General features: G+C 62.7%; 154 protein-coding genes and 2 tRNA genes (1 of these 156 running past the window's edge). 82 read left to right on the forward strand and 74 right to left on the reverse strand.

The window, feature by feature from the left end; all coding sequences use genetic code 11:
* Both HKD24_RS00875 and HKD24_RS00880 read left to right on the forward strand, forming a co-directional pair.
* Positions 1-1551, forward strand: the 3' portion of a protein-coding gene (locus HKD24_RS00875) for a M3 family oligoendopeptidase (RefSeq protein WP_194258590.1). The gene continues 270 nt to the left of window position 1, outside the view; 1551 of the gene's 1821 nt are visible here — the last part of the coding sequence; its start codon lies off the left edge, out of view; the stop codon is at positions 1549-1551.
* A gap of 8 nt (positions 1552-1559) precedes the next feature.
* The gene (locus HKD24_RS00880; RefSeq protein ID WP_194258591.1) at positions 1560-2921 is read left to right on the forward strand and encodes an ABC1 kinase family protein; all 1362 of its coding nucleotides are present in this window, start codon (positions 1560-1562) and stop codon (positions 2919-2921) included.
* Positions 2922-2988: 67 nt separating this feature from the next.
* On the opposite strand, the gene HKD24_RS00885 is transcribed toward HKD24_RS00880, so the two are convergent.
* The 3 genes from HKD24_RS00885 to HKD24_RS00895 all read right to left on the reverse strand — a co-directional run bounded on the left by HKD24_RS00885 (position 2989) and on the right by HKD24_RS00895 (position 8956).
* Positions 2989-5352 carry a glucose/quinate/shikimate family membrane-bound PQQ-dependent dehydrogenase gene (locus HKD24_RS00885; protein ID WP_194258592.1) on the reverse strand — a complete coding sequence of 788 codons (2364 nt, stop codon included), beginning with the start codon at positions 5350-5352 and terminating at the stop codon, positions 2989-2991.
* Positions 5353-5630: 278 nt separating this feature from the next.
* A complete protein-coding gene (locus HKD24_RS00890; RefSeq protein WP_228124094.1) occupies positions 5631-7850 on the reverse strand; it encodes a TonB-dependent receptor family protein in 2220 nt (739 codons plus the stop codon).
* Between the two features lie 692 nt (positions 7851-8542).
* Complete coding sequence (locus HKD24_RS00895; RefSeq protein ID WP_194258593.1) at positions 8543-8956, reverse strand: hypothetical protein; 414 nt, start codon at positions 8954-8956, stop codon at positions 8543-8545.
* A gap of 169 nt (positions 8957-9125) precedes the next feature.
* Here HKD24_RS00895 and uvrB point away from each other — a divergent pair, with 169 nt between their 5' ends.
* The 7 genes from uvrB (at position 9126) to HKD24_RS00930 (ending at position 17328) form a co-directional block, all read left to right on the forward strand.
* The gene (gene uvrB / locus HKD24_RS00900; protein ID WP_322783263.1) at positions 9126-11336 is read left to right on the forward strand and encodes an excinuclease ABC subunit UvrB; all 2211 of its coding nucleotides are present in this window, start codon (positions 9126-9128) and stop codon (positions 11334-11336) included.
* A 107-nt stretch (positions 11337-11443) separates the two neighbouring features.
* Positions 11444-12361: an aldose 1-epimerase gene (locus HKD24_RS00905; RefSeq protein WP_322783259.1), complete on the forward strand. Its 918-nt coding sequence runs from the start codon at positions 11444-11446 to the stop codon at positions 12359-12361.
* On the forward strand, positions 12354-12860 hold the full coding sequence (greB, locus tag HKD24_RS00910) for a transcription elongation factor GreB (RefSeq protein ID WP_194258594.1): 507 nt from the start codon (positions 12354-12356) through the stop codon (positions 12858-12860). The genes HKD24_RS00905 and greB overlap by 8 nt, the downstream gene beginning before the upstream one ends.
* 157 nt (positions 12861-13017) lie before the next feature.
* Complete coding sequence (gene gshB, locus HKD24_RS00915; protein WP_194258595.1) at positions 13018-13995, forward strand: glutathione synthase; 978 nt, start codon at positions 13018-13020, stop codon at positions 13993-13995.
* A gap of 452 nt (positions 13996-14447) precedes the next feature.
* A complete protein-coding gene (locus HKD24_RS00920; protein WP_062507553.1) occupies positions 14448-15128 on the forward strand; it encodes a class I SAM-dependent methyltransferase in 681 nt (226 codons plus the stop codon).
* An 86-nt stretch (positions 15129-15214) separates the two neighbouring features.
* On the forward strand, positions 15215-16381 hold the full coding sequence (locus HKD24_RS00925) for a cbb3-type cytochrome c oxidase subunit I (protein WP_194258596.1): 1167 nt from the start codon (positions 15215-15217) through the stop codon (positions 16379-16381).
* Positions 16378-17328 (forward strand): heme o synthase, encoded by a 951-nt coding sequence (locus HKD24_RS00930; protein WP_041112112.1) that lies wholly within the window; start codon positions 16378-16380, stop codon positions 17326-17328. The genes HKD24_RS00925 and HKD24_RS00930 overlap by 4 nt, the downstream gene beginning before the upstream one ends.
* 197 nt (positions 17329-17525) lie before the next feature.
* On the opposite strand, the gene HKD24_RS00935 is transcribed toward HKD24_RS00930, so the two are convergent.
* The 6 genes from HKD24_RS00935 to HKD24_RS00960 form a co-directional block, all read right to left on the reverse strand.
* Complete coding sequence (locus tag HKD24_RS00935; protein WP_194258597.1) at positions 17526-18473, reverse strand: Tim44 domain-containing protein; 948 nt, start codon at positions 18471-18473, stop codon at positions 17526-17528.
* Positions 18473-19807 carry a TldD/PmbA family protein gene (locus HKD24_RS00940; RefSeq protein WP_194258598.1) on the reverse strand — a complete coding sequence of 445 codons (1335 nt, stop codon included), beginning with the start codon at positions 19805-19807 and terminating at the stop codon, positions 18473-18475. The genes HKD24_RS00935 and HKD24_RS00940 overlap by 1 nt, the downstream gene beginning before the upstream one ends.
* Positions 19804-21069: a M16 family metallopeptidase gene (locus tag HKD24_RS00945; RefSeq protein WP_194258599.1), complete on the reverse strand. Its 1266-nt coding sequence runs from the start codon at positions 21067-21069 to the stop codon at positions 19804-19806. The genes HKD24_RS00940 and HKD24_RS00945 overlap by 4 nt, the downstream gene beginning before the upstream one ends.
* A 59-nt stretch (positions 21070-21128) precedes the next feature.
* Positions 21129-22529 carry a threonine synthase gene (gene thrC / locus HKD24_RS00950; protein ID WP_194258600.1) on the reverse strand — a complete coding sequence of 467 codons (1401 nt, stop codon included), beginning with the start codon at positions 22527-22529 and terminating at the stop codon, positions 21129-21131.
* A 23-nt stretch (positions 22530-22552) separates the two neighbouring features.
* Positions 22553-23536: a hypothetical protein gene (locus HKD24_RS00955; protein WP_194258601.1), complete on the reverse strand. Its 984-nt coding sequence runs from the start codon at positions 23534-23536 to the stop codon at positions 22553-22555.
* Between the two features lie 64 nt (positions 23537-23600).
* Entirely contained in the window at positions 23601-23855 is a 255-nt protein-coding gene (locus HKD24_RS00960) for a hypothetical protein (protein WP_228124076.1), read from the reverse strand.
* A 178-nt stretch (positions 23856-24033) separates the two neighbouring features.
* On the opposite strand from HKD24_RS00960, the gene HKD24_RS00965 reads away from it, so the two are divergent.
* Positions 24034-25713, forward strand: coding sequence for a tetratricopeptide repeat protein (locus HKD24_RS00965; protein WP_194258603.1), 1680 nt, complete (start codon positions 24034-24036; stop codon positions 25711-25713).
* On the opposite strand, the gene HKD24_RS00970 is transcribed toward HKD24_RS00965, so the two are convergent.
* From HKD24_RS00970 to HKD24_RS00985, 4 genes are all read right to left on the reverse strand, one after another.
* Positions 25697-28546: a [protein-PII] uridylyltransferase gene (locus tag HKD24_RS00970; RefSeq protein WP_194258604.1), complete on the reverse strand. Its 2850-nt coding sequence runs from the start codon at positions 28544-28546 to the stop codon at positions 25697-25699. The two genes, HKD24_RS00965 and HKD24_RS00970, sit on opposite strands and share 17 nt — an antisense overlap.
* Complete coding sequence (gene mutS, locus HKD24_RS00975; protein ID WP_194258605.1) at positions 28543-31194, reverse strand: DNA mismatch repair protein MutS; 2652 nt, start codon at positions 31192-31194, stop codon at positions 28543-28545. Before mutS ends, HKD24_RS00970 begins: the two co-directional genes overlap by 4 nt.
* A 95-nt stretch (positions 31195-31289) precedes the next feature.
* Entirely contained in the window at positions 31290-32846 is a 1557-nt protein-coding gene (murJ, locus tag HKD24_RS00980; protein ID WP_194258606.1) for a murein biosynthesis integral membrane protein MurJ, read from the reverse strand.
* 76 nt (positions 32847-32922) lie between these two features.
* Positions 32923-33168, reverse strand: a complete 246-nt coding sequence (locus tag HKD24_RS00985) for a hypothetical protein (protein WP_194258607.1) — start codon at positions 33166-33168, stop codon at positions 32923-32925.
* 106 nt (positions 33169-33274) lie between these two features.
* Here HKD24_RS00985 and HKD24_RS00990 point away from each other — a divergent pair, with 106 nt between their 5' ends.
* A complete protein-coding gene (locus tag HKD24_RS00990; protein ID WP_172493026.1) occupies positions 33275-33664 on the forward strand; it encodes a DUF4112 domain-containing protein in 390 nt (129 codons plus the stop codon).
* Here HKD24_RS00990 and HKD24_RS00995 read toward each other — a convergent pair.
* Entirely contained in the window at positions 33658-34152 is a 495-nt protein-coding gene (locus tag HKD24_RS00995; RefSeq protein WP_194258608.1) for a glutathione peroxidase, read from the reverse strand. The genes HKD24_RS00990 and HKD24_RS00995 overlap by 7 nt on opposite strands.
* A 157-nt stretch (positions 34153-34309) precedes the next feature.
* Between HKD24_RS00995 and HKD24_RS01000 the strand changes: the two genes are divergently transcribed.
* Both HKD24_RS01000 and sodC read left to right on the forward strand, forming a co-directional pair.
* Positions 34310-35515 carry a NupC/NupG family nucleoside CNT transporter gene (locus HKD24_RS01000; RefSeq protein ID WP_194258609.1) on the forward strand — a complete coding sequence of 402 codons (1206 nt, stop codon included), beginning with the start codon at positions 34310-34312 and terminating at the stop codon, positions 35513-35515.
* Between the two features lie 97 nt (positions 35516-35612).
* Positions 35613-36137 carry a superoxide dismutase[Cu-Zn] gene (sodC, locus tag HKD24_RS01005; RefSeq protein WP_194258610.1) on the forward strand — a complete coding sequence of 175 codons (525 nt, stop codon included), beginning with the start codon at positions 35613-35615 and terminating at the stop codon, positions 36135-36137.
* Positions 36138-36152: 15 nt separating this feature from the next.
* Here sodC and HKD24_RS01010 read toward each other — a convergent pair whose 3' ends face one another.
* Genes HKD24_RS01010 through tsaD form a run of 4 tightly spaced genes read right to left on the reverse strand, consistent with a single transcriptional unit; the run spans position 36153 to position 39778 of the window.
* Entirely contained in the window at positions 36153-36854 is a 702-nt protein-coding gene (locus HKD24_RS01010; protein ID WP_194258611.1) for a TylF/MycF/NovP-related O-methyltransferase, read from the reverse strand.
* A 16-nt stretch (positions 36855-36870) separates the two neighbouring features.
* Positions 36871-37842 (reverse strand): NAD(P)H-dependent glycerol-3-phosphate dehydrogenase, encoded by a 972-nt coding sequence (locus tag HKD24_RS01015; RefSeq protein WP_194258612.1) that lies wholly within the window; start codon positions 37840-37842, stop codon positions 36871-36873.
* Positions 37843-37844: 2 nt separating this feature from the next.
* Positions 37845-38684 (reverse strand): 23S rRNA (adenine(2030)-N(6))-methyltransferase RlmJ, encoded by an 840-nt coding sequence (locus tag HKD24_RS01020; RefSeq protein WP_194258613.1) that lies wholly within the window; start codon positions 38682-38684, stop codon positions 37845-37847.
* Positions 38681-39778 carry a tRNA (adenosine(37)-N6)-threonylcarbamoyltransferase complex transferase subunit TsaD gene (tsaD, locus tag HKD24_RS01025; RefSeq protein WP_194258614.1) on the reverse strand — a complete coding sequence of 366 codons (1098 nt, stop codon included), beginning with the start codon at positions 39776-39778 and terminating at the stop codon, positions 38681-38683. Before tsaD ends, HKD24_RS01020 begins: the two co-directional genes overlap by 4 nt.
* Before the next feature lie 67 nt (positions 39779-39845).
* Here tsaD and hemC point away from each other — a divergent pair, with 67 nt between their 5' ends.
* Both hemC and HKD24_RS01035 read left to right on the forward strand, forming a co-directional pair.
* Positions 39846-40895 (forward strand): hydroxymethylbilane synthase, encoded by a 1050-nt coding sequence (gene hemC / locus HKD24_RS01030; RefSeq protein WP_194258615.1) that lies wholly within the window; start codon positions 39846-39848, stop codon positions 40893-40895.
* A gap of 35 nt (positions 40896-40930) precedes the next feature.
* Positions 40931-41578 (forward strand): uroporphyrinogen-III synthase, encoded by a 648-nt coding sequence (locus tag HKD24_RS01035; protein ID WP_322783260.1) that lies wholly within the window; start codon positions 40931-40933, stop codon positions 41576-41578.
* 2 nt (positions 41579-41580) lie between these two features.
* Here the strand turns inward: HKD24_RS01035 and secB are convergent, their stop codons facing one another.
* The gene (secB, locus tag HKD24_RS01040) at positions 41581-42102 is read right to left on the reverse strand and encodes a protein-export chaperone SecB (protein WP_062507511.1); all 522 of its coding nucleotides are present in this window, start codon (positions 42100-42102) and stop codon (positions 41581-41583) included.
* 193 nt (positions 42103-42295) lie between these two features.
* Here secB and HKD24_RS01045 point away from each other — a divergent pair, with 193 nt between their 5' ends.
* From HKD24_RS01045 to HKD24_RS01060, 4 genes are all read left to right on the forward strand, one after another.
* The gene (locus HKD24_RS01045; protein ID WP_194258616.1) at positions 42296-43099 is read left to right on the forward strand and encodes a Tim44/TimA family putative adaptor protein; all 804 of its coding nucleotides are present in this window, start codon (positions 42296-42298) and stop codon (positions 43097-43099) included.
* A 38-nt stretch (positions 43100-43137) separates the two neighbouring features.
* Positions 43138-44280, forward strand: a complete 1143-nt coding sequence (gene mltA / locus HKD24_RS01050; RefSeq protein ID WP_194258617.1) for a murein transglycosylase A — start codon at positions 43138-43140, stop codon at positions 44278-44280.
* Positions 44277-45095, forward strand: coding sequence for a DNA-methyltransferase (locus HKD24_RS01055; RefSeq protein ID WP_194258618.1), 819 nt, complete (start codon positions 44277-44279; stop codon positions 45093-45095). Before mltA ends, HKD24_RS01055 begins: the two co-directional genes overlap by 4 nt.
* 81 nt (positions 45096-45176) lie before the next feature.
* Complete coding sequence (locus HKD24_RS01060; RefSeq protein ID WP_228124077.1) at positions 45177-46652, forward strand: cytochrome-c peroxidase; 1476 nt, start codon at positions 45177-45179, stop codon at positions 46650-46652.
* An 80-nt stretch (positions 46653-46732) separates the two neighbouring features.
* Here the strand turns inward: HKD24_RS01060 and HKD24_RS01065 are convergent, their stop codons facing one another.
* Complete coding sequence (locus HKD24_RS01065; RefSeq protein ID WP_194258620.1) at positions 46733-47923, reverse strand: alpha/beta hydrolase; 1191 nt, start codon at positions 47921-47923, stop codon at positions 46733-46735.
* 126 nt (positions 47924-48049) lie between these two features.
* Positions 48050-48259, reverse strand: coding sequence for a hypothetical protein (locus HKD24_RS01070; protein WP_194258621.1), 210 nt, complete (start codon positions 48257-48259; stop codon positions 48050-48052).
* A gap of 164 nt (positions 48260-48423) precedes the next feature.
* Between HKD24_RS01070 and HKD24_RS01075 the strand changes: the two genes are divergently transcribed.
* Positions 48424-48987, forward strand: a complete 564-nt coding sequence (locus HKD24_RS01075; protein ID WP_322783261.1) for a Smr/MutS family protein — start codon at positions 48424-48426, stop codon at positions 48985-48987.
* Between the two features lie 5 nt (positions 48988-48992).
* On the opposite strand, the gene HKD24_RS01080 is transcribed toward HKD24_RS01075, so the two are convergent.
* Both HKD24_RS01080 and hemF read right to left on the reverse strand, forming a co-directional pair.
* Positions 48993-50075 (reverse strand): type 2 periplasmic-binding domain-containing protein, encoded by a 1083-nt coding sequence (locus HKD24_RS01080; RefSeq protein WP_194258622.1) that lies wholly within the window; start codon positions 50073-50075, stop codon positions 48993-48995.
* On the reverse strand, positions 50072-50989 hold the full coding sequence (hemF, locus tag HKD24_RS01085; RefSeq protein ID WP_194258623.1) for an oxygen-dependent coproporphyrinogen oxidase: 918 nt from the start codon (positions 50987-50989) through the stop codon (positions 50072-50074). Before hemF ends, HKD24_RS01080 begins: the two co-directional genes overlap by 4 nt.
* 287 nt (positions 50990-51276) lie before the next feature.
* Here hemF and HKD24_RS01090 point away from each other — a divergent pair, with 287 nt between their 5' ends.
* Positions 51277-52167, forward strand: coding sequence for an S-methyl-5'-thioadenosine phosphorylase (locus HKD24_RS01090; protein WP_194258624.1), 891 nt, complete (start codon positions 51277-51279; stop codon positions 52165-52167).
* A gap of 63 nt (positions 52168-52230) precedes the next feature.
* Here the strand turns inward: HKD24_RS01090 and HKD24_RS01095 are convergent, their stop codons facing one another.
* From HKD24_RS01095 to HKD24_RS01105, 3 genes are read right to left on the reverse strand one after another with little or no spacing between them, the layout of a single operon-like run.
* The gene (locus HKD24_RS01095) at positions 52231-52494 is read right to left on the reverse strand and encodes a hypothetical protein (RefSeq protein WP_228124078.1); all 264 of its coding nucleotides are present in this window, start codon (positions 52492-52494) and stop codon (positions 52231-52233) included.
* 1 nt (position 52495) lies between these two features.
* Positions 52496-53242, reverse strand: coding sequence for an SDR family oxidoreductase (locus HKD24_RS01100; protein ID WP_194258625.1), 747 nt, complete (start codon positions 53240-53242; stop codon positions 52496-52498).
* 8 nt (positions 53243-53250) lie between these two features.
* Positions 53251-53976 carry a dienelactone hydrolase family protein gene (locus HKD24_RS01105; protein WP_228124079.1) on the reverse strand — a complete coding sequence of 242 codons (726 nt, stop codon included), beginning with the start codon at positions 53974-53976 and terminating at the stop codon, positions 53251-53253.
* 42 nt (positions 53977-54018) lie between these two features.
* Between HKD24_RS01105 and HKD24_RS01110 the strand changes: the two genes are divergently transcribed.
* The 4 genes from HKD24_RS01110 to HKD24_RS01125 all read left to right on the forward strand — a co-directional run bounded on the left by HKD24_RS01110 (position 54019) and on the right by HKD24_RS01125 (position 59596).
* Entirely contained in the window at positions 54019-54225 is a 207-nt protein-coding gene (locus HKD24_RS01110; protein WP_194258626.1) for a DUF4169 family protein, read from the forward strand.
* Between the two features lie 130 nt (positions 54226-54355).
* On the forward strand, positions 54356-54646 hold the full coding sequence (gene groES / locus HKD24_RS01115) for a co-chaperone GroES (protein WP_024717078.1): 291 nt from the start codon (positions 54356-54358) through the stop codon (positions 54644-54646).
* A 50-nt stretch (positions 54647-54696) separates the two neighbouring features.
* Positions 54697-56337 carry a chaperonin GroEL gene (gene groL / locus HKD24_RS01120; protein ID WP_062507491.1) on the forward strand — a complete coding sequence of 547 codons (1641 nt, stop codon included), beginning with the start codon at positions 54697-54699 and terminating at the stop codon, positions 56335-56337.
* Between the two features lie 277 nt (positions 56338-56614).
* The gene (locus tag HKD24_RS01125) at positions 56615-59596 is read left to right on the forward strand and encodes a TonB-dependent receptor domain-containing protein (protein ID WP_194258627.1); all 2982 of its coding nucleotides are present in this window, start codon (positions 56615-56617) and stop codon (positions 59594-59596) included.
* Between the two features lie 128 nt (positions 59597-59724).
* On the opposite strand, the gene HKD24_RS01130 is transcribed toward HKD24_RS01125, so the two are convergent.
* Complete coding sequence (locus tag HKD24_RS01130; RefSeq protein ID WP_194258628.1) at positions 59725-62652, reverse strand: ATP-dependent DNA helicase; 2928 nt, start codon at positions 62650-62652, stop codon at positions 59725-59727.
* 210 nt (positions 62653-62862) lie between these two features.
* Between HKD24_RS01130 and HKD24_RS01135 the strand changes: the two genes are divergently transcribed.
* The 3 genes from HKD24_RS01135 to HKD24_RS01145 all read left to right on the forward strand — a co-directional run bounded on the left by HKD24_RS01135 (position 62863) and on the right by HKD24_RS01145 (position 67340).
* Entirely contained in the window at positions 62863-64494 is a 1632-nt protein-coding gene (locus HKD24_RS01135) for a lysine--tRNA ligase (RefSeq protein ID WP_194258629.1), read from the forward strand.
* 156 nt (positions 64495-64650) lie between these two features.
* Entirely contained in the window at positions 64651-66642 is a 1992-nt protein-coding gene (locus HKD24_RS01140) for a lysylphosphatidylglycerol synthase domain-containing protein (RefSeq protein WP_407646337.1), read from the forward strand.
* Positions 66639-67340 (forward strand): MarC family protein, encoded by a 702-nt coding sequence (locus HKD24_RS01145; protein WP_194258630.1) that lies wholly within the window; start codon positions 66639-66641, stop codon positions 67338-67340. Before HKD24_RS01140 ends, HKD24_RS01145 begins: the two co-directional genes overlap by 4 nt.
* Here the strand turns inward: HKD24_RS01145 and HKD24_RS01150 are convergent, their stop codons facing one another.
* Positions 67341-67946: a uracil-DNA glycosylase family protein gene (locus HKD24_RS01150; RefSeq protein WP_194258631.1), complete on the reverse strand. Its 606-nt coding sequence runs from the start codon at positions 67944-67946 to the stop codon at positions 67341-67343.
* Positions 67943-68506 carry an RNA 2',3'-cyclic phosphodiesterase gene (gene thpR / locus HKD24_RS01155; protein ID WP_194258632.1) on the reverse strand — a complete coding sequence of 188 codons (564 nt, stop codon included), beginning with the start codon at positions 68504-68506 and terminating at the stop codon, positions 67943-67945. Before thpR ends, HKD24_RS01150 begins: the two co-directional genes overlap by 4 nt.
* A 151-nt stretch (positions 68507-68657) precedes the next feature.
* Between thpR and HKD24_RS01160 the strand changes: the two genes are divergently transcribed.
* The 5 genes from HKD24_RS01160 to cyoD all read left to right on the forward strand — a co-directional run bounded on the left by HKD24_RS01160 (position 68658) and on the right by cyoD (position 73781).
* Complete coding sequence (locus HKD24_RS01160; protein WP_062507477.1) at positions 68658-69428, forward strand: Bax inhibitor-1/YccA family protein; 771 nt, start codon at positions 68658-68660, stop codon at positions 69426-69428.
* Positions 69429-69875: 447 nt separating this feature from the next.
* The gene (gene cyoA / locus HKD24_RS01165) at positions 69876-70814 is read left to right on the forward strand and encodes a ubiquinol oxidase subunit II (RefSeq protein ID WP_062507476.1); all 939 of its coding nucleotides are present in this window, start codon (positions 69876-69878) and stop codon (positions 70812-70814) included.
* A gap of 7 nt (positions 70815-70821) precedes the next feature.
* Positions 70822-72810 (forward strand): cytochrome o ubiquinol oxidase subunit I, encoded by a 1989-nt coding sequence (cyoB, locus tag HKD24_RS01170; protein ID WP_194258633.1) that lies wholly within the window; start codon positions 70822-70824, stop codon positions 72808-72810.
* Positions 72811-72828: 18 nt separating this feature from the next.
* Positions 72829-73446 (forward strand): cytochrome o ubiquinol oxidase subunit III, encoded by a 618-nt coding sequence (cyoC, locus tag HKD24_RS01175; RefSeq protein ID WP_062507473.1) that lies wholly within the window; start codon positions 72829-72831, stop codon positions 73444-73446.
* Complete coding sequence (gene cyoD / locus HKD24_RS01180) at positions 73446-73781, forward strand: cytochrome o ubiquinol oxidase subunit IV (RefSeq protein ID WP_062507471.1); 336 nt, start codon at positions 73446-73448, stop codon at positions 73779-73781. Before cyoC ends, cyoD begins: the two co-directional genes overlap by 1 nt.
* A gap of 177 nt (positions 73782-73958) precedes the next feature.
* Here cyoD and fdxA read toward each other — a convergent pair whose 3' ends face one another.
* The 3 genes from fdxA to HKD24_RS01195 form a co-directional block, all read right to left on the reverse strand.
* Positions 73959-74291, reverse strand: coding sequence for a ferredoxin FdxA (fdxA, locus tag HKD24_RS01185; protein ID WP_062501944.1), 333 nt, complete (start codon positions 74289-74291; stop codon positions 73959-73961).
* 92 nt (positions 74292-74383) lie between these two features.
* Positions 74384-74662 carry an RNA-binding S4 domain-containing protein gene (locus HKD24_RS01190; RefSeq protein ID WP_062507469.1) on the reverse strand — a complete coding sequence of 93 codons (279 nt, stop codon included), beginning with the start codon at positions 74660-74662 and terminating at the stop codon, positions 74384-74386.
* Positions 74659-77256: a helicase-related protein gene (locus HKD24_RS01195; RefSeq protein WP_228124081.1), complete on the reverse strand. Its 2598-nt coding sequence runs from the start codon at positions 77254-77256 to the stop codon at positions 74659-74661. Before HKD24_RS01195 ends, HKD24_RS01190 begins: the two co-directional genes overlap by 4 nt.
* Before the next feature lie 59 nt (positions 77257-77315).
* On the opposite strand from HKD24_RS01195, the gene HKD24_RS01200 reads away from it, so the two are divergent.
* Both HKD24_RS01200 and HKD24_RS01205 read left to right on the forward strand, forming a co-directional pair.
* A complete protein-coding gene (locus HKD24_RS01200; RefSeq protein ID WP_194258634.1) occupies positions 77316-78707 on the forward strand; it encodes a M17 family metallopeptidase in 1392 nt (463 codons plus the stop codon).
* A gap of 302 nt (positions 78708-79009) precedes the next feature.
* Positions 79010-79411, forward strand: coding sequence for a MarR family transcriptional regulator (locus tag HKD24_RS01205; protein WP_194258635.1), 402 nt, complete (start codon positions 79010-79012; stop codon positions 79409-79411).
* 14 nt (positions 79412-79425) lie between these two features.
* On the opposite strand, the gene HKD24_RS01210 is transcribed toward HKD24_RS01205, so the two are convergent.
* On the reverse strand, positions 79426-80397 hold the full coding sequence (locus HKD24_RS01210) for a glycosyltransferase family 4 protein (RefSeq protein ID WP_194258636.1): 972 nt from the start codon (positions 80395-80397) through the stop codon (positions 79426-79428).
* Between the two features lie 87 nt (positions 80398-80484).
* Between HKD24_RS01210 and HKD24_RS01215 the strand changes: the two genes are divergently transcribed.
* The 3 genes from HKD24_RS01215 to HKD24_RS01225 are packed head-to-tail and all read left to right on the forward strand — an operon-like array spanning position 80485 to position 84007.
* Positions 80485-82443, forward strand: a complete 1959-nt coding sequence (locus tag HKD24_RS01215; RefSeq protein WP_194258726.1) for a polysaccharide biosynthesis protein — start codon at positions 80485-80487, stop codon at positions 82441-82443.
* Entirely contained in the window at positions 82440-83582 is a 1143-nt protein-coding gene (locus tag HKD24_RS01220) for a DegT/DnrJ/EryC1/StrS family aminotransferase (RefSeq protein WP_194258637.1), read from the forward strand. The genes HKD24_RS01215 and HKD24_RS01220 overlap by 4 nt, the downstream gene beginning before the upstream one ends.
* Positions 83579-84007, forward strand: a complete 429-nt coding sequence (locus tag HKD24_RS01225) for a hypothetical protein (protein WP_194258638.1) — start codon at positions 83579-83581, stop codon at positions 84005-84007. The genes HKD24_RS01220 and HKD24_RS01225 overlap by 4 nt, the downstream gene beginning before the upstream one ends.
* A 79-nt stretch (positions 84008-84086) precedes the next feature.
* Here HKD24_RS01225 and HKD24_RS01230 read toward each other — a convergent pair whose 3' ends face one another.
* The 3 genes from HKD24_RS01230 to HKD24_RS01240 all read right to left on the reverse strand — a co-directional run bounded on the left by HKD24_RS01230 (position 84087) and on the right by HKD24_RS01240 (position 89320).
* Positions 84087-85232, reverse strand: coding sequence for an AI-2E family transporter (locus tag HKD24_RS01230; RefSeq protein WP_194258639.1), 1146 nt, complete (start codon positions 85230-85232; stop codon positions 84087-84089).
* A gap of 161 nt (positions 85233-85393) precedes the next feature.
* Complete coding sequence (locus tag HKD24_RS01235; RefSeq protein ID WP_194258640.1) at positions 85394-87172, reverse strand: Hint domain-containing protein; 1779 nt, start codon at positions 87170-87172, stop codon at positions 85394-85396.
* A gap of 240 nt (positions 87173-87412) precedes the next feature.
* Entirely contained in the window at positions 87413-89320 is a 1908-nt protein-coding gene (locus HKD24_RS01240) for an ABC-F family ATP-binding cassette domain-containing protein (protein WP_194258641.1), read from the reverse strand.
* 146 nt (positions 89321-89466) lie between these two features.
* On the opposite strand from HKD24_RS01240, the gene ndk reads away from it, so the two are divergent.
* Positions 89467-89889: a nucleoside-diphosphate kinase gene (gene ndk / locus HKD24_RS01245; protein WP_011253445.1), complete on the forward strand. Its 423-nt coding sequence runs from the start codon at positions 89467-89469 to the stop codon at positions 89887-89889.
* Positions 89890-90029: 140 nt separating this feature from the next.
* A complete protein-coding gene (locus tag HKD24_RS01250; RefSeq protein ID WP_194258642.1) occupies positions 90030-90701 on the forward strand; it encodes a glutathione S-transferase in 672 nt (223 codons plus the stop codon).
* Positions 90702-90726: 25 nt separating this feature from the next.
* On the opposite strand, the gene purN is transcribed toward HKD24_RS01250, so the two are convergent.
* Both purN and purM read right to left on the reverse strand, forming a co-directional pair.
* Positions 90727-91359, reverse strand: a complete 633-nt coding sequence (purN, locus tag HKD24_RS01255; protein WP_194258643.1) for a phosphoribosylglycinamide formyltransferase — start codon at positions 91357-91359, stop codon at positions 90727-90729.
* Entirely contained in the window at positions 91356-92429 is a 1074-nt protein-coding gene (gene purM / locus HKD24_RS01260) for a phosphoribosylformylglycinamidine cyclo-ligase (protein WP_194258727.1), read from the reverse strand. Before purM ends, purN begins: the two co-directional genes overlap by 4 nt.
* A gap of 102 nt (positions 92430-92531) precedes the next feature.
* Here purM and HKD24_RS01265 point away from each other — a divergent pair, with 102 nt between their 5' ends.
* The 6 genes from HKD24_RS01265 (at position 92532) to HKD24_RS01290 (ending at position 99812) form a co-directional block, all read left to right on the forward strand.
* Entirely contained in the window at positions 92532-93245 is a 714-nt protein-coding gene (locus HKD24_RS01265; RefSeq protein ID WP_194258644.1) for a DnaA/Hda family protein, read from the forward strand.
* Between the two features lie 231 nt (positions 93246-93476).
* Positions 93477-95636, forward strand: coding sequence for an RNA degradosome polyphosphate kinase (locus HKD24_RS01270; RefSeq protein ID WP_407646338.1), 2160 nt, complete (start codon positions 93477-93479; stop codon positions 95634-95636).
* Positions 95637-95641: 5 nt separating this feature from the next.
* Positions 95642-97120, forward strand: a complete 1479-nt coding sequence (locus HKD24_RS01275; RefSeq protein WP_194258646.1) for a Ppx/GppA family phosphatase — start codon at positions 95642-95644, stop codon at positions 97118-97120.
* Positions 97117-97881, forward strand: a complete 765-nt coding sequence (locus HKD24_RS01280) for a CDP-diacylglycerol diphosphatase (protein ID WP_194258647.1) — start codon at positions 97117-97119, stop codon at positions 97879-97881. Before HKD24_RS01275 ends, HKD24_RS01280 begins: the two co-directional genes overlap by 4 nt.
* Before the next feature lie 81 nt (positions 97882-97962).
* On the forward strand, positions 97963-99129 hold the full coding sequence (locus HKD24_RS01285; RefSeq protein WP_194258648.1) for an MFS transporter: 1167 nt from the start codon (positions 97963-97965) through the stop codon (positions 99127-99129).
* Entirely contained in the window at positions 99126-99812 is a 687-nt protein-coding gene (locus HKD24_RS01290; RefSeq protein WP_194258649.1) for an HAD family acid phosphatase, read from the forward strand. The genes HKD24_RS01285 and HKD24_RS01290 overlap by 4 nt, the downstream gene beginning before the upstream one ends.
* A 104-nt stretch (positions 99813-99916) precedes the next feature.
* Here the strand turns inward: HKD24_RS01290 and HKD24_RS01295 are convergent, their stop codons facing one another.
* Both HKD24_RS01295 and lysA read right to left on the reverse strand, forming a co-directional pair.
* Positions 99917-102589, reverse strand: a complete 2673-nt coding sequence (locus HKD24_RS01295) for a DUF4175 domain-containing protein (RefSeq protein WP_194258650.1) — start codon at positions 102587-102589, stop codon at positions 99917-99919.
* Positions 102582-103934, reverse strand: a complete 1353-nt coding sequence (lysA, locus tag HKD24_RS01300; protein ID WP_194258651.1) for a diaminopimelate decarboxylase — start codon at positions 103932-103934, stop codon at positions 102582-102584. The genes HKD24_RS01295 and lysA overlap by 8 nt, the downstream gene beginning before the upstream one ends.
* Before the next feature lie 68 nt (positions 103935-104002).
* Between lysA and HKD24_RS01305 the strand changes: the two genes are divergently transcribed.
* The 3 genes from HKD24_RS01305 (at position 104003) to HKD24_RS01315 (ending at position 105664) form a co-directional block, all read left to right on the forward strand.
* Entirely contained in the window at positions 104003-104392 is a 390-nt protein-coding gene (locus HKD24_RS01305) for a cytidine deaminase (protein WP_194258728.1), read from the forward strand.
* Positions 104389-105084 (forward strand): trypsin-like serine peptidase, encoded by a 696-nt coding sequence (locus tag HKD24_RS01310; RefSeq protein WP_228124082.1) that lies wholly within the window; start codon positions 104389-104391, stop codon positions 105082-105084. Before HKD24_RS01305 ends, HKD24_RS01310 begins: the two co-directional genes overlap by 4 nt.
* Positions 105085-105229: 145 nt before the next feature.
* Complete coding sequence (locus HKD24_RS01315; RefSeq protein ID WP_194258652.1) at positions 105230-105664, forward strand: response regulator; 435 nt, start codon at positions 105230-105232, stop codon at positions 105662-105664.
* A 34-nt stretch (positions 105665-105698) separates the two neighbouring features.
* On the opposite strand, the gene HKD24_RS01320 is transcribed toward HKD24_RS01315, so the two are convergent.
* The 3 genes from HKD24_RS01320 to HKD24_RS01330 all read right to left on the reverse strand — a co-directional run bounded on the left by HKD24_RS01320 (position 105699) and on the right by HKD24_RS01330 (position 106326).
* Positions 105699-105775 (reverse strand) — tRNA-Arg (locus tag HKD24_RS01320).
* A 35-nt stretch (positions 105776-105810) separates the two neighbouring features.
* A tRNA-Arg gene (locus HKD24_RS01325) sits at positions 105811-105887 on the reverse strand.
* Positions 105888-105948: 61 nt separating this feature from the next.
* The gene (locus tag HKD24_RS01330; RefSeq protein WP_194258653.1) at positions 105949-106326 is read right to left on the reverse strand and encodes a hypothetical protein; all 378 of its coding nucleotides are present in this window, start codon (positions 106324-106326) and stop codon (positions 105949-105951) included.
* A gap of 96 nt (positions 106327-106422) precedes the next feature.
* On the opposite strand from HKD24_RS01330, the gene guaA reads away from it, so the two are divergent.
* Together guaA and HKD24_RS01340 are read left to right on the forward strand one after the other, a co-directional pair.
* Positions 106423-108024 (forward strand): glutamine-hydrolyzing GMP synthase, encoded by a 1602-nt coding sequence (guaA, locus tag HKD24_RS01335; RefSeq protein ID WP_194258654.1) that lies wholly within the window; start codon positions 106423-106425, stop codon positions 108022-108024.
* 149 nt (positions 108025-108173) lie between these two features.
* Positions 108174-108572: a hypothetical protein gene (locus HKD24_RS01340; protein ID WP_194258655.1), complete on the forward strand. Its 399-nt coding sequence runs from the start codon at positions 108174-108176 to the stop codon at positions 108570-108572.
* 88 nt (positions 108573-108660) lie between these two features.
* On the opposite strand, the gene HKD24_RS01345 is transcribed toward HKD24_RS01340, so the two are convergent.
* Positions 108661-109107 carry a CHRD domain-containing protein gene (locus tag HKD24_RS01345; RefSeq protein WP_194258656.1) on the reverse strand — a complete coding sequence of 149 codons (447 nt, stop codon included), beginning with the start codon at positions 109105-109107 and terminating at the stop codon, positions 108661-108663.
* A 42-nt stretch (positions 109108-109149) separates the two neighbouring features.
* A complete protein-coding gene (locus HKD24_RS01350) occupies positions 109150-109722 on the reverse strand; it encodes an HNH endonuclease (RefSeq protein ID WP_034953612.1) in 573 nt (190 codons plus the stop codon).
* Between the two features lie 144 nt (positions 109723-109866).
* Between HKD24_RS01350 and gluQRS the strand changes: the two genes are divergently transcribed.
* Positions 109867-110730: a tRNA glutamyl-Q(34) synthetase GluQRS gene (gene gluQRS, locus HKD24_RS01355; protein ID WP_194258657.1), complete on the forward strand. Its 864-nt coding sequence runs from the start codon at positions 109867-109869 to the stop codon at positions 110728-110730.
* Here gluQRS and HKD24_RS15435 read toward each other — a convergent pair.
* Both HKD24_RS15435 and argH read right to left on the reverse strand, forming a co-directional pair.
* Positions 110715-110846, reverse strand: coding sequence for a hypothetical protein (locus tag HKD24_RS15435; RefSeq protein ID WP_263635378.1), 132 nt, complete (start codon positions 110844-110846; stop codon positions 110715-110717). The two genes, gluQRS and HKD24_RS15435, sit on opposite strands and share 16 nt — an antisense overlap.
* Positions 110843-112288, reverse strand: a complete 1446-nt coding sequence (gene argH, locus HKD24_RS01360) for an argininosuccinate lyase (RefSeq protein ID WP_194258658.1) — start codon at positions 112286-112288, stop codon at positions 110843-110845. Before argH ends, HKD24_RS15435 begins: the two co-directional genes overlap by 4 nt.
* A 15-nt stretch (positions 112289-112303) precedes the next feature.
* Between argH and HKD24_RS01365 the strand changes: the two genes are divergently transcribed.
* The 12 genes from HKD24_RS01365 to HKD24_RS01420 are packed head-to-tail and all read left to right on the forward strand — an operon-like array spanning position 112304 to position 122636.
* Positions 112304-112909, forward strand: a complete 606-nt coding sequence (locus HKD24_RS01365) for a TlpA family protein disulfide reductase (protein ID WP_194258659.1) — start codon at positions 112304-112306, stop codon at positions 112907-112909.
* Positions 112906-113487: a TlpA disulfide reductase family protein gene (locus HKD24_RS01370; protein ID WP_194258660.1), complete on the forward strand. Its 582-nt coding sequence runs from the start codon at positions 112906-112908 to the stop codon at positions 113485-113487. The genes HKD24_RS01365 and HKD24_RS01370 overlap by 4 nt, the downstream gene beginning before the upstream one ends.
* A gap of 33 nt (positions 113488-113520) precedes the next feature.
* Positions 113521-114165, forward strand: coding sequence for a TlpA disulfide reductase family protein (locus tag HKD24_RS01375; RefSeq protein WP_194258661.1), 645 nt, complete (start codon positions 113521-113523; stop codon positions 114163-114165).
* A gap of 18 nt (positions 114166-114183) precedes the next feature.
* Positions 114184-114960 carry an N-formylglutamate amidohydrolase gene (locus HKD24_RS01380; protein WP_194258662.1) on the forward strand — a complete coding sequence of 259 codons (777 nt, stop codon included), beginning with the start codon at positions 114184-114186 and terminating at the stop codon, positions 114958-114960.
* Entirely contained in the window at positions 114957-115796 is an 840-nt protein-coding gene (locus tag HKD24_RS01385) for a shikimate dehydrogenase (RefSeq protein WP_194258663.1), read from the forward strand. Before HKD24_RS01380 ends, HKD24_RS01385 begins: the two co-directional genes overlap by 4 nt.
* Entirely contained in the window at positions 115793-116398 is a 606-nt protein-coding gene (gene coaE / locus HKD24_RS01390; RefSeq protein ID WP_194258664.1) for a dephospho-CoA kinase, read from the forward strand. Before HKD24_RS01385 ends, coaE begins: the two co-directional genes overlap by 4 nt.
* On the forward strand, positions 116395-117081 hold the full coding sequence (dnaQ, locus tag HKD24_RS01395) for a DNA polymerase III subunit epsilon (RefSeq protein ID WP_194258665.1): 687 nt from the start codon (positions 116395-116397) through the stop codon (positions 117079-117081). Before coaE ends, dnaQ begins: the two co-directional genes overlap by 4 nt.
* Complete coding sequence (locus HKD24_RS01400) at positions 117081-118001, forward strand: glycosyltransferase family 9 protein (protein WP_194258730.1); 921 nt, start codon at positions 117081-117083, stop codon at positions 117999-118001. Before dnaQ ends, HKD24_RS01400 begins: the two co-directional genes overlap by 1 nt.
* A gap of 36 nt (positions 118002-118037) precedes the next feature.
* Positions 118038-119087, forward strand: a complete 1050-nt coding sequence (locus HKD24_RS01405; protein ID WP_194258666.1) for a glycosyltransferase — start codon at positions 118038-118040, stop codon at positions 119085-119087.
* The gene (gene asnB, locus HKD24_RS01410; protein ID WP_194258731.1) at positions 119087-120847 is read left to right on the forward strand and encodes an asparagine synthase (glutamine-hydrolyzing); all 1761 of its coding nucleotides are present in this window, start codon (positions 119087-119089) and stop codon (positions 120845-120847) included. The genes HKD24_RS01405 and asnB overlap by 1 nt, the downstream gene beginning before the upstream one ends.
* Positions 120848-120875: 28 nt before the next feature.
* Entirely contained in the window at positions 120876-122195 is a 1320-nt protein-coding gene (locus HKD24_RS01415; RefSeq protein ID WP_194258667.1) for a dihydroorotase, read from the forward strand.
* 45 nt (positions 122196-122240) lie between these two features.
* On the forward strand, positions 122241-122636 hold the full coding sequence (locus HKD24_RS01420) for a hypothetical protein (protein ID WP_062509312.1): 396 nt from the start codon (positions 122241-122243) through the stop codon (positions 122634-122636).
* A gap of 47 nt (positions 122637-122683) precedes the next feature.
* Here the strand turns inward: HKD24_RS01420 and HKD24_RS01425 are convergent, their stop codons facing one another.
* A complete protein-coding gene (locus HKD24_RS01425; RefSeq protein ID WP_194258668.1) occupies positions 122684-122986 on the reverse strand; it encodes a hypothetical protein in 303 nt (100 codons plus the stop codon).
* Positions 122987-123174: 188 nt separating this feature from the next.
* Between HKD24_RS01425 and HKD24_RS01430 the strand changes: the two genes are divergently transcribed.
* The 5 genes from HKD24_RS01430 to HKD24_RS01450 all read left to right on the forward strand — a co-directional run bounded on the left by HKD24_RS01430 (position 123175) and on the right by HKD24_RS01450 (position 129600).
* Positions 123175-123855, forward strand: coding sequence for a tetratricopeptide repeat protein (locus HKD24_RS01430; RefSeq protein ID WP_322783262.1), 681 nt, complete (start codon positions 123175-123177; stop codon positions 123853-123855).
* Entirely contained in the window at positions 123855-125267 is a 1413-nt protein-coding gene (locus tag HKD24_RS01435; protein WP_194258670.1) for a PQQ-binding-like beta-propeller repeat protein, read from the forward strand. Before HKD24_RS01430 ends, HKD24_RS01435 begins: the two co-directional genes overlap by 1 nt.
* A 4-nt stretch (positions 125268-125271) precedes the next feature.
* The gene (der, locus tag HKD24_RS01440) at positions 125272-126657 is read left to right on the forward strand and encodes a ribosome biogenesis GTPase Der (RefSeq protein WP_194258671.1); all 1386 of its coding nucleotides are present in this window, start codon (positions 125272-125274) and stop codon (positions 126655-126657) included.
* Between the two features lie 137 nt (positions 126658-126794).
* Positions 126795-128207 (forward strand): sugar porter family MFS transporter, encoded by a 1413-nt coding sequence (locus tag HKD24_RS01445; RefSeq protein WP_194258672.1) that lies wholly within the window; start codon positions 126795-126797, stop codon positions 128205-128207.
* Positions 128208-128211: 4 nt separating this feature from the next.
* Entirely contained in the window at positions 128212-129600 is a 1389-nt protein-coding gene (locus HKD24_RS01450) for an MFS transporter (protein WP_194258673.1), read from the forward strand.
* Here the strand turns inward: HKD24_RS01450 and HKD24_RS01455 are convergent.
* Positions 129569-130237: a class I SAM-dependent methyltransferase gene (locus HKD24_RS01455; RefSeq protein ID WP_194258674.1), complete on the reverse strand. Its 669-nt coding sequence runs from the start codon at positions 130235-130237 to the stop codon at positions 129569-129571. The genes HKD24_RS01450 and HKD24_RS01455 overlap by 32 nt on opposite strands.
* Entirely contained in the window at positions 130234-131151 is a 918-nt protein-coding gene (gene ubiA / locus HKD24_RS01460) for a 4-hydroxybenzoate octaprenyltransferase (RefSeq protein ID WP_194258675.1), read from the reverse strand. Before ubiA ends, HKD24_RS01455 begins: the two co-directional genes overlap by 4 nt.
* 35 nt (positions 131152-131186) lie before the next feature.
* On the opposite strand from ubiA, the gene HKD24_RS01465 reads away from it, so the two are divergent.
* From HKD24_RS01465 to HKD24_RS01480, 4 genes are all read left to right on the forward strand, one after another.
* Positions 131187-131939: a 16S rRNA (uracil(1498)-N(3))-methyltransferase gene (locus tag HKD24_RS01465; protein WP_194258732.1), complete on the forward strand. Its 753-nt coding sequence runs from the start codon at positions 131187-131189 to the stop codon at positions 131937-131939.
* A 67-nt stretch (positions 131940-132006) separates the two neighbouring features.
* Complete coding sequence (locus HKD24_RS01470; RefSeq protein WP_194258676.1) at positions 132007-133383, forward strand: glutamate--cysteine ligase; 1377 nt, start codon at positions 132007-132009, stop codon at positions 133381-133383.
* 27 nt (positions 133384-133410) lie between these two features.
* Positions 133411-134367: an iron exporter MbfA gene (gene mbfA / locus HKD24_RS01475; protein ID WP_041112190.1), complete on the forward strand. Its 957-nt coding sequence runs from the start codon at positions 133411-133413 to the stop codon at positions 134365-134367.
* A 3-nt stretch (positions 134368-134370) separates the two neighbouring features.
* Entirely contained in the window at positions 134371-134997 is a 627-nt protein-coding gene (locus tag HKD24_RS01480; protein ID WP_172493106.1) for a LolA family protein, read from the forward strand.
* Positions 134998-135001: 4 nt separating this feature from the next.
* On the opposite strand, the gene rsmI is transcribed toward HKD24_RS01480, so the two are convergent.
* The gene (gene rsmI, locus HKD24_RS01485) at positions 135002-135835 is read right to left on the reverse strand and encodes a 16S rRNA (cytidine(1402)-2'-O)-methyltransferase (RefSeq protein WP_194258733.1); all 834 of its coding nucleotides are present in this window, start codon (positions 135833-135835) and stop codon (positions 135002-135004) included.
* 149 nt (positions 135836-135984) lie between these two features.
* On the opposite strand from rsmI, the gene HKD24_RS01490 reads away from it, so the two are divergent.
* Complete coding sequence (locus HKD24_RS01490; RefSeq protein ID WP_194258734.1) at positions 135985-137313, forward strand: penicillin-binding protein activator; 1329 nt, start codon at positions 135985-135987, stop codon at positions 137311-137313.
* A gap of 84 nt (positions 137314-137397) precedes the next feature.
* On the opposite strand, the gene HKD24_RS01495 is transcribed toward HKD24_RS01490, so the two are convergent.
* From HKD24_RS01495 to pdxH, 7 genes are all read right to left on the reverse strand, one after another.
* Positions 137398-137781: a hypothetical protein gene (locus HKD24_RS01495; protein WP_194258677.1), complete on the reverse strand. Its 384-nt coding sequence runs from the start codon at positions 137779-137781 to the stop codon at positions 137398-137400.
* A gap of 171 nt (positions 137782-137952) precedes the next feature.
* Positions 137953-138861 carry a lysophospholipid acyltransferase family protein gene (locus tag HKD24_RS01500; protein WP_194258678.1) on the reverse strand — a complete coding sequence of 303 codons (909 nt, stop codon included), beginning with the start codon at positions 138859-138861 and terminating at the stop codon, positions 137953-137955.
* The gene (lpxK, locus tag HKD24_RS01505; RefSeq protein WP_194258679.1) at positions 138858-139841 is read right to left on the reverse strand and encodes a tetraacyldisaccharide 4'-kinase; all 984 of its coding nucleotides are present in this window, start codon (positions 139839-139841) and stop codon (positions 138858-138860) included. Before lpxK ends, HKD24_RS01500 begins: the two co-directional genes overlap by 4 nt.
* The gene (locus HKD24_RS01510; protein ID WP_194258680.1) at positions 139838-141703 is read right to left on the reverse strand and encodes a glycosyltransferase N-terminal domain-containing protein; all 1866 of its coding nucleotides are present in this window, start codon (positions 141701-141703) and stop codon (positions 139838-139840) included. Before HKD24_RS01510 ends, lpxK begins: the two co-directional genes overlap by 4 nt.
* A gap of 70 nt (positions 141704-141773) precedes the next feature.
* Positions 141774-142502 (reverse strand): polysaccharide lyase family 7 protein, encoded by a 729-nt coding sequence (locus HKD24_RS01515; protein WP_194258681.1) that lies wholly within the window; start codon positions 142500-142502, stop codon positions 141774-141776.
* Positions 142503-142543: 41 nt separating this feature from the next.
* A complete protein-coding gene (locus HKD24_RS01520) occupies positions 142544-143428 on the reverse strand; it encodes a universal stress protein (RefSeq protein ID WP_194258682.1) in 885 nt (294 codons plus the stop codon).
* Between the two features lie 48 nt (positions 143429-143476).
* Entirely contained in the window at positions 143477-144079 is a 603-nt protein-coding gene (gene pdxH, locus HKD24_RS01525) for a pyridoxamine 5'-phosphate oxidase (protein ID WP_194258683.1), read from the reverse strand.
* 305 nt (positions 144080-144384) lie between these two features.
* Between pdxH and fabI the strand changes: the two genes are divergently transcribed.
* Positions 144385-145236: an enoyl-ACP reductase FabI gene (gene fabI, locus HKD24_RS01530; RefSeq protein ID WP_011253503.1), complete on the forward strand. Its 852-nt coding sequence runs from the start codon at positions 144385-144387 to the stop codon at positions 145234-145236.
* Between the two features lies 1 nt (position 145237).
* Positions 145238-146320, forward strand: a complete 1083-nt coding sequence (gene aroC, locus HKD24_RS01535; RefSeq protein ID WP_194258684.1) for a chorismate synthase — start codon at positions 145238-145240, stop codon at positions 146318-146320.
* Positions 146321-146346: 26 nt separating this feature from the next.
* Here aroC and HKD24_RS01540 read toward each other — a convergent pair whose 3' ends face one another.
* The gene (locus HKD24_RS01540) at positions 146347-146778 is read right to left on the reverse strand and encodes an OsmC family protein (protein WP_194258685.1); all 432 of its coding nucleotides are present in this window, start codon (positions 146776-146778) and stop codon (positions 146347-146349) included.
* A gap of 459 nt (positions 146779-147237) precedes the next feature.
* Here HKD24_RS01540 and HKD24_RS01545 point away from each other — a divergent pair, with 459 nt between their 5' ends.
* Both HKD24_RS01545 and HKD24_RS01550 read left to right on the forward strand, forming a co-directional pair.
* Positions 147238-149091 carry a ribonucleoside-diphosphate reductase subunit alpha gene (locus tag HKD24_RS01545; protein ID WP_407646339.1) on the forward strand — a complete coding sequence of 618 codons (1854 nt, stop codon included), beginning with the start codon at positions 147238-147240 and terminating at the stop codon, positions 149089-149091.
* A gap of 25 nt (positions 149092-149116) precedes the next feature.
* A complete protein-coding gene (locus tag HKD24_RS01550) occupies positions 149117-150151 on the forward strand; it encodes a ribonucleotide-diphosphate reductase subunit beta (RefSeq protein WP_194258687.1) in 1035 nt (344 codons plus the stop codon).
* A gap of 21 nt (positions 150152-150172) precedes the next feature.
* On the opposite strand, the gene HKD24_RS01555 is transcribed toward HKD24_RS01550, so the two are convergent.
* Positions 150173-151015 carry a tRNA1(Val) (adenine(37)-N6)-methyltransferase gene (locus HKD24_RS01555; RefSeq protein WP_194258688.1) on the reverse strand — a complete coding sequence of 281 codons (843 nt, stop codon included), beginning with the start codon at positions 151013-151015 and terminating at the stop codon, positions 150173-150175.
* Positions 151016-151165: 150 nt separating this feature from the next.
* Here HKD24_RS01555 and HKD24_RS01560 point away from each other — a divergent pair, with 150 nt between their 5' ends.
* Positions 151166-152221 carry a polyprenyl synthetase family protein gene (locus HKD24_RS01560; protein ID WP_194258689.1) on the forward strand — a complete coding sequence of 352 codons (1056 nt, stop codon included), beginning with the start codon at positions 151166-151168 and terminating at the stop codon, positions 152219-152221.
* Positions 152222-152263: 42 nt separating this feature from the next.
* On the opposite strand, the gene murI is transcribed toward HKD24_RS01560, so the two are convergent.
* Entirely contained in the window at positions 152264-153109 is an 846-nt protein-coding gene (murI, locus tag HKD24_RS01565; protein WP_194258690.1) for a glutamate racemase, read from the reverse strand.
* Positions 153109-153855, reverse strand: a complete 747-nt coding sequence (locus HKD24_RS01570) for an orotate phosphoribosyltransferase (protein ID WP_041112205.1) — start codon at positions 153853-153855, stop codon at positions 153109-153111. Before HKD24_RS01570 ends, murI begins: the two co-directional genes overlap by 1 nt.
* 206 nt (positions 153856-154061) lie before the next feature.
* On the opposite strand from HKD24_RS01570, the gene HKD24_RS01575 reads away from it, so the two are divergent.
* Positions 154062-154298, forward strand: a complete 237-nt coding sequence (locus HKD24_RS01575; RefSeq protein WP_062496812.1) for a hypothetical protein — start codon at positions 154062-154064, stop codon at positions 154296-154298.
* A gap of 16 nt (positions 154299-154314) precedes the next feature.
* Here HKD24_RS01575 and HKD24_RS01580 read toward each other — a convergent pair whose 3' ends face one another.
* The 12 genes from HKD24_RS01580 to HKD24_RS01635 form a co-directional block, all read right to left on the reverse strand.
* Positions 154315-155610: a citrate synthase gene (locus HKD24_RS01580; RefSeq protein WP_194258691.1), complete on the reverse strand. Its 1296-nt coding sequence runs from the start codon at positions 155608-155610 to the stop codon at positions 154315-154317.
* 92 nt (positions 155611-155702) lie between these two features.
* The gene (locus tag HKD24_RS01585) at positions 155703-156212 is read right to left on the reverse strand and encodes a SixA phosphatase family protein (protein WP_228124084.1); all 510 of its coding nucleotides are present in this window, start codon (positions 156210-156212) and stop codon (positions 155703-155705) included.
* Positions 156213-156217: 5 nt separating this feature from the next.
* On the reverse strand, positions 156218-156514 hold the full coding sequence (locus tag HKD24_RS01590) for a chorismate mutase (protein ID WP_194258735.1): 297 nt from the start codon (positions 156512-156514) through the stop codon (positions 156218-156220).
* Between the two features lie 52 nt (positions 156515-156566).
* Positions 156567-157253 (reverse strand): metallophosphoesterase, encoded by a 687-nt coding sequence (locus HKD24_RS01595; protein ID WP_194258693.1) that lies wholly within the window; start codon positions 157251-157253, stop codon positions 156567-156569.
* Between the two features lie 112 nt (positions 157254-157365).
* On the reverse strand, positions 157366-161901 hold the full coding sequence (locus HKD24_RS01600) for an AAA family ATPase (RefSeq protein WP_194258694.1): 4536 nt from the start codon (positions 161899-161901) through the stop codon (positions 157366-157368).
* 34 nt (positions 161902-161935) lie between these two features.
* On the reverse strand, positions 161936-162562 hold the full coding sequence (locus HKD24_RS01605) for a thioredoxin domain-containing protein (RefSeq protein ID WP_194258695.1): 627 nt from the start codon (positions 162560-162562) through the stop codon (positions 161936-161938).
* Entirely contained in the window at positions 162563-163198 is a 636-nt protein-coding gene (locus tag HKD24_RS01610; RefSeq protein WP_228124085.1) for a thioredoxin domain-containing protein, read from the reverse strand. It lies immediately after the preceding gene.
* Between the two features lie 55 nt (positions 163199-163253).
* Entirely contained in the window at positions 163254-164201 is a 948-nt protein-coding gene (locus HKD24_RS01615) for a hemolysin family protein (protein ID WP_194258696.1), read from the reverse strand.
* Positions 164198-164704 (reverse strand): rRNA maturation RNase YbeY, encoded by a 507-nt coding sequence (gene ybeY / locus HKD24_RS01620; RefSeq protein WP_194258697.1) that lies wholly within the window; start codon positions 164702-164704, stop codon positions 164198-164200. The genes HKD24_RS01615 and ybeY overlap by 4 nt, the downstream gene beginning before the upstream one ends.
* A complete protein-coding gene (locus tag HKD24_RS01625; RefSeq protein ID WP_194258698.1) occupies positions 164673-165854 on the reverse strand; it encodes a PhoH family protein in 1182 nt (393 codons plus the stop codon). Before HKD24_RS01625 ends, ybeY begins: the two co-directional genes overlap by 32 nt.
* Positions 165848-167248, reverse strand: coding sequence for a tRNA (N6-isopentenyl adenosine(37)-C2)-methylthiotransferase MiaB (gene miaB / locus HKD24_RS01630; RefSeq protein ID WP_407646341.1), 1401 nt, complete (start codon positions 167246-167248; stop codon positions 165848-165850). Before miaB ends, HKD24_RS01625 begins: the two co-directional genes overlap by 7 nt.
* 269 nt (positions 167249-167517) lie before the next feature.
* Positions 167518-168474 carry a lysophospholipid acyltransferase family protein gene (locus HKD24_RS01635; RefSeq protein ID WP_194258700.1) on the reverse strand — a complete coding sequence of 319 codons (957 nt, stop codon included), beginning with the start codon at positions 168472-168474 and terminating at the stop codon, positions 167518-167520.
* A gap of 236 nt (positions 168475-168710) precedes the next feature.
* On the opposite strand from HKD24_RS01635, the gene HKD24_RS01640 reads away from it, so the two are divergent.
* On the forward strand, positions 168711-170957 hold the full coding sequence (locus HKD24_RS01640; protein WP_228124086.1) for an autotransporter assembly complex protein TamA: 2247 nt from the start codon (positions 168711-168713) through the stop codon (positions 170955-170957).
* Positions 170957-175102: a translocation/assembly module TamB domain-containing protein gene (locus tag HKD24_RS01645; RefSeq protein WP_194258701.1), complete on the forward strand. Its 4146-nt coding sequence runs from the start codon at positions 170957-170959 to the stop codon at positions 175100-175102. The genes HKD24_RS01640 and HKD24_RS01645 overlap by 1 nt, the downstream gene beginning before the upstream one ends.
* Positions 175103-175253 lie beyond the last annotated feature (151 nt).

Raw genomic sequence — 175253 nt, forward strand, 5'->3', positions numbered from 1 at the left:
TCCAGTCTTGGCTTTGCGGCGCATACGACTGATCCGGTCTGGGGGCGGTTTGCGCAGGGTGTGCAGGAGCGGATGACGGAGGTGGCCTCCGATCTGATGTTCTTCACGCTGGAGCTGAACCGGATTCCGGATGAGGTGCTGGCGCGGATCTGCGAGGCGCAGGAAATGCGCAAATGGGATCCGTATCTGCGGGATCTGCGGATGTACCGGCCGTATCAGCTCTCCGACGAGGTCGAGCAGGTGCTTATGGACAAGTCGGTGACGGGGCGGAATGCCTGGAACCGGCTGTTCGACGAGACGATGGCGACGCTGAGTGTCACGATCGACGGTGAGGAAAAGCCGCTCGGTGATGCGTTCAATCTGCTGACGAACACGGACCGCGCAAAGCGTGAGGCTGCGGCGCAGCAGATCAGCGCGGTTCTGGGTGAGAACTCGCGGCTGCTGACGATGATTACCAACACGCTCGCCAAGGACAAGGCGATCGGGGACAAGCTGCGCGGGTATCCGCGCCCGACGAGTTCGCGCAATCTGGCGAACATGGTTGAGGACGAGGTCGTCGATGCGCTGGTGGGTGCGGTGGACGAGGCTTATCCGCGGCTGGCGCACCGGTATTATGCGCTCAAGGCGAAATGGCTCGGGCTGGAGAAGCTGGAGCACTGGGATCGCAATGCGCCGCTTCCGGGTGTTGAAGCGCGGAAGATCGACTGGGGGCAGGGCAAGGAGATCGTGCGGACCGCCTATGCCGGATTTGATCCGGGTCTGGGCGAGATCGTGAACCGGTTCCTGACGCATCCCTGGATTGATGCGGCTCCGGTGGCGGGCAAGTCTTCGGGGGCGTTTTCGCATTCCTGCGTGCCGTCTGTTCATCCATATATTCTGATGAACTATCGCGGGCAGCCGCGTGACGTGATGACGCTGGCGCATGAGTTGGGGCATGGCGTGCATCAGACGCTGGCGGGGCAGAAGCAGGGGTATCTGAATGCCGATACGCCGCTGACGCTGGCGGAAACGGCGTCGGTGTTTGGCGAGATGCTGACGTTCCAGTCCCTGCTGGATGCGGAGAGCGATCCGAAGCGCCGTCGTCACATGCTGGCGGCGAAAGTCGAGGACATGCTGAATACGGTGGTCCGGCAGATCGCGTTCTACCAGTTTGAAGTGAAGGTCCATGACGAGCGGACGAAGGGTGAGCTTTCGCCGGAGCGTCTGGGGGAAATCTGGCGTGAGGTTCAGGTCCGGAGTCTGGGGCCGGCCTTCCATTTCACACCGGATTATGACCTCTACTGGTCGTATATTCCGCATTTCGTGCATTCGCCGTTCTATGTTTATGCGTATGCTTTCGGGGACTGTCTGGTGAATGCGCTTTATGGTGTTTATCAGGAGAAGCCTGAGGGTTTTGCCGCGAAATACCGCGCCATGCTCGAAGCAGGCGGAACGCTGCGCCACAAGGAACTGCTCGCTCCCTTCGGACTTGATGCGACAGATCCGGGTTTCTGGCGTAAAGGACTGGATGTGATCTCGGGACTGATTGATCAGCTCGAGCAGGAGGACTGAGGAGCATCATGGCGAGGGATCTCGACAACACCGGTCTCATGGGGGAGCTGCGTCGCATGGCGCGGACCTCCGGCGCAGTCGGCGGCATTGCGGCGCGGATGGCGGGCAGTCGTCTGGGCTTCAAGACGGATAAGGGCGTTCATGCAGAGGGCCTGAAATCCGCGTTGGGAAACCTCAAGGGGCCGCTGATGAAGGCGGCCCAGCTTCTCTCGACCATTCCCGGCGCATTGCCCGAAGAATATGCCGACGAACTGGCGCATCTGCAGTCCAACGCGCCGCCGATGGGCTGGAGCTTTGTGCGCCGTCGCATGCAGGCCGAGCTCGGCGCGGGATGGGAAAAGCATTTCCGCTCCTTCAGTCATGAGGCCGTGGCGGCGGCGTCACTCGGGCAGGTGCATCGGGCGCGTCTGGTCGATGGGCGCGAAGTGGCGTGCAAGCTGCAATATCCGGACATGCAGGCGGCCGTGGATTCGGATCTGCGGCAGTTCCGGGCGGCGCTGGGTATTTACCGGCAGTTCGAGACTGCGATCCGTCAGGACGAGGTTTATACCGAGCTTGCGGACCGGCTGCGCGAGGAGCTGGATTACCGGCGTGAGGCAAGCCATCTGCGCCTGTATCGGGACATGCTTGCGGACACGCCGGAAGTGACGGTGCCGGCTCCGGTCGAGGCGCTGTCCACCGGGCGTTTGCTGACCATGGACTGGGTGAGCGGGCGTAGTATGCGGGCCGTTCTGGATGAAAAGATGCCGCAGGAAGATCGCAATGCGATGGCCACGGCGCTGTTCAAGGCCTGGTACACGCCGGTCTATCGCTATGGTGTCATTCACGGTGACCCGCATATGGGCAATTTCACCGTGCGGGATGATTATGGTCTGAACCTGCTGGATTTCGGGGCTGTTCGGGTCTTTTCGCCGCGCTTTGTGGAAGGGGTCATCGACCTGTTCACGGCGCTGCGGGAGAACAACGAGGAACTGGCGTTCCATGCGTACAGCAAATGGGGCTTTCAGGGCATTTCGCGCGAGACGGCGAATATCCTGAATGAATGGGCGCGGTTCTTCTATCGTCCGCTGATGACGGACCGGGTGTGCTCCATGCAGGAGAGCAATGATCCGGCAGAAGCGCGTCAGGTTCTGGAAAAAGTCTATGACGGGCTGAAGCGGACGGGTGGTGTGAAGCTGCCGCGTGAGTTTGTGCTGATGGACCGCTCGGCGATCGGGCTGGGGAGTGCGTTCCTGCGTCTGGAGGCACGGCTGAACTGGCACCGGATGTTCGAGGAGCTGATCGAGGGCTTCGATGTGAACGTTCTGGCGCAACGTCAGAAGGACGCTCTGGCGAAGGCGAAGGTGCCTCCGGCTCTGTCGTCGCTCTGAGGGTTTTCTGGTCATGAAAAAGGGACGCTTCCTTTGCGGGAAGCGCCCCTTTTTTGCGTCTGCGCTCTTATTCGGAGGGCAGGGCGTAGGCGATGACGTAGTCGCCGCGGTTCTTGTCGACGCCGGAGCGGGTCAGGCCGCCTGCGGTGACGACGATGTACTGTTTGCCGGTCTTGTCGGACAGGTAGCTCATGGGAGCGGCCTGTGAGGCGACGGGGAGACGGGCTTTCCAGACGACTTCGCCGGTGTCGGTGTTGAGCGCGCGGACGTAGTTGTCGAGCGTGCCGGAGAAGAACACCAGGCCGGTATGGGTGGCCAGCGGGCCGCTCATGGTTGGCATGCCCAGCGGGATGGCGAGGCCGGGGACCATGCCGTGGATGGGCATGTCCTGAATGGTGCCGAGCGGCATGCTCCATTTGACCTTGCCGCTGCGCAGGTCGATGGCGTTCATCGTACCATAGGGCGGTTTTACGCAGGGGAGACCAGCGGGGGAGAAGAACATCGAGCGGACGACGCCCCAGGGGGTGCCTTTCTGTTCGGAATATTCGCCTTCCGAGCTGGGTTTGAAGCCGCTGCGGCGGGCTTCTTCCTGCTTCATGAACTTGCCCCACTGGGCCATGCGGATGTCGTTGACGAGCAGCGTTCCGGTGCTTTCGTCCACGGCGCCGCCGCCCCAGTTGATGCCGCCGTAATAGCCCGGATAGATGATGGTGGCCTGCTTCTCGTTGACGGGGGTGAACTCGCCTTCATAGCGGTAGGAGGCGAACTGGATGCGGCACAGGAGCTGATCGAAGATCGTGCCGCCCCACATGTCGCTGGGTTTCAGGCGCTCTGTTCCGATGGAGAGGGCGGAATAGGGCTGTTCGGGGGCGAGGTACTGGTGTTCCGGTGCGCCATCTTGGGGGACTTTGCGCATTTCCACGGGGACGATCGGGGTGCCGTCGCGGCGGTCGAGCACGAAGATCTGGCCACGCTTGGTCATGGCGATGATCGCCGGGCGGGTGCCGCCATGGCCGTCCGGGATGTCGTAGAGGATGGGCTGGGCGGTCGCATCGTAGTCCACGAGATCGTGGTTGGCGGTGCGGAAGTGCCAGCGTTCGTCGCCGGTCTTGGCGTCCACGGCGACGAAGGCGTCGTTGTATTCATCCGAAGCCTTGCTGCGGTCGCCGCCCCAGAAATCGGGGGTCTGGTTGCCGAGCGGGAAGAAGACGAGGTTGAGTTTCGGGTCGTAGCTGGCCGTGCCCCACATGTTGGGGGTTTCGGCGGGGTAGATCTCGCCTTCGGCCAGCGGTGTGGTGCCGCGATGCGGGTTGGTGGCGTCCCAGGCCCAGATTTGTGCGCCGGTGCGGACGTCATAGCCGCGGACGACGCCGGAGGGCTCGCCGGTGCGCTCGTTATCGGCGATGCGGCCGCCGACGACCACGATGTCACCGGCCACGAGGGGAGCAGCGGTCGGGTAGTAGGAGCCGGGAGCTGTCGGGCCGAGGCCGGTCAGGAGATTGACGTTGCCGTTCGTTCCGAAGTCCGTGCAGGCCTGGCCGGTGCGGGCGTCGATGGTGATGAGGCGGGCGTCGATCGTGGTGAGGACGATGCGCGAGGCGCAGGGCGCGTTGGCGTCCGTGGCCGTGCTGTCATGCCAGTAGCCGACGCCGCGGCAGCGCTGCCAGACTTTCGTCTGGGCGTGGGGGTCGAACTTCCACTTTTCCGTGCCGGTGTCCGGGTCGAGGGCCGAGACGATGTTGTGTGGCGAGCAGATATAGACCGTGTCGCCGATCTTGATGGGGGTGCCCTGGAATTCGGCGCCGTTCAGCGCCATGTCGCCGGTGCGGTAGGTCCAGGCGACGCGGAGCTTGCTGACATTGTCGCGGTTGATCTGTGTGAAGCTGGCGTAGCGCGTGCCAGACGCCGTGCGGCCATAGGCGGGCCAGTCATGGCCGGTCTGGTCGGGTTCGCTGGCGGAGGCGGTTTCCTGCGGGTGGGTGGTGTCCTGCGGGGCAATGCTCGGGTGGACCCGGAACATGCCGGCGAGGAAGGCTACGATGATGGCGCCGAGGGCGCTGGATGTGATGCTCATGACGGGACGGGTGAAGTAGCGCCGGCCGGGGCCGCTGAGCCAGGGTGTCATGAGGGTCGCGATCAGGGCGACGCACAGGAACACGATCAGACGGGAAAAGCTGGGCCAGAAGCTGATGCCAACCTCCCCGAGCGACCACAGGATCGTCGCGATCAGAAGGCCGAGGGCGATCCATGTCGAGAGGATGCTGCGACGGATCATGTAGAAGCTGCTGGCGGCGAGTGCGATGCCGGCGAGGGCATAGAACCATGAGCCGCCGAGGACGATAAGGCGTACACCTTCGATGATCAGGAAGGCGGCCATGAGGGCGCCGAGAAGTCCGATGATCATCGGAAGGATGCGGGGTGCGCTGTTCATTGGAGGGTGTCTCCACTGGTGGGAGACGCCAGACAGCTGCTGAAAGAAAGGCGAGGTGATCGGGTGTCCATCGTACTGGGATCCTTGGATCAGGATTGATCAGTGCGATGAATGGCATGTCTGCGCTTATGTGAAATATAACATTGATATGAGCGGAGATAACAGAACGGTAAACATAATGTCACAAGATGTATGTGATATGTTTTGTCGTTATGTGAGGGGCTGACCGGATGGCCGGATCCGGCGCCTGTGAGAGGCACCGGATCGCGGGGAGCGGATCAGAACTGGGCTGCGATCGTTCCGAAGAACTCGCGCGGGGCGGCGACGAACAGGTTGGCGTTGTCGTCACCGGCGACCGAGGCTGCGCCGTAAACGCCGCCGATATAGTTCTGGTTGTAGAGGTTGGAGATTCCGAAAGAGGTCTTGAGGCTCTGGGCGAAGCCGACCTTGCCGAAATCGTAGGCAACGTTGAGGTTTGACGTCCAGTAGGCCGGAATCTGCTCATCGTTGGTGTAGGTCATCTGACGTGCGCTTGTGTACGTCGTGTTGAAGTTGAAGGTTGCGTGGTGCCAGGTGTAGCTCACGTCAGCCTTGTACATGAACTTCGGGTAGTAGACCTGACGCTTGCCCTTGATGCTCACGTAACCGCCGTTATAGGGCAGGTGCGAGTCTTCATAGGTGGCATCGTTCCAGCTGAAGCTGTTGGTGATGGCCAGACCGGGCAGGGGGCGGAGCGTGCCGGCGACGTCTGCACCGTTCATGGTCTCACGACCCACATTCATGAACGAGCTGTAGGTGTTGCCCGTTGAGCCGCTCGTGATGGCGGCGAGGCGGTTGTAATAGTCGGTGTGGTAGAAATCCGCGCTTCCGGAGAAGAAATGGGAGTTGAAGCGGTAGCCGACGACGTAGTTCCAGGTCCGCTCGGGGCGCAGGGACTTTTTGTTCTCGTCAAAGACGGTCTGTGCGGGGTTGGAGGCGCTTCCGAGACCTGACCACGGAGAGCCGCTGGAGCTCTGGGCCGAATAGTCATAGGCGCGCATGTTTTCAGCAATGTCGAAATAGACTTCGTGCTGGTTGAGGAAGTGGTAGTCGAAGTTGAAATGCGGGAGGAAGGCGTTGGCAGCCGTCAGGTTCCCGGAGGCGGGGTGGCTGTAATACACGCCCCATTCGGACAGCGAGCTCGTGTTGTCGACGCTGGTGCCGCCGTGGGTGGTCTGCAGCAGGGACCGGAAGCCGGCTTCAACCGTCATACCCGGAATGATCTGGTAGGTGTCCTGCAGGTAGAACTGGAACGTATTGGTGTTGAAGGAGTCAGACCACCAGGTGGTGCCGTTCTTGAAGTCGGCGATGGAGGAATGCGGCGTGTTGACGCCGTCCTCATACATCATCATCGGGTAGTTGAAGCGGTCGTTCTCGTACCAGATGCCGGTCTTGATGTCGTTGTTATGGCCGGCATGGATGTCGAAGTTCTGGACGAAGCCCAGACGGCGGACGTCGGGATGGCCGGTTTCCATGGCCATCGGGACCTGTGAGCTCGGCGAGATCAGGAACGGGTTGGTTGCGCTGTAATCGCCGTTCGAGACATGCGCGTAGGCGATCGTCTTGGACGTGACGTTCGGGAAGAGCTGGAATTCACCCGTGATGGCCGATAGATAGTTTCTCTGGGTCTGGGTGCCGTCATAGGCGTAATCGCCGATTTCGTCATTGGAGAGCACGCCTTCGAGCCCGGCGGGGACGCCACCGTTCTGGGCGTAATAGGCGTACTGCTTGGCGAGCTCGTAATTGGGTTTCAGATAGGTCGTGTTGCGCCCCATCTTCTGCCACATGTTCTTGGTCAGGCCGAGATAGTTGTACTGCGCGAAGTTCGAGTAATCGAAGACGGCCGTGATCTTGCCGCGGTCACCGACGGGCTGGACCAGTTTGAAATTGGCCTGCTGTTCCTGCTGGTCGCCATAGCCCTTCCACAGGTCCTGAGCGGTGCGGGCATAGGCGGCGTAGAACTTCGTGCCGCTGGAGTTCAGCTTGCCGCTGTCCACCCGGCCATAGGTGCGGAAGCCGTTATAGCTGCCGAAGAGCTGGCTGATCTGGCCGCCTGCCTTGTCGGACGGGTCCGAAGACGTGAAGGTGATGGCGCCCCCAAGCGTCTGGGCCGAGGGGGTTTCCAGTGCGCCTGCGCCCTGGGACATGGTCAGGCTGGTGATGTTTTCCTGGATTTCCATCTGGTCGACGCCGAGGCCGTTCCAGTTATGGAAGCCCTGGCCGCCCATCGGGATGCCGTCGAGCGAGACGCCGAGCTGGGTCTGGTTGAAGCCGCGGACATAGAGGGTGTTGGCGACCGTATCGAGACCGAAAGCGTCATCGGAGGCGAAGTTCGCGCCCGGTGTCGTCAGGGCGAGAATCTGCATCGGGCTGGTGCCGGCGACGAAGTGGTCCATCGTTTCGCGCGACACGACCTCGACCGCACTGTGGGAGCCTCTGCGGCGCACATGAACGGTCATGGATTCGGAGCCGGATTTGACTTCCGTGTGCTTGCGGGGGGCAGGCGCGCGATGCGTCGGCGCCGTGGTGCGGGCGTGATTCGCGTGAGTCGCACGATGCGGATGCGTTTTATGCTCGGCGTGGTCGGTGGTTTCGGCATGGGCAGAGCTGATCAGAAGGCCGATCAACGCAACGCCGGATAACAGATTTCGTCCCAGGTCTGACTGCACGGGGTGGTCCTAATTTTCGTCGATGTAAATCCTGTCGGTCACGCTAGGTCATGAAAATGAAACAAAACAACATTTTTATTAGCAAATTTATGTATTTTTGTCGTTCTGTTTCATTAATACATCACTTCTTCGCGGAGACATTCGAATAATAAAGAGAGTATTTTTCAAGATAATTAATAATAGACAATCCGTATTCACGCGGAATGATTTTTATTTACGGAATTGTCAGTTTCTTTTTCGTGAAATAATTTTAACATATCTCGTAAAACCGGAAGTAATCCGGCACTGAGATCGTTATATTTTCGTATATGATTTCTTGGGGTCTCTTCGGAAAGCCGGATCGGGGCGCAGCGATTTTTGCTGGATGAAATCCGGGACCGGAAGAAGACTTGGCCCGGCGGAAAGCCGGGTCAGAAAAGGGTCGCGGGTGCTTTACCGGGGTGGGGTACCGGCAGCTGTCAGGGGCGAAACATCCTGAAAAATCAGAAGATTTCCTTGATGAGGTCGTTGCCGATGCTGAAGCCGGCGCCGGCTTCGACGGAACGGGCAAAGCCGGAATTGAGAATGTTCGAGACGAAGTTGTTGTCCGGGACGGACTGGACCGGCTGGACAGGAACCTGCTGCGTGGGCTGCTGATAGGTCGGCTGTGTGCCGTAGTCCTGCTGGGCGTTGGCGAGGGCGGCGTGGAGTTGTTGCAGGAGGTTCGTGACCTGCTGCTGTTCGGCCTGGAAGGCGAGGGCGAGTTCGCGCAGGTCGAGGGACCATTCGCGGGCCTGCATGTCGCCGGTCTGGGCGGCGGTCTGCATTTTGGAGCCGAGAGCCTGAAGTGCCTGTGCAGTCTGCTGGGCCTGCTGCTGGAGCTGGTTATAGGTCTGCTCGATCGTCTGGACGTCCATGACCGTTCTTCCTTCAAAGATACGCCGGTCTTGATACCCCCGGTATGCGAGTCTCTCCATCCCTTTCAGCAATAAAATGTCATAAAGATACGCAGGTGGAATGCTGTCTTTATGGAAGAGGGCAGGGAAGGCTCTTGCTGTCCGTGATGCGCTTTCCCATCTTGGCATGATGGCCAGAAAAGAATCCTCGTCCGTCCGTAATGCGACTGCAATGCCGATGACCCAGTTCCTGCCGGAGCGGCAGCCTGCGAAGGCGAAGACGCGCAAATTCGTTGTCAAATCGGATTACGATCCGGCGGGGGATCAACCGACGGCGATTTCCGAGCTGGTTCAGGGCGTTGAGGGCGGTGAGCGGGATCAGATCCTGCTGGGCGTTACGGGCTCGGGCAAGACGTTCAGCATGGCGAAGGTGATCGAGGCGACGCAGAAGCCGACGCTTATTCTTGCGCCGAACAAGACGCTGGCAGCGCAGCTTTACGGGGAGATGAAGCAGTTCTTCCCGGATAATGCGGTCGAATATTTCGTGTCCTACTACGATTACTACCAGCCGGAGGCCTATGTGCCACGGTCGGACACGTATATCGAGAAGGACAGCCAGATCAACGAGCAGATCGACCGGATGCGTCATGCGGCCACGCAGGCGCTGCTGGAGCGTAATGACGTGATCATCGTGGCGTCCGTGTCGTGTATTTACGGTATCGGATCGGTCGAGACGTATTCGAAGATGGTGGTGCGGCTTGAGGTTGGCGGGTCCATTGACCGGGACCGGCTGATCAAGGCGCTGGTGGAGTTGCAATACCGGCGCAACGATGCGGGCTTCGAGCGTGGGACGTTCCGGGTTCGGGGCGAGCAGATCGATATTTTCCCGGTGCAGAACGAGGACCGGGCCTGGCGGGTGTCGCTGTTTGGCGATGAGATCGACCAGATCGTGGAGTTCGATCCGCTGACGGGGAACAAGACGGCGGATCTGGCGGAAATCAGTGTCTATGCGAACTCGCATTATGTGACGCCGCGGCCGACGCTCAATCAGGCGATGATCGGGATCAAGAACGAGCTTCGGCAGCGTCTGGCGCAGTTTACCGAAGAGGGGAAGCTGCTGGAGGCGGAGCGTCTGTCGCAGCGGACCACGTTCGATCTGGAAATGATCGAGACGACCGGGGCGTGCAAGGGGATTGAGAACTATTCGCGCTATCTGTCCGGGCGTGGGCCGGGTGATCCGCCGCCGACTCTGTTTGAATATCTGCCGGAAGATGCGCTGCTGATCGTGGATGAAAGTCATGTCACGGTGCCGCAGATCGGCGGGATGGAGCGTGGGGACAGGGCGCGGAAAAGCGTGCTGTCGGATTACGGGTTCCGTCTGCCGTCCTGCATCGATAACCGTCCGCTGGCGTTCGGGGAATGGAATGCGTTCCGGCCGCAGTCGATCTTCGTCTCGGCGACGCCGGGCCCCTGGGAAATGGAGCAGACGGGCGGTGTGTTTGCCGAGCAGATCATCCGTCCGACGGGGCTGATTGATCCGGTGACGGATGTGCGGCCGGTGGAAGGGCAGGTCGATGATCTGCTGCATGAATGTCGCGAGGCGATCAGCAAGGGCGGGCGTGTTCTGGTCACGACGCTGACCAAGCGGATGGCCGAGGATCTGACGGATTATCTCGGGGAGGCGGGCGTCAAGGTCCGGTATCTGCATTCGGATGTGGATACGCTGGAGCGGATTGAGATCATCCGCGATCTGCGCCTTGGGGCGTTTGACGTGCTGGTGGGGATCAACCTGCTGCGTGAGGGGCTGGATATTCCGGAATGTTCGGTTGTGGCCATTCTTGATGCGGACAAGGAAGGGTTCCTGCGCTCCAGGACGTCGCTGATCCAGACGATCGGACGTGCGGCGCGTAACGTCGAAGGGCGTGTGCTGCTCTATGCCGACAAGGAAACGGACAGCCTGAAATACGCGATCGAGGAGACGGCGCGGCGTCGGGCGAAGCAGATGGAGTGGAATGCGGCCAACGGCATTACGCCGATGACGGTTCGCTCCCGGATCGGCGATGCGCTGTCCTCGGTGTTCGAGCAGGATTACGTAACGGTTGCGCCCGATGGGGCCGGGGATACGGAACAGTTCGTTGGCAAGTCCCTGCCGGCCACGATCCAGGATCTGGAGAAGCGGATGCGCGAGGCGGCCGCCAATCTGGACTTCGAGCAGGCGGCGCGGCTGCGTGACGAGGTCAAGCGGCTGGAGGCGATCGATATGGGACTGGAGCCGCCGCCGATCGGGTCTTCGACAGCAGGGCGTCCGGGGGCTCGGAAGGCTCCGAAGACGCCTGTGCCGCTTGGGCCGGGCGGGGGCGGGTATGATCCGGCGAAGAAGAAGCGTGGCCGGGGACGCTGATCCGGGGCATAAGCCCGGTTTTTCTGCTGCGCCTATTTTTCAGGACGGGTTTTTCATGATGTTTTCTTCGGGTGGTGTGCCCGAGATGGTGTTCGGGAGCTGCGCCCGTGACTGATGTTTCGCCTGACGTATCCGGGAGCATCACGCTTGTCGCGGGGGAGCAGCGGGTTGTTGTTCTGCCGAAGATCGGCGGGGCGCTTGGGAGCTGGCAGTATCGTGGGGAGGACGTGTTCCTGCCTGTGGCCAATCCGGCGCTGATGGCGCAGCGCGGAGTGGCCGTGGCGGCCTATCCGCTGGTTCCGTATTCCAACCGGATTGCGCAGGGGCGTTTTGTCTTTGAGGGCAAGGAATACCGGCTGGCTCCCAATATGGCGGGTGAGAGCAGCGTCATTCATGGCAATGGCTGGGAGCGGGAATGGACGGTGACGCACCGGACGGACAGTGATGTCGTGCTGGTGCTGGACCATATGTCTCAGCCTGATGATGTGCAGTGGCCGTTCGCCTATCGTGCCGAGCTGTCTTACGGGCTGAGGCCGGACGGGCTTGAGGTGCGGCTTGTGGTGGAGAACCGTGACGTGGGCAGGCAGCCGGTGGGGCTGGGGTTCCATCCGTTTCTTGCTGCAAAGGGAGCCGCGACGCTGGCTTTTGATGCGGCGGATGTCTGGCTGACGACGCCGGACTCCCTGCCAGCCCGGCAGGTGCCCTGTGAGGGTGAATGGGCGTTTGGGCAGCCTGTGGATGCGCATGCACGGGCGATCGACAACTGTTTCTCCGGGTTTGGCGGCCGGGCCGTGCTGATGAACGGGGATACAGGGCTGTCGGTGACTGTTGAGGCGGATCGGCTGTTCGGGCATGTGGTTGTGTTCACAGCGCCTGACAGTCCGTTCGTGGCGGTTGAGCCTGTGACGAATATGACCGATGCGATCAATCATCCTGAAATCGCGGACCGGGGTCTGCATGTGCTGGAGGCGGGTGCGCAGGTTGGTGGGTCCATGATGTTTCGGGTGGGGAAAGCCGATGGCTGAGAAGACGCCACTTTCACATTATCTGTCGCCGAAGGGGGCTGCGGTCATGCGGGCCGAACTTCGGGAGCTGGCGCAGAAGGAGCGGCCCCGGATTGTGGAGATCGTGTCCTGGGCGGCGAGTAATGGCGACCGTTCGGAGAATGCGGATTATCAGTACGGCAAGCGCCGGTTGCGGGAAATTGACCGGCGGATGCGGTTTCTGGGCAAGCGGCTAGAGAATGCAGTGATCGTTGATCCTGCGGCCCAGACGACGCGGGACCGTGTATTTTTTGGTGCGACCGTGACGTATGTGGACGAGGATGACGTCGAGCATACGGTGACGATCCTTGGTGTGGACGAGTCCGATCTGGCGCGAGGGGAGGTCAGTCTGGTCTCGCCTGTGGCGCGGGCGTTGATGCGGACGCGTGTCGGGGATGTGACGATGTTGCAGACGCCGCGTGGGCCGGTGGAGATTGAGATCCTGAAGATTGTTTATCCCGTGGCGGTGGCAGCGGACTGAGCGTTTATGAGAGCAGTGTGCAGGCGTGCTGCTGGAGGCCCATGTCAGGTGCTGGCGGACATGACAGGGAATTCCGCTTGGCAGGGATTTTGAAAAACCGGGTCATGCGGTTACAGAGAACTGGACCACTCCTCTTTCTCCCAGCCGGAGTTTTCCGATGTCCCGTTCTCTTCGCGTTGCTGTCCAGATGGATCCTCTGGAGTACGTCAATATTGATGGTGACTCCACGTTTGCGATGATGCTCGAGGCGCAGGCGCGCGGCTATGAGCTGTGGGTCTATCCGGTGACGACGCTGAGCCTTGTCGAGGGGCAGGGTAAGGGCGGACGTGTGCAGGCCCGGGCGCGGCGTGTCGAGGTGCGGCGCGAGCGGGGTAATCATGCGACGTTCGGTGAGGAGCAGGTGCTGGATCTAGGGCAGACGGATGTGATCCTGATGCGTCAGGACCCGCCGTTCGACATGGGCTACATCACGGCCACGCATATGCTGGAGCATGTGCATGGCGTGGGCGAGGGGCGGTCGCTGGTGGTGAATGACCCGGTTGCGGTGCGCAATGCGCCGGAGAAGCTGCTGGTGACGCATTTTCCGCATTTGATGCCGCCGACGCTCGTGACCTGGGATACGCGCGAAATCCTGGCGTTCCGCGAGAAGTATCAGGACATCATCGTCAAGCCGCTATACGGCAACGGCGGATCGGGGATTTTCCGGATCAAGCCGGATGATGAAAATTTGGGCGCGTTACTTGAGATGCATTTCGCACGTTCGCGTGAGCCGCTTATGATCCAGCGTTATGAACCGGCCGTGCGTCAGGGCGACAAGCGCATCATTCTGGTGGATGGCGAGGCGATCGGCGCGATCAACCGCGTTCCGGCGACGGGTGAGGCGCGGTCGAACATGCATGTCGGCGGTCGGGCCATGAGTGTGGAGCTGACGCCGCGAGATAAGGAAATCTGTGAGTCGATCGGGCCCTATCTGCGCGATCATGGGCTGATTTTCACGGGGATCGATGTGATTGGAGACTGGCTGACGGAAATCAATGTGACGTCGCCGACTGGCTTGCAGGAACTGGATCGTTTCGACGGCATCAATAGCGCCGGACTGATCTGGGATGCGATCGAGCGGCGTGTTCTGATCTGAGTTTGGATCTGTGAAAGAACGACGTTTGATTAAACGCTTACCCTCTTGATCAACATTGCTGGACGGGCCGAGGAAAGCTGTACAGACCGGGTGCTTCAGAATTAGTCGTCTTTGGGACGAAGGGAATAATTTAAAGGCTCTACAGGTTCGGTTGAGGCGTTGTCAGAAACAGGTGGCTTGTCTTTTCCAAAACGGTTGTCAAACCATGCTGCGATTTGCCCTCGAAAGTAGAGACTGTAAAGCATCACCCAAATGACAAGGGTGATTGAAGCTAGCAAATAGATCAGCACGGCTGTCCTCCTTGGCTGTTTCCAGACATGGTCTTGAAACGTCATGCGCACAGCATCTCTTGCCAGATGCATATCCGGGAGGGCAAGAAGGTGCCAATTGAACATGTTCCGGACAGCTCTGACCCATGAGGGCCAGGCGGACAAAGAAGGTCGCATATCATCATGTCCTCAACCCTTTCCCCGCGTTCGGCACTGGACGCGGAAGCCGTCAAGACGGCTTATCGTCGCTGGGCCCGCGTTTATGATACTGTTTTTGGCGGTATTTCGGGGTACGGACGCAAGAGAGCAGTGGCTGCGGTCAACGCCCTGCCGGGAGAGAGGGTCCTGGAAGTTGGTGTCGGAACGGGCCTCGCCCTGCCATCCTACAACCATGACAAGCGCATTACGGGAATCGATCTGTCCGAGGACATGCTGGAGCGTGCCCGGATGCGGGTGCTTCAGGAGCATCTGACGAATGTAGACGATCTGCTGGAAATGGATGCGGAAGCCACGACGTTTGAAGATGACAGCTTCGATATTGCTGTTGCGATGTTCGTTGCGTCTGTCGTGCCGCATCCGGACCGGCTGCTGGCCGAGCTGAAGCGGGTTGTGAAGCCGGGTGGGCATATTCTGTTCGTCAACCACTTCCTGGCGACGGGCGGGCTGCGCCTTTCAGTCGAGCGGGGCATGGCCCGTGCATCGCGTTCGCTGGGCTGGCATCCGGATTTTGCCATTGAGTCGCTTCTGCCGCCGGAAGACCTGCGCCGCGCCACATTGACGCCGGTTCCGCCCGCGGGGCTGTTTACACTCGTGACATTGCCGCAATGCGAGAGTAAAAGCGACGCAGCAGCCCTGGTCGCCTGATCGGCGTTTGGTTCCGGACACGTGTCGGCGCCGAGTATTCCGACGCTCGCTGCGGTATTCCTAGTTCAGGGACCGACTACGCGATCATGACTTATCAGGCCGTCGATACTGCCCCAGCCCGTTCCAGCCGCCGAGTCGGAACGTCTTTTATTCTGCTGGCACTGTTTGCCGGCTTGCTGGGCGGATCGCTGGCTCTGCCATTCCTTCAGACACATCCCACGAGCGGGCAGGCCTTCTGCCACGGTATTCTCATGACGTTCTTCGTCATGTGCCCTGCTGCGCTTGGTGGCTTTGGCCAGTGGCTTCTGCCGTCTGCGCTGGGGACGGACCGGACGGTTCTGCGCGGGCTGACGATGGCCGGGTTCGGGTTTCTGTCGGCTGGTGTGGTTCTGCTTCCGGTTCTGCCGTTTGTGGCGCTGCTGCTGTGGTCGGTTGGAATTCTGGCTGTTGCGATCGATGTGATTACGACCTGCCTTGAGGGTCGCGTCTGCCGTTTCCGCGACATGTCGCCGCTGGCCTGGTCGCTTCTGGCGACGGCGAGCAGCGTTGTTCTGGTGGCGCCGGTTCTGGCGGCTGTTGTGACGCGCGGCATGTTGGACGGGATCACGACGGATGCGCTGATCGAGACGCTGCATCTTCCGGAAATGGCGCTGATGCTGACCCCGGCTCTGGGACTGGTGGCGTCTGCGCTGCTGTCGCGTTCCGCTGTTGCGGGTGCTTCCCGGACGGTGGCGCCTTATGTGTTCGGCGTGATGGGCATTGGCGGGCCGCTTTTGTGGATGGATGGGCTTTACGGGGCGCTGCCGTCGGGCATGACGTCGAGCCTTGTTCTCGTGACGCAGATTGTGCCGTCGGTTGTGCTGATTGGGGCGCTGTGTCGGGATGTCTGGCAGCAGAAGCGGGATCTGGATGGAGCTGCGCTCTGGGCGATCGGCAGCATTCTGCTCTTTACGGCCGGGTGGCTGTCGGACTGGCTTCCGGGGCATTCGGGCGATCATACGGCGGTGGCGTTTGGTGGCATCATGGCGCTGTGCGGCGGGTTCTATGCCTGGGTCGAGATGCTTCTCCCCGGACGGATCCCTGCGATGATGAGCCGAGGGCATGCCTGCCTGATGCTGGCAGGGGCGTTCTGCTCCGTCGTGCCGGGCGTCATGATCTATGGTGAAATTCTTATGGGGATCAGCCTGCTGGCCTTTGGTCTGCTGGGGCTGTTCCTGTTGAGGGAGACTGGGCGTGCCCGGGTCTCGGCATGAGTGATACGGCGACACCTTTAGCCCCTTCGGGGGTTTTTTCCGTTCCGGGGAAGGATGGTGATCCGTCCCTGCGTGAATGGCTGGCGCTGCTTAAGCCGCGCGTGATTTCGCTGGTGGTGTTTACGGGTGCTGCGGGCATGGCCGTCGCGCCGCGCTGGCCGTCCATTCCCATCGGGCTGATTACCATTCTGTGCATCTGCATCGGGGCGGGCGCCGCGGGTGCGATCAACATGTGGTATGACCGCGACATTGACGCGATCATGAAGCGGACGGTTGTGCGGCCCATTCCCGACGGTCGGATGCCGGAGCAGGCGGCGCTGGTTTATGGCGTTGTACTGTCGGTTCTGTCGGTGGTTGTGCTGTGGCTGGCGACGAATGCGCTGGCGGCTGGCATTCTGGCGTTCTCGATCTTTTTCTACAGCGTGATCTACACGATGTGGCTCAAGCGGAGCACGCCGCAGAACATCGTGATTGGTGGGGCTGCGGGCGCGTTTCCGCCGATGATCGGCTGGGCTGCGACCATGAATTCCATGGCTGTGCTGCCGGTGGCGATGTTTGCGATCGTCTTTCTGTGGACGCCGCCGCATTTCTGGTCGCTGTCGCTTTATGCGTGCAAGGATTACGGCAAAGCGGGCATTCCGATGCTCCCGGTCGTGAAGGGTGCGCGGCATACGCGGTGGCAGATCCTGATCTACACGTTTATTCTTACGGCCGTTTCGCTGGTGCCGAGCTTCGTGCATGAAGTCGGGCTGACCTATACGGTTGTGACCAGTCTGCTGGATCTGGGCTTTATTCTCTGTGCGTTCCGGGTGCTGATGGACAAACAGGATGCAGAAGGTGTGAGCCTGACGAAGGACAAGCCGGCGCGGTTCGCGTTCCGGTATTCGCTGGCCTATCTGTTCCTGCTGTTCTGTGGACTGCTGGTTGACCGGGTTCTGATCGGATGAACATGACCACTGATATTGATCTTGCCCGCAAGCGGCGGCTGAGCCGGATTACAGGGATTGTAGGCGGTGTGGTGCTGCTGGCTGTGATCTTCTACGTGATTACGCTGACGCGGCTGTAAGGGCCGGCGTTCAGCTTCTTATTCAGGCAATAAAAAAGGCCCGGGGTTGTCCCGGGCCTTTTCTGTTTCTAGGGCTTTTCAGCCGGCCTGCTGGATGGCGGAGAGGATCCAGTTGCCGCGGCCGTCAGCACGGACGAAGGTCCAGAGTTCGGTCACGGTGACGGGCTCGGTGGAGCTGCCATCAATGACGTTGCCCATGGAGTCCGTGGTGACGTCCGTCATGGAGTAGCGCATGGCGACCGTGGCGTAGGTCAGGTTGCCTTCACGCCAGGCTTCGGAGAGGTCTCCGCGCTGGAACTGGACGTTGGAGACGATGTTCCGGGCGCCGCGGCTCGCCAGATCGGAAAGCTGGGCGTTGAAATAGCCCGTCATTTCCGGCGTGGCCATGCTGGCGAGGGCGCGCATGTTCTGTGCGCTCCAGGCCGCCTGGATGTCGAGCAGGAGCCGCTGGAAGCTCATGTAGTCGTCATTGGTCAGCGTCACGGGTGCGCTGCCGCCTGCGTTGCCGAAAGGGGGTGCGCCTGCGGAGGAGGGCATTCCCATCGGGCTCCGCTGGCCACGGTTACCGAACATGCGCAGGACGAAGGCGATCAGGCCGCCGATAATCAGGACCTGCAGCAGGAAGCCGAAGAACGACGTGCCGCCGGTCATGCCGCCCATGAAGCCGTGACCGCTTAGCAGACCAAACAGACCTGCGCCTAGGAAGCCGCCTGCAAAGCCGCTCATGAACGGATGGCGGACCGGGTAGGACGGTCTGTAAGCCGGGGCGCCGAAGCCGGGCATCGGGCGCGGGCTGGCATAGCCCGGCGAGCCGTAACCGGGCGGCATGCGCGGTGTGGCGGACTGATCCATCGGGCGGGCCCAGCCGGGCGTGATGGAGGTGCGTGGCGGGGCACTCCAGGTGTGGGAGCCGCGGCTTCCGATGGAGCTGCCGCCGCCCGGGCGCGCATCCGCTGTTCCCAGCGCGCCTAGGCTGACAGCGCAGAGAAGGGCGAGGGCGGTCGTAGAAAGTCGGAATTTACGCATCAAAGTCCTGCAATGTTCATGCCGTCGATCCGGATACTCGGCGCATTAACGCTCTGCCGGAACATTAGATCACTGCCCGGAATCATGCGGGCAAACATGTCTTTCAGGTTGCCCGCGACCGTGAGTTCGGCAACGGGTTCGGCAATCTCGCCGTTGCGGATCATGAAGCCCGAAGCACCACGGCTGTAATCGCCGGTCAGCATGTTGACCGAAGAGCCCATGAGTTCGGTGATCAGGATGCCTTCACTGATATCGGAACGCAGGGCTTCGGCGGAAAGGGGGCCGGGGGCGAGGTGAAGGTTTGTCACACTTGGCGAGGGCGGAGAGGCGATGCCACGGCTGGCACGGCCGTTGGTCGGCATGTTGAGCTGGCGGCCGCTGCGGGAGTCGAGCAGCCAGGTCTGGAGCACGCCATCCACGATCAGGTCCAGCGGCAGGGCGGCACAGCCTTCGGCGTCGAAGGGGCGGGAGGCTGCTCCCCGGATGCGGCGCGGATCGTCATGGACGGTCAGGCCGGCGGAGAGGATCTGCTTGCCGAGGCTATCCTTGAGGAAGGATGTGCCGCGGGCGATGGCGGCACCGTTGATCGCGCCGACCAGATGGCCGAGCAGGGTGCTGGAGACGCGCGGGTCGTAGATGACGCTGTAGGTGCCGGTGCGGGGGCGGCCGGGATTGATGCGGGCCAGAACGCGCTCGGCGGCTTCGCGACCGATGACGGTCGGGTTTTCGAGGTCTTCGAGATGCACGGCGCTGCGATAGGCGTAGTCGCGCTGCATCGTGGCACCTTCGCCGGCGAGGACGCTGGCGCTGGTGGAATGTCCGGTGCGGCTGTAGGCGCCAAAGAAGCCTGCGGAGGTCCCAAGCATGACCGAGGTGCGGCCGTGACCGGCGGAGGCGCCGTTGGTGTTGGTGATGCCTTCAAAGGACAGGGCGGTGTCCTCGGCTTCGCGGGCGCGGGCGAGGAGGTCGTCCATGCTCGGGGCGGAGCTGCATTCGAGGTCCAGCCCGGCGGCGTCGAAACGGCCCTGAAGGGCGGCTTCGGCGAGGCCGGCATACTGGTCTTCGGGGACCACGAGGGCCATGGCGCAGGCCTGTTCGGCCAGACGGTCGAATTCGGCTTCGTTCAGAACGCTTGTCGAAACCGTGGCTGCCCGTTTGCCGCGGAAGACGCGCAGGCCGAGGGCGACGCTCTCGGAGCGCTCGATGCCTTCGGGGACGCCCTTGCGGACGAGCGCGGATTCGGACTCGTCGCGGACGAGGATGGCGTCCGCGTGATCTGCGCCGTGGCGGCGGGCTGCGGCGAGGAGGGCTTCGACGGGCGTGGTGGTGGTCATGCGGCGAGCCTTGCTGTGATGTCCTCGAGCGAGGGCATATTGCCCACGGGGCCGATGGCGGTGAAAGTCGGCGTGCCGGAGAAAATGGTGCGGGCGACGCGCAGGATGTCGGCTTCCGTCACGGCGTCGATCTTGCCGACCGTCTCGGCCGTGGGGACGGGGCGGTTATGGACCTGGATCTGGCGGGCGAGCTGTTCGCAGCGGCTGCCGGTGCTTTCCAGGGACATGAGGAGCGAGGATTTGAGCTGGGCGCGGGCGCGGGACAGCTCTTCCGCGCTCAGGCCGTCCTGCAGGCGCTTGAGTTCGTCGATCATGACGGGGACGAGCTCGGCAGTTTGTTCCTCGCCCGTGCCGGCATAGAGGCCGAACAGGCCGCTGTCGCTGAAGGGGGAGGCGAAGGAATAGACGCTGTAGACCAGACCCCGGCGCTCGCGGATTTCCTGGAACAGGCGCGAGGACATGCCGCCGCCGAGCAGCGTCGAGAGGATCATGACCGCGTAGTGGTCGGGGTGCATGTAGCTGACCGACGGGAAGCCCATGACAAGGTGGGCCTGATCCAGTTCTCGGGTCGTACGCAGTTCGCCACCTTCATACGCGGCTGCGCGGGGGCGGGGCGTCTGATGGGTGGGGAGGTCGCGGAAGTGGTCTTTCACCAGATCAACGACCTGCTGGTGATGCAGGTTTCCGGCGGCGGCGATCGTGATGTTGTGGGTCGTGTAGTGCTCGCGCATGTAGGACATGAGCGTGTCGCGCGTCATGTTCGAGACGAGTTCTTCCGAGCCCAGTGTGGGGCGGCCCATAGGCTGTTCGGGGAAGGCGCGTTCCTGGAACTGGTCGAAGATGATGTCGTCCGGGGTATCGTTGGCCTGACCGATTTCCTGAAGGATCACGCCGCGTTCGCGCTCGATTTCGGCGTCCAGAAACGTGCTGTGGGTCAGGATGTCGCCGATGATGTCCACGCCGAGTGCGAGGTCGTTCTTCAGCAGTTTGACGTAATAGGCTGTGGTTTCGCGGGCGGTGTAGGCGTTGATGTAGCCGCCGACATTCTCGATCTCCTCGGCGATGCGGGAGGCGGAGCGGCGCTCGGTGCCCTTGAAGGCCATGTGTTCGAGGAAGTGGGAGACGCCGTTATTGTCGGCGGTCTCGTCGCGCGTGCCGATGGAGACATAGGCTCCGAAGGAGACGGTTTCGACGCGGTCCATCCGTTCGGTGATGATGGTCAGGCCGTTATCGAGTCTGGTGACTTCAATCGTATCGGGCATGAGGTTCCGTATTGTCGAAGAAAGGCAGGCTCCCCGGCCGGGGAGCCTGTGTTGGACGATCAGCCGCGCTTGATATGGGCGCGGACGGCGTCCTGAAGGCCGGCAATCTGGCTGTCCATGCACTCGTAGCGCTCGGTGCGCTCGAACAGGTCGGACAGGTGCGGCGGGAGTTTGGGGTGGATGCCGGTGGCGGCGATGACAGCATCCGGGAATTTGGCCGGGTGGGCCGTGGCGGCCGCGACCATGGGGATGCCGGGTTCCTGGAAACGCTTGCCGACGGCGAGGCCGATCGCGCTGTGCGGGTCCGCGAGATAGAGGCTCTCATTGTAGAACAGGCGCATGGCTTCGCTGGTCTGTTCGTCGGTGAGGGTCATGCCCTCAAACACCTCTTTCATGCGGGTCCAGGCATCGTGCGGGACGGCCATGCGGCCGGTTTCACGGAACTCGCGCATGATGGCGGCGCAGCGGGTGGAGTTGCGGTCCAGCAGTTCGAACAGCAGGCGCTCGAAGTTGGATGAGACCTGGATGTCCATCGAGGGCGACAGGCTGGGTTCGACCGTCCGCACGCTCATGTCGTTGTCGATGACGAAACGGGTGAGGATGTCGTTGCGGTTGGAGCCGATGCAGAGCTTCTTGATGGGCAGGCCCATCTGCTTGGCGGCCCAGGCGGCGAGGACATTGCCGAAATTGCCGGTCGGGACCGAGAAGGAGACTTCGCGGTCCGGCGCGCCGAGGGCGAGGGCCGCGCGGACGTAATACGGGATCTGGGCGGCAATGCGGGCCCAGTTGATCGAATTGACGGCCGAGAGCGAGACTTCGTCACGGAAGGTGTGGTCGGCGAACATCGCCTTGACCAGATCCTGACAGGTGTCGAAATCGCCTTCGACGGCGATGTTGAGGATGTTGTCGTCCTGAACGGTCGTCATCTGGCGGCGCTGGACGTCAGACGTGCGGCCCCTGGGGTGCAGGATGACGACGGAGAGGCGTTCGCGGCCGCGGCAGGCCTCGATGGCGGCCGAGCCGGTGTCGCCGGAGGTGGCGCCGACGATCGTGACATGGCGGTTGCGTTGGGTCAGGACGTGGTCGAACAGGCGGCCGAGCATCTGCATCGCCATGTCCTTGAAGGCGAGCGTCGGGCCGTGGAACAGTTCGAGGGAGTACAGATCCTGCTCGACCTCGACCAGCGGAACGACGGCCGCGTGATCGAAATCCGCATAGGCGTCACGGGTCATGTCGCGCAGGGTGTCGACGTCGATCGAGCCTTCGGTGAAGAGGGCGATGACTTCGGCGGCGAGGTCCGGATAGGAGAGCGTGCGCCACTCGCGCAGGGTCTGCGGGCTGATCTTGGGCCAGCTCTCCGGCATGTAGAGACCGCCATCTCCCGCAAGACCTGCGAGAAGGATGTCAGAGAAGTTCGGGGCGTCGGCGGTCAGCTCGCCGCGGGTCGATCGGTAGCGCATGGGAAAATTTATATCATGTCCTGTCAGGGCAAGGCGATGCGAAGAATGTGCGTTGCGTTATCTTCCGTGACCAGAACGGCCATCTGATGGCCTTCGGGGATGGAAGGTGCGCCCGCGTGAAAGAGACGCGGGTCCTTGAGGATCCGCAGGGGGATGCGGTCGCTGCCGAATTTCAGGATGCTGCCGACGGTGATGTCGGACAGGTAGAATGTGTCATCCGGGGTCAGGGCCGCGCCGCCGAGGCTCGGGGTCGTGCGCCATTCCGTAATGCCGTCGAGCTGTTCGACCGGGGTGAAGTCCGTGTCGGTCAGCAGGGCCGTGTCGATGCGGGACATGGGGCCGCAGGCGGGCTGGTAGAAGAGCCACTGGCCTTTGGCATCCAGCATCAGGAAGCGGACATTGCCACCGGCCATCGGGCGCCCGTCCGGCCCCATCTGGGGTTGCCCGGCGCGCAGGAGCGGGTGGCGGCCGGTCAGGGACGGATCGAAGGGCAGGAAGCGGGTGGCCTTGCCGGTCTGAAGATTGGCAACGACGAGAGCGGGTTTGCCTTCGTCAGCCAGATAGGCATGGGTATCGTGGACCTGCAGAGCGACCAGATTGCTGCCGGTAATGGCGGCACCGGTGAGTGGTGTGCGGGATTGGACTGAACCGTCCATCGACATGCGGATCAGAGTAGGCTGATCGCCAGCCGTGAGGCCCCATAACGTGTCTCCCGAGAGCGTCAGGGTAACGAGACGCTCGGTCGGAAGGTTGGGACCGGGGAGGGGGGATGTTGTATTAGTGTCGGTGATCCGGACGGGGTGCCCGTCAGTGTCGAGGGCGAAAAAGGTTCCGTTCGGGCCGGCAAGCAGTGTCGAGGGCTGAAGAGCGGGGAGGGCTGCGTCAGCCGTGATGGAGGCGGGAACGGGCGCGTCCTGCCAGGGATGATCCGCTCTGGCGGGGGTGACTGTGAAAGCCAGTGCCGCCAGGCCTGCGGTGGCGGCGACATGCAGAAGACGGGTTCTCATGCCACTGACATTGCCCCGCCAGTCGTGTTTGGCAAGTCAGAAGTGGACCGGAAGCGCCAATCTCTCAGCTCGGAGATTTGGTTTTTGGCTCGCTCATGCCGGCCTCGGCGGTCAGGCGTTCGGCAGGACGGGGAGCAGGTTTGGGATTTGAGAGCCAGGGCGAGAGTTCATGCTCGACCGGAAAAAGGACGGCGGCGTGCATGAGAAGAGCAGCTTCGATGGTCAGGCACTCGATTGACCAGCGATTATCGGGCATGCGGGAGATATAATGACCGGAAGCAGTCCGCCGGACTTCGATGGGGAACGTACGGGTCGTCATTCCCTGTCGGACCGTCGCGTACACCAGACCCGGAACCGGGCCGGTTCTCTGTTCAAGATGCATCGTCTCAAAACCTCTGACACTGACTTGGATTTGTCATTTTGACCAAAGAACTGTGAAAACTTCGTTAACACATGTCTAGGTGGATTTTCCGGGAATTTCGGAGCACGAAGAGTTGATGAGACCTCTGTTTTCATATGACCCCACCGAACCCGCCTTTGCCGCCTTCAGTGCCGGGGATCTCGCGGGGGCGGAGGCCGGGTTCCGGGCTATTCTGGCCGGGCAGCCGGGACAGCCGGATGCCCTGCATGGGATGGCCTGTCTGGCGCGGGCCCGTGGACAGGATGCCACGGCGATCGCACTGGTCGGGCGGGCCTTGCAGAAAAGCGGCATTTCTCCTGATCGGAAGGCCCGGATGCACATCACGCTGGGGCTTGCGCTTCTGGCGCAGGGCTATGCTGAAGCGGCGCGCGCAGCCCTGAATGTTGCCGTGATTTTGCAGCCCTCGGACCCGCGTGCCCATGCCGCTCTGGGAGACGCTTTTGTAGCGCTGGGGCGGCGGGGTGAGGCGCGGGAGGCGCTGCGGAAAGCGGCGGATCTGCTGGCGGATGACAGTTTTGTGAGGACGCGGCTCGGATCGCTTTTTCTGGATGACAGGCTGTGGGAGCAGGCTGTCGGGCAGTTCCGGCAGGTCGTGAATCGTAGGCCACAGGACGGTGCGGCACTGGCCAATCTGGGGGCGGCGCTTTTTGCGGGCAATGCGTTCGGGGAGGCGCGGCATGTTCTGCTGCAGGCCTGTGAGTTTGGGGCTCGGACGGCGGAGACACTGAACAGTCTGGGGCTCGTGGAAATGGCGCTGGGCGAGCTTGATGCAGCCTGCGCGACGTTACGGGAGGCGCTGGAGCTTCGGCCTCTGGACGGGCGGATTGCCAACAGTCTGGGCACGGTTCTGATGGAAGTCGGGCGGCTGGAGGAGGCAGAGGCGCTTTTTCAGGCGATCATCACGCGTGAGACGGGCGAGGAAGCGGCGCGGGCGCGGTTCAACCGGGCGACCATTCTGCTGGGGCAGGGTCGGTTTGCGGAAGGGTGGCGGGATTTTGAGAGCCGCCGGGTGTTGCTGGAAATCACGTCTGCGGTTCCGCAATGGGATGGATCGGCGGGAGCGGAGCCGGTGGCTGTTCTCGGGGAGCAGGGGCTGGGGGATGAGGTCCAGTTTCTGCGCTTTCTGACAGAAGCGGCGAAGCGGCGGCCGTTGCGGCTCCGGTTCCGGACGGCGGCGCTGGCGGGATTGATGCCGGAACTGGATCAGGGGTGGATTCTGCCTGCTGATGGGCCGGTTGCGGCTGAGGTCAGTCTGTTGAGTTTGCCGCGGGTTCTGGGGATGGAGGATGAACCGTCTGTTCAGCCTTATCTGACGGTGCCGGAACGGGCGCAAGCCGGGCGGATCGGGATCTGCTGGTCCGGGAATCCGTCCTATCGGTTTGATCGCAGGCGGTCGGTTCCGGTGGAGTGTCTGGACGTGTTGCGGCAGGTTTCCGGTGTGCGGTTTGTCGCGCTTCAGCGGGGTGATGTGCCGGACTGGATGGAACGGGTTCCGCTTGAGACGCCGCTGGATCTGGCGCGGGAAGTGGGGCGGTGCGCGCTGGTGATCAGCGTGGATACGCTGGTGGCGCATATGGCGGGTGCGCTGGGGCGGCCTTTGTGGCTGCTCAACCGTGAAGGCGGTGACTGGCGATGGAAAGATGTGGACTGGTACAGGGATGTCCGGCAGTTCCGGCCGCCCTCCGGTGCGGCGGTTGCCGCGGGGTGGGAGGCCGTGCTGCGGGATGTTGCGGAGGCGCTCAGCTCGCGGGTGTAGTGACCGGAGAGCTTGTGAGGGAGGCGAGCAGGGTTTCGCGCAGGCGGGCGAGGCGGACCGGATCGGTGATTTTCATGCCCAGCAGGTCCCGCACATAGAACACGTCCACGGCGCGCATGCCGTAGGTCGTGATATGGGCCGACGAAATCTGGAGTGACGCGCTGCTGAGGGCGGATGTGACGTCGTGCAGCAGTCCGGGACGGTCGCGGCCATTGACTTCGATGACGGTGTGACGGTCCGAGGCGGTGTTGTCGATGACGACACGGGGTGGGACGTGGATCGCGCGCATCCGGCGCGAGGTGCTGTGATGGCTGGCGTCCTCGATGCCCTTGCGGATGTCGAGACGTCCCGAGAGGGCCTGTTCCACGAGATGGTTCAGGCGACCGAGCTGGTGCGGTTCCTCGAAGGAGCAGCCTTCTCCGTCCTGCACCCAGAACGTGTCGAGCGCCATGCCGTCGCTGAGTGTGTGGATGCGGGCGTCCACGATGGAGGCGCCTGCCACGGCGAGGGCGCCGGCGATCTGGGAGAACAGGCCCGGATGGTCGGCGCAGAGGACGGTGAGTTCGGTGACGCCCCGTTCGGGGATGGGATAGGCCTCGACCGTGACCGGGGAGCGGTAGCGGTCTGAGTCGTGGACCATGCGGGCGTGGCGCATCTGGGTGTCGGTGTCGAAGCCGAGCCAGTAGCTCGGATAGCCGAGGTCCAGAAAGCGGTCGATGCTGCTGTCGGGTAGGGTGCCCGTAAGCCCGTCACGGGCAAGTTCGCGGGCGTGGTTGACGCGGCTGTCGCGTTCGGTGGCGGCCAGCCCGCCTTCCAGGACCTCGGCGACGCGGGAGAAGAGTTCGCGCAGGAGGGTTGCTTTCCAGGCGTTCCAGACCTTCGGGCTGACGGCGCGCATATCGGCGATGGTCAGGAGAATGAGGAGACGCAGGCGTTCGGGGGACTGGATGGTGTCGGCGAGATCGAGGATCGTGCGGGGATCGTCGATGTCGCGGGTGAAAGCGGTCTGGGACAGCAGGAGATGGTGCAGGACCAGCCAGGAGACGGTGTCGGTTTCCTCGGGGTCGAGGCCGAGCTGCGGGCAGATCGTCAGTGCGAGGTCGGCGCCGATTTCGGAATGGTCGCCGCCGCGTCCCTTGCCGATATCGTGCAGCAGGACGGCGACGTAAAGCGCGCGGCGGGAGCGCAGGTCGCTGGCCAGCGTGTAGGCCAGGGGGATCTCGTCCGCCATGCGACCGGCTTCGATCTGGCCCATCATGCGGACGGCTTCGACGATGTGCTCATCGACCGTATAGATATGGTAGCTGTCGAACTGCATCTGTCCGACGACGCGGGACCAGTCCGGCAGGAGGCGCCCGAGGAGGCCGGTCTCGTTCAGGATCGGGAGCCAGAAGGGGACGGCTTTGGTCTCGTCCGCGCTGGGCTCGCAGAGCAGGTCGAGGAAGATTTTTGCGGTTTCGGGATCGTCGCGCAGGGTGACGGCGTGGCGTTCGTTTCGGATGATCTGCTGCATCGCGATGGGGTGCAGGGGCAAGTCGTGGCGGCGGCCGCAGTCGAGCAGGCGGAACATCTCGCGAGGCTGAGCTGCGAAGGTCACGGGCTCGATGGGGCAGATGCGGCCGGCGATGGTCTGGAACTCTTCGGGGCCGGGGACGATTTTGGGTGGCTCGCCGGTGGTCTGGTCCTGAAGATGCATCAGCACGACGGGTTGCAGCACGCTGGTGAGGCGCATGACGTCGCGGGCGGTGAGAAAATAATGCCGCATGAAGCGTTCGACGCCGCGCTGGCGGCCGTGGGTTGCATAGCCCATGCGGCCACCGATGACGGGCTGGACGTCGAAGGTCAGGCGTTCCTCGGCGCGGCCGGTGATGTAGTGCAGGTGCAGGCGCACCGTCCACAGGAAGTCCCACGAGCGGCGGGCGCGGTGGGATTCGCGGTCTGTGAGCAGGCCGAAGGACGCGAAGGATGGTGTTTCGGGTGCTTCGCCGGGGGCGCCGTTGCGGTCGGGGCTTGAGACCGCGCAGCCGAGGGCGGCGCGTCCCATCCAGTTCAGGGTTTGCAGGTCGCGCAGGCCGCCGCGGCCTTCCTTGATGTTGGGCTCGACCATGTAGGGGTTGTCGCCGAAGCGGCGGTGACGCTGTTCGCGCTCGCCGATCTTGCCCATGACGAACTCGCACAGCCGGTCATTCTGAAGGTCGGCGCCGAGCGCGCAGCGCAGGTCGCGGGCCAGGCTGCGCTCACCGTGCAGGAAGCGCAGGTCGAGCAGGGCGGTGCGGATGGTGAGGTCGCTGTCGGCGTCGCGGACGCATTCGGCGATGGAGCGCGTGGCGTGGCCGACGCGCAGGCCGAGATCCCACAGGGCGTAGAGGATGAACTCGATCCGGGTGGTCATGGCCGGGGTCGGGTCGCCAGGGATCAGGAACAGGATGTCGATGTCGCTGAAAGGCGCGAGGAGGCCTGCGCCGTAGCCGCCGGTGGCGCAGAGGCAGAGGGGTTCGCCCGGGGCTTCGTGTTTCTGTGCGGCAAGATCGGCCAGGGCGCAGACCATGTCGTCGGCCTGATGAGCCAGGGCACGGGCGGCATCGACTCCCGAAATCCTGCGCTTTTCGAACCGTTCGCGGACCGTAGCGTGCCCGCTGCCCAGATGGCGGCGCAGGATGGAGAGCACGTTCTCGCGGCTGGTCAGCCCCTGTGTCGCAGCGGTCTCGAGGGCAGCCTTGAGCGGTGAGGCCGGGTCGCGCGGGGGGGAGGCGGTTCGGTCAGACAGGGGCTTATCCGTATCGTCAGCGAAGGGAAGAGGAGGAGTTTCGCCCCAGAAAGAGTTTTCTTTCAAGTGCCGTTTCCGGAGGCGAGGCGTTTCAGATTGTATAACGCATCCAATGCGTCGCGGGGAGAGAGATCATCGGGGTTCAGAGCCCGGATTGCGTCTTCCAGCGGGGATGGGGCGGGCGGCGTTTCTGGCGTGTGAGACGGCGGTGGTTCCGGCTCTGCGACGGCTTCGAAAAGGGGCAGTGAGGAGCGGGCTTCGGCCTGTTCGCGCTCGAACTGGGACAGGAGACGGCTGGCGCGATTGACGACGGATTGGGGGATTCCCGCCAGTTTTGCGACATGCAGGCCCCAGCTCTTGCGGGCTGCACCCGGGCGGACCTCGTGCTGGAAGATGACCTCGCCGCGCCACTCTTTCACGGCCATCGTGTAGGGGGCGAGGCGGGGGAGGAATTCGGTCAGGGCGCCGAGTTCATGGAAATGTGTTGCAAAGATTGTCCGGGAGCCAAGCTGGGTGTGCAGGGCCTCGAGCGTTGCCCATGCAATGGACAATCCGTCGAGCGTTGCGGTGCCGCGGCCGATCTCGTCCACGACGACGAGGGACTTGGGGCCGGCCTGATTGAGAATCGCGGCGGTCTCGGTCATTTCGACCATGAAGGTGGAACGGCCGCGGGCGAGGTCGTCCGCGCCGCCGACGCGGGAGAACAGGCGATCCACGACGCCGATATGGGCGGATTGGGCCGGAACTGGGAGGCCTGCCTGCGCAAGGATGACGGCCAGTGCGGTCTGGCGCAGGAAGGTGGATTTGCCAGCCATGTTCGGGCCGGTGAGCAGCATGGCACGGTGTTCGGGCGGCAGAGCGCAGTCATTGGGGATGAAGCGGGCGTCGGCGCTTCCCGATTCGGCCAGTGCGGCTTCGACGACCGGGTGTCGGCAGGCGACGAGGCTGAACTCCGTACCGTCCGTAACGGTGGGGCGGCACCATGAGCCGCCTTCCGCGAGCAGGCCGCAGGAGCGCAGGACGTCGGCGAGGGCGAGAAACTCGGCGACTTCATCGAGGGCCGGGGTTTGCAGGATGCGGGCGCAGAGCTCGGCGAAGATGCGGCGTTCCAGTGCAGACGCCTTGTCGGCGGCTTCGAGAATGGCGCGGTCCAGGCCGGCGAGTTCTTCCGTGGAGAAGCGGGCGAGGCTGGCCGTGCCCTGACGGAAGGACAGTTCGGGGTTGTCGCGCAGTTTCGTGCCGGCAGCGGACGGGACTTCGATCACGTAGCCGAGCTGCGCGTGGTATTTGATCTTGAGGTTTGAGACGCCGAATTTTTCGGAAAGCTCGCCCTGCATGGCGGCGATGATGCGGCGGCTTTCGTCGCGCAGGCCGCGATAGCGTTCCAGCTCCGTGTTGTAGCCGGGGGCGATGAAACCGCCATCCTCGATCCGGGCGGGCAGGGTTTCGGCGACGGCGGCCTGAAGCTGGTCCAGCAGGGTGTCGGCGCGGCCGTACAGTCCTGCGGTGAGGGTGCGGATCAGGGTGGGCGTGTTCTGGTCGCAGGCGGGCTGGAACAGGGCGGTGATGTCGTTGGCGGCGATCAGCGTGTCGCGGATGGCGGCGAGATCGCGGGGCTGGCCACGTCCGGCAGAGATGCGGCCCAGCGCGCGGGCGGGGTCTGGCGTGCGGCGCAGGATATCGCCGAGAGCGCCGGACAGGCCGGGGATGGATTGCAGCCAGAGCCAGCCGTTCTGGCGGTCCGTGATTGCGGTGGCGTCGGTCAGGGGAGAGGCGAGCCACCGGGCGAGGAGGCGGGAGCCTGCGGCCGTGGCGGTACGGGTGACGGCGCCGAGGAGACTGTGTTTGGTTGCTCCATCGCGGGTGCGGAGGATGTCGAGGCTGGCCCGGGTGGCAGGGTCGATGCCGAGGACGCCGTCCGTGCCCTGCGGGATGGGGCGGGAGAGGCGCGGGAGCGCTCCGGCCTGACTGCGCTGGACGTAGTTCAGGGCCATGGCGCAGGCGATGGCCTGTTCGGGCGGGAAGTCTCCGAGGGCGTCGATCTGGGCGACGCCATAGGCGCGGGCAACGAGGGTTCGGGCGCTGTCGAGCGTGGGTGGAACGGCGACGGGGGCCAGTCGGGACGCGTAATCAGGGGAAATGAGATCGGGTTCGGACAGAATCTCGGCGGCGTCGAGCCGGGCCATCAGTTCGGGAAGGGCGCTTTCGGGGACCGAGGCGGTTTCGAAGGCTCCGGTGGAGATGTCGATCCAGGCTGCGCCGATCGTTTTGGCGCGCTTTTCAGGGCTGCGGGCGATGGCGAGGAGCAGGTTGGCGCGTCCGGCTTCGAGCAGTTCGTCTTCGGTCAGGGTGCCGGGGGTGACGACGCGGACGATAGCGCGGGACAGCGGGCCTTTCTGGGGCTTTTCGCCTTTTTTCGGTGGGGCCTGCGTCTGTTCGGCGACGGCGACGCGGAAGCCGCGGCGGATCAGGCGCGACAGATAGGCCGGGGCGGCCGCGACGGGGACGCCGCACATGGGGATCGGCTCGCCCTGATGGGTGCCGCGGGCCGTGAGCGCGATGTCGAGCGCCATGGCGGCGGCCTGTGCGTCGGAGAAGAACAGCTCGTAGAAATCGCCCATGCGGAAGAACAGGAGGGCGTCGGGTTCCTGGTGTTTGAGGTCGAACCACTGGGCCATCGCGGGGCTGGCGTTTTCGGCGGTAGGCAGGGGCATGAAGGTGCCGATGGGTCCGGTCTCCGGGCTGTCACTTCGGGAAGGGGATTGGAAAATAACGTCTCCGTGCCGGTGTGTGAACCGGCACGGAGGGGTCAGCGGGCGCGTCGGCGGTTCAGGCGTGTCTGGAAAGCCACGGTGGCGTCGCGCAGGCGCACCACTTTCAGGGCGTCGAGCATCACGGCGTAGACGAGCATGCCGAAGATGATCAGCGCCGTGAGCATGCCCAGACGCCACACGCCGTGCCAGGCGGGCAGGCCGGGGGCAACGAGCTTTTCGGCGGCCGCGACCCACAGGGCCATCATGATGCCGGCACCGGCAATGCGCAGGGCGCGGCCTTTCAGGAGCGGATCTGCGATGAAGAGGCCGCGTCGGTGCAGGATGACGGCGAGCAGCGTGCAGTTGACGAAGGCGGCGATCGTGCTGGCCAGCGGCGAGCCGATATGGCCGAGCGGACGGTAGAGCAGAAGGTTGAGGACGAGGTTCAGGGCCAGCGTGAAGAAGCCGATGCGGACGGGGGTGACGGTGTCGCCTTCGGCGAAGAAGGCCGGGGAGACGACCTTGATGAGGACGAAGGCGGGCAGGCCGAGCGCGTAGGCCTGAAGGCACTGGCCGGAGAGGATGGCGTCGCTGACGGTGAAATGGCCGTAGCCGAACAGGGCGGCCATGATCGGGGAGGCCAGGACGATCATGCCGATCATGGCCGGGAGCGTCAGGAGGAGTGTGTAGTCGATGGCGCGGTTGAGGCTGGCATGGACGGCGGTGCGGTCATTGTTGGCGATGTGGCGGGTCAGGAGCGGCAGGAGGGCCGTGCCGGCTGCCGAGCCCAGCACGCCGAGCGGGAGCTGGTTGATGCGGTCTGCGAAATACAGGATCGAGGGCGTGCCGACGGGGAGGTGCGTGGCGATGATGGTGTCGACGGTCAGGTTGATCTGGGTGACGCCGGAGCCAACCAGACCGGGCCCCATGCGGCGCAGGAGCGCGCGCATGTCGGGTGAGAAGCTGGGCCATGTCAGATGCGGAGCCATGCCGGCGCGTCGGGCGGCCCAGTACAGGGCGCCGAGCTGGACGACGCCGGAGAGCGTGACACCCCAAGCGCTGACGACGGCGGTGTTGTGCCAGACCAGTGCGCCGAGAAGGATGGCGGCGATACCGATGATGTTGAAGGTGACATAGGCGGCTGCGGCTGCGGTGAACTTGCCGAGGCCGTTCAGCACGCCCGAAACGAGGGCTGCGCCGCAGATCAGCAGCATGTAGGGGAACGTGATTCGTGACAGGTGCACCGCGGTTTCAAAGCGGCTCCCGGTGAGGCCCGAGCCGATGAAACTCACGACCAGCGGCATGAAGATTTCAGCCAGGATGGTCAGCAAAGCGAGCCAGAGCATCAGTCCGGACAGGGCCTGTCCCGCGAAGCGCAGGGCGGACTGGTGGCCCTTTGTTTCGTAACGCTCGGTGAACATCGGCACGAAGGCGGCGTTGAACGCGCCTTCGCCGAAGAGGCGCCGGAACATGTTGGGCAGGCGAAGCGCGATCAGGTAGGCGTCCTGAACGGGGCCGGCACCAAGGAACGCGGCGAGAAGCTGGTCACGAACGAGGCCGAGGACACGCGAAAGCATGGTCCAGCTGCCGACTGTCAGGAAATTGCGAAGCATTTCCTGATCCTAGCCGATCATTCAGCGCCGTGACATATCCCCCGTTACAGGAAAAGCGCAGTGTGACGGATGGGCTTCAGCGCAGGACCGTTTCGCGGTTGTGCAGGGTCGTTTCGGTTCTGGCGGGCTGCTGGATCGTGGGGCGGATCGCGGCAAGGCCAATGCAGAGCAGCGTGACTTCAAGCATCAGCATGGCGCTGGCCCAGAAGATGCCGGACAGGCCGAGGAAGGTCGTGACGTGATGGGCTACGGCCGGGGTCAGTGCGCCGAGGGCGGCGACAACCAGAAGGGGCAGGATCGGGCGGAGCGGTGAGTCCTTCATAAATGTCTCCTGTCACATTTCTGACTTGAACTGTGGCGGCTTTCGATACGGTTGTTCAAGGAAAAAAGACGAACTTCCCTGTCGCTGTTGCGTGATAGGGGGTGCCATGACCGATTTTTCAACGATTTCCCCGCCTGTGAGTGTCGCCGAGCTTCGTCTGAGGCTGGATCGGATCCGGCGTCTGGCCTGGCTTTTAAACTCTGCCGCGCGGATTCCGGGGCTGCGGCTGAGGGCGGGGCTGGATACGCTGCTGGGGCTTCTGCCCGGAGGCGGTGCGCTGATCGGGACGGCGCTGTCGCTTTATATCGTCTGGGAAGGGCGCCGGATGGGCGTGGACCGCCAGACCGTGCAGCGGATGCTGGGCAATGTGGCGATCGAGGCCGTGGTGGGCCTCGTACCGCTGGCGGGGGATCTGTTTGATACGGTCTTCAAGGCCGATCTGCGGAATATCGCGCTGATCGAAGCCGCGCTTGCGGGGCGGCTCGGGGGTCAGTGATCCAGCAGGACCCTCCGGACGGCTTCCTCGACGCGGTTTGAGGCGGGCTTGGCCAGTGGTGTGAACCAGTTGGCCAGATTGCCGTCGCGGTCAGTCAGGTATTTGTAGAAATTCCAGCGGGGGCGGGCGAGGAAGCCGCCTTGTTTGTCCAGCCAGCGGAACAGCGGGGTGGTTTCGGGGCCGCGCACGTGCTGGCGGGCGGTCATGGGGAAGCTCACGCCGTAATTGCGGTGGCAGAAATTCTTGATGTCTTCGGACGAGCCGGGTTCCTGCTGGCCGAAATCATTCGACGGCACGCCGATGATCATCAGGCCTTCGGGATAGTCGCGGCCATAGCGGGACCAGAGGTGCTGGAGGTCTTCGTACTGGGGGGTGAAGCCACATTTGGATGCCGTGTTGACGATCAGCAGCGGTCGTCCGCGATAGGCCGAAAGGTCGATCGTGTCGCCGGACAGGCCGGGAAGGCTGAAATCATAGGCACAGGTCATGGGGCTTCTCCCTATCAGTCGGCGGCATCCTAGCGGTTCGGGGGCGTGCAGGCGAGAGAGGAGGGGTGGACAGGACGTGACATGACGGACAGGTTCAGGTCGTTTCGGGTTCAGTTCCGGGTGCGTCGTTCTGTTTTTGGGTGAGGAGTTTGCCTGCGTGATCCTGCGCGTCCTTGTCGGCATGGCCGGTCTTCTGTTTCTGGGTGCGCTTTTGTCCACCAACCGCCGGGCCATCGACTGGTCGCTCGTCGGACGGGCGCTGCTGTTGCAGATGCTGATTGCGGCGGTCGTGCTGTGGGTGCCGCCGGGTGCGCATGGGCTGCATCTGATGTCCGATGCGGTGACGAAGGTCCTGTCTTACGGGGATGTGGGCAGTGCGTTCCTGTTCGGCGGGCTGGTTGGGCCGAAGATGAACGGGCTGTTTGGCAATGACAGTTTCGTCTTTGCGCTCAAGGTTCTGCCGGAGATCGTTTATGTCGCAGCCCTTCTGGGGCTGTTGCAGCACTGGGGCGTGTTGCAGTTCCTCTCGAAGCTGATTGGTGGTGCGCTGTCGCGGGTGCTGGGGACGACGGGGCTCGAATCGTTCTCGGCGGTGCTGACGATTTTTCTGGGACAAAGCGAGATGCCGATCGCGCTTCAGACCTGTCTGGCGGAAATGTCGGAAGGGGAGTTGGCGACGGTTCTGTGCAGCGGGACGTCCTCCATCGCGGGGTCCGTGCTGGCGGGATATGCGTCGCTGGGCGTGCCGATGGAGAACCTGCTGGCGGCGTCTTTCATGGCCATTCCGGGCGGACTGCTGTTTTCGCGCATTCTGTTTCCGGGGCCGCGCCGGTCCGATGCGCAGATTGCCGGGGCGGATCACGGGCATCACAGCATGTTCGAAGCCATTGCGGATGGCGCGATGAATGGCGCGAAAATCGCGGTGGCTGTGGGGTCTGTGCTGATTGCGTTTGTGGGACTGATTGCGCTCGCGAACGGACTTCTGGGGGCGGTAGGTCTGTCTCTGGCGCAGATTCTGGGAACAGTGTTTGCGCCGTTTGCCTGGCTGCTCGGGGTGCCGTGGAGCGAGTGTGTCGTGGCGGGCGGGCTGCTGGGGCAGAAGATCGCATTCAACGAGTTCGTGGCCTATGTGAACCTGTCGCCGCTGATCCATGCGCATGCTCTGTCGCAGCGGACGATTACAATCCTGTCTTTTGCGCTGTGCGGGTTTGCGAACATCTCGACGATCGGGATTCTGATCGGGGCATTCGGTAGTGCGGAGCCGCGTCGGCGGACGGATGTGGCGTCGCTGGCTGTTCGGGCCGTGGCGGCGGGGACGCTGTCTAATGCGATGAGTGCGGTGATCGCGGGACTTTTCGTATGATTGCGGGGCGGCTCACGAATCTCTGATCCGAAAATATGTCAGCCCGGCGTAAGGTGAGAATAGTTATCATCTTTCTTGCTGGACTGAGAGTTTCTCCATGCGTCGTTCCGGATTTCTGACCCTTCTTCTGGCCTCTGCGATGGCTGTTCCTTCGCTGGCCAATGCTGCCGACAGTGTGACGGGGGAGCTGAAGGGGATTGATGGTTCTTCGCATGGGATCGTGAATGTGACCGAGGCGCCCAAAGGCGTTCTGCTGCGCCTTCAGGTGCAGGGGCTGACGCCGGGCTGGCACGGGATTCACTTCCATGAAAAGGGGAGCTGTGCGGCTCCAAAATTCACCAGTGCGGGCGCGCATGTTCATGCGGCAACGCCGGTGGTGCATGGTCTGCTGAATGCGGATGCGAATGATGCGGGTGATCTGCCCAATCTGTATGTCGCGGCGGACGGGACGGCGACGGTGGAGCTTTATTCCACGCTGGTGTCGCTGAAGGGGCAGGGGGAGCGTCCGGCGCTGATGGATGCGGATGGGGCGTCCGTGGTCATTCATGCCAAACCTGATGATTATCAGAGCCAGCCGATTGGTGGTTCGGGGGATCGCGTGGCCTGCGCGGTTCTGCACTGAGGCAGGCCCGGCTGTTCAGGCCGGGTGACGGATGATCATGGCCTGTGTGGTCGGGAACTCGATGATGCGTTCGGGGCGGTCTGCGAAGAAGGTGCGGAACGCCTGGGCGACGCCGGGGATGATCGAGAAATCATGGGTGAGAATGATGCCGCCGGGGACCAGACGGGGATAGAAATAGTCCAGTCCGGCCAGGGTGGCGTCATGCAAATCCACGTCCAGATGGACGAACGAAAAACGCAGGTCTTCGAGATCGGATGTGCTGCCGGGGAACAGGCCGGGGTGGAACCGGACGTTCCGGCAACCGGTCAGTTTGCGTTTTACATGCGGCAGGGTGCCGATGAACTGGCCTTTGTGGAAGACGCCGCTTTCGCCACTGCGCACACTTTCGGGAAGGCCCTCGAAGGTGTCGAACAGGTGCAGGGTGCGGTCGTTTTTTACCGAGCAGAGCAGGGCCGCCGAGGCGCCTTCATAGACGCCGAATTCGGCAAAATCGCCGGGTAGGGTGGTCTGGGCTGCGGCGATTTCGTGGAGGATGAAGGCTTCATCCGCGCTGAGGAGCGATCTTGTGCCGCGGATGGCGTGCCGGAGGCTGGAGAGGGTCCGCGGGTCCTTGTGGCCGGAGAGCAGTCGCATCTGCAGGGCGTTCTGCAACCCGAAGGTCAGCGCCCGGGCGATGCGGCTGCATCCGATGATGCGGCGCAACCTCTCGTTTCTCATCCACATGTCATCATGGTTACTCCTGCGTGGGAGGGCGGTCCAGCAGAAGGTGTCGGGCTTCCTCAATCGTGAAGCCTTCGCCCAGGATGCGGGTGACGGTTTCGATGATGGGCGCGCGGACATGGTGTTTGCGGGCGAGGGCGCGCATGGCCGGGGCGGTCAGAACGCCTTCGGCGACCGTGGTGCGGGACGCCAGAATGTCTTCAAGGGAACGGCCTTCGCCGAGTTCGAGGCCGACGCTGTAATTGCGCGAGCCGCGTCCGGTGCAGGTCAGGATGAGGTCGCCCATGCCCGCGAGACCTGCGAGCGTGCTGGCGCGGCCGCCCGTGGTTTCGGCAAGGCGGCTGATCTCGGCGACGGCGCGGGTGATAAGAGCGGCGCGGGCGTTTTCGCCCAGGCCCGCGCCGATCGTAATGCCGGCGCCGATGGCAATGACGTTCTTGGCAGCGCCCGCGAGCTGGACGCCGGCTGCGTCATCGCTGGCGTAGACGCGGAAGGCGGAGGTGTTGAGAAGCGACGTGAGTTTCTGCGCGAGAGCGAGATCCGCGCAGGCCAGCGTTGCAGCGGCGGGGAGGCCTTTTGCGACTTCGATGGCGAAGTTAGGGCCGGAGAGGACGCCGGTCGGGCGGCCGGGCATGGTTTCCGCCAGAACATCGAGCGGCAGGAGGGATGTAGCCTGTTCCAGTCCCTTGCAGCAGGTCACGACGGGAACTGCGGGGTCGAGCACGGTCTGGAGGCGCGTGGAGACGTCACGGGCGGTCTGGACCGGGGTGACGAGCAGGACGACGTCTGCGCTGCGGGGGAAATCACCGGTGATGGTGACGTTGTCGGGCAGGGTGATGCCCGGCAGGCGCGGGAGGGTGCGGGTTCCGGGTGGGACCGGGTTGCGCATCCAGAGGGCCACGTCCGCGCCAGTCGCGGCCGTGGCGCAGGCCAGCGCCGTTCCCCAGGCTCCGGCGCCGATGATCGCGATATGGGGTCTGGTCATGGTTATTCCTCTGCCAGCCGTTCGATGTTGATCTGGATGTCTTCGGCGTCAGGGGAACGCAGGCCGGTGGCGAGGGCTTGCAGGATGTTGCGGGCGTCCTCCTCGAAGCCGAACGGGGCGTTGACGACCAGCAGCCCGCAGCCGTTCAGGCGGGACGGATCGACGGGCGGGCGGAGCAGGAACTCGCAGGCGAGCATGTCCCGGATGCCGGCATCCTGAAGGGCCGTGTAAAACGCGCGGACGGGTGTGCGGTGTTTGATCGGATACCAGACCGCGACGATCCCGGCGCGGAAGCGGGTGCGGATCAGCGCGATGGCATCGGCGCAGCGGGCGAAATCGTCGGGCTTCTCGAACGGCGGGTCAATGAGGACGAGGCCGCGCTTGAAGTCTTTTGGCGGCAGGAGGGCGCGAAGGGCTTCGTAGCCGTCACGGTGATGGACGGCAGCCTGCGGGTCGGCGTGGAAGAGGCGACGCAGGGGGCGGACGTCTTCGGGGTGCAGTTCGCAGGCAATGAGTTGATCCTGCGGGCGGAGTTCGGCGCGGGCGAAAGCGGGGGAGCCGGGGTAGCGGTGCCGGTCCTGTACGTTGGGGCGGACGGCGTCGAGATAGTCCTTAAGCGGTTCGGCGGCTGGCCGGTCCAGAAGCTGGCCGATGCCGGCGCGCCATTCGCCGGTTTTTTCAGCTTCTTCGGACGTCAGATCGTAGCGGCCGCATCCGGCATGGGTGTCGAGGACGACGAAGCCTGCGGGTTTGCGCTTGAGCGCCTTGATGAGTGCGAGAAGCAGCGCGTGCTTCATGCAGTCGGCGAAGTTTCCGGCGTGGTAGATGTGGCGGTAGTTCAAGAGACGTGTTCCGGGGTGGCGGGAGTGCGTTCCGACAGGGGCCAGCGAGGGCGGGCGGCGGTGTCGATTTCGTTGGGGGTTTCGCCCGCATGGAGCCGTTCAAGGGCGGCCCAGGCGACCATCACCGCGTTGTCGGTGCACAGGCGCAGGGGCGGGGCGAAGAAGGGGATGCCGTGGTTTGCGGCGACCTGTTCGAGGGCTTGGCGCAGGGTTTTGTTGGCGGCGACACCGCCTGCGACGACCAGGGCCGTGGCGTTCGGGCTGAGGGCCAGAGCGTGTTCGGCGCGGTCGGCCATCACATCGGCAACGGCGCGCTGGAAGGAGGCTGCGACATCGGCGGCGAACTGGCGGGGCAAGGCGTCGCGGCTGCCGGTCGGGTCCTGCGTGTCGATCAACCGGCTGACGGCGGTTTTCAGGCCCGAGAACGAGAAATCGCAGCCTTCGCGGCCCTTGAGGGGGCGCGGGAGCGGGTAGGCGTCGTCGCGGCCTTCGGTGGCGAGTTTTTCCAGAGCGGGGCCGCCGGGCCAGCCGAGGCCGAGCATTTTGGCGACCTTGTCGAAGGCTTCTCCGGCGGCGTCGTCGATTGTGCCGCCGAGGCGGACATAACGGCCGGTTTCCTCGACCGAGACGCACTGGCAATGGCCGCCCGAGACCAGCATTGTCAGGTAGGGGAAGTGCAGGTCAGCACCCAGGCTGGGGAGGCGCGGGGTGAGGATGTGGGCCTCGATGTGGTTTACGGCCACGAAGGGGCGGTGGAGTGCCATGGCCAGTCCCTTGGCGTAGGAACTGCCGACGATCAGGCCGCCGATCAGGCCGGGGCCGGTCGTGCCTGCGAAAGTGTCGATGTCGGCCAGCGTCAGGGAGGCTTTTTTCAGGACTTCCGCCACCAGTGTGGGCAGGGCGTCCAGATGGGCGCGGGCTGCGATTTCCGGGACGACGCCGCCAAGGATGGCGTGATCGGTCTGGGACAGGACGCCTTCGGCCAGGATCGTGCCGTCATGGGCGAGGATGGCGCAGGCCGTATCGTCGCAGGAGGTTTCGATGGCCAGAAGGGGGCGCAGGGGTGCGGACGGAGAAGTGGCGGGGGCTGACATGGGGCTTATTATGGCCGAGTCTGTCATATCATGACAGTCCCGTGTGAATGGGCTAAAGCTGCCGTTCATGAATGCTCCCGTCCTGCCTTCCGAGGCGCTCCAGAGAGTCGCCGCGGAAGCCGTCCGCCGCTCCCATGCCGCTGAGCCGCCTACCGGCCGCAAGCTCCCTCTTCGTGTCGGGTCGCGGGCGTCTCCGCTGGCGCTGGTCCAGACGCGGAACTTTCTGACGCGTCTGACGCGGTTCTGCCCCGTTCTGCGTGATATGGGCGCGTTTCAGGAATACCAGATCAGCACCGAGGGCGACCGTAACTTGGTGCAGCGCCTGGCGGAAATCGGCGGCAAGGGTCTCTTTGCCAAGGAAATCCATGAGGCGCTGGCAGCCGGGCGGATCGATTTCGCGGTGCACAGTCTCAAGGATCTGGAAACCAACCTGCCGCCGGGCCTGGTGCTGGCCTGCACGCTCAAGCGTGAGGATGCGCGCGATGCGCTGATCCTGCGGGACCGGGATGTAAAGGTTGATCCGCAGCGTCCGTATGACTGTCTGCCCGAAGGGGCTCTGGTCGGCTGTGCGTCCGTGCGTCGTCAGGCGCAGATGCTGCATGTGCGGCCTGATCTGCGGTTCTGTCTGCTGCGCGGGAATGTGCAGACGCGGCTGGACAAGCTGCGGGCCGGGGCGTGCGATGCGACGCTTCTGGCGCTGGCGGGTCTGCGGCGTCTGGGTATGGAAGACCGTGTGGATGTCGTGCTGGAGCCGGACCAGATGCTGCCGGCTTCGGGGCAGGGCATTGTGGGCGTGACGGTTCGTGAGAGCGATCTGGAACTCCGCGAACTGCTGTCCGCGATCGAGGATCCGGAAGCGCGGGCGGTTTCGACGGCCGAGCGTGCGCTTCTGGCGGAGCTGGACGGGTCGTGCCGGACGCCGATCGGCGGTTATGCCCGGATCGAGAACGGTGTGCTGAAGCTGAGCGGCATGATTGCGAGCGAGGACGGGACGTTCCTGCTCCGTCGTGAAATCGAGGGTGCGCCTCTTGAGGCGGCCCGGATGGGGACCGAGCTTGCGGACGAGCTTCGCCGCGACACGCCGGCCCATATTTTTGAAGAAATGAGGCGTCCCTGACGCTTACCCGTCCTGAACCGGGACGTACTGTTCTGGTGACCCGGCCGGAGCCTGGACTGTCCGCTACGATGGCGGATGTCCGGGCGCTTGGCTGGGACGCTGTGGCGTGTCCGATGCTGGACATCACGACATTTGAGCCTGTTGCGCCGGGGGCATTCCGGGCCGTGCTGGTGACGAGTGCGAATGCGCTGCCTGCGTTGCGGGACTGGCCACGGGATCGGCTTATCGTGGCCGTGGGTGCGCGGACGGCGGCGCGGGCGCGCAAGGCCGGGTTCGTGAATGTCGAGGCGGCGGACGGGGATGCGCGGGCTCTGGCGGCGTTCTGCCGGGCGCGCGGCATTATGGGCGCGGATGTGCTGCTGGCCAGTGGCGAGGGTTATGGCGTGGAGCTGGCGCGAGATCTGGGCGTGGAGCGCGTCGAGGTCTATGCGGCGGCCATGTGTGAGGCTCTGCCGGAGACGGCGCAGGATGCGCTTCGGGGCGGGCGCGTCGAGGCGGTGCTGCTGTATTCAGGGAAGACGGCCGAGGCGTTCAGGGGAGCGCTTAGGGCCGAAGAGGTGACGGCGCTGTCTGCCGTGCGGGCGCTCTGTCTGTCAGAGGCCATTGCCGCGCGCCTGAACCCGGAGGAATGGCGCGCGGTGATGTGGCCCGATCCGCTGGAGCAGCTCGGGCCAGTGTCCTGAAATCAGGCTTCGCCGGCGGGTTCCGGGAACTGCTGGGCGCGCTTGGCCTGCCACAGGGCAACAAAGTCGATCGGCTGCAGCACGACGGGCGGGAAGCCGCCGTCACGCGTGACATCGCTGACGATGGAGCGGACATACGGGAAGATCAGGCGCGGCACTTCGACCAGCAGGATCGGCTCGATCAGCTCTTCCGGCGGGTTGTTCAGCGTCACGACAGCGGCATAGGTCAGCTCGGCGATGAACACCGTGCGGCCAGCCTGTCCACCTTCCTGTGCCGGCGGCTCAGCGGCCTCGGCGCGGACGGCCAGGGCGACTTCATAGACGGCCTGGTCTTCTTCCAGACGGTTGGCCTGGACGTCGATGTTGACGGAAATCTGCGGGGCGGAGCGCAGCGTGGTGAAGATGGCAGCGCCAGCCGGAACCTCGAAGGACAGGTCCTTCGTGTACTGCAGGTTGATGGCCAGCGGCATGGCCGGCACGTTTTCCTGGCCCAGGGCGGCGTTGTCGGTGGTGTTCTCTGACATACAGTCTCCGGATCCGCAGGGGCGCACCCCAGGGCGGACATCGATTGGAACGATTGCGATCCCTTGGCGGTAGCATGATGTCCGTTGCGCGCCAAGACACGGTTCTGGCGGACAGATGGTTGAGATCGGAGGGATTGCACCCTATCTCTAGGGCAACAGATCTTTCACCGAACACTGCGAAACACAGGACGTCATGTCTTCCAGCGACATCCACCTCCCCGCCGGTCTCATGGATCACGCGGGTCATCATTTCCCCTGGGACCTTGTGGTCCTGTTCGTGCTCGCCGTGGCGCTGGGGGTGAGGCTTTACCGCGTTCTTGGCCGCCGTGTCGGGATGCAGGGGGTCCGGCAGGAACGTCCCGGAGCCGGGCGTTTCGGTCCGGGCGCGAAGAATGGTGCGGCGCCGGATGCGTCCCGTCCAAGTGCTCCGCCGCCGCTGCCGGGTAAGGCATCGGGCGGACAGGGTGATGCGAACGGGGCGCTCAATGCGGCTGCGGCACCGGAAGTGGATTATGAAATTCCTGCACCTGCAACGCGGGTCGGGACGGTGCTGGGTGAAATCGCGTCCGTTTTCCCGGGATTTTCGCCTTCGGGGTTCCTGAAGGATGCCGAGGACACGTTCCGCCAGGTGGTGCCGGCGTTTGCGGTTGGTGACCGTGCGGTGCTGCAGAAGCTGCTGACCCCGGTTTCCATGGAGTCCTTTTCCGCTGCGATCGATGCGCGGGAACAGGCAGGCGAGACGCAGCGCAGTGATCTGCGTGGTGTTGAGAGCCTGTCCATTCTCGATGCGATGATCGTGTCGGCAGAGGATGGCGCGCGGACGGGCCGAATCGAGGTGAAGATTGTTTCGCGTCAGGTGAACATCCTGACGGACCGCGCGGGTGAGCCCGTGGTCGGGACCGAGGCCGTGACCGAGTTCCATGATCTGTGGCTTTTCGAGCGTGTCGTCGGGCAGTCCGATGCGCGGTGGCGGCTGGCGGCGTCCCGTCCGGCCTGATCCTTTTCGTTTTCTGCTTCGAGTTTTTTACCGATCCGATGAAAAAACTGCTGACCCTGGTGACGCTCGGCGTGCTTTGCGGGTGTACCCCGCAGAATGCGCCGTCTTCGTTTTCGCTCTCTCCTGTTGGTTATGACTCCCTTGCCGGGTGGGGGCAGGAGGATTTTGCCTCCCTGATGCCGCTGCTGCGGAATGAGTGCCGTCGCCTGTCGCAGTTGCCGCCCGAGACGGTGCTCGGCGGGAGTGAGGACATCACGTATGGCCGTCATGCTGCCGACTGGGCCAATGCCTGTGTGGGGCTGGCAACAGCGACGGACGCGCGGACGTATCTTCAGACATGGTTCCAGCCATACGAGGCGGGGACACAGGCGTTCTTTACCGGCTATTTCGAGCCGCAGATCCCGGCTTCCCTGACGCAGGGCGGGGCCTATCAGACGCCGGTCTATGGCCGTCCGCGCGATCTGGTGCGGGCGAAGGCGACCAATGGCCAGATGGTCAGCGGGCGCTGGGTCAACGGGCAGTTTGCGCCGTATTATGACCGTGCCGCGATTGATGGCGGGGCGCTGGCGGGGCAGGGGCTTGAGATTGCCTGGCTGAAAAGCCCGGTGGATCTGTTTTTCCTTCAGATCCAGGGTTCCGGGCGGCTGATTCTGCCGGATGGCGGGCAGGTGCGTGTCAGCTATGACGGGCGCAACGGGCAGGCCTATGTGCCGCTCGGACGTGTCCTTGTGCAGGATGGTGAACTGCCTGCGGATGGAGTCAGTATGGACAGCATTCGGAACTGGCTTGAAGCGCATCCGGACCGGATGATGTCCGTCATGGAGCGCAATCCGAATTATGTGTTCTTCCGCCGTGATGACGGCAATCTGGCGCAGGGGCCGAAGGGGGCGTTCGGGATGCCGCTGACGGCCGGGCGTTCCGTGGCGGTGGACCGGTCCATGGTGCCGTTTGCCATGCCGCTCTGGGTTGAGACGACGCTGCCTTATGGTGTCGGGCAGCAGGTGAACTGGGATCATCTGGTGTTCGCGCAGGATATCGGCACGGATATCAAAGGTGCCGGGCGCGCCGATCTGTTCACGGGTTGGGGGGCTGCGGCGCAGGCCGTGGCCGGGAACCTGCATGCACATGGGCGGATGGTGCTGTTCCTGCCGCGTCCTCCTGCGGAACCTGCCGCACAATGATCCGCAGTCGCCGGGAGAAGCTCGGTGTCCATACGCTGATCCGGGGGGACTGCACGACGGTCCTCAAGCGGATGCCGTCGCAGAGCGTGGACGTTGTGGTGACGTCGCCACCCTATAATCTGGGGGTGCCGTACCGGACCTATCAGGACCGGCTGCCCGAGGATGCGTATCTGGACTGGATGGAGGATGTCTGCACCAGTCTGTCCCGCGTCATGAAGGATGATGGATCATTCTTCCTGAATATCGCGGGGTCGTCCTCACAGCCCTGGCTGCCGTTCGAGCTGATGACGCGGCTGCGCAGGCTGTTCGTGCTTCAGAACCATATCACCTGGATCAAATCGATCTCGGTGGGTGAGATCACTTACGGGCATTTCAAGCCGTTGAATTCGGCGCGTTTCGTCAATCGTAACCATGAGCATGTGTTCCATCTGACCAAGACAGGAAATGTGCTGGTGTCGCGGCTGGATGCGGGTGTGCCGTTTACGGACAAGAGCAATATCGTGCGGCGGCAGCACATCACGGACCGGCGATGCCGGGGCGATACGTGGTTCATTCCCTACGAGACCGTGCGCAGCCGCAAAGAGAAGTTCAGCCATCCGGGGACGTTCCCGGTGGCGCTTCCCGAGGCGTGTATCCGGCTGCATGGGTTGCGGCCGGGTGGCGTGCTGCTGGATCCGTTTATGGGATCGGGCACGACGCTGGTGGCGGCGGAGCGGATGGGCTGTGTGGGGATCGGAATTGATACCGATACGTCCTATGTAAACGTGGCGCGCAAGCGGGTGCGGGCGGCGATCGATCATGAGGACGAGGATTAATCGACAACACCTGTTTTCCTGACAGGTTCAATCACTTTGACTTTGTGTATCACTTTTCCGCATTATCACGACACCGTGAGTATGAGGAGAAAAGTGGTGCGTTCCAGCACGATTACAAAAGGAATTGCCGGTCTGGTGGCGCTGGGCGTTGTCGCCTGGGGCGGGACCGTCACTTATCTTGAGCATTTTGATCATGCTGGAGCACCGCAGCTGCCCGCCAGCAGCCCGACGCGTCAGGACCCGACGGCCATGGCGGCGTTCGCGGCCCTTCGGGAAGTGCGCTGCGATTACTGCCATACGCAGAACGTTGAGCTGCCGTTCTATTTCAAGCTGCCGCTCGCCAACCAGATCATGAAGCGTGATCTGGTGCAGGGGCAGCGTCATTTTGAATATGCGCCGGTTCTGACGGCCCTGCAGGACGGCAAGCCGCCTTCCGTCGAGCAGCTTTCCCGCATTGAGGAAGTCATCACGCAGAACCGGATGCCGCCGGCAGCCTATCTGCTGATGCACCCGCATGCGCATCTGGACGAGAAGCAGCGTGCGGACATCCTGAAATGGGTGCGTGAGCAGCGTGAGCGTTACTATGCGACGCCGGGCGTGGCGGCGCAGTTCCGTGGCGAGCCGATCCAGCCGATCCCCGAAAGTGTCGATGTGAACTGGAAGAAGGCCGAGCTGGGCCGGGCACTGTTCTTTGACAAGGGTCTGTCGGGTGATGGCACGCTCAACTGCGCAAGCTGCCATGGTCTGAACAAGGGTGGCGTGGACAATCTGACGACCGCGACGGGTATTGGTGGCCAGAAGGGGCCGATCAATGTGCCGACCGTCTATAATTCCGTGTTCAGCATGGCGCAGTTCTGGAACGGCCGTGCGAAGGATCTGGCGGAACAGGCGGCAGGGCCGGTCATGAACCCGCTGGAAATGGGGTCGCATGACTGGAACACGGTGGCCGATCATGTCCGCAGCACGCCGGGTTATGCCGAGCAGTTCAACGCGGCTTTTGGCTCCGACCAGATCGACAAGGACACGATCACGGGGGCGATTGCGGAATATGAAAAGACGCTGATTACGCCGGACAGCCGCTTTGACCTGTATCTGAAGGGCGATGCGAAGGCGATCACGGCGCAGGAAAAGCGCGGGTATGAGCGCTTCAAGGAAATCGGCTGCTCGGGGTGCCATAGCGGCATTGCCGTGGGTGGTGACGCCTATGAGATCCTGGGGCTGGAAGGGCCGTATTTCGAGAACCGTCACACGAAGCTGACGGCTGCGGATGAAGGCCGTATGGCTGTGACGCATCAGGAAGGCGATCGTGAGCGGTTCAAGGTTCCGAACCTGCGCAATGTCGAACTGACGGGTCCTTGGCTGCATGACGGTTCGGCGACCACGCTGGAGCAGGTCGTGCGGGAGATGGCACGCTACGAGACGCCGGATCATGACATTGCCGATCAGGATGTCACGGATATCGTGGCGTTCCTCAAGACGCTGACGGGCAAGTATGAGGGCATTCCGCTGAAGGATGTCTCGGCTGACCAGCCGCTGCGGGCTCCGGCTTCGAACTGAAGTCTACGCAAGCTGCGTGAATGAAAAACGGCCCCGGGGTGATCCGGGGCCGTTTTTTTATGGGCTGCGTCTGCGGGTGTTTATTGGGGAACGGGATTGCATTGCGGGGTGACGGGCTGGCCGGTCATGACGGCTGTCGTAAAAGTGGCGGAGTCCGGCAGGGAGCCGTTTACGACCTGGCTGTGGTCCAGTCCCTTGTAGAGATGGGCCTGAACGGTTGAGCCTGCTGCGCAGGCGGCTTTGACCAGACCGAGCTGAAGGGCGGGGGGCACGTCGCGGTCTTCTGTTCCGGTGCCGGTGAAGAGGGGCTGGGCCAGCTTGAGCGTTGGGAACGCCATGGCTTTCAGGGCCGGGCTCATGGCCTTGAGGAAAGTCGGCTGGAGGCTGTTCTGCAGGGTCAGGCCGGCTTCCTGCGTCTGATGGGACAGGGAGGTCAGGCATTCATGGGCGGCGTTGCGGTAAACGGGCAGCGCTTTAGGCGTGAAGGCCTGTTCGGGACGGAAATGCGGATCACGTCCTTCCAGTCCGGCGGCAAGGTAGAAGACGTAATTGATCAGCGGGCTGTAGCCGACGCCGGGCTGTGACGCGGCTTTGAGCAGGCCACCGAGCAGTTCGGGCGTCACGTAAGGCGCGCCGGTGGCCACGGTGCCGCGGATGTCCAGTTCAAGCGCGTAGGTTGGTGCGTAGGATGCTGTGGCGACGGCCGCACCGCCTCCCTGCGACTGGCCGACGATCATGATCCGGTTTTGCAGGTTTGGGACGTTGGCGAGGGCAGCACGAACGCTGTCGAGGACGCTGTAGGCTTCGACGCGGGTGTCCAGATAGGGATGGGTGCCGGGTGTTCCGAGGCCCTGATAGTCGGTGGCGACGATGGCGAAGCCGCGCTTCATCCAGGCGGACAGATAAGTACGGTTGCGGTCGCTGTACGGGTTGAGAGAGGGCGCGCAGCTGTCATCCACGCCGACAGTGCCATGGGCCCAGGCGACGATCGGCCAGCCACCCTGCGGAGCCGGACCCGCGGGCAGGATGATTTCGGCCGTGACGGGAACGAGGCCCTTGCCGGTGATGCCGTTGGTCGAAAGATAGGTGATGCGCAGGGCGCGTCCGGCGTCCGGAAGGCCGAGGGCCTCGGCAAGTGGGGTCGAGGCGGTGATGGTTCCGGGCTTCTGGACACCGGACGGGGCCGCGTGTGCCATAGTGGTGAGGGTGGCGGCGCAGAGGGCCGTGCCTGCAAGCAGGGGAATGAGTTTGCGCAGGGAAGGCAGGGGCATGGGAAATCCTTGGTCAGTCTTGCTTTGCAGGCCGGACATTCTCATGCCCGGTGCTGGCGAGACTGACGCCATGACCCTTAAGGTCAAGTGAATTTCCGATGGTGCCTGTGGTCTGATCGTTCCGGTTCAGTCGTTCTGGGCGAGGCGGCGGTCGGCGGCCTTGTCGATCCGGTCACGCTCTTCGGCGGTGAGGAGGCCGCGCTCGTATTCCTGTGTGGCGCGGGCCTTGGCGTTGCTGGCGCGGGCGCGGGTATCGATCGGGTAGGCGCGCTTTTCAGGGAGGCCGAAAGCGCTGTCAGGCAGTTTGTCGCGTTCTTCCTGGGAGAGATGGCTCATGGTTCTGTTCTTTCTGAAATGGAACCCGGACTGTGAACGTATCAGGGCAGCGAAAGTCCCGAAATCCCGAAAGAACATTGTTCAACGCTGCCGGAAGCCGTTACATGCTCGGGGCCTGAATCCCGTTTTTTGGGAGGGGTGGTCAGACAGGAAGTGAGGACGGCGTGGCGAAGCGGGATCTGAGGGAGGACGAGGCGACCCTGTGGCGGATGGTGGTCCGCGACATCAAGCCGCTGCGTTCTCCGCGGGCTCCGAAACGCATGATGCCTGTGGTCAAGGCCGAGCCGCCTGCGTCCATGCCGGACATTGCGCGGTCTGCGCCTTTGCCGGCGCGACGGTCCTTTGTTCCGGCCCAGCCGAAGAAGCCTGTTTCCCGGCCGGCAGAGCTGGCCGTTGGTGTGCGGGCGCCGGGGTTGGACGATACAAGCTGGAAGCGTCTGTCACGCGGGCAGATGAAGGTCGATGCGCGGCTCGATCTGCATGGTTATGTCGTGCAGGAGGCGTTCGAGCGGCTGTATGATTTCATGCAGCGCGCACGGGTGCGGAACTGGCGCTGTGTCGAGGTCGTGACAGGACTGGGGAGCGGGCAGACCAGCGGGCTGATCCGTCGCGAACTGCCGATGTGGCTTCAGCGGGGGGATCTGCGGTCCATGGTGCTGGCCGTGGTGCATCCCCATGCGGCCAATCACGGGTCTGTTCGCATTCTGCTGAAGACCCGCCGCCGCTGAGCCTGTCAGATGTGGCGGGTTTCCTGCCCTTCGCGCCAGCGGGGCGTGTTGACGGCGAGCCAGCGGCGTAGGGCGAGCGTGGCGCCGAGATCGGGGACCGTCCGTGACAGGAACGGGGCGGCATTTTCACCCGTCGCCAGCTTGAAATGATGCATATCGGCCCAGCTTCGCACGCCGGAATCCGCGGCGGCGGCCGAGCAGGCATGGCTCCATCGTGTGACGACGTCGGATGATGTCAGCATCGGCAGGGCAATGGCCATGGCCGTGTCGGCTGCAGCGGAGACGGCCTGACAGGCGTGATAGAACGGGCCTTCGGGCGGGCGGTGCCGGGCCTGCTGATAGGCTTCCATGAAAATGGGAATGGTCGTCGAATGCGTGTCGGTCAGGTCGCCGGTGGAATAGATGGCGCTCGTGCCTTCGGGGAGGTTGGCGAGGACGTCATCCAGCGGGCGGTCCAGCGTGTAGGGCGAGACCTGAACGGCATCGACTGTTCCGGCATGAAGCGCGGCCAGGGCCGTTGAGGAATCGACATAGCCGGGCATGGGAACGGGACGCAGGCCGAGCAGGGACAGGCCCATCAAGGCGTTCAGTTCCGGTCCGCCGACCCGCGAGACTGCGAGGCGGACAGGATGGTCATGGAAGAAGCCTGTCAGGCGGCTGCGCAGGGTTTTGTGCAGTTCCGTGCGCGCGATGACGACGGTGGTCGTGGAGGCCACGAGAACGGGGGTCCAGCGGCCGAAATCATAATGGACGCGGGAGTCGCCGGTCAGCGATGCCAGAAGTGTGGCAGCGGGCAGGACCAGGGCCGTGCTGCCGTCGGGCGCGCTGTTGGCGTCGAACAGATTGGCAGCGCGGACGCCGTCTTGTCCGATGTCGGGGGTCAGTTCGAGAGGCGTATCCAGATCCAGCGCATGGGACAGGGCGCCATTTGCGAGTTCCGCGAACTGGCCGGGAATGGAGGCGAGCGTGCCGCCCAGAAGGAGCTGGACATCCGTCAGGGCGCCAGCGCGGGCCAGGTTTTTCAGGAGGGGAGCGGCTCCGGTCAGAGCCGCCAGCCCCTTCAGGGCTGCACGTCGGGTCAGTCTCACGGCCAGCGGACTTCCGGCGGCATGCTCATCAGGATAGCTTCGGTGTTGCCGCCCGTTTTGAGGCCGAACAGCGTGCCGCGGTCATGGAGCAGGTTGAATTCGACGTAGCGGCCGCGGCGGATGAGCTGGGCGTCGCGGTCGGCTTCGGTCCAGGGGGTGAACATGCGGTGGCGGACGACGGCCGGGTAGGCGTCGTGGAAGGCCATGCCGACGTCTTTGGTGAAGGCGAAGTCCAGATCGACGTCACCGGTATAGAACTGGTCGTAGAAGATGCCACCCAGACCGCGCGGTTCGTTGCGGTGATGCAGGTGGAAGTAGCGGTCACACCATTCCTTGAAGCGGGGATAATGCTCCGGGTCGTGGCGGTTGCAGGCGTCTTCGAAGGATTTGTGGAAATAGGCGGCGTCCGACTGGGCTTCCGCGCTTTCGGGGAACATCGGGGTGATGTCGCCGCCGCCGCCGAACCAACCCTTCGTCGTGACGATCATGCGCGTGTTGAAATGCGCGGCACTGACATGCGGGTTGCAGGGATGTGCGACAAGGGACACGCCGGTGGCGAAAAAGCGCGGGTCTTCGTCGGCACCGGGGATGTTCTTGCGAAATTCGGGGGAGAACTCGCCCCAGACGGTCGAGACGTTGACGCCGACCTTCTCGAACACGCGACCGCGCATGACGGACATCACGCCGGCGCCGCCTTCGGGTCGCTCCCAGGCGGTGCGTTCGAAACGGCCGGGGGCCGTGCGGTCACGCAGGACCTGCGAACCACCTTCGGCTGCTTCGTCTTCGAGTTTTTCGTAGGACGCGCAGATGCGGTCGCGGAGGGTTTCGAACCAGGCTTTGGCGTCCTGCTTGAGGGCGTCGTGAGGCACGTCTGGACGAACGGTTTCGGCGAAACCTGGGCTGATCTGGTCCATGTTTTCTTCCCCCGTCTATACAGGACAAAACTTCGTTACGCGCAGTGTCCTAGCAAATCGTGCCGTCGCCGAACAGTTGGCGGATGCATGTCTGACGTTCATTCGTTGCGGGCATCCGTGGCGGGACGATGGCGCAAAGACGTTTTCATTTCGTAAAAACGGCCACGTTTTGTGAAAAAGTTTCTCTGAATGCTGCAACACGCGGCTTGCGGGCGGCAAGGCTTGCGTGTCGGGCCGTCTCGTGGTCCAGAACGGGCGAGCGGATCAACCAGAAATCAGGAACAGACATGTCTTCGGAACAGGAAATCCAGCCCGTCATCGGTGTGATCGGTGGCTCGGGGCTGTATGACATTGACGGACTCGAGAACAAGGAATGGCGCCGGGTGGAAACGCCCTGGGGCGAGCCTTCGGATGAACTGCTGTTCGGCACGTTCGAGGGCGTGCAGTGCGTGTTCCTGCCGCGTCACGGGCGGGGGCATCCCATTCCGCCGTCGCGTCTGAACTTCCGCGCCAATATCGATGCGCTCAAGCGGGCCGGTGTGACGGATATCCTGTCGCTTTCGGCTGTGGGGTCGCTCAAGGAAGAGCTGCCGCCGGGTCATTTCGTGCTGGTGGACCAGTTCATTGACCGCAGCTTTGCGCGTGAGAAGAGCTTCTTCGACACGGGCTGTGTGGCGCATGTCGGCATGGCGGATCCGGTTTCGGCGCGTGTGCTGGATGTGGTGCAGGGCGAGGCGGCTTCGCTTGGGATTCCGTTCACGCGGGGCGGGACGTATCTGGTGATGGAAGGTCCGCAGTTCTCAACCCGCGCCGAGAGCGAATTGTACCGGTCCTGGGGCTGTTCGGTGGTGGGCATGACGAACATGCCGGAAGCCAAGCTCGCCCGTGAAGCGGAGATGAACTACGCAACTGTTGCGATGGTCACGGATTTCGACTGCTGGCACTCCGACCATGACAGTGTGACGGTCGAGGCTGTCGTGAAGGTCATGAAGGGGAATGCGGATAATGCGCGTCGCCTGGTGAAGGCGGTCATTCCGGTGCTGGGCAGGAAGCGTCCGGTGGATGCGAGCGCCGAGCGGGCTCTGGATCATGCGATCATTACGGCGCCTGCTGCCCGTGATCCGAAGCTGATGGCCAAGCTCGATGCTGTCGCTGGGCGTGTTCTGAAGCAGGGCTGAGGCTCTGCGGATGCCGCGCCTGCGTGATGCGGGCGCGGCTGGAACCGTGATCGGCTGAGGGGATCAGTCGAAATTGTGGTTCGGATCTGCGTCGACATCAATGCCTGCACGGGCATCGTCGATTTCAACGCCGTCGAGTTCCGGCGGCGGCAGGTCCTTGACCGGGGTGCCCTGCGGGACGCCCTTGATGGCGATCAGGTCGGTCGCCTTCTCGATATAGCCTTCGGGGCCGCAGGCCGGCTTGCCGTCGGCTTCCCACAGGAGGCGCGCTTCGTGGCGGATTGCGGCGTCGCGCTTGGGGTCGGCTTCGAGCGGATTGCTGCTCATCTTAAAACTCCTGTCTGGTCGGGCGCAGGACGATCTCGTTGATGTCCACGTCGTCAGGCTGTGAAATGGCGAAGGCGATGGCACGGGCCACTGAGTCCGCCGGGATCGCCATCTTATAGAACTCTTCCACGGTTTTGCGACTGTCTGTGTCGCCGCTTCCGGACTTGAGTTCGCTCTGGACCGCGCCGGGCTCGATGGAGGTGACGCGGAAGGTGTTGCCGGCTTCCTGTCGCAGGCCTTCGCTGATGGCGCGGACCGCGAATTTTGTGCCGGAATAGACGGTCCCGCCCGGAGCAAAGACCTTCAGACCAGCGACGGAGGACAGGTTGATGACATGTCCGGATTTCTGTTTTTCGAACACCGGCAGGGCGGCGGCGACGCCGTAGAGCACGCCCTTGATGTTGATGTCGATCATCCGGTCCCACTCATCGACCATCAGCTTCTGGATGGGGGCGATGGCCATGAGACCGGCGTTGTTCACCAGAACGTCCAGACGGCCGAAATCGCGGGTGACGGCGGCGACGGTGTCTTCCACCTCGGAGCGTTTTGTGACGTCGAGTGTATAGGCGCGGGCGGTCTGGCCCTGTGCCGTGAGTTCGGAGACGATCTCGTCCAGCCGGTCACGGCGGCGGGCGGCGATGGCCACTTTTGCGCCCTGAGCGGCAAGGTAACGGGCCGTGGCTTCGCCGAGTCCGGAACTGCCGCCCGTGATGAGGACGACCTTTCCGGCGATGTTGTCCGTGGTCATGGTGGGGCTCACTTCTGTTCGAGATGAGACTTCAGGAAATCGACGCTGCGGGACCAGGCGAGGTCACGGGCATCGCGGTTGAAGCTCGGGCGCTCGGGGCAGCCGAAGCCGTGACCGGCGTCGTCATAGACGTATTCCTCGACCTCGGGGCGGGCGTCGCGGATTTTCTGGATTTCGGTGTGGGGGATGGAGGAATCCTCGCCGCCGAAATGCAGTTCGACCGGGCAGTGCGGTGCGGTTTCGACATGGTTGCCGATGCTGCCGCCATACCAGCTCACGGCTGCGTCCACGTCATGGGTACGGGTGGCGGTGAGCCAGGCGAGGAGACCGCCCCAGCAGAAGCCGATGATGCCGACTTTCTTGTGGCCAGCCTCGCGCAGAGCCTTTGCGCAGGCCGCGATGTCGGCGAGGATCTTGTCGGACGGGATCCTGCTGCGCAGTTCGAGACCCTCAGTCACGCCGGCCTGCGTGTATTCCAGAATGACGTCGGGTTTGACGCGGTCGAAGACGGCCGGGGCCAGGACGTGGAAGCCTTCGGCTGCGAAGTCGTTGCAGACGTTGCGGATATGGGTGGTGAGGCCGAAAATTTCCTGCACGACGATGACGGCGAAGGGCGACTCCGCGGAGCCGGCTTCCCAGGCCTTGAAGCTGTGGCCATCGGATGCCGTCAGGCTGGTCATGTGACCGTCAGCGCTGGAAGCAGGGGTTTTGTTGTCCGAGGGGCTGTGTTTCATGTCTGTGTATCCAGTCTTGTAATGCCCGGAAGGCCATGAGCCATGAGCGACGTCATCAATCTCCGTCGGGAACGCAAACGCCGCAAGAGCGTAGAGGATGCGAAGGTCGCTGATGCGAACCGCCGTCTGCACGGCCGGACCAGGGGGCAGAAACTGGCTGAAACGCTTGAGAAACAGCGGATGCAGGCGCTTCTGGACGGGCGGAAACTTTCTTCCGGAGCACCTTCGGACGAAAGCGAGAATCCTTGACGCAGAGGGTGGGGGCGACTATGTCTTTGGCACTCTCCATAAGAGAGTGCCAAAATGCACTGCAGTCATTGAGTGCAGCAACCCGGTCACGCTGCTTTGTACAAGGGTGTGGCCATAAATGGAGCGATCCATGACGAAGTTTCGTCCCCTTCATGACCGCGTGGTGGTCCGTCGCCTGACGGGCGAAGAGAAGACCGCTGGCGGCATCATCATTCCTGACACCGCCAAGGACAAGCCGACCGAAGGCGAAGTCGTTTCTGTCGGCCCGGGTGCCCGCAACGAGCAGGGTCAGGTCGTGGCTCTGGACGTCAAGGCTGGTGACAAGGTGCTGTTCGGCAAGTGGTCCGGCACCGAGGTCAAGATCGACGGCGAGGAGCTGCTGATCATGAAAGAGAGCGACATCATGGGTGTGATCGGCTGATCAGCCGTCCCCGTTTCCTCTCGTAAGACCCTCATTCAGGAGTAAGAATTATGGCTGCCAAGGACGTAAAGTTCGGCGCTGATGCCCGCGAGCGTATGCTGCGTGGCGTTGATATCCTCGCAAATGCCGTCAAGGTGACGCTGGGCCCGAAGGGTCGTAACGTTGTTCTCGACAAGAGCTTTGGCGCACCGCGCATCACCAAGGACGGTGTGTCGGTTGCCAAGGAAATCGAACTGGCTGACAAGTTCGAGAACATGGGCGCCCAGATGGTCCGCGAAGTCGCGTCCAAGACGAACGACATCGCAGGCGACGGCACCACGACCGCAACCGTGCTGGCCCAGGCCATCATCCGTGAGGGCGCCAAGGCTGTTGCTGCTGGCATGAACCCGATGGATCTCAAGCGCGGCATCGACAAGGCTGTTGGCGTTGTTGTTGACGAACTGAAGAACAACACGAAGAAGATCACGTCTCCGGAAGAAATCGCCCAGGTCGGCACGATTTCCGCCAATGGCGAGACCGAGATCGGCCAGATGATCGCTTCTGCCATGCAGAAGGTTGGTTCCGAAGGCGTCATTACGGTGGAAGAAGCCAAGGGCCTGCACACGGAACTCGACGTTGTCGAGGGCATGCAGTTCGACCGTGGCTACATCTCCCCGTACTTCGTGACGAACCCGGAGAAGATGACGGCTGATCTCGACAGCCCGTACATCCTGATCCACGAAAAGAAGCTCTCCTCGCTTCAGCCGATGCTGCCGCTTCTCGAAAGCGTTGTTCAGTCCGGCCGTCCGCTGGTGATCATCGCCGAAGACGTCGATGGTGAAGCACTGGCCACGCTGGTCGTGAACAAGCTGCGTGGTGGTCTGAAGATCGCTGCCGTCAAGGCTCCGGGCTTCGGTGACCGTCGCAAGGCCATGCTGGAAGACATCGCCATCCTGACGGGCGGCCAGGTGATCTCCGAAGACATCGGGATCAAGCTGGAATCCGTCACGCTCGAAATGCTGGGTCGCGCCAAGAAGATCCACATCGAGAAGGAAAACACCACGATCGTCGAAGGCGCTGGCAACAGCGACGACATCAAGGGCCGTTGCAACCAGATCCGTGCGCAGATCGAGGAAACGACGTCCGACTACGACCGTGAGAAGCTCCAGGAGCGTCTGGCCAAGCTGGCTGGTGGCGTTGCCGTCATCCGCGTCGGTGGCAGCACCGAGGTCGAGGTGAAGGAGCGCAAGGATCGCGTTGACGATGCCCTGCACGCAACCCGCGCTGCCGTTGAAGAAGGCATCGTTCCGGGTGGTGGTACGGCTCTGGCCCGCGCATCCTCCGCTCTGAAGGGTCTGACCTTCGACAACGACGACCAGCGCGTCGGTGGCGAGATCGTCCGCAAGGCCCTGCAGGCTCCGCTGCGCCAGATCGCGTTCAACGCTGGTGAAGACGGTGCGGTCATCGCAGGCAAGGTGCTTGAGAACGACGGCTATGTCTTCGGCTTCGACGCCCAGAAGGGTGAGTACAAGGATCTTGTGTCGGCCGGTATCATCGATCCGACCAAGGTTGTGCGTACGGCCCTGCAGGACGCCGCTTCGGTTGGTGGTCTGCTGATCACGACGGAAGCCATGGTTGCCGAGCGCCCCGAGAAGAAGGCTCCGGCCGCTGCTCCGGGTGGCATGGGCGGCATGGGTGACATGGACTTCTGATCGAAGTCCGGTCCCTTTCCTGTCCCTTCTCCGGAAGGGGCGGGGAAGGCTCCCAGATGTTGCAAAAAAGCCTCTGGCCTGCGGGTCAGGGGCTTTTTCTTTGGCTGCTTAGTTACTAATATGCAACGATAAAACCGGGTCAGGGTATTGTGTTGCGATTTTCACACATGTTGCATCTAAGTGAGCGTTTAGAGCATGGCTGATATGTATTTTTCGTGACAGTCACGCTTTGAGATCTTTAGAGAGACGTCATCATTCTTCTGAAGGATTTTGTTCTTTGCTGAACACGTCTCGTCGTCACCTGTTGCTGTGTGCATCAATTCTCGGAGTTGGAACCCTGTCGGGGACGGCATTCGCCGCATCCACGACGCAGTCCGAGCAGAGTGCCCACAAAGCTGTGCATCACAAGACGACCGCTTCCAAAGCTGCCAAGGGTTCCACGTCCACCGCTGCTGCGCCTGCCACGGCTTCCGCTGTTGCCGTGCCGGTCACCACAACTTCATCCGGTGCAAGGCGACGCAGCCGTGCAGCTGCTCTGGAAACCCCGAGCGTTTCGGGCGGCACCGAGCGTATGGTTGTCACGGGATCGGCGCTGGCCTCCTCGAACAACCAGAACGCCAACCCCGTCCAGATCGTGACGGCAAAGCAGATCCAGCAGACGGGCGCGACGACGCTCAGCGACTTCTTCGCACGTATTCCGTCCATCGGCGGAACGGGATCGAACAACGCGGAGACCAATGGCACGGGTGGTGCGGCCTGTACCGATATCCGTAACCTCGGCTCCAACCGCGTGCTCGTCCTGATCGACGGCAAGCGCGCCACGCTGAACGGTCAGTCGAACTGTATCGATCTGAACGCCCTGCCGGTCCAGCAGATCGCCAGCGTCGAAATCCTGAAAGACGGCGGTTCCGAGCTTTATGGTGCGGATGCCGTGTCGGGCGTCATCAACATCAAGATGCGCCATGACCTTTCGGATGGAAACATCACGATCCGTGGTGGCATCACCGGCCATGGCGACAACGATACGGGCATGATCTCCGCCTACAAGGGCTGGAATTTCGATCATGACAAGGGCAACCTGACGCTGTTCGGCCAGTACATGACGCAGGGCGGTGTCCTGCAGCGTGACCGCGGCTGGGCCAACCCGGTGCAGCTGACGGATAACCCCGTGGGTGCGGGTGGAGAGGCCTTCGGTTCCGGTTATTCGAACTACACGCATGTCCAGAACAGTGCGACGGGTCTGAGTGCTGCTGTTGCGCCGGATGGCAAGACGGTCAGCGAGTGGGGCACGAACAACCGTTATGATTACGGCCGTCATCAGAGCCTGCTCAACCAGCTTCAGAATGCCAGCCTTTCGGGTGATTTCCACTACGAATTCAACCGGCATGCCAACCTGTATTCCAATGTGATGTACTCGCATCGGACCAGTTCCACCTACATGGCGGCCGAGCCGTTCGACGGGTCCGTGCCTCCCAGCACCCTGCCGTCCGTTCTGACGGTGCCGGCGAATGATCCGAACAATCCGTTCGGTCAGGACGTAGATGTCACGAAGCGTCTGACGGAGCTCGGGGATCGCCGTGACGAGAACGCCACTGACACAGTCACCGCGAAGGTGGGCGTAAATGGCGAGATTGCGTATGGCTGGAATTACGACGTGTCGTATACCTATGGTTCCAACATGTCGACGGACCATATGGAGAATGTCGGGTCCTACACGAACCTGCTGAACGCCTATGGTCTGCAGCAGACCGATCCGTCCAACGCGTCGAGCGCGCTTGTCTATAATCCGTCGGTGTGCCCGTCCTTCGGGTGCAGCAATCCGTTCGGGACGATGGGCAGCCAGGCTGCGTCCTACGTCAACTACAACACGAACACGCATTCGCATTACCAGCTTCGTGACTGGAACCTGCGCATCAACAACAACCATGTGACGACAATGCCCTGGAAGGGCGGCGGCGATCTGGGTATTGCGCTGGGCTTCGAACATCGTGGCGAGCAGCTGACCAACACGCCTGACGAACTGATCAGCAGCGGGCAGAGCCTGACCAACACGGTTCTGCCGACCAGCGGTGGCTTCGACGTGACGGAAGGTTATGCGGAAGCCAAGGCGACGCTTCTGAAGAACGTCTTCCTGGCGAAGGATCTGACGGTCGACGTGCAGGGTCGTGCGTCGGGCTACAGCACGACGTCGGATACGGCGAAGAACTGGAAGGCGTCCATCAACTGGGCTCCGACACGGGACATCCGTTTCCGCGGTACGATCGGCACGTCCTATCGTCAGCCGAACGTGTATGAACTGTATGGCGGCCAGTCGCTCAGCTACAACCTTGCCAATGATCCGTGCGATGCGGGCCAGGTTGGTACGTATGGTGCTGCTTCGGCGGCGGTTGCGGCAACCTGTGCGAAGCAGGGGATCAACACGTCCACGTTCCATCAGTCCGGTACGGGCCAGGTTCCGACGCTGGGTGGCGGCAATGCGCATCTGGCACCTGAAATCGGACGGACCTACACGTTCGGTACGATCATCACGCCGCGCTGGATCCCGAACCTCTCCATCTCCGGTGAGTTCTGGCACTACTCGGTCAACCACACGATCAGCGCGCTTCCGACGCAGTATATTCTGGATGGCTGCTACACGGGCACCAGCCCTTCGCTGTGCAATACGATCAACCGTCTGTCGAATGGCCAGATCAACACGGTTTCGGCAATAAACCAGAACACGGGTGCGCTGCATGAGAGCGGCGTGGACTTCGACTTCGACTACCGCATCCGTGTGGCACGTCACGATGTCCTGTCGGTATCCAACAACTTCCAGTACCTGCTGAACTACACGCAGCAGATGGTGCCGGGTGGGTCGTTCACCAACTATACAGGTGCGCTGCTGTATGCGGGTGGTCCGAACAATCCCAGTGCGTCCTATGGTATTCCGCGCGTTCGTGACTATGCGACGTTTGGCTGGACCCATGGTGCGTTCACGGCCACCTACATGGTGCAGTTCATCGGTGGCATGCGCTGGAACGACCAGTCCGAGTTCCTGAACTCCACGACGGCTGGCCGTTACAAGACGCCGATGATGATCGAACAGGATCTGACGCTGGCCTATCGCTGGAAGAAGTGGAACTTTGAGAGCGGCATCAACAACATCACCAACAAGCGGCCCCCGTTCGTGGCCAGTGGCGTGGATAACAGCGCCGGTGCGACCTATGGCAGCTTCTATCAGGGACGTTATTTCTTCCTGCAGGCGGGTCTGAACTTCTGATCCTGTCAGCCTGAATGACGGTCCGGACCTTTCGGGGTCCTGAAGAGCCCCCGGCCCGTGTGGTCGGGGGTTTTTTTGTGCGGTCTTTTCAGAAGCGGGTGTACGTGCAGTCTGGCGCAGCGGTTCGTTCAGCCCTGAAGGAGGGGTGGTCCGTTTTCCTGTTCTGCGGGGCGCAGGAAGCGGGCGATGTCTTCCAGTGCCTCGGCCAGCGGCATACGGCGGACGTCCACGCCGTCGGGGAAGGCGGAGAGCAGGCGTGAGGGCATGCGGCGGTCCAGCATGACGAAGACGCCGCGATCGGTGCCCTGACGGATCAGGCGGCCGAAAGCCTGTCGCAGGCGCATGCGGGTGATGCGGTCGTCGTAATCGCCGGGCCGGCCTTCGGAGAGCAGGCGGCGGCGTTCGCGGTGCAGGATGTCGGGGCGGGGCCAGGGTGTCTTTTCGAACACGACCATGCGCAGGGCCTCGCCGGGGACGTCCACGCCGTCGCGCATGGCGTCCGTGCCTAGCAGGCAGCTATGGGTTTCGGTGCGGAAAACGTCCACGAGGGTCGCGTTGTCCATCGCATCGACATGCTGGGCGTAGAGCGGGAAGCCCTGCGTTTCCAGCGGTTCGTGGATGCGGCGGTGGACTTCGCGCAGGCGGCGGATGGCCGTGAACAGGCCGAGTGCGCCGCCGCCTGCGGTTTCGAACAGGGCGCGGAAAGCGTGGGCGAGGGACGGGATTTCGCCCGAGACATCCGTGATGACATAGGCGCGTGTCTGCGTCGCGTAGTCGAACGGGCTCATGACCGAGGCACGGATCGGCGGCTTGAGAAAATGCGTGGCGCCCAGACGCAGTTCGGCTGCGTGCCAGCTTGCCTCGTTCTGCGTGTCGCCATGGCCGGTCTGGTCGCGTAGGGTGGCGGACGTCATGAGCAGGCCGTGAGCCGGTGTCTGGATCGTTGAGACGAAGGGAATGGTCGGGTCCAGCCAGTGCCGGTACAGGCCGATGTCGTGGTCGCCCTGTGTCGCGCGCGTGCGGGGGAGGCGTTCGGTACGGATGAAGTCCACGAAGGTGGGGGTGACGTCCGGTTCCGGGGGCGTCTGAAGTGCGTCCAGCATACCGATCCAGCCGGAGAGGCGGCTGATGGCGCGGCGGTGCAGGGTGCGGATCATGGCCTCGATGCGCTGGCGGGTCGGGGCGTCCATTTCCGCGTCGTCCTCGACCTGTGCGGCGAGGCGGTCGGCCAGCATCCTGATGGGATCGCGCAGGCGGGTCAGCGCGCGGCTGAGGGTTTCGGCGGCGCTGGCGACATCCTCATTGACGGGGTGCAGGTCGCATTCCGCCGAAATATAGCCGTCGCGGCTGTCCTTGGTCTGTCGGGCGCGGAGCTGGTGGTCCAGCGCGCGGAGGAAGGCTTCGGACGGGTTTTCCGGCGCGGGCTCTTCGGGGATCAGCAGGGGTGTTTCGCCGGGCAGCGGGGGAAGGTCCGGGTCCTGTTCGGTCTGCGGGCGCAGGCGCGTGCTCCAGCCGGGGGCGGGCAGGGCGCGGGCGGCCTGAAGCGCGGCCTGAAGCGGTGTGTCGATCATGGGGAGGCGTTCGACCAGATCGTCCAGGCGGCGTTGCAGGCCACGCGCGCGGGAACGGCTGCCTTCGGCGCCGAGTAGCCAGCGGCGCAGTTCTGCGGCTTCGAGGCCGGACAGGGCTGTGGCGAAGGCGCTGTCGGCGGCATCGGGGATGTGATGGCCTTCGTCGAAAACGTAGCGCGTGGGTGTGGTGTCTTCGTCGGGCAGGCCGGGTGGGGCGAGAGCGGCCCAGGCGGCCTGCGAGAGAACGAGGGCATGGTTTGCGACGACCAGATCGGCCTGACGGGCGCGGCGGATGCCGTGTTCGACGAAGCAGGTCTGATAATGCGGGCAGGCGGCGTGGATGCATTCGCCCCGTCGGTCGGCGACGCCGAATAGTGTGCCATGGCCAAAGAGTTCGCCGAACCAGCCGGGAAGGTCTCCGCCCATGAGGTCACCATCGCGGCTGGCTTCGGCCCAGCGGGCGAGCAGGGCCATCGGAAGAAGTGCGGCGTAACCGTCAGGGCCGCGGGATGTGGCGACGTTGAGCAGGTCTTCCATGTTCAGCAGGCACAGATAGTTCTCGCGGCCTTTGCGGACGACGACCTTGTCTCTCAGGGTGGTTTCGTCCGGGTAAAGGCGGCGGAGCTCCTGTTCGATCTGGCGCTGGAGATGGCGGGTATAGGTGCTGACCCAGACGGCGCCGTCATTCTGTTCGGCCCAGAGGCTGGCGGGGGCGATGTAGCCGAGTGTCTTACCCGTGCCGGTTCCGGCTTCGGCGAGGACGACATTGGGGGAGCCGATGCTTTCGCGCGGCTCGAAAGCGGCCGTGGCAACGGACGCGAAATCGGCCTGACCGGGGCGGATTTCGGCGTTTTCGCCAAGGATTTCGCGCAGGCGCTGGCGGGCGGCGTTGGGTGAGACGGGCTGGCTTCCGGGGGCAGGACGGGGAGCGGTTTCTTCCCAGCGGGGCAGGCGTTTCCAGATGCGAATGGCTTCGTAGGGATGGGCGCCTGTTGTGTCTCTTGGGGTACCGAGAACGTCTGTGACTTCGCCGCTCCAGGCCCAGCCGGCGCGGGTCAGGGGGACCATCACGGCGCGCAGGCGGGTGCCCTCGGGCGTTTCGGCCTTGTGCCGCAGTTCGTCGAGCAGGGTTTCGCACAGGACGGGGAGGAGGTCCGCGCCGATGGTTTCGGGGGGTTCGATGCCGAGGGCGAGGGCCAGTCCGCGCGGGGTGGGGGCGACGGTTGTCGCGGGGCGGACGAACAGGAAGAGGTCCAGCAGGTCGAACCATGGGACGGGCTGGGACAGCGGGGAGAGATCCAGCGCGCGCAGGGCGGCGGGGCCGTGGACCAGAAGCGGCGGGGGGAGCTGGGTGAGGCGCTCGCGGGTTTCTTCTGCTGTCAGGTCCAGCAGTTCGCCATCCGGGGTGAGGAGCGAGGACAGGCCGCGACGGGCGACGAGGGCCGGAGCGTCGAATGGCGAAAGAAAGGTGGGGGCGCGGGTCATTGTCGCCAGTGTAGCGGGTAGGGGAAAATCCGGCGAGGATGTTTTGCGGGTTTTGCGAACGGAACGTGAAAGCTGGCTGTCTGCAAGGGCTTGGGGAGCGCGCAGAAGTCCGTGAAATATTTCGTAATGACAAGGATGTGTCTGGCTGAAATCGCAATGTGTCGTATTGCTTGACCGGGGAGAAGTGTCTCCCTACCTTTTCCGGCAATCATGCAGAAAACCAAGACACCTATCGCCCCGTCCCTCTCTCCTGACGCGCCGCTTCCGAAAGCATGGCCGTTCGAAGAGGCGCGAAAAATCACCGCGCGCATGGATGTGCGCGCTTCTGATGCTTCGGAGCAGGCTCCGGCCCTTCTGGAAACGGGTTATGGCCCGTCGGGTCTGCCGCATATCGGCACGTTCGGCGAAGTGGCGCGCACGACCTGGGTGCGTCAGGCCTATGAGGCGCTGACGGGCCGTCCGACGCGTCTGCTCGCGTTCTCCGATGACATGGACGCGCTGCGCAAGGTGCCAACCAATGTGCCGCAGCAGGAGATGCTCGCGAAGCATCTGGGTCTGCCGCTGACGCGGGTGCCTGATCCGTTTGGCGAATATGACAGCTTTGCCGCGCATAATAACGCGCGCCTTCGCCAGTTCCTTGACAGTTTCGGTTTCGACTACGAATTCGCCTCCGCCACGGAATATTATACCAACGGCACGTTCGATGCGGCGCTGCGCCGTATGCTTGAAGTCCATGATGAAGTCGTGGCGACCATTATTCCGACGCTTGGTCCGGAGCGCCGGGCGACTTATTCGCCGGTTCTGCCGATCCATCCAGAGACCGGACAGGTCATGCAGGTTCCGATCATCAAGGTTGATCCGGATGCTGGCACGGTTGTCTGGAAGGACGAGACCGGCAAGACGTTTGAGACATCCGTGCTGGGCGGTCATGCCAAGATGCAGTGGAAGGCCGACTGGGCCATGCGCTGGTATGCGCTGGGCGTGGACTATGAAATGTCCGGCAAGGATCTGATCGACAGTGTGAAGCTGTCTTCGAAGATCTGTCGTATTCTGGGCAAAGAGCCGCCTGCGGGTCTGACCTATGAGCTGTTCCTTGATGCGCAGGGACAGAAGATCAGCAAGTCCAAGGGCAATGGCCTGTCGGTTGAGGAATGGCTGCGTTACGGCACGCCGGAAAGTCTGGCGCAGTACATGTTCCAGCAGCCGACGCGGGCCAAGCGTCTGTTCTTTGACGTCATTCCGCGTGCGACGGATGATTACCTGACGCTCGTGCAGAAGGCTGAGACGCAGGAAGGGCCGGATTTGATGGCCAATCCGGTATGGTTCATCCATGGCGGAACGATCCGTCCGGAAGACACCAGCCCGGTGTCCTATACGGCGCTGCTGAACCTTGCGAACGTGGCCAATGCCGACAAGCCGGAGACGCTGTGGAAGTTCCTGCGGCGCTATGATCCGACGCTGTCGCCCGAGACGCATCCGTATGTGGACCGGCTCGTGCAGTGTGCGCTGACCTATTTCAAGGAGCAGGTTTATCCCAACAAGACCTATCGTGCGCCGACGGAGACCGAGCGCAAGGGGCTTGAGGATCTGGCGGACGAGCTGGCGAAGCTCGCGCCGGATACGGCACCGGGCGATGTGCAGGATGTCGTGTTCGAAGTTGGCAAGCGCTATTTCGCGAAGTCGGAACTGCGGTCCTGGTTCGGGTGCCTGTACGAGGTGCTGCTGGGTCAGACCGAAGGGCCGCGCTTCGGGATTTTTGCGTCGCTGTTCGGGCTGCCGGAGACGGTTGGCCTGATCCGGGATGCGCTTGCGCGGCCTGTTGAAGAGCCTGTGCAGGACTGAGCCGTGGGCATGCCCAGGGATAACAGACCGGACAAGGGGCCACAGGATGTTCAGGTTTCCTCCATCGTGGAGGAGGCGCAGGCATCCGTGGTCACGGGGCCGGCAGATGCGGTGCGTCCTGAAGCCGGGCATCCGAAAGGACGGTGGCAGGTTCTGATGTCCCGTGCGCCGGCTCTGGTGGGGTTGGTTCTGCTGGTTGCGGCGGTGGTCGTGATCTGGCGGGAGCTGCGGCATCTGTCGTTGCATGACATCACCGCCAGTCTGAGCGCCATTCCGGACTCTGCACTGCTGGCGGGTGGGGCCGCGACGCTCCTGTCCTATTTCATTCTGTCTTTCTATGACCGTCTGGCCTGTCTGCATGTGCGGGCGGACGTGTCCTACAAGCGCTCGGCCTTTGCGGCGTTCTGCTCCTATGTGCTGTCCCATAATCTGGGATGTGCGGCGATTTCGGGGGCGGCGGTGCGTTTTCGGCTCTACCGGAGCTGGGGCGTGGCGCCGGGGGCGATTGCGCAGATCATTGCGTTCTGCTCGGCGACCTATCTGCTGGGGACGATGGCGCTGATCGGCGGCATCCTGATCATCGAGCCTCATGCCGTTCCGGTGCTGTCCCATCTGCCGGAGTTCCTGCTTCGTCTGGCAGGGTTGGCGCTGTGGGGTGTGCTGCTGGCCTATGTGCTGGTGGCGCGTGTCCGGCGGCATGTGCGGATCTGGAAATACGAGATCGAACTGCCGGGACCCGGCATTGCGATCGCGCAGATTGCCGTCAGCGCGGCGGATATGGCGGCGACGGCTCTGATTGCCTACTGCGTTCTGCCTCCGCTGCCGCCCGAGGCGCATTTCGGGTTCGGGACGTTCCTTGCGATCTATCTCGCGTCCTATACGGCGGGTCTTGTGGCCAGTGTGCCGGGGGGCCTGGGCGTCTTTGACGGGGCCATGCTGCTGGCGTTGCAGGCCTATCTGCCGGCGTCGCAGATCATGGGGGCCATCCTTGTTTTCCGGCTCTTCTACTACATCATTCCGCTGCTTCTGGCGGGGCTGATGTTTGCCGGGCATGAGCTTTTCCTGCGGGGTGAGCAGGCTCTGGCGTCTGCCGGACAGGCGCCGCGGCGGGTGCGGCCCAGTCAGGTTATCCGGGAGTCGGAAGCGGATTTTTCCGTGGCCGTGGCGACGAGCGTTCAGGCCGTCGTGGGTATCCTGCTGGTGCTCTATGCGCTGGTTGCGAATTTGCCTCCTCTTGAGTCGGCTCTTGGCGCGGCGGTATCGCAGATCGCCGATCTTCTGTTGACGGTGGCGGGTGTCGGGCTGGTGGCGCTGTCCTGGGGACTGTCTCAGCGTGTGGCACTGGCCTGGAAGTTCTCGCTCGGGATGCTGGGTTCGGCGGTTCTGCTGCTGCTGCTGCGTCATGCGCCTTGGGAGGGGGTGGTGGTCATCATTCTCGTGATGCTGCTGCTGTTGCCATTCCGGAACTGCTATTATCGTCGGGCGCATCTTCTGGTGGCGCCACTGACACCGTCCATGCTGGCACCGCTCTCGCTATGGGGGCTGGGACTGCTGGGTGTTGGCTGGGTGGCCGTGCAGCGTCATCTGGGGCCGATCTGGTGGCGGTCCATGATCTATGATGCGCATACGGCCGTGGGACGCTGGTTTCTGGGGTTTTCGGCCCTGTGCGGGTTCTATGTCCTGTGGCGCGGGATGCGCCGGACGCGGATCCGTTTCGAAGCCTGGACGGCAGAAAACGCACGTCGCTATCACAGTCTGGCCCATGCGCTCCCGCAGCTTGGAACGCGGCGCCCGACCGGTCTTCTGCTGGATGAAGCGGGGCGTGCGGCCATTCCGTTTCTGCGAACGGGACAGTTCATCATCGGTCTGGGTGATCCGGCCGGGGCCGAGCGGAACTGTGTCGCCGCGATCTGGCGGCTGCGGGATCTGGCGTTGCAGGAAGGCTGCAAGCTCGCCTTCATACAGGTTGGCCAGTCCCTGATGGCGGTCTATAACGATCTGGGACTGACGGTCTGTCCGGACAGGACGGCCGGGACGGTGTGCTGTTTTTCCGAGGATTATCGGATGCTGCGGGCTTTTCTGAAGGGTGAGGAACGTCTGGCACGCAAGCGCCAGCCACAGGCTGCGTCAGGTCTGACAGGCTCATGAGCCTGGCACCCGGGCTGGGGAACACGCTCAGCAGCTGGTTGATTGCCTTTCCGGCGCTCTTTTCGATCATCAATCCGCTTGGGGCATCGCTGATTTTCGCTCAGGCGACGGAAGGGCGCGACCGCCGCGAGGTTGTCGAACTGGCCCGTCAGGTGGCGCTGAATTCGCTGGGCATCATGCTGGTGTCCATCTGGTTTGGAAGCTGGATCCTCGGGTTCTTCGGGATTTCCATCAATGCGCTGCGGATTACGGGCGGGCTTGTTGTGGCGTCGCGTGCCTGGCTGATGTTGTTGCAGCCCGAGACCTCCGAGGCGCGCAAGGAAAAGCAGGCGCTTCAGGGTGGCCGGACGGTGACGACACCAGACCTGCGGGAGACGGCGTTCTTTCCGCTGGCCATGCCTTTCACGGTGGGGCCGGGAAGCATTTCCGTGGCCATTGCGCTCAGTTCATCCACGCCGCCGAATATGCCGACGGCGGACTATTATGCTGGCGTGTCGGCTGCGGCAACCACGATGGCGGTCGTGGTCGCGGTCGTTTATGCCTATGCGGAGCGCGTTGTTGCGATGCTGGGTGTGACGGGGACGCGGATTGTCAGCCGTCTTGCAGCACTCATCCTGTTGGCGATCGGTGTGCAGATCATGGCATCGGGCGCGGAAGGGTTTCTGGTCGAGGCACTGAAACAGGCCAAGGCGGCCTGATCAGCGATCAGCCAGTATGGCGTGAACGCGTTCACGCAGGGCCGGGATGACCTCTTCCTGAAACCAGGGTGCTTTCTTTTCCCAGACACCCGTGCGCCATGACGGGTGGGGCAGGGGGAAGTAGTCCGGCAGGTAATCCCGGAAGTTCCTGACGCGCTCGGTGACCGAGCCACGCCCCAGAACGTGGTTCTGCGAATAGCTTCCGACCAATAGTGTCAGACGGATATCCGGCATGAGCGACAGGACCCGACGACGCCAGATCGGCGCACATTCCGGGCGGGGCGGGTTGTCGCCTCCCTGTGGCAGGCGTCCGGGATAGCAGAGGCCCATCGGGAAGATGGCGACATGGCGTGTGTCGTAAAAGACGTCTTCAGAAATGCCGAGCCAGTTGCGCAGGCGGTTGCCGGACGGATCGTAAAAGGACTTGCCGGCAATATGGGCCTTGGTTCCAGGGGCCTGGCTGGCGATCAGGATTCTGGATGTTGCCGAAACATGGATCAGAGGCCGGGCACCGAGGGGAAGATGGGCTTCGCAGACCCGGCAGGCCCGGACTTCCCGAACAAGCGCCTCAAGACGCTCCTGGATCTGGGGGGAATGTGATGTCATTCTTCCTCGGGGATCAGCGGCATGTCCGGCTGCCAGGCATATTCGGCCCGGGGAACGTAGACATGTTCACCAAGGCTGCGCAGGCTCTCGAACAATGTAACGTGTTCCACGGGCATCGGTTTGCTGCGGAACAGGTTGTGCCGCTGGACCCACTGGATGGCGTCCGCTCGCTGGCTCGGGGAAAAATGCCCCAGAGTGACGGCGGGCTGAAAGCGCCGTTTCGCGGGGAAGCATCCGGCCCGACGGAGGGCGCTCTCGACCTGGGACTGGAGTGCATCCAGTTGCGGTGTGCGCTCGACGCCGATCAGGAGACTGTCCGCATTAAGGCCTTCGCGGATGTCGGCCTGTGCGAGGGACAGTTCGAAAGGTTTCCAGGCAAGGCGGGAGAGGGCGAGATCAATCTCCTCCATCCGGTGCCTGTCGGTGACTTCTCCGATGAAACGGAGTGTGATGTGATGATTCTCGGCTGGAACCCATTGCACGCCGGGCATGGAACCGCGCATCAGCGCCAGCGTTTCCCGGAGATCGGCAGGAAGGTCGAGTGCGACAAAAAGTCTCAAGTGGCGCGTTTCCCATGAAAAAGAAGTAAGGGACGGCGGAGCATTCTTGACCCTTCCGGCAAAAACCCCACATTCAGTCCGAGTGTACGGACGGCCCTCCCGGGTTCGTCAAGCGCCCTTTTCATAAGGGCATCTCATTGGAAAAGGTGTCATGGCTTTCAATTCCAACTTCAGCAGAGCCGGTGTACAGGCCGGAGCCGGCAGTCTCGACGCCGGGCTTCGCGCTTATATGTGCCGGGTCTTTAACTGGATGGCGCTTGGTCTGGTGATCACGGGACTGGTCGCCTATGGCGTGGCGCAGACATCCCTGCGCGCTCTGTTCTTCCATCTGGCCGAAATGCCGAACGGTGCCATCGTCCTGCGTCCGACCCTGCTTGGCGGGATTAGCATCTTTGCGCCGCTCGTGTTCGTGATGGTGTTGTCCTTTGGGGTCAACCGTCTGTCCCGCCCGGCTGTACAGGGGATTTTTCTGCTGTTCAGCGCCGCGATGGGTGCCAGCATGGCCAGCCTTCTGCTGAGCTATACGGGCGTTTCCGTGGCGCGGACCTTCTTTGTGACCGCCATTACATTCGCAGGAATGTCGCTGTGGGGATACACGACGGGTGCCAATCTCGCTCGACTCGGTTCGTTCCTGTTCATGGGGCTGATCGGGATCATTCTGGCGTCTGTGGTGAACATTTTCCTGCACAGCTCTCCGCTTGCCATGCTGGTTTCAGTAATAGGTGTGGGTCTTTTCACGCTGCTGGCAGCCTATGACACGCAGCGCATCAAGATCACGTATCAGCAGTACATGGCTTATGCTGGTCCTGAGGAAGTTGCGAAGCTCAGTGTCTATGATGCGCTGACGATGTATCTCAATTTCGTGAACCTGTTCCAGTTTCTCATCCAGTTCATGGGTGTTCGTTCAGGTAACAACGACTGACAATACTGTCCGGACGATACTGGGCATGATGGAAGGGGTGGCAGTTAATGCCGCCCCTTTCTGCTTTTTGGACCAAAAAAGTCTTGAATTATTCTCGCGAATTCTAAATCGGTTTACATTAAAAATCGGTAATGTTCGTGTTTAATGAAAGTCGTAATTCGATCAAATGTGGCGAAAAACAGCCATTTCACCTTGGGGTCGATCTTGGAGGAGGGCTCACGAAATCCGTGATAAGCCTTGTCTTTAAGGCGATTCAGGCAGAAAAAACCTGAGGAACCGGGACAGCCGTGTCCCATGCTGAATGAATTTCAGGGTCGGATCTTTGATCCGGTTCCTGACGTCAGGATACGAACGAGAAAGGTAGCAGACTATGGCAGCGTTCGGCGGCACTGATGTGGACCTTATCGTGTCAAACCGTTTCCCGGCGACTACTGCAAGCCGGAACGGATGATGAAAGCAGGACCGATGAAAAAACTCTGGCGATATCTCCCAGCGTTGCCGGCGCTGATGCTATCGGGTTGTACGGTTGATCTGCTTCAGCCGCGCGGCCCGGTCGCAGAAATGAACCGCGATGTCATGGTGGCGGAATTCGTCATCATGATGCTGATCGTGGTTCCCACCTGCGCCGCGACGCTTTATTTTGCGTGGAAGTATCGTGCTTCCAACAAAGAGGCCGAATACCTCCCGACCTGGGATCATTCGACCGCTATTGAATATGTCATCTGGGGCGTTCCCGCTCTGCTGATCGCCATCCTTGGTGCCATCAGCTGGTGGAGCACGCATGCCTATGACCCGTACCGCCCGCTTCAGACGGCTGACAACGTCAAGCCCCTGAATGTTCAGGTGGTCTCTCTCGACTGGAAGTGGATGTTCATCTATCCGGACCTGGGGATCGCAACGATCAACCAGCTGGATGTGCCGACGAACACGCCGCTGAACTTCCAGATCACATCTGACTCCGTCATGACGTCGTTCTTCATCCCCCGTCTGGGTTCGATGATCTACGCCATGCCGGGTGAACAGACCCAGCTGCATCTGCTTGCAAGTGAATCCGGGGATTACCTCGGTGAGGCTTCACAGTTCAGCGGCCGTGGTTTCTCGGACATGAAGTTCCGTACTCTTGCCATGGATCCGGCTCAGTTCAATGACTGGGTTGAGAAGGTGAAGAGCGGAAGTGAAAATCTCGACGACACCACATACCCGAAATATGCTGCACCGCAGGAAGCTGCACCGGTACAGTATTTCGCGCATGTCCAGCCGGATCTCTTCGACGGCATCGTTGCCAAGTACAACAACGGCATGATGGTGGACAAGAAGACGGGCAAGGTCATGCACATGCAGTCTGCTTCCAACGCTGCACCGTCCGACACTGGCATGAAGGAATAACCGACAGATGCTCGGAAAACTCTCCTTATCAGCCATACCGTTGGATGTGCCGATTCTTGTCGGTACATTCCTTGGTGTTGCTGTCATCGGTCTCGCCGTACTGGGTGCTGTCACCTATTACGGAAAATGGGGCTATCTCTGGCGCAACTGGTTGACGACCGTCGACCACAAGCGTCTTGCCGTAATGTACATCATCCTGGCGATCGTCATGCTGTTCCGCGGTTTTGCGGACGCCATCATGATGCGTACCCAGCTTGCGCTGGCATACAAGGGTAATCCCGGTTACCTGCCGCCGCATCACTACGACCAGATCTTCTCCGCTCACGGCACCATCATGATCTTCTTCATGGCAATGGCGTTCATGACGGGTCTGATGAACCTGGTTGTTCCCCTTCAGATCGGTGCCCGCGACGTTGCGTTCCCGTTCCTGAACTCGCTCAGCTTCTATATGACGCTGGTCGGTGCCCTGCTGATCAACATCTCGCTGTTCATCGGTGAGTTTGCCCAGTGCGGCTGGCTGGTTTACCCGCCTCTGTCCGAAATGCAGTTCAGCCCCGGTGTCGGCGTTGACTACTATATCTGGGCCGTTCAGATCTCCGGTGTCGGTACGCTGCTGACGGGCGTGAACTTCTTCACGACCATCGTCAAGATGCGTGCGCCTGGCATGGGCTGGATGCAGATGCCGGTCTTCACCTGGACCGCGTTCTGCACGACCGTTCTGATCATGGTGTCCTTCCCGGTTCTGACGGTGACGCTGGCTCTGCTCAGCCTTGACCGTTACCTCGGCATGCACTTCTTCACGAACGATGCCGGCGGCAACGTCATGCTTTACCTCAGCATGATCTGGACCTGGGGCCATCCGGAAGTTTACATCCTTGTCATTCCGGCATTCGGTGTTTTCTCCGAGGTCACTGCAACGTTCTCCCAGAAGCCGCTCTTCGGCTACAAGACGATGGTGTACGCCACGTGCTCCATCATGGTGCTCTCCTTCGTCGTGTGGGTGCATCACTTCTTCACCATGGGTGCTGGTGCCAACGTCAATACCTTCTTCGGTATCATGACGATGATCATCGCCGTCCCGACGGGTGTGAAGATCTTCAACTGGCTGTTCACGATGTATAAGGGCCGCGTGGAATTCACGGCTCCGATGCACTGGACGCTCGGCTTCATGATCACCTTCTCCATCGGTGGTATGACCGGTGTCATGATGGCCATGCCGGCCGCTGACTGGATCCTGCATAACTCCCTGTTCCTGATCGCCCACTTCCACAACGTCATCATCGGCGGTGTGTACTTCGGCTACATTGCGGGCATGGGTTTCTGGTTCCCGAAGGCTTTCGGCTTCAAGCTGAACGAAGCCTGGGGCAAGCGCGCTTTCTGGTGCTGGTTCGTTGGTTTCTACCTGGCCTTCATTCCGCTTTATGTCCTCGGCCTCGAAGGCATGACGCGTCGTATGAACCACTATGACAACCCCGACTGGTATCCGTGGATGCTCGTTGCTGAAGTTGGTGCAATCGTTATCGCCTGCGGTATCGTCTGCCAGCTCACGCAGCTCTACGTTTCCATCCGTGACCGTAACCTGCCCGAGAACCTTGATCTGACGGGTGATCCGTGGAACGGCCGTACGCTGGAGTGGTCCATTTCCTCTCCGCCGCCGGCTTATAACTTCGCGGTCATTCCTGACATTCATGGTCTCGACACGTTCCACACCGAGAAGCAGCTGGGCCGTCAGGCTCACGGCAAGCCGCTGGCTCCGATCCACATGCCGAAGAACACATCTGCTGGTGTCTTCATCGGTCTGTTCAGCTTCATCCTCGGTTTCGCTTCGATCTGGTACATCTGGTGGCTCGCTGCCATCGGCCTGATCGGTATCGTTGCAACCATGATCCTGCGCAGCGCTGACCGCGACGTCGACTACTATGTCCCGGTAAGCGAAATCGAGCACAACGAGGAAGTCTATTCCCGTCGTATCGCTGCTGCACAGGCAGCAGAGTAATAGGGGCGCATAAGACTTATGGCTCACGAAGCAACCATGTCGCCTCTGGCACACGCTGACGATCACCACGGGGAACACCACGAGTCCCCCAACGTGTTCGGCTTCTGGCTCTACCTGATGACGGACTGTGTCCTGTTCGGGTCGATCTTCGCTGCCTTCGCGGTCCTCCGGAACCAGTATGCCGGTGGCCCGTCGGGCAAGGAACTGTTCGACCTGACGAACGTGGGGATCGAGACGGCTATCCTGCTGTTCTCGTCCATCACGTACGGCTTCGCCTCGCTGAACGCGCTGGCGAAGAACAAGAAGATGGTCCTGCTGTGGCTGGCCGTTACGTTCGTGCTGGGTCTTTCCTTCGTCGGTCTGGAGCTGAACGAGTTCAGCTCCATGATCGCGGAAGGCAACGGCCCTGACCGTTCCGCATTCCTCTCCGCGTTCTTCACGCTGGTTGGAACGCACGGTCTGCACGTCACCTGCGGTCTGATCTGGATGGCGGTGCTGATGGTGCAGATGATGGGTCCGCAGGATCTGTCCGAGCGTATGATGAACAAGCTGGCCTGCCTCAGCCTGTTCTGGCACTTCCTCGACATCGTCTGGATCTGTGTCTTCTCCTTCGTCTATCTCGCAGGTGTGATGTAATGACCCAGGCTCCTACCACCACGATGACGGGTGACAGCCACGGCTCTTACCCGTCCTATCTGATCGGCTTTGTTCTGGCCGTGATCCTGACGGTGGCATCCTTTGCCGCTGTCATGTCCCACGCCCTGTCTCCGGGGATGGCGCTCGCAGCACTGACGGTTCTTGCCGTCGTGCAGATCGTCGTCCACCTGGTGTTCTTCCTCCACATGAACACCAGCACCGAGCAGAGCTGGAACCTGATGTGCTTCATCTTTGCTGCGGCATCGGTGATCGTCATCATCGGCGGTACGATCTTCATCATGCATGACACCGCGATCAACATGATGTCCCGCTAAGGTTTCTTCTGAAATCTGAAGAAAGGGCTGACAGGAGAAATCCTGTCAGCCCTTTTTTTGTGTCCGGCTTTCCGGCCGGGACGGTCTTTGAACCAGAGGGTTCCATGGAAAAGCGGGCACAAAAAAACCCGGTCTCCTAAGAGACCGGGTGAAAGATGCCGCCAAAGGAAAGCGAGGTCAGTCCTTATGGGGCGCCTCGGACAGCATGGCGGCCTTGCCGGGCTTGTCTTTCCATTCTTCCGCGTCCGGCATGGCGTCGATCTTGCGGGTCATGTTCGGCCACTGCGTGGAATATTTCGCGTTGATCTCGATCCACGGCGCGGCGCGATTGTCGCTGTCCGGGACGATGGCCTCTGCCGGGCATTCCGGCTCACATACGCCGCAGTCGATGCATTCGTCAGGATTGATGACGAGGAAATTCTCACCGGCGTAGAAGCAGTCTACGGGGCAGACTTCCACGCAATCCGTGAACTTGCAGAGAATGCAGTTTTCGGTGACCACATAGGTCATTGACGTCTCCGATCGTCTTGCTGGTCCGGCATCCGGCCGGTTTCATCCGAGCGGGATGATATGCGAAGGTTTGGCCTCAGACGCAAGCATCGTCAGCCGTCTTCTGTGATGGCTTCATAAAGAAGTGCGGCTTCTTTTGCCGGACCGCGGCGTTCACCAAGATCCAAGACGCGCCACACGCGCACTTCTCCGCCAGAAACGGCCGGAAAAGTCAATATGTCGCCAACGTGAAGTTTGGCGTGAGGCTTGCTGGTGGGCTGTCTGTTGATACGGATACGGCCCTTGCTGATGATGGCGGCGCAGAGCGGGCGTGTCTTGGCAACGCGGGCGTAATACAGCCACTGATCCAGCCGCTGGTAGTCTTCACTCATGGACGGACTTTTTCTCTGAGAGCTGCGAGGGCTGCAAACGGACTGTCGGTCCGGGGCGGGGGCGGGCGTCTGGCCGGAGTCTGATGGGAGGGTGTTCTGCGTCTGCGTGAGGCGCGTGTCCGGCGGTCCTTCAGGATCATCAGGGGGGAAGGTGGACCGGCATGGGCTGTTGGGAGCGTCTCGGCAGGCCGGTGGGCGATGCCCAGGCCTTTCAGTACGGATGGGAGGCTGTCGGCTTTGACGCCCAGTCTGGAGGCCAGACCGGGAGGCGCTGCGTGATCGTGGCGGAGGGCGAGCTGGTGCATCTCCGCGATACAGCGTTCCGCAATGTCGAGACGCAGGCCGGTATCGCCTGCGCGGATCCAGCCGAACTGACCCTGAATGTCGCTCCAGGGCAGGGAGACGCGGCCGGGCGCAGTGGCCCGCAATGCGGTCCCGTTATGCAGGGCATGGAGGAGGCCCAGCAGCGCCAGCGGGCGTGTCCGGAAAAGGGCCGGACAGTAGATCGAGAAACGTCCGATCTCCACACCGCTTTTGCGTAGTCTGTTTCGCAGTCCGGGCGTCAGGGCGTGGTCTTCGGGCAGGGCGTCAGTGATGCCGCCATCCTCCATGAGGCGGTGCAGGATGGCCCGGAGCTGGGGTTCGCGCTCTGCCATGGCATGGGCGCGGTAGAGGGGCTTGAGGTCTTTCTGGATGAGTCGCGCCACGAAGCCCAGAAGGCGGGTTTCGACATGCGTTTTCTGAACGGTGTCGGTGAATTCGGCCGGGAAAAGCTGGATGGCGGGACGGAGCAGGGACGGGCCGGCCGTGAGGCGGCCGAGACGGATGTCTTCCCAGAAGAGTTCGCCGTTTGTGGTGTCCAGTCTCAGAGCGGTGTCGGGCGCGTCCTGAAGCATGCGGATGCGGCGGGGGATTTCGTGCAGCAGGGCCTTGCGACCGGCGCGCAGGATGATCTGACGGTCGGGGCCTGAAGCGACGTCCGTTTCCAGTGTAAAGCCATGGATGCGGCCGATGCTGTGGCCTTCGACCAGGACTTCGCCATTGGGTTTAACGGCGGAGAGCAGGGTGCGGTCGGTGTCACTGTCGAGGCGGCGCAGCAGGGACGTGGCGCGGCGGTCCACGAAGCGGGCGGTGAGGCGTTCGTGCAGGGCGTCGGAGAGCAGGTCTTCGACTTCGCGGGCGCGTTCCTGCCACAGGGCGGAATGGCGGCTCCATTCGGTGCGGGCGGCAACGTAGGAGCAGACGCGAACGCCGGTGAGGCGGTGCATCAGCGTGTCGATATCGCCTTCGGTGCGGGCGAAGCCACGGATATGGCCTTCCATCCAGCTTGGGGGGATCGTGCCTTCCTTGACCAGATGGGTGTACAGGCGGGCGCAGAGGCGGGTGTGGCTGTCATCGCCGAGTTTGCGGAAATCGGGGATCTGGCAGACGTCCCAGAGCAGGGCGGTGGCGCGCTTTCCGCGTGCGATCTCGCGAATGTCCGGGTCGAGCATTAGGGATTCGAGCGTGGTAACGTCCGAGGCGACACGACCTGCGGTCAGGCCACGCAACGGGGGTGGCCGGGTCAGGCTTTTGAGCAGGTTGGCGGGGTTGGTGAAGTCCAGCTCGTGGTTGCGCCAGTAGAGGCGCTGGATCGGGTCGAAGCGGTGCTGTTCGACGGCTTCGACGAGGGCGCTGGACATGGGCGGGCAGTCGGCCGTGGTGCCGAAGGTGCCGTCTTTCATGCCGCGTCCGGCGCGCCCGGCGATCTGTGCGATTTCCTGCGGGAACAGGGGGCGGGGAACGGTGCCGTCGAACTTGCTGAGCTGGGCCAGGGCGACGTGATCGACGTCCATGTTCAGGCCCATGCCAATGGCGTCGGTTGCGACGAGATAATCGACTTCGCGGTTCTGGTAGAGCTCGACCTGGGCGTTGCGGGTGCGGGGGCTGAGCTGGCCCATGATGACCGCACAGCCGCCGCGACGTCTGCGGATGACTTCGGCCAGTGCGTAGACCTCGCTCATGGAGAAGGCGACAATGGCTGAGCGCGGAGGAAGGCGGGACAGCTTCGTGTGTCCCGTGCTGGCGAGGCTGGAGAGCCGGGTGCGGATGTCGATCTCGATGCCAGGGACGAGTTTCTGAAGCAGCGGGCGGATGGTTTCGGCGCCGAGAAAGAGTGTTTCGACGGTGCCGCGCGCGTGAAGCAGGCGGTCCGTGAAGATGTGGCCGCGGTCCGGATCAGAGGCGAGCTGGATCTCGTCGATGGCGACGAACTCGGCCTTGCGGTCCAGGGGCATGGCTTCGACGGTGCAGGAGAACCAGCGGGCTCCGGGCGGGACGATCTTTTCCTCGCCCGTGATGAGGGCGACGCTGCGCTCGCCCTTGATTTTCACCAGGCGCTCGTAGTTCTCCCGGGCCAGCAGGCGCAGGGGGAAGCCGATGATGCCGGACGCATGGGCCATCATGCGTGTTAAGGCATAATGGGTCTTGCCGGTATTGGTGGGGCCGAGGGCAGCACGGATGCTGGCTGGCATGGTATGATAGCTGGACGAGGTTCCGTGGAATGCACCCTTCATGTCTGAATGGTCGGGTGCCTGCGGGGCAAAAGCAAGCATCTGAAGCCCATCCGGGTGATCTTTATCGGGTCGGGCCGGTATTTGAGGAAGAAAGTCATATGAATCCGCATCCCCAGCTTCCGTTTGTGACCTCTGCCGAAGCGCCGTCGGCCCGTCTGGTGCATCTTGTGGCCTGTGAGGACAGCGCCGCGATTTCCGGGCTTCTGGGCGATCACGCGGCTTTTCTTGAAGGGCAGGGTTTTTCCGCGAAAGACGGCGCCTTCACGCTGTTGCCGGGTGAGGACGGCGTTGGCGCTGCGATTCTGTGTGTGGCATCCGCGCGGGTGAACGATCCGGCCGCTTTTGGAACGCTCGGGACGGCTCTGCCGGACGGGGACTGGGCGGTTGTCTTGCACGGGCTCGGGGAAGCGGCGCTGGAGAGTGCGCTGCTCGGGTTCTGCATGGGAACGTACCGGTTCAGCCTTGGTGAGACCAAGCCTCTGAAGACGCGGATGGTCGTGCCGGATGATGCGAAGCGGCTGGTGGCGCTGTCGAAGGCGGTCTGGTTCGGGCGTGATCTCATCAACATGCCGGCCAATCTTCTGGGGCCGCGTGAACTGGCGGATATGGCCGGGGCGGCGCTGGTGCATCGTGGAGCCACTGTCAGCATTGTCGAAGGTGATGATTTGCGGAGTGCCTATCCGTGTCTGGCCGATGTCGGTGAGGGGTCGGAGCGCAAGCCGGCCATGGTTGTGGCGCGGTGGAAGGCCCGGGAAGGGGCGCCGCGCGTTTCGCTGATCGGCAAGGGCGTATGTTTCGATACGGGCGGGTACGATCTCAAGGGTGCTGCCGGCATGTTGCGCATGAAGAAGGACATGGGCGGCGCGGCGCTGATGCTGGCCGTCATGTGTGCGGCGATCGACCTTGGACTGGATGTGGATCTGGAACTGCGTCTGGGCTGTGTCGAGAACAGCGTCTCGGGTCATGCCATGCGGCCGGGGGATGTGCTGCGGACGCGGAGTGGCAAGACGGTCGAAATCGGCAATACGGATGCGGAAGGGCGTCTGGTGTTGTGTGATCTGATAACGGAAGCGTCTGAAAGCCGTCCGGATGCCATTCTGGATGCTGCAACTTTGACGGGTGCTGCGCGCGTTGCACTCGGTCCGGATGTGCCGGCACTGTTCAGCAATGACGATGAACTCGCCTCACTCATTATCGAATCGGGAAAAGCGACAGCCGATGTAATGTGGAGAATGCCACTCTGGCATGGCTATGATGCATGGCTGGATAGTAAAGTGGCTGATTTCGGAAACGTGACGTCCAAACCCATGGCCGGCGCGATTACAGCCGCACTTTATCTTCAGAAATTCGTCCCGAACGGCCAGAAATGGGCGCATATCGACACTTATGCGTGGAATGATGGTGCGCGGCCGGGTCGACCAGAGGGCGGAGAAGTGCTGGGTCTTCGGGCAATTCTGGAAACATTGTCACGGATTCATAATAATTCCTGATCTTCCACAAAGCGTTTCATTCTGCGAACAGTCTGGCCGAGCGACAGAGTGCTGAAAGATTGGGGTGTCAAAAGCCTTCGGATGAGGCATACGCCCCTTATCGTTTCGATGCTGAGTCATCGTTTACTGGATTGTTTTGGAACCCATATGCTTGCGTATGCGTTTCGAATCACCATCTGAGTGCCACTACGGTCTCTCCCGCAGCGGAGAGGCAGAGACAATTTCACGTCGCCCCCGGTCCTGCCGGGTCCTGTTATGGGATCGGACAACAGACAGGGGACGGACTGCTTAGGAGAGAGATCATGCCCCAGGCTACCAATGATCAGATGCTCAACCTTCTGTGCGACACCATCGTTTCCATGGTCCGTCGTGACGGACCCGACCTTTCCGCCCGTCAGCTCGCCGTCTTCCTGACCTGCTATCTGCGGGACGGGGCTCACACGGTCCGTGGCCTGGCACTGGAACTCAAGGTTTCCAAGCCGGCCATCACCCGCGCACTCGACCGTCTGGGCGAGCTGGATCTGGCACGTCGTAAGGTCGATCCGCTGGATCGCCGTTCGGTGCTGGTGCAGCGCACACTGAAGGGTTCCACCTTCCTGCGTGAAATGCGCGCCGTCATGGCGGAAGCTTCCGGCACGCGCTCCACGCGCACGGAACGCGCTTCGGCTTCTGTCGAGCGTCTGAGCAACCGTCGCGCTGGCTGATTTAAGCCGCTGGGTCACCAGCGGTCCTGCACGCGGATTCTGGCCCGCGTGCAGACATATCCTGTCCATACAAGCTGTGGCAGGAGGATCATCAGAACGGTTGTGATGATCTGACCTGTGGCGTAAGCCGCAGCGCCCCAGAGGGCAAATCCCCAATAGATGAATGTGACGAGCGGGACGGGTAGTCCGGAGCGGATAGCCAACTGATAGAGATGGCCGCGATGGGCCTGCGCGAGCCTGTCACCAGCGCGTGCGCGACGCAGGAGCGTGAAGCTCACGTCCCACAGCACGCCTGAGAGCAGGGCGATGACGAGTACGCCGCCTCCGGTGTTGAACCCAATCATGCCGCCCCAGGCCATGGCGAGGCCTATCGGCTGGCTGCCGACATCGCCCATGAAGATCCGGGCTTTTGGAAAATTATAGGGCAGGAAGGTCAGCAGGCAGACAGCGAGCAGCACAAAGGTTGCGGGCATGATGCCTGCGCTGGCCAGAATGAGCGCGGATATGGCCATGGTGCCTGAGGCCAGGCCGTTGATTCCGTCGATGAAATTCAGGGCATTTGTGATGAAAACGGCAGCCAGAACGAACGGGACCAGTTCGTAAAACGGGGCGCCTGTTCCAATCGCGGCGGCGATGGCGGCTACGAACTGTGCGGCGAGTTTGTATCGCGCGGGGAAAGGGCGGACGTCATCGAGCCATGAGACCGCGCCGAGCAGAATCATGCCCAGAAGCAGTCCGGTGACGGGCGGTATGACCTGCGCGGAGGCGTGGGCCGCATAGAGTGCGGGGATCAGGCAAAGGACGAAGGCGCCGACGATGCCGATGCCGCCGCCCTTCGGGGTGGGGCGTGTATGTGAACTGCGGGCGACGGGATGGTCGAGTACGCCGGCGCGGATCATGAGCAGAATCAGGATATTGCACAGCACAACGGCGGCAAGGCAGGGGAACGTGACGCCGCTGGTCAGGGTCTGCAAAGAAAAGGGCATGGGACGACTTTATGGGAGGGAGGCTTTTGGCGCTATAAGGGGCGCGTGACATCTGTTCATTCTACAGGGCCCGCGTCTCCGGCCTCAATGCCCCCTTCCGGCCCGTCCTCGCGTCCGTCGATGCAGGCCCGTCGCATCGCGCTCAATGTTGCGCTCGACGGAGTCGTATCTGCGGCGGCAGCACCCGTGGCGCGCTGGCTGGCCGATCCGGCGGGCGGGTGGCTGCATCCGCTGTGGTTCATTGCCGGGGGCGGGATCACGCTGCTGGTTGGTGGGCTGCCGTTCCGGATTCCGCAGCAGTACTGGCGGTTTTCGGGTGTTGCGGATCTGTTCAACATCGCCTGTGCGTCTGTCCTGAGCGCGCTGCTGTTTGCGGGGCTGCTGCATGTGGCGGGCTATCCGCTGCCGACGCCGACCTTTCCCATCATTCATGCGCTGGTGCTGCTCGTCTTTCTGGGGGCGATCCGGATGATGTGGCGGCTGGCGGCGCGGCGTAAAAGCGTGGCGCTCAATGGGGAACGTATCCTGCTGCTTGGGGCGGATCATGAAGCCGATCTGTTCATCCGGGCCATGGAGCGGGACAGCGAAAACAACCGGCGTGTGGTGGGACTGCTGACCGGTGGGTCGCAGCAGGCCGGACGGCGGATTCATGACTGCCCGATCCTGGGGACGATCAGTGAGACGCCGGCGATCCTGGAGCGGCTGTTTGCTGCGGGAAGGCTGCCGGATGCGCTGGTCATCACGGCCGGGGAGATCAAGGGAAAGGAACTGTCCCGCATTCTCGAAGCGGCACGGGCCTATGATATTGATGTGCAGCGCACGCCCTCGCTGACGGCATTGCAGCCGGCCGACCGGGTGGAACTTCGTCCCATCGCGATCGAGGATCTGCTGAACCGGCCACCGGTGGCGCTCGACTCGCAGGGAATGGCACGGCTGATCTGTGGGCGGGTCATTGCCGTGACGGGGGCTGGGGGCAGTATCGGTTCCGAACTGGCGCGGCAGATCGCATCGTTCCAGCCGGCCATGCTCCTGCTGATCGAAAGCAGCGAATATGCGCTGTGGCAGATCAATCTGGATATTTCGGAACGCTTTGGCGATGTAAAACGCCATCAGATCATTGCGGATGTGCGTGACCGGCGGCGGATGGCCGAAGTGTTCGGAGCGTACCGGCCGCAGATTGTGTTTCATGCAGCGGCGCTCAAGCATGTGCCGATCGTGGAAGACAATCCGGTCGAGGGTGTGCTGACCAATGTGATTGGCACGCGGATCGTGGCGGATGAGGCCGAGCGGGCTGGGGCGCAGGCGATGGTCATGATTTCCACGGACAAGGCGGTCAATCCGTCCAGTCTGATGGGCGCGAGCAAGCGTTGTGCTGAAGTGTACGGGCAGGCGCTCGATATGCGGGCCCGCGCCGGGCAGGGCAGCATGCGCTGTGTGACTGTGCGGTTTGGCAATGTGCTGGGGTCCACGGGATCCGTTGTGCCGCTGTTTCGGCGGCAGCTTGAGCATGGGGGGCCGCTGACGGTCACTCATCCGGACATGACGCGCTATTTCATGACGGTGCCCGAGGCGGTGGGGCTGGTGTTGCAGGCGGCGGTGCGTGGGACGCATGAGCGCGCGCAGAACGATGCGACGGACCAGCGTCTCAGGCAGGGCGGTATTTTCGTGCTCGATATGGGTGATCCGGTGCGGATCATGGATCTGGCGTTCCAGATGATCCGTCTGGCCGGTCTGCGGCCCGAGAGCGATATCGAGATCCGCTTTACCGGTCTGCGCCCTGGCGAAAAGCTGTTCGAAGAGCTGTTTCATGGACGCGAGGCGCCGGTTCCGACCGATGCGCCCGGTCTGCGGATGGCCTCTCCCCGTACTGTCGATTTTGCCATCGCCACTGCTGCGATGGATGAGCTGGAGGCGGCCTGTCACGCGAGTGATCTGGGCGCGGTCATGGCCATCCTGTATCGGCTGGTGCCGGAATTCCTTCATAACCGTGACGGCAATACGCCGCTTGCGATGTCCCATCCCGATCCGGAGATGATAGCGCCATGACAAGGCAGATTGCTTTTCTCGACCTTCCCGCCCAGCAGGCGCGGCTGAAGGGCAGTATCCAGAAACGTGTGGACGCCGTGATGGCGCATTGCCGTTTCGTGCTTGGCCCTGAAGTGCAGGAACTGGAGCAGCGTCTGGCAGAGTTTGGCGGTGCGAAACATGCGATTGGTGTGTCGTCCGGGACGGATGCGCTGCTGATGGTGCTGATGGGCGAGGAGATCGGGCCGGGAGACGCGGTGTTTCTGCCGGCCTTTACCTATACGGCGACGGCGGAAGTTGTTCTGCTGCTGGGTGGGACGCCGGTCTTTGTGGATGTGGATCCGGAGACCTTCCAAATCAGCCTTGAGTCGTTGAAAAAGCGGCTTGAGGCCGTGCGTCAGGCCGGGGAACTGGAGCCCCGGGTTGTGATCGGCGTGGACCTGTTCGGTCAGCCCGCGCCCTGGGACGAACTGAAGGCCTGGACGGCGCAGGAAGATCTGACACTAGTGGCCGATTGTGCGCAGTCTTTTGGTGCGACCTATCATGGCCGCCGTCTGGGCCATGAGGCGAAGGCGACGACGCTGTCCTTCTTCCCGTCCAAGCCGCTGGGCGGTTACGGGGATGGCGGTGCGATCCTGACGGATGATGACGATCTGGCGGCGCTGTATCATTCCCTGCGCACGCATGGGGAAGGCCGCACGCGCTATGAAGTCGAGCGGATCGGGATCAACGGGCGTCTGGATACGCTTCAGGCTGCGGTGCTGCTGGCGAAGCTCGACGTGTTCGGGGACGAGTTGAAGCGCCGGGATGCGATTGCTTCGGCCTATGATGCTGCCATGCCGGAAGGCATTGTGCCGCCCGTGCGCGTTGCGGACAGTGAGAGCGCCTGGGCGATTTATACGATCCTGTTGCCGGATGCGGGCAGGCGGGATTCGCTTCAGGCGTTTCTGAAAAACGCGGGCGTTCCAACGGCCATTTATTATCCGAAGCCGCTCCATCAGCAGCCGGCCTATGCGCCGCATCATGACGGGGCTTCGCTGCCGGTGGCCGAAGGGCTTGGTGCGCAGGTTCTGGCCCTTCCCATTCATCCCGAACTGACGGACGATGACGTCAGCTACATCATTGCAGCCCTTAACCGCTGGGCAGGAGAACAGGCGTGAGACGTGAACAGAAACTTCTGCTGGTTTTTGCGGCCCTTGTTCTCATTCCGGTGGGCATCATCTGGTTCGTGACCTGGCCGCTGCTGCATGCGTGGAAACTGCCGGAAGTCACGGCCGGGCAGATCAGCGCGCCGGTCAGTCGCGAGCTTACGGCGGATGAAGTCCAGAAGGTCAATCTGTGGCTTCAGTCGCATGAAACGGCCTGGGGGCCGTCGGGCGAGCGTCCGCCTGCACCGGGGCAGGTTATTCTGGACATGACCACGGCGCAGGGGCAGCCGGTCATTGTGTCCATCTGGAAGCACAAGAAGCAGGACGACATTATCGGTGTTCAGCTTGAAAAGAACGCCCCATACCGAATGAATGCCTTTCCGGACGCACAGGTCATGGCGCTTCAGCCTGATGGTGCGCAGCAGCCTGCGAAGTAAGGAGCCGGTGACGGTTTGGATAAAAAAAGACCGGCCTCCTTCGGGAGTGCCGGTCTTTTTTTATCCTTGTGAAGAAGACTTACTTCTTCTGTTTTTCTTCCTGTTCCGTGACTTCGCCGACAGCGCGGCGGGTCTGGTTTTCGTCCTCGAGCGGGGCGGTGGCCTTGTCGCCCATGGCCAGCAGTGCAGCCGTGATGGGGGAGGCCAGGATCAGACCGGGCGCGCCGAGGATCGAGCCGAAGACCGTCTGCGAAAGAATGGCCAGTGCGGGGGGCATGTGCACGGCGCGACGCTGGATCAGCGGGGCGAGGACGTTGCCTTCGAAGAACTGGATCACGCAGTACAGGATGCCGACGAACAGGGCTTCGTGCGTCCCGAGCGAAAGCCCCAGCAGCACGGCCGGAACCGCGCCGAGGATGGCGCCGATATAGGGGATGAAGTTGCACAGCCCCGCCACGACGCCGAGCGCCAGTGCAAGCGGTACGCCAATCAGGGACAGGCCAATCCCCGACAGCATGCCAACGACCAGCATGTCCAGCGCCTGCCCGGCGGTCCAAGCCCAGAGGGTCGCTCCGGCTGTGAGCATCAGTTCCCGTGCGGCGGGACGATGCTGGGGCGGCACGAGACGAAGCATTCCGTCGATATAGATCGCCGGGGTGAGTGCGAAATACAGGCCTGCGATCAGGACGACCAGAAGCGTGCCGAGGATACCGAAGACGCTGCTGAGCAGGCCGGTGACCGATCCGGCGAGGCCTGATCCCAGTGACCCGAGATTGGCTGTTCCAGCGGCGTTGCCACCCAGCGAAGACGGCAGGTGATCGAGCACCATCTGGCCGACTGTGGAGCCGGAGAGATGGGAGCGGAGTTCGCCGGACTGGGTGATCAGGGCCTGTTTGAGGCGGATGAACTGGTCGCTGATGGCGGGACCGCTGTTCCAGCCCAGGCCAATCACGGCAATCAGGATCACACCTGTTACGAGGGCAACCGCGCCCTGATAGGGAATGACGGGAACGTGACGCCGGAGCATGCGGGCAAGACCGTGCAGAACGATCGCCACGAGAGCCGAGGCAAAGATTACGGCAAGGACGTCGCCGATCAGCCAGATGGCCAGCAGCATCAGGGTCAGGGCCAGCGTGATGCGCATGAGCCCGGCAATTCTGGACAGTTCCCGCGCGCGAGGTTCCGTCTCGCTGCGTTCTGCCGGATCGGAAAAGGATATGGGCATGGAAGGGGTCTGTCCTTGGTCAGTCATTGCGGACTGGCTTATGGGCAGCGGGAAAGGGGGTCAATGGGGTCCCCATCTTCAGAGTCGGTCCATGCGGACACCATCTGTGGACCCGGATGAAATCCGGGCTCCGGACAAGATGTCCGAAGCCCGGTTGTGGCTCAGGCGCGCAGGGCGACCGGAGCGGCGTCGTCTTCGACGCTATAGGGGCCTGCAGCGACGATCTGCAGGGTCAGGACCGCTGCCGTCATGGTGTTGAGGCTGAGGTCGGCATTGCCCGCTGTCCAGCGCATGGCTGCAGCTTCACGGCCATGCCAGCCATCGGCGTCCGTCGTGAGATGGCTCGTGACCTGGCGGGTGGCGGCGCTTTCGAACAGCGTCACGTCACCGACCAGAACACCGAGGTCGCGGCGGTCGTCGAGGAACGGGCCAACCACGTCACAGGGGCGGCTGGTGCGGGAGACGATGCGGACATCGCTGACACCATCCGGCAGGCTGAACACGGCGCGGTCACCTGCGATGCGGCGCGGTGCGAGCAGCGTTCCGCAGGGCAGTTCCAGGTGCAGGCCGGACTCCGTGGTCGTGGCGATACTGTCAGCGGCAACACCGGCGCGGGCAGCGATGGCTGTCCAGATCGGCTCGACGCGGGCGCGGTCCGTCACGAGTTCGGCAGCGGCGTCATGTTCCCAGCTGGCCGGGGCGCCACCGAAGGCGACAACGCGGCCACTCTGCGTGAAGCTGCGGCGGTTGCCGGTGTCGAGATAGGATTCCGTCGTCAGGCCGTTGGCGAGAATGACGGAATGGCCATCCGTTTCGATATGCAGGTAGTCGTATGACGTGATGCTGTGATCCCAGGCGATGGAAGCGCCGTTGACCAGCATACGGGCCGGGATGAAGCCGCCATCGAGGAACAGGCAGTGTTCACCGGTGACCAGTAGGTCCGAATGCGGCACGCCATCGGCGATGGCATTGGCGCGGATACGGACCGGATAGCCGGCCTGATCGTCGGGGAAGCCGGCGCGGATGCGGGCATGGGCGCGGCCAACCCAGGTGACGGTGCGGGTCTCGCCTTCGGGAGTGACAACGCTGTCACCGATCTCGAACGTCTCAACCGTACGCTCGCCATCGGGCGTTGCGATCAGCGTGCCGGGCAGGAAGCAGACTTCCTGGAGGTGGACGAGCGTGCTGCCATCGCTGTCGCGGGACAGGGTCACGGTCTGGTTTGCATAGCCGTTATAGTTGTCGGCCAGCTTGAAGGCGATCTTCCCGTGGTTGCTGCTGATGACCAGATAGTCGTTGCTGATCGTGGCCGTCGTGCAGCTGTTATAGCGCAGGAAGTTCAGGTCCAGCGTGCTGCCCGTATAGAGCTTGGTGTTCTGCACAACGGAACCGAAGTTCACGACCAGCTTGCCGCCGTTATAGACGGAGGCGTTGCTGATGGCGCCCCAGCTGGAAACGGCGACCGTGCCACCGTTATTGATGCTCGTGCCGTTGGCCAGACCCGTCAGGACATACTGCGTGCTGCCCTTGTTGACCGTGGTGTTGCTGGCCGTTCCGCCGAACACGACCTGATCGCCGCCGTTCAGCACAGTCTTGGCCGTGCGTCCGCCGGCATAGACGACTTCGAGGCCACCGTTCTGGACGGTCGTACCAGAGGAGGTGCCGCCGTAGATGACAGCCTGAAGGCCGTTATTGCCGATCGTGGCGTCAGTTGATGACCCGCCATATCCGACAATGACAGTTCCGCCATTCAGGACGGATGTCTTCGTGACGGAATCGCCATCAAGGACATACAGGGTCCGGCCACAGCCACTGACGGTCAGGCCGGAAGCCGACTGGGCGTGATGCGGCTTGTAGGAACAGCCATGCGCGCCGTAGGAGGGAGAATTGGAGGGACGGCCATAATAGCAGTCGGATGAGGAATAATAGTCGCGGGTCATGTTCTGAATCCTCTGGAAAATGGGGTTTTCGGGAGCCGGAGCTTTTTTCCATTCCGAGACCCACATGTCGGACTGGAAATGCCACCTGCTCGGGTCATCCGGGGCAGAGCCGTCTTGAGGCTGGTACGACAAAGACCAGCACAAGGCGTTAACCCACTGGAGATCTTGCATTTCTCACAGTGGTTAACAAATAACAAATTATTTTTGTTAAAAGTTTCCTGTCAAGGAAATGGCAGGACGTCAGCCTGTGGCGTCCTCAAGCTCGGCCTGGGCTTCGAGCCAGCTTTCCTCGACGGTTTCGAGGCTGGCGTTGAGCGCGGCGAGATGGACGTTCAGGGACGTCACTTCCGCGGCATCGCCGGACTGATAGAGGGCCGGATCGGCGAGTCTGGTCTCGATTTTCGTCTTTTCGCTGGTGAGCTGGGCCATTTTGCTCTCCGCGTCGCGGATTTTGCGGCGCAGGGGGGCGAGGGCGCGGGTCTGTTCCTTGCGGTCGATCCGCTTCTGGGCGGATGAGGAGCCGCTGTTTTCTAATGTCGTGGCGGCCTTGTTGCGCTCGGCCATTTCGGTGCGGGCCTTGCGGGCTCGCTCGATGAGCCAGGCGCGGTATTCGGCCATGTCGCCCTCGAAGGGGGCGATCGTGCCGTCTTCGACCAGCCAGAAACGGTCGGCGACCGATTCCACGAGATGGCTGTCATGGCTGATGAGGACGACCGCACCCTCGAACTCCGACAGGGCGCGGATCAGGGCGTCACGGGCATCGAGATCAAGATGGTTGGTGGGTTCATCGAGGATCAGCAAGTGCGGGGCTTCGCGGGTGGAGAGAGCGAGGAGTAGGCGAGCTTTTTCGCCGCCCGAGAGCTCTCCGACCTTGGTTTCCGCACGGTTTTCATCGAGGCCGAACCGGGCGAGCTGGGCGCGGACGGCGGCAGGAAGCGCGTCCGGCATGGCGCGGCTCATATGGTCGATGGGCGTGTCGGTGAGGACAAGTTCGTCGCTCTGGTGCTGGGCGAAATAGCCGATCTTCAGCTTGGGTGAATGGGTGTAGGTGCCGGACATGGGCTCCAGCCGACCGGCCAGCAGCTTGGCAAAGGTGGATTTGCCGCGTCCGTTCTGGCCGAGCAGGGCGATCCGGTCTTCCATGTCCAGACGCTGGTTCAGGCCCTTGAGCACGACGCGACCGTCATAGCCGAGGCTGACATTGTTCAGGCTCAGCATTGGCGGGGGCAGGGGCTGCGGCTCGGGGAAAGAGAAGCGGGTGGGCGTGTCTTCCACGACGCTGTCGATCTGGGGGAGGCGTTCGAGGGCTTTCAGGCGCGCCTGCGCCTGTTTGGCTTTGGTGGCCTTGGCGCGGAAACGGTCCACGAAAGACTGCATATGGGCGCGCTGGGCGGCGATGCGTTCGGCGGCGCGGTTCTGCTGGAGGGCCTGTTCCGTGCGGATGCGGACGGAATTGTCGTAACCGCCGGGGGTGACGCTGATTTTCTGGTGATCGAGATGGGCGATGGCATCGACGGTGTTGTCGAGCAGGGAGCGGTCATGACTGACGATGATGGCCGCACCGGAGAACTTCGCAAGCCAGGATTCCAGCCAGAGCGTGGCTTCGATATCGAGATGGTTGGTCGGTTCGTCGAGCAGCAGCAGATCGGGGTTCAGAAACAGCGCTGTGGCCAGCGACACGCGCATCCGCCAGCCGCCCGAGAAGTCCGAGACGGCGCGGTTCTGGGCGTCCTGATCGAAGCCGAGGCCTGAGAGAATGGCACCGGCGCGGGCGGGGGCTGTGTAGGCGTCGATGGCGATGAGGCGTTCGTGCACGTCAGCGATGCGGACCGGGTCGGTCGCGGTCTCGGCCTCTGTGAGCAGGCGCGTGCGTTCGAGATCGCCTTCGAGAACCGTATCGAGGATGGATGTGCTGCCCGAAGGTGTTTCCTGTTTGACGCGGCCCATCGTGGCACGAGCGGCGAGCGTAATGGTGCCGCCATCGGGGGCGAAATCACCAGCGATTGCGGCCAGAAGGGTGGATTTTCCGGCGCCGTTTTTGCCGATCAGACCGATCTTGCGTCCCGGATCCACGCTGAGGGACGCATTGTCCAGCAGGGTGCGGCCCGCGATGCGGAGGGTCAGGTCGGTGATGGTGAGCAGGCTCACGGGCGCCTCGATCAGTCGGAAGAAAAGAAACAGGGGACGTTAAAATACTGCGACAGACCTATCAGGAACGATGAATTTGCTCTAGTGGAACGGCGGTATTTACCCGCTGGTCCCGGAAGGGGCCGGTCCTAACCAGGAGAAGAAAGATGGCTCTCGAGCGCACGCTTTCCATCATCAAGCCCGACGCAACCAAGCGTAACCTGACCGGTAAGATCAATGCCGTTTTCGAAGGCGCTGGCCTGCGCATCGTTGCCCAGAAGCGCATCCAGCTGACCGAGAAGCAGGCTGGCGCTTTCTATGCGGTTCACAAGGAGCGTCCGTTCTACGGCAGCCTCGTGTCCTCCATGATCGCCGAGCCGGTTGTCGTTCAGGTTCTGCAGGGTGAGAACGCCGTTGCCAAGAACCGCGAAGTCATGGGTGCGACGAACCCGGCCGACGCTGCTGAAGGCACCGTCCGCAAGCTGTTCGCTGAGAGCATCGAAGCCAACTCCGTGCATGGTTCGGACAGCCTCGAGAACGCGAAGAACGAGATCTCCTTCTTCTTCGCCGAGACCGAAATCCTGCCGTAATCTGCGGTTGGGGCTTTCTGTCCTGAAGGAAAGGCGCGGGCTTCGGTCCGCGCTTTTTTTGTTGCTCCGCCTTTGCTCTCAAGGGCTGGGGCAACCTCGTGCTGCTTGCAACCGTTAGCTCCCGATCAAGGGAGAGCCCGATGCTTGTCGTCCATCATCTGAACAATTCCCGGTCCCAGCGTATTCTCTGGCTGCTTGAAGAACTCGAGCTGCCTTACGAGATCCGGTTTTATAAACGCGATCCGAAAACGATGCTTGCACCTCCGGAACTCAAGCGGGTGCATCCGCTGGGGAAGGCGCCTGTTCTGGTGGACGGGGATGTGGTGCTGCCGGAATCGGGAGCCATCATCGAATATGTTCTCAAACGGTATGGCAATGGGCGTCTGATGCCGGCGGAGGAGACGTCTGACTGGGTGCGGTTCGTGTTCTGGCTGCACTATGCGGAAGGGTCTGCCATGCCGCCGCTTCTGCTGAAGTTGATTTTCCAGATGTTGCCGGAGAAGGTGCCGTTCCTGCTGCGGCCTCTGGTCAGGAAAATTGCGTCAGAAACCCAGAAGGGATTTGTGGACCCGCAACTGCGTCTGAACATGGATTTTTGGGAGAGCGAGCTTGCAAAAACCGGCTGGTTCGCCGGAACGGATCTAAGCGGAGCGGATATTCAGATGAGTTTTCCGATTGAGGCCGCTGCCTCACGGGCGGGGGCGCTGCTCGGGCGGCCGAATGTGCGGGCGTTTCTGGAACGGATTCATGCCCGTCCGGCCTATCGCCGGGCGATCGAAAAGGGTGGCCCTTACGCTTACGCGAAGCCGTAAAGGGACCACTCTTTCCGAAGCTGCTTTATTTCGCGAAGACGTCGCAGATCATTTCCAGCACGTCCGGGTAAAGCAGGTGTTCCTGCTCCAGAACGCGGGCGGCGAGGGTTTCGGGCGTGTCGGTTTCCAGAACGGGAACGCTGGCCTGTCCGAGGATGGGGCCTTCGTCCACGCCGGATGTGACGAGATGGACTGTGCAGCCATGCTCTTTTACGCCGGCCTTGATGGCGGCTTCGTGGGTGTGCAGGCCGGGGAAGGCGGGCAGGAGGCTTGGGTGGATGTTGAGCATCCTGTCTTCCCAGGCTTTGACCAGCCAGGGCGTCAGGACGCGCATATAGCCTGCGAGGACGACCAGCATGGCGCCGGAAGCCTGAAGGGCAGCATCGATTTCGCGCTCGTGGGCCTCGCGGTCCTTGCCGAACGGTTTGTGGTCGATGACGAGGGTTTTCAGGCCCGCTTCTTCGGCGACTTCAAGGCCCGGAGCATCCGGGCGGTTGCTGAGGACCAGCACGATTTCGGCCGGGTAGTCCGGGCGGGCGCAGGCCTCGATCAGGGCGCGCATGTTGCTGCCGCGGCCGCTGATGAGGATCGCGATGGGAACCTTCTCGATCTTTTTGGCCGGAGCTTTCGCTCTGGTTCTGGTGTGCGGCTTCTTCATGCGAAGGAGACCGGTGCGGTCAGGGTGTAGGCGTCGTCGGAGCGGACGATCTGGCCCATGAGGAAGCCGGTTTCACCACGCGCATCCAGGTCCGCCATGACCTTCTCGGGCTCGGACGTGACGAGCACCATGCCGATGCCGCAGTTGAAGACACGGAGCATTTCGTCAGCGGCGACATTGCCGGTTTCGGCCAGCCAGCGGAACACGGGCGGGACGATCCATGCGGAGCCATCGATGCGCACGCCGAGGCCTTCGGGCAGGACGCGGGGCAGGTTGCCGGGCAGGCCGCCGCCGGTGATGTGGGCGCAGCCGTGGAGCAGGCCCTTGGCGTGCAGGTCCAGAACCGTGCGGACATAGAGTTTCGTGGGCGTCAGCAGGGCTTCGGCGAGGGTGTGGCCTTCGGCGAAGGGGGCGGGGTCGTTCCAGCCGAGGCCGGAGCGGCGCACGACTTCGCGGACCAGCGAGAAGCCGTTGGAATGGACGCCGGACGAGGGCAGGCCGATCAGCGTGTCGCCTTCGGCGATGTTGGCGGGGAGCAGGTTGTTCCGCTCTGCCGCGCCGACGCTGAAACCTGCGAGATCGTAATGGCCGGGGGCGTACATGCCGGGCATTTCAGCCGTTTCACCGCCGACGAGGGCACAGCCGGACTCGGCGCAGCCCTTGGCGATGCCCTTCACGACCGTGGCAGCAGCCTCGACGGAGAGCTTTCCGGTGGCGAGATAGTCCAGGAAGAACAGCGGGGTGGCGCCCTGCACGACGAGATCGTTGACGCACATGGCAACGAGGTCGATCCCGACTTCGTCATGCTTGCCGGCTTCGATGGCGACCATCAGCTTGGTGCCGACGCCGTCGGTGCAGCTGACGAGGACGGGATCGGTGAAGCCTGCGGCCTTGAGATCGAACAGGGCGCCGAAGCCGCCGAGGCCACCCATGGTGCCGGGACGGTTCGTGGCCTTGGCTGCGGGCTTGATCGCATCGACCAGCGCATCGCCTGCGGCGATGTCCACGCCGGCCTGTGCGTAGCTTGCGCCGCTGCTCGTGCCGGGGGAGATGTCAGGCTGATCGGTCATGGTCGAAGGTTCCCGCTGGTTGACGTGACGCCGTTCTAGAGCATCCTGCGCGCTGGCGGAACGCCTGTTTGAAGGCGTAACGGCATGAAAAAGGGACCTGGGATGACAAAACGGGATGCGGGCGGGGCCGCAGGAGGACATGCGTCCGCGCAGATGGCGTTTCCGCTGCGTCGTGTGACGGCCATGACGTCCGAGCGTTTCATCAACGGGCCGTCCAACGCGGCTGCGCGGGCCTGGCTGGCGCGGAGCCAGTGGCCTGACGGGCGGCTCTGGCTCTGGGGGCCATCGGGGACGGGGAAGACGCATCTTCTGACGGCCTGGGCGCATGAGCATGATGCGACGGTACTGGATGCGCGTCTCTTTTCCAGGTCGTCTGCGGGTGGGCGGATCCGGGTGCAGGGCAATCTTGCGATCGACAATGCCGATTCGCCCGGCGATGAGGCGACCATGCTGCATCTGCTGAACGATGCGTTTGCGCAGGGGGACCGGGTTCTGATGGCGGGGCAACTTCCGCCGTCGCGCAGTCATTTCATGCTGCCGGATCTGGCGAGCCGTCTGCGGGCGACCGCGACCACGGCCACCGGGGAGCCGGAGGACGATCTGCGGGCGACGCTGCTTCTGTCGCTGCTGGCGGACCGGCAGCTTGTGGTGTCACAATCTGTGACGGAATGGCTGTGGCGGCATCTGCCGCGGACGGGCAATGCGCTGGTTTCGGCGGTTGAACGGCTGGATGAGGCGGCTCTGGCGCGCAAGCAGCCGATTACGCGGGCGCTGGCGATGGAAATGCTGCCGGATCTGCTGACGCCTGAGGGGTGAGCGTCATGGGAGTGACACAAAAACTCCGTTTGACATGCCTATCCTGCGGCATGACCTTTTGTGCGATCCGTATTTCTGTGTGTTCCGGAAGACCCCATCGTGACGACTGAAGATTCCCGGCCCGCTCCGCGCCGCCGCTCTCCCCGCAAGCCCCGCAGTGCAGTAACGCCGACCCAGAACCGGAGCCGGCGTCGTCAGACGGCTGCTGCCAAGGCCGAAGATTACGCGCATATGCCGACCTCGCCGGAGCGGTTCCTCAACCGGGAACTATCATGGCTGGACTTCAACCAGCGCGTCATTGATGAGGCTGAGAACACTCGCAATCCGCTTCTGGAGCGGGTGCGGTTCCTGTCCATCAGTTCCAGCAATCTCGACGAGTTCTATTCCGTGCGTGTGGCGGGGCTTGTGGGGCAGGTGCGCGAGGGCATGGTTGTCCGCAGTCCGGACGGGCTGACGCCGGCCCAGCAGCTTGCGCAGGTGCGACAGAAGGCGCGGCATCTTCTGGCCGAGCAGCAGCGGGTCTGGCATGTGCTGGAAGGCGAGCTGAAGGATGCGGGCATTGTCGTTCTGACGACCGACTCCCTGGATGCGACCGATCTGGCGCAGCTGTCCACGCTGTTTGATGAGCGGGTTTTTCCGGTTCTGACGCCGATGGCGGTCGATCCGTCCCATCCGCTGCCATTCATTCCCAATATGGGGCTGGCGCTGCTGATGCGCCTCAAGGACCCGGCCTCTTCCATGCATGTCATGGATGGTCTGATCCTGCTGCCGGCGCAGGTGCCGCGTTTCCTGCGGCTGCCGGCGCGTCTGAAGGAAGGGCAGGAGACGCCGGACCAGATCCGGTTTGTGCTGCTTGAAGACCTGATCACGCTGTTTGCCGGGCGTCTGTTCCCGGGGCTGGCGATCGGCGCGGCCGGTGTGCTGCGCGTGATCCGCGATACGGATGTGGAGTTCGAGGACGAGGCCGAGGATCTGGTCCGCTCCTACGAAACGGCACTGAAGCAGCGTCGTCGCGGCGTGTGCATCCATCTTGCGCTGGACCGCAAGCTGCCTGAGGCGCTGGGCCGCGAGATGGGTGAGGAGCTTGGCGTGGGCGAAGAGGACGTGGTTGTTCTGCCATGTTTTGTGGGTGTCACGGATCTCAAGCAGCTCATCGTGGATGATCGCCCGGATCTGGTGTTCCCGCCTTATACGCCGCGCTTTCCCGAGCGCGTTCTGGATTATGACGGCGACTGTTTTGCGGCGATCCGGGCGAAGGACATGCTGGTCCATCATCCGTTTGAGAGCTTCGACGTGGTGGTGCAGTTCCTGCGTCAGGCTGCTCTCGATCCGAACGTGCTGGCGATCAAGCAGACGTTGTACCGGACGTCCCGCGACAGTCCGATCGTGCATGCGCTGATCGAGGCGGCGGAAGCTGGCAAGTCGGTGACGGCGATGGTCGAGCTTCGGGCGCGGTTTGATGAAGAAGCCAATATCCGCCTGTCACGTGCGCTGGAAGCGGCGGGCGTGCAGGTGGTGTTCGGGTTCGCGCATCTCAAAACGCATGCCAAGCTGAGCCTTGTCGTCCGTCGCGAGAACGGGTCTCTGCGGTCCTATGCGCATTTCGGGACGGGGAATTACCATCCGATCACGGCACGGATCTATACGGATCTGTCGTTCTTTACCTGTGATCCGAAGCTATCATCGGATTCGGCGCGTCTGTTTAACTACATGACGGGCTATGCCATCCCGGAAAAGATGGATGCGCTGGCCTTCTCACCCATCACGATCCGCTCGACGCTTGAACAGCTGATCCATGATGAAATCGACCATGCGAAGGCGGGGCGGCCGGGGCGCATCTGGCTGAAAATGAACAGCCTTGTGGACGCTGAGCTGATCGACAAACTGTATGAAGCCTCGCAGGCCGGGGTGAAGATCATCGGGATCATCCGCGGAATCTGCTGTCTGCGGCCGGGTGTGCCGGGGCTTTCGGATAATATCGAGATCAAGTCGATTGTCGGGCGTTTTCTGGAACATGCGCGGGTTTTTGCCTTCGGAAACGGGCATCGGATGCCGTCTCACAAGGCAAAAGTTTTCATTTCTTCCGCAGACTGGATGGTGCGGAACATGGACTGGAGGGTAGAAGCCATGGTGCCCATCACGAACCCGACGGTCCATGCGCAGATTCTTGGCCAGATCATGACGATGAACATCAAGGACAACCTTCAGAGCTGGACGCTCACGAGGGACGGCTACTGGCATCGGGTTTCGCCGGGCGCACATCCGTTCTCCGCCCACGAATACTTCATGAACAATCCGTCCCTGTCCGGCCGAGGCTCGGCTGCGCGGGAGAAGGTCCTTCCGGAGGCGCATCGCCCCCGTGAGCGGCCCGACAGGATTCTGGAAGACTGATCTTCATGTCCTCATCTGCACAGCGTTCCGCCATTGTCGATCTTGGATCCAACTCGGTCCGGCTGGTCGTTTTTGAAGGGGTGACACGCAATCCCCTTCCGATCTTCAACGAAAAGGTCACGCTCAAATTGGGGCGTGGGCTGGATACGACAGGGCGCCTCAATGAAGAGGGCGTGGCGCTGGCGATGGACGTGCTGGGGCGGTTCCACACCGTCGCCCGCGCGATGGGGGCGGAGCCGTTTCAGGTTCTTGCGACTGCTGCCGTCCGGGACGCGACTAACGGTCCGGACTTCGTGGATGCGATCCGCGCGCGGATGCCGGGCGTGCCGATCCGAGTTCTGGAAGGAACCGAGGAAGCCGATTATGCGGCGCGTGGTGTCCTCTGTGGGCTGCCGGAAGCGAACGGGCTGGTGGCCGATATCGGGGGCGGGTCGCTGGAGTTGATCCATGTTGCCGATGGTCAGTATTTCGAAGCGGTGACGACCAAGCTGGGCGTGATCCGGCTGCATGACCGGGCCAAGGGCAGCATCGAGCGAGCGGCTGAAATTGCAAACGAGCTTCTGGCGGCCGTGAACTGGTTGCCGGGCATGACGGGGCGGCCGCTTTATCTTGTGGGCGGAGCATTCCGGGCGCTGGCCCGTCTGCAGATTGCGCGCACGCAGTATCCGCTGAACCTCGTGCATCTGTTCAGCCTTTCTGAAGGAGAGGCGCGCGAGATGGCGGACTGGGTTATCAGCGCGCCCAAGCGTACGCTTGAAAAACTGCCCGGTGCGCCGCGCAAGCGTCTGTCGGATGCGCCTTTTGCGGCCGTTGTGCTGCGCTGCCTGATGGAGCGGGTTCGTCCGTCCAAGGTCGTGTTCAGCGTCGATGGGCTGCGTGAAGGCTGGTATATGCGCCATGTGGCGTCTTCGGTGGCGGATCTGGATCCCATGACGGATCTGGCGACGGAAATGGCCAACCGGCTGGCGCGCAGTGCGTCACTGGCCGAGCCTCTCGTGAAATGGACGGCACCGCTGTTTCGCGAGGAGACGCGGACGCAGAAGCGTCTGCGCGAACTGGCCTGCATGCTGTCCGATATCGGGTCTTACGATCACCCCGAATACCGCGCCGAGCAGACATACCGGCGTGTGATGCATGGTCATGGCGTGGGCTTCGACCACAGCGCGCGGGCCTTTATCGGGCTGACGCTGGCTGTGCGTTATGAAGTCTCGATGGACTCTCCTTTGATCGAACCTTCCCGTCAGCTTCTGTCGCGTTCGGAAATCGACCGTGCGGTACAGTTGGGTCTGGCGCTCCGGCTGGCCTATACACTCTGTGCAGGGACGAAAGTCCTTCTAGATGAGTGCAGGCTGCTTGTGGAAGACGGCACGCTCGTGCTGATCCTGGGCGCGCGCAGTGTTCGGGCGGCAGGCAGTGCGGTCCGTCGTCGTTTCGAGAGGCTGGCGGCTGCGATGCAGCTTCAATGTCAGGTTAGGGAAGAATGAGTTTGCGGAATTACGGGACGGCAGCCAGGGTTGGTTTTCTGGCGGCAGCGGTTGTGTTTGGACTGTCAGGGTGTGGCAAGTCCCATGACCGCGGTGCGCTGTGGAAGGTCGTGCATGGGCGTTGTGCGCCGGATGCGCAGCACAAGCCGTGCACGGTTTATGACGAAAAGGACGGTTACGCGCTCCTTAAAGATCACATCGGTCACGGGCAGTATCTCCTGATCCCGACGCAGAGGGTTCCGGGGGTGGAAGATCCTATCCTGCTGAAGCCCGAGACGCCGAACTATTTTGCGGAAGCCTGGGGCGAGCGTGCGTATGTGGCGCAGGCCTACGGGTTCGAGATTCCTGACGCCCATCTGTCGATGGCCATCAATTCGCGTCCTGGCCGGACACAGGACCAGCTGCATATCCATCTGGACTGTCTGACGGCCTATGCGCGGGCCGAACTCGACAAGAACATGATCACCGAGACCTGGTCGCTCGTGTCGCTGTACGGCCATCCGTACCGGGCGCGGATCGTGGCGTCGCTGGATCCGTCGCCGTTCCGGGTGATTGCGGCGGATGACATGTCCATCCACACGCTCGTCATCACGCCGGCCAAGCATGGCGGGTTCATCCTGCTCGATGATATGGCGCATGTGTTCGACCATGGATCGGGTGAGGAGCTTCAGGATCACGCCTGTCATCTGGACGATCCGCATCACAAATCCATGATCATGGACGGCATGGATATGGGTGAGCATCCCAACGGCATGATGTGACGCAGCTGCGGCTTGTCCGGTAATTTCGGGTGTGGCAGGGTTCGATCAATCTCGAACAAGCTGCACTTCCGGAGACCGGTCTTGAAACTGGCAGCGAAATCGCCACCAAACTGGCCCCTGCTGTCGCTTGCCGTTGGCGCCTTTGCCATCGGCACGACAGAGTTTACTCCGATGGGCCTTCTGCCCGTCATCGCTCATGGTCTTCAGGTCAGCGTCCCCAAGGCCGGTGGCCTGGTGACGGCCTATGCGATGGGTGTGATGATTGGTGCACCTATCATCACGCTTCTCATGGCGCGTTTCCGGCGCAAGCTGGCCCTGATCCTGCTGATGGGGCTCTATGTGGCGGGGAACCTGCTCTCCGCTGTTTCCTACAGTTATGAACTGCTTTTTGCAGCCCGGGTGCTGACCAGTCTGGCACATGGGGCGTTTTTCGGACTTGGTGCGGTTGAGGCCTCGCTGTCTGTGGCGCCTTCCCGGCGGGCGAGTGCCGTGGCGTCCATGTTCATGGGGCTGACGATCGCCAATATCATCGGTGTTCCGGCGGCAACCTGGCTGGGGCTGAATTTCGGCTGGCACAGCGCTTTTGGCGTGACGGCGCTGCTGGGGCTTGTGACGATGCTGGCCGTGCAGTTTGCGCTCCCGGCCCGCGAGATCGGCCCGGCGCCGGAAGTCGGGCGGGAACTGCGGGTTCTCGTGAAGGGCAATGTGCTTCTGGCGCTGCTGACGACTGCGATCGGGGCAGGGGCGATGTTCGTTCTCTACACCTATATTGCACCGATCCTTGAGCACATTACCCATGCAAGCCCGACGGTCATTACGATCGCGCTCATGCTGACGGGCGTCGGCTTTTCGATCGGCAATGCCATTGGTGGACGTAGTGCGGACCGGTCGCTGGATGGAAGTCTGCTGGTTTTCTTCCCCATTCTCGGCATCATCATGCTGATTTTCCCCTGGATGGCGCAGACGGTGCCGGGCGCGCTGTTTGCATCGCTGGTCTGGGGGGCGTCCACGTTTTCGCTGATGCCTGCACTTCAGATGCGGGTCATGCAGGCCGCGCATGATGCGCCGGCTCTGGCGTCCTCCATGAATATCGGGGCGTTCAATCTTGGAAATGCCATCGGCGCGGCGCTGGGAGGGATCGCGCTGTCTCTGGGGTTGGGTTACAGCGGTGTTTCCGTTATCGGAACGGCTCTGGCCCTGGTCGGGGTCGGTCTTGTTCTTCTGTCACGAAAGGTGGCTCCTCCATGATCCGTTCCCTCCTGCTCGCCACCAGCCTGTTTGTCGGTGGCGCCATGGTGCCTCTGGCTGCTCTGGCCGCACAGCCTGCGAATGTGGGCGATGCCATTCTGGCCGCCAGCGCCTATCACGATAGTGGCGACTATCAGCACGATTTCGATGTCGTTGTTGCACAGGCCCGCCAGTGGGTTGACGAGACTGCGCCGAAAACGCGACGTCCGGCGATCGTGCTCGACATCGACGAGACGACGCTGTCGAACTGGGATGCGATCCGGGCGGATGGTTTTGGTTATATTCCGTCAGGTCCGTGCGACGCGCTTCCCAAGGGGCCATGCGGGGCGGATTCCTGGGAGAAAAGTGGCCGTGCGCCGGCATTTGCCTCCACGCGGGGACTGATCGAGGATGCGCAGGCCCATCATGTGGCGGTTTTCTTCGTGACCGGGCGGCATGAGGATGAGCGTGATGCGACGGAGCGGAACCTGCATCTGGCCGGCATCCAGCACTGGGACGGGCTGTATCTGCGGCCGATGACGTCTCATGGCTATGCGGCACGATACAAGACCCCGACGCGGGAGCGGATCGAGCGCAAGGGCTACACGATCATCGCAAGCCTCGGGGATCAGCCGTCCGATCTGGCGGGTGGTCATGCGAAGAAAGGCTTTCTGCTGCCTAATCCGTTCTATCGTATTCCGTAACGGGGAAGCGGCGGGTTTCAGCGGGATTCAGCCATCCCGCTGGGATATGTCCGAAGCTGAATTGAAAAAGCCCGGTGCCATGACGGCGCCGGGCTTTTTTTATGTCAGAACGATTTGAGGAGCCGCTCCAGATAGTCCAGTTCGCTTTGCGGGCGGGTGCGGTCCGAGGCGCGGCGGCGGAGTTCGCGCTCGATGTCGCGGGCGCGGTCACGGGCGCTTTTGTCCGGGATATGGGCGTCGGAATCCTTGCCCTTGTCGCCTTCGCCCAGTTTGCGGCCCAGCGGATCCTGATCTTTCTGGTCGTCGTCATCACCGTCTTCGTCACCGGCCTGGGGTTGGTCGCCGTCATCGCCCTGCTGGCCTTTCGCGCCATGCTGGGGTTTGCCGGAACCTCCCGCGCCGCCAGATGGGATGAAGCTCAGGCTGCCGCCCTGACCCTTGCCCGATCCGCCGGATTTCTGGTTCTGGCGCATCTGCTTTCCGGCTTCGGACAGATCGGCGAGGACTTTCTGCTCGGCTGTCTGGGCCTCCGCGTCCTTGCGGTCCGCGAGGGCTTCGCGGGCGGTCTTCATGTCCGTTTTGGCCTTGTCGAAGGCTGTGGCGGGTTTGCCGGTCAGGTCTTTGACGCGGTGACTCAGGATGTCGTTCACGCGCTGTAGCGCGCGTTGCAGGGCATGGTCTGCGCGGCGTCCGTCGGACTGGGCGGCGACCGTGGCCGGATCGACCGGAGCGGGCGGCTTGGCGTCCGTAGGCTGATCCATGCCGGGCGGGGGCTGCATGCCGAGCTGGCGCAGCAGGTCGGCCGTGGACATCTGGCTGACATCCGGGCGGCTGCCGTCATCGGGCGGAGCCGCGGCCTTCTGCGCTGCCGAGAGACGGAACTGCGTGTGGTCGAGCAGGGTGGTTTCGCGGTGGACGAGATCATGCAGGGCCGCGCGCTGGGCACGGGCTTCGGCCTGCGCCTTCATCTGTTCGGCAAGAGCCTTGAGATCCTCGGGGCTGGCCTGACGCATACGCTCGGCCATGTCTTCCATCTGCTGGAGGCGCTTGAGAGCTTCGTCGCCATGACCCTGATTGGCTTCGGACTGGAGACGGCGCATTTCGTCCGAGAACGGATCGGCCGAGCTGGTTCCGGACTGTGGCATGACGATGCCGCTCTGGGCGGCGCGCGAGAACAGGAGCTGCATCCGGCGGTTCAGGGCATCCTTGAGAGCCTGTGTTCGGCGCTGGAGTTCTTCCTGTTCAGGAAGAGTGTGGCCCTTGTCGCCGAGGTCACGCATGTGGTCGAGTTGCTGCTGCACGCCCTGCTGGGCGGCGCGGACTTCGGCTGCGGCATCTGCAATGTCGGGACCGTCGCGGCGCAGATCGTCCAGATAAAGCGCCAGCGCCCAGAGTTCGCCGGGCACACGGTCCGCCGAGCCATCAGGGGCGTCTTTCTGGAGCGAGGCGATCTCAAGGCCGAGGGCTGCAAGGATGGCGCGTTCGTCAGTCGTCTGCGTCAGAAGGTTCAGTTCGGCTGCGGCCTGCGAGGCGCGCTGCTGGCCGAGCATGAGGCGGCGGCGCAGGGCGACGAGGGCGCGGGCCAGCGGATCGGTGAACTTGCGGGCGGCGATCTGGAATTTGACGATATCGCTGCGGCTTTCGCGGCCTGACGCGCTCTTGGTATGCAGGCGGCCTTCGACTTCCATTCCGGCGAACGGATCGGAGGAAAGGTCTGGCGTGGCGACGCCTTTCGCATCCTTGGGCTGTCCGTCGAGCGGAATGGGAACGCGCAGGATGCGGCCCCGGGTCAGGCCGGGAAGGTTGATCTCGGCTTCAAGCGAAGCGACGCCATAGGTCTGATGGACGTGCCAGGGCAGGCCGGTGCGCCAGTCGTCTTTCTGCGGGCCGGGTTTGCCGTCCCAGGTGACGGTGGGCGGCAGATCGGGTTCGACTTTTACGCGCCATGAGCCAAGGGTCCGGCCACGGACGACGATGCTGATGGTGCCGGACTGCTGGAGCGTGCCGTGGCTGTTCCAGCTTTCAGCGTCGAGCCGGTTCTGTTCAGGCGCGGCGATCCCGTGCAGGGCGGGTTTTCCATGCGCGCCGGTGATGGTGGCATTCAGGATAGCGCCCTGCGGAACGTCAAGTGTGTTGTGGCCTGTGGCAGAAAGGAAAATCGGTGCGCCGGGTGCATAGGACGGACGGTCGATCCAGGCCTGAAGGGTAGGGAGCGGAATGCTGTCATCATCCACGCCGGGGATCAGCCCTGCGTGAAGACGCGAGGGCGTATGCGTACCGCCCAGAATTGCCGCAATCACAATGGCCAGCGGAACGGCAATGAGCGCGAGCCGCTCGTGCAGGCTGGTTTCAGGATGGGGAAGGCCGACGCGGAGCGTGCCGAGCGAGGCTGTGACGCGCTCGACATGGCGGGACCAGATGGCGGACTGCTCGCCGTTACCTGCAAACGCCGGTCGGTCGGTCAGGCTGAGGAGAGGCTGGTAGGCGAGTTTGGAATCCTGCTCGATCCGGCGGTCGGCCACGGGAATGCTGACGGGAGGCACACGGCGCAGGCCGGTGATGGTCAGCCACAGGGCCGTGCCGAGAACGCCCGCTTCCAGCAGGGAATGGAGCCAGTCCGGCAGGGACTGGGGAATACGCGCAAGACAGGCCAGAACGTAGAACGCGACCAGCAGCAGGGGCCAGCGCAGGGGGGCCCAGACGCGTTCCCACCACAGGACACGCTGGGCTTTCCGGCGCAGGGCTTTGAGGTGGAGGGCCGGGTTTGGCTCAGCCATGGTCGTCCTTAGCTGTCAGCCATTCCGGAACGGTTTCGGCTGCAATCAGTTCCGCAACGCTCTGGCGCTGACGGATGATCTCCCATTTTCCGTTGTCGATCAGGACCTGTGCTGCAAGCGGGCGGGTATTATAGGTCGAGCTCATGACCGAGCCGTAAGCGCCGGTATCGAGCAGAGCGATCAGGTCGCCGCGCTTTGTCTCCGCAGGCAGGGCGCGGTCGCGGGCGAAGATATCGCTGCTTTCGCAGACCGGACCCACGATGTCCGAGAGTTTCGTGGGGCTGGTCAGGCCGCTCGGGGCGACGGGCATGATGCCGTGCCATGATTCATAAAGGGACGGGCGGGCGAGATCGTTCATGGCAGCGTCGAGTACGACGAAATCGGGATTGCCAGCCTTGGTTTCGATCACCCGGGTCAGCAGGATGCCGGTGGGGGCGGAGAGCCAGCGGCCGGGTTCGATGCTGAGGCGGACGTCGAGATCGCCCAGTGTCTCGGCGATGACGCCGGCGAGCATGTCGGGTGAGGGCGCGATTTCGTCCCGGTAGCGGATGCCCAGCCCCCCGCCACAGTCCACGGCTTCAACGGTATGACCGGCGGCGCGGATTTCGCGGACCATGTCGGCCAGTCGGCTATAGCTTTCGCGGAAGGGGCCTGCGGTGAGCATCTGGCTGCCGAGATGGACGGCCAGGCCGACGAGGCGGACATTCTTCAGGCTGGCGGCTTCACCATACAGGGCGACGGCGCGGCGATGCTCGATGCCGAACTTGTCTCCGGCGCGGCCGGTGGAAATCTTGTCATGGGTATCGGCATCCACGTCCGGATTGACGCGCAGGGCGGCGCGCGCGACGAGGCCACAGGCGCGGGCGATGTCGTCCAGACGGTAGAGTTCCTCGACGCTCTCGACATTGATTTGTGCGATCTCGTGCTCGACAGCGGCCCGCAGTTCCGCATCGGATTTGCCGACGCCGGAGAACACGATGCCCGAGGGCTGGATCCCGGCATGAAGCGCGCGCTGCATTTCGCCACCGCTGACGATGTCCACGCCGTAGCCGCACTGGCGCAGGATGGTCAGGGTGGCCTGATGGTCCTGCGACTTCATGGCGAAATGCATGTTCACCGGTAGGTTCCGGGCCGCGAACGCGGCGCGCAGGGCTTTTGCGCGACGCCGGAGCGTTTTGGCGCCCGTGATCCAGCACGGTGTTCCGACGGCAGCTGCGATGACGTGCAGGGGCACGCCTTCGAACAGCAGGCCGTCCCGTGCGTCCATCTTCAGTGAGGGACGGGTTTCCAGCATATCGGAGAAGGACGGGTCGGTAGCGGGATCGGAAGGAAGCGGTGCACTCATGATGTTACTACCGTATCGCTCTTGGAAGCATGTTCCAAGCTGAACCCGCAGGGGATAATGTCATTGGCATGATACAGGAACTGATCCGAGAGGCCCTTGAGGCCCGTTCGCGTGCTTACGCACCCTATTCGCGCTTTCAGGTTGGCGCCGCATTGCGCTGTGAGGGCGTTGTCCATTCCGGCTGCAATGTCGAGAATGCGGCCTATCCGCTGGGGACCTGTGCCGAGGCCGGGGCGATTGCTGCCATGGTGCGGGGCGGCGGACGTCGCATTGAGGAAATCGTGATCGTGGGTGGGGATGCGCCGTGCACGCCATGTGGGGGATGCCGGCAGAAACTGCGGGAATTCGGGCTTCCGGATCTGCGGATTCACATGATCTCGCCTAAGGGAGACATGCTTATGACCCGGACGCTGTCCGAGCTTCTGCCCGATGCGTTCGGGCCGGATCATCTGGGATGAGACGCGCCGCTGCGCTGCTGATGGTCTGTCTGTCAGGGGGAGGGGCGATGGCCGCTCCGGCTGTGGCATTGCCGGGACTGGGTCCTGACAGTCATCGCAGCGTGGTGGACGTGAACGTGGCGCCCTGGCGGATTCTCGGCCGTGTCCAGACGGCGCTGGGTGGACGCTGTACGGGATTTGCCGTGGCGCCAACCGTGATGGTCACGGCGGCGCACTGTCTGTGGCTGCCTGCCACCCGGCATTATATCCAGCCCGGGGATGTGCATGTCCTGATGGGCTATGTGATGGGCCAGTACCGGCTTCATGCGCAGGTGACACACTTTGTTATTGCCCCCGGATACGATCCTGACAATGAAGGAGGCACGGCGTCTGAAGACCGGGCCACTCTGATTCTGGATCGACCAGTCGTCACGTCCGGGGATCTCGTGCCCTATGGCGAGGTCCAGATGGGCGCGTCGGCCATGCTGGTCGGATATCCGCAGGACCGGGCAGAAGTTCCGTATGGTGATACTGCGTGTCAGATCAATGGGTTAGCTGTTAATCGGCTGATCCATCACGACTGTTCTGCAACACATGGTGACAGCGGTGGGCCGCTGCTGGTCCGGCAAAGTGACGGGACGTGGGGTATTGTGGGGATCGACGTGTTGGCGACAGCGGAGCGTGGCGGATTTGCAGCGCCGCTGCCGCACTGAGATTTTCGAGAATGATCCGGGTTGCCATGCACGGACTGCACGTCAGACAGAATTAACGCATGCAAACATTGGCCCGGTCATGACGTTGCACAGGCAGAACCCCAAAAGGGTGTTACAGGTTTTTCAAACCCCAAAGGTGATTGCCATGTATGCCATGCCCATGAAGGCGACAGCGTCCCGGTTAACTCCGAAAGGAGGATCACGCGGGGAGCATAGAAAGGTCAACCGCAAGCATGTCCTCGTTGTCGAGGATCAGGCGCTGCTGCGTTTTCTTGCTGCGGATATGCTTGAAGAAGCTGGCTATGAGGCCTCTCTTGCCGGGGATGCCAGCGAGGCTCTGGAAATGCTCGAACGACATCCGGATATCGGCACGATTTTCTCGGACGTGAACATGCCTGGCGATATGGATGGTGTGGATTTGGCCCGCGTCATCCATGAAAGGCGCCCTGACGTCGGCGTCGTTCTGACGTCAGGGACGCGTGTTCAGGATCTGGGCCGATTGCCGGGTGGCACGATGTTTCTGGCCAAGCCCTATGAATGGGACGAGGTCTATCGCTGCCTGGAGCGGGTCCGGCACTGAATTGCTGGCAGATTATAAAGAGGGGAAAGCAATGTGGTGCACCCGAAAGGACTTGAACCTCTAACCCCCAGATTCGTAGTCTGGTGCTCTATCCAGTTGAGCTACGGGTGCGGACACATTGTAGAAGTCTTGCCGAAAAGGAAGACTGGTGCACCCGAAAGGACTTGAACCTCTAACCCCCAGATTCGTAGTCTGGTGCTCTATCCAGTTGAGCTACGGGTGCGCTGTGAGGCGGGGTTTTACAGAGGCTTAACTGACCTGACAACCCCGCTTTGGAAAAAATTTCAGTTTCGCGTCATGGTGATATGCGCGCGGCAGGATGGTGAGCCGAAAATGCCGCCGATGGCCTGTCCGACAGGGTAGCCGTTGAAGACGACGGCGGTCTCGTGATGGTTCATATCCGTCATGGCAAGCTCGGCATGATAGTGATGATTTCCGGGCGTATAGGTTCCATGCAGGACCTGCGAGCCGTCAGCTGGCGTAAAAAGAATTTCCTTGCCGCGGATGCGGAGCGTCGAGGGGCGCTCGGTCGGGCAGGTGCCCTGATCGGCAACGAGTGCGCCAACCCATGAGCCGGTTGGATCATTGCCGGGGTCCGGAGTTCCGGCACAGGCCGCAAGCAGAGCCGTGGCGGAGAGGGCGAAAAGTGCTGGCAGGCGCATGTTGGTCCTGTTCCTTGTTGCAGAATGGATGACGCAGACGACACAACACCTTATAGGAGAGCCTCAAAAGGCACCATGAAACCGGAACGCGAGGCCATGACATTGACCCAGCAGGACGCCAGCACCGTCGAAAAGCTCGACGAAACCCTTCACGAAGACCGTATCCTCATTCTGGATTTCGGCAGCCAGGTGACGCAGCTTATTGCGCGCCGCGTCCGCGAAAGCGGCGTTTACTGCGAGATCTGGCCGTTCACGGCAACGGAAGAGAAGATCCGCGCATTCAATCCGCGCGGCATCATCCTGTCCGGCAGCCCGGCCAGTGTGCATGACGAGAATGCACCACCGATTCCGGATGTGGTCTTCGCGCTGAACCGCCCCGTGCTGGGGATCTGCTATGGCCAGCAGGCGATGTGCCAGATGCTGGGTGGCAAGGTCGAGAGTCACGAGCACCGCGAGTTCGGTCGCGCCTATATCGATATTGCCGAGGATTGCTCGCTGTTCCGGGGCGTCTGGGCGCGCGGCAAGCGTGAGCAGGTTTGGATGAGCCATGGCGACCGCGTCACGAAGCTTCCGCCGGGCTTCCGTGCCGTTGCCCATTCCGAAGGCGCACCGTTCGCGATCATCGCGGATGAGGGGCGTCGTCTGTATGGCGTGCAGTTCCATCCGGAAGTTGTGCACACGCCGCATGGCGCCGCGCTGATCCGCAACTTCACGCACAACGTTGCGGGTTGCAGCGGAACCTGGACGATGGCGGGTTTCCGCGACCTGGAAATCGCCCGCATACGCAAGCAGGTCGGTTCGGGCCGCGTGATCTGTGGTCTGTCGGGTGGTGTGGACAGCTCTGTTGCGGCCAAGCTGATCCATGATGCGATCGGCGATCAGCTGACCTGCATTTTCGTCGATCCGGGAATCATGCGCACGGGTGAGGCGGATGAGGTCGTCAAGACGTTCCGTGGCCGCTTCAATATCCGTCTTGTCCATCGTGACGCCTCCGAGCTGTTCCTGAAGGAACTGGCTGGCGTGACGGACCCCGAGGTCAAGCGCAAGACGATCGGCCGTCTGTTTATCGAGGTCTTCGAGGAAGAAGCTGCAAAGCTGGGTGGCGCGCAGTTCCTGGCGCAGGGTACGCTGTACCCGGACGTGATTGAGAGCGTGAGCTTCTCGGGTGGCCCGTCCGTGACCATCAAGTCTCACCACAATGTCGGCGGTCTGCCAGACCGCATGAATATGGAACTGGTCGAGCCGCTGCGTGAGCTGTTCAAGGACGAGGTCCGTATGCTTGGCCGTGAGCTGGGTATTCCGGAGAGCATTGTCGGGCGGCATCCGTTCCCGGGGCCGGGATTGGCGATCCGTATTCCGGGTGATGTCACCAAGGAAAAGCTGGATCTTCTGCGCAAGGTGGACGCGATCTATCTTGAAGAAATCCGTCGGGCCGGTCTGTACGATGCGATCTGGCAGGCTTTTGCGGTTCTGCTTCCGGTGCGCACGGTCGGTGTCATGGGCGATGGCCGGACCTATGATCAGGCCTGTGCCCTGCGCGCCGTGACCAGCACGGATGGCATGACGGCGGAAGTCTACCCGTTCGACTTCGCATTCCTGAACCGGGTGGCTGGTCGCATTGTCAATGAGGTTCGTGGCATCAACCGCGTGACTTACGATATTACGTCCAAACCGCCGGGTACGATTGAGTGGGAATGATCCTGCATTCAATCGGTCGGTAGAAACTTTTGGGAACCCCGCAGCGATGCGGGGTTTTTCTTTGCCGTGATTTCCGAAGGGAGATGTCGGACTTGTCCGGATCTTCGGGGAGTGACAGTGTGAAATCTTTCAAAACAAGGATGATCCTGATGTCGATCCGGTTTCTTTCTTTTTCTGCTTCGCTGCTCGTGGCGGGTGTGGTCCTGATGCCGACGGCCATGGCGGCTGATACTGCCGAGAAGCCCTGTGAGACCGATCTTTGCCGCAGCGTGCGTCAGTCCTGGGCTTCGGTCCGTCATGGGACGTCCGATGCTGCCGACTGGACGAGAAAACAGAGTGAGAAGGGCTGGGATGCCACGAAGAATGGTGTCTCCCATGCTGCGCACTGGACAGGCCGGGAAAGTGAAAAGGGCTGGAAGGCCACCAAGAACGGCACGAAGGAAGTAGTTCACGATACGGGCGCCTGGACGAAGAGGACTGCTCATGACCTTGATCCGAGGACTTCGGACAAAGCGCCGGACGCTAAAACCGACGCGTCGGGTCAGTGAGGAATCCGTTTGGAGCTTCGGTTCCGGCTATGAAAAAAGGCCTGTCCCTTGCGGGGCAGGCCTTTTTTATATGCGAATCAGAAGGCGCTTATTCCATGTGATGCTTGTGGCCGGTCATTTCGGTCGTGAGCTGGGCTCGGGCTTCTCCGTCCGGAAATTTTGCTGTGTGGAGGTTGATGTAGGTCTGTCCGGCCTGGACTTCCTTGACCTGATCCGGCGTGAGCTGGAGCGTGCCGGTCATACGGGTCGTGTAGGGGCCGTTGATCGGGGCGAGGACGCCAGCGTCCTGACCGTCCGGAGCCGGGCCATGCAGATGGGCTGCCGTCACGGGGCCGGACAAGCCGTTATCTTCGAAACGGTAGGTCAGGGTATTCTTGGTGGTATCCAGCATTGCGGATGCCGAGCCCTTGATGGGGGCGGTCGCACCATGTTCGCCCTTGAAGGAGCCGAAGAGATGCATCGTTTCCGCGGAAGCGGGCAGGGCGGTTACCGACAGGCCAAGCGCCAGTGTCGTCAGCAGAAGTCCAGTACGCATGGAAGTCCATCCTTGCAGAAGTTGGACTGACTGAACGTGTGCTCAGGTTTCGAGTTCGGTATTCCAGTACAGATAATCGCGCCAGCTTTCATGAAGATAATGCGGCGGGAAGGTCCGGCCGTTTTCCTGAAGGAGGCGGCTGCTGGGCTGAACGGGTTTTCGATGCGGGTGCATGCCCAGTTCGCTTGGCAGTTTTGAGCCCTTGAGCAGGTTGCAGGGGCTGCAGGCGGTGACGACGTTTTCCCAGGTTGTGCGGCCTCCGCGGGCGCGGGGGATGACGTGATCGAAGGTCAGTTCGTGCGTAGGCAATCGGTCATGGCAGTACTGACACGAGAAATTGTCCCGCAGGAAAACGTTGAAACGGGTGAAGGCCGGTTTACGGGCCGTCGGAATATAGTCTTTCAGCGCGATGACGCTGGGCAGACGCATGCTCTGGCTGGGGGAGTGGACGACGGCGTCCTCATATTCGGAGAGGACCGAGACGCGGTCGAGGAAGACGGCCTTGACGGCTTCCTGCCAGGACCAGAGCGAGAGCGGGAAATAGGACAGCGGACGGAAATCCGCGTTCAGGACAAGAGCCGGAAAATGCTGACCGCTGACGGACACCACACGCATCCTTTCTGCAAGGACGACACATGCGGGGATTACGGCGCCGAATGAAAACGGGACAAACAGCGGGAAAACACGTGTCGTCGGCTTCTTTGAGAAAACTATTCCAGTAAACTGCGTAGACCGCAAGCAAACGCTGGTGACACATTCATGACGCCTCCCGCCACGACACGATTTGCGCCGAGTCCCACGGGATTTCTGCATCTGGGGCATGTGGTCTCGGGGCTGTATTCGCGGATCATGGCTGGAGAGGCTGGAAAGTTTCTGATTCGTATCGAGGATATTGATACGACGCGCTGTACGCCGGAACTGACACAGGCTCTGCGTGAGGATCTGGACTGGCTTGGGTTGTCGTCAGATGGGCCGGTCCGGCAGCAGTCGGAGCATCTGGCGGAGTATCATGCCGTGCTGGCCAACCTTCGGGAGCGGGGGCTGCTCTATCCGTGTTTCTGCACGCGACGGGAGATTGCCGAGGCTGCAACACAGGTCGCGCCGGATGGGAGCCTTGTTTATCCGGGCACCTGCCGGCATGGCGCAGCGCGGGAAGAGCAGGGGCGTGATCCGGTCTGGCGGCTCGATATGGGGCGGGCGCTGGATGTGTTGCAGGACGTGCCGGGCTGGCATAAGGCCGGGCACGGGCGCGTTGCCGGGAAGGCTGATGCGTTCGGCGATATTGTTCTGGCGCGGCGGGATACAGGTGTGTCGTATCATCTGTGCGTTACGCATGACGATGCGCTTGAGGGGGTGACGACCGTGACGCGGGGGCGGGATCTGTATGAGGCGACGTCAGTCCAGCGGGTGTTGCAGGACCTGATGGGCTGGCCGGAACCGGCTTATGCGCATCACGCGCTTATTCTGGATGCAGCGGGACACAAACTGTCCAAGCGGGATGGCGCGGAAGGGGTGCGGGTTCTGCGGCAGGCGGGCTGGACGACCCGGCAGGTGTTGGAGCATCCACTGGTGCGGCAGGCTCTGGAGGCGAGCCTGCCGACAGGGCTTTATTCCGGCGGGTAGACGCCCGGATAGGTGATGTCCTGCGAGGGGCCCGGGGCGTGCGGGGCGCCTTTCTTGCCGCAGGCGGTCAGGCCAAGCGCCATGACTGCCATGCTGACGAGCAGCAGTGTTTTCATGCGGTTTCTCCGAGTTTGGCGAGCCAGGCTTCGGCCTGATGCTTCACATTGGCCGGGGCAGTGCCGCCTTCGCTGGTACGGGATGCCAGAGACGCTTCGACGGTCAGAACATCGAAAACGCCCCTGTTGATCTGCGGTTCGACGGACTGCATGTCTTCAAGCGACAGATCGGCCAGATCGCAGCCTTTCTGCTCCGCCATGCCAACCAGACGGCCGGTGACGTGATGGGCGGTGCGGAAGGGGACGCGCAGTTCGCGGACCAGCCAGTCGGCAAGATCGGTGGCGGTGGAGAAGCCCATGCCCGCCACTTCGCGCATCCGAGCGGTGTTGGCTTTCAGGTCGCGGATCATGCCGTCCATGGCGGCTAGCGAGAGCGTCATGGCTTCGGTGGCGTCGAAGACGGGTTCCTTGTCTTTCTGCGTGTCCTTGGCATAGGCGAGCGGCAGGCCCTTCATGACCGTCAGCAGGCCCACGAAATCGCCCATGATGCGGCCGATCTTGGCGCGGACGAGTTCGGCGGCGTCCGGGTTGCGCTTCTGCGGCATGATGGACGAGCCGGTCGTGAAGGCATCGGACAGCGTGATAAAACCGAAGGGGGCGGAGGCCCACATCACGATTTCCTCGGCCAGACGCGACAGGTGCATGGCCTGGAGCGACAGTGCGGAGAGGAATTCGAGCGCGAAGTCACGGTCTGAGACGGCGTCGAGCGAATTGGCGGTCGGGCGGTCGAAATCCAGCGCTGCGGCTGTCATGCGGCGGTCGATCGGGAAGGACGTACCGGCAAGGGCCGCCGAGCCGAGCGGACATTCATTCAGACGCGCACGGGCGTCGCGCAGGCGACCGCGATCGCGCGACAGCATCTCGACATAGGCCAGAAGATGATGGCCGAACGTGACGGGCTGGGCGACCTGAAGATGGGTGAAGCCCGGCATCGGCGTTGCGGCATGTTCCAACGCACGGGTGGCGAGGGAGCGCATCAGGGAGGCGGTCTGCTCCTGAAGGCCGTCGATGGCATCGCGGACCCAGAGGCGGAAATCGGTGGCGACCTGATCGTTGCGCGAGCGCGCCGTGTGCAAGCGCTTGCCGGCTTCGCCGATCCGCTCGGACAGGCGGGCCTCGATGTTCATGTGGATGTCTTCGAGGGCCGAGGAGAACTCGAAGCGGCCTTCGCCGATTTCCTGTGCGATGTCACCCAGACCCTGACGGATTTCGGCCAGTTCGGTTTCGGTCAGCAGGCCGACTTTCTGGAGCATCGCGGCATGGGCGAGGGAGCCGCGGATGTCCTGTCGCCACAGGATCTTGTCAAATCCGATGGAGGCGTTGATCTCGCCCATGATGGCGGCCGGGCCCGACGCAAAGCGGCCACCCCATTGCGGATTGGCGGCTGTGCCTTCAAAGGATGTAGCGGCATCTGATTGTGTGTCGACAGGAGCGTTTTTCATGGGAACCGTAAACAGATGATTCGGAAGCAGATCGACCGGCGAACCCTTCTTGGAAGAGCCGCCAGCCTAGCCGCGGCGGCTTCCCTCTGCAATTGCGGGCTGGGAAATGTCGCCCGCGCCGCTGAGACGGAGGGGGTGCATCCGATGCTGCCCTCGCTCACGCCCGGTGCGCCGAAGCTTGAGCCCGTGAACTTTCAGCTCTTGGGGCCGGGTGGGACGTCTCTTGCGTTGTCCACGATGCGGGGACGGCCATTCATCCTTCATCTTTGGGCAACATGGTGCCCGCCGTGCAGGCTCGAACTGCCTGCGCTGAATGCATTTCTCGAAAAAACCGGTTCGGCGGTTCCTGTGATCCCGGTTGGCGTGGCCAGTCCGCTGCCGAAGGTCATGATGTTTCTGGCGCAGGGCAATCTGCCGCATATCGCGCCCTGGACGCTGGGGCAGCATGAGTTTTCCCAGTGGTTCACTTCCGGCGAGCCGAGCCTGCCCATGACCTGCGTGATTGATGCGCAGGGCCGTCTGCGGGCCAGCGTTGAAGGGGAGATGGCCTGGAATGCGCCGGACGCTCAGGCCGCACTGGAAAAAATCCTGTCCGGCCTTCAGGCGCCCAAACCTGCATGAAAACGTCTCCTGTCAGCCGGCGGAATGTTGTCTGGGGGACGGTGGGGCTGGCTGTTGTGGCAGGTTTCGGGGCGTCACGGCTGGCGGGTCTGGTGGTGCGTCATGGTGCACCGGTCGCCAGTCTGGTTCCGGGGCGGCCGATGCTGGAGCCTGTCGGGTTCGGTCTTGCCGGACCGGATGGCGCGCGGGAATCGCTGCTTTCCCGTCGCGGGTCGCCTTTTCTGCTGCATGTCTGGGCGACATGGTGCCCGCCCTGTCGGCATGAACTGCCGGCTCTGGCTGCGTTCATGCACGCATGGGGCGTGAACTGTCCGATCGTTCCGGTTGCGGTTTCCAGCGGTTCTCCTGAGGCGGTCCGGACGTTTCTGGTTAAAAACGACGTGCCCGGATTTCCTGCCTGGACGGTGAATGACAGTGATCTGAAAGCATGGATGGGTCATGGGGAACTTGCCATACCCGTAACATTCCTGATTGATGGAGTAGGCCGCGTTCGGGCATCGGCTGCGGGATCCTTGGACTGGGCCGGTTCTGGTGCGGCCGCCGCCCTCCACAGGATCCTTGCCGAAACGCGGGGCTGAATTCTGCTGCCAATGAAAGAATGGACTTCCAACATGGGTTTTCCCCTGACGCGTCGTCATCTTCTGGGCGGGGCCGGAGCCTTTCTGGTTTCGGGGCGGGCCCTCGCGGCAGCCGAAAAGGAAGAGGCTGGCAAGGGGCTGGCATTTGAGCCGAACTCTTTTGGCAAACTGGCCACGCCAAAGGTTCTGCCGTCGCTGAGCGTGCAGAACGAGCAGGGGCAGGACGTGCCGCTGTCGCACTGGTACGGCAAGCCGTTTATCCTGCATTTCTGGGCAACCTGGTGCCCGCCCTGCATCCGGGAACTGCCTTCGGTGAATGCAACGGCCAAGGCTCTGGGTGCGGATGGACCGCAGATCGTGGCCGTGGCTGTGCGTGGCAGTACGGTTCCGAAAGTCCGGGCGTTCTATGACGCGCACGGGATCGATGCCCTGCCGCTGCTGGTTGATCCGGTGTCTGGCGTGATGATGGAGATGGCGGATCAGGCGGCTCTGGTGCAGTCCGTCCGGCAGGTTCGCCCGGATGACCTCAAGGAACTGACGCCGGATATCATGTCCCTTCACGGTGTGCCGCGTTCGCTGATCCTGAACGGCAAAGGCGAGGTCGTGGCAGAGTCCATCGGGAACATGGACTGGTCTGCGGACGCTGTGAGGCATACTGTGCAGGCTCTGGCTGGATAGTAAGAGTGTGAAGTCCTGATGTCTGCTCCCCTTCTTGGCGCCCATGATCCGGCGCCCTTCCTTCTTTTTCCTGAAAAGACGCCGTCCCCGTTTGTGTTCGTAAGCGACCATGCGGGGCGGGCAGTTCCGGATGCGCTGGGAGACATGGGGGTGCAGTCCGAGGACTGGGAGCGGCATATCGCCTGGGATATCGGCATCGTGGGCGTGGGACGCATCCTGCATGAGAGGCTGGGTTCGGCGCTGATCGAGCAGGTCTATTCTAGGCTTGTGATCGATTGCAATCGCGCGCCGGGCCATCCGACGTCCATGCCGCTTATGAGCGACGGAACGCCTGTGCCGGCCAATCAGGCAGCGCAGGCCACGTGCCGGGCCCGGCGGGAGCAGGAAATCCTGCATCCCTATCATGATACGATCGCCGAAGTTCTGGTGGAGCGCGGACCGCGCCCGACCGCGCTGATTGCCCTGCACAGCTTTACGCCGCAGATGAACGGGCAGGACCGTCCCTGGCAGATCGGGATTTTGCATAATCAGGACAGCCGCATGGCAGCCATTGCGCTGGATCTGCTGCGTGAGGATACGAGCCTGTGTGTCGGGGACAATGAGCCCTACGTTCTGACGGATACGTCCGACTATACGGTGCCGCGCCACGCCGAGGCGGCAGGGTTGCCGTATCTGGAAATCGAGATCCGGCAGGATCTGATTGTCGAAAAGGCCGGGCAGCGGGACTGGGCCGAGCGTCTGGCTACGCTCCTGCCGAAAGTCTGGGCGAGGCTGACGGAAGGAGCGGGCGCATGATTGACGGGCATACGAAACTCGCAGGCGTCATGGGATGGCCGGTGGAGCATTCGCGCTCTCCGCTGATGCATAATCACTGGTGCCGGGTGAATGGCGTGAACGGCGCTTATGTGCCGTTACCGACGCGCCCGGAAGGCTTCGATCAGGCGCTGCGCGGACTGGCAGCAGCCGGGTTTCAGGGCGTGAATGTCACCATCCCGCACAAGGAAGCGGCGATGCTGGCCTGTGATGAACTCACACCGACGGCCAAGCGGGCGGGAGCGGTGAACACGATCTGTTTCGTAGCTGGACGGATCATCGGTGACTGCACGGATGGGACGGGGTTCTGCGATAATCTGAGCGCGCATGACGTGGCGATTGCCGGTCGGGCTATGGTTCTGGGTGCGGGTGGTGCTGCGCGGGCCGTGGCGGCGGCACTTCTCGATCGGGGCTGCGAGGTCGTGATTGCGAACCGGACGCTGGAGCGGGCTGAGGCCCTGGTCGAGGCCCTTGGGGGCGGTGAGGCTGTGGCCTGGTACGAATGGCCGTCGCTGCTGTCGGGCTGTTCGCTTCTGGTGAATGCCACGTCGATGGGCATGGGCGGTAAGGCTGGCTTGGACTGGGATGCGGCGCTTCGTGAGGCCGCGCCGGGGCTGTGCGTGACGGATATTGTCTATACGCCGCGCGAGACGCCGCTTCTGCTGGCGGCTCAGGCGCGCGGGCTGCGAACCGTGGATGGTCTGGGGATGCTGGTTCATCAGGCGCGGGCCGGGTTTCGGGCATGGTTCGGCGTTGATCCGCAGGCCGACCGGACGACATTCGATCTGCTGGCAGCGAGCTTGCGCACTGACGCATGAAGATTATTGGTCTGACCGGGGGCATGGCGGCCGGGAAAAGCACGGTCGCCACGCTTTTCCGCAGGGAGGGCGTGCCGGTTTTCGATGCGGATGCGTGTGTTCGGGCGCTTCAGGGCGAAGGGGGGAAAGCTCTGCCGCTGATCGGGCAGGCATTTCCCGGAACCGTCGTTGATGATTGTCTGGATCGTGCGGCGCTGCGTGAGGCTGTGAGGGGGCGCCCCGAGGCGTTGAAGCGGCTGGAAGCCATCATGCATCCGCTGGTCCGGGCCGAACGCGAGCGGTTTCTGAAGCAGTGCCGGGCGCGACATGAACCGTTCTGCGTGCTGGATATTCCGCTGTTGATGGAAATTGGCGAGGACCGGCGCTGCGATGTGGTGGTGGTCGCTGAAGCTCCGATGGGGACGCGCCTGTCCCGGATCCGGCAGCGCGGTCGCAGTGGGGGATGCATGAGCGTGGCGGATGCCAAAGGATTGCTGGCGCGCCAGATGAGCGACCATGAGCGCAGACGCCGGGCCGACATCGTGATACGAACCGGCCTGTCGCGTGGGCAGGCCGTCAGGCAAGTCCATGCCCTGTTGCACCGGCTTCGTGAGGCGTCATGAAACGATCCATCCTGTTCGATACGGAAACCACGGGTTTTGACCCGGATATGGGCGACCGCATCATCGAGATCGCGGCGCTCGAACTGATCGACGATCTGCCGACGGGTGAGGCCTATCACGTTCTGATCCACCCCGAGCGCGACATTCCGGCCGAGGCGACCAAGGTGCATGGGTTCCGGATCGAGGATCTGGAAGGAAAGCCGATATTTTCCGAGGTGGCGGACGGGTTTCTGGAGTTCATCGGGAACAGTCCGATGATCGCGCATAATGCCCGCTTCGATTTCAAGTTTGTCAATGCGGAGCTGAAGGCGTGCGGTCGCGAGCCGCTCGATTACGCCAGCCGGGCCATTGATACGGTGGAAATGGCGCGGAAGAAATATCCCGGTCTGCCCGCCAGTCTCGATGCGCTGTGCCGACGTTTTGGCATCGACCTGTCGCAGCGTGGCACCCATAACGCGCTGCTGGACTGCAAGCTTCTGGCCGAAGTCTATGTCGAACTGATGGGCGGCCGTCAGCGCGGACTGGGTCTGGCGGGGCCGTCCCGCAGCCGCAGCATGACGGACGGGATCAATGCGCTCGCCAACCGCAAGCCGCGGAAGATGGCACCTCCGACAGCGGAAGAGCTTCAGGCGCATGAGGCGTTCGTCAGCACCATCAAGGATGCGGTCTGGCTTCGCGAATGATGCGGATCCTGTTCATCACGTCCAACCGTCTGGGCGATGCGGTTATTTCAACGGGTGTGCTGGATGCGTTGCAGAAGCGTTATCCGGCGGCGATGTTCACGGTGGTCTGTGGACCCGTGGCGGCGGGGCTTTTCGAGGCTGATCCGCGTTGCGAGCGCATCATCACCATGGAAAAGCGCCGGCATGACCGGCACTGGATTGATCTGTGGCGCGCCTGCTGCCGGACGCGCTGGTTCATGGTCGTGGATCTGCGAGGCTCGCTGATCGGGCTGACGCTGCGGGCGCGTCGTCGGATCATTGTGCGCGGCGGGCGCCGTCCGGGTCGGCGGATTGAGCAGCTTGGAGAAGCGCTCGGATATCGCAGAACGCCCATGCCGCGTGTCTGGATTTCGGAAAAGCAGCGGGTGGAGGCTGTTACGGCCTTGCCCAAGGGACAGTGGCTGGCGCTGGGACCGACGGCGAACTGGGAGGGGAAAATCTGGCCGTCCGAGCGGTTTGTGGAACTCGCACAGGCGTTGAAGGCGGAAAATCTGCGTCCCGTTGTGTTTTATGGTCCCGGTGAGGGGGAGCGCGCGCGGGCAGAGCAGGTGTTGAAGACGCTGCCGGATGCTCTGGACCTTGGCGGAGACAAATCGCTGGGCGAGGTGGCTGCGCTACTTCAGCGCTGCGCTCTGTTCGTAGGCAATGATTCCGGACTGATGCATCTCGCCGCTGCCGCGGGGACGCCGACGCTTGGGCTGTTCGGGCCGTCGCGGGCCTCGGAATACGCGCCGGCCGGGCGGCTTGCCCGGTTCGTGGAGGCGCCGGGTCCGGAGGGCCATGCGCCCATCGAAAGGCTGGGTGTTGCGGCTGTGCTGAAGGCCGCGAAAGAAATCCTGCGTGAAAAAGACGTATGTGTTCCGGACAGGCGTTCGGACTGACTTGATGCCCTGTCGGTCATGGCCGATAGAAGAAAGATGAAGTCTGCATCGTCCAATGGATACCGGGGTCGTGTGGCCCATGTGATGGCTGGGGCTCCCAGGGGCGGCGCGGAGCTTTTCTTCGAGCGTCTGACAATGGCCCAGATGCGCGACGGTCGCCCCGTTCAGGCGCTGATCCGGCAGGATGAAGGCCGGGTTGCACGGCTTGAGGAAGCGGGCGTTGAGACCCAGTCCTTCCGCTTTGGCGGGCTGCTGGATCTGCGGACCACACCGGGGCTGCGGCGCAGTCTCAAAGCGTTCAGGCCGGATGTTGTCGTTGCGTGGATGAGTCGGGCGGCGCGGCTGGTGCCGTCAGGGCCGTGGCAGATCGCCGGGCGTCTGGGGGGATATTACGATCTGTCGAATTATCGCCGCTGTGACCATTTGATCGGCAATACGCGCGGTCTGGCGGAGTGGATGCGGGCGCAGGGCTGGGCCACCGATCGTGTGCATCACCTGCCCAATTTCGCGACGGATTTTTCGTCCGTAACCCCGCAGCGGCCCGCGTTCCTGCCGCCGGACGTGCCATTTGCCCTGGCGTTGGGGCGGCTGCATGAAAACAAAGCCTTCGATGTGCTGATCCGGGCGATGAAGCATCTGCCGGGTGTGCATCTGGTGATTGCAGGCGAGGGGCCGGAGCGTCCTGCGCTTGAGGCGCTGGCGAAGGCGGAAAATGTTGCGGATCGGGTGCATCTTCCCGGCTGGATCGCGCAGAGTGGGCCCTGGCTGCGGGCATGTGATGTTCTGGTCTGCCCGTCGCGGATCGAGCCGCTGGGTAATGTCGTGATCGAAGCGCTGTCGGCCGGGGTGCCGGTTGTGGCGAGCAATATTCAGGGGCCGCAGGAAATTCTCCAAAGGACGCAGGACGGTCTGCTGGCCGAGGTCGAGAATGAGCGCGATCTTGCGGCGCAGATCGGAAGCGTTCTGGACGATGAGACTATGGCGCAAAACCTTTCCGTGAACGGGCGGGCGCGGTTCGAGCGGGAATTTGCCCAGGATGTTGTCATGGCACGATGGTCGGCTTTTCTGGACGGAGTGCGCGCCTGATGTGTGGAATTGCGGGTCTTTCCTGTCTGCCGGGGCATCATCCGGATCAGGACGCGCTGGAGCGCATGTCGCAGGCCATTTTCCACCGTGGGCCGGATGGGGAAGGGCGGCTGGACCTGGGCGGTGCGGCGTTGCGTCACCGTCGGCTGTCCATCGTTGATATCGCGGGTGGTGCGCAGCCCTTCAGGCTTGGCGCGGCGGCTCTGATTGCGAACGGGGAAATCTATAACGATCCGGCCATTCGCAGGCGCTTTCCCAAAACCTGTTTTCAGACCCATAGCGACTGCGAACCGCCTCTGCATCTGTGGCTGCATGATGGGGCGGGTTACACGCATGAACTGCGGGGCATGTATGCCATTGCGATCGTCGAGAACGAGCATGGGCGGCATGAGATGGTGCTGTCGCGTGATCCGTTCGGCATCAAGCCGCTCTATATCGCGGCGTATGAGGGCGGCATCGCGTTTGCGTCCGAGCCGCAGGCGCTGTTGGCGGGGGGCTTTGGCAAGCGCAGCATCCGGGATGGCGCGCGCGATGAGTTGATGCAGCTTCAGTTCACGACGGGGCAGGACATCATTTTCGACGGCATCCGTCGGCTTCTGCCTGGTGAGACGCTCCGGATCGTGGATGGGCGAATCGTGGAATCGCGCCGGCGGCATGTTCTGCATGAAGCGCGGGATACGGTTCCGGCCCGTCTGAGCGATGAGCAGGCGCTGGCACGGCTGGATACGGCGCTGCTCGACAGTGTGTCGGCGCATCTGCGGGCGGATGTGCCGCTGGGGCTGTTCCTGTCCGGCGGGATCGACAGTTCGGTTATTCTGGCGGCGGCGCATCGTCTGGGGCTGCCGCATCCGCGGACCTGGACGGCGCGTTTTGACGCAGGGGCTGCGGATGAATCTGCTGATGCTGCGGCCTTGGCGGCGTCTGTCGGAGCCGCGCATCATGTCCTGACGGTGACGGAAGAGATGGTCTGGCGCGATCTGCCATCCATCGTGATGTGCATGGATGATCCTGCCGCCGATTATGCCGTCATCCCGACATGGTTTCTGGCGCGTGAGGCGCGGAAGGATGTCACCGTTATTCTCAGCGGTGAGGGCGGGGACGAGCTTTTTGCGGGCTATGGCCGCTATCGGCGCGTCATGAAGCCCTGGTGGAAGGGCGGTCGTGCGCCGTATCGGTCCGGGACATTCGGCAAGCGTTTTGCAGAGCACGGGCGGCAGTGGCGGCGCGGGATTGCCATGACGGAACTGGCTCTCGGGGTCTCGGGGCTGGAAGGCGCTCAGGCGCTGGATATTGCGGAATGGCTGCCCAACGATCTGCTGCTCAAGCTTGACCGGTGCCTGATGGCTCATTCGGTCGAGGGACGTACGCCCCTGCTCGATCCGGTGGTGGCCAAGGCGATCTGGCCGTTGCCGGAGCACTTCAAGGTGCGGGATGGTTATGGCAAATGGCTGCTGCGGCGCTGGCTTCAGGATGCGCTGCCGCAGGCGCGTCCGTTTGCGCCGAAGCAGGGCTTTACCGTGCCGGTCGGCCCGTGGATCGAGAAGCAGGCGCACCGTCTGGGACCACTGGTCGCACGTCAGGCCTGCATCCGGGCCATGATGCCGGGACCGGATGTGGAGCGTCTTTTTGCGCGGGCCAGCCAGCGCGGTGTGGCGCGACAGGCCTGGACACTGCTGTTTTTCGCGCTGTGGCATCGTCATCATATCGAAGGGGTTCCCGTGGACGGGGATACGTTCGAAACTCTCTCGCGCACTTCATGAGTGTCTTACTGATTTGCAAGGACGGAACATGCATTACGATCTGATCATCCGCGGCGGAATCTGCGTTTTTCCATGGGGCGAGGCCGAAGCGGATATCGGCGTGCGCAACGGGAAGGTGGCGTCGCTGTCTGTCGGATCGGCGGATGAAGCGGACCGGGTGATCGATGCACGCGGTCTGCATGTTCTGCCCGGGCTGATCGACGCGCATGTTCATCTGCGTGATCCGGGCAAGCCCGAGGTCGAGACGCTCGAGACCGGCACGCGGGCTGCGGCGCTGGGCGGTATTGCGACGGTTTTCGACATGCCCAACACGTTCCCGAGTGTGACGGATGTGACGATGATCGACTGGAAGCGTGATCATATCCGCAAGACGGCGCATGTGGATGTCGGCATCTATGTCGGCGCGACGCGGGAGAACACGCCGGATCTGGCAATGCTGGAGCAGCAGCCGGGTGTGTGTGCGGTGAAGGTGTTTGCCGGATCGTCCACGGGCAATCTGATGATCGAGGACGATGCGGGGCTCGAAGCGGTCATGCGTTCCGGGCATCGCCGCGTGGCCTATCATTCGGAGGATGAATATCGCCTTCAGGCCCGCAAGCCGATGTTCCATGAAGGCCAGCCTTACGAAACGCATAGCGTCTGGCGCGATGTGGAATGTGCGTTCCTCGGCACGCGCCGTATCATGGCGCTGGCGCGCAAGACCAACCGTCCCGCGCATATCCTGCATGTCTCGACGGCGGAAGAACTGGATTATCTGGCGGATTACCGCGATATTTCCACTGTCGAGGTTCTGGTGAACCATCTCACGCAGGTGGCGCCGGAATGTTACGAAAAGCTCGGTGGTCTGGCCGTCATGAACCCGCCATTGCGGGACCGGTCGCACTGGGAAGCAAGCTGGCAGGCCGTGCGGGATGGTCGTGTGGACGTGGTTTCGTCCGATCATGCGCCGCATCCGCTTGAGGCCAAGCGGCTTCCCTGGCCGAAATGCCCTGCCGGTCTGACGGGGACGCAGACGATCGTGCCGGTCATGCTCGATCATGTGAATGCGGGACGTCTGTCGCTGGCGCGTCTGGTGGATCTGATGGCGGCAGGGCCGGCACGGGTTTACGGATTGCAGACCAAGGGGCGCATGGCAGTCGGATTCGATGCAGATTTCACGCTCGTGGACATGAAGGCCGAGCGTGAGATCACCAATGACTGGATCGTCACGCCGGCGGGCTGGACGCCTTTTGACAGAACGCGCGTGACAGGCTGGCCGATGGCAACGATCGTTCGTGGAACGGTCGTGATGCAGGACAATGAGGTCTCCGGTGGCCCGACTGGGCAGCCTGCCAAATTTGCGCCTTGATCTGGGCGTAGGGCGCGCAACGCTTCGAACAGGAAAGGGAGCTGTATGAGACGTTGCGTTGTCGCCATCCGTAAGGCGGCGCTGTTTGGTCTGGTGTTTGCAGGGATCGCCGGGGCCGGGTCGGCCAGTGCAGCCGAGGCGGCATGGACCGCTTCAAAATGTGGCGCCGAGCCGCAGGCGCCTGCGGTGAAGGCCGCGACGGTCGCGCAGTATAACGAGAGCGTGGATCGCGTGACGGCTTATGAAAAGGCAGCCCGCGTTTACAATGCCTGCGTCGCGGCTCAGGCCAACCGGGAAGAAACGGCCATCAGCCAGGAGGCGAGTGCGCGGATTTCCCACGTTCATGCGGGAAGCGCGGCTGTTCAGTCCCACATTGCGGCATCATTCCAGACGCTGTCTGCCAATCTGGCGGCTGCGGGACGCAAGCTCGGCCATCACTGAGCGATCGGCGCTTACAGGCTGTATCCTGAAGGTACGGCCTGTGATCTTTACTGGCCCATGCGCTCCTGATTCTGGGCTGGGGTCAGGGTTGTCGGGCCACCATAGGTCTGGCGGGCGACGTTGGGCATGAGATCGGGCCGCGCCCAGCAGGTCGTGCCCTCGAAACTTGTCGTGCAATATGGCTGGGGTGGGGGTGGCCCGACCGGCCGGGCGCAGAAACTTTCATCATCGTACAGATAGGCCGTGTTGCAGTCCTTGCCCGTGACGGCGGACGCGATGCGGTCCGGCGCACAGCCTTCAAGCGCGCAGAACACCAGGGGAAGCAGCAGGAGCGGGACGGGCTTTTTCATGGCGTTCAGAATGCTTCCCGAGCCGTTAAGGAAGTCTGAATGTCGGCCGGTTTTTCTGTGGCTGTACTGTTTTTCACAGTTCCGGTCCGCTTTGGCGCTTCAATGATCGTGTGAAGCGTTTGCCGCGACGGTTCGGCACCTGTATGGTCAGGCAAAACAGTTTGAAGACCGATCCAGCAGGGGACCAGGTGGCAGACGATTTCATCACGCAGGTGAACGAAGAAATGCAGGCGCAGCGGTTGCGGGCCATGGCACGGCGCATTGGCGCCGTGGTGGGTGTCGTGGCCGTGATTGGAGCCATCGGGGGTGGCGTGTGGGGCTGGAACAGCCACGCCCGCCATGCAGCACAGCAGGCGGCATCGGCGCGGTATTTTACCGCCACGACGGCCTTGACGGACCCCAAGCATGACGCCGCAGCCACCCAGAAGGCCACTGCGACCTTCCAGGATCTGGCGGACCATGGTCCTGTGGGCGTGCGCTCTTATGCAGCGCTGCGTCTGGCTGATCTGCAGAGCCAGGCCGGTCAGACGGACGCGGCGCTGAAGACGTGGCAGAGTGTGGCAGACGATGGGTCTGCCGAACCGGCCCTGCGGGACATGGCGCGCTATATGAGCCTGAATGCCCGGACCGCGAGCGCCGATCCGAAGACGCTGCGTCCGGGATATGAAGCTCTGGCGCAGAGCGGGGGTGCCTGGGCATCACTGGCTCAGGAAGGGCTTGTTGCGCTGGATCTGCGTTCCGGTGCGACAGCCGATCAGCAGAAGGAAGCCCGGCGCATCCTGACGCAGATCGTTGGCAGTGAAAACGCGACCGAAGGGGTGCGTGCACGTGCACAGGCCCTGCTCGAGACATTTGGAGACGCCGGTTGATGCGCCGTCCTGTTCTTTCCCGCTCTTCCCTTTCCATGAACCGCCCCATGGGCCGCCGTGGTCTTCTGCGGACGGCCTGCTCGGGGAGCGCCTTGGCCGTTCTGGGCGGGTGCAGCCTGTTCGAAGACGACAAGAAGCCGCCTCTGGCCGGGCATCGCGTGAATGTCCTCTCTACGGGCGCAGGGCTGACGGTTGATCATGACGATCACACGCCGATCACGCTGGGCCCTGTCCAACCGGTCCGCGAATGGCTGCAGGAAGGCGGACGTCCGTCCCATGTTGCCGTGAATGCGGCGTGGAATGGTCCGGATCTGGCCTGGAGCCATTCAGTCGGCGCGCAGACTGATCCGTCCAGCTTCCTGTCGATGATTGCCATCATGCCGACCAACCGTGGTGCGATCCAGTCGCCACCGGTCATCGGAAACGGTCATATTTTCACGACTGACGCACAGGGTGTGGTGAAGGCCTGGACATGGCCGGAGCGGCGTCATGTCTGGACCCGTCAGCCCGCCACGTCCAAAAGCCGCTCGACCAATATCGGTGGTGGCCTCGCCCTCGATGGGGACACGCTCTACATCGTGGATGGTGTGGCACAGGCCCTGGCCGTTGAGGCCCTGACCGGCAAGGTGAAATGGCGCATCAGCACCGGAACGCCGGGTCGTTCCGCGCCGACGATCGCGGAAGGTCTGATGATCTTCGGCACGATTGACGAGCGTCTGATCGCGCTGAACGCCAATACGGGCCACCAGGTCTGGACGTATCAGGCCACGGCCTCCGATACGGTTATCTTCGGTCAGTCTGCACCGGCCTTCGTGGATGGTGTCGTGCTTGCCGGCTTCGGCAGTGGCGATCTGGTGGCCCTGCGTGCGGCCTCGGGCGAGGTGGTCTGGAGTGACAGTCTCGGCGGCTCCAACGGCATGGGCGCCATGCTCGATTTCTCCTGCATTCGGGGCGCACCGGTCATCATGGATGGGACGGCCTATGCCGTGTCCATGTCCCGCGTGCTGGTGGCGATCGACATGCGGTCAGGCCGTCGTCTGTGGGAACGTGAGGTCAGCGGGCAGAGTCCTATGGCGATCTGTGGCGACTGGATGTATGTCCTGTCCACGGATCAGCAGATCGCCTGTCTGGATCGTCTGTCCGGGCATGTGCGCTGGATCACCCAGCTGCGTCGCTTCATTCGTGAGGATGCGGAAAAGGACGCGATTGCCTGGGTGGGCCCGCTTCTGGTGAACGGCAAGCTGATCTGCTTCTCCACCTTTCCGAAAGAAGGCATGGCTGTCCTGAATGCCGTGACCGGGAAACTTGAACTGACCCGCAAGACCACCGCCCCGTGTCAGGTTCAGCCGATCGTCTGTGACGGTCATGTGCTGACCCTGTCCCAAGACGCCGTTCTGCGGGCCTATGGCTGAACGAATGACCTCTGAAAACCTGCCCGTTGTTGTTATCGCCGGGCGCCCGAATGTCGGGAAATCCACTCTGTTCAACCGGCTTGTCGGCCGCCGTCAGGCGATCGTCTCCGACATGCCGGGTGTCACGCGCGATCGCAAGGAGGGCGAGGCCCTTCTGCGCGGCCGCCGTGTCCGGCTGATCGATACGGCCGGGCTGGAGGAAGCGGCGCCGGATACGCTGTACGGGCGGATGCGGGCCTCTTCCGAATCCGCTGTTGCCATGGCGGATCTGGTGCTGTTCTGCATCGACGCACGTTCGGGCATCACGCCTGCGGATGCGCATTTTGCGAGCTGGCTGCGCCGTCAGAACCGGCCGGTTCTGCTGATCGCGAACAAGGCGGAAGGGCAGGCCGGGACGAATGCGGCTCTTGAAGCCTATTCGCTGGGATTGGGCACGCCTCTGGCACTGTCCGCCGAGCATGGCGAAGGCATTGCCGATCTCATGGGTGAGATTGCCGAGCGTCTGCCGCCTGCGGAAAAAACCCGCCGTCGTGAGGCCCCGAAAGCTGAAGGTGAAGACGGGGAGGACGAGCGTCCTGCCGGTCCGCTGCGTCTGGCGATCATTGGTCGTCCGAATGCGGGCAAGTCCACGCTGCTGAACTGTCTGTTGGGCGAAGAGCGGATGATTACGGGGCCTGAAGCGGGCCTGACGCGCGATTCCATCACCGTCGAACTGCATGACGAGCAGGGCCCCATCCAGCTGGTTGATACGGCCGGGATGCGCAAGCGCGCCCGCGTCGAGCAGCATCTGGAGAAAATGTCGGTCTCGGCCTCCATCGAAGCCCTGAAAATGGCGGAAGTGGTCGTGTTGGTGATTGATGCGACGCTTGGCGTGCATGAGCAGGATCTCCAGATCGGCCGCCTGATCGAGCGTGAGGGACGGGCCTGCGTCATCGCGCTGAACAAGTGGGATGCTGTCGAGGACCGGAACGCGACCAAGAAGGCGATTTTGGACCGTCTGGAAATCTCGCTGGCACAGGTTCGTGGTATTCCGGTCGTGACATTCTCGGCACTGACGGGCGCGGGCGTGCACCGTCTGCTGCCTGCCGTGCGCAACGTCTATGAGATCTGGAACTCGCGCGTCTCCACGGGCGAACTGAACCGCTGGTTCGAGGATGCTCTTGAGCGTCATCAGCCGCCGCTCGTGGACGGACGCCGTCTCAAGCTGCGTTACATGACGCAGGTGAAGGCCCGCCCTCCGACATTCCTGCTGTTTGGCACGCGGGCAGAACAGTTACCCGATTCCTACAAGCGCTATCTGGTTAACGGACTGCGCGAAACATTCCATATGCCGGGCGTTCCGGTGCGTCTGCAGCTGCGTGGAACGAAAAATCCTTACGCGGAAAAGTGATTTTCTGTTCGTTTGGATATAGACCACACCCCTGATGGATCATTAATACAGGACCGGCTACTTCCGGTTTCGGAACGTTTGGTCCTGTACCCCTCGATATGAAGAGGGACTGTGTTTCGGGTGAGGTGACTACGGGTATGGCTGGGATTGCTTCGTCTTCCAGTGAGGGGCTGTCCACGGACCAGCCCCGCAGCACGGCACGGGCGACAACCCTTGGTATTCTGGCAGCGCTGGCCGGGCTGATGTTCGGTCTTGATACCGGCGTGGTTGCTGGTGCGCTGCCTTTCATTGCGACCGATTTCCATGCGAGTGACGCCCTGCAGGGCTGGATCGTCTCGTCGATGATGGCCGGGGCGACGGTCGGGTCGCTGTTTGCCGGGCGGATTTCGGTGCGGTTCGGCCGGACGGGCGCCATGCTCGGGGCGGCGATCCTGTTCCTGATCGGGACATTGTTCTGCGCTCTGGCGCCGGGTGCCGCGATCATGATCGTAGGCCGTCTTTTCCTGGGACTGGCGGTCGGTGTGGCTGCCTTTGCTGCGCCACTCTATATTTCTGAAATCACGGTTGAATCCGTTCGTGGCGCCATGATTTCGTTCTACCAGCTCATGGTGTCCCTTGGCATTTTCCTCGCTTTTGTCTCCGACAGCCTGCTGGCTCCAGGCGGGCACTGGCGCTGGATGCTGGGGGTCATGGCCGTACCAGCCAGCTGTTTTCTCGGCATTGTTCTGATCCTTCCTCATAGTCCCCGCTGGCTCATGATGCGTGGCGAGAAGGACCGTGCGCGGCGAGTGTTGCAGAGCCTGCGATCCGACGAAGAAGTGGCTGAAGCCGAACTGGTGGATATCCAGTCGCGCCTGCAGAAGAGCAGCGATGCTGGCGTGGGACTTTTCAAAAGCAATCCCAATTTCCGCCGGACGGTTTTCCTGGGGATGCTGCTTCAGATCATGCAGCAGCTCTCGGGGATCAATGCGCTTCTGTATTATGCCCCGCGCGTCTTTCAGGCGGCGCATTTCGGGACGAATGCCTCGATCTGGGCTACGACGCTCGTGGGGCTGACCAATATGGCGCTGACGGGTGTGGCGATCGCTTGTGTGGATCGGTGGGGGCGGCGTCCACTTCTGATTCTGAGCTGCGCGATTGCGGCATTTTCGCTGGCCGGGGTCGGAACACTGCTGGCTGTCGGGGCATCGAGTTTTGCGTCCCAGCTGCTGCTCTGCGGGTTTGTCCTTCTGTTCGTGGCAGGGTTTGCCATTGGTGAGGGCCCGCTGGTCTGGACATTGTGCTCGGAAGTTCAGCCGACGCGCGGGCGGGACTTTGGCATCGGCTGTTCCACGGTGACCAACTGGGCCGCCAACTGGGTGATTTCCAACCTGTTTCCGCTGGGTATGGCCATGATGGGAGCGTCCACGACGTTCCTGATGTTTGCTGTCTTCAATGGTCTTTTCATTCTTGTGACCCTATGGTTCGTTCCGGAAACGAAAGGCGTCTCGCTCGAAAGGCTTGAGGCCAATCTTTTTGCAGGCACCCGCCTGCGTGATCTGGGACGCTGAGACGATGACGGCTACGACGGAAGACGGTCCGCAAGAAGAATACGATCCGCAACGCCATGCCGGGCTGTACGGGGCCCAGCGCCTCAAGGCGATGTCGGCCGTACTGCTGGCCCTGCTTCTGTCGGTGCTGGATTATGCGATTGCCAATGTGGCCCTGCCGCTGATTGCGCAGGATCTGCATGCGTCGTCTTCGCGGGCCATCTGGGTCGTCAATGCCTATCAGCTCGCCAATCTGTCCTGCCTTCTACCGCTGGCGTCCCTCGGGTCACGTGTCGGATTTGCGCGACTGAGCCAGCTTGGAATTTTTCTGTTCCTGATCGCATCCGTGGCCTGTGCGCTGTCGCAGAACCTGCTGGAACTGACGCTGGCCCGCGCCCTGCAGGGTATGGGCGGCGCCTGCATCATGAGCGTGAACATCGCGCTCGTCCGCTTCATCTACCCGCATAAGGAACTGGGGCGCGGGATTGCACTGAACGGGCTGTTCGTTGGGCTCGGTGTGGCGCTTGGCCCGTCTCTGGGGTCGCTCATCCTGTCCGTGGCGAGCTGGCCCTGGATTTTCTGGATCAACCTGCCGCTGGCCCTCGCGGCTCTGGCTCTGGCCCATGCCGCACTGCCGCAGACCCCGCGGAGCGATATTCCGACCGATATGGTCGGCTCTCTTCTGACGGTCGCTTCATTTGCGTTGACCGGCGTTGGTCTGGACGGGCTGATGCACGCCGATTTCCTGTCGGGCGGCGTCGTGACAGTTGCGGGCGTGCTGTGCTGGGCCATGCTCCTGCATTACCAGCGTGAGCGGCTGGAGCCGATCGTGCCGGTCGATCTGCTGGCGCGCAGGCCGTTCCTGCTGGCCTGTCTGGTCGGGTTTCTGGGCTTCGTGGCCTCCAATCTCTACATCGTGGCCATGCCGTTTACACTGGCATCCGCATTCCATCGTGGTGCCGGGACGATCGGTCTTCTGATTGCGCCCTGGGCTGTGGGTGTGGCGACAATGTCGTTCGTGGTCAGCCGTCTGGCGGACCGTTTTCCGGCTTCGATCCTGTCCTCGATTGGTCTGGCCATCACGGCAAGCGGGTTCTGCCTGCTGTGGTTCCTGCCGACGGATGCCAGCAACTGGGCCATCGCCTGGCGGACGCTGTTTGCCGGATGCGGGTTCGGGCTGTTTCAGCCGCCCAATAACCGCGCCATCATGGTCACCGCACCTCCCGGACGTGAGGGCGGGGCGAGCGGTATGCTCTCCGTTGCGCGTCTGGCGGGTCAGACGAGCGGAGCCCTGCTTGTGGCTGGACTGTTCACGGTCTTTCCCCACCCGGCCTTCATCTGCCTCGGGGCTGCGATGGTTGCGGCGCTAACGGGATCTGCGCTCAGTCTGGGACGGAAATATCTCGCAGCCTGAAAAGTGTGGTGGCGCGCTGATCCGCGCTTTCCAGCTCCTGCGTGACGGGAACGGTCTGGCGCGTCAGGACTTCGAGCGGCATTGACGGGGCGTAGTGCCGGCCCGGATCGCAGAGCCAGACTTCGCAGGTTTTCGAACACTCCAGCAGCCATGGCACGATCCGCGAGGCCATGGCCTCGTTGTAACAGACGTCTCCGATCACCAGCAGGTCACAGTCGGGGATCGTTCCGATCAGATCTCCAGCGACAGGCCCAATGGTGACGTTATTCAGGCTGGCGTTGAGGACCGTGGCTTCGAGTGCCATCGGATCAATGTCATTGGCCTGCACGCCGGACGCACCCGACATCGCGGCTGCAATGGCGGCAAGTCCACATCCGCAGGCCACATCCAGCACGCGGCGTCCGCGGACATGCCCGGGATTGTCGAGAATGAAGCGTGCGATGAGCTGGCTGCCGGGCCATGCGAAGGCCCAGAAAGGCGGCTCAATGCCGATCTGTTCGAGATAGACTTCGCTGGCCTGCCAGATGGGCGTGATTTGGGTCGCCAGATGCAGGGAAATCTCCGGCACGAGCGTGGCCTGTGCGATGGCGGTGTTGTCGCGGATGAAACCGGCGGGATCGCTCAGGGCCGTGCTCATCCGAAAAGTCTTGCGGCGACAAACCCTGCGGCCAGTACGAATCCGATGGGCACGTTGCGGCGGAACTCCCTGAGGCAGGCCGGGGCGTCATACGGGTTCAGTACGCGGACCTGCTGGAGCAGCATTGCGGTGGCGACAGCGAGGAACGGCCAGAAAGTCCAGTGCAGATGGGCGTGGATCGCGACGAGGGCCAGTGCCAGCAGCATGAGGGTGTAGCAGGTGGCTATGAACGGGCGGGCGCTCTTTTCCATCAGGCGGGAGGTGGAGCGGACGCCGATGCGGGCGTCGTCGTCCATGTCCTGAAAGCCGTAGATCGTGTCGAATCCGAGTTGCCAGAGAATGACGGCGCCGTAAAGCAGCAGGCCGTTGCCATCCAGTGTGCCGGCGGCTGCGGCGTAGCCCATGGGGGCACCGAATCCGAAGGTGAAACCCATGACGAGTTGCGGCCACCAGGTGACGCGCTTGGCGGCCGGATACAGGGCAACGAGCAGGAGCGCGATCGGGGCGAGAGCCCAGCAGACGGGCGGCAGGCACACGAGCACGCCCAGCCCCATCAGCAGCAGGACGGCCAGAAGGAGCAGGCCCTGTTTCAGGGAGAGTGCGCCGCTGGCGAGCGGGCGGCCTGCGGTGCGGGCGACTTTGGCGTCGATGTCGCGGTCCCAGATGTCGTTCACGACGCAGCCGGCCGAGCGCATGACGAGCGAGCCGAAGGCGAACAGGGCCGTGTCGATCAGGCGCGTCTGAAGCGACGCGTGGGGTGCAAGGAACAGGCCCCATACGCCGGGCAGGAACAGGAGCCATGTTCCGACCGGACGGTCGAGACGGGCGAGCAGGGCATAGGAGCGCCATGGCTCGGGCAGGCGCGCAATGCGGCCGGTCAGCTGGATATCGGTATGGGCGCGGGTCTGGCTCATGGGAGATGTGATGCTGCGCGGACATGCTTCCGTCAATGGGCGAGGCGCGCTATCGGAAAAGGATGAGCCGATCCGACCCCCGTCTTTACGTCCCTGCGTCTGAAACAGCCTTCGCGGAAGGCCAGACCATCCCGCTTCCTCCCGGGCAGGCGCATTATCTGGGCAACGTCATGCGGCAGGGCGTGGGCAGCGCCGTCCGTGTGTTCAATGAGCGGGACGGCGAGTGGACAGCAGAGATCGCGGCCCTGAAAAAGGACAAGGGAAGTGTTCTGCTGCATCGCTGCGAGCGGACTGCGGTTCCGACGCAAGGTGTGGAACTGCTGTTTGCGCCGCTCAAGCGGGATGCGACGGAACTTGTCATCCGTATGGGAACCGAACTGGGCGTGACGCGCTTTCGGCCGGTCGTGACGGAGCGGACCAATACGCACCGGCTCAATCTGGAGCGGCTGTCGGTGATTGCGACCGAAGCGGCGGAGCAGTGCGAGCGACTAGATGTCCCGGAGATCCTGCCGCCTGAGTCGCTGCGGGTGCTGCTGGCGGAGTGGCCGGACGATTGTCCGCTGTTTGCCGCGCTTGAGCGTCGTCCGGGTGAGGGTGTGGCGGTGCAGGCTGCGGCCCTGCTGATCGGGCCGGAGGGAGGCTTCTCCGAGGCGGAAGTGGAGCTTCTGCGGCGGCATGCTGCCGTTCATGCACTCAGCCTGGGGCCGCTGGTGCTGCGGGCGGAGACGGCCGTGTGTGCGGGGCTGTCCCGTCTGGCGGCGAGGGCTGAGGATGCCGCCCGAGGGTGACAGAACCGTCGGACCTGCTACAGTTCAATCATTATCGAACAACGAATTCAGACCGAGGCCAAACGCCATGTCCAATCCCGGCACGTCCAATACTGCGTCGATCGAAAGCCGGGCGCAGCTCGTCGAGGCGATCGCGCGTGGTTGCAAACCGCAATCGGAATGGAAGATCGGTACCGAACATGAAAAATTCGGTTTTGTTCTTCCTCATGCTGCTGACGGACGCGAACCGCTCTCCCCGCCGCCTTACGAGCCGCGTGGAATCGGAGCCCTGCTGGAAAAGCTTCAGGGACCGGACTGGGCGCCGATCATGGACGGTGAGAACCTGATCGGTCTGAAAGGGCAGAACGCACAGGCAGGACGGGCGATCTCGCTTGAGCCGGCCGGACAGTTCGAGCTTTCGGGCGCCCCGGTTGTCTCGCTTCAGGAGACGGAAGCAGAAATGCAGGCGCATTTCGATCAGGTGCGTGGTCCGGCTGCGGAACTCGGGCTTGGCTTCCTGCCGTTTGGCTTTCAGCCGCTCTGGACGCGCGACGCGATGCCGTGGATGCCCAAGAGCCGCTATGCGATCATGCGCAACTACATGCCGAAAGTCGGTTCGCTCGGCCTCGACATGATGACGCGGACCTGCACGGTTCAGGTCAATCTTGATTTCAGCGATGAAGCCGACATGGCGCGCAAGATGCGGGTGTCGCTCGCACTTCAGCCCGTGGCGACTGCGCTGTTTGCGAACTCACCTTTCGTCGAGGGTAAGGCCAATGGCCTGCTGTCCAACCGGGCGCGGATCTGGACCGACACGGACAACCAGCGTTCGGGACAGCCTTCCGTGTTCTTCGAGGATGGGTTTGGCTTCGAGCAGTATGTGGACTGGGCGCTGGACGTGCCGATGTATTTCGTCTCGCGGGACGGAAAGAACATCGACGTTGCCGGTTGCTCTTTCCGTCGCTGGCTGGCGGGTGATGTTCAGGAACCGCTGAAGGGCCTGACGCCGACGGTCGGGGATTTTGAAGATCATCTGACGACGGTGTTCCCGGATGTGCGTCTCAAGCAGTTCCTTGAAATGCGCGGCGCGGATGCGGGCAAGCTGGAAATGATGGTGGCGCAGTCGGCTCTGTGGGTCGGCCTGCTTTACGATCCTGCCACGCTGGAAGCGGCCGAGAAACTGGTGCGTGAGCAGCCCTGGAGCGTGTATCAGCAGCTCCGCGCCGAAGTGCCGCGTCTGGGGCTGGATGCTGCGTTCCCGGGCGGTCTGAAGCCGTTTGCCAAGCGTGTGGTTGAACTGGCCGAGCAGGGTCTGCGGGCGCGTGTGCGCAATGAGGCCGGGTATCTCGACCCGCTGCACCTGATTGCGGATGGCGGTCCGAATCAGGCCCAGTACTGGCTGGATCTGTATAACGGTGCCTGGGGACAGAGCGTGAAGCCGCTCTTTACCGAAGCCGCCATCTGATTTTACGAGACGGGATCTGCTGCCTACGTGACGAAACTTTCCGATCTGACCGAACGCGAAATCCTTGCGCTGGCCATCGCCAGCGAGGAGGAGGATGGTCATATTTACGCGGATTTCGGCCAGATGCTGGCGGAGGATTATCCCGACAGCGCCGCCATTTTCCAGGACATGGCGGAAGAGGAAAACCACCATCGCCGCGCGCTGATCGATCTGTTCGTCCGGCGGTTCGGTAATCATATCCCGCTGGTCCGCCGGCAGGATGTGCAGGGGTTTCCGTCCCGCAAATCCGCCTGGCAGATGCAGAATCGCGGGATCGAGGCGATCCGGGCGCAGGCGGCCGACATGGAGCGGCAGGCGGCGCGGTTCTATCGTCAGGCCGCCGGGCAGACCAACGATGCCGAAATCCGCAAGCTGCTGGGCGATCTGGCGACCGAGGAAGACCGGCATCAGCGTGAGGCGCGGCGCCTGGAAGATGCGCATCTGAATGACAACACGCGTGACCGCGAGGACGAGCACAGCCGCCGGGATTTTGTTCTGCGGGTCGTGCAGCCGGGGCTGGTCGGGCTCATGGATGGCTCGGTTTCGACGCTGGCGCCCGTCTTTGCCGCGGCCTTTGCAACGCATAGTCCGCATGCGGCCTTTCTGGTCGGGCTTGCGGCCTCGCTGGGAGCCGGGATTTCCATGGGGCTGGCGGAAGCGCTGGCGGATGATGGCAAGCTGTCCGGGCGTGGGGCTCCGCTGCTGCGTGGTCTGATCTGCGGCGCCATGACCTTTGGGGGCGGGATCGGGCATACGTTGCCGTTCCTTGTGCCGGATTTCCATCTCGCCTTTGGTGTCGCGATTATTGCCGTGGCGATCGAGCTTCTGCTGATTTCCTGGGTGCGCTGGCGGTATCAGGACACACCGTTCGGATCGGCCATGGTGCAGGTCTTCCTCGGCGGGGCTCTCGTTTTTGCAACCGGTGTGCTGATTGGCAGTTCCTGAGACATGATGAACCGTTCTTTTTTCCGCGCTGCCGCTCTGGCGGCGCTGCTGCCCGTTGCACTGCCATCCATGGCTTTTGCGCAGGCAACTCCCGCCCAGCTTCGTCCTGCGGATCAGGGCTGGATTTCACGGATTGAGGACGCGCTGGGGCAGGTCACGACGCTTCAGGCGCGTTTCAGGCAGACGGCGGCGGATGGCAGCACGACGGTCGGAACAGCGACGCTCGACCGGCCGGGCCGCATGCGTTTCGATTACGACAAGCCGAGTCCGCTGCTGCTGGTCGCCAATGACGGGCGTGTGGTGTTTCAGGATCGCAGCGTCGATCAGGTCACGACCATTCCGCTGGACCGCACGCCGCTCGGGCTTCTGCTGCGTCCGGAACTCAAGCTGTCGGGCGATGTGACGGTGACGGGCTTCGAGCACAGTAACGGACAGATCCGGGTGCAGGTGGTGCGGACGCAGAGTGCGGGGGAAGGCACCCTGACGCTCGTCCTGTCTGATGCGCCGCTTGGTCTTCTGGGCTGGACGGTCGTGGATGCGCAGGGGCGCACGACCACGATTGCCCTGTCCGATGTGCGTCTGGGCGGGACCGTGCCTCAGTCCCTGTTCGTCCTGCCCAAGGCTGACTGAGGCTTCAGTCCTTCAGTTCGCGTGAAAGCTCCAGCGCGCGGGCATAGACCGTGCGTTTGGGTAGCTTTACGATTCCCGCCACGAGGGCGGCGGCATCCTTGACGGAATGGGTCGCCAGGGCTTCGCGCAGATGCGTGTCCAGATCGGCAGCGCCGCTGTCATCTTCGGCAGAGGGACCGATCAGAAGCGTGATTTCGCCCCGCGGTACGGTTGTGCGGAAATGTTCCAGAACCTCTGTGAGGGTGCCACGCACCATTTCCTCGAAGCGTTTGGTGAGTTCGCGGCCGACTGCGGCTTCGCGGTCCGGGCCGAAGACGTCAATCAGGTCTTCCAGTGTTTCGATCAGGCGGTGTGGGGCTTCATACCAGATCAGGGTGGAATGCAGTCCGGCCTGTTCAGCGGCGCGCAGGGTGGCGAAACCGGTCTTGCGGGCTTCGCTTCGGGGCGCAGGGAAGCCCAGGAACATAAAGGGCAGGGGCGGCAGGCCCGACAGCGTCAGGGCCGTGACGACGGCGTTCGGACCGGGAATGGCCGTGACATGGATGCCGGCCGCGATGGCCGCGCGGACCAGCCGGTATCCGGGATCGGAGACCAGGGGTGTGCCTGCGTCGGAGACGACCGCATAGCGTGCGCCGTCCTGCAGTTTTTCGATCAGGAACGGAGTGCGGTCCTGTTCGTTATGGTCGTGCAGTGTCCGGGTCGGTGTGGCAATATTGCGCGAAAGCAGGAGCTTTGCCGTGACGCGCGTGTCCTCGCAGAGGATCGCGTCCACGGTGTTCAGCGCCTCGATCGCGCGTTCGCTGATATCGGCTAGGTTGCCGATCGGCGTTGCAACCAATATCAGACATCCACCTTCGGCCTGGCCCTGCGCTGGCAGGGCGGCGGCCGGTAACGTTTCAGCCGCATCGCTCAAGGGAGTTTCAGCGGAACATGACTTTTCGGACATCTGCATCCTCGGTGACAAACTCAGGGGCGCATTGTCGCCCGTTGAGCCGTCTGCGCAAGGGTGTAAGCACCGGCCTTGCCGCGGGAACCTTCCTGACCCTTGCTGCCTGCTCGGGTGGCGGGTCATCCTCCGTGCCCGGTGTAGGCGGCATTCCGGGCGTTTCCGAAGGGCCGGGCGCACATGATGTTGGACTGATCCTGCCCCTGACGGGACGCAATGCGGCTTACGGCGCACGGATGCGCGATGCGGCGAAACTGGCACTCTCCACCAAGGGGTCCCCTGCGCTCGACGTGCATGACACGAATGGTCCGGGCGGTGCGGCGCAGGCAGCGCGCGATGCTCTGGCGCGTGGGGATGCGATTCTGCTGGGCCCCCTGACGGCCACCGAGACCGGGATGGCAGCACCGCTGGCCATTAATGCAGGCAAGCCTGAACTGGCTTTCACCAGCGACTCCACACAGGCCCGTCCGGGCGTCTGGGTCATGGGTCTGACGCCGGAGCAGCAGGTGCGCCGGATGGTGGATGCGGCGCGGGCGACGGGACGCAAGACTTTTGCGGCTTTCCTGCCGGATAATGCTTTCGGGCATGCGATGGGTGACGGGCTCGTGCGGGCCTGCCGGGATGCGGGTCTGACGGAGCCCCAGATCGTGTTCCATACGATGGATGCGCAGAACATTGATGACGGGATGAAGTCGCTTTCTGCTATCGAGACACGCCAGCCTCCTGCCGCACCGGCTGCGGATGTGCCCGCCGGGCCGTCCGCGATTGATCCGACGGGAGAAGCTGCGCCTGATACAGCCACGGCGGGAACGACAGGGGCCACCCCGTCCACGACCACGCCGGGAACGCCTGCTGCGACACCGACGCCCGCAGCACCGCCCGCGCCGGTTCCGCCGCCGCCATTCGACGCTCTGGTGCTGGCCGATACAGGGCTGGAACTCGGACGGATCATCACGGCGCTTCAGGCCGACCACATTGATTCGTCACAGGTCCAGATCATGGGACCGGCGCTGTGGAAGGCATTTGATGGCAAGCTCGGTGCGCTACATGGCGCCTGGTATGCGGCGTCCGATGCACATGACCGCATGGGATACGTTGCGCAGTACCGGGCGCTGTACAAACAGGCCCCGTCACCGGTCAGTGATTTCGCCTATGACGCTGCGGCTCTGGCCGGAAGCCTGATCCGCCAAGGCGGTGTGACGACCGAAGCGCTGACGCGGCCGGATGGTTATATGGGTGTGGATGGCCTGTTCCGTCTGCGTCCGGACGGACATGTGACGCGGGCTTTGGCGATCTATCAGATCCAGCGCGGTGGCGGAGCACGTGTTGTGGTGCCGGCATCGCGGGACGTCGCTCTTCGGCCAAGCTGATTAGGATATCCCAAGAAAAAAGCGCGTCCGTTCTTTGAACGGCGCGCTTTTTTTGTGTCTGGACGAGGAAATCCGGGCGCAGGGTCAGGCGGCGTAGGTCTCGGCGAGGGGCAGGACCGGACGGATGACATGCAGGGCGAGTTCGAAGCTGGCATAGCTTCCGAGTTCGTGCTCGCGGATCTGGTCGATCAGCACCCAGCGCATTCCTTGCGGGCGCAGCATGTAGGCCGGATCGGGGTTTTCGCGCACCCAGACCAGAACGTGATCGACAGGCGCGGTACCATCCACATTGACAACATCATGGGCCGCCGGAGCAATTTCCGCGTCGAACACGCCCATCCGCTGTCCGGCTTCCAGCCAGCGCAGGAGATACTCGCGGTGACGGGGCAGAAGGCCCTGGCGCAGAGGCACGATATTGCCTGCGCTGCGGCCATGAGGGAGGTCGTGAAGGTGAGTCACCTGCGCCATCAGGAAGTCCTCATCAAAAAGCCGGGCAAGACACCCGGGTCGTGGTGATGGGTTCAGGCTAGGGTCCGAAAGGGGCGATTCACAATCTTTAATAACGTCTGAAGCGGGTTTCGCGACACAAACCGTCCCTACTGTGACAAATCTGCCATGCTCTAAACGCATAGCTTAACATTATGTTGTCATATTCCGGTACAGTGATTTGTCCCAGCGCCGGTGCAGCCACAGCCATGAGCCCGGGATTTCGCGGATCCATGATTCGAGGCGGTTATTGAACAGCTGCGTCAGGGCGTGGGTGTCTTTCGCGCGGTCGTCACTCTTCTCGGGCAGGAAAGGCGGGTCCACGACCAGCACGAGTCTGGCCGGACCGTCCCGGCGCACATGGCCGGTGACGATCAGGGCGTCATGTCTCAGCGCAAACACGGCTGCGGCGGATGCCGTCATGGCAGGGCGACCGAACAGCCGGGCCTCGATCCCGTCATTCATTTTCTGGTCGCCCAGCACGCCCAGATGCCCGCCTTTGGACAGGTATTTCAGGGCCGAGCGTGCGCCTTTTGCGCCTTTGGGAAACATGGGGACGTCCTGTCCCATGGCATCCTGACGCAGCTGATGGATCAGCCTGTCAACGCCGGGATTGCTCGCCGCACGATAGAAGGAGGCGAATGGCATGCCGTAGCGGGCGACGACCGGCGGCATGAGTTCCCAGTTGCCGATATGGCCTGAAAAGAAGATGACTGGCCGACCTGAGGCTTTTGCAGCCTCAAGGTGTTCGGCACCCTCAACGCTCCAGCCTGCGCCGGAAGGTGTGTCCTGTTTCAGGCGGCCAATATGTGGAAATTCTCCGACGGTGCGGCCCAGATTTTCCCAGCAGTCGCGGACGATCTGCCTGCGGGCTGGCGCATCATATTCGGGGAGGGCCAGTTGCAAATTGCGGTCGGCCACTCTGGAGACGGGCAGCAGTGGGCCGATCGTGCGGGCGACGAAACCTCCGACATTGGAGGATGCTGCGGGAGGCAGGGCGCGGATCGCGGCCAGCAGGCTCCGGACGAGCAGGGTTTCGGCACGGTACAGAAAAGATGTCACGAGGCAGTAAACAGCAGGTCGAGCAGGCGTTCGGGGGATTGCGGGTCGGCCCAGAGCAGTTCCACGCCAATGACTTTGACCTGTGTCCGGAACGGGAATGGCAGTTTCACGGCGTCCTTTGCGGTTGTAACCAGCGTGGTGCCCGATTCCCGGCTGAGGGTCTCGAGGCGCTGGATGTCACGGGGCGTATAGAAATGGTGGTCCGGGAAAGGCAGTGCCCGGATGGGAGCGACACCGGCATCCCGCAGCATGTCGAAGAATTTTTCCGGCCGTCCGATCCCGGCGAAGGCAACAATGCGTCGGCCCTGAAGTTTCCGGATTTCCGGCCCGGGAACCAGCCTTGCCTGCGCGGTCAGAAGGCTGGTCGGGAAAGTGGGTAGAAGATTGTGCCTGTCCTCCCCGATGATGACGGCGGCCTGTGCGCGCGGAAGAGCATCGGCGAGCGGTTCGCGCAGGGGGCCAGCGGGGAGGACGCAACCATTCCCGAAGCCGGACGGTCCGTCCACCACAAGGACAGAAACATCCTTATGGAGCGTCGGGTTCTGGAAGCCGTCATCCATGATCAGGCAGTCGGCGCCCTGGGCGATGGCCAGCCGCGCGGTTTCGGCGCGGTCCGCACCAATCCATGTGGGAGCCGCCTGCGCAAGGAGAAGCGGTTCGTCGCCGACATCGCGGGGCGTGCTGTGACCGGGATTGACCGCGATGGGGCCACGCTCACGGCCGCCATGGCCGCGGCTCAGGATATGGGGATGATAGCCGCGATCCTTAAGACGCTGGACAAGATCAAGGGTGAGGGGGGTCTTGCCTGTTCCGCCAGTGGTGATGTTGCCGCAGCACAGGACCGGGACGGAGGCATGAAAGGTGGGCTGTCTGAGACGGCGGCGGGTGAGTGTCGTGGCGATAAGCGAAAAGGGACGCAGAAGGCGGGCTGCGACGCCGGGGGCGGGACGAAGCCAGAAACGGGGCGGGCGACGTTTCATCGTTCAACCGTGTCCAGGATGCGATCCCGCAGAACGCTCACTACGGAGCGCTGCAACCCTTCTGTCCTGACGGGCGGGAGGGGGGATTCGAGCCATCGTGTCAGACACTCCACATCGTTCACGATCTGGAGTGTATCAGAAACAGCGGCTATTGCCTCCCGCCAGTTCTCCATTTTTGGCCCCGTGGCTGTCGGAACTCCCAGACGCAGCGGCTCGAACGGATTGTGACCGCCGCCTTTTCCGGCAAGGGAATTGCCAAGGAAACAGCGATCGGCCAGCCGGTAGAACAGGCCAAGCTCGCCAAGCGTATCCGCCATCCAGACTGGCGTGTGTGGGGTCGGGTCCTGACCCATGGAGCGTCTTGGGAAGCTGAAACGGGCTGCCAGTTCCGCGCCCCGGGCCGGGTGGCGCGGGACGATGATGGTCAGCAGGTCGGGCAGGAGCCTGCGGGCATTCTCAGCGGCCTGAAGCACCAGTTCTTCTTCACCCGGATGGGTGGAGGCGGCTACGAAGACCGGGCGGTTGCCGATCAGTGTCTTCAGGCGCGCATATTCGGCTTCATCATAGGGAAGGGGCGGTGCATCCTGTTTCAGGTCGCCGTCCTCATAGACCGGAGAGGCGCCAAGCGCGCGGAAACGGGCCGCATCTTCCGGTCCGCGTGCCGCAACCCAGGTCAGGCGCTTCATCATGCGCTGCGCCGGGCCATGCAGGCGGCCCCAGCGTCGGGCCGAGCGGTCTGACAGGCGGCCGTTGACGAGCATGACCGGAATATCGCGGCGCGAGCACGCGGCGATAATGCCGGGCCAGAGTTCGCTTTCAACGAAAATGGCACCTTCCGGCTGCCACAGGTTCAGGAAGCGCCGGAGCCAGCGGGGAACGTCATGGGGGATGAACCGGTGAATGATCCGCTGTCCGTACAGGGGATGCCGCGCCACGATCTCACTGCCGGTGACGGTGGCAGTCGTGAACAGAAGACGCATGTCCGGTCTGGCGGCAAGAAGGGCATCGGCCAGCGGCAGGGCGCAGAGCGTTTCGCCGACGCTTGCGGCATGGATCCAGAGAAGCTGCCCCGTCGGGCGGCGGCCATTGCCCAGCCCCATGCGTTCGCGCAGACGTCCGGGGAGTTCGCGGCCACGATGCAGGCGGATCCGCAGCATGACCGTAAGGGCCGGTGCCAGCACGGTGCCGGCGATACGCCATGCGCGATCGGCGAGATTGGACTGCCGGTGCCGGACAACGCTCTCGGCCCGCCGGGACACATCATTCAATGCGCTCTGGAGAGCTGTCGCGTCAGGCTGGAACAGGGGTTCGCCCATGATCAGGGCACCGCGTCCGAAAGGGAGCGGGAAAATCAGTCCGTCCCATGACGGCAGAGGCAGGCCCGTGCTGGCCAGCCCGACAGGAACCACCGCGCAGCGTGCAAGCCGTGACAGCGCGACGGCTCCGGGCTGCACTTCTTCCGCAGGGCCACGGGGTCCGTCGGGCGTGATCGCGACCAGCGAGCCCGTTTCGAGTTCTTTCAGAGCCGTGCGGAGGACTGCCGCGCCGCCCTTGTTCTTGCCCTTTTTGCCGGACGAGCCGTGGATACCGATGATGCCCCACGGACGCACGACATCGGCGATCAGCATGCCATCCGGATTGCGGGAGATCAGCACCCGCAGTGACAGGCGGGGTTCCAGTGTGCGTGCCCAGAACCACAGGGTCGGGCTCAGTGTCAGGGAGCGGTGCCAGAACGCGACAACCGTGCCCTGATCCGCGGTTGTCAGGGTCTCAAGGGCGCGGGGGGAGCCGCTGACCTGCCAGCGCGTGGAGCGTAGGCAGGCCCCCAGCCACAGGCGCAGGAGGCGCGGAAGCAGTGTCATGGCGTGTCGGGTAGCACGCGGCGTTACAGGCGGCAAAGGCTGTGCATGTTTTCACCCGGCGCTGCGGCCATCACGGCGCCGGATGACGGACATCAAGGGATGTGAAGGTCACGCGGGCCATGTCGCCATGACAGGGCATGTGCCATCCGGTCTGGCCTGCCACGGCCTCAAACCACATGACCGGCGCTGTTGCAGCGACAGGCATGGGAAGCACGCTGCGAGTTCCGTTGACGATGATCTGCAGCGTGCCACTGGGGCGGGATGAAATCGTGTAGCTGATATGGCGGTCCGGATAGATCGTCCCGGCGGTAATACGGCGCGTGCTGGTGCCGTCATGGACGATGGCGGTCACCTGCGAATGACGGTTGTCGGCAACCAGTTCGGCGACGGGGCCATGCGGGCTCTGGATACGCCCGACTATGACGCGCTGGTCGCTGGGCCAGGTGTCGATATGCAGGCTGGCACTCATATCGGCCGGGGTCTGCTGGAAGTACCAGGCCGTGCCTTCACGCAGGACCGTTGCAGGGGCCGTCTGTCCCTGGATGGAGGGCTGGAGCCCGTCCGTCTGCAGGGTAATCGCACCTGTCGCCGTATTCCGTTGGTAAAACGGGCTGTGATACCCGGCTGCAAGCGTGTTGCCCGGAATGAGGCGCAGCTTCAGGCGTGCGGCCGGTTCCTGAAGGGTGAAGCTGCCTGCCTGTGGTGGCTGCGGCGTGTCCATGCCCCATGCGGGTGTCAGGGCTGGACCTGCCAGGGCAAGGGTCAGGCAGGTCGCACAGACAAGGCGGGACAGGGACATGATGGATCCTTCAGGAAAACGGGCAGGCGGGAAAAATATCTTCAGCGGCTCATGAGAACGGTCAGCTGAGCCTTTTCAAGAATGTGACGGGTCACGCCACCCAGAATCATCTGGCGCAGGCGGGAGTGGGAATAGGCGCCCATGCCCAGCATATCGGCATTGAACTCCGTAGCCGCTTTCAGCAGACCCGCACCGATGTCACGGTTGATGGCCCCGAATTCGCGGGTCGTGGCGGAAATGCCGTGCATCCGCAGATAGGTCACGACCTCATCCGCACCCGGACCACGACGCTGGTAATCCTGACAGGTCAGAACCTGCACGGCTTCGGCCTTGTGAGCCCAGGGCAGGATGCAGCGCAGGGCCAGCGAGGCTTCCGGTGTGCCGTTCCAGGCGATGGCAATCCGCTTGCCCACCGTCTTCGGCGGTGTGGGAGGCGCGATCACCAGAGGGCGTCCGCTGTCAAAGAGAATGGCGTGCAGTGTCTCGGAAGCACGCGGATCGCCGTCCTTGGCCAGGTTCGGGACCAGCGTCATGTCGGCCAGACGCGAACGCCATGTCAGGGAATCATGCTCGGTCCCGTTGAGGACATCGAGGCTGGCGCTGACGCCATCGCCCGCGGAGGAGCCGATCTTGGAGGGCTCGACGCGGCGGATGCCGTGTTCATGAATGAAACTGTCGAAAGCCTTGCGGATCGAGATCGCGCGGCGCTGGGCCTCGGTCGTGGCCGTGTCGATCATTTCATTGACCATGCCGGCCGAAATGCCTTCACCCGCAAGCGTCGCGACCTCGGACGGGTCCGAGCCGACCACGACGGCCGACAGATGGGCTTCGAAACGGCGCGCGAAATCAAGCGCCACTGACATGACGGCTTCGAGGTCACCGGAGCCGTTCAGGGGGAGAAGGATATTCTTGATATCAATAAGCATGGGTAAAGGCTCCCCGGCCAAAAATCTTTGTACGTCGTTCTGATGTATTTACGGATAAAGTCGCGTGACGTTCCATCCGTTTCCATCACGTGTCCACACAGCCCGGTCATGCAGGCGATAGGGCCGGTCCTGCCAGAATTCGATGGCCTCGGGGACTACGCGGAATCCGGACCAGTTGGCGGGGCGGGGGATCGGACCATCGCCATATTTTTCGTCCGCAGCCTTCAGGCGCTCCTCGAACGTGCTGCGATCATCCAGCGGGCGGGACTGGTCCGAGGCAATGGCGCCAAGACGGGACATGCGCGAGCGGCTTGCGAAATAGGCGTCGGCTTCTTCCGCGCTGACAGCCTCGACCAGTCCTTCGATCCGGATCTGGCGGCGCAGGGACTTCCAGTGGAACAGCAGGGCGGCATGCGGATTGGCCAGAAGCTCGCGCCCCTTGCGGCTTTCGAGATTGGTATAGAAGACAAAGCCCCGCTCATCCGCGCCCTTGAGCAGCAGCATCCGTACGGACGGGCGTCCGTCCGGCGTGGCGGTCGCGACGGCCATCGCATTGGGATCATTCGGCTCGGACTTTTCCGCATCCGACATCCAGGCCGCGAACAGGGCAAAAGGATCGGCCTTGAGGTCAATCAGGGGAATGTCGGACATGGGAGTCTCCTTGGTAACAAGATCGGCGCGGCAGGACCGGGCCGCCATGCTCGCAGTCATAGCGCGTCCGGTCGGGTCCATCCATGTGGAGAGTTTAAGAGCGCTCTGCATGTCATGCCTTGATCTGGGACAGTGCACGAAAAATAAGTACGGTCTGTTAAGACGAGTGCTTTCCGCAGGTCCCAGTGATGCCTTAATGCCCAGTTTGCAGGCAAAAAACGGCGTAATGGTCGCAAAGTCTTGTCTGTCACGGGCGCTTGTGCAACCACGGCCCTCAATACGCCAACGCGATTCAGGAAATCACCATGTCTGAAACGGAAGACAATATCCCGGCTCCAGTGACCGGCACGCTCATGAAGGGCAAGCGCGGTGTGATCATGGGTGTTGCCAACAAGCACTCCATTGCCTGGGCCATTGCTAGCGCCTGTGCGGCACAGGGTGCGGAACTTGCTTTCACCTATCAGGGTGAGGCGCTGGGCAAGCGCGTTCGTCCGCTGGCCGAGAGCGTGGGCTCCTCGCTGGTCCTGCCCTGCGATGTGAGCAATGACGACGCCATCAACGCGACGTTCGACGAGATCGAGAAGAGCTGGGGCAAGATCGACTTCGTACTTCACGCCATCGCTTTCGCCGACAAGCAGTATCTCCGCGGCCGCTACATCGATACGCCGCGTGATGCCTTCCTGCAGGCCATGGACATCTCCTGCTATTCTTTTGTGGCTGTCGCGCGCCGTGCATCCGCAATGATGAATCCGGGCGGCTCGTTCCTGAGCATGACCTATCTCGGTGCCGAGCGCGTCATGCCACATTATAATGTAATGGGTGTGGCCAAGGCTGCTCTGGAAGCTTCCGTGCGCTACATGGCTGCCGATCTGGGCCGTGACGATATCCGTGTGAACGGCATCTCGGCTGGCCCGATCATGACGCTGGCCGCCAACGGGATCAGCGATTTCCGCTACATCCTGCGCTGGAACCAGCTCAATGCGCCGATGGAGCGTAACGTCACCCTCAAGGACGTTGGCGGTTCGGGCATGTACCTGCTTTCCGACCTGTCCAGCGGTGTGACGGGCGAAATCCATCACGTGGATTGCGGCTACCACACGGTCGGCATGAAGAACCCGGACGCTCCGGACATCGCAGCGGTCGGTTCCGGGAACTGACATGTCGGACAACAGCTTCGGGAAGCTCTTTCGCGTCACGACCTGGGGTGAAAGTCATGGACCGGCCATTGGCTGCGTCATCGATGGCTGCCCACCCCGCCTGAAGCTGTCCGAAGAGGACATCCAGCCCTGGCTCGACCGTCGTCGGCCGGGGCAGTCCCGCTTTACCACGCAGCGCCGGGAGCCGGATCAGGTCCGGATCCTCTCAGGCGTTTTTGAAGGGCAGACGACCGGAACGCCCATTTCGCTTATGATCGAGAATACCGATCAGCGGTCGAAGGATTACGGCGATATCGCAACCCGCTATCGCCCCGGTCATGCCGACATCGCCTACGACATGAAATACGGCATCCGCGACTATCGCGGGGGCGGACGCTCCTCGGCGCGCGAGACAGCCATGCGGGTTGCAGCGGGTGCCGTGGCGCGTGTGCTGCTCAGAATGCTGGTGGGTGAGGGCGTGAAAATCCGTGCCGCCCTGACGGGAATCGGTGGCCAGACCATCGATCCGTCCCGCTGGGACTGGGACGAGGTCGAGCGCAATCCGCTGTGGTGTCCGGATGCGGAATCCGTGGGGCCATGGGAAGCGTTGCTCGACTCTATTCGCAAGGATGGATCATCGATCGGGGCGACTGTCGAAGTCGTGGCGGAAGGTCTGCCTGCCGGACTCGGCGCGCCGGTTTACGGCAAGCTTGATGCTGATCTGGCGAGCGCCATGATGGGCATCAATGGTGTGAAGGGCGTCGAGATTGGGGACGGTTTTGCTGTAGCCGCTCTGCGCGGTGAGCAGAATGCTGATCCGATTGCACCGGGGCCACAGTTCGCCTCAAACCATGCCGGCGGCATTCTGGGCGGTATTTCAACGGGACAGCCTATCATGGCGCGTTTTGCGATCAAGCCGACCAGCTCGATCCTTACGCCTGTTCCGAGCATCACGCGCGACGGAGAGTCCGTCGAGGTGATGACGAAGGGTCGGCACGATCCCTGCATCGGTATTCGGGCCGTGCCGGTCGCTGAAGCGATGATGGCCTGTGTGCTGGCCGATCACCTGCTGCGCGATCATGCGCAGTGTGGCTGGGGGCGTTAGGCCCCAGCCTTTCGGTATCGGGCGCCTCAGCCTTCGAAGGTGGCGTCCAGCGTGATCTTGGCGTCGATGACCTGTGACAGCGGGCAGCCTTCCTTGGCCTTGTTGGCAATATCCAGGAACTGCGTTTCCGATGCGCCGGGAACCTTGCCACGCAGCGTCAGGTGAGACTCCGTGATGGCAAAACCTTCACCGGACTTGTCCAGAGACACCGTGGCTTTCGTCTCCAGGGATTCTGCCTTGAAGCCGGCCTGTTCGAGCATCATGGACAGCGCCATGGTGAAACAACCGGCATGGGCCGCGCCGAGCAACTCCTCGGGGTTTGTGCCGGGCTTGTCTTCAAAACGGGTGTTGAAGCCATAGGGCTGGTTCTGCAGGGCGCCGCTCTGCGTGGAAATCGTGCCTTTGCCGTCCTTGAGGCCGCCGCTCCAGTGGGCTGAGGCTGTCTTCTTGATGGTCATGATGGGCTCTTCCATGTTGTGGGCTCGCCTGTTCAAACGTGACATGTCATGGATCGTTGCCCGCGTCGGTGTTCACGAAATTTCCCGATCCTGTGACTGCCATCACACAGTGGAAAAGTGCCTTGGGAAAACTCTTGGGATAACAGTCTGATAGGGGCGGTTTTCTGCGATCGGCACTATATCTAGGGGCATTCACGAAATCCTTCCCTAGATATAGGCGAGGCCAAATTCACACCTCTTCCGATTTTGCAAGCGAACTTCGTGCTTGCGGTCGGGTTCGGAGTGATGGAAATGAGTGCTCAAGAATTCAAAAATAGATGCCCGGCGGAGAGAGCGATGACCCTTCATGACGTGACGATGGACGTGTCCGAAAAGACTGATCGCGCCCATGACGTGCGTCCGCCGCTTGACCATCCCATCGGTGAAGCGCCGCTTCCGGGTGATGCCGATTCCGCAGACATGTTTGACGATGTCGTGCAGCTTCCTGGCCATCATGCCGTGCGGGTGGACCGTTCGCGCGACTCCCTGCTGACGGATTTCGGCAAGGCGACTCTGAACAACCGCTACCTGTTGCCGGGCGAGGACTATCAGGCGCTTTTTGCGCGTGTGGCCTCCTATTACGGCGCGGATGCGGGCCATGCGCAGCGGATCTATGACTACATTTCCCGCCACTGGTTTATGCCGGCTACGCCTGTTCTGTCCAATGGCGGCACCGAGCGCGGCCTGCCGATTTCCTGCTTCCTGAACGAGGCTGAGGACAGCCTCTCGGGAATCGTGGGGTTGTGGAACGAAAATGTCTGGCTGGCGTCCAAGGGTGGCGGCATTGGCTCCTACTGGGGCAATCTGCGTTCCATCGGCGAGAATATCGGCCGCAACGGCAAGACGTCCGGCGTCATTCCGTTCATCCGCGTCATGGACAGCCTGACGCTGGCCATTTCGCAGGGTTCGCTCCGTCGCGGCTCGGCTGCGGTGTATCTGCCGGTCTGGCATCCGGAAGTGGAAGAATTCGTTGAGATGCGCCGCCCGACCGGTGGTGATCCCAACCGCAAGGCCCTGAATTTGCATCACGGCGTGCTCGTGACGGATGCGTTCATGCGTGCGGTTGAAGCGGACGAGGAATGGGCGCTTCTGTCACCGAAGGATCACAGCACGATCCGCAAGGTGTCGGCCCGTGCGCTGTGGATCCGTATCCTGACGGCACGGATGGAGCAGGGCGAGCCCTACATCATCTATTCCGACCATGTGAACCGCGCCCGTCCGGAGCATCACAAGCTGGCCGGGCTGGAAGTGAAGACCTCCAATCTCTGCGCCGAAATCACGCTGCCAACCGGCATCGACCATCACGGCAAGAACCGTACGGCTGTCTGCTGCCTGTCCTCGCTCAATCTTGAGACCTGGGACGAGTGGAAGGATGATCCGCAGTTCATCGAAGACGTGATGCTGTTCCTCGATAACGTGCTGCAGGACTTCATCGATCGCGCACCGGACGATATGGCGCGGGCGAAGTATGCCGCCGCGCGTGAGCGTTCGGTCGGTCTGGGCGTGATGGGATTCCACTCCTTCCTTCAGGCCCGGATGATCCCGTTCGAGTCCGTGATGGCGAAGGTCTGGAACCGGAAGATTTTCGAGCACATCCGCAAGCAGGCCGATGCTGCGTCGAAGCATCTGGCGGAAGTGCGCGGTCCATGCCCCGATGCTGCCGAATACGGCTTTATGGAGCGTTTCTCGCATAAGCTCGCCATTGCCCCGACGGCCTCGATTTCCATCATCACGGGCAATGCGAGCCCTGGGATCGAGCCGATCAGCGCGAATGTGTTCCTGCAGAAAACGCTCTCGGGCTCGTTCTCGGTGCGTAACCGCCACCTGAAGAAAATTCTGGAAGAGCGCGGTTATGACACGGACGAAGTCTGGTCGGCCATCACGCTGAACAAGGGCTCCGTGCAGAACCTCGACTTCCTGACGCAGGACGAGAAGGACGTGTTCAAAACGGCGTTCGAACTCGACCAGCGCTGGGTCGTCGAACATGCTGCCGACCGTGCACCGTTCATCTGTCAGGCGCAGTCGGTGAACCTGTTCCTGCCGGCCGACGTTCACAAGCGCGACCTGCACCAGATCCATTTCCAGGCGTGGAAGAAGGGCCTGAAGTCCCTGTACTACTGCCGCTCCCTGTCCGTGCAGCGCGCGGATGCCGTGTCCAACCTCGCGGTGAAGAGCGACATTCTGGAAGACGAAAAATACGAAGCCACGGCTCAGGCTGCCCCGCGCGGCGAGATGAGCAGCGGCGATTACGAAGAGTGCCTGTCCTGCCAGTAATGGCGGGATGTGAAAGGACGCGATCATGAGCGACACGACCCCGACCACCGGTTCTCAGAATGCCGGAACCCAGGCCGAGCAGCATTTCGACCTGATGACCGCCAACCCGGTCTACAAGCCCTTCCGCTACCCCTGGGCCTATGACGCCTGGCTGACCCAGCAGCGCGTCCATTGGCTGCCGGAAGAAGTGCCGCTGGCCGATGATGTGAAGGACTGGCACCGCACGCTGACGGAAGCCGAACGTCATCTCGTGACGCAGATCTTCCGCTTCTTTACGCAGTCGGACGTGGAAGTAAACTCCGCGTACATGAAGTATTACAGCCAGGTCTTTAAACCGACTGAAGTGCTGATGATGCTGTCCGCGTTCTCAAACATCGAGACGATCCACATCGCTGCGTATTCCCATCTTCTTGATACGATCGGGATGCCCGAGACCGAGTATTCGGCCTTCCTGAAATACAAGGAGATGAAGGACAAATACGATTTCATGCAGTCGTTCAACATCGACAACAAGCGTGAAATCGCCAAGACCATGGCGGCCTTCGGGGCGTTCATGGAAGGACTTCAGCTGTTCGCGTCCTTCGCGATCCTGCTGAACTTCCCGCGCTTCAACAAGCTCAAGGGCATGGGGCAGATCGTGTCCTGGTCGGTGCGTGACGAGACGCTGCACTGCCTGTCCATGATCCGCCTGTTCCGCACCTTCGTCCGCGAAAACAGCGAAATCTGGACGCCGGATTTCCGCGAGGAACTGACGCAGATCTGCCGGACTACGGTCGAGCATGAAGATGCGTTCATTGATCTGTGCTTCGAGATGGGTCCGGTCGAGGGCATGTCCTCCGAGGACGTGAAGCGTTACATCCGCTTTATTGCTGACCGTCGCCTGACGCAGCTGGGTCTGGACCCGGTCTATGGGCAGGAAAGCAATCCGCTGCCGTGGATCGACGACATGCTGAATGCCGTCGAGCACGCTAACTTCTTCGAGAACCGTTCGACCGAATACTCCCGCGCGTCCACGTCCGGGACCTGGGAAGAAGCGTTCGAAGGCAACATCTTCAGCTAAGATCCATCGTGTGGAGAAGCCTTAGCCTTCGGGCAGGGCTTCTCCGTCCCGCAGGACACGTTCGGCCGCAACAGTGAAGCGGCCGCCTGCCTCATGCAGGACCAGCCCGGCACGCAGCCGGAAAATCCCGCGGCCTCCATGCACCGCGCGGACCAGAACCAACTTCGCTTCACGTCCCTGACGGGCCCAGAAGGGGTAGAACTGGATCGAACCACAGCCGTTTTCCAACAATGTCTGGCATGCCCGGTCTGCAACCGCAGCGGACAGCACGAATGTCAGTGTCCCTCCCGGTAGCACCCATTTCGTCAGGGCTCGGATCCACTCCTCCGGCGCGGTTGTCTCTGCACTCAGGGCAAGTCGGCGTCTGGTATCGGGCGAGGGCGTTCCGTGTGGGCTGTGCCAGGGTGGGTTGGCCATGACATGATGAAAACGGCCGTTTGCGGTTGGTGTGAGCGCGCGCAGGGTTCTGGGAATGTCGGGCAGGTGGGCCTGAAGGATCTGGAGCTCGGGGAGGCCAGTCGGACCGAAATTGTTCCGGATGTTCCATTCAGCCAGCTTGATGGTTTCTGGATCGGCTTCCAGTCCGACTCCATGCACACCTGGAATGCGGGCCGAAAGACACAGGAGTGCGGCACCGGCGCCACAGCCGGCTTCCAGAACCGTTTCGCCCGGTCTCGCTGGAATGGAAGCAGCCATCAGGACCGGCTCAAGCCCGGTCCGGTAGCCCCTGCTGAACTGGTCATAGCGGACCCGTCCCCCCAGTAGGGAGCCTTCCTCCCGTGCGGGGCAAAGCGTGGCAAATGAGCCATCGGGAAGGGGCTTCGGGGGCTGCAATGGGTTGACCGTCTTCCTGCTGCCGCTCATATGGTCTTTCCAACCTGTCGTCCGGCGTTACATGGCCCGTTCGTTCTTCCCGCGACAGGAAAGAAAGAGGCGGGCCACGCCACATCATATCGTGCCCGTGCGGTCCTGGGCCAGTCTCCGGGTCCGTTGCGGGAACTGGAGTAATGACCCTTGGATTCTGCCGCACCGGACGTTTCTGCGACCGTTGACAAAGCTGTGGTCAGGGATGCAGGGGGCGAGAGCGCCCTTTCCGCTCTGTCCGCCTACCTGGAACAGGACATGCAGGCCTGCAACCGTGCGATCATCGCGCGGATGGAGAGCCCGGTCCCGCTCATTCCGCAGCTTGGCGCCCATCTTGTCGCGGCTGGCGGCAAGCGTTTGCGACCCCTGCTGACACTCGCCTCCTCCCGTCTGTGCGGCTACCAGTCGACTCCTGAAAACCAGCGTCATGTTGGTCTGGCGGCCTGCGTGGAGTTCATCCATACGGCGACGCTGCTTCACGATGATGTGGTCGATGAGAGCAACCTGCGTCGAGGTCTGGCCTCGGCCAATGCCGTCTTCGGCAACAAGGCCTCCGTCCTGGTGGGCGACTTCCTGTTTGCACGGTCTTTCCAGCTGATGACGGCAGATGGCTCGCTCAAGGTTATGGCGATCCTGTCCGATGCTTCGGCGACCATTGCCGAAGGCGAAGTCCTTCAGATGGTGACGCAGAACGACCTGTCCACGCCGGTCGATCGCTATCTCGAAGTCATTCACGGCAAGACGGCCGCCCTGTTCGCGGCGGCCTGCCGTGTCGGTGCAGTGGTCGCGGATCGTCCGGAAGCGGAAGAGCTGGCGCTGGACCGTTTCGGGACCAATCTGGGCATGGCATTCCAGCTGGTCGATGATGCTCTGGATTATGCAGCTGACCAGCAGATCCTTGGCAAGACGGTTGGCGACGACATGCGTGAAGGCAAGATCACCCTGCCGGTTCTGGCCGCCTATGAAGCCGGATCTGCGGAAGACCGGGCCTTCTGGGAGCGTGTGATCGAGAAGGGCGAGCAGACGGAAGCGGACCTGCCGCATGCTCTGGATCTGATCGAGAAGACGGGTGCGATTGCCACGACTATTGCCCGCGCCCAGGCCTATGCAGCCGAGGCCGTGGATGCGCTGTCCATTTTCCCGGAAAGCGAACTGCGTCGCCTGATGATCGAGACGGTTCAGTACACCGTCGACCGCGCACGCTGAGATGCACGAGACGCCCTGTCTTTAAACCGACAGGGCGTTTTTTCAGGCTCCTACTGTCTGCAGGGCAGGAGCTGTGAACAGTTCCCATTCGTTGAACCCGAGCCGCTTTGCGGCTGTCTCCAGCCTTACCGCTTCCTGGGGCGCGCGAGTCATAAGAAGCCTGCCTGCCTGTAAGATTTCAGACAGGCGTTCGGCAGTCTGCAAGACTGTTCTGACCTGACGCGCAACGGCGGGAGCTGGGTCCAGCCAGGTGACGCCATCCGGTGAAAGGCGCTCGAAGGCGTCCATCAGAAATGTGTAATGGGTGCAGCCCAGTCCGACCGTGTCGATCTCATCGCCATGAGGCTGGCTGAAAAGACAGTGCAGTTCGTGCTGCACGTCCGCATCCGCAATGGTTTCGCCCAGAAAGGCACGCTCTGCCAGATCGGCCAGCCTGCGGGCGCCATGCGTGATCAGGCGGCAGTCTGATGCGAAGTCCCGGTGAAGCTGGAGGATGTAGGGGCGTCGTGCGGTCGCGGATGTTGAAAGCAGGCCGATGACCCGGCTTGTCGAAACGCGCCCGGCCCAGCGGATCGGGGGCACGCATCCGACTACCGGAATCTTCAGCCGTTCCCGAAGGGCAGGAAGGGCAATTGTGCTGGCGGTGTTGCAGGCAATAACCAGAACGTCGGGCTGAAGACGCTCGCAGGCGGCACACAGAAGGCTGACGATCCGGGAAGTCAGCAGATCGTCAGGCTGTTCGCCATAGGGAAACAGGGCCGTATCGGCGAGATAATCGATATGCAGGGCGGGGAGGAGATCGCGCAGGGCCTGCACGACCCCCATCCCGCCAATGCCGGAGTCAAAAACCAGACTCCGGCCGACTGGCACGGATGCGCCAGTGTCCATCAGGCTTCGGCTTTGGCCTTGAGAGCCAGCGCCTCTTCCGCGCTGCTCACGCCGCCATGCTTCTTGGACCAGCCGCAGGGGTCTTCCAGGAAGCGGCGGACTTCGGCGCTGTCCTTTTCGGAGAAGTAGTCACCGCCGGCACAGGCTTCCAGAACGTCCCACCAGGTGCAGAGCGAATGGAGCGAGATGTCCATGTCCGCCAGCGTCTTATGGGCGCCCGGGAACACGCCATAGAAGAACACAACGAAGGTGTGGTTCACGATGGCGCCGGCATCGCGCAGGGCATTGGCGAATCGGATCTTGGACGCGCCGTCCGTCGTCAGATCCTCGACCAGCAGGGTGCGCATGCCTTCGGGCACATCACCTTCGATCTGCGCGTTGCGGCCGAAACCCTTCGGCTTTTTGCGCACATAGGCCATCGGCGTCATCATCCGGTCCGCGATCCAGGCGGCGAACGGGATACCGGCGGTTTCGCCACCGACGACAGCGTCGATGCTTTCATAGCCGATATGACGGCCGATCTTCTCGACGGCCAGTTCCATGATCTTGGTGCGGGCGCGCGGGAAGAAAATGATTTTGCGGCAGTCGATATAGACCGGGGACTTCCAGCCGGACGTCAGGGTATAGGGCTCTTCCGGGCGGAAGTTGATGGCCTTGATCTCAAGCAGGATACGGGCCGTGGTGAGGGCCGCGTCACGGTCCCACTGGGTGCGGCCCGCCATCGGGCTTTCGGCGAACTGGGTCATGCTTGTCTCCGCTGACGTCGTTTTCTCGTGGTTTACCGGGCTGTTGCCGGGAAGGGTAGGGGCAATATGGCCCGGTTTCGGAACGGATGAACTTTAATCGGACCTGTCAGTGTCTTCGGTCCCGTCGATCTTCGTGCTTGCATGGGAAGCCATGGAGTTCTAGGGAGAGATATCGATATTCATTCTCATTTACGGCAGGAACAGAAGTGAGCATAGAGACCAGTCGGATCGGCCGGAAATGCGAACGCGCTGTTGTGACGGCCTATCAGGAACTGCGTGAAGTCGGCCAGCCGGACATGCAGGCCTTTGCCGCCTGCACGACGCTGTACCGCATCCATCATCCCGAATCCTCCGTGAAAGAGGCCAGACGGCTTGTGGCCGAATGGATCGACCATCACGTCATCCGTCAGGCCCGAGGCCAGACGCCAGGCTGCGACTGCTGAACTTTGCAGAGGAGCCTCAGCTCCTCTCGCTCATCTGGACGAAACTCCGTTCCGCTGCGCCGATATAGAGCTGCCTTGGGCGGCTGATGCGCACGGACGGCTCCTCGATCATTTCCTTCCACTGACTGACCCAGCCGACCGTCCGCGCGACCGCGAACAGAACGGTGAACATGCTCTTGGGAATCCCAAGCGCCTTGAGGATCAGTCCGGAATAGAAATCCACATTCGGATAGAGACGGCGGCTGACGAAATAATCGTCCTCGGTCGCCACGCGTTCAAGCTCCATGGCTAGGTCGAGCAGCGGATCACGCTTGAGGCCGAGCTCCTCGATAACTTCATGGCAGGTCGCCTGAAGGATCTTCGCGCGCGGGTCGAAGTTCTTGTAAACGCGGTGGCCGAAGCCCATCAGGCGCACGCCGGAATTGCGGTTCTTGACCTGCTCGAGGAAGGCCGGGATGCCGTCACGGGTGCCGATGGATTCCAGCATACTGAGAGCGGCTTCGTTTGCACCGCCATGTGCCGGCCCCCAGAGTGCCGCAATACCTGCCGCAATACAGGCATAGGGGTTTGCACCGGTTGAGCCGACGAGGCGCACGGTCGTCGTGGAGGCGTTCTGCTCATGATCGGCATGCAGCAGAAGGATGCGATCCATGGCCCGCGCCAGCACCGGATTGACCCGGTAATGATTGCCCGGCCGGGCAAACAGCATGTGCAGGAAGTTCTCGGAGAACGACATTTCCTCATCGGGGTAGATGAAAGGCTCACCGATAGAATATTTGTAGGCCCAGGCGGCGATGGTCGGGACCTTGGCGATCAGGCGACGGGCGGACAGATCGCGGGTCGCAGGCTGCGAAATGTCCACATCATCATGATAAAAGGCCGAAAGCGCGCCGACCGTACCGCACAGGATGGCCATGGGATGCGCATCGCGGCGGAAGCCGTTGAAGAAGTTCCGGATCTGCTCGTTCAGCAGGCGGTGGGTGTTCATGTCCGTGCGGAAGGCTTGATACTGCGCGGCAGTCGGCAGTTCGCCATAGAGCAGCAGATAGGCCGTCTCGGTGAAGCTGGCATTGAGAGCCAGATCCTCGATCGGATAGCCACGGTGCAGCAGCACGCCCTTGTCGCCGTCAATATAGCTGATGGCGCTGGTGCAGGTGGCCGTGCTCCCCAGTCCCGGATCATAGGAGAACATGCCTGTTTTCTGGGACAGGGCACGCATGTCCACGACGTCCGGACCGATTGTCCCTTCCAGAACTGGAAACTGACGGCTGAGGCCATCGAGACCAAAGGTTGCGGAGCGTTTTTCGGACATAGGGATAATAAACCGGCCTGAGAGTAAGGATATTATTCTGTTTTACGTCCGAAAGGTTTTTTATGTCCAGAGACGCCCTTCGGATGATATTTTCAGGGTTGCAGCAGTCTGACGGGCTGGACCGTGGACGGTCGAACGTCCAGCCAGTCTCCCGGAACATCAAAGACCGTCAGCCCTGCCAGCGGATAGCCTCGGTTGAGTGCTGAGAACTGCCCACCCTGAAGGGCCGGACCAAGGAGATCACAGGCAAACTCGCTAATGGTGGGGTTATGGCCGACGATCAGCAGCGTTTGAACGGCTTCGGACGTGGCGTGGATGAGGCCGTAAAAATCATCTGCCACGGCGGAATAAAGGCTGTCTTCGAGTGTGAAGGCAGGCGCATTGCTCAATGCATCCAGCACGCCCTGTGCGGTCTGCCGGGTCCGTGCAGCGGGGCTGCACAGGATCTGCATGGGGCTGGGCAGGTCAAGCGTGGCAATCTGCCGGCCAATACTGGCGGCCTGCTCCTGTCCCTTCGGGGTGAGCACACGGGCCCGGTCACCGCTCTCTGTCCGGACATGGGGAACGGCTTCGGCGTGGCGCAGAAGAAGGAGGCGGCGCATGGACATCAGTCCTCCGATGCCTGACGGGCGTTTGCGGCGATGGCTTCGTGATGTCGGATGACCTCGCGGATAACGAATGCCAGAAATTTCTCGGCGAAATCGGGATCCAGATGCGCATCCCGTGCAAGCTGGCGCAGGCGTTCGATCTGCCGCGTCTCCCGGGACGGGTCGGCCGGAGGAAGATGGGCGCGGGCCTTGAGCTTCCCGACTTCCTGCGTGCAGCGGAAGCGCTCCGCCAGCATGTGGATCAGTGCAGCGTCGATGTTGTCGATACTGGCACGCAGGCGTTCGAGTTCGGCCATCGCGGGATCGGAGCCGGCCGGATCAGGGTTGCGGGGCGTGGAAGGGACAGGCTTAGGGTTCATTCAGATCGATCCATGCAAGATGGCCACCTTTTCCGGCACCGAGATCGGTGAAGATGGCCGTACCGCCCAGACGACCCGTCCGGCGCCAGGGGCGGCCGTCCGTCGAGCGGCGGTCATGGCCAACATAGACCATCATTCCTTCGGGAATGCGGTTGATCCAGGTCAGGCGGCGTTCGGGATAGCCATCCGGCTGCATGCGGCCGGTGGTTTCCCCAAAAAGGGCGCGGGAAAGCGGCGCGGACATCTCGCCCAGACCCGGAACGGGGGAAAGGGACAGCATCGCCGTATGGAAGCCGCCATGCACGAACAGCGAGCGCCCGATCCGCAGCCAGGTCGGGGCCTTGTCGATTGCCTCGTAGGCGCGTTCGGGCAGACCTTCATATTCCGGAAGGGAAATCTGCCGTAGCGTTTCCTCAAGGGGCGGGTCACGGCGCAGGCGGCGACCTTCGAGGGCACGGCCCAGCTTGCGGTCGTGATTGCCCAGGATGAACAGACCGCGCTGCTGTTCCAGAAGTTCGAGCATCAGTTCCAGCACACCGGCGCTGTCCGGCCCGTGATCCACAAGGTCCCCGAGCTGGATGACAAAGCGGTCCGTTGCCGTTGCGTGCCGGAAAGCGTTGAAATCACCATGTACGTCTCCCACCACGCGGATGCCGTGTTCACGGATTCGCGTCATGACGGGGTCGGGAAGGGGTGGATCAACGAAGATGGCGCGTGCTTTCTGGTTTTCCTTCTATCAAAGGGCCAGAACGGTCCAACGTCAATTTATCTGTTTGAGAAAATTGACCTCAGCCGTCCACAAGCGCGGTGGCGTGCCCCAGATCGACTGACAGAACCCGGCTTACACCACGTTCCTGCATTGTGACACCATAAAGTCGATCCATATGCGCCATCGTCAGCTGATGATGCGTCACGACCAGAAACCGCGTGCCGGCTTCTTTGGTCATGTCGGACAGCAGGGAGCAGAAACGCTCGACATTCGCGTCATCCAGCGGCGCATCGACCTCATCGAGTACGCAGATCGGGGCCGGGTTACAGCGGAAGGTTGCAAAGATCAGCGAAAGCGCGGTCAGGGCCTGTTCGCCACCCGAAAGCAGGGACAGCGTCGAAAGCTTTTTGCCCGGCGGCTGGGCAAAGATTTCCAGCCCGGCTTCCAGCGGATCATCGCTGCCGACCATGCCCAGATGCGCGCGCCCACCGCCGAACATGCGGGCGAACAGGGACTGGAAATGCCGGTCCACTTCCGTGAAAACTGCCAGAAGCCGCTCGCGCCCCTCACGGTTGATCGTGCCGATGCCACCGCGCAGTCTGTTGATGGCGGCGGTCAGCTCGGCATGTTCACGGGCGATGGTCTCGGCCGTCTCACGGGCTTCTTCGAACTCGGCTTCCGCCCGCAGATTGACGGCGCCGAGCTCTTCACGCTCACGCGTCAGCCGTGAGAGGCGCCGGCGGGTGGACGTCTCGGCCTGCTCGGAAAGATCAGATGGATAGGCGCCCCCCTGAGCGCTGCCCTGTGGCGGTTCGCTGTCAGCCAGCAGGCGCTCGCGGGCGGCAACTGCCTGTTCGGCCCGCTCGGTCAGGCGGGCGATCGCCTCGCGTCCGGCCGCGAGTGCGAGGTCGGCATTGCGCCGCTGTTCCTGCGCTTCCAGTCCGGCAACCCCTGCGGCCTCGTCACGGGCGCGCGCTGCATCATACGCATTCTGGGCCTCCGTCAGGGTCTGATCGTGACCGGCAAGTTTGCGTTCCAGCTCAGCGGGGAGAGCGCTCGCGGTCTGGAAGCTCTCCTGCAATACGTCGTGGCGGGTGCGAAGCTGGGCGAGACTGGCCTCTTCCGTAGCAATACGGCTGGCGAGTGTTTCAAGACGGGCGCGGACGGCAGTCAGCGCTCCGGTCAGGCGAACCTCTTCGAGAGACAGGCGGCTGCTCTCGGTCCGCGCCTCCTCCAACAGGTGGCGCGTCTGCTGGAGAGGGCCCGCAGCGTCCAGAACAGCCTGTTCCAGCACGGCGGGTTCAGGACGTTCGGCCAGTTCGGCCCTTCGTTTGGCATGGTCTTCCCGAAGGCGTCCGACCAAGGCCTGCAGGTCCGCCCGGCGGGGTTCAAGGGCGGAGCGGCGGGCCTGGGCTGTTGCGGCGGCCTGATCGAGTGCCTGAAGCTCCCGCAGCAGACGGGCGGCCTGTTCGCGGCTTTCCCGCGCAGTATGTGATGCCGCATCGGCCGTAGAGCCGGCGGCATCAAGAACGTCCTGTGAGGCCTGTGCAGCGGCCGTCAGGGCAGTCATGTCGGGGCGGTTGTTCTGCTGCTGAAGCGAGACCCGCTGGGCAGCGAGTCGCGCGCGCTCGTCCTCCAGACGCGCCAGCCCATCGTCCAGATCCTGCAGGCGGGAGCGTGCGGCATCATGACGCAGAATGGCCTGATCGAGGGCACGGACGGCGGTGTCTGCAATGCTCCGGGCCTCCTGCAATTGGGTGCTGACTGCTCGGAGTGCATTGCGAGCGTTTTCGGCATCTTCCGCGCAGGCCGTGGCGCGGGCCTGCAGAGCGTCGGGTGCGGGATGGGCCGCCAACTCTGCTTCGGCCTGCGTGGCTGCGGTCTGGGCCAGTGTCAGTGCTTCGTCGGCTTCCTGTCGGCGCTGTGTGACCTGCTCCCATTGGGTCCGAACCAATGCGGCTTTCTGCTCGAGTCTGGAGGCGACGGTTCGTGCTTCGGCCAGGTGTGGCTCCAGCGTTGCGCGATCCCGGCGTAATGCCGCAAGGGCTGCTTCGGCCTGTTCGCGGGCGCGGCTGGCAGAGGCATGGTTTTCGCTCAGTGCGGGCTGCGAAGCCTCATGCGACTGGAGCAGGGCGCGGGCATCTGTCAGGCGCCGACGCTGTTCGAGGCGTACTGCACCAGCATCCGGCGCATCGGCTGAGCGCGTAAAGCCGTCCCAGCGCCACAATGCACCGCTGCGGCAGACAAGGACCTGTCCCGGCTGGAGCGCTTTCTGCAAGCGGGTCCCTGCGGACTCGTCTTCAAGCAGAAACGCTGCATCCAGACAGCGCATCAGGGCTTCGGGTGCTTCAATGAGTGTGGAAAGTGCCCGGCAGGACGGCAGTTCTGTTACGCCCAGCCGGTCCAGTGTGCGCCAGCGCCGGTCGGCAGGCGTGGTATCGGGTGCGAGCGAGGCATCCAGACCATCCGCCAGCACGGCTGCGACGGCCCGCGCCATGTCTGCCGGAAGGTCCAGTGCATCCTCCAGCGGGTCGGGCTGGGCGGCGACCGCATTCAGACTCTGCTCCAGCCCTTCACATTCTCCCTGCGTCCGCAGAATCAGCGTTTCCAGTTCCAAAAGAGCGGAGCAGGCCTGATTTTCCTGTTCGCGCCTCTCCGTGAGACTGGCTTCGGCTTTCGTCAGTGCATCCTGAAGACCATTCAGGCGGTCTTCGATCCGGGCAACGGCACTGACCGCCTCCTGAACAGTCTGTTCAGGCATGAGCGCCGTTCTGGCTTCTGCTTCAGCGGCCGCAGCAGACGCAGCCTTCTGTCGGGCCTGCTCGAGAGCGTATCGGTTCTGCTCCACAGTGCGCAGAAGGGCTTTCTGACGCTGCGTGCCCTCTTCGGCTGCCGCGCGGGATTCGAGCCACAGCGTGCCGAGCCGTTCCTGTTCCTGTCGCGCCTGCTCTTCGTGCACTTGGGCTTCGTTCAGGGCCTGCGCAGCGGTATTGCGGGTCGTCTCGAGTCCGGTCCGGGCCTGTTCGCTCAGGAGCGCGGTCTGGGCCGTCTCGCGCGTGGTCCGGTCCTGGCGGATCTGGCTTTCGGTCGTCTGAAGGCGCCGGTCCAGATCGGCCTCGGCGGCCTGCAGGGTTTCGAGGCGGTTCTTTCCTTCCGTCAGGGCACGACCGTCCAGTTCGGCCTTCAGCCGCGCATCCTGCAACGCGCTGGCGCAGTCCTGTTCCCGTCGGCTGGCAGTTTCTGACTGCGCCTGCGTCGCTGCGACGTTCTGACGCAGTGTGCTGAGCGTATCACTGCCGGGCGTAGCCTGATCCAGCGCTGTGATTTCTGCTGTGAGTGCTTCCAGTGCCCCGACTTCTGCATCAAGCCGGATGGTCAGGGCATCCAGCCCTTCCATGACGGCATCCCGTCGAATGGCTTCGGCGTCACGCAGGCGGATTGCTTCTTCGAAAGCGCTCGCCTGATCTTTTTCAAGCGCGGCAAGGCGGTCACATTCGGCTGCACCGGCACTGCGTTGCGCAGGGAGAGCGGCGGCCTCGGCTTCAAGGGCGGAACATTCTTCCGTTGCGGCTGTATGGGCCGCGCGATCGGCCGCAAGGCTGGCTTCGCTCCGGGCAAGATCACCCTGGGCCTGCTCCAGACGCGCGCGGGTTTCGGACTCGGCCTGTCGGGCGCGCTCAAGGTCCTGACGCAGGGTTTCGAACTGGACCTTCAGTCGCTCCAAGGCACTGCGCAGGCGGTCCGTTTCCTCGCGGGCATCGGGTGCTGCCTTGCGGGCTTCGAATTCGGCAATGGCCGCAGCTTCGGCAGCCTGCTCCGCCTTTTTGAGATCTTCGCGGGCCTTGGCGAGATCATCCCGGCTGCGCTGGACGGCCAGATTGGCGCGGGCATGGAGCAGGGCGTGAAGCTCGGTTTCCGTCGTACGGATCTTTTCGGAAATCTCGCGATATTTCCGGGCCTGAACGGTCTGGCCTTCAAGGCTTGCAAGCCGTTCCTCGAGCTGAAGACGCAGATCCTCGGCGCGGGAAAGATTTGTCTCGGTTTGGCGCAGCTTGAGTTCGGCATCGTGGCGCCGGGCGTGCAGGCCGGTGATGCCCGCGGCCTCTTCGAGCAGCAGGCGCCGTTCCTCGGGCTTGGCCGCGATGAGCTGGCCGACGCGGTTCTGGCTGATGATGGCGGAACTGCGTGCACCAGATGCCAGATCGGCAAAGAGCGTCTGAACGTCACGGGCACGCATGACGCGGCCATTGATGCGGTATTCGCTGCCTGAACCGCGCTCGGCCCGGCGGCTGATTTCCAGTTCATCCGCGTCTTGAAACGGGGACGGGGCCAGACCGGCCGCGTTGCTTAGATGCAGTGTGACCTGAGCAATGTTGCGGGCGGAGCGTGCGCCCGTGCCCGCAAAGATCAGGTCGTCGAGTTCCCCACCACGCAGGGCACGGGCGGAGGTTTCACCCATCGCCCAGCGCAGGCCTTCGACGACATTGGATTTTCCGCAGCCGTTCGGCCCGATGATCCCCGTCAGACCCGGAAGGATATCGAGACGCACCTCATCGGCGAAACTCTTGAAACCGCCAATGCTCAGGCGGTCGATCGTCGTGGCACGGCTCGACATCAGGGTATGGAGATACTGGTCCTACGGTCCTGGATCAGGACGCCTTAGCGACGAGATCGGCGAACTTTTCGTAGGTTTCCGGATCCTGGTCGTAATGCGTGTTGTTGAAGCGGAAATACGGCGTGCCCTGGATGTTGTAGGTGTCCGAATCCTTCTTGACCTGATCGAACAGGGCTTCCGCAAAGACATTGTCTTGGCTGATGGACTGGAACTGCGTCGCGGAGACACCGGCGAGAGCAGACATCTGCTGCAGGCGCTGCATTGGGTCACCACCAGCCGCAAAAGCCCACTGCATCTGGCTGGAGAACAGGGCCTCAAGGAACGGTACGTAACGGTCCTGAGGCAGGGAGCGTGCAACCATGGCAGCGGTCAGGCCAACGCGGTCACCGCAGAAATCGTGGAATTGATAGCGGATCTTACCAGTGTCGATGAGCTGTTCCTTGATCTTCGGAAACTCTTCCGTCGCGAAATGGGCGCAGTGCGTGCAGGTCAGGGAGAACCATTCCTGAACCAGAACCTTGGCGTTCGGATTGCCGATGATACGCGGGCTCAGGCGGGGATCGACGGCATCGGCGGCACGGGACGCGCTTACGCTGCCAGCAACGGCGAGGGCCGGTGCGGCAGAGACGAAAAGGCGGCGGGAGAGGGAAAGACGGGTCATTCAGGAAGCCTTTGCGACTGCTTTGGCAAAATCATCATAACTGCCCACCACGTCTGGTGCGGCAACATCATTGATACGGAAATATGGCGTGCCCTGGATCTGGAGGAAAGCGCCATCATGATCCTGTTTGTCGATGATGGCCTCACGCAGGGCATTGTCGGCATTGATCCGGTCGAACTCTGCGGCATTGATGCCGAACAGGGCCGCACGCTTTTTCAGCTCCGCGACAGGGTCAATGTTCTGTGCGAAAGCCCACTGGTCCTGATGGTCGAGCAGATCTGTCACGAACGGTTCGTACCGGTCGGCGGGCAGGGAGCGCGACACCATGGACGCCAGCAGGGCGACCTGATCGAGCGGGAAGTCATGGAAGCGGTAGCGGATCTTTCCCGTATCGATCAGGTTTTTGCGGATCTGCGGGAAGACCTCCTGTGCGAAATGGGCACAGTGCGAGCAGGTCAGCGAGAACCATTCATCCACCATGACCTTGGCATCCGGCGAACCGATGACCCGTGGTCCCATGCGTGGATCGCTGGCCGGAAGATCCTCGGCACGCAGGGATGGCACCGAGGCCGTGGCCACGAGAGCAGCACCAGTCACGAGAAAGGCGCGGCGTCCGGAAAGCAGGGGGGCAGACATGGGCGGGGCTCCGCTGGAAACGATATGGTACTCGAACGATGAACGGGGGGCTCCGTCAAGAGCCCCGGTCATCTTCCTGCGTCTTGAGGGTGGGAAGCGGCTTGTTTTCCCAGCCATCCGGCACCCGCATGCGCAGGGAACGGATATGCCGCGCATCCGCATCCAGCACCCGGAACTCCAGACCGCTCTCATGGGTCAGCACTTCATCCTTGGCCGGGACATGCTCGGCCAGACGGAAGACCAGACCGCCGACCGTCTCGATCTCGGCCTCACGTTCGGCATCGGTCAGGACAGCACCGAGGCGCTCCTCAAGCTGCCGGACCGGGAGACGGGCATCGATATCGAACGAACCATCCGGGCGCTCCACCCACATGGTCGTGACCGGATCGTCATGCTCGTCGGAAATATCGCCCACGATGGTTTCGATCAGGTCCTCGATCGTCACGAGCCCGTCGATGCTGCCATATTCGTCGATGACGAGGGCCATGTGCATCTGACGCTGACGCATCTGCAGCAGCAGGTCCAGCACCGGGATGGTCGGGGCAATCATCAGCGGCTGACGCAGGAGCGGCCGGATGTCGAAGGCCTCCGGATCGCCGACATAGGCGATCAGGTCCTTCACATGGATCATGCCTGCGATGTCGTCGAGCTGGTCGCGATAGACGGGAAGGCGGGAATGGTTTTCCCGGCGCATCAGGTCCAGCGCTTCCTGGAATGGCAGGGCCTCGGGCATCGCGATGATGTCTGCCCGCGGGATCATGACGTCATCCGCCGTGATGTCGCGCAGACGCAGCACGTTCATGATGAGCGCGCGTTCCTGCCGGTCCAGTTCGGGTTCGTCGCTCGCTTCCTCAGCCGGCTGTCCGGCTTCCTGCACAAGGGTGGCGATGGACTCGCGAAGGCCCTGATCGCGGCTGCGGCGGTTGAAAAGTCCGAAAAGGCCGCGTGAGGGACGGCTCTTGCCCGACTCTTCAGACAGGCGGTCGTTTAATTCGTCACTCATATCCGGACACTCCCGGCCTGCTGCCAGTTTCCCTGGCGCCACGGGTCCCCGAAACCAAGGGACCGCAGGGTGCGGGTCTCAATTCCTTCCATTTCCCGGGCCTCGCCGGGATGGTGATGGTCGTAACCGGCAAGATGCAGCGCGCCATGCACCACAAGATGCGACAGATGCGCCCGCAGCGAGCGTCTTGCTGCCGTGGCTTCACGGCGCACGGTCTCGTAACCCAGCACAATGTCCCCGCCATGCACGGATGACACAGGCTCGAACGTCAGCACGTTCGTGGGCTTGTTCTTGTTTCGAAAGCGCGCATTGAGGCGCTTGACGATCCGGTCTGTCGCCAGAAGGATCGAAGGAGCCGGGGACTGCGTGAAGTCGGGTCCACCCTGACGGGCGACCGCGACGAGGGCGCGCCGGATTGCACGCTCTGTCCCCGGAACCGAGGCGCGCCAGCGGGCGTCCTCGATGATGATGTCAGTACCGGCGTGTCGACTTGGAGGTTCCATTGTTTTCCCGGCGCAGCCTGTTCCGGAACACATCCCGGGACGCTGGCGCTTTCTGTTCATAGGCATCGACGATACGGGCAACCAGCGAATGGCGCACCACATCTTCGGAAGAAAAGCGCGTGATGCCGATTCCCTTGATGCCTTCGAGGGTCTCGACCGCTTCACGCAGACCGGATGATACACCATTCGGCAGATCGATCTGACTCAGATCGCCCGTAATGGCCATGCGTGTGCCTTCGCCCATGCGGGTAAGGAACATCTTCATCTGGGCTGCGGTCGTATTCTGGGCTTCATCCAGAATGACGTAGGAATGAGCCAGAGTCCGACCGCGCATGAAGGCGAGCGGCGCCACTTCGATCTCACCCGTCCCCATGCGGCGTACCACCTGATCGCCCGGCATCATGTCATGCAGGGCGTCGTACAGAGGGCGCAGATAGGGGTCGATCTTTTCGCGCATGTCGCCGGGCAGGAAGCCCAAGCGCTCACCGGCTTCGACGGCCGGGCGCGAGAGAATGATCCGGTCCACCTGCCCGGCGAGCAGCATGCCCACGGCCTGCGCCACGGCCAGATAGGTCTTGCCCGTACCGGCCGGGCCAATGCCGAAGACCATGTCGGTATTGGCCAGCATTTCCATATAGGCGGCCTGACCATGCGAGCGGGGTGCGATGACGCCGCGCTTGGTCTTGATGGCGGGCAGATCCCCGAATGCCGTGGCGGGCGCATTATGCGGCTTGCCATGGCCCTTTTCCGGACGCCGGTGGCTGTTATTGCCACGCGGGCGTTCGTCGGGAACAGGGCGAGCCTGCCTCGTGTCAACCGGTCGTTCCGGGCGGCTTGGCAGGGCCGTCAGGCGGATCACGCCATCGACCTGCGAGGCATCGATCGTGCCGCCCTGTTCGAGCTGGTTGTATAGCGCGATGATGGCCGCCTGTGCGCGGCCGACCGTTTCCGTCTCCCCGGATATGGCGATCTTGTTGCCACGACAGGACAGCTTGACGTCGAATCCTTCCTCAAGCCGGACGAGATGCCGGTCATGATCCCCCAGCAGGCGCTGGAGCAGGATGTTGTCATTGAAGCGAAGGGCAACGGTGCGGTTGCCTTCGGAGCCAGTGCTGGTGGCGGCGGGACGGGTCGGGTGCGTTGTCAGCAAGCGGAGGCTGTCTCCCGGATCATGGTGCCGCCCAGGGAGTTGGTGCGGCGCGTGGTGATGGCGACCTTGACGGTGGACCCGATCAGATGATCCGGCCCGTCGAAATGAACGGGTTGTAGATAGGGGGAACGCCCGGCGATCTGCCCGGGCTTGCGGCCCCGGTTCGTCACCAGGATTTCCTGCACCGTTCCGACCATGTCGGCATTGAAGGCGTCCTGCTGCTCGCGCAGAAGCGCCTGTAGTTCGGCCAGACGGCGATCCTTCACGTCCTCGGGCACCTGCATCGGCTGGCCGGCAGCCGGTGTGCCGGGACGGGGGGAATATTTGAAGCTGTAGGCCATGGCGAAACCGATATCGCGCACGAGTTGCATGGTCGCTTCGAAATCCTCTTCCGTCTCGCCGGGATGGCCGACGATGAAATCGGAAGACAGGGCCAGATCGGGACGGGCCTCGCGCAGCTTGCGGACGCTCTCGCGGTATTCGTCCGCCGTATGGCCGCGGTTCATGGCCTTGAGGATCCGGTCCGAGCCGCTCTGCACGGGCAGATGCAGGAACGGCATGAGCGCCGGATTGTCCCGGTGGGCGTCGATCAGGCTCTGGTCCACGTCGCGGGGATGGGACGTCATGTAGCGGATGCGGCCCAGACCGGGGATCTGCGCGAGCTGTTCGACCAGCCCGGCCAGAGTCTCACTGCCACCCTTGCCATCATCGCCATGATAGGCGTTGACGTTCTGCCCGAGCAGCGTGATCTCGCGCACGCCGCTTTCGGCCATCCGGCGGGCCTCGGCAAGAACCGAAGCGACCGGGCGGCTTGTTTCCGCGCCACGGGTATAGGGCACCACGCAGAACGAACAGAACTTGTCGCAGCCTTCCTGAATGGTGAGGAACGCCGTGAGATTGCCCTGCGTCTGGGGGGCGGCATCCGTGGGCAGGAAATCGAACTTCTGCTCGACCGGAAAATCCGTCTCGATCACCGCTCCACCCGCACGGGCGGCACGGGCCACCATTTCAGGCAGCTTGTGATAGGTCTGCGGCCCGAGCACCAGATCCACATAAGGCGCGCGGGAGAGGATGACTTCACCCTCAGCCTGCGCCACGCAGCCGGCGACGGCGATGATGGTGCGGTCAGCCCCATTGCTCATCCGCTCGTCACGGATCTTGCGCAGGCGTCCGAGTTCGGAAAAGACCTTTTCAGTCGCCCGTTCGCGGATATGACAGGTGTTGAGAATGACCATGTCCGCGTCTTCGGGCCGCTCGACCGGTCCATAACCCAGCGGGCGCAGGACGTCGGCCATGCGCGCGCTGTCATACACGTTCATCTGGCAGCCCCATGTAATGACATGGAGGCCTCGTGGAGCATGTCCGGTGGGCGCGGTGTCGGAAGAGGCAGGCACGGCTGGGGAAGTCGGGGCAGTCAAGGTCTCGGTCCGGGAATGGCAGAATCAGGCACACACATCGGGGCAGATATCCACGGGGTCAAGCCTGTTCCGGAGAACGGCGAACCGAATGTGACGGGCCGACGGATTGTCAGACGGGCCTGAATGGGTATCACCACCTCCGGACACGCAGGCTGGATTACCGCCGTGTCATGATCCGAAGGTGGCGCGTGGGCAGGCTTCAAGTCAAGACAAACATGATGACAGGGCCCGGTTTCGCGCAGATTTCAGGACCGGGCCGTGTCTGTCTGGCCGCGCCGCAGTTCCGCCGCGCCGTCATTGACGACCTTGAACGTGGCGCGCGCGAGTTCCTTGCGGGAGCGGTAATCCTCGGGATTGATGGGATCATGCAGCATCAGCGAGGCGCCCATCGAGCGCCATTGCCCGAACGACCAGAGATGGGGGGCAAGGTCCATGTCCCCGTACCATGAAAAGACATTCCGCCGGCTGCGCCCGACCGGCAGGCCTTCAAGACGGTCATAGACCACCGAGACGGGCTGGATCAGGACCGGAGGAGCTTTCGGAAGCCCGGCCTGTTCCAGCCGGCCGGGTTTTGCGACGGCAAAAAACGATGACAGGAACGGAAGGACCCTAGAGCCGTCGGAGGATGTGCCTTCCGGGAACAGGACGATGTCGTCGCCGTCCCACAGGCGCGCCGCCATGTCCTGCAGTTCGCGGCCGGTGTCCTGACGGTTGCGGCTGACGAAAATCGTCCGACCCAGTCGCGAGGCCGTGCCGATGAGAGGCCATTTCCCGACTTCGCCCTTGGCGACGAACACGCCGGGCAAGGCGCTGCCGATGATGATGATGTCGAGCCAGGAGCAGTGATTGGCGACGAACACGACCGGGCGCTGCCCGCTGCGGACATCCTTGGCACTCCGCACGCCGCCTGCGCTCTTGCCGATGACGGTGGTCCTGATTCCCATGATCAGGCACACGCCCTTCCAGAGCAGCTGTGGCATCAGGATCTTCAGGCGTCCGGGAAGACGGATGAGGATGGCCTGTATGCAGCACACCCAGAATGCCCAGATCAGGACAAGCGACAGCCGCCTGATGCAGCGCAGACGGCTGTACAGCGAGGACGACGTTGTCGGCTGGAAAGCCGGGAAATCGGCATTTCCATCCAGGACGGGGCGATTGTGACCGCGCCGGCCGTTTGGTGTCTTGGCATCACGATGGGACATGGGTGCTGAGTGATACGGTTTTCGCGGGGACGACACAATCTTGTTTGTGTCCGCTCGCCGGCTGGAAAGCGTTTTCGCTGCCGTGCCAGAATAAGGCGGCGATATGGCAAAGGGGTCTGACAGGGCATTTTCCGGACCGCACCTGTCCGGGAGGACTTGACAGGAAAGGCCGTGCAAGGTTCCTCGAACGGTAGCAGTCCTGTCGTTCGGTCTGCGCTCTCGTGTCCGGCTCTGACATGGCCGGAAGTGCCCTCAAGACGATTCCAGGACGCACGGTGAAATCAGGCCGCCGCCCCGTTTCCTTTTCTGTTTCTTTTGCCTCGATGTCCTGCGCGCTGGGCATCGTGACTGTGTTCTGCGTGCCACATCCGGCCGAGGCAAAGGCTTCGAAACCGGCGGCAAACGCAAAGCCGGTCACGGATGGCACGACCGATCCCGCCATTCCCTATGTCGTCACGCTGACGCCCACGAAACAGGCCGATCTGGATGCCGCGATCAGCGCCTCCTCCCAGCTCAAATCGCTGCAGACGTCCCATACCGTCGGAGCCTATGCCCTCGCCGGGCGCATCCGCAGCGATTACGACCGCGTCACCGGTGCGCTTGAATCGCAGGGATATTATGCGGGGTCTGTGAAGATCAGCGTCAAGGCAGGCGCACGGACCGTGGATGGCAAGGATCCGTCCCTGCCGGATATCCTTAAGGCGCTGGATAAAAAGCAGAAGGTCGCCATTACGGTTTCGGCCACGACCGGACCGCGATTCAGTCTTGGCGCTGTGGCGCTGACCACACCGCCGCAGGAAGCGCCCGCCGCATCCGTTGCAGCACCCGCTCCGACGACACCCACGGTATCCGCCATGTCGCAGCCCGCGCCGAAAGCGGCCGCCGCAAAAACATCCGCCACGAAAACGCCTGCCAGTGGAACTCCGGACCAGAAAACCGCGTCCCCGGCACCTGCGACCACAACAGTTGCCGCGACCTCCGAGCAGGCCATCGCCCAGGCGCAACCCGTCACGCTCCTGCCCGAGGAACGCAAGGCGTTCGGTCTGACATCCGGGCAGCCTGCAGTGGCGGCCGATGTACTGGCGGCGCAGAACAGCCTGCTCAACCAGCTTCAGGAAGAAGGTTATGCCACCGCAAGCGTGTCTACGCCGCTGGCCTATCTGAAGCCCCAGACGCATACGCTGGATGTCGTGTTCAGGGTCAATCGTGGCCCGAAGGTCGTAATCGGTCCGGTTGGCCTGACGGGACTGAAACAGACCAACCAGCGCTATCTCATGAACCGGCTGGAGCTCAGGGAAGGCGAATTGTACCGCCCGTCACGGATTGAGGCCGCCCGTCAGGATCTGGCAAGCACGGGCGTGTTCGCCTCCGTCCAGGTCCGGAACGTGCCGCCGATCATCACGCTCCCCCCGAACAAGACCCTCATGCCTGGTATCCTTCAGGCCATGCCGATCGAGTTCAGTTTCAAGGAAGCCAAGCGGCGCACCCTGTCTGCCGAAATCGGATATTCGACCGATCTGGGCGGGCGCGTTGGTGTAAGCTGGACGCATCACAACCTGCTGGGCAATGCCGAACAGCTGCGCCTGACGGCCCTGATCACCGGCCTTGGCGGTTCCGCCCAGCAGGGCTTGGGCTATGACGTCTATGCGGATTTCATGAAGCCGGACTTCCTGTCCAAGGGGCAGAACCTGAGCGTGCGTCTCGAAGGCATCCGCCAGCTTCTCTATTCCTATCACCAGACCGCCATCATCGGCCGCGCGGGGCTGAGCCGCCATGTCGGAAAATACTGGAACGTCTCGGGCGGCGTGATGGGGGAGCAGGAACAGATCCAGCAGTTTGGTGACACGCGGAGCTATTTCATCATAGCCGCCCCGCTGAACGCGACATTCGACAACACCCAACTCTCCAACCCGATCGATCCGGCGACGCATGGCGTGCGCGCTTCGCTTTCGGTGACGCCCTCGGAATCGCTGGAAAGCGGGTCATCGTTCTTCACGCTGCTGTCGGCGCAGGTCTCAACCTATTTCGATCTGAAACATCTCGGCATCTCCCGTCCCGGACGCAGCGTGATCGCCGTGCGCGGGATCGTAGGCTCGGTGCAGGGCGCATCCACCTATCAGATCCCGCCCGATCAGCGACTCTATGCCGGTGGCCCGGCCACGGTGCGCGGGTTCCGCTATCAGGGTGTCGGACCGCAATATGGCAAATCCAAATACGGTATCGGTGGCACGTCCATGGATGCGGGCAGTGTCGAGTTCCGCCAGCGCCTGCCCATGAATCTGGGTTTTGCCGGGTTCGTGGATGCCGGTCAGGTGGGCACGGGGTCACGGCCGGGGCAGGGCACGCTGCGGGTCGGCTATGGTGGTGGCGTGCGCTATTTTACGCCCATCGGGCCGATCCGAGTAGATGTGGCGTTGCCGATGAACCGTCCGGCTTACGGCGATAAATGGGAACTGTATTTCGGCCTCGGGGAGACGTTCTGATGCGTGTTCGCAGGATTCTTCTCCGTGTTGCGGCCGGTTTGGTCATTGTGCCCGTGGGGCTTGTGGCCGTGGCGGTCACGGGGGTTCTGGTCGGGATCAACATCTCGCCCGGACAGCGTCTGATCGAGCGCAAGATCAGCCCGCTGACGGGGGGCATGGTCGAGATTTCCGGGCTTTCGGGCTTCCTGCCGCATCATTTGGCGGTAACGAAGCTGCTGATCAAGGATACGAAAGGCCCCTGGATCGAACTGGATAATGCCGACCTGAAATGGTCGCCGCTGTCGTTGATCTACATGGATGCGAAGATCGCAAGCCTGACTGCCGCGCGTGTGGCCATCCTGCGCAAGATGGTCTCTGCGCCGGATACGACGCCTGCCAAGCCCACGACGACCAGCACGGCGCCGTCGAAGCTGCATCTGCGGGTCGATCTGGCATCCCTGCATATCGGACGGCTGGATATCGGGCCGGATTATACGGTGACGCCAACGGCATTCTCGCTGGATGGTCACGGCCATATTCACAGCATCGCGCCGTTCCTGGATGGCGTGACAATGAAGACCCTACCGGTCATGGATGTGGCGCTGGCCCTGAAACGGCTCGATCAGCCGGGCAGTCTGACACTGAACGTCCAGACCCTGAAGAAGCGGATTGCAGTCGGGGTGCGGTTTCAGGAAGGCGATAACGGTTTTGCCACCACCCTCGGGCAGATGCCGCAGCTCGATCCGATGGACCTGCACCTGAACCTCAACGGGCCGCGTACGGGGGCAGTGCTGGATTTCGGTCTGGGTGCAGGTCCGATCAAGGCGTCGGCCAGCGGGACGATGAACCTGCTGACCCGTATCGGGGACCTGCATGTAAAGGCCAACGCGCCGTCCATGACGCTGCGTCCGGGCATTGCGTGGAACACGATCGCACTGGATACGGACCTGCATGGGCCGCTGACGGCACCGAACGGGCAGGGTGTTCTGGATATCGACTCCCTGAGTGCGGCGGGTGCCGGAATCGGGCATCTGCATGCACAGTTCGAAGGCGTCGAGAGCGATCAGCCTAGTGATGCGACAGGCCATCTGACCGCCTCCCTGGACGGGCTGAGAATCCCGGGCTCCCAGCCCACGCTTCTGGCGTCCGCGCCTCTGACACTGGATGTTCTGGCGCATCCTCTGGCGCCATCCGCGCCGATCGTGGCGAAGCTGGATCATCCGCTGCTCCATGCTGCGGCCACGGCGGATCTGAAGCCTGCCGCGAAAGGGCATCTGGATCTCGACCTGCCAGACCTGCGCCCGCTGGCCGCCATGGGCAAGACGGACCTTAAAGGCAGTGCAGGGCTGCATGCCGATTTTGCCATGCCGGTCACGAAGCAGGACGACCTGACGCTGAAAAGCACGGGGACGCTCGCGATCACGGACGGTCAGGCACAGGCTGTCAACCTGATCGGCAAGACGGGCACGTTCTCGCTCGATCTGACGAAATCCCCGGCCAATATCCTGACGCTGAAAAGCTTCGGGCTGGATGGGGCGGCCCTGCACATGCTGGTGTCGTCCGTCATCGACATGGCCCATGGCAACCGGATGCAGACGAAAGCCTCTGTCCAGTTGCCCGATCTTGCAAAGGCCAGCCCTGCCATTCTTGGCAATACGACGCTGACGGCCACGGCGGATGGCCCGACCGATGATCTGGCGGTCAAGGCCGACCTGAACGGGGATTTCGGGACAAAGGAAGTCGCGAAAGGACCGGTGACGCTTCATGCGGATTTCCAGCATCTGCCGTCCCATCCCGATGGCACGCTGACGGCCAAGGGCACGCTGGACCATGCGCCACTCGCCCTCGATACCGCGCTGCAGCAGGATGATGCGGGCGCGTACCATCTGGACCTCAACACGCTGGACTGGAACAGCCTGAGCGGGAAGGGCAAGCTGCGCCTGCCCAAGGGCGCAAAAGTCCCGCTCGGGGACCTGGACATCTCGATCCGCGATCTGGGTGATTTCCGGCGTCTGATCGGGCAGGCGATTTCAGGTCACCTGACTCTGGGCCTGCACACAACGGAAGCTGAAAATGCGCCGCCTGTCGTGAAACTTGGACTGGACGGAATGCTGTCGATGGCTCAGGCCGCTGTCCAGTCCCTGAAGGTCAGCGGCACCATCACCAATCCGATCGATGCGCCTGAGCCTTCGCTCGTGCTGGATCTGGCCGGAATGCGCTATCAGGCCATGACGGGCAGGGCCCATGCTACGATCAAGGGCCCGCAGACCGCCATGGCCATTGCGCTGAACGCGGCCTTCCAGAACGTGATGGATGCTCCGGCGAATATCGACACCGCGCTTGTGCTGAATGTGCCCGAAAAGACGGTGCGCCTCGGGCAGCTGACGGCGCTGGCCAAGGGCGAGAGCCTGCGTCTGAGCCGCCCGGCCGTGGTATCCTTCGGCAAGACGATGGGCGTGGATCATCTGCTGGCAACGGTGGCCCCGCAGGGCGTCGCGCCGGCGACGATTGATGTTGCAGGCACGATCAAGCCGGCCCTCGCACTCACGGCCCGTCTGGACCGCATCACGCCCGCGATCGCAAAGCCTTTTGCGCCGGACCTTTCGGCAACAGGCGCGATTTCGCTCAATGCGAAACTCGGGGGAACGCTGGCCGCGCCAACGGGCACAGTCTCGTTGAACGGGCGTGATCTGCGGATGCGGACCGGTCCCGCCGCGTCCCTCCCGGCCGCCCAGATCCTGGCCAATATCGGTCTGGCCGGAAGCTCCGCAAAAGTGGATGCAACGCTTGGAGCAGGGCCATCCGTCGCGCTTGCCGTGCGCGGAACCGCACCGCTCTCCAAGACGGGGTCGATGGCTCTTGCGACTACGGGACATGTTGATCTGTCGGTCGGCAATGTGGTTCTGGGGGCCAGCGGCATGGGGATGGCCGGCAAGGTCGTGATCAACCTCAATGTCGCGGGAACGGCCGCACAGCCGCAGGCCACAGGGCAGGTCACGCTCGAGAACGCCTCGTTCGACCACTATGCGCAGGGCGTGCATCTCAATCACATCAATGGAGCGCTCGTTGCGTCCGGCGACAGCATTGCGATCAACCATATCGTCGCGCATGCAGGACCGGGCACCATCACAATGGATGGCTCCGTGGGCGCTTTCCGGCCGGATATTCCGATGGACATCCATATCACGTCCGACAATGCCCGCCCGGTTTCAAGCGATCTGCTGACCGCGACGGTCAATACCGACCTGCATATTCACGGGCAGGCCACGACGCGGCTGGATGTGGACGGGAAGGTCAACATTCCCAATGCCACGATCAATATTCCGGACTCCATGCCGGCTTCCGTGCCGCAGCTTGAGGTCATCCGTCCGGGACAGAAACCGCCTGCCACGTCTTCTTCAAACCTGATCATCGGGCTCGGGGTGGACGTGATTTCGCCGGGTGAGTTCTTCGTGCGCGGGCATGGCGTCTTTGCGGAAATGCAGGGCCGTCTGCGCGTGCGCGGTACGAGTGCGGAGCCTTCGGTAGGTGGCGGCTTCGATCTCAAGCGCGGCAATTTTAACCTGGGCGGGATCAACCTTAACTTCACCAACGGGCGTGTGGCGTTCAACGGCTCGGGCGTGAACCACAAGCTCGACCCGACGCTTGATTTCCGCGCCGACCGCAACGCCAGTGGCACGCTCGCGAGCCTGCTGGTGACGGGCTATGCCAGCGCGCCGAAGATCGACTTTGCTTCCACGCCCAGCCTGCCGCGTGATCAGGTTCTGTCCATCCTGCTGTTCGGCACTGACAGCCATTCGCTGTCCACGACGCAGCTGGCCGAGCTGGGTGCGGCCGTGGTGCAGCTTGCGGGTGGTTCGGCCTTCGATCCGCTGAGCAAGGTCCGCAATCTGCTGGGACTGGACCGTCTGGCCGTGGGTGGTGGCAGCGGCGTGGATAATGGCGGCACCAGTGTTGAAGCCGGAAAATACGTCATGAAGGGCGTCTATGTGGGCGCCAAGCAGGCGACATCCGGCTCCGGCACGCAGGCACAGGTCCAGATCGACCTGACGAAGCGGCTGAAGTTCAACACGACGGTCGGAACAGGCGGTCAGGTCACGGGCTTTACGACGCCGGAAAACGATCCGGGATCAAGCATCGGCCTGTCCTACGGCTACAGCTACTGAGTTCTAGGGCTTGTTAGATCTTGAATTTCTTCCCATATTGTAGGGATGGAAGAAGGAGACGGAACAGGCACTTTTACGGACGAGACATGGGCGATCTGGGAGCCTCTGATTGAAGCGGTTCGCCCACGAGGCAAGACGCCGCCCCATGATC

The organism is Gluconobacter vitians, from assembly GCF_015244565.1.
GTDB lineage: Bacteria > Pseudomonadota > Alphaproteobacteria > Acetobacterales > Acetobacteraceae > Gluconobacter > Gluconobacter vitians.

What these genes read in the sequence shown, in the direction of transcription:
- HKD24_RS01350 (WP_034953612.1), bottom strand. Translation starts at nt 109,722, where the DNA reads ATGCGTGTGGTGTCCGTCAGCGGTCAGCATTTTCCGGCTCTTGTCCTG.
- HKD24_RS01100 (WP_194258625.1), bottom strand. Translation starts at nt 53,242, where the DNA reads ATGACCACGGACAACATCGCCGGAAAGGTCGTCCTCATCACGGGCGGC.
- cyoD (WP_062507471.1), top strand. Translation starts at nt 73,446, where the DNA reads ATGACCCAGGCTCCTACCACCACGATGACGGGTGACAGCCACGGCTCT.
- HKD24_RS01160 (WP_062507477.1), top strand. Translation starts at nt 68,658, where the DNA reads ATGGCTTTCAATTCCAACTTCAGCAGAGCCGGTGTACAGGCCGGAGCC.
- HKD24_RS01585 (WP_228124084.1), bottom strand. Translation starts at nt 156,212, where the DNA reads ATGCGCCGCCTCCTTCTTCTGCGCCACGCCGAAGCCGTTCCCCATGTC.
- purM (WP_194258727.1), bottom strand. Translation starts at nt 92,429, where the DNA reads ATGACCGATCAGCCTGACATCTCCCCCGGCACGAGCAGCGGCGCAAGC.
- HKD24_RS01190 (WP_062507469.1), bottom strand. Translation starts at nt 74,662, where the DNA reads ATGAGTGAAGACTACCAGCGGCTGGATCAGTGGCTGTATTACGCCCGC.
- HKD24_RS01010 (WP_194258611.1), bottom strand. Translation starts at nt 36,854, where the DNA reads ATGAGAAACGAGAGGTTGCGCCGCATCATCGGATGCAGCCGCATCGCC.
- HKD24_RS01370 (WP_194258660.1), top strand. Translation starts at nt 112,906, where the DNA reads ATGAAAACGTCTCCTGTCAGCCGGCGGAATGTTGTCTGGGGGACGGTG.
- HKD24_RS01450 (WP_194258673.1), top strand. Translation starts at nt 128,212, where the DNA reads ATGACGGCTACGACGGAAGACGGTCCGCAAGAAGAATACGATCCGCAA.
- HKD24_RS01315 (WP_194258652.1), top strand. Translation starts at nt 105,230, where the DNA reads ATGTATGCCATGCCCATGAAGGCGACAGCGTCCCGGTTAACTCCGAAA.
- HKD24_RS01520 (WP_194258682.1), bottom strand. Translation starts at nt 143,428, where the DNA reads ATGCTTATTGATATCAAGAATATCCTTCTCCCCCTGAACGGCTCCGGT.
- HKD24_RS01210 (WP_194258636.1), bottom strand. Translation starts at nt 80,397, where the DNA reads ATGCCCTTTTCTTTGCAGACCCTGACCAGCGGCGTCACGTTCCCCTGC.
- HKD24_RS01405 (WP_194258666.1), top strand. Translation starts at nt 118,038, where the DNA reads ATGAAGTCTGCATCGTCCAATGGATACCGGGGTCGTGTGGCCCATGTG.
- fabI (WP_011253503.1), top strand. Translation starts at nt 144,385, where the DNA reads ATGTCTGAAACGGAAGACAATATCCCGGCTCCAGTGACCGGCACGCTC.
- cyoA (WP_062507476.1), top strand. Translation starts at nt 69,876, where the DNA reads ATGATGAAAGCAGGACCGATGAAAAAACTCTGGCGATATCTCCCAGCG.
- HKD24_RS01105 (WP_228124079.1), bottom strand. Translation starts at nt 53,976, where the DNA reads ATGAAACACAGCCCCTCGGACAACAAAACCCCTGCTTCCAGCGCTGAC.
- HKD24_RS01330 (WP_194258653.1), bottom strand. Translation starts at nt 106,326, where the DNA reads ATGCGCCTGCCAGCACTTTTCGCCCTCTCCGCCACGGCTCTGCTTGCG.
- HKD24_RS01610 (WP_228124085.1), bottom strand. Translation starts at nt 163,198, where the DNA reads ATGTCTGCCCCCCTGCTTTCCGGACGCCGCGCCTTTCTCGTGACTGGT.
- aroC (WP_194258684.1), top strand. Translation starts at nt 145,238, where the DNA reads ATGTCGGACAACAGCTTCGGGAAGCTCTTTCGCGTCACGACCTGGGGT.
- HKD24_RS01480 (WP_172493106.1), top strand. Translation starts at nt 134,371, where the DNA reads ATGATGAACCGTTCTTTTTTCCGCGCTGCCGCTCTGGCGGCGCTGCTG.
- ubiA (WP_194258675.1), bottom strand. Translation starts at nt 131,151, where the DNA reads ATGAGCCAGACCCGCGCCCATACCGATATCCAGCTGACCGGCCGCATT.
- HKD24_RS01445 (WP_194258672.1), top strand. Translation starts at nt 126,795, where the DNA reads ATGGCTGGGATTGCTTCGTCTTCCAGTGAGGGGCTGTCCACGGACCAG.
- HKD24_RS01270 (WP_407646338.1), top strand. Translation starts at nt 93,477, where the DNA reads ATGCCGACCTCGCCGGAGCGGTTCCTCAACCGGGAACTATCATGGCTG.
- HKD24_RS01375 (WP_194258661.1), top strand. Translation starts at nt 113,521, where the DNA reads ATGGGTTTTCCCCTGACGCGTCGTCATCTTCTGGGCGGGGCCGGAGCC.
- HKD24_RS01090 (WP_194258624.1), top strand. Translation starts at nt 51,277, where the DNA reads ATGTCTTCGGAACAGGAAATCCAGCCCGTCATCGGTGTGATCGGTGGC.
- HKD24_RS01055 (WP_194258618.1), top strand. Translation starts at nt 44,277, where the DNA reads ATGATCCGCAGTCGCCGGGAGAAGCTCGGTGTCCATACGCTGATCCGG.
- HKD24_RS01015 (WP_194258612.1), bottom strand. Translation starts at nt 37,842, where the DNA reads ATGACCAGACCCCATATCGCGATCATCGGCGCCGGAGCCTGGGGAACG.
- HKD24_RS01635 (WP_194258700.1), bottom strand. Translation starts at nt 168,474, where the DNA reads ATGTCCCATCGTGATGCCAAGACACCAAACGGCCGGCGCGGTCACAAT.
- HKD24_RS01235 (WP_194258640.1), bottom strand. Translation starts at nt 87,172, where the DNA reads ATGACCCGCGACTATTATTCCTCATCCGACTGCTATTATGGCCGTCCC.
- HKD24_RS01365 (WP_194258659.1), top strand. Translation starts at nt 112,304, where the DNA reads ATGATTCGGAAGCAGATCGACCGGCGAACCCTTCTTGGAAGAGCCGCC.
- HKD24_RS01540 (WP_194258685.1), bottom strand. Translation starts at nt 146,778, where the DNA reads ATGACCATCAAGAAGACAGCCTCAGCCCACTGGAGCGGCGGCCTCAAG.
- HKD24_RS01290 (WP_194258649.1), top strand. Translation starts at nt 99,126, where the DNA reads ATGATCCGTTCCCTCCTGCTCGCCACCAGCCTGTTTGTCGGTGGCGCC.
- pdxH (WP_194258683.1), bottom strand. Translation starts at nt 144,079, where the DNA reads ATGTCCGACATTCCCCTGATTGACCTCAAGGCCGATCCTTTTGCCCTG.
- HKD24_RS01550 (WP_194258687.1), top strand. Translation starts at nt 149,117, where the DNA reads ATGAGCGACACGACCCCGACCACCGGTTCTCAGAATGCCGGAACCCAG.
- HKD24_RS01435 (WP_194258670.1), top strand. Translation starts at nt 123,855, where the DNA reads ATGCGCCGTCCTGTTCTTTCCCGCTCTTCCCTTTCCATGAACCGCCCC.
- hemC (WP_194258615.1), top strand. Translation starts at nt 39,846, where the DNA reads ATGAATGCTCCCGTCCTGCCTTCCGAGGCGCTCCAGAGAGTCGCCGCG.
- HKD24_RS01420 (WP_062509312.1), top strand. Translation starts at nt 122,241, where the DNA reads ATGAGACGTTGCGTTGTCGCCATCCGTAAGGCGGCGCTGTTTGGTCTG.
- HKD24_RS01280 (WP_194258647.1), top strand. Translation starts at nt 97,117, where the DNA reads ATGAGTTTGCGGAATTACGGGACGGCAGCCAGGGTTGGTTTTCTGGCG.
- HKD24_RS01110 (WP_194258626.1), top strand. Translation starts at nt 54,019, where the DNA reads ATGAGCGACGTCATCAATCTCCGTCGGGAACGCAAACGCCGCAAGAGC.
- groES (WP_024717078.1), top strand. Translation starts at nt 54,356, where the DNA reads ATGACGAAGTTTCGTCCCCTTCATGACCGCGTGGTGGTCCGTCGCCTG.
- HKD24_RS00990 (WP_172493026.1), top strand. Translation starts at nt 33,275, where the DNA reads ATGACCGATTTTTCAACGATTTCCCCGCCTGTGAGTGTCGCCGAGCTT.
- greB (WP_194258594.1), top strand. Translation starts at nt 12,354, where the DNA reads ATGGCTGAGAAGACGCCACTTTCACATTATCTGTCGCCGAAGGGGGCT.
- HKD24_RS00995 (WP_194258608.1), bottom strand. Translation starts at nt 34,152, where the DNA reads ATGACCTGTGCCTATGATTTCAGCCTTCCCGGCCTGTCCGGCGACACG.
- HKD24_RS01230 (WP_194258639.1), bottom strand. Translation starts at nt 85,232, where the DNA reads ATGCCCATATCCTTTTCCGATCCGGCAGAACGCAGCGAGACGGAACCT.
- gshB (WP_194258595.1), top strand. Translation starts at nt 13,018, where the DNA reads ATGTCCCGTTCTCTTCGCGTTGCTGTCCAGATGGATCCTCTGGAGTAC.
- HKD24_RS01200 (WP_194258634.1), top strand. Translation starts at nt 77,316, where the DNA reads ATGAATCCGCATCCCCAGCTTCCGTTTGTGACCTCTGCCGAAGCGCCG.
- HKD24_RS01060 (WP_228124077.1), top strand. Translation starts at nt 45,177, where the DNA reads ATGAGGAGAAAAGTGGTGCGTTCCAGCACGATTACAAAAGGAATTGCC.
- HKD24_RS00920 (WP_062507553.1), top strand. Translation starts at nt 14,448, where the DNA reads ATGTCCTCAACCCTTTCCCCGCGTTCGGCACTGGACGCGGAAGCCGTC.
- HKD24_RS00960 (WP_228124076.1), bottom strand. Translation starts at nt 23,855, where the DNA reads ATGACGACCCGTACGTTCCCCATCGAAGTCCGGCGGACTGCTTCCGGT.
- HKD24_RS01215 (WP_194258726.1), top strand. Translation starts at nt 80,485, where the DNA reads ATGCCCCCTTCCGGCCCGTCCTCGCGTCCGTCGATGCAGGCCCGTCGC.
- secB (WP_062507511.1), bottom strand. Translation starts at nt 42,102, where the DNA reads ATGTCAGAGAACACCACCGACAACGCCGCCCTGGGCCAGGAAAACGTG.
- HKD24_RS00945 (WP_194258599.1), bottom strand. Translation starts at nt 21,069, where the DNA reads ATGCCCGATACGATTGAAGTCACCAGACTCGATAACGGCCTGACCATC.
- HKD24_RS00885 (WP_194258592.1), bottom strand. Translation starts at nt 5,352, where the DNA reads ATGAACAGCGCACCCCGCATCCTTCCGATGATCATCGGACTTCTCGGC.
- HKD24_RS01220 (WP_194258637.1), top strand. Translation starts at nt 82,440, where the DNA reads ATGACAAGGCAGATTGCTTTTCTCGACCTTCCCGCCCAGCAGGCGCGG.
- gluQRS (WP_194258657.1), top strand. Translation starts at nt 109,867, where the DNA reads ATGACGCCTCCCGCCACGACACGATTTGCGCCGAGTCCCACGGGATTT.
- HKD24_RS01145 (WP_194258630.1), top strand. Translation starts at nt 66,639, where the DNA reads ATGAGCCTGGCACCCGGGCTGGGGAACACGCTCAGCAGCTGGTTGATT.
- HKD24_RS01515 (WP_194258681.1), bottom strand. Translation starts at nt 142,502, where the DNA reads ATGTCCCTGTCCCGCCTTGTCTGTGCGACCTGCCTGACCCTTGCCCTG.
- uvrB (WP_322783263.1), top strand. Translation starts at nt 9,126, where the DNA reads ATGGCCAGAAAAGAATCCTCGTCCGTCCGTAATGCGACTGCAATGCCG.
- HKD24_RS01605 (WP_194258695.1), bottom strand. Translation starts at nt 162,562, where the DNA reads ATGACCCGTCTTTCCCTCTCCCGCCGCCTTTTCGTCTCTGCCGCACCG.
- HKD24_RS01555 (WP_194258688.1), bottom strand. Translation starts at nt 151,015, where the DNA reads ATGAGCGGCAGCAGGAAGACGGTCAACCCATTGCAGCCCCCGAAGCCC.
- HKD24_RS00985 (WP_194258607.1), bottom strand. Translation starts at nt 33,168, where the DNA reads ATGAAGGACTCACCGCTCCGCCCGATCCTGCCCCTTCTGGTTGTCGCC.
- HKD24_RS01495 (WP_194258677.1), bottom strand. Translation starts at nt 137,781, where the DNA reads ATGGCGCAGGTGACTCACCTTCACGACCTCCCTCATGGCCGCAGCGCA.
- HKD24_RS01455 (WP_194258674.1), bottom strand. Translation starts at nt 130,237, where the DNA reads ATGAGCACGGCCCTGAGCGATCCCGCCGGTTTCATCCGCGACAACACC.
- hemF (WP_194258623.1), bottom strand. Translation starts at nt 50,989, where the DNA reads ATGGACCAGATCAGCCCAGGTTTCGCCGAAACCGTTCGTCCAGACGTG.
- HKD24_RS01645 (WP_194258701.1), top strand. Translation starts at nt 170,957, where the DNA reads ATGCGTGTTCGCAGGATTCTTCTCCGTGTTGCGGCCGGTTTGGTCATT.
- HKD24_RS01400 (WP_194258730.1), top strand. Translation starts at nt 117,081, where the DNA reads ATGCGGATCCTGTTCATCACGTCCAACCGTCTGGGCGATGCGGTTATT.
- HKD24_RS15435 (WP_263635378.1), bottom strand. Translation starts at nt 110,846, where the DNA reads ATGAAAACACTGCTGCTCGTCAGCATGGCAGTCATGGCGCTTGGCCTG.
- HKD24_RS01380 (WP_194258662.1), top strand. Translation starts at nt 114,184, where the DNA reads ATGTCTGCTCCCCTTCTTGGCGCCCATGATCCGGCGCCCTTCCTTCTT.
- HKD24_RS01070 (WP_194258621.1), bottom strand. Translation starts at nt 48,259, where the DNA reads ATGAGCCATCTCTCCCAGGAAGAACGCGACAAACTGCCTGACAGCGCT.
- HKD24_RS01340 (WP_194258655.1), top strand. Translation starts at nt 108,174, where the DNA reads ATGTCGATCCGGTTTCTTTCTTTTTCTGCTTCGCTGCTCGTGGCGGGT.
- HKD24_RS00880 (WP_194258591.1), top strand. Translation starts at nt 1,560, where the DNA reads ATGGCGAGGGATCTCGACAACACCGGTCTCATGGGGGAGCTGCGTCGC.
- HKD24_RS01310 (WP_228124082.1), top strand. Translation starts at nt 104,389, where the DNA reads ATGAGACGCGCCGCTGCGCTGCTGATGGTCTGTCTGTCAGGGGGAGGG.
- HKD24_RS00940 (WP_194258598.1), bottom strand. Translation starts at nt 19,807, where the DNA reads ATGACCACCACCACGCCCGTCGAAGCCCTCCTCGCCGCAGCCCGCCGC.
- groL (WP_062507491.1), top strand. Translation starts at nt 54,697, where the DNA reads ATGGCTGCCAAGGACGTAAAGTTCGGCGCTGATGCCCGCGAGCGTATG.
- HKD24_RS00965 (WP_194258603.1), top strand. Translation starts at nt 24,034, where the DNA reads ATGAGACCTCTGTTTTCATATGACCCCACCGAACCCGCCTTTGCCGCC.
- HKD24_RS01140 (WP_407646337.1), top strand. Translation starts at nt 64,651, where the DNA reads ATGTCCCGTGCGCCGGCTCTGGTGGGGTTGGTTCTGCTGGTTGCGGCG.
- ndk (WP_011253445.1), top strand. Translation starts at nt 89,467, where the DNA reads ATGGCTCTCGAGCGCACGCTTTCCATCATCAAGCCCGACGCAACCAAG.
- HKD24_RS01570 (WP_041112205.1), bottom strand. Translation starts at nt 153,855, where the DNA reads ATGACCCAGTTCGCCGAAAGCCCGATGGCGGGCCGCACCCAGTGGGAC.
- der (WP_194258671.1), top strand. Translation starts at nt 125,272, where the DNA reads ATGACCTCTGAAAACCTGCCCGTTGTTGTTATCGCCGGGCGCCCGAAT.
- HKD24_RS01265 (WP_194258644.1), top strand. Translation starts at nt 92,532, where the DNA reads ATGACAAAACGGGATGCGGGCGGGGCCGCAGGAGGACATGCGTCCGCG.
- HKD24_RS01615 (WP_194258696.1), bottom strand. Translation starts at nt 164,201, where the DNA reads ATGAGTGACGAATTAAACGACCGCCTGTCTGAAGAGTCGGGCAAGAGC.
- lysA (WP_194258651.1), bottom strand. Translation starts at nt 103,934, where the DNA reads ATGAGTGCACCGCTTCCTTCCGATCCCGCTACCGACCCGTCCTTCTCC.
- HKD24_RS01510 (WP_194258680.1), bottom strand. Translation starts at nt 141,703, where the DNA reads ATGACACTGCTTCCGCGCCTCCTGCGCCTGTGGCTGGGGGCCTGCCTA.
- HKD24_RS01305 (WP_194258728.1), top strand. Translation starts at nt 104,003, where the DNA reads ATGATACAGGAACTGATCCGAGAGGCCCTTGAGGCCCGTTCGCGTGCT.
- HKD24_RS01095 (WP_228124078.1), bottom strand. Translation starts at nt 52,494, where the DNA reads ATGAGCAGCAATCCGCTCGAAGCCGACCCCAAGCGCGACGCCGCAATC.
- HKD24_RS01130 (WP_194258628.1), bottom strand. Translation starts at nt 62,652, where the DNA reads ATGACCCGCGCCCCCACCTTTCTTTCGCCATTCGACGCTCCGGCCCTC.
- HKD24_RS01465 (WP_194258732.1), top strand. Translation starts at nt 131,187, where the DNA reads ATGGGCGAGGCGCGCTATCGGAAAAGGATGAGCCGATCCGACCCCCGT.
- argH (WP_194258658.1), bottom strand. Translation starts at nt 112,288, where the DNA reads ATGAAAAACGCTCCTGTCGACACACAATCAGATGCCGCTACATCCTTT.
- sodC (WP_194258610.1), top strand. Translation starts at nt 35,613, where the DNA reads ATGCGTCGTTCCGGATTTCTGACCCTTCTTCTGGCCTCTGCGATGGCT.
- HKD24_RS01640 (WP_228124086.1), top strand. Translation starts at nt 168,711, where the DNA reads ATGGCCGGAAGTGCCCTCAAGACGATTCCAGGACGCACGGTGAAATCA.
- HKD24_RS01295 (WP_194258650.1), bottom strand. Translation starts at nt 102,589, where the DNA reads ATGGCTGAGCCAAACCCGGCCCTCCACCTCAAAGCCCTGCGCCGGAAA.
- HKD24_RS01045 (WP_194258616.1), top strand. Translation starts at nt 42,296, where the DNA reads ATGTCTTCCAGCGACATCCACCTCCCCGCCGGTCTCATGGATCACGCG.
- HKD24_RS00935 (WP_194258597.1), bottom strand. Translation starts at nt 18,473, where the DNA reads ATGCGTAAATTCCGACTTTCTACGACCGCCCTCGCCCTTCTCTGCGCT.
- murI (WP_194258690.1), bottom strand. Translation starts at nt 153,109, where the DNA reads ATGGACACTGGCGCATCCGTGCCAGTCGGCCGGAGTCTGGTTTTTGAC.
- HKD24_RS01150 (WP_194258631.1), bottom strand. Translation starts at nt 67,946, where the DNA reads ATGACATCACATTCCCCCCAGATCCAGGAGCGTCTTGAGGCGCTTGTT.
- HKD24_RS00930 (WP_041112112.1), top strand. Translation starts at nt 16,378, where the DNA reads ATGAGTGATACGGCGACACCTTTAGCCCCTTCGGGGGTTTTTTCCGTT.
- HKD24_RS01065 (WP_194258620.1), bottom strand. Translation starts at nt 47,923, where the DNA reads ATGCCCCTGCCTTCCCTGCGCAAACTCATTCCCCTGCTTGCAGGCACG.
- HKD24_RS01415 (WP_194258667.1), top strand. Translation starts at nt 120,876, where the DNA reads ATGCATTACGATCTGATCATCCGCGGCGGAATCTGCGTTTTTCCATGG.
- HKD24_RS01595 (WP_194258693.1), bottom strand. Translation starts at nt 157,253, where the DNA reads ATGACGCGAATCCGTGAACACGGCATCCGCGTGGTGGGAGACGTACAT.
- dnaQ (WP_194258665.1), top strand. Translation starts at nt 116,395, where the DNA reads ATGAAACGATCCATCCTGTTCGATACGGAAACCACGGGTTTTGACCCG.
- asnB (WP_194258731.1), top strand. Translation starts at nt 119,087, where the DNA reads ATGTGTGGAATTGCGGGTCTTTCCTGTCTGCCGGGGCATCATCCGGAT.
- HKD24_RS01590 (WP_194258735.1), bottom strand. Translation starts at nt 156,514, where the DNA reads ATGGCCGAACTCGAACGCCTGCGTGCCAGTATCGACAACATCGACGCT.
- HKD24_RS01600 (WP_194258694.1), bottom strand. Translation starts at nt 161,901, where the DNA reads ATGTCGAGCCGTGCCACGACGATCGACCGCCTGAGCATTGGCGGTTTC.
- guaA (WP_194258654.1), top strand. Translation starts at nt 106,423, where the DNA reads ATGACATTGACCCAGCAGGACGCCAGCACCGTCGAAAAGCTCGACGAA.
- murJ (WP_194258606.1), bottom strand. Translation starts at nt 32,846, where the DNA reads ATGCTTCGCAATTTCCTGACAGTCGGCAGCTGGACCATGCTTTCGCGT.
- HKD24_RS01135 (WP_194258629.1), top strand. Translation starts at nt 62,863, where the DNA reads ATGCAGAAAACCAAGACACCTATCGCCCCGTCCCTCTCTCCTGACGCG.
- HKD24_RS01275 (WP_194258646.1), top strand. Translation starts at nt 95,642, where the DNA reads ATGTCCTCATCTGCACAGCGTTCCGCCATTGTCGATCTTGGATCCAAC.
- ybeY (WP_194258697.1), bottom strand. Translation starts at nt 164,704, where the DNA reads ATGGAACCTCCAAGTCGACACGCCGGTACTGACATCATCATCGAGGAC.
- HKD24_RS01425 (WP_194258668.1), bottom strand. Translation starts at nt 122,986, where the DNA reads ATGAAAAAGCCCGTCCCGCTCCTGCTGCTTCCCCTGGTGTTCTGCGCG.
- HKD24_RS00925 (WP_194258596.1), top strand. Translation starts at nt 15,215, where the DNA reads ATGACTTATCAGGCCGTCGATACTGCCCCAGCCCGTTCCAGCCGCCGA.
- HKD24_RS01195 (WP_228124081.1), bottom strand. Translation starts at nt 77,256, where the DNA reads ATGCTTGCTTTTGCCCCGCAGGCACCCGACCATTCAGACATGAAGGGT.
- HKD24_RS00895 (WP_194258593.1), bottom strand. Translation starts at nt 8,956, where the DNA reads ATGGACGTCCAGACGATCGAGCAGACCTATAACCAGCTCCAGCAGCAG.
- HKD24_RS00955 (WP_194258601.1), bottom strand. Translation starts at nt 23,536, where the DNA reads ATGAGAACCCGTCTTCTGCATGTCGCCGCCACCGCAGGCCTGGCGGCA.
- HKD24_RS01545 (WP_407646339.1), top strand. Translation starts at nt 147,238, where the DNA reads ATGTTTGACGATGTCGTGCAGCTTCCTGGCCATCATGCCGTGCGGGTG.
- cyoC (WP_062507473.1), top strand. Translation starts at nt 72,829, where the DNA reads ATGGCTCACGAAGCAACCATGTCGCCTCTGGCACACGCTGACGATCAC.
- HKD24_RS01580 (WP_194258691.1), bottom strand. Translation starts at nt 155,610, where the DNA reads ATGTCCGAAAAACGCTCCGCAACCTTTGGTCTCGATGGCCTCAGCCGT.
- purN (WP_194258643.1), bottom strand. Translation starts at nt 91,359, where the DNA reads ATGAAGAAGCCGCACACCAGAACCAGAGCGAAAGCTCCGGCCAAAAAG.
- mutS (WP_194258605.1), bottom strand. Translation starts at nt 31,194, where the DNA reads ATGCCCCTGCCTACCGCCGAAAACGCCAGCCCCGCGATGGCCCAGTGG.
- HKD24_RS00890 (WP_228124094.1), bottom strand. Translation starts at nt 7,850, where the DNA reads ATGACCGTTCATGTGCGCCGCAGAGGCTCCCACAGTGCGGTCGAGGTC.
- HKD24_RS01385 (WP_194258663.1), top strand. Translation starts at nt 114,957, where the DNA reads ATGATTGACGGGCATACGAAACTCGCAGGCGTCATGGGATGGCCGGTG.
- mltA (WP_194258617.1), top strand. Translation starts at nt 43,138, where the DNA reads ATGAAAAAACTGCTGACCCTGGTGACGCTCGGCGTGCTTTGCGGGTGT.
- HKD24_RS01345 (WP_194258656.1), bottom strand. Translation starts at nt 109,107, where the DNA reads ATGCGTACTGGACTTCTGCTGACGACACTGGCGCTTGGCCTGTCGGTA.
- fdxA (WP_062501944.1), bottom strand. Translation starts at nt 74,291, where the DNA reads ATGACCTATGTGGTCACCGAAAACTGCATTCTCTGCAAGTTCACGGAT.
- tsaD (WP_194258614.1), bottom strand. Translation starts at nt 39,778, where the DNA reads ATGTCAGCCCCCGCCACTTCTCCGTCCGCACCCCTGCGCCCCCTTCTG.
- thrC (WP_194258600.1), bottom strand. Translation starts at nt 22,529, where the DNA reads ATGCGCTACCGATCGACCCGCGGCGAGCTGACCGCCGACGCCCCGAAC.
- coaE (WP_194258664.1), top strand. Translation starts at nt 115,793, where the DNA reads ATGAAGATTATTGGTCTGACCGGGGGCATGGCGGCCGGGAAAAGCACG.
- cyoB (WP_194258633.1), top strand. Translation starts at nt 70,822, where the DNA reads ATGCTCGGAAAACTCTCCTTATCAGCCATACCGTTGGATGTGCCGATT.
- HKD24_RS01250 (WP_194258642.1), top strand. Translation starts at nt 90,030, where the DNA reads ATGCTTGTCGTCCATCATCTGAACAATTCCCGGTCCCAGCGTATTCTC.
- HKD24_RS01470 (WP_194258676.1), top strand. Translation starts at nt 132,007, where the DNA reads ATGTCCAATCCCGGCACGTCCAATACTGCGTCGATCGAAAGCCGGGCG.
- HKD24_RS01205 (WP_194258635.1), top strand. Translation starts at nt 79,010, where the DNA reads ATGCCCCAGGCTACCAATGATCAGATGCTCAACCTTCTGTGCGACACC.
- lpxK (WP_194258679.1), bottom strand. Translation starts at nt 139,841, where the DNA reads ATGAAACGTCGCCCGCCCCGTTTCTGGCTTCGTCCCGCCCCCGGCGTC.